This is a genomic window from Pseudomonadota bacterium, assembly GCA_037200975.1.
Taxonomy (GTDB): Bacteria; Pseudomonadota; Gammaproteobacteria; order Steroidobacterales; family Steroidobacteraceae; genus CADEED01.
This window is the reverse complement of record JBBCGI010000001.1, coordinates 4278231-4508916: the sequence shown is the minus strand read 5'-3', so window position 1 is coordinate 4508916 and position 230686 is coordinate 4278231. Positions and strand designations below refer to the sequence as shown.

General features: G+C 64.3%; 220 protein-coding genes, 3 tRNA genes and 3 pseudogenes (2 of these 226 only partly in view). 88 read left to right on the top strand and 138 right to left on the bottom strand.

The genetic code is table 11. From position 1 onward, the window contains the following. The 6 genes from WDO72_20305 to WDO72_20280 all read right to left on the bottom strand — a co-directional run. Positions 1-1161, bottom strand: partial view of a hypothetical protein gene (locus tag WDO72_20305; protein MEJ0088016.1) — the 5' portion only. It extends 963 nt beyond the left edge of the window; only the first 1161 of its 2124 coding nucleotides appear in the window; the start codon lies at positions 1159-1161; its stop codon lies beyond the left edge, outside the window. 350 nt (positions 1162-1511) lie between these two features. Beyond that, positions 1512-2900 carry a Gfo/Idh/MocA family oxidoreductase gene (locus tag WDO72_20300; protein MEJ0088015.1) on the bottom strand — a complete coding sequence of 463 codons (1389 nt, stop codon included), beginning with the start codon at positions 2898-2900 and terminating at the stop codon, positions 1512-1514. A gap of 57 nt (positions 2901-2957) precedes the next feature. Continuing rightward, positions 2958-4190, bottom strand: a complete 1233-nt coding sequence (locus WDO72_20295) for an ABC transporter permease (protein MEJ0088014.1) — start codon at positions 4188-4190, stop codon at positions 2958-2960. Beyond that, positions 4187-4891 carry an ABC transporter ATP-binding protein gene (locus WDO72_20290; GenBank protein ID MEJ0088013.1) on the bottom strand — a complete coding sequence of 235 codons (705 nt, stop codon included), beginning with the start codon at positions 4889-4891 and terminating at the stop codon, positions 4187-4189. Before WDO72_20290 ends, WDO72_20295 begins: the two co-directional genes overlap by 4 nt. Positions 4892-4908: 17 nt before the next feature. Beyond that, positions 4909-6198: an efflux RND transporter periplasmic adaptor subunit gene (locus WDO72_20285; protein MEJ0088012.1), complete on the bottom strand. Its 1290-nt coding sequence runs from the start codon at positions 6196-6198 to the stop codon at positions 4909-4911. 92 nt (positions 6199-6290) lie between these two features. After that, on the bottom strand, positions 6291-8939 hold the full coding sequence (locus WDO72_20280; GenBank protein ID MEJ0088011.1) for an EAL domain-containing protein: 2649 nt from the start codon (positions 8937-8939) through the stop codon (positions 6291-6293). Between the two features lie 389 nt (positions 8940-9328). Here WDO72_20280 and WDO72_20275 point away from each other — a divergent pair, with 389 nt between their 5' ends. Together WDO72_20275 and WDO72_20270 are read left to right on the top strand one after the other, a co-directional pair. Next, positions 9329-10435: an ATP-binding protein gene (locus WDO72_20275; GenBank protein ID MEJ0088010.1), complete on the top strand. Its 1107-nt coding sequence runs from the start codon at positions 9329-9331 to the stop codon at positions 10433-10435. Positions 10436-10540: 105 nt separating this feature from the next. Beyond that, positions 10541-11005, top strand: a complete 465-nt coding sequence (locus WDO72_20270; protein ID MEJ0088009.1) for a hypothetical protein — start codon at positions 10541-10543, stop codon at positions 11003-11005. Here WDO72_20270 and motB read toward each other — a convergent pair whose 3' ends face one another. The 3 genes from motB to WDO72_20255 form a co-directional block, all read right to left on the bottom strand. Next, on the bottom strand, positions 11006-12085 hold the full coding sequence (motB, locus tag WDO72_20265) for a flagellar motor protein MotB (GenBank protein ID MEJ0088008.1): 1080 nt from the start codon (positions 12083-12085) through the stop codon (positions 11006-11008). Positions 12086-12095: 10 nt separating this feature from the next. Then, entirely contained in the window at positions 12096-12974 is an 879-nt protein-coding gene (gene motA, locus WDO72_20260; GenBank protein ID MEJ0088007.1) for a flagellar motor stator protein MotA, read from the bottom strand. 215 nt (positions 12975-13189) lie between these two features. Then, positions 13190-13462 (bottom strand): hypothetical protein, encoded by a 273-nt coding sequence (locus WDO72_20255; protein MEJ0088006.1) that lies wholly within the window; start codon positions 13460-13462, stop codon positions 13190-13192. A 286-nt stretch (positions 13463-13748) separates the two neighbouring features. Between WDO72_20255 and WDO72_20250 the strand changes: the two genes are divergently transcribed. Both WDO72_20250 and WDO72_20245 read left to right on the top strand, forming a co-directional pair. Further along, complete coding sequence (locus WDO72_20250; GenBank protein ID MEJ0088005.1) at positions 13749-14969, top strand: hypothetical protein; 1221 nt, start codon at positions 13749-13751, stop codon at positions 14967-14969. 80 nt (positions 14970-15049) lie between these two features. Next, positions 15050-15730: a transglutaminase domain-containing protein gene (locus WDO72_20245; protein MEJ0088004.1), complete on the top strand. Its 681-nt coding sequence runs from the start codon at positions 15050-15052 to the stop codon at positions 15728-15730. A gap of 432 nt (positions 15731-16162) precedes the next feature. Here WDO72_20245 and WDO72_20240 read toward each other — a convergent pair whose 3' ends face one another. The 12 genes from WDO72_20240 to thrS form a co-directional block, all read right to left on the bottom strand. Then, the gene (locus WDO72_20240) at positions 16163-17149 is read right to left on the bottom strand and encodes a hypothetical protein (protein MEJ0088003.1); all 987 of its coding nucleotides are present in this window, start codon (positions 17147-17149) and stop codon (positions 16163-16165) included. 13 nt (positions 17150-17162) lie between these two features. Then, positions 17163-17909 (bottom strand): hypothetical protein, encoded by a 747-nt coding sequence (locus tag WDO72_20235; protein MEJ0088002.1) that lies wholly within the window; start codon positions 17907-17909, stop codon positions 17163-17165. A 358-nt stretch (positions 17910-18267) separates the two neighbouring features. Further along, complete coding sequence (locus WDO72_20230) at positions 18268-19212, bottom strand: hypothetical protein (GenBank protein MEJ0088001.1); 945 nt, start codon at positions 19210-19212, stop codon at positions 18268-18270. A gap of 304 nt (positions 19213-19516) precedes the next feature. Continuing rightward, positions 19517-19593 (bottom strand) — tRNA-Pro (locus tag WDO72_20225). A 172-nt stretch (positions 19594-19765) separates the two neighbouring features. Further along, positions 19766-20122 carry a MerR family transcriptional regulator gene (locus WDO72_20220; protein MEJ0088000.1) on the bottom strand — a complete coding sequence of 119 codons (357 nt, stop codon included), beginning with the start codon at positions 20120-20122 and terminating at the stop codon, positions 19766-19768. Further along, positions 20103-20402, bottom strand: a complete 300-nt coding sequence (ihfA, locus tag WDO72_20215; GenBank protein MEJ0087999.1) for an integration host factor subunit alpha — start codon at positions 20400-20402, stop codon at positions 20103-20105. Before ihfA ends, WDO72_20220 begins: the two co-directional genes overlap by 20 nt. A gap of 4 nt (positions 20403-20406) precedes the next feature. Continuing rightward, the gene (gene pheT / locus WDO72_20210) at positions 20407-22770 is read right to left on the bottom strand and encodes a phenylalanine--tRNA ligase subunit beta (GenBank protein ID MEJ0087998.1); all 2364 of its coding nucleotides are present in this window, start codon (positions 22768-22770) and stop codon (positions 20407-20409) included. Then, complete coding sequence (pheS, locus tag WDO72_20205) at positions 22770-23807, bottom strand: phenylalanine--tRNA ligase subunit alpha (GenBank protein MEJ0087997.1); 1038 nt, start codon at positions 23805-23807, stop codon at positions 22770-22772. Before pheS ends, pheT begins: the two co-directional genes overlap by 1 nt. Positions 23808-23819: 12 nt before the next feature. Beyond that, the gene (gene rplT, locus WDO72_20200; GenBank protein MEJ0087996.1) at positions 23820-24185 is read right to left on the bottom strand and encodes a 50S ribosomal protein L20; all 366 of its coding nucleotides are present in this window, start codon (positions 24183-24185) and stop codon (positions 23820-23822) included. A gap of 14 nt (positions 24186-24199) precedes the next feature. Then, complete coding sequence (gene rpmI / locus WDO72_20195; protein MEJ0087995.1) at positions 24200-24403, bottom strand: 50S ribosomal protein L35; 204 nt, start codon at positions 24401-24403, stop codon at positions 24200-24202. A 92-nt stretch (positions 24404-24495) separates the two neighbouring features. Beyond that, a complete protein-coding gene (gene infC, locus WDO72_20190) occupies positions 24496-25017 on the bottom strand; it encodes a translation initiation factor IF-3 (protein ID MEJ0087994.1) in 522 nt (173 codons plus the stop codon). A 3-nt stretch (positions 25018-25020) separates the two neighbouring features. Beyond that, a complete protein-coding gene (thrS, locus tag WDO72_20185; GenBank protein ID MEJ0087993.1) occupies positions 25021-26949 on the bottom strand; it encodes a threonine--tRNA ligase in 1929 nt (642 codons plus the stop codon). 130 nt (positions 26950-27079) lie between these two features. On the opposite strand from thrS, the gene WDO72_20180 reads away from it, so the two are divergent. The 3 genes from WDO72_20180 (at position 27080) to ligD (ending at position 31772) form a co-directional block, all read left to right on the top strand. Continuing rightward, positions 27080-28201: a Gfo/Idh/MocA family oxidoreductase gene (locus tag WDO72_20180; GenBank protein ID MEJ0087992.1), complete on the top strand. Its 1122-nt coding sequence runs from the start codon at positions 27080-27082 to the stop codon at positions 28199-28201. Positions 28202-28271: 70 nt separating this feature from the next. Further along, complete coding sequence (locus WDO72_20175; protein MEJ0087991.1) at positions 28272-29156, top strand: Ku protein; 885 nt, start codon at positions 28272-28274, stop codon at positions 29154-29156. Positions 29157-29159: 3 nt separating this feature from the next. Next, positions 29160-31772: a DNA ligase D gene (ligD, locus tag WDO72_20170; protein MEJ0087990.1), complete on the top strand. Its 2613-nt coding sequence runs from the start codon at positions 29160-29162 to the stop codon at positions 31770-31772. 63 nt (positions 31773-31835) lie between these two features. Here ligD and WDO72_20165 read toward each other — a convergent pair whose 3' ends face one another. From WDO72_20165 to WDO72_20130, 8 genes are all read right to left on the bottom strand, one after another. Further along, positions 31836-35201: a translocation/assembly module TamB domain-containing protein gene (locus WDO72_20165; GenBank protein MEJ0087989.1), complete on the bottom strand. Its 3366-nt coding sequence runs from the start codon at positions 35199-35201 to the stop codon at positions 31836-31838. Further along, complete coding sequence (locus tag WDO72_20160; protein MEJ0087988.1) at positions 35198-36961, bottom strand: outer membrane protein assembly factor; 1764 nt, start codon at positions 36959-36961, stop codon at positions 35198-35200. Before WDO72_20160 ends, WDO72_20165 begins: the two co-directional genes overlap by 4 nt. Positions 36962-37066: 105 nt before the next feature. Further along, positions 37067-37141: transfer RNA gene (locus tag WDO72_20155), tRNA-Val, on the bottom strand. Between the two features lie 82 nt (positions 37142-37223). Further along, a complete protein-coding gene (locus WDO72_20150; protein MEJ0087987.1) occupies positions 37224-38141 on the bottom strand; it encodes a transposase in 918 nt (305 codons plus the stop codon). Between the two features lie 118 nt (positions 38142-38259). Next, positions 38260-39453, bottom strand: a complete 1194-nt coding sequence (locus WDO72_20145; GenBank protein ID MEJ0087986.1) for a hypothetical protein — start codon at positions 39451-39453, stop codon at positions 38260-38262. An 8-nt stretch (positions 39454-39461) separates the two neighbouring features. Continuing rightward, entirely contained in the window at positions 39462-40220 is a 759-nt protein-coding gene (locus WDO72_20140) for a hypothetical protein (protein ID MEJ0087985.1), read from the bottom strand. Further along, a complete protein-coding gene (locus WDO72_20135) occupies positions 40204-41169 on the bottom strand; it encodes a hypothetical protein (GenBank protein ID MEJ0087984.1) in 966 nt (321 codons plus the stop codon). The genes WDO72_20140 and WDO72_20135 overlap by 17 nt, the downstream gene beginning before the upstream one ends. Before the next feature lie 3 nt (positions 41170-41172). Then, on the bottom strand, positions 41173-41454 hold the full coding sequence (locus WDO72_20130; GenBank protein ID MEJ0087983.1) for a DUF4282 domain-containing protein: 282 nt from the start codon (positions 41452-41454) through the stop codon (positions 41173-41175). 314 nt (positions 41455-41768) lie between these two features. Between WDO72_20130 and WDO72_20125 the strand changes: the two genes are divergently transcribed. The 4 genes from WDO72_20125 (at position 41769) to WDO72_20110 (ending at position 47069) form a co-directional block, all read left to right on the top strand. Beyond that, positions 41769-42365 carry a sigma-70 family RNA polymerase sigma factor gene (locus WDO72_20125; protein ID MEJ0087982.1) on the top strand — a complete coding sequence of 199 codons (597 nt, stop codon included), beginning with the start codon at positions 41769-41771 and terminating at the stop codon, positions 42363-42365. Further along, entirely contained in the window at positions 42362-42946 is a 585-nt protein-coding gene (locus WDO72_20120; protein MEJ0087981.1) for a hypothetical protein, read from the top strand. Before WDO72_20125 ends, WDO72_20120 begins: the two co-directional genes overlap by 4 nt. Continuing rightward, positions 42943-46233: a CHAT domain-containing protein gene (locus WDO72_20115; GenBank protein MEJ0087980.1), complete on the top strand. Its 3291-nt coding sequence runs from the start codon at positions 42943-42945 to the stop codon at positions 46231-46233. Before WDO72_20120 ends, WDO72_20115 begins: the two co-directional genes overlap by 4 nt. 86 nt (positions 46234-46319) lie before the next feature. Beyond that, the gene (locus tag WDO72_20110) at positions 46320-47069 is read left to right on the top strand and encodes a DUF4184 family protein (GenBank protein ID MEJ0087979.1); all 750 of its coding nucleotides are present in this window, start codon (positions 46320-46322) and stop codon (positions 47067-47069) included. A gap of 25 nt (positions 47070-47094) precedes the next feature. On the opposite strand, the gene uvrB is transcribed toward WDO72_20110, so the two are convergent. Continuing rightward, positions 47095-49146 (bottom strand): excinuclease ABC subunit UvrB, encoded by a 2052-nt coding sequence (uvrB, locus tag WDO72_20105; GenBank protein MEJ0087978.1) that lies wholly within the window; start codon positions 49144-49146, stop codon positions 47095-47097. Positions 49147-49249: 103 nt separating this feature from the next. Here uvrB and WDO72_20100 point away from each other — a divergent pair, with 103 nt between their 5' ends. Next, positions 49250-50455 (top strand): pyridoxal phosphate-dependent aminotransferase, encoded by a 1206-nt coding sequence (locus WDO72_20100; protein ID MEJ0087977.1) that lies wholly within the window; start codon positions 49250-49252, stop codon positions 50453-50455. A 25-nt stretch (positions 50456-50480) separates the two neighbouring features. Next, on the top strand, positions 50481-51530 hold the full coding sequence (locus tag WDO72_20095; protein ID MEJ0087976.1) for an AI-2E family transporter: 1050 nt from the start codon (positions 50481-50483) through the stop codon (positions 51528-51530). 59 nt (positions 51531-51589) lie between these two features. On the opposite strand, the gene WDO72_20090 is transcribed toward WDO72_20095, so the two are convergent. Together WDO72_20090 and WDO72_20085 are read right to left on the bottom strand one after the other, a co-directional pair. Next, positions 51590-51781, bottom strand: a complete 192-nt coding sequence (locus tag WDO72_20090; GenBank protein MEJ0087975.1) for a hypothetical protein — start codon at positions 51779-51781, stop codon at positions 51590-51592. Beyond that, positions 51782-52054 carry a hypothetical protein gene (locus tag WDO72_20085; GenBank protein ID MEJ0087974.1) on the bottom strand — a complete coding sequence of 91 codons (273 nt, stop codon included), beginning with the start codon at positions 52052-52054 and terminating at the stop codon, positions 51782-51784. On the opposite strand from WDO72_20085, the gene WDO72_20080 reads away from it, so the two are divergent. The 6 genes from WDO72_20080 (at position 52053) to WDO72_20055 (ending at position 56946) form a co-directional block, all read left to right on the top strand. Further along, the gene (locus WDO72_20080; GenBank protein MEJ0087973.1) at positions 52053-52478 is read left to right on the top strand and encodes an Ohr family peroxiredoxin; all 426 of its coding nucleotides are present in this window, start codon (positions 52053-52055) and stop codon (positions 52476-52478) included. The two genes, WDO72_20085 and WDO72_20080, sit on opposite strands and share 2 nt — an antisense overlap. Positions 52479-52485: 7 nt before the next feature. Then, on the top strand, positions 52486-53328 hold the full coding sequence (locus WDO72_20075; GenBank protein ID MEJ0087972.1) for an alpha/beta hydrolase: 843 nt from the start codon (positions 52486-52488) through the stop codon (positions 53326-53328). A gap of 7 nt (positions 53329-53335) precedes the next feature. Next, positions 53336-54370 (top strand): thioredoxin family protein, encoded by a 1035-nt coding sequence (locus tag WDO72_20070; GenBank protein MEJ0087971.1) that lies wholly within the window; start codon positions 53336-53338, stop codon positions 54368-54370. A gap of 127 nt (positions 54371-54497) precedes the next feature. Next, a complete protein-coding gene (locus tag WDO72_20065; protein MEJ0087970.1) occupies positions 54498-55820 on the top strand; it encodes an epoxide hydrolase family protein in 1323 nt (440 codons plus the stop codon). 116 nt (positions 55821-55936) lie between these two features. After that, positions 55937-56413, top strand: a complete 477-nt coding sequence (locus WDO72_20060) for a redoxin domain-containing protein (GenBank protein ID MEJ0087969.1) — start codon at positions 55937-55939, stop codon at positions 56411-56413. Beyond that, the gene (locus WDO72_20055; protein ID MEJ0087968.1) at positions 56410-56946 is read left to right on the top strand and encodes a thioredoxin domain-containing protein; all 537 of its coding nucleotides are present in this window, start codon (positions 56410-56412) and stop codon (positions 56944-56946) included. Before WDO72_20060 ends, WDO72_20055 begins: the two co-directional genes overlap by 4 nt. A 12-nt stretch (positions 56947-56958) precedes the next feature. On the opposite strand, the gene WDO72_20050 is transcribed toward WDO72_20055, so the two are convergent. Continuing rightward, positions 56959-57507, bottom strand: a complete 549-nt coding sequence (locus WDO72_20050; GenBank protein ID MEJ0087967.1) for a thioredoxin domain-containing protein — start codon at positions 57505-57507, stop codon at positions 56959-56961. Positions 57508-57721: 214 nt separating this feature from the next. Between WDO72_20050 and WDO72_20045 the strand changes: the two genes are divergently transcribed. Continuing rightward, positions 57722-60829, top strand: coding sequence for a TonB-dependent receptor (locus WDO72_20045; GenBank protein ID MEJ0087966.1), 3108 nt, complete (start codon positions 57722-57724; stop codon positions 60827-60829). Here WDO72_20045 and WDO72_20040 read toward each other — a convergent pair. The 7 genes from WDO72_20040 to WDO72_20010 form a co-directional block, all read right to left on the bottom strand. Next, positions 60750-61502, bottom strand: a complete 753-nt coding sequence (locus WDO72_20040; GenBank protein ID MEJ0087965.1) for a LuxR C-terminal-related transcriptional regulator — start codon at positions 61500-61502, stop codon at positions 60750-60752. The two genes, WDO72_20045 and WDO72_20040, sit on opposite strands and share 80 nt — an antisense overlap. 75 nt (positions 61503-61577) lie before the next feature. Further along, positions 61578-62561 carry a FecR domain-containing protein gene (locus WDO72_20035; protein ID MEJ0087964.1) on the bottom strand — a complete coding sequence of 328 codons (984 nt, stop codon included), beginning with the start codon at positions 62559-62561 and terminating at the stop codon, positions 61578-61580. Further along, on the bottom strand, positions 62551-63078 hold the full coding sequence (locus tag WDO72_20030; protein MEJ0087963.1) for an RNA polymerase sigma factor: 528 nt from the start codon (positions 63076-63078) through the stop codon (positions 62551-62553). The genes WDO72_20035 and WDO72_20030 overlap by 11 nt, the downstream gene beginning before the upstream one ends. Positions 63079-63131: 53 nt before the next feature. After that, a complete protein-coding gene (locus WDO72_20025; protein MEJ0087962.1) occupies positions 63132-63779 on the bottom strand; it encodes a response regulator in 648 nt (215 codons plus the stop codon). Positions 63780-63926: 147 nt separating this feature from the next. After that, on the bottom strand, positions 63927-64316 hold the full coding sequence (locus WDO72_20020; protein ID MEJ0087961.1) for a hypothetical protein: 390 nt from the start codon (positions 64314-64316) through the stop codon (positions 63927-63929). A 105-nt stretch (positions 64317-64421) separates the two neighbouring features. Further along, on the bottom strand, positions 64422-65051 hold the full coding sequence (locus WDO72_20015) for a response regulator transcription factor (GenBank protein ID MEJ0087960.1): 630 nt from the start codon (positions 65049-65051) through the stop codon (positions 64422-64424). Next, a complete protein-coding gene (locus tag WDO72_20010) occupies positions 65048-68038 on the bottom strand; it encodes a histidine kinase (GenBank protein ID MEJ0087959.1) in 2991 nt (996 codons plus the stop codon). Before WDO72_20010 ends, WDO72_20015 begins: the two co-directional genes overlap by 4 nt. Before the next feature lie 319 nt (positions 68039-68357). Between WDO72_20010 and WDO72_20005 the strand changes: the two genes are divergently transcribed. The 4 genes from WDO72_20005 to msrB all read left to right on the top strand — a co-directional run bounded on the left by WDO72_20005 (position 68358) and on the right by msrB (position 71496). Continuing rightward, positions 68358-69194, top strand: a complete 837-nt coding sequence (locus WDO72_20005; protein ID MEJ0087958.1) for an alpha/beta hydrolase — start codon at positions 68358-68360, stop codon at positions 69192-69194. An 11-nt stretch (positions 69195-69205) separates the two neighbouring features. Continuing rightward, on the top strand, positions 69206-70060 hold the full coding sequence (locus WDO72_20000; GenBank protein MEJ0087957.1) for an SDR family oxidoreductase: 855 nt from the start codon (positions 69206-69208) through the stop codon (positions 70058-70060). Beyond that, the gene (locus tag WDO72_19995) at positions 70053-70958 is read left to right on the top strand and encodes a 3-hydroxyacyl-CoA dehydrogenase (GenBank protein ID MEJ0087956.1); all 906 of its coding nucleotides are present in this window, start codon (positions 70053-70055) and stop codon (positions 70956-70958) included. Before WDO72_20000 ends, WDO72_19995 begins: the two co-directional genes overlap by 8 nt. An 88-nt stretch (positions 70959-71046) precedes the next feature. Next, positions 71047-71496, top strand: a complete 450-nt coding sequence (gene msrB / locus WDO72_19990; protein MEJ0087955.1) for a peptide-methionine (R)-S-oxide reductase MsrB — start codon at positions 71047-71049, stop codon at positions 71494-71496. 33 nt (positions 71497-71529) lie between these two features. Here the strand turns inward: msrB and WDO72_19985 are convergent, their stop codons facing one another. Continuing rightward, on the bottom strand, positions 71530-71982 hold the full coding sequence (locus tag WDO72_19985; GenBank protein MEJ0087954.1) for a cupin domain-containing protein: 453 nt from the start codon (positions 71980-71982) through the stop codon (positions 71530-71532). A 178-nt stretch (positions 71983-72160) separates the two neighbouring features. On the opposite strand from WDO72_19985, the gene WDO72_19980 reads away from it, so the two are divergent. The 8 genes from WDO72_19980 (at position 72161) to WDO72_19945 (ending at position 82722) form a co-directional block, all read left to right on the top strand. Continuing rightward, the gene (locus tag WDO72_19980; protein ID MEJ0087953.1) at positions 72161-73486 is read left to right on the top strand and encodes an epoxide hydrolase; all 1326 of its coding nucleotides are present in this window, start codon (positions 72161-72163) and stop codon (positions 73484-73486) included. Between the two features lie 385 nt (positions 73487-73871). Next, positions 73872-75092 (top strand): epoxide hydrolase family protein, encoded by a 1221-nt coding sequence (locus WDO72_19975; protein ID MEJ0087952.1) that lies wholly within the window; start codon positions 73872-73874, stop codon positions 75090-75092. A gap of 38 nt (positions 75093-75130) precedes the next feature. Continuing rightward, positions 75131-75748 (top strand): cytochrome P460 family protein, encoded by a 618-nt coding sequence (locus tag WDO72_19970; GenBank protein MEJ0087951.1) that lies wholly within the window; start codon positions 75131-75133, stop codon positions 75746-75748. A 32-nt stretch (positions 75749-75780) separates the two neighbouring features. Beyond that, entirely contained in the window at positions 75781-77310 is a 1530-nt protein-coding gene (locus WDO72_19965) for a sodium:proton antiporter (GenBank protein ID MEJ0087950.1), read from the top strand. A gap of 123 nt (positions 77311-77433) precedes the next feature. Then, entirely contained in the window at positions 77434-79407 is a 1974-nt protein-coding gene (locus WDO72_19960) for a S9 family peptidase (GenBank protein MEJ0087949.1), read from the top strand. Between the two features lie 176 nt (positions 79408-79583). After that, a complete protein-coding gene (locus WDO72_19955) occupies positions 79584-81527 on the top strand; it encodes an alpha/beta fold hydrolase (protein MEJ0087948.1) in 1944 nt (647 codons plus the stop codon). A 115-nt stretch (positions 81528-81642) separates the two neighbouring features. Then, positions 81643-82416: an alpha/beta hydrolase gene (locus tag WDO72_19950; protein MEJ0087947.1), complete on the top strand. Its 774-nt coding sequence runs from the start codon at positions 81643-81645 to the stop codon at positions 82414-82416. A gap of 90 nt (positions 82417-82506) precedes the next feature. Continuing rightward, positions 82507-82722 carry a DUF6496 domain-containing protein gene (locus WDO72_19945; GenBank protein ID MEJ0087946.1) on the top strand — a complete coding sequence of 72 codons (216 nt, stop codon included), beginning with the start codon at positions 82507-82509 and terminating at the stop codon, positions 82720-82722. A 40-nt stretch (positions 82723-82762) separates the two neighbouring features. Here the strand turns inward: WDO72_19945 and WDO72_19940 are convergent, their stop codons facing one another. Then, positions 82763-83782, bottom strand: a complete 1020-nt coding sequence (locus WDO72_19940; protein ID MEJ0087945.1) for an aldo/keto reductase — start codon at positions 83780-83782, stop codon at positions 82763-82765. A gap of 239 nt (positions 83783-84021) precedes the next feature. Between WDO72_19940 and WDO72_19935 the strand changes: the two genes are divergently transcribed. The 11 genes from WDO72_19935 (at position 84022) to WDO72_19885 (ending at position 92235) form a co-directional block, all read left to right on the top strand. Further along, positions 84022-84603, top strand: a complete 582-nt coding sequence (locus tag WDO72_19935; GenBank protein ID MEJ0087944.1) for a hemerythrin domain-containing protein — start codon at positions 84022-84024, stop codon at positions 84601-84603. A gap of 168 nt (positions 84604-84771) precedes the next feature. Next, positions 84772-85014, top strand: a complete 243-nt coding sequence (locus WDO72_19930; GenBank protein MEJ0087943.1) for a helix-turn-helix transcriptional regulator — start codon at positions 84772-84774, stop codon at positions 85012-85014. A gap of 2 nt (positions 85015-85016) precedes the next feature. Further along, the gene (locus WDO72_19925; protein ID MEJ0087942.1) at positions 85017-86336 is read left to right on the top strand and encodes a type II toxin-antitoxin system HipA family toxin; all 1320 of its coding nucleotides are present in this window, start codon (positions 85017-85019) and stop codon (positions 86334-86336) included. 116 nt (positions 86337-86452) lie between these two features. Continuing rightward, positions 86453-86528, top strand: a tRNA-Asn gene (locus WDO72_19920). 162 nt (positions 86529-86690) lie between these two features. After that, positions 86691-87878 carry an integrase arm-type DNA-binding domain-containing protein gene (locus tag WDO72_19915; protein ID MEJ0087941.1) on the top strand — a complete coding sequence of 396 codons (1188 nt, stop codon included), beginning with the start codon at positions 86691-86693 and terminating at the stop codon, positions 87876-87878. Positions 87879-87881: 3 nt separating this feature from the next. Next, positions 87882-88370 carry a hypothetical protein gene (locus WDO72_19910; GenBank protein ID MEJ0087940.1) on the top strand — a complete coding sequence of 163 codons (489 nt, stop codon included), beginning with the start codon at positions 87882-87884 and terminating at the stop codon, positions 88368-88370. A gap of 117 nt (positions 88371-88487) precedes the next feature. Then, a complete protein-coding gene (locus tag WDO72_19905; GenBank protein MEJ0087939.1) occupies positions 88488-88910 on the top strand; it encodes a hypothetical protein in 423 nt (140 codons plus the stop codon). Next, entirely contained in the window at positions 88907-89158 is a 252-nt protein-coding gene (locus tag WDO72_19900) for an AlpA family phage regulatory protein (protein MEJ0087938.1), read from the top strand. Before WDO72_19905 ends, WDO72_19900 begins: the two co-directional genes overlap by 4 nt. Beyond that, the gene (locus WDO72_19895; protein ID MEJ0087937.1) at positions 89155-89796 is read left to right on the top strand and encodes a hypothetical protein; all 642 of its coding nucleotides are present in this window, start codon (positions 89155-89157) and stop codon (positions 89794-89796) included. The genes WDO72_19900 and WDO72_19895 overlap by 4 nt, the downstream gene beginning before the upstream one ends. A gap of 1 nt (position 89797) precedes the next feature. Further along, positions 89798-91084 (top strand): hypothetical protein, encoded by a 1287-nt coding sequence (locus tag WDO72_19890; protein MEJ0087936.1) that lies wholly within the window; start codon positions 89798-89800, stop codon positions 91082-91084. Positions 91085-91791: 707 nt separating this feature from the next. After that, positions 91792-92235: a PAN domain-containing protein gene (locus WDO72_19885; protein ID MEJ0087935.1), complete on the top strand. Its 444-nt coding sequence runs from the start codon at positions 91792-91794 to the stop codon at positions 92233-92235. Between the two features lie 60 nt (positions 92236-92295). Here the strand turns inward: WDO72_19885 and WDO72_19880 are convergent, their stop codons facing one another. Continuing rightward, the gene (locus tag WDO72_19880) at positions 92296-93585 is read right to left on the bottom strand and encodes an MFS transporter (GenBank protein ID MEJ0087934.1); all 1290 of its coding nucleotides are present in this window, start codon (positions 93583-93585) and stop codon (positions 92296-92298) included. 129 nt (positions 93586-93714) lie between these two features. Between WDO72_19880 and WDO72_19875 the strand changes: the two genes are divergently transcribed. Both WDO72_19875 and WDO72_19870 read left to right on the top strand, forming a co-directional pair. Beyond that, the gene (locus tag WDO72_19875; protein MEJ0087933.1) at positions 93715-94485 is read left to right on the top strand and encodes a hypothetical protein; all 771 of its coding nucleotides are present in this window, start codon (positions 93715-93717) and stop codon (positions 94483-94485) included. 14 nt (positions 94486-94499) lie between these two features. Then, complete coding sequence (locus tag WDO72_19870) at positions 94500-95132, top strand: hypothetical protein (protein ID MEJ0087932.1); 633 nt, start codon at positions 94500-94502, stop codon at positions 95130-95132. Positions 95133-95148: 16 nt separating this feature from the next. On the opposite strand, the gene WDO72_19865 is transcribed toward WDO72_19870, so the two are convergent. Then, on the bottom strand, positions 95149-96045 hold the full coding sequence (locus WDO72_19865) for an SOS response-associated peptidase family protein (GenBank protein ID MEJ0087931.1): 897 nt from the start codon (positions 96043-96045) through the stop codon (positions 95149-95151). Positions 96046-96317: 272 nt separating this feature from the next. On the opposite strand from WDO72_19865, the gene WDO72_19860 reads away from it, so the two are divergent. The 7 genes from WDO72_19860 (at position 96318) to WDO72_19830 (ending at position 103901) form a co-directional block, all read left to right on the top strand. Next, the gene (locus WDO72_19860) at positions 96318-97133 is read left to right on the top strand and encodes a hypothetical protein (GenBank protein ID MEJ0087930.1); all 816 of its coding nucleotides are present in this window, start codon (positions 96318-96320) and stop codon (positions 97131-97133) included. Between the two features lie 124 nt (positions 97134-97257). Continuing rightward, positions 97258-97845, top strand: a complete 588-nt coding sequence (locus WDO72_19855) for an acyloxyacyl hydrolase (protein ID MEJ0087929.1) — start codon at positions 97258-97260, stop codon at positions 97843-97845. Between the two features lie 16 nt (positions 97846-97861). Beyond that, the gene (locus WDO72_19850; GenBank protein ID MEJ0087928.1) at positions 97862-98851 is read left to right on the top strand and encodes an aldo/keto reductase; all 990 of its coding nucleotides are present in this window, start codon (positions 97862-97864) and stop codon (positions 98849-98851) included. A 75-nt stretch (positions 98852-98926) separates the two neighbouring features. Then, positions 98927-99571 (top strand): aldehyde dehydrogenase iron-sulfur subunit PaoA, encoded by a 645-nt coding sequence (gene paoA, locus WDO72_19845; protein MEJ0087927.1) that lies wholly within the window; start codon positions 98927-98929, stop codon positions 99569-99571. Continuing rightward, positions 99568-100539: a xanthine dehydrogenase family protein subunit M gene (locus tag WDO72_19840; GenBank protein ID MEJ0087926.1), complete on the top strand. Its 972-nt coding sequence runs from the start codon at positions 99568-99570 to the stop codon at positions 100537-100539. Before paoA ends, WDO72_19840 begins: the two co-directional genes overlap by 4 nt. Further along, positions 100536-102746 (top strand): aldehyde oxidoreductase molybdenum-binding subunit PaoC, encoded by a 2211-nt coding sequence (gene paoC / locus WDO72_19835; protein MEJ0087925.1) that lies wholly within the window; start codon positions 100536-100538, stop codon positions 102744-102746. Before WDO72_19840 ends, paoC begins: the two co-directional genes overlap by 4 nt. A gap of 54 nt (positions 102747-102800) precedes the next feature. Continuing rightward, on the top strand, positions 102801-103901 hold the full coding sequence (locus WDO72_19830) for an alpha/beta hydrolase-fold protein (protein MEJ0087924.1): 1101 nt from the start codon (positions 102801-102803) through the stop codon (positions 103899-103901). Between the two features lie 84 nt (positions 103902-103985). Here the strand turns inward: WDO72_19830 and WDO72_19825 are convergent, their stop codons facing one another. The 4 genes from WDO72_19825 to WDO72_19810 form a co-directional block, all read right to left on the bottom strand. After that, a complete protein-coding gene (locus WDO72_19825) occupies positions 103986-104540 on the bottom strand; it encodes a hypothetical protein (protein MEJ0087923.1) in 555 nt (184 codons plus the stop codon). Between the two features lie 72 nt (positions 104541-104612). Then, positions 104613-105116, bottom strand: a complete 504-nt coding sequence (locus WDO72_19820; GenBank protein ID MEJ0087922.1) for a lecithin retinol acyltransferase family protein — start codon at positions 105114-105116, stop codon at positions 104613-104615. Between the two features lie 216 nt (positions 105117-105332). After that, entirely contained in the window at positions 105333-105971 is a 639-nt protein-coding gene (locus WDO72_19815) for a cytochrome b/b6 domain-containing protein (GenBank protein ID MEJ0087921.1), read from the bottom strand. Next, positions 105968-106432, bottom strand: a complete 465-nt coding sequence (locus WDO72_19810) for a cytochrome c (GenBank protein MEJ0087920.1) — start codon at positions 106430-106432, stop codon at positions 105968-105970. The genes WDO72_19815 and WDO72_19810 overlap by 4 nt, the downstream gene beginning before the upstream one ends. A gap of 162 nt (positions 106433-106594) precedes the next feature. Here WDO72_19810 and WDO72_19805 point away from each other — a divergent pair, with 162 nt between their 5' ends. Beyond that, positions 106595-109087 (top strand): DUF1592 domain-containing protein, encoded by a 2493-nt coding sequence (locus WDO72_19805; GenBank protein MEJ0087919.1) that lies wholly within the window; start codon positions 106595-106597, stop codon positions 109085-109087. Position 109088: 1 nt separating this feature from the next. After that, entirely contained in the window at positions 109089-110465 is a 1377-nt protein-coding gene (locus WDO72_19800) for a DUF1552 domain-containing protein (GenBank protein ID MEJ0087918.1), read from the top strand. A gap of 98 nt (positions 110466-110563) precedes the next feature. Here the strand turns inward: WDO72_19800 and WDO72_19795 are convergent, their stop codons facing one another. From WDO72_19795 to WDO72_19785, 3 genes are all read right to left on the bottom strand, one after another. Next, entirely contained in the window at positions 110564-111262 is a 699-nt protein-coding gene (locus WDO72_19795) for a GTP cyclohydrolase I (protein MEJ0087917.1), read from the bottom strand. Positions 111263-111272: 10 nt separating this feature from the next. Next, positions 111273-111641, bottom strand: a complete 369-nt coding sequence (locus tag WDO72_19790; GenBank protein ID MEJ0087916.1) for a hypothetical protein — start codon at positions 111639-111641, stop codon at positions 111273-111275. Positions 111642-111764: 123 nt separating this feature from the next. Beyond that, complete coding sequence (locus WDO72_19785) at positions 111765-112427, bottom strand: glutathione S-transferase family protein (GenBank protein MEJ0087915.1); 663 nt, start codon at positions 112425-112427, stop codon at positions 111765-111767. 203 nt (positions 112428-112630) lie between these two features. On the opposite strand from WDO72_19785, the gene WDO72_19780 reads away from it, so the two are divergent. Continuing rightward, positions 112631-113146: a DUF1993 domain-containing protein gene (locus WDO72_19780; protein ID MEJ0087914.1), complete on the top strand. Its 516-nt coding sequence runs from the start codon at positions 112631-112633 to the stop codon at positions 113144-113146. Positions 113147-113200: 54 nt separating this feature from the next. Here WDO72_19780 and WDO72_19775 read toward each other — a convergent pair whose 3' ends face one another. Both WDO72_19775 and WDO72_19770 read right to left on the bottom strand, forming a co-directional pair. Next, on the bottom strand, positions 113201-113620 hold the full coding sequence (locus WDO72_19775) for an Hpt domain-containing protein (GenBank protein ID MEJ0087913.1): 420 nt from the start codon (positions 113618-113620) through the stop codon (positions 113201-113203). Between the two features lie 404 nt (positions 113621-114024). Then, positions 114025-114400 (bottom strand): annotated as a pseudogene (locus tag WDO72_19770) (amidohydrolase family protein). Positions 114401-114503: 103 nt separating this feature from the next. On the opposite strand from WDO72_19770, the gene hutI reads away from it, so the two are divergent. Together hutI and hutG are read left to right on the top strand one after the other, a co-directional pair. After that, positions 114504-115712 carry an imidazolonepropionase gene (hutI, locus tag WDO72_19765; GenBank protein ID MEJ0087912.1) on the top strand — a complete coding sequence of 403 codons (1209 nt, stop codon included), beginning with the start codon at positions 114504-114506 and terminating at the stop codon, positions 115710-115712. Beyond that, a complete protein-coding gene (gene hutG, locus WDO72_19760; protein MEJ0087911.1) occupies positions 115709-116536 on the top strand; it encodes an N-formylglutamate deformylase in 828 nt (275 codons plus the stop codon). Before hutI ends, hutG begins: the two co-directional genes overlap by 4 nt. Positions 116537-116587: 51 nt before the next feature. On the opposite strand, the gene WDO72_19755 is transcribed toward hutG, so the two are convergent. Both WDO72_19755 and WDO72_19750 read right to left on the bottom strand, forming a co-directional pair. Beyond that, entirely contained in the window at positions 116588-117145 is a 558-nt protein-coding gene (locus WDO72_19755; protein MEJ0087910.1) for a glycosyltransferase, read from the bottom strand. Further along, positions 117142-117507, bottom strand: coding sequence for a UDP-N-acetylglucosamine--LPS N-acetylglucosamine transferase (locus WDO72_19750; GenBank protein ID MEJ0087909.1), 366 nt, complete (start codon positions 117505-117507; stop codon positions 117142-117144). Before WDO72_19750 ends, WDO72_19755 begins: the two co-directional genes overlap by 4 nt. Positions 117508-117827: 320 nt before the next feature. On the opposite strand from WDO72_19750, the gene WDO72_19745 reads away from it, so the two are divergent. Next, complete coding sequence (locus WDO72_19745; GenBank protein MEJ0087908.1) at positions 117828-118541, top strand: DUF1428 domain-containing protein; 714 nt, start codon at positions 117828-117830, stop codon at positions 118539-118541. Between the two features lie 9 nt (positions 118542-118550). Here the strand turns inward: WDO72_19745 and WDO72_19740 are convergent, their stop codons facing one another. From WDO72_19740 to WDO72_19730, 3 genes are read right to left on the bottom strand one after another with little or no spacing between them, the layout of a single operon-like run. After that, complete coding sequence (locus WDO72_19740; protein ID MEJ0087907.1) at positions 118551-120947, bottom strand: ATP-binding protein; 2397 nt, start codon at positions 120945-120947, stop codon at positions 118551-118553. After that, a complete protein-coding gene (locus WDO72_19735; protein ID MEJ0087906.1) occupies positions 120944-121504 on the bottom strand; it encodes a YfiR family protein in 561 nt (186 codons plus the stop codon). The genes WDO72_19740 and WDO72_19735 overlap by 4 nt, the downstream gene beginning before the upstream one ends. Then, positions 121492-123363, bottom strand: a complete 1872-nt coding sequence (locus WDO72_19730; GenBank protein MEJ0087905.1) for a TonB-dependent receptor — start codon at positions 123361-123363, stop codon at positions 121492-121494. Before WDO72_19730 ends, WDO72_19735 begins: the two co-directional genes overlap by 13 nt. Positions 123364-123661: 298 nt before the next feature. Between WDO72_19730 and WDO72_19725 the strand changes: the two genes are divergently transcribed. After that, positions 123662-123874, top strand: coding sequence for a hypothetical protein (locus WDO72_19725; protein ID MEJ0087904.1), 213 nt, complete (start codon positions 123662-123664; stop codon positions 123872-123874). Positions 123875-123983: 109 nt separating this feature from the next. On the opposite strand, the gene WDO72_19720 is transcribed toward WDO72_19725, so the two are convergent. Together WDO72_19720 and WDO72_19715 are read right to left on the bottom strand one after the other, a co-directional pair. Next, complete coding sequence (locus WDO72_19720; protein ID MEJ0087903.1) at positions 123984-124613, bottom strand: rhomboid family intramembrane serine protease; 630 nt, start codon at positions 124611-124613, stop codon at positions 123984-123986. Positions 124614-124618: 5 nt separating this feature from the next. Then, positions 124619-125131: an HD domain-containing protein gene (locus tag WDO72_19715; GenBank protein MEJ0087902.1), complete on the bottom strand. Its 513-nt coding sequence runs from the start codon at positions 125129-125131 to the stop codon at positions 124619-124621. A 179-nt stretch (positions 125132-125310) separates the two neighbouring features. On the opposite strand from WDO72_19715, the gene WDO72_19710 reads away from it, so the two are divergent. The 10 genes from WDO72_19710 (at position 125311) to WDO72_19665 (ending at position 138899) form a co-directional block, all read left to right on the top strand. Then, positions 125311-126483, top strand: a complete 1173-nt coding sequence (locus tag WDO72_19710) for an efflux RND transporter periplasmic adaptor subunit (protein ID MEJ0087901.1) — start codon at positions 125311-125313, stop codon at positions 126481-126483. A gap of 74 nt (positions 126484-126557) precedes the next feature. Further along, entirely contained in the window at positions 126558-129719 is a 3162-nt protein-coding gene (locus WDO72_19705) for a multidrug efflux RND transporter permease subunit (GenBank protein MEJ0087900.1), read from the top strand. Further along, complete coding sequence (locus WDO72_19700; protein ID MEJ0087899.1) at positions 129712-131127, top strand: TolC family protein; 1416 nt, start codon at positions 129712-129714, stop codon at positions 131125-131127. Before WDO72_19705 ends, WDO72_19700 begins: the two co-directional genes overlap by 8 nt. 27 nt (positions 131128-131154) lie before the next feature. Further along, positions 131155-132948 carry a histidine kinase gene (locus WDO72_19695; protein MEJ0087898.1) on the top strand — a complete coding sequence of 598 codons (1794 nt, stop codon included), beginning with the start codon at positions 131155-131157 and terminating at the stop codon, positions 132946-132948. Then, a complete protein-coding gene (locus WDO72_19690; GenBank protein MEJ0087897.1) occupies positions 132945-133607 on the top strand; it encodes a response regulator transcription factor in 663 nt (220 codons plus the stop codon). The genes WDO72_19695 and WDO72_19690 overlap by 4 nt, the downstream gene beginning before the upstream one ends. A 600-nt stretch (positions 133608-134207) precedes the next feature. Then, a complete protein-coding gene (locus WDO72_19685) occupies positions 134208-134522 on the top strand; it encodes a hypothetical protein (protein MEJ0087896.1) in 315 nt (104 codons plus the stop codon). 34 nt (positions 134523-134556) lie between these two features. Further along, complete coding sequence (locus WDO72_19680) at positions 134557-135366, top strand: arginase family protein (protein ID MEJ0087895.1); 810 nt, start codon at positions 134557-134559, stop codon at positions 135364-135366. A 195-nt stretch (positions 135367-135561) separates the two neighbouring features. After that, positions 135562-136122 carry an isoprenylcysteine carboxylmethyltransferase family protein gene (locus WDO72_19675; protein MEJ0087894.1) on the top strand — a complete coding sequence of 187 codons (561 nt, stop codon included), beginning with the start codon at positions 135562-135564 and terminating at the stop codon, positions 136120-136122. A gap of 22 nt (positions 136123-136144) precedes the next feature. Then, the gene (locus WDO72_19670) at positions 136145-138037 is read left to right on the top strand and encodes a hypothetical protein (GenBank protein ID MEJ0087893.1); all 1893 of its coding nucleotides are present in this window, start codon (positions 136145-136147) and stop codon (positions 138035-138037) included. A gap of 76 nt (positions 138038-138113) precedes the next feature. Further along, complete coding sequence (locus WDO72_19665; GenBank protein ID MEJ0087892.1) at positions 138114-138899, top strand: DUF3750 domain-containing protein; 786 nt, start codon at positions 138114-138116, stop codon at positions 138897-138899. Between the two features lie 15 nt (positions 138900-138914). Here WDO72_19665 and WDO72_19660 read toward each other — a convergent pair whose 3' ends face one another. The 8 genes from WDO72_19660 to WDO72_19625 form a co-directional block, all read right to left on the bottom strand. Beyond that, complete coding sequence (locus tag WDO72_19660; GenBank protein ID MEJ0087891.1) at positions 138915-139622, bottom strand: hypothetical protein; 708 nt, start codon at positions 139620-139622, stop codon at positions 138915-138917. A gap of 103 nt (positions 139623-139725) precedes the next feature. Beyond that, positions 139726-141234 (bottom strand): amino acid permease, encoded by a 1509-nt coding sequence (locus WDO72_19655; GenBank protein ID MEJ0087890.1) that lies wholly within the window; start codon positions 141232-141234, stop codon positions 139726-139728. Between the two features lie 230 nt (positions 141235-141464). Beyond that, positions 141465-142490 carry a glycosyltransferase family 1 protein gene (locus tag WDO72_19650; protein ID MEJ0087889.1) on the bottom strand — a complete coding sequence of 342 codons (1026 nt, stop codon included), beginning with the start codon at positions 142488-142490 and terminating at the stop codon, positions 141465-141467. A gap of 55 nt (positions 142491-142545) precedes the next feature. Further along, positions 142546-143379 carry a type 1 glutamine amidotransferase gene (locus tag WDO72_19645; protein ID MEJ0087888.1) on the bottom strand — a complete coding sequence of 278 codons (834 nt, stop codon included), beginning with the start codon at positions 143377-143379 and terminating at the stop codon, positions 142546-142548. 1 nt (position 143380) lies between these two features. Then, on the bottom strand, positions 143381-144547 hold the full coding sequence (locus WDO72_19640; protein MEJ0087887.1) for an iron-containing alcohol dehydrogenase: 1167 nt from the start codon (positions 144545-144547) through the stop codon (positions 143381-143383). After that, a complete protein-coding gene (locus tag WDO72_19635; protein ID MEJ0087886.1) occupies positions 144544-145935 on the bottom strand; it encodes an aldehyde dehydrogenase family protein in 1392 nt (463 codons plus the stop codon). The genes WDO72_19640 and WDO72_19635 overlap by 4 nt, the downstream gene beginning before the upstream one ends. Continuing rightward, positions 145935-147305, bottom strand: a complete 1371-nt coding sequence (locus tag WDO72_19630) for a glutamine synthetase (GenBank protein ID MEJ0087885.1) — start codon at positions 147303-147305, stop codon at positions 145935-145937. The genes WDO72_19635 and WDO72_19630 overlap by 1 nt, the downstream gene beginning before the upstream one ends. A gap of 259 nt (positions 147306-147564) precedes the next feature. Then, the gene (locus tag WDO72_19625) at positions 147565-148209 is read right to left on the bottom strand and encodes a DUF998 domain-containing protein (protein ID MEJ0087884.1); all 645 of its coding nucleotides are present in this window, start codon (positions 148207-148209) and stop codon (positions 147565-147567) included. On the opposite strand from WDO72_19625, the gene WDO72_19620 reads away from it, so the two are divergent. Both WDO72_19620 and WDO72_19615 read left to right on the top strand, forming a co-directional pair. After that, a complete protein-coding gene (locus tag WDO72_19620; GenBank protein ID MEJ0087883.1) occupies positions 148210-148821 on the top strand; it encodes a polymer-forming cytoskeletal protein in 612 nt (203 codons plus the stop codon). A gap of 7 nt (positions 148822-148828) precedes the next feature. Further along, positions 148829-149182 carry a hypothetical protein gene (locus tag WDO72_19615; protein MEJ0087882.1) on the top strand — a complete coding sequence of 118 codons (354 nt, stop codon included), beginning with the start codon at positions 148829-148831 and terminating at the stop codon, positions 149180-149182. Between the two features lie 77 nt (positions 149183-149259). On the opposite strand, the gene WDO72_19610 is transcribed toward WDO72_19615, so the two are convergent. The 49 genes and pseudogenes from WDO72_19610 to flgB form a co-directional block, all read right to left on the bottom strand. Further along, on the bottom strand, positions 149260-149799 hold the full coding sequence (locus WDO72_19610; GenBank protein ID MEJ0087881.1) for an NAD(P)H-dependent oxidoreductase: 540 nt from the start codon (positions 149797-149799) through the stop codon (positions 149260-149262). Between the two features lie 253 nt (positions 149800-150052). Further along, entirely contained in the window at positions 150053-150460 is a 408-nt protein-coding gene (locus WDO72_19605) for a DUF1398 domain-containing protein (GenBank protein MEJ0087880.1), read from the bottom strand. Continuing rightward, complete coding sequence (locus WDO72_19600; protein ID MEJ0087879.1) at positions 150457-151074, bottom strand: dihydrofolate reductase family protein; 618 nt, start codon at positions 151072-151074, stop codon at positions 150457-150459. The genes WDO72_19605 and WDO72_19600 overlap by 4 nt, the downstream gene beginning before the upstream one ends. A 290-nt stretch (positions 151075-151364) precedes the next feature. After that, positions 151365-151577: a type II toxin-antitoxin system HicB family antitoxin gene (locus tag WDO72_19595; GenBank protein ID MEJ0087878.1), complete on the bottom strand. Its 213-nt coding sequence runs from the start codon at positions 151575-151577 to the stop codon at positions 151365-151367. A 10-nt stretch (positions 151578-151587) separates the two neighbouring features. Continuing rightward, positions 151588-151778, bottom strand: a pseudogene (locus tag WDO72_19590) (type II toxin-antitoxin system HicA family toxin). A gap of 87 nt (positions 151779-151865) precedes the next feature. After that, entirely contained in the window at positions 151866-152747 is an 882-nt protein-coding gene (locus WDO72_19585; protein MEJ0087877.1) for an HDOD domain-containing protein, read from the bottom strand. Between the two features lie 13 nt (positions 152748-152760). Beyond that, positions 152761-153654 (bottom strand): HDOD domain-containing protein, encoded by an 894-nt coding sequence (locus WDO72_19580; GenBank protein MEJ0087876.1) that lies wholly within the window; start codon positions 153652-153654, stop codon positions 152761-152763. Beyond that, a complete protein-coding gene (locus tag WDO72_19575; GenBank protein ID MEJ0087875.1) occupies positions 153651-154535 on the bottom strand; it encodes an HDOD domain-containing protein in 885 nt (294 codons plus the stop codon). Before WDO72_19575 ends, WDO72_19580 begins: the two co-directional genes overlap by 4 nt. Before the next feature lie 124 nt (positions 154536-154659). After that, positions 154660-155097 carry a DUF2802 domain-containing protein gene (locus WDO72_19570; protein MEJ0087874.1) on the bottom strand — a complete coding sequence of 146 codons (438 nt, stop codon included), beginning with the start codon at positions 155095-155097 and terminating at the stop codon, positions 154660-154662. 83 nt (positions 155098-155180) lie between these two features. After that, the gene (motD, locus tag WDO72_19565; GenBank protein ID MEJ0087873.1) at positions 155181-156206 is read right to left on the bottom strand and encodes a flagellar motor protein MotD; all 1026 of its coding nucleotides are present in this window, start codon (positions 156204-156206) and stop codon (positions 155181-155183) included. 6 nt (positions 156207-156212) lie between these two features. After that, a complete protein-coding gene (locus WDO72_19560) occupies positions 156213-156953 on the bottom strand; it encodes a flagellar motor protein (GenBank protein MEJ0087872.1) in 741 nt (246 codons plus the stop codon). Positions 156954-156962: 9 nt separating this feature from the next. Beyond that, positions 156963-157685, bottom strand: a complete 723-nt coding sequence (locus WDO72_19555; protein MEJ0087871.1) for an RNA polymerase sigma factor FliA — start codon at positions 157683-157685, stop codon at positions 156963-156965. Continuing rightward, positions 157682-158518, bottom strand: coding sequence for a MinD/ParA family protein (locus tag WDO72_19550; protein ID MEJ0087870.1), 837 nt, complete (start codon positions 158516-158518; stop codon positions 157682-157684). Before WDO72_19550 ends, WDO72_19555 begins: the two co-directional genes overlap by 4 nt. Positions 158519-158552: 34 nt before the next feature. Beyond that, positions 158553-159821, bottom strand: coding sequence for a flagellar biosynthesis protein FlhF (gene flhF / locus WDO72_19545; protein MEJ0087869.1), 1269 nt, complete (start codon positions 159819-159821; stop codon positions 158553-158555). 22 nt (positions 159822-159843) lie between these two features. Then, complete coding sequence (gene flhA / locus WDO72_19540; GenBank protein MEJ0087868.1) at positions 159844-161934, bottom strand: flagellar biosynthesis protein FlhA; 2091 nt, start codon at positions 161932-161934, stop codon at positions 159844-159846. 26 nt (positions 161935-161960) lie between these two features. Continuing rightward, positions 161961-163061, bottom strand: coding sequence for a flagellar biosynthesis protein FlhB (gene flhB, locus WDO72_19535; GenBank protein MEJ0087867.1), 1101 nt, complete (start codon positions 163059-163061; stop codon positions 161961-161963). 3 nt (positions 163062-163064) lie between these two features. Continuing rightward, positions 163065-163844 carry a flagellar biosynthetic protein FliR gene (gene fliR, locus WDO72_19530; GenBank protein MEJ0087866.1) on the bottom strand — a complete coding sequence of 260 codons (780 nt, stop codon included), beginning with the start codon at positions 163842-163844 and terminating at the stop codon, positions 163065-163067. A 3-nt stretch (positions 163845-163847) separates the two neighbouring features. Continuing rightward, on the bottom strand, positions 163848-164117 hold the full coding sequence (gene fliQ, locus WDO72_19525; protein ID MEJ0087865.1) for a flagellar biosynthesis protein FliQ: 270 nt from the start codon (positions 164115-164117) through the stop codon (positions 163848-163850). Positions 164118-164127: 10 nt separating this feature from the next. Beyond that, a complete protein-coding gene (gene fliP, locus WDO72_19520) occupies positions 164128-164895 on the bottom strand; it encodes a flagellar type III secretion system pore protein FliP (GenBank protein ID MEJ0087864.1) in 768 nt (255 codons plus the stop codon). Next, the gene (locus WDO72_19515; protein MEJ0087863.1) at positions 164892-165281 is read right to left on the bottom strand and encodes a FliO/MopB family protein; all 390 of its coding nucleotides are present in this window, start codon (positions 165279-165281) and stop codon (positions 164892-164894) included. Before WDO72_19515 ends, fliP begins: the two co-directional genes overlap by 4 nt. 11 nt (positions 165282-165292) lie before the next feature. Next, on the bottom strand, positions 165293-165745 hold the full coding sequence (gene fliN, locus WDO72_19510) for a flagellar motor switch protein FliN (protein ID MEJ0087862.1): 453 nt from the start codon (positions 165743-165745) through the stop codon (positions 165293-165295). Next, on the bottom strand, positions 165645-166655 hold the full coding sequence (fliM, locus tag WDO72_19505; GenBank protein ID MEJ0087861.1) for a flagellar motor switch protein FliM: 1011 nt from the start codon (positions 166653-166655) through the stop codon (positions 165645-165647). Before fliM ends, fliN begins: the two co-directional genes overlap by 101 nt. Before the next feature lie 2 nt (positions 166656-166657). Then, positions 166658-167170, bottom strand: a complete 513-nt coding sequence (locus WDO72_19500) for a flagellar basal body-associated FliL family protein (GenBank protein ID MEJ0087860.1) — start codon at positions 167168-167170, stop codon at positions 166658-166660. Between the two features lie 213 nt (positions 167171-167383). Next, on the bottom strand, positions 167384-168610 hold the full coding sequence (locus WDO72_19495) for a flagellar hook-length control protein FliK (GenBank protein MEJ0087859.1): 1227 nt from the start codon (positions 168608-168610) through the stop codon (positions 167384-167386). Between the two features lie 3 nt (positions 168611-168613). Then, positions 168614-169060: a flagellar export protein FliJ gene (gene fliJ, locus WDO72_19490; protein MEJ0087858.1), complete on the bottom strand. Its 447-nt coding sequence runs from the start codon at positions 169058-169060 to the stop codon at positions 168614-168616. Continuing rightward, positions 169057-170445 carry a flagellar protein export ATPase FliI gene (fliI, locus tag WDO72_19485; GenBank protein ID MEJ0087857.1) on the bottom strand — a complete coding sequence of 463 codons (1389 nt, stop codon included), beginning with the start codon at positions 170443-170445 and terminating at the stop codon, positions 169057-169059. Before fliI ends, fliJ begins: the two co-directional genes overlap by 4 nt. Continuing rightward, a complete protein-coding gene (locus WDO72_19480; protein ID MEJ0087856.1) occupies positions 170442-171149 on the bottom strand; it encodes a flagellar assembly protein FliH in 708 nt (235 codons plus the stop codon). Before WDO72_19480 ends, fliI begins: the two co-directional genes overlap by 4 nt. After that, positions 171142-172239 (bottom strand): flagellar motor switch protein FliG, encoded by a 1098-nt coding sequence (gene fliG / locus WDO72_19475; GenBank protein ID MEJ0087855.1) that lies wholly within the window; start codon positions 172237-172239, stop codon positions 171142-171144. The genes WDO72_19480 and fliG overlap by 8 nt, the downstream gene beginning before the upstream one ends. After that, the gene (gene fliF, locus WDO72_19470) at positions 172232-173869 is read right to left on the bottom strand and encodes a flagellar basal-body MS-ring/collar protein FliF (protein ID MEJ0087854.1); all 1638 of its coding nucleotides are present in this window, start codon (positions 173867-173869) and stop codon (positions 172232-172234) included. The genes fliG and fliF overlap by 8 nt, the downstream gene beginning before the upstream one ends. 35 nt (positions 173870-173904) lie before the next feature. Further along, positions 173905-174255, bottom strand: coding sequence for a flagellar hook-basal body complex protein FliE (gene fliE, locus WDO72_19465; GenBank protein ID MEJ0087853.1), 351 nt, complete (start codon positions 174253-174255; stop codon positions 173905-173907). A 25-nt stretch (positions 174256-174280) separates the two neighbouring features. After that, positions 174281-175225: pseudogene (locus WDO72_19460) on the bottom strand (sigma-54 dependent transcriptional regulator). A gap of 295 nt (positions 175226-175520) precedes the next feature. Continuing rightward, positions 175521-176630, bottom strand: coding sequence for a sigma-54 dependent transcriptional regulator (locus WDO72_19455; GenBank protein ID MEJ0087852.1), 1110 nt, complete (start codon positions 176628-176630; stop codon positions 175521-175523). A gap of 227 nt (positions 176631-176857) precedes the next feature. Then, positions 176858-177421, bottom strand: coding sequence for a PilZ domain-containing protein (locus WDO72_19450; protein ID MEJ0087851.1), 564 nt, complete (start codon positions 177419-177421; stop codon positions 176858-176860). A gap of 35 nt (positions 177422-177456) precedes the next feature. Continuing rightward, the gene (locus WDO72_19445) at positions 177457-177789 is read right to left on the bottom strand and encodes a hypothetical protein (GenBank protein MEJ0087850.1); all 333 of its coding nucleotides are present in this window, start codon (positions 177787-177789) and stop codon (positions 177457-177459) included. Beyond that, positions 177786-178187, bottom strand: coding sequence for a flagellar export chaperone FliS (gene fliS, locus WDO72_19440; protein MEJ0087849.1), 402 nt, complete (start codon positions 178185-178187; stop codon positions 177786-177788). Before fliS ends, WDO72_19445 begins: the two co-directional genes overlap by 4 nt. A gap of 66 nt (positions 178188-178253) precedes the next feature. Further along, positions 178254-179639, bottom strand: a complete 1386-nt coding sequence (gene fliD / locus WDO72_19435) for a flagellar filament capping protein FliD (protein MEJ0087848.1) — start codon at positions 179637-179639, stop codon at positions 178254-178256. Positions 179640-179663: 24 nt separating this feature from the next. After that, positions 179664-180035 carry a flagellar protein FlaG gene (locus WDO72_19430; protein ID MEJ0087847.1) on the bottom strand — a complete coding sequence of 124 codons (372 nt, stop codon included), beginning with the start codon at positions 180033-180035 and terminating at the stop codon, positions 179664-179666. A 132-nt stretch (positions 180036-180167) separates the two neighbouring features. Beyond that, complete coding sequence (locus WDO72_19425; GenBank protein ID MEJ0087846.1) at positions 180168-182006, bottom strand: flagellin; 1839 nt, start codon at positions 182004-182006, stop codon at positions 180168-180170. Between the two features lie 211 nt (positions 182007-182217). After that, positions 182218-183423: a flagellar hook-associated protein FlgL gene (gene flgL / locus WDO72_19420; protein ID MEJ0087845.1), complete on the bottom strand. Its 1206-nt coding sequence runs from the start codon at positions 183421-183423 to the stop codon at positions 182218-182220. A gap of 1 nt (position 183424) precedes the next feature. Continuing rightward, on the bottom strand, positions 183425-185314 hold the full coding sequence (gene flgK, locus WDO72_19415) for a flagellar hook-associated protein FlgK (GenBank protein MEJ0087844.1): 1890 nt from the start codon (positions 185312-185314) through the stop codon (positions 183425-183427). A gap of 9 nt (positions 185315-185323) precedes the next feature. Beyond that, positions 185324-186259, bottom strand: coding sequence for a glucosaminidase domain-containing protein (locus tag WDO72_19410; GenBank protein ID MEJ0087843.1), 936 nt, complete (start codon positions 186257-186259; stop codon positions 185324-185326). Between the two features lie 9 nt (positions 186260-186268). After that, positions 186269-187408, bottom strand: a complete 1140-nt coding sequence (locus WDO72_19405; protein ID MEJ0087842.1) for a flagellar basal body P-ring protein FlgI — start codon at positions 187406-187408, stop codon at positions 186269-186271. Positions 187409-187422: 14 nt separating this feature from the next. Beyond that, positions 187423-188124 carry a flagellar basal body L-ring protein FlgH gene (flgH, locus tag WDO72_19400; protein ID MEJ0087841.1) on the bottom strand — a complete coding sequence of 234 codons (702 nt, stop codon included), beginning with the start codon at positions 188122-188124 and terminating at the stop codon, positions 187423-187425. Positions 188125-188143: 19 nt separating this feature from the next. After that, a complete protein-coding gene (gene flgG, locus WDO72_19395) occupies positions 188144-188929 on the bottom strand; it encodes a flagellar basal-body rod protein FlgG (protein MEJ0087840.1) in 786 nt (261 codons plus the stop codon). 23 nt (positions 188930-188952) lie between these two features. Then, positions 188953-189693 carry a flagellar basal-body rod protein FlgF gene (gene flgF, locus WDO72_19390; GenBank protein MEJ0087839.1) on the bottom strand — a complete coding sequence of 247 codons (741 nt, stop codon included), beginning with the start codon at positions 189691-189693 and terminating at the stop codon, positions 188953-188955. 25 nt (positions 189694-189718) lie between these two features. Further along, the gene (gene flgE / locus WDO72_19385; GenBank protein MEJ0087838.1) at positions 189719-190951 is read right to left on the bottom strand and encodes a flagellar hook protein FlgE; all 1233 of its coding nucleotides are present in this window, start codon (positions 190949-190951) and stop codon (positions 189719-189721) included. 40 nt (positions 190952-190991) lie between these two features. Continuing rightward, a complete protein-coding gene (locus WDO72_19380; protein MEJ0087837.1) occupies positions 190992-191702 on the bottom strand; it encodes a flagellar hook capping FlgD N-terminal domain-containing protein in 711 nt (236 codons plus the stop codon). 12 nt (positions 191703-191714) lie between these two features. Beyond that, on the bottom strand, positions 191715-192143 hold the full coding sequence (flgC, locus tag WDO72_19375; GenBank protein ID MEJ0087836.1) for a flagellar basal body rod protein FlgC: 429 nt from the start codon (positions 192141-192143) through the stop codon (positions 191715-191717). A gap of 13 nt (positions 192144-192156) precedes the next feature. Further along, a complete protein-coding gene (gene flgB, locus WDO72_19370) occupies positions 192157-192567 on the bottom strand; it encodes a flagellar basal body rod protein FlgB (GenBank protein ID MEJ0087835.1) in 411 nt (136 codons plus the stop codon). A 286-nt stretch (positions 192568-192853) separates the two neighbouring features. Here flgB and flgA point away from each other — a divergent pair, with 286 nt between their 5' ends. The 5 genes from flgA to WDO72_19345 all read left to right on the top strand — a co-directional run bounded on the left by flgA (position 192854) and on the right by WDO72_19345 (position 196132). Continuing rightward, a complete protein-coding gene (gene flgA / locus WDO72_19365) occupies positions 192854-193570 on the top strand; it encodes a flagellar basal body P-ring formation chaperone FlgA (protein MEJ0087834.1) in 717 nt (238 codons plus the stop codon). A gap of 137 nt (positions 193571-193707) precedes the next feature. Beyond that, the gene (gene flgM, locus WDO72_19360; protein ID MEJ0087833.1) at positions 193708-194034 is read left to right on the top strand and encodes a flagellar biosynthesis anti-sigma factor FlgM; all 327 of its coding nucleotides are present in this window, start codon (positions 193708-193710) and stop codon (positions 194032-194034) included. Between the two features lie 18 nt (positions 194035-194052). Continuing rightward, positions 194053-194544 carry a flagellar protein FlgN gene (locus tag WDO72_19355; GenBank protein MEJ0087832.1) on the top strand — a complete coding sequence of 164 codons (492 nt, stop codon included), beginning with the start codon at positions 194053-194055 and terminating at the stop codon, positions 194542-194544. 392 nt (positions 194545-194936) lie between these two features. Next, complete coding sequence (locus tag WDO72_19350) at positions 194937-195287, top strand: hypothetical protein (GenBank protein ID MEJ0087831.1); 351 nt, start codon at positions 194937-194939, stop codon at positions 195285-195287. Further along, the gene (locus tag WDO72_19345; protein MEJ0087830.1) at positions 195284-196132 is read left to right on the top strand and encodes a hypothetical protein; all 849 of its coding nucleotides are present in this window, start codon (positions 195284-195286) and stop codon (positions 196130-196132) included. The genes WDO72_19350 and WDO72_19345 overlap by 4 nt, the downstream gene beginning before the upstream one ends. Position 196133: 1 nt before the next feature. On the opposite strand, the gene galU is transcribed toward WDO72_19345, so the two are convergent. From galU to gyrA, 12 genes are all read right to left on the bottom strand, one after another. Then, entirely contained in the window at positions 196134-197021 is an 888-nt protein-coding gene (gene galU / locus WDO72_19340; protein ID MEJ0087829.1) for a UTP--glucose-1-phosphate uridylyltransferase GalU, read from the bottom strand. A gap of 125 nt (positions 197022-197146) precedes the next feature. Continuing rightward, entirely contained in the window at positions 197147-197470 is a 324-nt protein-coding gene (locus WDO72_19335; GenBank protein MEJ0087828.1) for a helix-hairpin-helix domain-containing protein, read from the bottom strand. A gap of 87 nt (positions 197471-197557) precedes the next feature. Next, entirely contained in the window at positions 197558-198517 is a 960-nt protein-coding gene (locus WDO72_19330) for a tetratricopeptide repeat protein (protein ID MEJ0087827.1), read from the bottom strand. Between the two features lie 102 nt (positions 198518-198619). Next, the gene (gene aroA / locus WDO72_19325; GenBank protein ID MEJ0087826.1) at positions 198620-199963 is read right to left on the bottom strand and encodes a 3-phosphoshikimate 1-carboxyvinyltransferase; all 1344 of its coding nucleotides are present in this window, start codon (positions 199961-199963) and stop codon (positions 198620-198622) included. Between the two features lie 13 nt (positions 199964-199976). Next, positions 199977-200279, bottom strand: a complete 303-nt coding sequence (locus WDO72_19320; protein ID MEJ0087825.1) for an integration host factor subunit beta — start codon at positions 200277-200279, stop codon at positions 199977-199979. Positions 200280-200320: 41 nt separating this feature from the next. Next, positions 200321-201997: a 30S ribosomal protein S1 gene (rpsA, locus tag WDO72_19315; GenBank protein ID MEJ0087824.1), complete on the bottom strand. Its 1677-nt coding sequence runs from the start codon at positions 201995-201997 to the stop codon at positions 200321-200323. 165 nt (positions 201998-202162) lie between these two features. Then, positions 202163-202858 carry a (d)CMP kinase gene (gene cmk / locus WDO72_19310; GenBank protein ID MEJ0087823.1) on the bottom strand — a complete coding sequence of 232 codons (696 nt, stop codon included), beginning with the start codon at positions 202856-202858 and terminating at the stop codon, positions 202163-202165. 11 nt (positions 202859-202869) lie between these two features. Next, the gene (gene hisC / locus WDO72_19305; GenBank protein ID MEJ0087822.1) at positions 202870-204006 is read right to left on the bottom strand and encodes a histidinol-phosphate transaminase; all 1137 of its coding nucleotides are present in this window, start codon (positions 204004-204006) and stop codon (positions 202870-202872) included. Between the two features lie 6 nt (positions 204007-204012). After that, the gene (pheA, locus tag WDO72_19300) at positions 204013-205170 is read right to left on the bottom strand and encodes a prephenate dehydratase (protein ID MEJ0087821.1); all 1158 of its coding nucleotides are present in this window, start codon (positions 205168-205170) and stop codon (positions 204013-204015) included. 32 nt (positions 205171-205202) lie between these two features. Beyond that, a complete protein-coding gene (locus WDO72_19295; GenBank protein ID MEJ0087820.1) occupies positions 205203-206372 on the bottom strand; it encodes a phosphoglycerate dehydrogenase in 1170 nt (389 codons plus the stop codon). Between the two features lie 126 nt (positions 206373-206498). Continuing rightward, entirely contained in the window at positions 206499-207587 is a 1089-nt protein-coding gene (gene serC / locus WDO72_19290) for a 3-phosphoserine/phosphohydroxythreonine transaminase (protein MEJ0087819.1), read from the bottom strand. A 72-nt stretch (positions 207588-207659) separates the two neighbouring features. Then, positions 207660-210275, bottom strand: a complete 2616-nt coding sequence (gyrA, locus tag WDO72_19285; GenBank protein MEJ0087818.1) for a DNA gyrase subunit A — start codon at positions 210273-210275, stop codon at positions 207660-207662. Between the two features lie 116 nt (positions 210276-210391). Here gyrA and ubiG point away from each other — a divergent pair, with 116 nt between their 5' ends. The 4 genes from ubiG to WDO72_19265 are packed head-to-tail and all read left to right on the top strand — an operon-like array spanning position 210392 to position 213874. Continuing rightward, complete coding sequence (gene ubiG / locus WDO72_19280) at positions 210392-211141, top strand: bifunctional 2-polyprenyl-6-hydroxyphenol methylase/3-demethylubiquinol 3-O-methyltransferase UbiG (protein MEJ0087817.1); 750 nt, start codon at positions 210392-210394, stop codon at positions 211139-211141. After that, complete coding sequence (locus tag WDO72_19275; GenBank protein ID MEJ0087816.1) at positions 211138-211815, top strand: HAD-IA family hydrolase; 678 nt, start codon at positions 211138-211140, stop codon at positions 211813-211815. The genes ubiG and WDO72_19275 overlap by 4 nt, the downstream gene beginning before the upstream one ends. Then, positions 211812-213116, top strand: coding sequence for a DNA recombination protein RmuC (locus WDO72_19270; GenBank protein ID MEJ0087815.1), 1305 nt, complete (start codon positions 211812-211814; stop codon positions 213114-213116). Before WDO72_19275 ends, WDO72_19270 begins: the two co-directional genes overlap by 4 nt. Then, positions 213113-213874, top strand: coding sequence for a YciK family oxidoreductase (locus WDO72_19265; GenBank protein ID MEJ0087814.1), 762 nt, complete (start codon positions 213113-213115; stop codon positions 213872-213874). The genes WDO72_19270 and WDO72_19265 overlap by 4 nt, the downstream gene beginning before the upstream one ends. Before the next feature lie 21 nt (positions 213875-213895). On the opposite strand, the gene WDO72_19260 is transcribed toward WDO72_19265, so the two are convergent. The 5 genes from WDO72_19260 to WDO72_19240 all read right to left on the bottom strand — a co-directional run bounded on the left by WDO72_19260 (position 213896) and on the right by WDO72_19240 (position 218477). Beyond that, a complete protein-coding gene (locus tag WDO72_19260; protein MEJ0087813.1) occupies positions 213896-214672 on the bottom strand; it encodes a S4 domain-containing protein in 777 nt (258 codons plus the stop codon). A gap of 20 nt (positions 214673-214692) precedes the next feature. Beyond that, complete coding sequence (gene scpB, locus WDO72_19255) at positions 214693-215460, bottom strand: SMC-Scp complex subunit ScpB (GenBank protein MEJ0087812.1); 768 nt, start codon at positions 215458-215460, stop codon at positions 214693-214695. Next, positions 215453-216409 (bottom strand): ScpA family protein, encoded by a 957-nt coding sequence (locus WDO72_19250; protein ID MEJ0087811.1) that lies wholly within the window; start codon positions 216407-216409, stop codon positions 215453-215455. The genes scpB and WDO72_19250 overlap by 8 nt, the downstream gene beginning before the upstream one ends. A gap of 119 nt (positions 216410-216528) precedes the next feature. After that, positions 216529-217743, bottom strand: coding sequence for a tryptophan--tRNA ligase (locus WDO72_19245; protein ID MEJ0087810.1), 1215 nt, complete (start codon positions 217741-217743; stop codon positions 216529-216531). Between the two features lie 83 nt (positions 217744-217826). After that, positions 217827-218477: an L-threonylcarbamoyladenylate synthase gene (locus WDO72_19240; GenBank protein ID MEJ0087809.1), complete on the bottom strand. Its 651-nt coding sequence runs from the start codon at positions 218475-218477 to the stop codon at positions 217827-217829. A 78-nt stretch (positions 218478-218555) separates the two neighbouring features. On the opposite strand from WDO72_19240, the gene WDO72_19235 reads away from it, so the two are divergent. The 3 genes from WDO72_19235 to WDO72_19225 are packed head-to-tail and all read left to right on the top strand — an operon-like array spanning position 218556 to position 220308. Further along, positions 218556-219119, top strand: coding sequence for a septation protein IspZ (locus WDO72_19235; protein ID MEJ0087808.1), 564 nt, complete (start codon positions 218556-218558; stop codon positions 219117-219119). Then, complete coding sequence (locus tag WDO72_19230) at positions 219116-219376, top strand: BolA family protein (GenBank protein ID MEJ0087807.1); 261 nt, start codon at positions 219116-219118, stop codon at positions 219374-219376. Before WDO72_19235 ends, WDO72_19230 begins: the two co-directional genes overlap by 4 nt. A gap of 41 nt (positions 219377-219417) precedes the next feature. Then, positions 219418-220308: a peptidylprolyl isomerase gene (locus WDO72_19225; GenBank protein MEJ0087806.1), complete on the top strand. Its 891-nt coding sequence runs from the start codon at positions 219418-219420 to the stop codon at positions 220306-220308. A 23-nt stretch (positions 220309-220331) separates the two neighbouring features. Here WDO72_19225 and ligA read toward each other — a convergent pair whose 3' ends face one another. Genes ligA through smc form a run of 3 tightly spaced genes read right to left on the bottom strand, consistent with a single transcriptional unit; the run spans position 220332 to position 226796 of the window. Then, the gene (ligA, locus tag WDO72_19220; GenBank protein MEJ0087805.1) at positions 220332-222359 is read right to left on the bottom strand and encodes an NAD-dependent DNA ligase LigA; all 2028 of its coding nucleotides are present in this window, start codon (positions 222357-222359) and stop codon (positions 220332-220334) included. A 2-nt stretch (positions 222360-222361) separates the two neighbouring features. Next, positions 222362-223282 (bottom strand): cell division protein ZipA C-terminal FtsZ-binding domain-containing protein, encoded by a 921-nt coding sequence (locus WDO72_19215; GenBank protein ID MEJ0087804.1) that lies wholly within the window; start codon positions 223280-223282, stop codon positions 222362-222364. Between the two features lie 10 nt (positions 223283-223292). After that, on the bottom strand, positions 223293-226796 hold the full coding sequence (gene smc / locus WDO72_19210; protein MEJ0087803.1) for a chromosome segregation protein SMC: 3504 nt from the start codon (positions 226794-226796) through the stop codon (positions 223293-223295). 125 nt (positions 226797-226921) lie between these two features. Here smc and queF point away from each other — a divergent pair, with 125 nt between their 5' ends. The 5 genes from queF (at position 226922) to WDO72_19185 (ending at position 230466) form a co-directional block, all read left to right on the top strand. Next, positions 226922-227311, top strand: coding sequence for a preQ(1) synthase (gene queF / locus WDO72_19205; protein ID MEJ0087802.1), 390 nt, complete (start codon positions 226922-226924; stop codon positions 227309-227311). Positions 227312-227450: 139 nt separating this feature from the next. After that, on the top strand, positions 227451-228239 hold the full coding sequence (gene dksA / locus WDO72_19200) for an RNA polymerase-binding protein DksA (GenBank protein ID MEJ0087801.1): 789 nt from the start codon (positions 227451-227453) through the stop codon (positions 228237-228239). A gap of 97 nt (positions 228240-228336) precedes the next feature. Beyond that, entirely contained in the window at positions 228337-229263 is a 927-nt protein-coding gene (gluQRS, locus tag WDO72_19195; GenBank protein ID MEJ0087800.1) for a tRNA glutamyl-Q(34) synthetase GluQRS, read from the top strand. Between the two features lie 58 nt (positions 229264-229321). Then, the gene (gene phaR / locus WDO72_19190) at positions 229322-229828 is read left to right on the top strand and encodes a polyhydroxyalkanoate synthesis repressor PhaR (protein ID MEJ0087799.1); all 507 of its coding nucleotides are present in this window, start codon (positions 229322-229324) and stop codon (positions 229826-229828) included. 89 nt (positions 229829-229917) lie between these two features. Further along, positions 229918-230466, top strand: coding sequence for a zf-TFIIB domain-containing protein (locus tag WDO72_19185; protein ID MEJ0087798.1), 549 nt, complete (start codon positions 229918-229920; stop codon positions 230464-230466). An 84-nt stretch (positions 230467-230550) separates the two neighbouring features. Here WDO72_19185 and pnp read toward each other — a convergent pair whose 3' ends face one another. Next, positions 230551-230686 carry the 3' portion of a polyribonucleotide nucleotidyltransferase gene (gene pnp / locus WDO72_19180; GenBank protein MEJ0087797.1) on the bottom strand. 1955 nt of this gene lie beyond the right edge of the window, so the window shows 136 of its 2091 coding nt (coding positions 1956-2091); its start codon lies beyond the right edge, outside the window; its stop codon occupies positions 230551-230553.

Genomic DNA, 230686 nt, shown 5'->3' with positions numbered 1-230686 from the left:
CGACTGCCGCTCGTTCACGTCCGGACTCTGGAAGCGATCGATGACGACGCCGCCCGAACCCGACGAGACGATGTTGACCACGGCGATACGCGGGTCGAAGGCGCCCGCCACCAACGTGAGCTTGCCCAGACGCGAGATGCCCGACAACGCGCTCTTGAGCGGATTGACGTTGATCGCGCGCTCGGCTTCAGCCTTCGCGTTGTCGGCCTCAAGTGCGTCGATGACCCGGCTGATGCCCCAGGCCTGCGACAACATGAGGCTCGGCGCGTTTGGATCGCCCGGCGTGTTGACGTACGGCGGCAACCAGCGGCCATTCACCAGTCCCGCGCTGAAAGCGGTACGGCTGGCATCCGGCATCATCGATACGAGATCGAAGATGTCGTTGACGACACCGGCGCGGCCGTTCGCCACGTAGGAACCGGTTTCGTTGTCACCCGAATCGATGTCGCGGACGTCGATGCCGACCGTCGCGATGCCATACACGGCCGCGAGATCGGAGAATCCCGACACCGAGGTACCCGTGTTGAGGATCACCGGGTAGCCCTTGCGCGGCGGCGGGAACGCCGGGTTGGCCGGATCGGGAAGGAAGAACGAAATGTCGATCTTGTGCGCGGCCGCGATCCCGTTCTTGTACACGGTGACCTGCGCGGCTCCGGCACCGCTGGCAGCGGTGTAGCTGGTCTGCGCCTTGGTGACTTCGAGGGAAACGGTGATCCCCTCGGTGGACGGCAGATAGCCCGTCTCGTAGTGCTGCATGATCTGCTTGAACTGCGCAGCACGTGCCGGCCAGTCGCGTGGCTTTACTTCCGTTCCTTCCCAGCTGACGAACGGGTTTGGAACCGTGTGGATCCGCTTGGTGAAGGTTTCCGGCTCCGGAAAATGCTTGATGGGCTTGATGCCCTTGTTGCCCGAATGACCGTCGTGGTCATCCCATCGGTCGTCATTGTCGTGGTGATCGTGTCCGCGGCCGTCGTTATCGCGGTTGTCGTGCCCGCGACCATCGTTGCCGCGGCCGTCATTGTCTCGATCGTCGTGCCCGCGGCCGTCGTTGCCGCGGAAATCGCTGCCGCGATTGTCATTTCCCGCGAAGCTGGGCGCCGCGAGCGTGCCCAATAGCAGCGGCGCGCACGCAACGGCCGCAAAAAGTCCTTTAAGGCGCATTTCTGCTCCCCCCTGTTAAGTCGTAATGCTTATCTGACCCTAATTGGCCTGACCACTTCGGCCTGACCAAATCGCTCACGGCCGGAGTCTGGTCCGACCTGGCACCGGTGTCAAGAAATCGTGTATTTCGATCAAAAACGGGAAATATCGACGATTGTCAGTCACTTGCAAGCAAGTCCCGCCTGAACACGACGCCGTGGTTGATTGGCCTAACCAGTTAGGCGAAGCGGCCGGAAGGACTGGCTAGTTTGGCGGGTAGACAGGCGCGCCCTGCCCGCCCGGACAAGGCGCCGGCGCAAAAAAAACGGCCGCCAGAACGGCGGCCGTCGATTTCCATTTCCCGCGGTCGATCAGGCTTTCGCGAGATGCAACGCGCCGTACGGCGCGCGCTCACTGCGCGTCAACATGGAGTTCGCTTCATCGTCGTTCTTGAACCGCTCGGTCTTCGGATCCCACTCGAGCGGCCGGCCCAGTTTCATCGCGATCCAGCTCACGATGCAGGCCGTGTTGCTGCGATGAGCGACATGCGCCGGCGCCAAAGGTTGTTTGCGCGACTGCACACACTCGAGCCAGTTCTTGTGATGCGACTTGCTCACCAGCAGAGGACGCGTGACGCCATTCGGATCGAGGATCTTCGGATCGCTGGCATCGAGCGGCGGCAGGTTCGCGCCCTTGGCCTGCGGATCGCTCGACGTGGCGCCCGTACCCTCGCGAGTCACCCAGATCCAGCCCTCGTCGCCGTAGAACTTGAGGCCGGTGTTGTGTTTGTCGGAGACGTTGACCACCACACCTTTCGGATACTGCAGCGTCACGTCGTACGAACCATGCACGTTCCAGATGCGATCTTCCGGCGGGAAATCGCCCTTGCCTTCGACTTTCGAGGGCCCGGTGTTTTCGAACTCCAGTGCCCAGTGCATGGTGTCGTAGTGATGCGAGCCCCAGCCGGTGATCATGCCGAGGCAATGCGCTTCGTGACGCAACCAGCCCGGACGACTGTAGTCAGCCTGCGGATGCACGCGCATCTCGGTGTAGTACTTCACCGGCGTCGGGCCCAGCCACTGACTGAAGTCGAGATTCGCCGGCACGCCCTGCGGCGCGGCGTCGGGCGCCGTGGGATCCGTCGGCAATCCGATTTCCACGCGCTGTACGTTGCCGATGCGGCCGGAACGAATGAGCTCGGCCGCACGGCGAAACTGTTCCCATGAACGCTGCTGGCTGCCGACCTGCAGGATGCGCCCGGTGCGCTTGACCGCATTGCGCAGGATCACGCCCTCGGCGTGGGTCATCGTGAACGGCTTCTGTAGATAGACGTCCTTGCCGGCGTTGACCGCGGCGAGTGCACACTCCGCATGCCAGTGGTCCGGCGTGCTGATGACCACCGCGTCGATGTCCTTGCGCGCGATGAGCTCGCGATAGTTGTCGAAACTGCGGATCTGCGGCGCCTTTACGCCGCGGTCGGTGTACGACTTCTCGACGATCTTCACGCCGGCTTCGACGCGTTTGCTGTCGAGATCGCAGACCGCAACGTAATCGCCGAGCTCCGATTTGATGACGCCCGGCATGTCGTGGCCGGTCGCGATGCGCCCGAGGCCGATCTGCCCGACGCGAATGCGGCTGTTGGCGCCCCATGCACGCGAAGAAATGATCAGCGGCGAAACCGCCGCGCCGACCAGAATTTTGCGTCGTGAAACGTTGTGGCGCGCGGGCGCCTGAGAATCGTCAGCGTTCTCTTTTTTCATGGCGATCGAATCCGATGATTGGTTGGAAGGGAGGCGGAGTATAGCCCCGCCGCAAAATCACTCGTAGCGCAGAGCTTCGATCGGGTCGAGTCGCGAGGCCTTCCGCGCGGGATAAAGTCCGAACACGACGCCGACGCCCGCGCTGACCGCGAGTGCCGCCACCACGATCGAAGTGCGCGTGACCATCGTCCAGCCGAATTTGCTCGCCAGCAGATATCCGAAGCCGACACCGAAGATCACGCCCAGTGCGCCGCCGATCGCGGCGAGCACCAGTGCTTCGACCAGGAACTGCGCCATGATGTCGGCCGGCTGCGCACCCACCGCCATGCGGATGCCGATCTCGCGCGTGCGCTCGGTGACCGACACCAGCATGATGTTCATCACGCCGATGCCGCCGACGACGAGCGACACCAGCGCGACCGAGAACAACAGGCTCGTGACCGTGTCCTGCGTGGACGTGAGCATGCTGGTCATCTCCGCCATGCTGCTGGTGGAAAAATCGTCTTCGTCGTCGGGGCCGAGACGATGGCGTTCGCGCAGCAACGCGCCGATTTCCTGGCGCGCGCGCGGAATCGCTTCGGGCGACACGGCGCTCACGAAGATACGCCCCGGCACGAACTTGCCGAGCCCGCGCTGCATACGCGACTGGAACGTGGACATCGGGATGAAGATCACATCGTCCTGGTCCGAACCCATCGCGTTCTGACCCTTGCGCTCGAGCACGCCGATGATGGTGAACGGCGCGTCGCGGATGCGGATGATCTGGCCGATCGGATCGACGCCGGGACCGAACAGGTTCTCCGCGGCGGTCTGACCAATCACTGCATTCTTCGCGGCGCCGGCCTGGTCCGAGGCCGTGAACATCGCGCCACTCGACACCGGCCAGTTGCGGATGGTGAAGAAATCCGGCGTCGTGCCCGTGATCTGCGTATTCCAGGTGTTGGTTTCCGAGATCACCGGCTGACTGGCGTTCATCTGCGGCGCGACCGCGGCCACGGAAGGCAGCTCGGTTTGAATCGCGCGCAGGTCTTCCCAGGTGATGCTGGGTTGCGAACCCGCGCCGCCCCGGCCTCCCGCTCCCTGGCTCGAACCCGAGAACAACATGACGATGTTGGTGCCGGCGCCTTCGATCTGCGCGCGCACCCGCGACTTCGCGCCCTCGCCGATCGATTGCATGAAGATCACCGCGCCGACGCCGATGATGATGCCGAGCGCGGTAAGGAACGAGCGCATCTTGTTCCGCGTCAATGCGATTCCCGCCAGACGCAGTGTTTCACCGGCCGAAATCATGAGGCCTCCTTGAGCACGGGCTGCTGGCGCTGGTCGCTCACGACGCCGCCATCCTTGAGCAGCAGTTTGCGCGCCGCGTACGCCGCGACGTCCGGTTCATGCGTGACGAACACGATGGTCATGCCGGATTTCTGCAGGTCCGTCAGCAGTTTCATGATCTCGACCGTGGTGGCGGAGTCCAGGTTGCCCGTGGGTTCGTCGGCGAGGATCAGCGGCGGATTGGTGACCAGCGCGCGTGCGATCGCCACGCGCTGCTGCTGGCCGCCTGACAACTGCGAGGGATGATGCCCCGCACGGTGCGCGAGCCCGACCCGATCGAGCGCTTCCTTGGCGCGTTTGTGCCGCTCGGCCAGCGGCACCTTGGCGTAGATCAGCGGCAGCTCGACGTTTTCCGCGGCCGAGGTGCGCTTGAGCAGGTTGAAACTCTGGAACACGAAGCCGATGAATTCGTTGCGCACCTTCGCGAGCTCGATGCGCGACAACTTCGCGACGTCCCGATCGGCCAGCAGATAACTGCCGCGCGACGGCGAATCGAGGCAACCGAGAAGGTTCATCAAGGTCGACTTGCCGGAACCCGATGAGCCGGTGATCGCGACGAACTCGCCGCGCTCGATCGACAGGTTCACGTCGTGCAACGCGGCGAATTCCGTATCGCCGGATTGATAGATCTTGCCGAGGTTGCGCAGTTCGATGAGGGCCACGGGACGCTGCCGGCTAACTACAGGATGCGCGGGCCGCGTTGCTGCTGCCCGGCGCGCTGACCCTGGGCGTTCTGCCCCCCGGCACCGACGATGACCGCTTCGCCTTCCTTCAGCTCGCCACCGGTGACTTCCGTGATGCGGCCGTCGGTGAGACCGGTCGTCACGGTGCGCGGCACTGGCTCGCCGTCGACCAGCACATACACCGTACGTTTGACCGCGACCGGGGCTGCATCGTCGCCATCACCTTCGCGCTGGCCGCCTTCACCGCGTTCGCGACGTTGACCTGCAGCAGCACCGCCACCCTGCGCGCCCGGGCGCTGTGCGGTCTGTTCCGGCGGCGCGCCTTCAGGCCGGAAACGCAGCGCCGTATTCGGCACCGTAAGCACGTCGCGCCGGCGATCCGCCACGATGCTGACCGTCGCGGTCATGCCAGGTTTCAGCTTCAGATCGGGATTGGCGACATCGATCACCGCGTCGTAGGTCACCACGTTCTGCACGATCTGTGGCGCATTGCGGATGTCGCGGATGGAGCCGCGAAATGGCTCGCCAGGATATGCGTCCACCGTGAAAGTGACGCGCATGCCCGGCTTCAACCGGCCGATGTCCGATTCCGCCACATTGGTATGGACCTCCATCGCGCGCAGATCCTGCGCGATGGTGAAGATAACCGGCGCCGACAGCGACGCCGCCACCGTCTGGCCCTTGTTCACCGCGCGCGAAATGACGACGCCGTCGGTGGGCGAAAGAATGTCCGTGTACCGCAGATTGGTCTTCGCCTGGTCGAGCTGCGCGCGTGATTGCGCGAGCTGGCCGACACCCTGGTCGACCGCGGCGCGCGCGGCGCGCGCGGTGGCGACGGCGTTATCGCGTTCGGTCTCGGAGATCAGCCGCTGCGCGTACACATCCGTGGCGCGTTTGGCCTGGCGTTCCGCGTCGTCGGCGGTGACGGTGAGGCGCGTGACGTTGGCGCGCGCGGCGGTGACATTGGCCTCGGCCTGCACGACCGCCGCCTGGAACAGCGACGGGTCGATCTTCGCGATCAACTCGCCCTTCTTCACCGGGGAATTGAAGTCGGCGTACAGCTCCTGGATGCGGCCCGAGACCTGGCTGCCGACGTCGACCGTGACGACCGCCTGCAGGCTGCCGGATGTGCTGACACGCGCGACGACACTGCCTTTTTCGACCACCGTGGTCTGGTATTCAGGAGCGGCGTCGCCGCCGGCCATCCATCGATAGAGGCCAAACAGGACGATGAGGACGAGCGCAATGAGTCCAATCAGGCGGGCGCGGGAAAGTTGTTTGAGCAAGGTCGTATCCGATCTGACGCGGCGCGTCTTTCGCGCAGCAGTGTAGATCACTCAAGGGGCCCCGCGTTCCCCCTAATTTTTATCGATCGATGTCAACCGCGGCGCGCGAACGCCGTTGCGTCGGTGTTCGGTACGTTGCTCTTCGGGACCGCAGCCGTGCCCGCTCGCAGGAACGCTTCGATTTCGGTCAACGTCACGGGCCGGCTGTGCAGATACCCCTGGGATTGATCACAACCCAGCTGCGCAAGAATCTCCAGCTGCTCCGGAGTTTCGACGCCTTCCGCCACCGTGGTCATGTTGAATGCCCGGCCGAGCGCGATGATCGTTTCCGTCACGGTGCGGCCGGCACCGGTGGTGGTCAGCTGGCTCACGAAACTGCGGTCGATCTTGAGCATGTCCACCGGCAGTTCGGCCAGGCGGCTCAGCGACGAATACCCGGTTCCGAAATCGTCGATGGCCACGCGGACTCCGGAACGGCGCAAGACACGCAATTGCGAGACCGCCGAACTCACGTCGTCGATCAAGACGCCCTCGGTGATTTCGATGTCGATACCGATATTGTCGTCGCGCCACTCGCCCACGAGATCCAGCAGATGATCCGCAAAGGTACGCCGGCGCAATTGCAACGGCGAAATGTTCACGGCGACGCGTCCAGGCGAAAGCCCCGCAGCCTGCCAACGACGCAAGTCGATGGCGGCTTGCCGCAAGATCCAGTCGCCGAGCGGAACGATCAAGCCGCTCGATTCGAGCAATGGCAGGAACGCGCCAGGCATCACCAGTCCCGCCTCGGGATCGCGCCAACGCACCAGCGCTTCGAGGCCGCGGACCTGGCCGCTGCGTATATCGACCTTCGGCTGGTAGTGGAGTTCGAACTCATGGCGCTCCACGGCGCCGCGCAAGCGGTGCTCCATGGTCATGCGCGACACCACCGCCGAGCTCAACTCGAGGCGATGCGGCAGATATTTCTCGCCGCTGCTCTTGGCACTGCGCAGCGCACCTTCGGCGTTCTGGACCAGCGTGTTCGCATCGTGTCCATTGTCGGGAAACCGCGCGAAACCACTTTTCACATCGACAGGGATGCCGCGGCCGTCGACATTGAACGGCGCGCGGAAAATCTCGATGACCTGCTCCTGCATCCAGTGAACGGCTTCGTCTTCATCACCCGCGGCTTCCATCAGCAGCCCGAACGTGCCGCCGCCGAAGTGCGCCAGCAGATCGGTGGAATCCATGTGCCGCTTGAGCCGATCGGCCACCTGCTGCAGCAGCAGATCGCCCGCGTGCCGGCCGAATGAATCGTTGATGGTCGACAGTTGTTCGATGTCGAGCACCGCAACTGCGGGAGTGCCGCGCCGGCCGATCCTCGGTTCGAGCGCCCGGACCAGGCGCTCGCAGAACAGGCTGCGCTTGGCGAGGCCGGTGAGCGGGTCGAAGTAGGACAGGAACCGGATTTCGTCTTCCTTGTGCAGGTACTGCAGCGCGAACGACAGATTCGCGACCAGCTCGCGCAGCATGCGCGACTCCTCGTCACCCACCGCGCCCACGTCGTAGGAAGTGAGCATCAGCGCGCCCACCGGCGTGCGATCGACCAGCAGTGGATAGGCGACCACGCTGCGGAAACCGGAATCCATCAGCGAGGCTCGCGCCGCGAGCGACATCTCGAGCGATTGCAGATCGTTGCAGACCATCGAGGCGCCGGTGCGCAGCACGCGGCCGATGACGCTCGAATCCTCGCTCGCCTGTTCGGCGATGCTGAACGTGAGCTGTTGTGCCTGGCTGTTGTCGACGCTGCCCGACCAGGCGGCCGGCCGCGCCGTGCGTGTGCCCGGCTCGATCAGCGCCACCATCGCGCTGGCGTAGCCGCCCACCGTGGTTGCCAGGCGGCAGGCTTCGATCAGGATTTCACGCCGCTGGCGGATACGCACCACCGCGCTGTTCACGCCGCTCAGCATCTTCAAGACGCGCGTGAGCCGCGCGATGTGTTTTTCCTGGCGGCGGCGTTCTGTGAAATCACGTTCGCTGCCGCGGAAGCCCGCGACCTGCCCGCCTTCGCCCATCAACACCAGCATGTTGCGTTCCAGCCAGCGATAGCTGCCGTTGCGATGGCGCCAGCGCGCCTGCAGGTTGGTGGCCGTACGCTGGTTGTCGCCGAGCGTATGCATGGCGAAGTCGAGCGCCGCGAGATCTTCGGGATGCACGAACTGCGAGGCGTTCTTGCCGAGCATTTCCTCCGGCGCGTAGCCGAGGATGGTGCGGACGGAATCGCTGCAGAAGGTGAACTTGCCGTCGCGGTCGTGTTCCCAGATCCAGTCCTGGGAGGTGACCACGATGTCGCGCAGCTGCTGTTCGAGCGCTACGCGCGCGCGGCGGATCGATGAGTCGTTGAGCGCGCGGCGCACGGCCGGCACGAGGCGCGCCATGTTGGTCTTGAGCACGTAGTCATAGGCGCCGCGCTGCAACGCATTGATCGCGCGTTCTTCGCCGATGGTTCCGGAGAGAAAAATGAAGGGCGTATCCGGGGAAACTTCGCGCGCGATGTCGAGCGCGGAGATGCCATCGAAACCCGGCAGCGAGAAATCGGACAGGATGAGGTCGGGCCGGCCTTCGGCGAGTGTGTTCCGCAGCAATACTTCCGAATCCACGCGCTTCCAGTTGCACGAGAAACCACCGGACTCGAGCTGACGGATGGCGATCTCCGCCTCCATCGGCATGTCTTCGACAAGAACCACTCTGACCGGTTGCATTACGCTCTGATTCCCTGCCACTCGTTGACTCAGTGGCGCCCTCGATGCTGACTGCGCCGACGCTATTCTCCGCCAGATGCAGATGTCGACAACTTAATCCACGGCCGAATTCGAGCGTGTGATGCAACGCACAGACGGGTGTAAGAGCCTACTAAGTAGATAGGCATGGAGGCTTGCAAAGAACCGGAGGCTCTGCTGTGGGATCTGTCCGATATCACACTTCCCAGAGTCTCTCTTAGGCGTTTGCTACTTTCCCTCAAGCGGGCGGAAACTAGGCCGACATATAGGGGCGGGGATTTTCCTACGCCACCCGTGCCGGGGCCGGAAAGCCCGAACAAAGCAGGTTTTGTGACGTGAATACGAATATCGCCCAACAAACCGAACATAAGTTGAGTCTGCTGATTGTCGACGACGAGCCCGCCTCGATGCGCGCGCTCTGCGACACGCTCGAATACGAAGGCTACCTCACGTTCGGATTCACATCGCCCAGCGAGGCGCTGAGCGCCATGCGCGAGCGCAGTTTCGATCTGTTGTTGGCGGACCTGCAGATGCCGGGCACCAACGGCATCGACCTCATGAAGTCCGCGCAGATGATCGACCCGACCCTGGTTGCGGTGATTATGACCGGCCACGGCGCGCTCGACACCGCGGTCGCCGCCATGAAGGCGGGCGCGCTCGACTACATCCAGAAACCCATCAAGCTGGTCACCGCCCTTCCCGTCCTCGAACGCGCGTTGGCCGTGCGCCAGCTGCGCATCGAGAAGAAGAAGCTGGAAGACAATGTCCGCGAACGCACCGAGGAACTGAAGATCGCGAATCGCGAGCTCGAGGCGTTTTCGTATTCCGTTTCGCACGATCTGCGCGCGCCGCTGCGCGCGGTGGCGACTTTCACCCAGGTACTGCAGACCGATCACGCCGCATCGCTCAACGAGGAAGGCCAGCGCCTGCTGGCGAACGTCAATGCCGGCGCCGCGCACATGGACCGGTTGATCACGGATCTGCTGCGCCTGTCGCAACTGAACCGCCAGTCCTTGAACCGGGTACCGGTGCGTTTCACCGAACTTGTCCAGCGCGTCATCGATGGCATGACGAATGAGCGGGCGGGACGGGACATCGAGTTCGTAGTCGCCGACTTCCCCACCTGGCAGGTCGACCAGGGCCTCATGCAGCAGGTGTTCGTGAACCTCATCTCGAATGCCATCAAGTTCACGCGCGAACGCGCCAAGGCGCGCATCGAGATCGGCTTCCGCATGGATGGCGCGACGCTGGTGTGTTTCGTCAAGGACAACGGCGTCGGCTTCAACATGAAGTACATGAACAAGCTGTTTGGCGTGTTCCAGCGACTGCACTCCGCCGAGCAGTTCGAAGGGACGGGCGTCGGGCTTTCCATCGTGCGCCGGATCGTCGAACGCCACGGCGGCAAGACCTGGGTGGATGGCGAACAGGACCAGGGCGCAACGTTCTACTTCAGCGTGCCGGATACCACCTCGTACTAGATACGAAGGCAGGTTGCGTCGATCCGCACTGAAAACCGGCGCCCGCCTACCCGTGGCGCGGCGCAGGCCGACAGGCGGCCCGTTATCCATGTCGACAATCAGGCGATGGAAAACACCGCCACCACCGGCACCGGCACCGAAGATTTCGTCGCCCCATCCATCCCTCCGAGCATCAACCGCCGGATTCACGCGCGCACGCTGCATGACGTCACCAGGTTCATCGGCGCAGACCCGGTGTTCATCGACGAACGCATCCGCGAGCTCGAACGCGAATGGACGCTGGAGCGCACGCTCGAAGCCAAGGCCGCGACGCTGGGCCTGGCCGGCCTCGCGCTGGGCATCGCCGTAGATAGGCGGTTTCTCGCGCTCACGGGCGTGGCATCCGCGCTGCTGTTGCAACAGGCCTTGCAGGGATGGAGCCCGGCGCAGCCGCTGTTGCGGCGCTTCGGTTTACGCAGCCGCGAGGAAATCCACGAGGAGATCATCGCGCTGCGCATCCTGCGCGGCGACTTCCTCGAACGGATCGACTACCCCGAGCGCGCCCTGGCGAACGCCCGCAACTGGGTCTGATCAGGATCTGGCGGATGCCGCGGCGGGCGTGGGCGCAGGCTCAGGCACCGGCTCGGTCGCTGGCGCCTGCGTCGGCGCGGTGATCGTCATGCCGGGCGCGATCTCGGTTTCCGTGGATTCGCCGCTCTTCGCGACCTGCGCCACGTCGGTGAGCTTCGCATTCTCGTCCGCTTCATGCGTCATCACGACGATACTGATGCGCCGGTTCACGGCGTTGCGCGGATTCTCCTTGTCGAACAGCACCGATGACCCCAGGCCCACGACACGCGAGATGCGCTCGGTTTCGAGCCCGGCGCCTTCCAGCGCGCGGCGCGCGGCATTGGCACGGTCGGTGGATAGATCCCAGTTCGTGAATCCCGTGACACCCGCGTACGGCGTCGCATCGGTGTGTCCCGTGATGCTGAGGCGATTCGGCACCGTCTTCAGATACCCCGTGACTTCGCGCAGGATGTCGCTCGTATAGGGCTTGAGCCGCGAGCTGCCGAGATCGAACATCGGCCGGTTCTGCGCGTCGAGGATCTGGATCCGCAGCCCCTCGGGCGTGACATCGAGCAGCAACTGGTCCTTGAAGGGCTTCAACGCCTGGCTCTTCGAAATCGCTTCTTTCAAGTCCTGCATCAGCGCGTCGAGCCGTTTCTTCTCGAGCTGCTTCGCAACTTCGACCGCCTCCGCCGCCTTCTGCTCTTCGGACTTCAAATCGATGGGCGCCGCCGGCGAGGTCATGACCGTCGCGCCGACCGCGTCGGTCTTCTTGAGCGACGTCTTGGGCGCGTCGAGACCGCCACCCAGGTTGATCGGAGACGTACTCGCGCCGCCCGGGCCCATTTGCCCCGGCGCGGGTTTCACGCTCTTGCCGGGCTCCATGCTCGGGTTCTTGAAGTAGTCGAAGATCGCCGCGCGTTGTTCCTTCGACACGGCCGTCACCAGCCACATCACCAGGAAGAACGCCATCATCGCGGTCACGAAGTCGGCATAGGCCACCTTCCAGGCGCCGCCATGATGGCCGGCCGCCTGGATCTTCTTCTTGACCACGATGATCGGGCGCGCTTTCGCTTCGCCTTGTTTGGGAGCTGCAGCCATGGCTGGTTAGTTAGTGGGCGCCCTTTCCCGGCGGTGGCTTGCCCTTCAGATGCGCCTCGAGATCGGCGAACGTCGGGCGCACTTCGCTGAACAGCAATTTGCGCGCGAACTCCACCGCCACCGGCGGCGCGTACCCGCGCACGCTCGCGACCAGCGCCATCTTGACGACTTCGAAGGCCTTGCCCTCTTCGTGCGCCTTGTGTTCCATCGCGCTCGCGATGGGGCCGACGAAACCGTACGCCACGAGGATACCGAGGAAGGTGCCGACCAGCGCTGCGCCGACCTTGTGACCGATCGTCGCCGTGTCCGCGCCCTCGATCGCGCTCATCGTGTTCACGATGCCGAGCACCGCGGCCACGATGCCGAAGCCCGGCAGTGCATCCGCGACCTTCTGCACCGCGTGCGCCGGCTCGAACGCTTCCTTGTGATGCGTCTCGAGCTCGTATTCGAGCAGGCTTTCCAGCTCGTGCGGATCGAGCGTGCCGCCGACGATGAGGCGCAGGCAATCCGTGATGAAGACGATCATGTGATGGTCTTCGAGGATCTTCGGGTACTTCTGGAACAGCGCGCTTTCGTCCGGCTTTTCGAGGTCCGCCTCGATGGCCAGCAGGCCGTCCTTGCGCATCTTGACGAGGATGTCGTAGACCAGCTTGAGCAGCGTGACGTAGTCGTCGCGGCCGTAGCGCGGACCCTTGGGCAGCCCCAGCGCCAGCTGAAAAGCCATCCTCGAAACCTTGGGCGGGTTGCTGGTCAGGAACGCGCCGAGCGCCGCGCCCACGATGATCAGGATTTCCGTGGGGTGCCACAGCGCCAGGATGTTGCCGCCCTCGAGGACGAAGCCTCCGAGCACGCAACCCAGCACGATGATCGAGCCTAGTACCTGAATCATGTTGAACCGACCGATGGTGACCGGCCTGGTGACACTCACCAGCCCTGCATCCGTATCGGCCGCAAAGGTTCAATTTGAAGCGATAAGTCACGCGAAACGAGCGCCCGATCGCATTGCGGCGAAGGTTGAGGCGCAAGGCTCGCGGAGCGGCAACGATTTGCCGCGGGCGCGATGTGAAAAGCGTTACCGGCCCGCTTGACTTGCGGGCGGCTGGACTAGGTGGTTTTTCCCAACATGGAGCGGATGGCGCTCACGTTCAGGCGCGTCGTGGTCGCGCTCGCGGTCGTGGCGTCGATACGGCGGCTGTGGCCGCATTTCCCGCAGCTACTCGCCTGCCAGAAGTCCTTGCGTGCTTCGATGATGGCCTGGGTGGAGTCCTCGAAATTGCCGAGGTATCGCTTGTCGACCGGCATTCCGGAACAGCCCATCGCGTGCACCTCGTGGTTGCCATCGGGAAGCGCTGCGTTGTTGACGAAGTAATGCGACATCGAATCCACCCGTTGATTTGTTATTAGCCGAAAGGCAAGTCTCCTCTTAAGAGGTGTCGCCAATGGGCGAAATTCTCCGCCTAACAATATGAACTGAGATACGTGTCGCACCGCGCGACACCCCGCCTGGTGTCCGGATCCCCGGGCCAGGAATCGAATTGACATGTTGTGGATGACAGAATGTGGCCGATTCCTGAACTCCCGGCGCGAAGGCCGAATTAGGTCTGATTCCGCCGCAAACGGTACAGTCGGGCTCCCGGCGCATTGCCGGATTTCAGGAGCCCGAATGAACAGGTGCGCCGCTCTCGCGCTGACACTGAGCCTGAGTTTCCCCTCCGCATGGGCCGCGGATACGCCGGCCTGGCTCACCGCAGCCGGCGCCCGCGAATCCAGGTTGATCGCGCCCCGGGAAATCAAGAGCAAGGACGGCTGGTTCAAGGCCAGGGTGCCTGCGAAAGTCGTCGGCGTCATCGAGAAGGTCGACGACTCATATTCCATCGAGCTCGATCATGGCAAAGGCGCCTCTATCTACTGCGAAGTCGTGCCAGACGGTATCGACCTGGCCGACATGGTGCGCGTGTCCGCGCAGAGCACGATGAAACGCGCGGAAGACCTGCAGGGCGAAATTCAGGCGCGGCAGATCGAGAGTCTCGACGCCGGCGTCATCGGCGATGTTCCCTATCTGTCGGTGTCGTGGGTTTACACCGTGAAGTCGGCCAAGGGGCTGCTGGTGGGTGCCTTCAAACAGATATCCATGAACAAAGGCGGTGTCGGCATCTATTGCGCGCATGTCGAACTCGGCTATACCAAGACATTCGCGGCCGTCACGCGCGCGTTGGCGGAAACGATCGATATCGCGCAGACAAGACGCACGCCTTACTACCAGGAAGTCACGACGGTGAGCATGGGGACCACGAAGTCCGGCGTCATGCTCACCACGCTCGAGCGCGATTCGGAGGGCGACACCGTCGCGACACAGAAGTTGTCGATGCTGCTGCCCACGAACGCCGACAACGTGGCTTCACAGGATTCCGTCAGCATCGAGTGGATCGATTCCGACGCGGAACTGATCAACGCGCTGCATATCGTCGGGCGAGATGGCGAGTTGACGACCAACCTCAAGCTGAATCCAATGGATGGCGAGTGGATCGTCGCTGGCGAACTGCAGGGCAAGGCGGTCTCCGCGAAGCTCGACAAGGGTTCGCATCCGGGCACCTGGGTTGCGCAGGCATGGGCATTGCGAAGACTGCTCGCGACACCCGAAGCCGTGGGCGGCGAGCACAGCATTCCGATGTGGGCGTCCGCAGATCCCGGCAAACTCACGGATGGGAAGACCAAGGTAGTCGCGAAGATCGACGACACGCATTACAGCGCGCTCGCGAAGATCGGTACGCTGAACGCGGCTGTGACGCTGGATGCGACCTCGGGATTGCCGTCCGCAGCGGAGGTGCAGATGGGTCCGCAGAAGTTGAAGCTCGAACGCGTGTTCGTAAGCGGCGCGTTCTGATGCGGGTGCGAGATACTTTGATCGCCTGCGTTGCGCTGCTTGCGGTTTCCTCAGCGCGCGCGCAAATCACGCCATTATTCGTGATTCCCACCGAGTCGTTGGTGGCGGAGGCGATCCCCGATGGTTCGCCATTGCGGGTGTCGCTCACGTCGAACGATGCGGTTGCGCTGGCTGACAGACTCAAGGTGGAAGCCGTCGCGAATGCCGAGAGCTTCGAGTATGTCGTCGGCGCCTATCCACAGCTCGCCGGTACCACCGAACGCAACTGGCTCGAAGCCACCTTCATGATCGACTTCGACCAGCCAGAATTCGTGGGAGTGCGCGCGGAGCTGGCCGAGTTCGGTGCGAAACCGACACGCGCGCAATTGATCCGCTTCGTGAATCACACGATCGACGAGAGCGTGCAGCGCGGCTGGGATTTCGCGTCGACCATTGCGAAGAGGCGCCAGGGCGATTGCAGCGAACACGCAGTGTTCACGGCGGCGCTCGCGCGTATGTACGGGATTCCCGCGCGCGTAGTCATTGGTATTGCGCTCGTTGCGCACGACAAGAACTTCGGCGCGTACGGTCATGCCTGGGCGGAGCTGCTGGAAAACGGTACGTGGGTCGTCGCGGATGCCTCGTTGCTCGACGCCGCGCCGAATGCGCGTTACCTGCCGTTTGGCTTGGTCGAAGACGAAGGCATGGGTTTCAAGATGTCGCTGGCCGGATTGTCGAACCAGTGGATCCAGAAGCTGGTGGTGTTGGGGCCAGCGAAGTGAGGTTGGTCGGGACGAACTCGGGACCCCTTGCACCCCATTTACTAAAGTTTGAAATGGCTTGTAATCCAGCAAGGCCGCTGGATGCACGCAATTGCTATGTTTTACGGGGCGTGGGACGCTGTAGTTAGCCACAACTGATTACAGGGCTCGACTATTGGGGAATTTCGCATACCCCCGTCCTCCCACAGTGGCCGTGCTGTCAGCAATTGTTTTCAGGGGCATGCCCTTTCATGGCTGCACATTGTTAAGCCGTGCCTGCATCACCCAATCCCTGGTGAGTGAGCGCAACACAAACAGTGTGGCCTCTTGGCCGTACAGCCTAACGAGATGGGCCACGCTGGCATTGAGTAGCTGCTGCCTGAGCATTGCCTGGAGGGTGCATTAGGCCACCTCTTGCTGTGAGCTGCATTACTGGCGTGTTCGTCCAGAAACTCAATGTGTCGGCAACAGGCTGGGCTGATTGGGCGCATCCTCATCGTTCCAGCCGCACGCCTCGCACATCAAGACATACGGCGGGTCCCTTTCGAGTTCCGGTGTGTACACGCTGTGCATCTGGAAGGACGAGCACTTTGGGCAGCGGTCCGGCTGCTTGGACTCTCGGCGCACAATTGCTGCCACGTATGCGTCTAACAAGTGGCGTACGGCTTCAACAGTTAGCTCAGCGTCAACATGCCGGGCGTTTGGGGTATGCGTGAGCCAATTAGCGAGCTGCCAAGTGGTTTTTGCTGATGACTTCACATACGCGCGAAGGTCCTCCGCACTGCCGCCGGGCAACGCCCAGTTTGCGATGAGGTCCGCCCACGCCGGAAAATTCGCGCCTTTCGGCCACGCCGCGCCCGTCGGCAGCTCCACGCCCTTTTGCGCTTCGCGGATTAGCGTGAGCAAACACTCCCGGCACTTGACACCTACTGCTTGCAAATCCTCAGACTCTTTCACGGCGTCCAATGCGCGCGCCGCTTGCTCCCATCGACGGTATGCGCCGGCCAAGCGAGGTGTGGGGCCGCTCGCGCTACGCTGGCTGCGATGAGTGATGCGGGAAATGAGGCCGATGTGGAAGGACAGCATGTAGTCCGCGCTGGGAAACGCATCTTGTGGGTACAGGTTTGTCATTGGCGACACTACCCACCATCGCCCATCTGTCGCGTGAACGTCCCACAGTTCGTACTCAGTACCCGTCACCGTCTCGCACATCAACCGTTCCAGGTGGCGCACGCGTACCGGTGGCCCGCCGCCCTTGTTAGATTGTGCCTCAAAGTACTCAACAATCGCGCGCTCCCGATGTGGCAACCGTCCCACCATCACGTTGCGGAGCGCCTCTTCGGTCGGCTTGGTCGGAAGGAGGCAGCCGGGAGTGAGCTGACCAGTGGGCAACTTGCGCTTGGACATCGCGCGACCCTTTTTCTTGCGCTTCGCTGCCATTCCGCACTCCTAACTACAGGCCGGCCTTCGCTCCCGGCATGCACCACCGCGCGTGGCAAGCATTCGGGTCCAGCGTGGCTGCCGCGACTACGGCCGCGAGCGCCAGCAGCACCGGCATGACGTGCTCCGAGATGCCGGGCATCGCCAGCGTTGCGTAGAGCCACGCCCGCACCCTCACCCACCACATTTCCCACCGCGCGAACTCCATGTTCATTCCAAAGTCAACGGTGGTGAAGTACCCACCAGCGGTGGTTCTGAATTTTGCAATGATGTTTGGGTACGTGCGTCCGCCGTGAATCTCCGGCGTGTAGGTAGCCATGATGTCTGCTTTGAGCGCGGTTGACGCTTTGACGGATTCGCTGCTGTGAAAGCCGAATTCAACGGGCGGCAGGAACGCCGAATCTTTCGGCACATTCTCGCGCTTACCCTCACGCACTTGCTTCACCGCTACCTTGCCGGCTTTGCGCTTCAAAATCCGGTCTGCCTGCGCCTCAACGTCCTCGCGAATCTCGTAGCTGACTAACGTCACCGCCTTGTAACCGCATTGCAGGAAGCGCAGGACGGACCATCCCCAAACTACCCACAACGCACCAATCGCGTAGCGCGGGTCCCTGGCTTTGAGAGTCATGCCGACCCAATCCAGCTTCGATTCCAGGTCCAAGCCGAACACAAAGTATGCGATAACAGCCAAGCTCATCAGCACCATGAACCGACGCTGGCGGCGGAGCTGTCCTGCTAACTCATCGGGTACTTCTGCCATGCCGGAATTCTACGCGCGATGACCGCCAGCTTGTTAGCGGGTGCTCCTGTACCCGCGCGGCTTCGGCGTGTTGGTGGCCGTCAGCTCACACTCCCGGCGCACATTGCACTTAGATCAGAGCATCTTGGCCACAATGGTGGTTAGTGGCGTCTCCCAGCCCAGTAGCTTGGCCAGGAAATGCGGCTCCGTGTACCGTTCATGGCCACACTTGCGGCACTTGATCCGCAGCGTGTAATTGGCGAAGCGGTCGGAGAGTTTCGTGATGGGAGCGGGCATGCAGTGAAGCGTGCCGCTGTCGATTGCGGCCGTCCATCCAGCGTTTTTACTCTGCCAACACTGGATGAATGCGCCTCGGCAATTAGTACCGGCTCACGAATTCATGCACGTGGTTTTTTAGGAGAAGTTCACACTTCTCATCGATTTTTCCGAGCTGCGGGGTGCGCCCGATGAATGCCCTAAACGGATGCATTATTTGTAGCTCGCACTCCGCATCGGTCATTTGGTAACGGCTGCATGCGATGGCCCGTACGCCTCCGAGATTTCCAAGCTCCAGCCTGTCCACGTTCACTCGCCCGAAACTGAACCCCATAAAGAAGGCGTTCGCCGCTTCTTTGAAGGTCATTCTCGCGGCGCTGTATTGCTCAGAATCGCTGGCCGCTTGATGGACAACTTTGATCGAGTTCGCTGCCTTCTCAAGGTAGCGTGGAATGTGTTCGACCCAATCTGCACCCTCCCACTCGGCGGCACCGAAAGGCACATAGTCGGGCGCGCCCTTTAGGAACGCTCCGACCGCGCCGTGCAAATGAATTACAGGCCTGTCCGTCCAATAGCGGGCGATTTGTTCCGGAGTGGGCTTGAACTTTGACAGGAGGCCGGCTGTGATCCTTTGTTCGATCAGTCGGTCATAGTTGTAAGTGATGAAGCATACCGGGCGGTCGCAAAAATCTTGAAAGCTGCCCGCATCGATCTGACGAAAGAGATACCCGATCCAATCGTCCTCTGCCGGATAGAAGTTGCGTGAATTGAACTCGGCCCGGAGTATTAGGGAAGCAATCCAGGACCGGCCGATTTCATTGAGGTCGGGTCGATACTCCAGCATGCTGTCAATGGAGTCCGACTGCGCCGCCCGCATCGTCTCCCTGAACTCTATTGCTTGGGCTAGTGAGTGTCGCTTGCCGGTCTCCTCGTGTATCTGGGACGGCGAATACATCCGAGCCTCATGCAGGAGTTTCTGCCCTGAAGGGAACAGGTACGGCGCACTTCCGCCCGCTCCAACAAGAAATACGGTGCTGTCTTTAATCACTGCGCTGGTCTCCTAGCAACATCATGTCACCGCCGCGCAGCGTCCCTCATCTTGTCCATTCCGGAAGCGCGCGCCGCATTTATTTGTGGGCGCTCCCGACCGCGCCGAGGCCCGGGGGAGGTTGCGAGTTCTAAGGCGTTTACTCGTAAACCACGGGGTTTCCCTTCACTCGCGCATCTCAGTAGAAAATGGCCTGTACGGTTATACAGTACAGCACGAGCAATGCGGGCCAGGGCGCTGGGAAAGCTGTGGAAATGTGACCCCAGCTGTGACTCCAGGGGGTCGGCGAAACGCGGCTAAGTATTGGTCGGGACGCCGAGATTTGAACTCGGGACCCCTTGCACCCCATGCAAGTGCGCTACCAGGCTGCGCCACGTCCCGCCCGAGAAACCTTGAAACCCGTGGCCGGGGGCCGCCGCGGGGTGCGCATCATACCTAAGCCGGGCGCCGCTGGTCTGCCAGAAGTCGATGTAAATGCCGGCGGCGGAGCAGTTGTGGAAAATCTTGCAGAAATCATTGGTTCAGCGCACAGCGCTGAACGCGAAAAGGCTCTTCAGCGCCGCAGAATCCTCAGCAGCTCTTCGAGCTCCGTGCGCATCTGCTTGACGATCTGCTGGCTCTGGCTCACGTCGACGCGGGCTTCTTCACCGGCCAGCTTGTTGCGCGCGCCGCCGATCGTGAATCCCTGCTCGTAGAGCAGCGAACGGATCTGGCGAATGATGATGACGTCCTGGCGCTGATAATAACGACGGTTGCCGCGCCGCTTCACCGGCTTCAGCTGCGGAAATTCCTGTTCCCAATAACGCAGCACGTGCGGCTTGACGCCGCAGAGCTCGCTGACTTCGCCGATCGTGAAATAGCGCTTGCCGGGGATGACCGGAAGTTCGTCGTTATTCTTTGGTTCCAGCATAAGCCTCGACTCGCGCCTTCAGTTTCTGACCCGGACGAAACGTCACAACGCGTCGCGCGCTGATGGGGATTTCCTCGCCTGTTTTCGGGTTGCGTCCGGGACGCTGGTTCTTGTCGCGCAAATCGAAATTGCCGAAGCCGGAAAGCTTGACCTGTTCGCCGTTGGACAATGCGTGGCGCACCTCCTCGAAGAACAAATCCACGAGCTCACGAGCTTCGCGTTTGTTGAGACCCAGCTGATTGAACAGCGCCTCAGCCATCTCCGCTTTCGTCAGAGCCATGCTTTTATTCTCGAAATCCTGCGCCCAACGTTGCACTCAGATCGGCACGAATCGCGGCTAACAAACGGTCCGCGTCCTCGTCCGCGAGGGTGCGAGAATTGTCCTGAAATATCAAGCCTAAAGCGACGCTTTTTCGACCTGATTCTATGCCGGGACCCCTGAACACATCGAAAACCCGGATGTCGCGTAACAAGCTCGAAGCGGCGAAGGTTACACGTTCATGTAGCTGTCTTAAAGAAACTTTCTCGTCCACCACGACGGCCAGATCGCGCCTTACTCTCGGGAAGCGGGAGATCTCTTCAAAACGCGGCATTTTGGCCGCCAGGCCCGGGCGGTACTCGACTTCAAAGACGATCGGGGCATATGTGAAGTCGAATTCCTGCACCAATTGGGGGTGCAGCTCGCCGATCCAGCCGATGGTCTCGCCGCTGCGCGTGATCCGGGCGCTGCGGCCGGGATGCAGGCAGGGCAACGCATCCGCGACGTAACCGAATTCCTCCGGTGCGCCGGTGCGCGCGAACAAGGCATCGACGTCCTGTTTCACGTCGAAGAAATCAACCGGGACTGCCTTGGCGCCCCACTGCTCGGGCCGCCGCGAACCCATCGCGATGCCGGACAGCAGATCGGTCTCCGTATTTGCGGCGAAGCGCGCGCCATGTTCGAACAGACGCACACGATCCTGCTGACGGCGCTGATTCTCGAGCGCCGCCTTGATGAGACCGGGCCACAGTGACACGCGCATCACAGCCATGTCGCTGGCGATCGGATTGCTGATTGCGGGCGTGACAACGCCGGGGAATAGTTTGTTCTGCAGCGCGGGATCCACGAAGGCGTACGTGATCGCCTCCTGGTAGCCGCGCGTGGCGAGGATCTCGAGTGCTTGCTGCTCGACGGGTGCTTCTTCGGAAAGCGGCCGCGCCTTCTGCCTTCCGGGCGCGTCGGTCTCCGGAATCGATTCGAACCCGACGATGCGTGCCAGTTCTTCGATGAGGTCGGGCTCGATCGAGATATCGAACCGGTGCGAAGGCGGCGTGACGAGCCAGCCGGTCTCATCCGCGCGAACCCGCATTCCCAGGGATTCGAGCGTGGCCTTCACGTCGTTGTCCGCGATGACGGTGCCTAACAGGCGCGTGATGCGGGTTCGCCGCAGCTGCACCTCGGCGCGGCGCGGCAGGCGCGCCTCTTCCTGCACGACGACGAGCGGCCCCGCACTGCCACCGGCAATTTCGAGCAGCAATTGAGCCCCGCGCTGTTGCGCGCGCTCCTGATGAACCGGATCCATCCCGCGTTCGAAGCGCTGACCGGCGTCCGTGACGAGGCCATAGCGGCGACCGCGCCCGGCGATGGCCGCGGCCGGGAAGAAGTTCGCTTCGAACAACACGTCGGTGGTGTCGGGCGTGCAGGAGGTGCGCAGGCCACCCATGATGCCGCCGAATCCCACGGCCCCATCTGCATCCGCAATCACGACGCAGTCTGAGCTGAGTTTGATTTCCTTGCCGTCGAGCAGCGTGATCGGCTCACCGTCCGAGGCGAATCGCGCCTCGAGGCCGCCTTTGAGCTTGCTCAGATCGTAGGCATGCATCGGCTGCCCGAGTTCGAGCATCACGTAGTTGGTCACGTCCACGACGGGACTGATGGCGCGTAGACCCGCGCGGCGCAGACGTTCTCGCAGCCAGGCCGGCGACGTGCGTTTGTTGTCGATGCCGCGAATGGTGCGGCTCGTGAACTTGGAGCAGCCTTCCGGCGCCGTGAGTTTGGTCGGGAACCGGTCAGCGATCTTTTCGGTGACCGACGCGGCGGGCAGTCGCACCTCGGTCTTCGTCAACGCAGCGACTTCGCGCGCGATGCCGAGCACCGACATCGCATCGCCACGGTTTGGGGTCACATTCAGTTCGAGGATGTCGTCGTCGAGATCGAGGTAGGCACGCAGATCCTGGCCGACCGGCGCATCCGCTGGCAGTTCGAGGATGCCTTCGGAGGTATCGGCGATCCCGAGCTCCTTGGCCGAACACAACATGCCTGCAGAATCCACGCCGCGCAGTTTGGCAGCAGTGATGGCCTTGTCACCCGGTAGTTTGGCGCCGACGGTGGCGAGCGCGGTTTTCAACCCGACACGCGCATTGGCCGCGCCGCAGACGATCTGGAGCAGTTCGGATCCGCCCGCCCTCACCTTGCAAACCTGCAGCTTGTCAGCCTGCGGATGCCGCACGGCTTCGACGATCTCCGTGACCACGACGCCCGAGAATGCCGGCGCAGCTTTCTCCAGCGCCTCCAGCTCGAAACCGGCCATCGTGAGCCGCGAGCCCAGTTCCTTGGCGCTCCACGGAACGTCGACGAACTCGCGCAGCCATGAGAGAGGGATCCGCATCAGCCGGCTCTGAACTGCGCGAGGAAACGCAGATCGTTCTCGAAGAACAGCCGCAGGTCGTTCACGCCGTAACGCAGCATGGCGAGACGATCGATGCCCATGCCAAACGCATAGCCGGTGTATTTCTCGGCGTCGAGACCGCCGGCCTCGAGCACCTTCGGATGGATCATTCCGCAGCCGGAAATCTCGAGCCAACCGGTGTGTTTGCAGACCCGGCAACCGGCCCCGCCACACAACACGCAGCTCATGTCGACTTCAGCGGACGGCTCGGTGAACGGAAAGTACGACGGGCGCAGCCGCATCTGCAGATCGCGCTCGAAGAAAGCTTCGAGGAACCCGTGCAACATCGCCTTCATGTTCGCGAATGTGACGCCCTCGTCGACCACCAGCCCTTCGACCTGGTGGAACATCGGCGAGTGCGTGACGTCGTGATCGTTGCGATACACGCGGCCCGGCGCGATCACCGCGAACGGTGGTTTGCCCGCGAGCATGGCGCGGATCTGTACCGGCGAGGTGTGCGTGCGCAGCAGCTTGCCGTCCGGGAAGTAGAACGTGTCGTGCATCGCCCGCGCCGGATGATCGGCAGGGATGTTCAACGCCTCGAAGTTGTGGAAATCGTCTTCGATTTCCGGCCCGGTCGCGACTTCGAAGCCTGCCTGCCGGAAAAGTTGTTCGATGCGCAGGCGCACTTTCGTGACCGGATGCAACCCGCCGCGTGTTTCACCGCGCCCCGGCAGTGTGACGTCGATGCGCTCCTTCGCCAGCTTCGCAGCGACGAACGCCTGCTCGAGCTCGCGTTTCTTCGCGTCGAAGGCAGCCTGCAGCTCTTCGCGCACGCGGTTGAACCGCGCACCCATTTCCTTGCGCTCGGCTTCGGCCAGCTTCCCGAGACCCTTGAGTTTCTCGGTCAGCCAGCCGCTTTTTCCCAACGAGCGCACGCGCGAATCCTCGAGAGCGGGAATATCCGCGCTCTCGGTGATTGCGCCGAGCGTTGCCGCCCGAAGCGCGTCGAGATCCTTGGGAGCCTCGCCGCTCATGGACAAACCCGCTTAAGCGGCTTTGTCGAGAGCGGCCTGTGCCTGCTTCGCGATCGCGGCAAAACCTGCGGGCTGATTCACGGCCAGATCGGCGAGCATCTTGCGGTCGATGTCGATGCCGGCCTTCTTCAGACCGTTGATGATCTTGCTGTAGCTCAGTCCGAATTCACGCGCGGCTGCGTTGATGCGGGTGATCCAGAGCGCACGGAAGTCGCGCTTCTTGGCGCGGCGATCGCGATACGCATACTGGCCGGCCTTGATGACGGCCTGCTTGGCGGTACGGAATACCTTGCGACGGGCGTTGTAGTAACCCTTCGCCTTCTTGAGAATCTTCTTGTGGCGCGCACTAGCAGTGACGCCGCGTTTAACTCGTGCCATGTCTTGGTCCTCGCTTACTTATTGTTAGGCATCAGCTGGTCTATGCGGCCCGTATCGCTCTTGTGCACGAGCGACGAACCACCAGAACGAAGCTTCCGCTTCACCTTGCGAGTCTTGTGACCGAGATTGTGGCGGCGGCCTGCCGAATAGGATTTCCATCCATTCGCCGTCTTGCGAAAACGCTTGGCCGCTGCCCGGTTAGTTTTTAACTTGGGCATAAACATCAACTCCTGATTTTTGCTTCCTTTCGCAAACCCGCACTTGCGTGCTGGTCGCTAGGGGCGAATCCACGGGTTGTTAGACCCGCGGGTTACTTCTTCTTCTGGCCAAACATCATGACCATCTGCCTGCCTTCCATCAGCGGGTTCTGCTCGATCGACGCGTGTTCGCGAAGATCGGCCACCAGCCTGTCCAGCAACTTCCGGCCAATTTCTGTATGCGCCATCTCACGGCCGCGGAAACGTAAAGTCACCTTGGCCTTATCACCCTCGGTCAGGAAGCGAATGATGTTACGCAGTTTGATCTGGTAATCGTTCTCATCCGTACCGGGACGAAACTTGATCTCTTTTATCTGTATCTGCTTTTGCTTGCGCTTCGCGGCATGCGATTTCTTGTTCTGTTCGAACAGGAATTTGCCGAAGTCCATCACGCGCACGACAGGCGGATCGGCCTGGGGCGACACTTCGACGAGATCGAGCTCGGCGCTCTTCGCGAGATCGAGTGCTTCGAATCTGGTTAGCACCCCGACCTGGCCGCCATCGGCCCCAATAACTCTCACCTTCGGTGACGTGATCTCCTCGTTGCGTCGAACGCGCTTGGCTGCAATAGCGATAAATCAATCCTCCAAAAACGTGCGACCGTGGCTCTCGACTTCCGCACGGAGCCGACTAACAAAGTCTTCCGGGGACATCGTGCCGAGATCCTTGCCACTCAGGGTGCGCACAGAAATCTGATTCGCTGCTACTTCCTTGTCGCCTGCCACCAATAGATATGGCACGCGCTGCAGCGTGTGGGCGCGAATCTTAAAGCCCACTTTTTCGTTCCGCAAGTCAATCTCGGTGCGAATCCCTTGATTTTTAAGTGTTTCCACAACCTGTTTGCAGTAGGCGTCCTGGCGGTCGGTGATGTTCATCACCACGGCCTGGGTCGGGGCCAGCCAGGCGGGCAGTTTGCCGGCGTGGTGCTCGAGCAAAATGCCGAAAAACCGCTCCAAACTGCCAAAAATCGCCCTGTGCAGCATGACCGGGGTCTGCCGCTGGCTGTGTTCGTCGATATAAGTGGCCCCGAGGCGCCCGGGCAGGTTCAGATCGACCTGGAGGGTCCCGCACTGCCAGGTCCGGCCGATGGCGTCCTTCAGGTGGAATTCGAGCTTCGGGCCGTAAAAGGCACCCTCGCCCGGGTTGTAGTCGCATTCGATGCCGGCGGCCGCGGCAGCCGCCTTCAGCGCCTTTTCGGACCGGTCCCAGATCTCGTCCGACCCCACCCGCTTCGGCGGCCGGTCGGCGAACTTCACGGACACCTCGTCGAACCCGAAGTCCTTATAGATAGAGAGCAGCAGCTTGATGATGAGCACCGATTCGTCGGTGATCTGCTGCTCGGTGATGAAGATATGCGCGTCGTCCTGGTTGAACGCGCGCACGCGCATGAGCCCATGCAGCGCGCCGGATGGTTCGTACCGGTGCACCTTGCCGAACTCCGCGAAACGGATCGGCAGATCCTTATAGCTGCGGATGCCCTGGTTGAAGATCTGGATATGGCCCGGGCAGTTCATCGGCTTGATGGCGTAGACCCGCTCGTCCGGGGTCTTCGTCAGGAACATGTTCTCGCCGAACTTCTCGAGATGGCCGGATTTGACCCACAGGCTCGATTCCATGATCTCCGGAGCATTGACCTCGCCGTAGCCCGCGTCGTCCTGGCGCTTGCGCATGTAGCCGATCAGCTGCTGGAAGATGCGCCAGCCCTTGGGATGCCAGAACACCGCGCCCGGCGCCTCTTCCTGGAAATGGAACAGGTCGAGGTCTTTGCCGATGCGCCGGTGATCGCGCTTCTCGGCTTCTTCCAGCCGGTGCAGGTACGCCGCGAGATCCTTGTCGTTGAGCCAGGCAGTGCCGTAGATGCGCTGGAGCATCTCGTTGCGGTGATCACCGCGCCAGTAGGCGCCGGCGAGTTTCATGAGCTTGAAGCTCTTGAGCTTGCCGGTCGACGGCACGTGCGGGCCGCGGCACAGGTCGAACCAGTCGCCCTGGCCGTACAAGGAGATGTCTTCATTCGCCGGAATACTGGCGATGATCTCGGCCTTGTAGAGCTCGCCCATACCCCTGAACAGCTCGACGGCCGCGTCGCGCGGCATGACACGCCGCGTGACCTTGAGGTCCGCCGCAGCGAGTTCCTTCATCTTCGCCTCGAACTTCTCGAGATCTTCCGGCGTAAACGGGCGCTCGAACGCGAAGTCGTAGTAGAAGCCGTCTTCGATGACCGGCCCGATGGTGACCTGCGCCTTCGGGTAGATAGCCTGGACCGCCATCGCGAGCAGATGGGCGGTCGAATGGCGAATGACCTCGAGCGCCGCCGGATCCTTCTCCGTGACGATCGAAAGCGTCGCGTCGTTCTCGATGACGAACGAGGTATCGACCACCTTCCCGTTCACGCGGCCCGCGAGGGCCGCCTTGGCGAGGCCCGCGCCGATGCTCGCGGCGACCTCCGCGACGGTGACGGGCTGGGCGAATTCTTTGCGGCTGCCGTCGGGCAGCGTGATGGCTGGCATAGGGTAAAAAAATCAGCGGGTTAGCGCGGGCCCGGCATCCTGCCAAAGCGGGCCTGCAGAATCAATTCCGACAGCCGTGCGGGCGATTGGCTGATATCGGGCCGGGCGGGCGCCGCATCTACTGAAGCACATGAAAACACGGTCGAAATCGGCACCGCTGCGCTTCGCAGTGGTGGGGCTCGGTCATATAGCCCAGGCGGCGGTACTACCCGCCTTCAAGCACGCCAAAGCCCATGCGCAATTGACCGCCCTCGTTTCGGACACGCCGGCAAAGCTGCGGCAGCTCGGCAAGCGGTACGGCGTGAAGCTGCTGCACTCCTACGAAACGGCCGCTGATTTGTTCGGGAGCGGTCAGATCGACGCGGTCTACATTGCACTGCCTAACAGTCTGCACGCGGAGTGGACCGTCAAGGCCGCGAACGCGGGACTGCATGTGTTGTGCGAGAAGCCGCTGGCGCCGAGCGTGCGAGAATGCCAGGAGATGATCGAGGCTTGTGAAAGCAATGGCGTTCAGCTCATGACCGCCTATCGATTGCACTTCGAGCGCTGCAATCTCGAAGTCGCGGATCTGGTGCGCAAGAAGCGCATCGGAGCGGCGCGCTTTTATGACTCGCAATTCACGATGCAGGTGAAGGCCGGCAACATCCGCACCAAAGGCGCGCTGGGTGGCGGTCCGGAATACGACATCGGCATCTATTGCCTGAACGCGGCGCGCTGCGTGTTCGCGGCGGACCCCACTCAGGTCTGGGCGACCACGACCAACAGCGGCGACAAGCGCTTCACCGAAGTGCCCGAAACCGTCCATGTGATCATGAAGTTTCCCGAAGAGCGCATCGCGAACTTCATCTGCAGTTTCGGCGCGGCGGATACCTCGCGTTACGAGATCGTCGGGACGAAAGGCAGCGTGGTCGTCGAACCGGCGTTCGACTACACCGAAGCGCTCAGCTACCAGCTCAAGATCGGCGAGAAGAAAAAGACCAAGAAATTCGCGAAGAGCGACCAGTTCGCGCCAGAGCTCGTTTACTTCTCGGAGTGTGTGCGCAAGAACCGCCGGCCCGAGCCTTCCGGCATCGAAGGCCTCATCGACGTCGCAATTATCGAAGGGATCCATAGATCGATTGCTTCGGGCCACTGGGAATCGCTCGATGCCTCGCCCGAAAAGCGGCGCCGGCCCAATCTGCAACAGGAGCTGCGCCGCGAGGCGGTGCCGCGTGAACCCCAACTAGTCCAGGTGGAGAGCGGCCATTCCTAAGCGAACCAGGAAGGACTCCGGTGACGGAACCGTTGAAAACGGTCAAAGGCCCAAACGCGGAGCGCGCGGACTGTGGAATGGAGCGATCAGCTTCAGCCTGATCCACATCCCGGTGAGTTTGCATACCGCGGCGAAGGCGCACGAGCTCGATCTGAACTTGCTCGACAAGCGCGATTTCGCGCCGGTGGGTTATCAACGCTACAACAAGGCCACCGGCAAGGTCGTCGACTGGAACCAGGTCGTGAAGGGGTTCGAATATGAAAAGGGCGAATACGTGGTGCTCACGGACGAGGACTTCCGCCGCGCCAATGTCGAAGCGTCTCGCACCATCGACATCCAGACCTTCGTCGATCGCGACGCGATCGCGCCTTACTACTTCGACACGCCCTACTTCCTGGTGCCCGACAAGAACGGCGAGCGCGTCTACTCGCTGCTGCGCGAAGCGCTGGAGCAATCGAAGAAGCTTGCCGTGGCGACATTCGTGCTGCGCAGCCGGCAGCACGTCGCGGCGCTGATGCCGGTCGACAAGCTCATCGTGCTGAACACGCTGCGTTATCACGAGGAGATCCAGCCGCATCCGGACGTGGTTGCCAGTACGAAAAAAGCTGCCGCGAATGCCAGTGGCCGCGAGCTGACGATGGCGCTGAAGCTGGTCGATGAAATGACGGAGAAATGGAAACCGGAGGTGTTCAGCGACACCTATCGCGACGACCTGATGAAGCGGATCGAGCAGAAGGTGAAGGCCGGGCAGACGCATACGTTGACCGAGCCTGAAGAGGAAGTGACCGAACGTGTCGCCGGTGGCGGCGGCAAGGTCGTGGATCTCATGTCGCTGCTGCAACGGAGCCTGGATCAGAAAGGCGGCTCGGGCGAACCGGCGGCGCGCGCAAGCAAACGCAAACACAGCGCTGTGCGGCGGCGGACTACCCACCCGCGCTCCGCGCGGCGCGCCTGATGCATGGCCGACGCAGGAAATCGCGCTGAACACACGCGGCTGAAACGCTACGCGGCCAAGCGCGATTTCAAGAAGACCGCCGAGCCCAGCGACAGAGCGCGCGGCGCCCGCGGAAAACGACTCATCTTCGTCATCCAGAAGCACGCGGCGCGGCGGCTGCATTGGGATTTTCGCCTCGAATGGGAAGGCACATTGCGCAGCTGGGCGGTGCCGAAGGGCCCGTCGCTCGACCCGGCAGACAAGCGGCTCGCGGTCGAAGTCGAAGACCATCCCATCGCCTATGCCAGATTCGAGGGTGATATTCCGAAGGGCGAATATGGCGGCGGTCACGTCGACATCTGGGACAACGGCCACTGGGAGCCGCACGGCGACGCGGCGAAGGCGCTGAAGAAGGGGCATCTCGAATTCGAGCTGTTTGGCAAGAAGTTGTCCGGGCGCTGGCACTTGGTGCGTACGCGGATGCAGGGCAAGGCGCAGCAGTGGCTGCTCATGAAGTCCGGCGATTTCGCGGCGCGCGTGGGCGCGGACGCGGATGTCATCGATGCGGGCCAGGCGGATGCGCCGGGGCGCATGGTGCGTGCGAAGAAGCTGAAGACGTCGGTAGGGGTGCCCAAACCGGTGCGCGGCGGCGGGCCTAAGCCGAGATCGGCGAAAGCCAGGGGCACACATGGCAAAGCGCTGCCCGCCTCGATCAAGCCGCAGTTGGCGACGTTGGTCGACGCGGCGCCCGAGGGCGACGATTGGGTCTTCGAGCTCAAGTACGACGGCGTGCGGCTGCTGTGCCGCTGCGATGGCGACGACGTGCGCTGCATCTCGCGTAACGGAATCGACTGGACTCACAAGGTGGGGCCCGTCGTCGAGGCGTTGCAGAAGCTCAAACTATCGGGCGCGTGGGTGGATGGCGAGTTGATCGTCACCGATCCCAATGGCCGTTCGGATTTCTCGCTGCTGCAGCACATGCTCGAGCAGGGGCGGCTCGAGGAACTCGCGTTCTGCGCGTTCGATCTGCTGTTCTACGATGGGAAGGATTTGCGCACTTTGCCGCTTTCCGAGCGCAAGATCCGCCTTGACGCGGCGTTCAACAAATTGCCAGCCAAGGGGCCGATCCGCCTCGCCGACCAGATCCACAGCGACAGCGCGGAGTTGCTGAAGCGCGTCTGCAACCAGCACCTCGAAGGGCTGGTCGCCAAGAAAGTCGATTCACCCTATACCGGTGACCGGTCGCAGAACTGGCTGAAGGTCAAATGCCATCGTGAACAGGAGTTCGTGGTGGGCGGCGCCGCCTATCTACCCGGACGCGGGACGGGCACGTTCTCGTCCCTGCTCGTCGGCGTGAGGTCCGCCAAGGGATTGAGGTATGTCGGGCGCGTGGGCGGGGGATTCGATGCACCAGAGCGCGCCGAGTGGGTGACGCGGGTCAAGAAGCTCGGGCGCAGGGACAGCCCGTTCGACAAACTGCCGGACAAGCGCCCGGGCGAGATCTGGCACTGGATGAGGCCGGAGCTGGTGATCCAGGTGGCATTTGCGGATTGGACGCACGGTGGCATCCTGCGGCAACCCAGGTATCTCGGGCTGCGCGCCGACCGGGACGCGAAGACGGTCGTGCGCGAAGAACCGCTCAGAGTCGAGGCCGTGGTGAAAAAGCAAAGCAGCACACGTGGTAAGACTGCGAAGACAGCACGCCGGGGCGCGGCTCCTGCCCGCGCGGCGAAGTCCGCGGATGCGGCCGCGCAAATCGGCGGAGTCTCGCTGAGCCATCCCGAGCGCGTGTTGTTCCCCCACGATGGAGTGACCAAACTACAGCTCGCGCAGTATTTCGACGCGGTGGGCGAAGCGGCGATGCCGCACTACCGCGGTCGGCCGCTCTCGATCTTGCGCAACACTCACGGGTCACAGCCGTTTTTTCAAAAGCATTTCCTCGAAAAGTCGGGCGCCGGACTACGCGTCGTGAAGATTCCCAATGCCGACAAGGACCCGGATTTCGTCGTCTGCGATTCGCCCGAAGGCCTGCTGCATCTGGCGCAGGTCGGCGCGGTCGAGCTGCATGGCTGGGGCGCGGTGATGCCGAAGCCCACGCGCGCGGATCGGCTCACGTTCGATCTCGACCCCGGCGCGGATCTGCCCTATCCGCCGCTGCGCGAAGCCGCGCTTGCGATCCGCAAGCTCATGCGGGATCTCGGCCTCGAATCGTGGGTGAAAACCACCGGCGGCAAGGGCCTGCATGTCGTGATCCCGCTGACCGGGGCGCTGCCGGAATGGGACACCGCGAAGGAATTCACACGCGGCGTCACGCGTTTCATGGAGAAACTCGCCCCGACGATGTTCACGTCGAAGACCGGCGAACGCAATCGCAAGAACAAGATCTTCGTCGACTATCTACGCAATGGGTTCGGCGCGACCGCGGTCGCGGCGTTCTCGCCGCGCTGGCGGCCGGGTGTGGGCGTCTCGACGCCCGTGAGCTGGGATGAGATCGATGAAGACATCCGTGGCACGCACTTCAATCTGCACAACGTGCCGGATCGCGTGGCGAAGCAACGCAAGGATCCCTGGGCCGGCTACTGGAAAGCCGCGCAGACGCTCGACAAGCCGAAGATCAAGAAGCTGGAAGGCATGTAAGGGTGCCGGGTGGGGAAAGTGGGGAAAGCCGCTTTCCCCACTTTCCCCACCCGGCACCCTCCTTCATCTCTCTATCCGGTACTCGACGCCGGCGCGGGTCTCTTCGGATCCGCGTTGCACTTTGACGCCCACGGAATCCGACAGCTTGTAGCGTAGCGCGATGACCTCGCCCGGCTCGAACAAGCCGACGCCATAGCTCAGATACAACCGCGGCGACAGGTATTCGCCGATCGTCAGCGCCGAGCCGCCGATCAACTCGTTCTCCTCCACTCCCGCCTCGTCGAGGCCGAGCCGATTGCCGATGCGCTTCGCCACCAAACCACCCGCGGCGCCTTCGAGGGACTGCGTCGCGGACGCGAGAGCCGACTGCGAACTGCCGCTGGCGCTGCCCACATCCGACAGCGAACGGCCGGTTACAAGATACGACAACGCATCGGCCTCGCCGACGTTGGGATCCGAGATCACCGTGATGATGGGCCTCTGCGCCGACCCGCCGATGCGCAGCCCCGTCGTCATCGCGCTGCTGATCTCACGCGTTGCCACGATCGAAAGACGCGGATTGTCGAGCGGCGTACCGGCGAACAGCAGGCGCCCGTCCTTGATGGTGAGGTCCTGTCCGTACGCCTTGTAGCGCCCCGCCACCGTCAGCTGGCCCGACCCCGAGGTCGGCACGCCCGGCGCTTCGCGCACGACGAGCTGACCGAACACTGTCGCGTCCAGCCCATAACCGGTGATGGCAATCTTGTCGCCCAGTTTCACCGTGATCAGCGCCGTGATCGGCAACCCCGCGCTCTGCGCCGCGCGATCCACTTCCTTGCCGTTGCGGATCACGACCACGTCCGGTGACACCCCGGGCGGCTGATCCTGCGGCAGCTTCTGCAGATTGATCGTCGCGCTCGGAATCGTGACCTCACCCTTCAATAGATAGCCCTTCGAATCGCCGGTGAGTGTGAGGTCCGGCGTCATGACGACGTTGGCCGCCGGAATATCCGCCGCCAGGAAATTCTGGCCGAGCACTTTGACGTCCACGACACCGCGCTCGTCCATCGCGCCCTCGAATTCGAGGTGCCCTTTCCCCGAAGCCACGGACCCGGCGAGATTGAATCCCCCCGTACGCTTCGCCTCGCCGCGCAGGCGTCCGTCGCGCAGCTCGATGCCGAGCGCGCCGAGGTCAGCCTGTAGTTTGGTGGCGTCGACATTGCCCGTGAACTCCGGCTTCGCGATCGTGCCGCCGATCTCGATCTGCGCGTTCACCGCGCCGTCGAGATTCGCAACGGCCGGGACGAAAGCACCGAAGGGCGCCAGCGTCGGCATCGCGGCATCGATCTTCCCGGCGATCTTCGGCGTCGGAGCATTCAAGTCCGATGCCGTGACACTCGCGCTGACGTTGCCACCGTGATCGAGCTTCGCCGTCAGCCTTGCGGCTGCTTTCACGCCGGCGAAATCCACCTGCATGTCGAGATCCTCATAGATGAGCAGCGTGCCCCGCGACGCCAGCGGCGCCGCGCCCGCGTTGGCATCCTCGCCCTCCTGCGCCACTACCAGCCGCGCCGACTCCGACTTCACGGCAAGATCACCTATCCACTGCCCGTCGGCACCACGGCGCACCCGGCCATGCCCCTGCAATTCGCCCTGCAACTCGCCCGCCAACGCCTCCGGCGCCAGCGAGTTGGCGAGCTTGAGGGGCACTCGCTCGAAGGAATAACCCGCATCGAGCGCGCCCGATGCCTCGAACTTCATGGCCGAACACAACACCGTCGGCCGGTCTTCGAGACAGGTCTGCGACAGCGACACATTGCCTTTCTCCAGCACCAGGCGCGACGGCTCGCGCAGTGTGAGCGTGGCGATGTCGGCGGCCTTGAAATCCAGCCTGGCGAGCTCTCCGCTCCAGCCGTCCTTCGTGCGACCGCCCGCCAATTCCACCGTGCCATCGAATTGTTCGCTGTCCGCGCTGGCAGTCACATGATGCTTCGCCTGATTGCCGGAGGCGTCGAGCGTCACTTGCGCGAATACCTGTCCACCTACCGTGACCTGCGTGGCCACGGCGTGCACCTTGCCATCGGGATCCAGCGGGCTCGCAACCGAAGCGTCGACGTGCAGCTTCACGATGCTGTTCTCACCCATGCCGAGCGATTTGCCATCCGCGGCGCCCGCGATCGTGAGTTTGGGCCACACGCCCTGCACGGTGAACCGCCCTGTCAAACTACCCTGTGTATCCGGCACCCAGTCGTTGAGTGAAGCGATGGCGATTTCGACCGTCGCGTCGACTTGGCTCCGGTCGCCGCCCGAACCCTTGACCGCGATCCGGCTCTTGCCGGACGACACGCGCAGAGCGCCGGCCAGCGTCGCAGGCGCCGCAAACTCGATGTCGCCGTCGCCCGCGATTGGCCGGCCGCGCAATTCTCCCGACAGCGACGCGATGTGCAGCGTGCCGTGCGGACCGGCTTCGGCCAACTGGCCCTTGCTCGAGACGTCGAGATTCACGCGGCCCGGCCAGTCGGCCAGCAACTCGCCCGGATTGAATTCGCGCGCCAGCGCTTTCACGTCCCAGGCCACTTGCGGATCGAACTGCACCGTGCCGGTCATCGCGAACTGCCCGGCGCGTTGCTGCAGCTCGAGCTGTTTGAGCGAGACCATCTTGTCGGTGCCCGCGACGTCGAGCACGACGTGCGTCAGCTCGCCCGGCGGACCGATGTCGAGCTCACCGGCGGCGGAATACGCTTGCGGCGTACCGTCGAGAGAAATCGCACCGCGACTGGCGATCACGCGTCCGGCCAGGCTCTCGGGCACGAGAACCTCCTTCCACTGTGCCTTCAGTGCTCCGCGCACCGTATCCGCTTCCGGCGTCACGCGTCCCGACACCACCAGGCTTCCGCCGACATCTCCGGGCTTCACCGCGAGCGTCTCGACAATCAATTCGCGAGCCTTCCACTGCGCACTCAAGCCGATCTGCCGCACCGTCGCGAGCTTCTCTTTCTCGCGGTAGATAGTCGCATCCGCCAGCAGGAAATCCTTGATGGTCATCTCGAGCGGCGGCTCGATCCACAGCGGCTCGTCGGGCTCCTCCTCGTCCTTTTCAGGCGGCAACACCAACACGAGTCCACGCACGCGTGCATGGTCGATCCGCAACACCCGCGAGAACAACATCATCAACGTGGGATCCATCGTCAACGATTCGATACTGATGCGTGCCTTGTCGATGCCGCCATCGAAGCGGAAGTCTGCGATCGTGAGCTGTCCTGCGATGGTGCCATCCAGCTTTCCGTACTTCACCTGGGGTGCGAACCGCGATGTGGCCATGTCCGCGACCCAGCGCGCACCCGACGTCGTGAACAGCAACCACGCGAGCAAGCCCGCGACCAGCACCAGCAGCGACGCGAACGCGCCGCCGCCCCAGAGCAACACTTTCTTGAGCGGTGGCGCCTTCACAAATCGGGCCCCAGCTGCACGTGCAGCCGCCAGCTATCCTGCAACGGCAGATCCGTCTGCACCGGAAATCCCACGTCGATGCGGATCGGTCCGACCGGCGAACGCCAGCGCACACCCACGCCCGCGCCGACATTGACCGAGAACGTGTCGGTGAACGCGTCGCCCGCATCCACGAACACCGCGGCGCCCCAGTCCTCGCGGAAGTAATACTCGTACTCGGCGCTGGCCACGGCGAGGTATTTGCCCCCGATGATGATGCCATTGGCATTGATCTCGCCGATCTCGTGGTAATCGAAGCCGCGGATCGACCGATCGCCACCGGCAAAGAAGCGCAGGTCCGGCGGCAGTGCGTCGAAGTTGCCGACGGTCATCGCACCGACCTCGCCGCGTAGTTTGATGCGCGCCTTGTCTCCCTGCGGAATCAGCCAAGTCAACCGGCCCCAGGTCTGCGCGATGTCGGTGTCCGACAGCACCGCCTCGCTCGCCGCGCGTACGCCGAAGTCGAGCACGTATCCCTTGCGGGGAAAAAGCCGGTCGTTCACGCGCCGTTGGCTCAGCGATGCTTCCGCGAACAGCAGCTTCGAACTGCCGAACTCGAGATTGTCATCGTCGCGGCCCAGTTGAAAATCGCCGCGCAGATATTTCAAGCCGATGGTGCGCGTGAACCCGTGCCAGCGTTTCTCCGAGCGCGAGGCCGCCAGCGTGAAATTGCGCGAGCGGCTCACGTCGGTGGTTTCGTCGCGGTACGCAATGCCGAAATCATACGAACGATCGTCGCGGCGAGGTCGCGGAATCTGATAGTGCACCGCCGCTTCCTGCAGGCGCTGCGAGTATTCGGCCTGCACGTCGGCCTTGTGGCCTTTGTCGTTCAGCCAGCGCCGCGCCGCGCCCACACGCACACCCGCGCCAAAGTCGGTGCTGTAGTAGACCTCCCCCGAATACACCATGCGCTGATCGCGATTGAGCAGGATGTCGATCGGCACCGAGCCGTCTTTCTTCTCGTCGAGTGCCGGCGCCACCGACACCAGCTCGAAGTAGTCGGCGTCGACCAGCCGCTGCTGCAGGTTCAATACCTGCTCGGAGTTGAAATACGCGTCCTCTTTCCAGGGGATGAAGTCGCGCAGGAATTTTTCCGGAAACGGAGCATTGCCCGCGAAGCGCACGTCGCCGAATTTGTAGCGCACCCCGCTCTCCCAGGCGAGATCGACATCGGCGGACGATTCTTCCGGCCGGATCGTCACGCGGCGCTGCGTGATCGTGGCATCTAGATAGCCCGCACCTCGCAGGCTCGAATCGATCACGGCCTTGCTCGCTTCGTACGAGGCGTGATCGAAGCGTTCGCCCACCTTGGGAACGAAACCGTCGAGCGCGTTGCGGACCCGGCGTTGCTCGTTGCCATCGCCCACGACCTCGACACGCTCCGTGCGCACGATGGCCGGTTCGCCCGGCGTGATGGTGAACTTCGCTTTCCAACCTTTGGTGGCGTCGCCGCTCAGCTCCTTCTGGACCTGCGCGTTGTAGTAGCCGAAAGGCTCGAGCGCCTGCTTGATCTGCGCGTCGGATTTCTTGAACGCCGACCTCAGCTCGGACGGGGAGATGTCGCGCTTGGCGTATTCATCGAGGCCAAGCGTGGCGCGAACTGCATCGCGCTGTTCTTCAGGCAGACCGTCGATCTCGATATCGACCCCGGCCGCGCGCGCACCGGCCGCAGCCAGCAGCAGGATCAGAGCCAGACCTTGCGCCCATCCATTCGCCCGCACGTCTAAATGATGCCGACCGTGCTGCCAAGGAACTTGAGCATGCGACTCTCCGGGGGAACCTTCGGAGAAGATCGCGATTTGGCACCTGCCGGTCTGTAAGGGAATTGGTAGTCGCGAGTGGGATCGAACCACCGACCACCTCCATGTCAAGGAGGTGCTCTACCACTGAGCTACGCGACTGCCGCAAGAGGCCGCGAAGGATACTGGAGGGTGCCGGGTGAGGAAAGTGGGGAAACGCGGCTGGACCCCTCAAATCCCGGATTCAGGTGGGGTTTTGAGCCGTTACCCGGGCTTCCTCGCCCAACTGGCGCATGGCATACCGAAGCGTTGCCCGATCGCGCTTCAGAAACCGCGCCACTTCGGAGAGGGTGGCAACTCTAGCGGTGGTTGCCTCGCGCGCGAACCACCCCCGGGCTTTCACCAGATGCGCGTCGCGGGCGTCCGACAGCAGGTCTTGTTCGGTGGCGGTGAATCGCCGGCAGGCCTCTCCGAGTAAGTCGGTCAGCAACCTGGCGCGTGGGATCGTGGGGTTGGGCCGTGCAGGGACCGACAGAGATGCTGCCACGCGCGCAACGAACTCTTCATCGCCAAGAATTCCGGACTGTTCGAGCCGTGTCTCATCGAATTCATTCTCGGGAGAGGAATCGGCGATGAATTTCCGGTAGGCCGCGTGCGCGGCAGCTTTGTCTGGTGCAAACATCGCGAGGATGAAATCCGCGCTGAGCCAACTGGGCGAGTCACTCCCGGCGTAAGCACGATGACTCGACCAGGGATAATCCGACACGCGACGCGCCATCCCGGCCTTGACCGGGTTGAGATGGATGTAGCGCAATAACTCCAGCAGGTACGAGTCGGTATCAACCAGCATCGCGTGGTAACGCCGTTCGAACAGATGCCCGGTAGTGGGCAGCATTTTCTGAAACGCGCGCGCGTAGTTGGATGCGATTTCACGCATGACGCCACCCAGCGGCTCGTCACTCACCTGCACGAGGAAATGCAGATGGTTCGTCATCCAGCAGTACGCGTGCAGGCGAGCGCCGTATTTCAGGAGCGACTTCTGGACGATCGCATCCAGCAGACGGCGGTCGGATTCCGCGCGAAACAACGCCTGCTGATGGTTGCCGCGCAACGTGGCGTGGTAGAACCCGCCGGGCAGATGAAGCCGCAATCTGCGTGGCATCGACATCACTCGGTCGCCGGACGAAGGTCGCAGTATCAACCCTCGGCGCACGAGCCAGAAGCGCAGTTTGATGTGGGACCGCGGAGATTCTCTCTCCCCGGTTTCCCCACCCGGCACCCTATTTCTTCTTGGTCTTCTTGTTGATGAGGTCGATCATCTTGCCTACGGCTGCGTCGGCGTCGGTGGGCACGCCTGCCTCGTTCAACGCCGCCGCCGTCGCATTGCCCGCCGCGGTCCCGCCACCGGCGACGGACGCGCCAGAGAACGAACCCGGCGCCAACCGTTCGAAGCTCACGCTGTTCTGCCGCACCGACTTCACCACCTGGCCCGGCTGGATCTCGATCTCCGCGATGACGACGTTGTAGTTCCAGCTCTCGCCGATCGGCGGCTTCGCCTCGTAACGGATGACGCCGAACGTCGCGCTGCGCGCCTGGTTGGGCGCGAGGCTGAACTGCGTGTCGGCGCTGCGCGCAGACACGATGCCGATTCCCTTCACGCTGCCGTCGTACGTTCCGGGACGTCCCCATGTGAAGCTGTTGCCGAAATTGTCGACGGCCGCGCTCGACGACGCCTGGTAGCCCAGGATCAAAGGTTTGTCGCTGATGTTGCGGAAGCGGATGTTGAGCGACACGTAATGATGACGCACGCCCTTCGCCATTGCCGTCGGGGTGACCTGCACGACCTCGGCGATGAAGGTGCCCGCGTTGAAGCAACGCGGTGAACCCCCGCAGGGGTCCGTCGATGCCGGCGGCGGCGTGGCCGTGGCCGCGACTGCGCCCGTGACCGCAGCCTTCTGCCCGAGCGACGCGAAATGCACCGCATGCTCCTGCCCGAGCTTGAATTGATCCGCACCGGTCGCCGTCAATTCGCGGATCGCAAGATCCAGCTCGAAACTCACGCCGGCCTTGTTCTTGCCCGCATCCCACGTCAGCTCGAATTTCGCATCGCTGCCCTCGCCCGGCGGCAGCGTGAACTTCGGATCGAAATTGGTACCGGAGATCTCGCCGATCGCCCGTACGGCGCCCGGACCCGGCACGAGATAGCGGTTGCCGAGTTCGTCGAGCGCGAGACCGGACTCGCTGACGTAACCCAACGTCAGCGGCTTCGCGGTTTTGTTCTCGAAGTGCACTGTCGCAGTCACGACGCGATTCGTGCCCTGCTTGCTGGTGCGCAGGCTGGTGACGGTCGCGAGGAAGCTGCGCGTTTCGATGCAACTGGCGCCCGGCGCGCATTTCGGCGTGGCCGCCTGCGCCGCGAGCGCGCCCATGGCGCCGAGGAATGTAACCAGGATCCAGGCTTTGCGAATATTCATGGCGAACCTCAAGGTTGTTGCGCAAGCTGCACGCGGCCTAACAAGGTGCCGCCGCGGTTCTCGCGTAATTCGTATTCGATGACTTGCGTGGTGATGGTCCCGCCCTCGGGCGCGGCATGGACGTCGCGGATCTGCAGCAACGCGTCGATGGACACATCGGAGGAAAACCCGATGCGATCGCGCACTCCCTGCGCCTGCGCGGGCGGCACTTTCCAGGTTTGCGCCAGACGCGAATTGCCGAACTTGAGCGCCACTTTCTGGCCGAAGGCCTTGAACTCGACCACCGAGCTCGGCGAAAGCGCCCGCACCGTGAACTCGCCGTAGGTCGCGTCGTATTCGCTCAGGTTGGCGTGCATCGACAGGCGGATCGAACCCACGTGCTGCACGCTCTTGATGCCGGACTCCAGCTCCTGTCGAACCAGGTTGCGGGCGGCCGGCTTCTGGGTCGCCGGTGCCATGCGCACGCGCATGTCATCGTCGAGCCATTGATCGATCGGCGCGGGGATACCGGCGAGGTCGTAGTACAGCAGCACCATCGTGCTGCCGTCCGGATTGAGCAGCTCGCCTGAGCGCCCTGGCAATGCGGGTGTCAACGTGTTGCGCGGTGTGACCTCGCCGATCGGCTGGCTTTCGCTCGCGGCAGGCACGGCGCTTGCGACGCTGCTCGTGGCAACGGGCGCTTCGGTGCGCGCGCAGCCGGCCGCCAGCAACGTCAACGACGCTGCCACAACGACGCGCGGCGCGCGCGGACTAAAGCTGCGGGCCATCGGCGTTCTTCGCGGCTTCATCGACCTGCTGCTTGCGCTTGGCCATCTCGCCGCTTTCGAGCGCCTGCTCGGTTTCGGTGATGGCCTGATAACCCAGCGCCTGGTCGGCGACGCCGACTTCGACGTACTTGGCCAACGCCGGATTCTCGCGCATGGGAGCCACCTGCGCGGCGACCACGAGGCCGCAGTCGGGCGAGAAGTTAGTCCCGCCGTCGGGGCTCGACATCGCGGTGCATTGATTCGCGAGCGGCGAAGTCTCGGGCACGAAGCGGCCCTGCGGATCATGGATCCATGTCAGGATGATGATGTGCGGCTGGACCTGTTGACGGGTCGGAGCGCCATACTTTTTCGTGAGCGCGAGCGCGACGCTCTCCATCGTGGGATTGCGTCCTTCCGCGAACCATTCGCGGCGTGCGGCGGCGATCACACGTTCCTGGCCCGGCAGGCCCATGGTCGACACGTACCACTTTGCCTCGCCCGGCTTCATGTCTTCACGCACGGCGTTGCCGGAGCGCGCCATGAAGTCGTCCTGCATCTCTTTCATGATCTGTTGCGAGGTCTTCGCCACGCGCGGCTCGGCGAAACGCGCGGCAAAACCCTGGCGGATCGTGGCGCCGTAAGTCTTGATGTTGAAGCGCTGCGAGGTGTCGGGGTACGCGACGAGCAACTCGCCCGTGCACAACACGACATTCGTGGCTTCATCGAACGTGAGCCCGGGGCGCACGCCGACCACGTCGTCGACCGGCGCGTCGGCGGCGCGCGCGGGGCTGTCGATGTCCGCGGGGCAATCGACGTCACCGCGTGTTTCCTCGGCGACTTCTTCCGCCGTGGCGTTGCCGCTCGGCGCGGGCCGGTTGGCGGCGGAGGCACCGGGCTGGCCCGGCTTTCCGCCGCCGCACGCGGCTAACAACAACAGCAGCGACAGTGTTGCAATTCGGAAAGTGCGCATGGCCTATCTCCGGGTCTGGTCGGCGAAGGCGACCAGACGCTGCACGTTCTCGTTGAGCTTGAACAGCACGATCATCAGCTCGCACCAGATGCGCGAGCCGATCACGCCGCCCAGCGTGATGCCGATGGCGCGCATGAAGCCGCCGAAGGTCATGTACTGGAAGCCGGTGTAGAAGAGGCTGCCGAGACCGGCGAGCACGCAGCCGAGCAACAGCAGCCAATAGACGACCGTGATCACCTTGGGTGTCAGCATGGCGTCGAAATACAGGACGTTTCGCAGGTTCATCGCAGCTCCCTTTCCGCGTCGGCGGTTCTGGTTGTTTCGCTAAAGACGCACGCTGAGGTCAAACGTCAGGAAAGCGGGATGGGAAAAAGGGGACAGATCTATTTTTCGGCAGGTCCAAGGCGCGCACGGAAGGATCGTGCTCGAAAAATAGATCTGTCCCCTTTTTCCCATCCCGCTTTCCTGACGATCGGGGTCGCCGGGCGTCTTTACCGCATGAAACCCGCTTCGCTTGCGCAACGGATGGGCTGCGGTACGCTTGGGCGTGAATTCGCGCGGCCCACCGCGACGGGGTGCGTCTGGACAAGAACAATTTCATGCGCGCGTGCCGCGACGGGGGAGCGGCCATCGAGCAGGCGTTACGCAGCCTCGATCGCGATTTCTTCGCGGTGCTCTACTCGCGTGCGCTGCGCACCCTCCGCAATCCCGATGCCGCGCGCGACCTCGTGCAGGACACCTTCATCAAGGTGTGGCAACGCTGCGCGAGTTTTCACGGCGACTCCGAGCTGCTGCCGTGGATCGACGCGATCCTGCGCAACGGCGTGCTCGACTGGCTGCGCCGCAGCGGCCGTGAAGTGCCGTTCAACGACGGCGACGCCATGAATACCGAACTCTCCGCGCGGGTCGCCGAACTGTCGCAACGCGACGTCCCGACGCCGGATGACGATCTGAAGCGGCAGCAACTGGCCGAATGTTTCCAGAAGTGCTGGTCGCGCTTCGAAGCCGCCGCGCCATCCCATGCGGCAGTCATCTCCTGGATCGCCGCCGACGGCTTGTCGCACGAGGAGATCGGCGCGCTGCTCGAACGCTCGCCCGGCGCGACGCGCGAGTTCATCTCGCAATGTCGTAAACGCGCGCGGGTTCACCTCGCGGAATGGTACGAGCTCGCCTTCGGCAAGGAAGAAGCCCCATGAGCCAGGAAGATTTCAAGGACGACGATGCCAAGTGGTTAGACGCCCTCGCCGGCCGCGCCACCGATCTATCGGCAACACGCCGTGAAGCCGAAGCGCTGCGCGCGGCCTTGAGCGGTGCCAGGAAAGCGCCCGAGATGCCGGCGAACGACGAACTCGCCGCGGCCCGGCGCGAGGCACAGCTCGTGCAACGCGCGGTGGACGAAGGCCTCATCGAACGCACCCCGCGCCGCGGGCTGCCTCGCTGGCAGCTGCCGCTCGCCGCCAGCGTGTTGTTGGTGGTCGCCGCCGGCGTCGTCTTGCAGATTCAGCGGCCGGTTGCCACTCCCGAAGTATTGCGTGGCGACGAAGCGGGAATCGTGCGCCTCACGGCTCCAGACCCCGCGCGACTGGAGCGCGACCTGCTCGCCGAGCTGCGAGCGGCGCGTATCGAGGCCACCGGCTACGAAGCACTGGACGTCCACGGCATCGACGCCGACCTGCCGCTGCCACTACCCGCCGCCGTCAAGCAGGTACTCGACGCGCACGGCATTCCCGCGCCTGCCGACGGCGTGTTGCGCATCGAAATCCGGAGACCTGAATGACGCGGCGATGTGCCGGCTGGGCATTGTTGTTAGCCACGGTATTGGCACCGCGCGCCTTTGCGTTCGACCTGCCACTGGTCTGCAAGGAAATGGCCAGCCTGCCAACCCCGGGCGCGGACACCGAGCCGTTTCCGGCGTTGCGCGTGGCGGTCGAGAAGCTCATCGAGACGGATCCGAACGCGTCCGTGGCCTTGATCTGCAAGGTCATCCCGCGCGTCGAGCGCGAGCGCGGCGCCGATTCCGTCGAGATGGCCTGGTGGGTGGGCTCGCTCGGCACGCCGCTGATCGCGTTTCTCGACCGCATGCCCGAAGCCATTCCGCTGCTCGAATTCGCGCGGCCGATCTTCGAGAAGCGGCTCGGACCCTACTCGACCGAGGTCGCCGAGATCCACGTGGCCTATGCGTGGATCGCCACGCGCCAGGGGCGCAACACCGATGCCATCGCTGCCTGGCAAAACGCGCGGCGTATCCGCGAACACAACCCCGGTCTCAAGAAGATAGAGCTGCAGAAGGTGCTGGTGGGGCTCGCGCAAAGCCAGGCATTCGTGCGCGATTTCGCCGCCGCGAAGATATCGCTGGCCCAGGCGCAGCGCATCCTCGAGAAAAACGATGCGTCCGTCAGCGAAGCGGCGGCCGCGATCGAAAACACCTACATCAACATCGCGTGGCGCGAAGAAGATTTCGCCGCCGTGCGCGCGCATGCCGAGCGCGCCATCCATATAGAAGAGCAAATGGCCGGCCCGGCGGTGCAACGCGTGCCGTCGTACGTATGGCTGGGCCAGAGTCTCGAGCGGCTCGATGAATTCGAAGGCGCGGAGGCCGCGCTGCGCAAGGCCGTCGCCATTTCGGAAAGCAAGGAAGGCGCGCCGCTGCAGCGGCATCAGCTGGCGGCGTACACACAACTCGCCGGGTTGCTGGTCGTGCGTGGCAGGCCCGCGGAGGCGCGCGACTTTGCCACCAAGGCGGTCGCGCTCGGCGAGGCGACGCGCGGCAAAGACGCCCCGATTCTCGTCCGTCCGCTGCAATATCTCGGCAGCGCCCAGCTCGCGCTCGGCGAACTGCCCGAAGCGCAGCGCACGTATGAGCGCGCGGGTGTCATCGTCGGGAACAACGCCGACATCGAGCGGCCGATTGTCGTTGCGCAACACCGCGGACTCGCGCGTGTGCAACTGGCGCTCGGAGAACGCGATCTCGCCCGCGCTTCGCTCGAAGCCGCGGCGCGCGCGGCCGGTGACGACCCGAAACTCGCCGTCGAACGTGCGGCCACGTTGCTGACGTTGGGCGCGCTCGGAGATAACCAGGACGCTGCCGCGGATCGTGACTCGGTGGCACGCGCCCTCGTCCTCTATCGCGGGCGCCTGCCGGATTCCCATCCGGCGATCCTGCGGGCGATCGCGGAAGGCTGCGCGCTCGAGATCAAGGCCGCTCCGGTCGCGATGACGCCGAGCTGCGAGGACGCCGCGCAGCGCATCGAGACATCGCGCGAGGCCGACCCCTTCCTGCGGCACGACGTCTACGCTTTGAACAGCGAACTGAGCGGAATACGCGGCGATGCGCAGCGCCAGTACATGCTCGCGATCCGCGCGTTGTCCGCCGCCAACACGCTGGGCACGCCCGACCCGCTGTGGCGCGCCGACTTCGCGCTGGCGCGCGTGCTGCAGTTGCGCACCGACCCCGCACTCGCGATCTTCTTCGGTAAGGAATCGATCGCGCAGATCGAACGGCTGCGCGGCCGCTTTGCCGGCGATGATCGCCGCCTCGAACGCACCTTCCTGGCCGACAAGGTCGGCGTGTACCGCACGGTCGCGGACTGGCTGATGTCCGCGGGCCGCATCGATGAAGGGCTCGACGTCCTGCGCCTGCTCAAGGCGGAGGAGTTGTACGACTTCGTGCTGCGCGACGCGCAGTGGAATCGCGAGAGCGGCATCGAGCTGACGCCCGACGAGAGCGCGTTGCGCGAGCGGTACCTGCAACTGCTCAACGCCGATGCGAACACGGGCGTCGAAATCGACCGCCTGGCGCGCCTGAACGAGACCGAGACCATCAGCGCCACCGAGCAGGCCGCGCTCGCGCAGTTGTTGTCCGGGCAACAGCAACGCGAAGCGGCGCGCGCCGAACGTATCCAGAGTTTTCTCGCCGGAGGGACCGCCGCGCCCCAGCCCACGCTGCGCACGGTGAAGGCGGAGAGGCTGGCACGCGAGCTCGCGGCTTTCGGCCCGGACGCGGCGCTGGCATTCTATCTACTGACGGACACGCGGCTGCGGGTTCTGATCGCCACGCGCCGCGGGCAGTTCGAGTACGAGTCCGCGGTCGACGCGCCGAAACTGCGGCGCGACATCGGCCGCTTCCTGGATGCGATCGCCAAGCGCGAAGACGTGAGCGCGATGTCGCAGGAACTCTATGCCGCCGTGGCGAAACCGCTCGACGAGGAAGCGCGGCGGGCCGGCGCGAAGCGCCTCGTGTTGTGGCTGGATGGCGCGCTGCGCTACATCCCGTTCGCGACGCTGAGCGACGGCAGGAACTACCTGGTCGACCGTTACTCGATCGAATCGTATGTGCCCGATGAACTGGCGGCCGGTGCCACGGCGCATCCGGCGTCGACGGCGGCGCTGACCGTGCGAGGCCTCGGCCTGACGAAAGCCGTCGCCGGATACGACGCGCTGCCCGCGATGGCAGACGAACTGTGCGACGTGGTGCGCGGGCCGATCGAAGGACTCGCGGTGCGCGGCCGCACCTGTCCGCGCGATGAGGTCGGCAACGGCGCGCTCGGCGGCGCGGGTTTTGCGGACGCTGCGTTCACACAGGCGCGGCTGCAGGGGCTGCTCACCGTCGATCGCACGTTTTCCGTGCTGCATCTCGGCACGCATTTCAGCCTGCGGCCGGGCAACGCGCGCCGCTCGTTCCTGTTGTTAGGCGATGGCAATAAGCTCACGCTCGATGCGATCGCGGATCTCGACTTCCACGATCTGCGGCTGGTGACGCTGTCGGCCTGCCAGAGCGGCCTCGGCGGCGCGACCACCGACGACGGCCGTGAGATCGAAGGCCTGAGCGCAATCGTGCAGCGCCGCGGCGCGGAACATGTGGTGGCGAGCCTGTGGCGCGTCGAAGATCGCAGCACCGCGCGCCTGATGCGCGGCATGTACGACGCGTTGTCCGCGCAGAAAGGCGACGCCGCCGGCGCCTTGCGGCGCTCGCAACTGAAGCTGCGGGCTGTGCGTGAGGGCTCCGCGCGCCCCTACGAGCATCCGTATTTCTGGGGCGGGTTTCTGGTGTCTACCTCACGATGAGTTGAGGACGATCCCGTCCATCTCTGCCTGAAGTCCGACGCAAGTGCGCGGTACTCTCCCCGCTTCGTCTTCAGCAGAGAATTCGCGTGCCATTCACCGTTTCACACGCCGCGGCGGTGCTGCCCCTGCATCGCCTCAGCCGGCAGTTGCTGCCCATCAGCGCGCTGATGATCGGCAGCATGGCGCCGGATTTCGGGTATTTCTTCTCGCTGGAGTCGAGCCGGCTGGTGACGCACAGCTTCGCGGGGTTGTTCACTTTCGCGCTGCCCGCCGGACTGCTCGTGTGGCTGTTCTACGTGCGTTTTCTCGAGAAGGCGACCATCACGTTGCTGGGGGATTCCTGGCACACCCGCTTCGCGCGCACCGAACCGTTGACGCCCGGGCTGATCGCGCGCGCGTGTATCGCCATCGTGCTGGGCGCGATCACTCACCTGCTGTGGGACGCCATCACGCACCGCGGGACTTTCGCGACGAATGCCTTCCCCGCGTTGCTGGGCCCGACGCCCGGTCTGAGCTGGCTGCCGATCTACCATTTCCTGCACGGATTGAGCTCGGTAGTTGGGCTCGTGTTGCTCGGAATGTGGGCGCATGGATTGCGCCGGCAGCCCGCGCGGGCGCTCATCCGGCCTTACCACATCAGCGATCGCGCACGGATCATCGCGCTGGGGCTGCTCGCCGCCGGCTTGCTGATCGCAGGAGTGGTGGACTGGCTGCCGTACGCTGGCGCGCGTTACGACTTGCAGCTCTTCTACGCCGCCGTCGGATCGATGTCCGGCTTCTTCGTGGCGTGGTGCGGCGTAGCCATCTGGATGAAGTCGGTGTCAGGTGGGACTTAGCGAAACTAGCGCAGCGCTAGTTCCGCTAAGTCCCACCTGACACCAACCCGCCGCCCACCAGGCCCAGCTCCTGCTGCTTGAGCTTCTCGATGGCATCGCGCAGGCGCGCGGCTTCTTCGAATTCGAGATTGCGTGCGCGCTTGAACATCTCCGCTTCCATGCGCTTGATCTCGCGCACGATCTGCTCGGGCGACAACATGCGCAGGTTGGGCGCGGCTTCTTCCGCGCCGCGCTTTTTCTTGCCCATCTTGTAGCCGAAGTCTGTGGTATCGGCGCGCGCGCCTTCCATCACGTCGTTGATGTTCTTGCGGATACTGAGCGGCGTGAGATTGTGTTCCTTGTTGTAGGCGAGCTGCACATTGCGGCGCCGGTCGGTCTCCTCCATCGCGCGCTGCATCGACCCGGTGATGCGATCCGCGTACAGGATCGCCTTGCCGTTCACATGGCGCGCCGCGCGGCCCATCGTCTGGATCAGCGAATTGTCCGAGCGCAGGAAGCCTTCCTTGTCCGCATCGAGAATCGCCACCAGCGACACCTCGGGCATGTCCAGTCCTTCGCGCAGCAGGTTGATGCCCACGATCACATCGAACTTGCCGAGCCGCAGGTCGCGGATGATCTCCATGCGCTCCACGGTCTCCACGTCCGCGTGCAGATATCGCACTTTCACGCCGTGCTCGTGCAGATACTCGGTCAGATCCTCCGACATGCGTTTGGTCAACGTCGTGATCAGCACCCGCTCATCCTGCGCCGCGCGCAGCTTGATCTCGCTCAACACGTCGTCGACCTGCGAGGCCACGGGCCGCACTTCCACCACCGGATCCACCAGGTGCGTGGGCCGCAGCAACTGCTCGACCGTTTGCGCCGCGTGCGCCGCTTCGTATTTGCCCGGCGTCGCGCTGACGAAGATCATCTGCGGCGCAAGTTGCTCCCATTCTTCGAACTTCAGCGGCCGGTTGTCGAGCGCGCTCGGCATCCGGAAGCCGTACTCGACCAGCGTCTCCTTGCGCGACCGGTCGCCCTTGTACATGGCGCCCAGCTGCGGAATGGTCTGGTGACTCTCGTCGATTATCAACAGCGAATTCGCGGGTAGATAGTCGAACAGGCACGGTGGCGGCTCACCCGCCGCGCGGCCGGAGAGATAACGGGAATAGTTCTCGATCCCGGCGCAATACCCCACCTCTTTCATCATCTCCATGTCGAACATCGTGCGCTGCTCGAGGCGCTGCGCCTCCACCAGCTTGTTCTGCTCGCGCAGCACCTTGAGCCGGTCGCGCAGTTCTTCGCGGATGAAGTCGATGGCGCCAATCAGGCGCTCCTTCGGCGTCACATAGTGCGATCCGGGGTAGATAGTGAAGCGCGGCACCTTGCGCTGGATCTCGCCGGTCAGCGGATCGAACAGCGCGATCGATTCGACGGTCTCGTCAAACAGCTCCACGCGCACCGCTTCACGCGCGGATTCCGCCGGGAAGATATCGACCACGTCGCCGCGCACTCGATACGTGCCCGCCTGCAGATCCATTTCATTGCGCGTGTACTGCATGTCCGCGAGCCGGCGCAGCAGCCGACGCTGGTCCATACGCTCGCCGCGATTCAGATGCAGGATCATCGAATGGTACGCAGCCGGATCGCCCAGACCGTAGATAGCCGAGACCGTGGCCACGATGATGGAATCGCTGCGCTCGAGCAGCGCCTTGGTCGCCGACAGGCGCATCTGTTCGATGTGCTCGTTGATCGAGGCGTCCTTCTCTATATAAGTGTCGCTCGAGGGCACGTACGCCTCGGGCTGGTAGTAGTCGTAGTACGAAACGAAGTACTCGACCGCGTTCTCGGGGAAGTACTCCTTGAATTCGCCGTACAGCTGGGCGGCCAGCGTCTTGTTGTGCGCCATCACCAGCGTGGGTCGCTGGACGCTTTGAATGATCTTCGCGGCCGAAAAAGTCTTTCCGCTTCCCGTCACGCCCAGCAACGTCTGGTGCCGGAAGCCGTCATTCAGCCCCTCGACCAGCTTGGCAATCGCCTGCGGCTGGTCACCGGCGGGTTCGTAGTCTGCTTTCAGTACAAAAGGCTTAGTTTCCATGCATTTGGCCGCTCAGTGAGCCGTGTCTACAGAAAGTGGATCGCGTAATATACGCGCCGTTTTCCGAATCCCAACCCGTCCTTTAATCAAGAGTCTCCCCACCGTGCCCAATTCGCTCAGCCGCCGCGTTCAACGCGTCAAGCCCTCGCCCACTCTCGCCGTCACCGCGCGCGCCGCGAAACTGAAGGCCGAGGGCAAGGACATCATCGGCCTCGGCGCCGGCGAGCCGGATTTCGACACGCCCAAGCACATCGCCGAGGCGGGCATCGACGCGATCAAGAAAGGCTTCACGCGGTACACGAACGTCGACGGCATCCCCGAGCTCAAGGACGCCATCATCGCGAAGTTCAAGCGCGACAATCAGATCAGCTACGAGCGCAACCAGATTCTGGTCAGCTCCGGCGCCAAGCAGACCATCTACAACCTCTGCATGACGGTGCTCGATCCGGGCGATGAATGCGTCATCCCGGCCCCGTACTGGGTCAGCTACCCGGACATGGTGCTGCTGGCGGATGGCCTGCCGGTCACGCCTAACTGCCCGGCGTCGCAGGGCTACAAGATGACGCCGCGCCAGCTCGAAGCGGCCATCACGCCGAAGACCAAGCTGCTGCTCATCAACTCGCCCTGCAATCCCACCGGCGCGGCTTACACAAAAGCGGAATGGCGCGCGCTCGCGGACGTGCTGCTGCAGCACCCACGCGTGCTGGTCGGCACCGACGACATGTACGAAAAAATCTGGTGGGGCGCCGAGCCATTCACCTCGCTGCTCACCGTCGCGCCGGAACTCTACGACCGCGTCATCACCATCAATGGTGTTTCGAAATCGTATGCGATGACCGGCTGGCGCTTGGGCTACTGCGGCGGACCGAAGGACATCGTGAACGCGATGAGCACCATCCAGGGCCAGAGCACGAGCAACGCCTCATCGATCACGCAGAAAGCCGCGGTCGCCGCGCTGAACGGCGATCAGAAATGCGTGGAAGACATGAACGTCGAGTTCAAGAAGCGCCACGACTGGTTCATCGCCGCGTTGAACCGCCTGCCCGGCATCGTTGCGTTGCCGGCGAGCGGCGCGTTCTACGCCTGGGCCGATTGCAGCGCCGCGATGCTGGCGTTCGGCTGCAAGGACGACAACGCCTTCGCCGAGATGCTGATCAACGATGCGGGTGTCGCCGTGGTGCCGGGCTCGGGCTTCGGTGCGCCGGGACATTTCCGCGCCTCGTTCGCCACCAGCATGGCGACGCTCGAGAAATCCATCGAGCGCATGAAGAACGTGCTCGAGCGCGGTCCGGTCGCGAAGACCGCCTGATATCACCGGACTCGCGGCGGACTCCATGAACACCGCCGTTACGCAACCGGTCACCCGCGCGGACATCGCAGCCTGGCTGCTGGCCGCGCTGGCACTCGGGCTGATCATCAAGCTGCACCTGTTGTCGGCGCTGCTCGCCGGCCTGCTCGTCTTCAAGCTAGTCGACGTGCTCACACCCTGGTTGCGGCTGCGCGCGCTCGGGCGCGATGGCCCGCGCGTGCTGGCTGTCACGCTGATCGCATCGGCCGTGATCGCCGCACTCATCGGCATCGGAATCGGCATCGTCGCGCTGATGCGCAACAGCGGCGAGAGTGTGCCGCTGCTCATGCAGAAGATGGCGCAGATCATCGAAGATGCACGCGCCATTCTGCCCGCCAACCTGCAGGCCTATGTGCCGGAGGACGGCGAAACCTTGCAGCGCACGATCGCCGAATGGCTGCGCTCCAATGCCGGATCGCTGCAACTGGCGGGCCGCGGCATCAGCCGTTCACTGGTGCACGTGCTCATGGGCATGATCATCGGCGCGCTGCTCTCGATGCAGAAGGCCGCCAATCCCTCCGAGCGCCGGCCACTCACCGAACACATCGCGCGTCACGCCGCGCGGCTCGCCACCGCGTTCCAACGCGTGGTGTTCGCGCAGTTCTGGATTTCGCTGATCAACACTTTCTTCACGTGGTTGTATCTCGACGTCGTGTTGCGCCTGTTCGGCGTCGACGTGCCGCTGGTAAAAATCCTGGTGGCACTCACGTTCGTCGTGGGCCTGCTACCGATCATTGGCAATCTCATCTCGAACACTGCCATCGTCGTCGTGTGCCTGAGCCAGGGTGTTCCGGTGGCCGCCGCCTCGCTCGTCTACCTGGTGGTGGTTCACAAGCTCGAGTACTTCCTGAACGCGCGCATCATCGGCTCGCACATCAATGCGCGCGCGTGGGAACTGCTGATCGCAATGCTGGTGATGGAAGCGGCATTCGGAATCACGGGCCTGATCGCCGCGCCGATCTTCTACGCGTATTTCAAGGAAGAGCTGCGCGAGAAAGGGCTGGTCTCGAGCCAGGGCCGCATCGCGAAAACCTAAGCGGCCGCACTTCGTCGCAGGCGCGATCGAAGGCGGTGCTCTTTATTGCTATTGCCGGATCAGAAGATCCGGAATGTTCTAAACCCCTGATCGCGAATCGCGAACCGGCGCGTCTTGAACGACACGCTCGGACCATTCCTGCGCGCCGGTGCCGGCGCTGGATTCGTGATGACCTGCAGCGCCGGGCGCGCGAGTTTGAGCAGATCGGGTTCCGCGTCTTCCATGCGCGCGGCGAGATTGGACGATTGCATTCACATTTCCTTGGGTTGCGTCACCGGTTGGCGACGGCGAGCAAGGTACCACTCGTGCATGCGCTTTCCGTCGGCCATGCGGGGGAATTCGCCTACCTCTTTCGAGGCATTGGTAGTTAGAAAGTCGCGAAACCGCTTGACTGTCATCAAAGGAACATGAGCGCCGCCCCGCTTCGGCGCGGCGATCTGTGCTAGTGCCAATACCTTCGTGTCATCGCGCTGCGCAGTCGCATCTGTTTTGATCCGCGCCTGTTTCCACGCGGAGATCGCCATGCTCGACAACACCCAGCCCAAAGTTCTCTACACCGCCAAAGTTCATACCGACGGCGACCGCGACGGCGGTGTGTCGCAGAGCAGCGACCGTCGCCTCGACATCAAACATTCCGTACCTGGCACACCCGGCACCGGCACGAATCCCGAGCAGCTGCTCGCCGCGGGCTGGTCGGCTTGTTTCCAGGGCGCGATGGGCATCGCCGCCCGCCGCATGAAAGTGACGATTCCGTCGGGCACGTCCATCGATGCCGAGATCGATCTAGTGCTCACGGGCGACGCGTATTCGCTCGCCGCGCGCCTCAACGTGAAAGTGCCGGGGCTTTCGCCCGAAGTCGTGCGCTCGCTGGTGGAATCCGCGCATGACACCTGCCCGTATTCCAAGGCGCTCAAGGGCAGCATTCCCATCGCGCTGAACGTGATCTGAGCGCGGCATGAACCCGACTTTTGCGAACGCGGCTACCCGGCAAATCGACGCCGCGGGATGCGCATTCCTGTATCGCGAGATTGGCGCCGCATCCGCCGCTCCTTTGCTGTTGCTGAACCATCTCACCGGCGTACTCGAAGACTGGGATCCGGCGGTGGTAGACGGTCTCGCGGCAAATCGCCGCGTCATCATCTTCGACAATCGCGGCGTCGGCGGATCGGCCGGTATCACGCCGACGAACATTGCCGACATGGCCCGCGATGCCATCGCCTTCATCGACGCGCTGCGGCTGACGAACATCGACCTGCTGGGATTCTCGATGGGCGGATTCATCGCGCAACTCATCGCGCACGACCGGCCAGACCTGGTCCGCCGCCTGATTCTCGCCGGCACCGGTCCCGCGGGCGGCGCGGGCATCGATCAGGTCGCGAAAGTGCTGCAGGCGGCCGTTGCCGAATCGGGCGCCGATCACCGGCACGCGAAACACATCCTGTTCTTCTCGCAGACCCCCGGCAGCCAGCGGGCCGCCGATGAATTTCTGCTGCGGCTGAAAGACCGCGGACAGAACCGCGACCTCGCGGTGAGCAACGAAACGGTCGCCGCGCACCTCGTCGCCATCACTCATTGGGGCAGCGACGCGGCGCAAGGCCGGCCGCTGCGGGAGATCAAACTACCCGTGCTGGTCGTCAACGGCGACGACGACATCATGGTACCGACCGACAATTCCATCGATCTCTTTCACGCGCTGCCCGACGCGGAGCTCAGCATATTTCCGGACTCAGGGCACGGCGGCATATTCCAGTACCACCGCGAGTTCGTCACACAGGCGTCGCGGTTTCTCGAACACTGAGTCCCTCATGAAAGCTTCCAGGTTCCTGCTCTCCGCGTTGCTTTCCGGCGCGACGCTCGCCGCGAGCCCGGCGGTGGCCGATGAAGGCCAGATGCCGGCGCTCTCGGGAGCCTTGGGCTGGCTCAACTCGCCGCCGCTGACAACCGCGAGTTTGCGCGGCAAGGTCGTGCTGGTCGATTTCTGGACTTACACCTGCATCAACTGGCTGCGCACGCTGCCCTACCTGCGCGCCTGGGCCGACAAGTATCGCGACCAGGGCCTGGTGGTGATCGGCGTGCACTCGCCGGAATTCGATTTCGAGCGCGACGCCGACAACGTGCGCCAGGCGGTGAAGGACATGAACATCACCTATCCAGTCGCGCTCGACGCCGACCACGCCGTCTGGCGCGCCTTCGGCAATGCGTACTGGCCCGCGCTGTATTTCGTCGACGCGCGTGGCCGCATTCGCCGCCATCAATTCGGTGAAGGCGACTACGAGGGCGCGGAACGGGCGATCCAGCAGCTGCTGGCCGAGGCCGGCGCCACCGGCGTCGGTCGCGACCTCGTCGCGGTCGCAGGTGATGGCGCGGAAGCGGCGGCCGACTGGAACAACCTGCGCTCCGCGGAGAATTACCTCGGCCTCGAACGCACGCAGAACTTCGCCTCGCCCGGCGGGGCGATTCCCCATAGCCGGCATCAGTACGAACTGCCTCCGCGGCTGCGCCTCAATCGATGGGCGGTGGCGGGCGAATGGACGCTGCGCGCCGATGCCGCAACCGCGAACGGTGCAAACACCCGCCTGAGTTATCGCTTTCACGCGCGCGACCTGCACCTGGTCATGGGTGCCGCGATACCTGGGCAGCCGGTACGATTCCGCGTGACGCTGGACGGCAAACCACCCGGCAACGCGCACGGCGCCGACGCCGACGAGTTCGGCTTCGGCACCCTTTCCGGCCGGCGGCTGTATCAGCTGATACGGCAGAAGGCGCCCGTCGTCGAGCGCGAATTCGTCATCGAGTTCCTCGATCCCGGCGCGGCGCTGTACGCCTTCACGTTCGGTTGAAACGCGCCGCTTGCGGCGAATCGCAAGACCAAAGTATCGGCCGACACCTAGGTGCAATCGCCCGCGTCGGCGGCCCCTGCTGTGATCGCGGCTCATCGCCTCACACCAAACGCACAAGGAATACGCAATGTCTAACTACCAACCGGCCGCCGCGACGCGCGGCCGCAGGTCCGCCCTTCCACAATGGAGCATGCTCCTGTCCGCCGCGTCGGTCGCGTTCGGGCTGCTTGCCGCTTCCAGCCCCGTGCTCGCCGCGCCTGCCACGGGCGCCGACGCCATTCGCCCCTTCCGCATCGAAGTACCGCAGGCCGTGCTCGACGACCTGCGCCAGCGCGTCCTCGCGACCCGTTGGCCGGCGCGTGAAACCGTCAGCGATCAATCGCAGGGCGTGAAGCTCGATAAAATCCAGGCACTGGTGAAGTACTGGGGTACGGGTTACGACTGGCGCAAGGTAGAGACGAAGCTCAACTCGCTGCCCCAGTTCGTCACACGGATCGACGGTCTCGACATTCATTTCATTCACGTCAAATCGAAACATCCGAACGCTTTACCGCTGCTCGTCACGCACGGCTGGCCGGGCTCGGTGCTCGAGGTCGTCAAGGCGATCGGACCGCTCACCGATCCCACCGCGCACGGCGGCACGGCCTCCGACGCGTTCGATCTCGTCATTCCGTCGATGCCGGGATATGGTTTTTCGGAGCTGCCGAAAACCACCGGCTGGGGACCCGAGCGCATCGGCCGCGCCTGGGACGTGCTGATGAAGCGGCTCGGTTACAAACGTTACGTATCGCAAGGCGGCGACTGGGGCTCGGTCATTGCCGACGCCATGGCGCGCCAGGCGCCCGCCGGCTTGTTAGGCATCCACGTCAACATGCCGGCGACCGTGCCCGCGGATGCCGCCAAGGCGATGAGCGCAGGTGCTCCGGCGCCAGCGAATCTCACGCCCGTCGAGAAGGCCGCGTACGACAAGCTCAGCCACTTCTTCCAGAAGAATGCCGGCTACGGCGCGATGATGGTGACGCGCCCGCAGACGATCGGTTATTCGCTGACAGATTCACCCGTTGGGCTCGCCTCCTGGTTCTACGACAAGTTCGCGCAGTGGACCTACAGCGGCGGCGAGCCGGAGCGTTCGCTGACGCTGGACGAGATGCTCGACGACATCACGCTCTACTGGGTGACGAATACCGCGGTGTCGTCGGCGCAGCTCTACTGGGAGAACAACACCAACAACTTCAACGCGGTCGAACAGCGCACGGCGGATATCAAACTACCCGTCGCCGTGACGGTGTTCCCGGGCGAGATCTACCAGGCGCCGCGCAGCTGGACCGAGCGTGCGTACAGCAATCTCGTCTACTTCAACGAAGTCGACAAGGGTGGCCACTTCGCGGCCTGGGAAGAGCCCGAGCTCTTTGCCAGCGAAATGCGCGCGGCGTTTCGTTCCCTGCGTTGACGGATGGCGGCCGGCGCGCTCTCCCCGGGCGCCGGCCGCCTTTATTCCTGATAGATTTCCTCACTTGCGACCAGCCCTGGGCTCTGGCTTCATTGGCGCTCGAATCCGGAGATCCCATGCCCCTATTGCTGCAACCTGGTGCACCCGCACCCTCCTTCTCCCTCGCCAACACCCAAGGCACCACGGTCACGCTCGCGGACCTGCGGGGCAAGCCCGTCGTGCTCGCGTTCTACCCGGCCGACTGGAGCCCGGTCTGCGGCGACCAGATGGCGCTCTACAACGAAGTGCTACCCATATTCCAGAATCTCGGCGCGCAGATGCTCGGCGTTTCAGTAGATAGCCGGTGGTGCCATGCTGCGTTCGCCGAAAACCGCCGGCTGCGGTTTCCGTTGCTGGCGGACTTCGAGCCCAAGGGCGCGTTGGCGCGCAGCTTCGGCGCGTACCGCGAAGAGGATGGCACCTCCGAGCGCGCGCTGTTCGTGATCGACGCCGCGGGCCTCATCCGCTGGAGTTATCTATCGCCGATCGAAGTCAATCCCGGCGCCGATGGCATCCTCGAGGCGCTGGAATCGCTGCAGAAGGACAAGACATGAGCGGCAGCCGCAGCGAATTGAAGCCGGCCGCGGGACCGAACGACCACGTCCAGGGGCGTGACGATGCACCGATCACGCTGGTCGAATACGGCGACTACGAGTGCCCTTACTGCGGCATGGCGTATCCCATCGTCAAACGAATCCAGGCCAGGTTTGGCGACCGCCTGCGTTTCGTGTTCCGCAATTTTCCGCTCGCCGAAGCGCATCCTCATGCAACCGCCGCCGCCGAGCTCGCCGAAGCCGCCGCGGCGCAAGGCAAGTTCTGGGAGATACACGACATGTTGTACGAGCATCAGAACGCGCTCGGTGGCGCGGCCCTGGAACGCTTCGCGAAGAAACTCGATCTCGACATCGCGGCGCTGGAAGCTACGCTGGCGGGCGGCGCGCCGCACCAGCGCGTGCGCGGCGATTTCATGAGCGGCGTTCGAAGCGGCGTCAACGGCACGCCGGCATTTTTCATCAACGGCCGGCGCTTCGATGGTGACTGGCGGGATGAAGAGATTTTCGCGGCGGCGCTGCAGTCACACTCGTAGCAACCGCACGGTCTACCGGCCCGATCGCAGCTCCGCTTCGACAGCTTCAGCCAGGGCACCAAGCCCGTACGAAGCGTCCAGGATGCGGCCGTTGATGAAAAACCCGGGCGTCGCACGGACACCGCTCGCGTGACCGCTCTTCTGATGCTCGCGCACCCGCTGTAGATAGATCTCGTCGTCGAGCTCGGCGGTGTAGCGCGCCATGTCGAGGCCGAGCGATTCCGCATAGCCGCGCAGCTGCGCCGCTTCGAGATGGTTCTGCTTGTCGAACAGCAGGTCGTGCATCTGCCAGAACTTGCCCTGGGCACCCGCGCATTCGGCGACCTCCGCGGCGCGCAGCGCATGCGGATGGACTTCCACGAGCGGAAAATGCCGGAACACGAACCGCACGCGCTGCTCGAAGCGCGCCAGCAGCAACTTCACGGCGCCCGCGGCCTGCTTGCAACTCGGGCATTCGAAATCGCCGTATTCGACGATGGTCACCGGCGCGTGTTCGGGTCCGCGGACGTGGTCCGTTGCCTGCACCGGCTCCGCCAGACGGAAACTTTGCTGCTGACTCATCTTTATCACCTTGCTCTGTTAGCGCCGCCCATCGCAGCACAACTATTGGGACGCGCCAATGACACGATGGTGTCGATCGGCAACGCCCCAGTATCGAACAAATCGGGCCTTTCGACAGCAGCAATCCCCCGCGGTGTTCCGAAAGCTCACCACTGTGGCCGCGCCGGAGTATGGTTTGCCGTCCTGACAAAAGCGAAACGTCCGGGAGGCGTCGATGTCTGGGCGATCTATCGTGGCGGCTCTCTCCGCGTGGGCGCTGCTGCTGCCCACCCTCGCGCATGCCGAGGCTCTCGAGCTCACGGTCAGCATCGGCGATGGGCCATTGTTCACCGGTTTGAAAGACCTCGAGAACCAGACCGGCGTCGAACTTCTGTACGACGGCAACGTGGTGCGCGAATTCCATTCGCCGCCGGTCGCCGGAAAACTCACCACCGAAGCCGCGCTCCAGCAGATGTTGTCCGAATCCGATCTGACGGTCCGCAGAGCCGCGTCCGGCGCCTGGATCATCGAACGTCGAACTACTGCGCCGCTGGCCCAGCAGGACGCCGCGGTCGCCGAAATTCTCGTCGTCGGGCGGCGCACGCAGAACGCCGACATCCGCCGGTCCGAGGATGACGTGCAGCCCTACACGGTCGCTACCCGCGAGGAAATTGTCCGCGCGCACCGCGACAACATCGACCAGTACATCGCGACCCGCGTCACTGCCAACACCACCGCACTTCCCTTCGGGGCACTCGGCGCGGATCTGATGTCATCCATCGACCTGCGGGGTCTGGGTGCCACCGACACGGTGGTGCTCGTCGACGGACGACGCATGCCATCGATCCCCAACAGCGTGCGGGGATTCCGGCAGTCCGATCTCAACGCAATCCCCGTGCACGCCATCGAACGCATGGAAATCCTGACCGGCGCCGCAGGCGGCATCCATGGGTTCGGCGCACTCGGCGGTGTCGTCAATGTCGTGCTGAATCGCGACGTCGACGGTCTCGAACTTCATACAACCCAGGGGATCAGCTCGCGCAGCGACGCGCGGCGGCGCAGCTTCGAGGCGAGTTTCGGCCAGACACTCAATGACGGCGCAACCCACCTGATGCTGTCCGGCTCCCACGAGGAAGTGGAGTCGCTGCGCGTTCTCGATAGAACGTTCGGCGTTCGCGATCGCCGCCGGACTCTCGAGGTATACCCCGAATACTTCCCTTTCATTTTTCCGAACGGGAATTCGGTCGCCGTGCGCAGCTGGTATCGGATCGACCCCGACACGTATGACGTCATCATAAATCCCGATCTCACCTTCAAACCGGAGTTCGGCGGTCAGGCGCTCGGCTCCAATCTCACCTATCTACCGATCGGTTTCTCGGGAGACAATGCGGCGCTGGCCGCGGCGCTCGAGGAACACGCTGGCGATGTCGACTTCAGCGTCGACGACGCCCAGGCCAGATCCGACCTGGGCCCGAGCCCGCAATCGGATTCGTTGCTCGCCAACATCCGGCATCGATTCGAATCCGGTTGGGAAACTTACGTCGACGCCGTCATGCTGCGCACCCACGGCGAGTCCGATGGTTCCCCGCAGGTGAGAATCTTTTCGAATGGTTCGGCGATTCTCGAAGCCGCATCACCCGCGAATCCGTTCACCGACTCGATCACGGTGAACTTTCCCGTCGTCGGCCTCGAAACCGGCGTTCGGAAACGCATCGAGAATACCCGCTACACCGCCGGACTCGAGGGCGGCTTGCCCTTCGACTGGCGCGGCACCGTCGAGGCCAGCTGGGGACGGCTGCGCTATTTTTCTTCACTCGCCGACGAAGTGCCGCTGTCGGGGACGTCCCTGTATCTGACCGGCGACGAGTCCGATCTCGACACGAATCCGCTGGGTGACTGGAATGCGTTCGACCGCGTGGTCAAGGCCGACCTGTTGCGCAGCCGGGATGATGTGGATTTTCGCAGCCGATTCACCGCGCAATCCTTGCGCCTGGCGGGTCCGGTCTTCGCGACGCGCGCCGGGCCTGCCACGTTGACCCTGCTGGCCGAGCGTCGATCCGAGCGCGTGCCGCCCAGCATGGAGGTCCACTACGTCGACGTCGGCACGCCCTTTACCGACGAAAGTCGCGGCTCGCCGCGCGCGCGGCTGACGCGGTCGATCTACGGAGAGCTGAGATCGCGGGTATTCGACGAGTCCGCTGCCGTGCCGCTGATTCGGGACCTCGAGCTGCAGCTCGCCGTCCGGCGTGACGAACAGGAAGACGATTTTCCTGCCAACATGGTCATCCCGCCGGACATCGAAATACTTCACTCGAAGTTCACCGGCACCGCTTACACGGTCGGCGCGAAAGTCTCGCCCGCGCGCTGGCTGATGCTGCGCGCCAGCTACGCGACAGGCGACCAGCCGCCGCCGATCGCCAACCTCGTAGAACTGGAGCCTGCGACGTACAGCTACATCTCGTACTACCCCGATCCCGACCCCAAGCGCGGCGGAACGGCGCTCGGATCGGAAGGCGACGTCCTGCTGCAGTACTCCGGCAATTCGAAACTCGAGATGGTGCGGGCGACCACATTGTTTCTTGGCGTGGTCCTCACCCCCGGCGGGCTGGACGGCCCCCGATTGGCGCTCGACTATTCGCGCATCCGCAGGACACACGACCTGACGGTATATGACTTCAATCAAGTCATCGCACATGAAGACGAGTGGCCCGAGCGTGTCACGCGGGCGCCGCCGACCGACACGGATCGAGCCAACGGATATTCCGTTGGCCGCATCGAAGCGATCGATGTTCGCGATACGAACGACGGCGCGCTGGAAGTGGATGCATTCGACCTGCGCGCGGAATGGCCGCTGTCGATGCTCGACGGTCGGCTGCGCCTGTATGCCGACGCGACTTACCACAAGAGCAACGTGCGGAAAAAGCGCTTCGAGCCAGACACCCAGTGGGCGGGATACGTGGACGGGCCGCTGCAGCGGCGCGCGAACGGTGGCTTCGATTGGTCGCGGCGCGATCTGACGGTCGGGGCCAATCTGCAGTACTTCGGCAGCAGTCTCGTCGTGAGCCCGGACCCTTTCAGTTTGCTGACGCCCGAGGATGCGGTTCTGTACCAGGGTTCCGCGCGGATTCCTTCGCAAACCTACCTGGACCTGTATGGCACCTGGCGGATTCCGGCAAGCAACCTGGGTCCGGTAGATAGCGTCACTCTCGAGCTCGGTGTGGTCAACGTGCTCGACAAGAGCCCGCCGCGTGAGAACATGTATCTCAACTACGGCCCGGGCTACAGCCGTTATGGCGATCCGCGTATGCGCCGTTTCGAGCTTGGAGTGAGCTGCCATTTCTAGGCGTTGACGCCAGCGCTTCGCCCATGGCGTCGGCCAGCGCGTCGGCCATGCGCACCAGTTCCGCCAGCGAGCGCGCACCCATCTTCCGCATCACGGACCCGCGGTGCGCTTTCACCGTGATCTCGCTCACGCCGAGATCGCCGCCCACCTGCTTGTTCAGCTTGCCAGCGGTTACCAACGCCATCACCTGCCGCTCGCGCGGAGTCAGCGTCGCGAAGCACGCCCGCACGGCGGCGTGACTGGATTCGGCAAGACGGCGCTGCCGATCGATCTCGATCGCTTCGATCACCGCCGCAGCCAGCCTCCGCCCGCACGGCGGCTTCTCCACGACATCGACAGCGCCCGCCTTCATTGCCATGACCACCGTCGCGACTTCCGCGCCGCGGGTGGTCACGATGATCGGGCAATGGATCGCGCGCGGCAGCGGATGTGCCCCGAGCAACTCGGCGTCGATGATCAGGCAGCCCGGCTGTCCGGCCCGATGGATGCCCAGGAATTCGTCCAGGTGGGCGTGGGTTTGCAGCTCCGCTCCGGCGGCTTCGAGCGAATGCAGCAGCGCGAGCCGCACGTGGTCGTCGTTATCGACGATGTGCACGACGGCGCGCACCGCCGTGGATGCCGCCGGGCGCGCCGGGCGGAATGAACTTGTGTCAGTTGCGATGTGGGGTGTCATGGTCCGCCTCCTTCTTGCCTATGAGGACGGAGCAGAATCGAAAATCCACATCTCGCCGCACCGCGCGGCGACGATTTATTTTTCCCGCACCAGCTCGATCCGGTGATCCTGGCGGATCGCCCGCAGCCCATGCATCTCCGCAAGCGTCTCGGCAAATCGCTGCGAATCGCCGGCGCGGAACTGGCCCGACACGCGTAGCGACGCGACGTCTGGATCGCGGATCGTGATCTGTTCGGGCGAGTAGCGATTCATCACTGCCACGGCATCGGACAGCGGCTGGTCGTCAAAATTGACGAGCCCCTTCCGCCAGGAGATTGCGCTCTCACCCGCGCCGCTCAGCGTCCGGATTTCGACTTTGCCGCGACGCTCGACGTACTGCTGGCCGGCGTCGAGCTTCGCCAGCGCCGTGGTTGCGTCCAGCGACTCGACATCGACCCGCCCCTCGAGCAGCGTGACCGTGAGTCCATCGTCCAGCAGATTCACATCGAACCGCGTGCCGACGGCGACGACGCGCCGACCCGCGGCAGTCACGCTGAACGGCCGCGATGGATCGTGCGCCACCGCGAACAGCGCGCGGCCGCGTTGCAGCTCGATGCTCCGGCTCTTGCCGCTGAAACGTCCCGTCAACGCGCTTTCGCCGTCCAGCGTCACGCTGCTGCCATCGGAGAGCTGGAATTCCTTCACTTCGCCGAGCAGCGAGACGTATTCGAAAGTCCCGGAAGAAGGCATGAAGTTCCAGACGAGCCCGATCGCGACGAGCAAAACCGCGGCGGCCGCGGCGGCGGGCCACCAGCCCGCCCCGCTGCGCGGGCGCGGTGCCAACGCATGCGCGCGCATTGCCGCGAGGATCTCGTCACCTGCGGAAGCGGCGAAGGTCTGCCAGGCGCGGTCGGCGTTCTCGAACTGGCGCCGGTTGTCATCGTTCTTCGCGAGCCAAACGTCCAGCAACTGCTGTTCGCTCGCGGTCAGCCCTTCCGCACGCCGCGCGACGAACAACGCGGCCGCCTCGCGCGGCTCGAGTGCGCCCAGTTTCTCGGCCGTCAACGCTTCACGAACCAAGGCGCTTCTCCATGTCGAGACTCAGCTGCTGAATGGCGCGGACCATGTGTTTCTCCACGGCGCTCACCGAGATGCCGAGGTGGGCGGCGATGTCCTGGAATCTTTGTCCCTCGAGCCTGCGCAGGATGAACACCGTGCGCGTGCGTTCCGGCAACCGCAACAAGACCATTGTCGCAGCCCGCAGCTCTTCCTTTCCGCCAAGGATACGTTCCGGATCCGCCTCTTCTTCGCCGTGCAATTCGGGCTCGAACGCGACGTGCCGATTGGCCGCGTGCGATGAGCGGCGCCGAACCCAGTCCGCGAAAACGCTGGAGGCGGTCTTGAGGACATAGCCGCCGAGATGCTGGACTGGTTCCGTGCTGTCACGCGCCACCATGCGCGCGAAGACATCCTGGACCATGTCTTCGACCTCGGCGTTGTTCTGTACGCGACGGCGAAAATACCGCGTGAGCCAGCCACGTACGGGGCCGGCTTCGTCCGCCAGCGTCAATCCCGGGCTACTCTCCAGCTTCCCCATTCGGCGGCATTTATATCAACTGGCGGCGCACACTGCTGTGCTCGTTCACTTTATTAGCTCACGGTGCGGCCGGCGCCGACGCGCAATCCCAGCTGCGTCGCCATCCGCACCAACGCGGCGAGCGAATCCGCCTCCATCTTGCGCTTCATGTTGAAGCGATGAACCTTGACGGTGATCTCCGAGGTCCCGAGCTCGGCGGCGATCTGCTTGTTGAGCCGCCCGGAGACGACCAGCTCCATGACTTCGCGTTCGCGGCGTGTGAGCAGGACATAACGATTCCTGAGGACACGCATCGATGCCTCCTCAGTCAGCGCGCGCTGGCTGCGATCGAGCGCGCAGCGGATGGCGCCGAGCACCGCGGGGTGACTGGCGGGCTTGGTCAGAAAATCGACGGCGCCCGCCTTCATCGCCCGGACACTGGTGCCGACATCGCATCGGGTTGTCAGGAATACCACCGGCATTTCCCGCCGGTCCGCGATGATTTCCTGGAGCGCGAGGCCGTCGAGCTGCGGCAGTGAAACATCCAGCAGCAGGCAACCCGCCCGCATCGTCCGCGGACGCGCGAGAAAATCCTCGGCCGAGGCGAAACACTCGGTTTGCCAGCCGGCGGCACGGATCAGCAGGTCGAGCGATTCGCGGGTGGCGCGGTCCTCGTCCACGATGAAAACGGTGGGCGCCTGCGCGGCGCGGACAACGGCCATCCCGATCGGCTGGGCGCGGGAATGTTCTGCATACATGAGATTGATCTCCCCATCGGTGACTGCGTATCGCCGCGGTAGTTTGAACACCGGGGACGCGGCGCGCGTCACGCCCCTAGGGAACACGGCAATAACCCTTTTGGGTTGCGGTCACGCAATCTCTATCTCGCGACGGCCGAAGCGGCGCGCATCGACGGACATGGCTCCGGCACCGAGCACCGCAAGCGTCGCGGCCATGACGACGAATTCGATCAGCGCCATGCGCGATTCGAACAGTACGAGCGCGCCGTGCCGCGCGAGGCAGAGCATCGCGACGCCTTCCGCCGCGAGCAACGCGCTGGCGACCGGCACGAGCAAGCCGGGCAGCAACACGAGCCCGGCGAGCGCCGCCGGAATCGCCGCCACGAACCGCCATGGTGAATGATCGGCCGCGATCGCCAGCACGGCTTCCGCGATCGCGGACGTGCCGACGAACACGCGCAGAAAAAACAATGCCGCGCCGACCGGGCCCGACGGGAAATTCGTGAAGGTACGTTGCAACGGAGTGTTGCAGGCCGATAAAGGTGTCATTCGCAACAGGCTATTCAGCGGGCGCCTTCGCTGCGCCCCGCCTGCCCGCTACCGGCCGATACCGCTTTCGGGTTACTACAGATGAATGACGCCGCGGCGCAATCCGATGGCGACCGCCTGGGTGCGATCCTTCGCGCCTAGTTTGTCCATGATGTGCCGGATGTGCACCTTCACGGTCTCCTCGGAGATCGACAGTTGCTCGCCGATGTCGCGATTGCGATCGCCCTCCGCCATCCGCCGCAGCACCTGGATCTCCCGCTCGCTCAGATCGTCGCCGTTGAAATGTTCGGCGAGATTCTCCGCCACCTGCGCCGGCAGATGTTTGCGCCCGGCATGCACCTTGCGGATCACGTCGACGAGTTCCTCGAGCGGCGCGCTTTTCAGCATGTACGCGCGCACTCCCGCGGCCAGCGCGCGTTGAATCTCGACGTCACCCTCGAAAGTGGTGAGCATGATCACCCGTGCATCCGGGAATTCCGCGCGAATGGCCGCCACCGCACTGATGCCGCTCATGTCGGGCAGGCGCAGATCCATCAACGTGACATCGGGCTTCACGCGCCGGAATTCCTCGACGCCCTGCCGCGCCGTCGAGGCGCGGCCGACGAGTTGCATGTCGGCCTCGTGCGCGACGACGGTGGCGATGCCTTCGAGGAACAGCGGGTGGTCGTCGACGATCAGGATTCGGATGGCGGGCTGATCGCTCATGGTTTCTCGAAAGCTGCTACGGCCGGCATCACCAGGTCAATCTCGGTTCCCGCGCCCTTGCCACTCATGACTTTGAACGTAGCACCGATCTTGTTCGCGCGCTCGCGCATGCCCGACAGACCCCAGTGCCCTTCGCGGCCCGCCTGGACGATGGCCGGATCCATGCCGCCACCATTGTCGCGAATCGCCAGGCGAAACCGGACCGCGGAGTATTCGAGCACCACCTCGATACTCGATGCACTCGAGTGGCGGAAGGCATTCGCGAGTGCCTCGCGGCAGATCCAGTACACCTCGTCCCTGACCGCCGGACGCAACACGCGCGGAGTTCCTTCGACCAGCAGCCGGACCGGAACCTTGTCATCCACACCCAGGTCCCGCGGGATCTGCGCCAGTGCCTGCTCGAGCGCGGCGGACGCGGATTGCCGCGTGCGCAAGTTTCGTACCGCATCGCGGCCTTCGTCGACGATCTGGCGCAACAGTTTCAGGATTCTTTCCACCAGAGGTTTCGCGGGCGCATCCGCCGCCATCTGGTTGTTGGCCACCGACAGCTGCAGCGAGGCACTCAGCAATCCCTGCAGCAGCGTATCGTGCAGATCGCGCGCGATGCGTTCGCGTTCCCCCAGGCGTTCCTCGGTGCGCATGCGCACGCGCTGCTCGATCTGCCGGACGCGATACAAATACAGCAGCCAGATCAGGCCGAGCGCGGCAAGCCCGCAGAGCACGAAGAATGTGCGCGTCTGGGTGAACGTGGGCGCGATCGAAAAAGCCAGGCTCGCGTTCTTGCGGCTCCAGACGCCGTCGTTGTTGCTCGCGGTCACTTCGAATAGATAGTCGCGCGGCGGCAGATCGTTGTAGAACGCCTGGCGGCGCGTGCCGACGTCCTGCCAATGGGCATCGTGCCCGACGAGCCGGTAGCGGAAACGCGTCTTTCCAGGCACGACGAAGCTCAATCCGGTGTAGTCGATCTGCAGATCGCTGCTATTGGGCGGCAGACGCACGGACTGCGCCAACGGAAACGGCTTGCGATCCGCCATGAGCTGTTCGATCTGCACAGGCGGCGGCACCGCGTTGCTGATGATCTGCCCGGGGTCGAGAACCTGCACGATGCTCGCATTGGCAAACCACAGGCGGCCATCCGGGCCGACCGACGCTTTTGGCGCGAAATTCGCGCGCGCGGGTTGCGCTCCGTCGAATGCATCGAACATGCGAAACGTCACCGTCGCGCGTCGATCTTTCCACCACGCCTGCATCTGATCGGCTTCGATGGAGACGATGCCACAGGTCGCGTAGAGCCACAGCCGCTGCTGGCGATCGATCAGCACCGAGTGGATGTCGACGCAGGGCAACCCGTTCTCCACAGTCATCGTCTGCGTCTTGCCGCCGCGCCAGCTGGCGACGCCGACCGGCGTCGCACCGATGATGGTGCCATCGGAATACGCGGCGAGATCGTGCATCACGCCGGTATTCGCTTGGCGATGAAATTCGAAGTTCTCCAGTTTGCCGCGCCGGATGCGCGTGAGGTCGCCGTTCGCGCGCGGCAGCCAGATGCCTTCGGCCGCATCGGCAACGCTGCCGCGCAACGCAAAGCCGGGAGTGGGCCACGGAATGCTTTCGACGACCTTGCGGTCGCGCGTGCGGAACAGCCGGTCCGGCCTCGTCAGTACCCAGACATCTCCCTGCGCATCCGCGACGATACTTTGCGCGAACCCGATCGGGCTGCCATCGGGCTGGCGAACGGGTTTGAATTTTCCGCCCTCGAAAACATGAACCTCGTCGTCGACGCCTACCCACAGCGCCCCCGCTGGGTCTTCGAACAGGACCGTCACCTCGTCACCGGGCAGGCCATGGCGCGGATCGAGTGAGGTCATCTTTCCGTCGCGCCACGCGTCGAGCGAATGCCAGGCGTTGATCCACACGGTGCCGTCGCGCGCCGCGAGAACCGCGTTGGCGAGCTCGGCGCTGAGTCCTTCCCGGCTCGTGATACTCGTCACGCGCAGGTCGCGAAACGCATCGAGGCCGCGCGTCGTCAAAACCCAAAGCGTTCCCTCGTGATCTTCGAACATGCTTTGCAACGTATCGCCCGAAAGGCCGTCGGTCCTGCCGAAGTGGCTCACCTTTCCCTCGTGCAGGCGATAGAGTCCATCGTCCTGCGTGCCTATCCACAACGCATTGTTGCTGTCGACGAGCAACGGTGACACCGACAGTTTGCGGCCGTCGAACTCCGGCGTGACATACGAGCGCAGCTCGTCGCCCTGGAGATGCAACAGGCCGAGTCCGCGGCTGGGCTGGGTGCCGCCCACCCAGACTTCACCGTTTTTTCCCAATGCGATGGATTGCACGACGTCAATCAGTTTCTGAGCGCTCGACGCCGGTAGTTCGGCCGGCAGCCAGGTCCGGGAGGCGCCCTCCTTCCAGCGCATGAGCTGGCGGCTCGATACCGTCCACAGGTTGCCTTGCGAGTCGAGACTGATTTCCTGGGCCTCCTCGAGCGGCACACCGTCGGAGATGCCGTGGCACTCGACCTGATCGCCAGTCACCGCGCACAACGGACCTTTCGCCGCACGGACGTTCATGCTCGTGAACCAGATCTTGCCGGCGCGATCCTCGACGATGTCGTTGATCGATCCCGGCGAATCCTTGTAGTTGGTTACGTGCCCGCCGTGCCAGCGATCGAGCCCCGCGCGCGTACCGATCCACAGACTCCCATCGGCCGAACCTAGCAAGGAAAGAATCCGGCTGGAGCGCAGCGCCTCGCCCTGCGGCGGAGAAAATGGCACGAAGCGGACGCCGTCGAAGCGGACGAGACCGGTGCGAGTTCCCACCCACAGGTAGCCGTCGGTAGTTTGGGCCATCGAGGTCGGGGTGCCGGGCAGCAATCCCGCATCGAGCGTCCACATCGAATGGCCGTACTGCGTGATCGCCTTTGTCGGGTCGAGCGCAAATGCCGCGGGAGCAGCCAGCAGAAACGACAGGAGCACGCGCCGCATTCTTATCTTCCGGTGACCGGGTTCGATGCGTTCATGGTACGGAACCGGCATCGGCGCGTCGATGCCCGCGCCGCGCCCGATCTAAACCTTCATCTAATTACACCGCCGCGCCGGATCCGCTCTGATCGCCGCCAATCATCCACGACCCGCGAGGCGTCGCCTCATGCCACATCCCGAACAAGCCACTCATGCCGCCACGTCCCGGCGCGACGTTTTGTTAGGCGGCGCCTGCGCCATCGCGGCGGGATGGACCGCTTCGACCGCTGCCGCGGCCGCGCAGGCACCCAGTTCATCGGCTGACAACCCCGGAGACCATCCAATGTCCGCGATCACAACCACAGACGGCGTTCAGATCTACTTCAAGGACTGGGGGCCGAAGGCCGCGCAGCCGCTGGTGTTCCACCACGGCTGGCCGCTGTCCGCCGACGACTGGGATGCGCAATTGCTCTACTTCCTGAATGCGGGTTACCGCGTCATCGCACATGACCGGCGCGGCCACGGCCGGTCGAGCCAGGTGGCCGACGGCCACGACATGGACCACTACGCCGCGGACATCGCCGCCGTGGTTCAACACCTCGACTTGCGCAATGCCGTGCACATCGGCCACTCCACCGGCGGCGGCGAGGCAACCCACTACGCCACGCTCCACGGCCAGAAGTCCGGCCGCATCGCCAAGCTCGTGATCATCGGCGCGGTGCCGCCGATCATGTTGAAGACCGCGGCAAATCCGGGCGGGCTGCCGATCGAGGTGTTCGACGGTTTCCGCGCGCAGTTCGCGGCCGACCGTTCGCAGTTCTATCTCAACCTCGCAAGCGGCCCGTTCTACGGCTTCAATCGTCCGGGCGCGAAGATCTCGCAGGGCGCGATCCAGAACTGGTGGCGGCAGGGAATGACGGGCGGCGCCAAGGCGCATTACGACGGCATCAAGGCCTTCTCGGAGACCGACTTCACCGGCGATCTGAAAGCGATCGAAGTGCCGACGCTGGTGATGCACGGCGACGACGACCAGATCGTGCCCATCGCCGACTCGGCGTTGCTGTCCGCGAAGCTGTTGAAGAAAGGCACGCTGAAGGTCTACGAGAAATATCCGCATGGCATGTGCACGACGCACGCCGAGGTGATCAATCGTGACTTGCTCGCCTTCATCAAGGCTTGAGGAGGTTCGCTGTGATCCATTATGAGAATCGCTGGGCCATCGTCACGGGAGCGTCGTCCGGACTGGGCCGCGGGATCGCCGCGCGGCTCGCGCAACGCGGCATGTCGCTCGTACTGACCGGCCGCAACCAGACACGCCTCGAAGACGCGGCACTCCACATCCGCCGCGATACTCCGCAGGTTGCGGTCGAAACCGTAGTCGCGGACCTCGCGACAGCGGCGGGAATTTCCGCGCTGCTGGAGCGCGTCGGCGACCGCCCGGTCGAAGTGCTGGTGAACAACGCCGGCTTCGGCAGCTACGGTCCGTTTGCAGAGGCCAATGCGGACCATGAAGCCACCGAGATAGCGGTCGACGTCAACGCGGTGGTTGCACTGGCGCGCGCCTTCCTGCCGGGAATGCTTGCGCGGCACAGCGGCGGCATTCTCAACGTCGCATCGACGATCGCCTTTCAACCCGCGCCCTTCCAGGCGGTGTACGGCGCGAGCAAAGCTTTCGTGCTGTCGTTCAGCGAGGCGCTGTGGGCGGAGGCGCGCCCGGCAGGCGTTGCGGTCACCGCGCTGTGCCCGGGCCCGACGCGCACCGGCTTCGTCGACGCGCTCGGCGCCGATGTCGGCCATACCGCGATCTACCGCCGTCTCGCCGATCCCGGTCCGGTCATCTCGGCGGGCCTGCGCGGGCTCGACCGGGGCCGCGCCGTGGTGATCCCGGGGCTGCGCAACCGGCTGATGGCGTCTAGCTACCGCTTCCTGCCGCGCGAATGGATGACGCGCATCTCCGCGGTGCTGCTGCGTCCATCCACTGATGCGTCGCGGCCGCCGGCCGAACAAAAATGGCACGCCGAAAAAGGCGTGACAGGCGATGTCTGACCGCTTCTCCAGGATCACCACCGCTGGCGCGGGCACGATGGGCTCGCAAGTGGCATGGCAGATGGCCTTCCACGGCAAACACGTCACCGTGTACGACGCCATTCCCGCGGGCCTCGAGAAAGGCAAGGTGTTTCACCGGCAGTACGCGGATCTCTTCACTAACCAGCGCGGCGCGACCCGCCAGCAGGTCGACGACACGCTGGCACGCCTGAGTTATACGACAGACCTCGCGTCGGCCGTACGCGATGCCGACCTGATCAGCGAGTCCGTGCCCGAGTCGTTGGCCATCAAGGAATCCTTCTGGCGCGAGGCTTCGCGGCACGCCCCGGCTCGCACGGTCTTCACGACCAACACGTCGACGTTGCCGCCGAGCGCGCTGGCGCGCTTCGTCGACCGGCCGCAGAAGTTTCTGGCCTTGCACTTCGCCATCGGTGTCTGGGACGCCAACATCGGCGAAGTCATGGGCCATCCGGGCACCGATCCGGCCCTGTTCGAGGCGCTGCTGGAGTTCGCCGGCGAGATCGGCCTCGTGCCGATTCCGATCCGCAAGGAACAGAACGGTTACATCGTCAACAGCCTGATCGTGCCGTGGTGTTTCGCGGCCGTGGATCTCGTGGTGCGCGGCGTGAGCGACTTCGAGAGCATCGACCGTACCTGGATGATCACGCTGGGCACGCATATGGGCCCGTTCGGCATGATGGATCGCATGGGCCTGGGCGTGGTGCACCATGTCGCGAAGCTGCTCGGCGAGAGCAACGCCAATCCGCTGGCGCTCGAGTACGCGCGCTACGTGGACGAGCATTTCCTCCAGAAGGGCCGGCTGGGAGTCGCGAGCGGCCAGGGGTTCTACAACTACCCGAATCCCACGTTCGAACGGCCGGAGTTCGTCAAAGGTTGAGCACACGTTGGTGTCATCGCAATCCGGTTGCGGGTCTGCTGAAATCGAGGCCTCTCGCTCGAGCATCCACACAGCCCAGGAGCAGCCGATGCCCACGTACAGCAAAGATCCTGCCGTCATCGCGACGCTCACGCCCGAGCAGTACCGCGTCACGCAGAAAGGCGCGACCGAAATGCCCGGCACCGGACAGCATCTGGACAACGACGAGCCCGGCATCTACGTCGACATCGTGTCGGGTGAGCCGCTGTTTGCGTCTTCCGACAAATTCGACTCGGGATGCGGCTGGCCCAGTTTCACCAAACCGATCGAACCCGCGAACGTCAACGAATTGACGGACAAGTCGCACGGCATGGTCCGCACGGAAGTGCGCTCCGCGCATGGCGACAGCCATCTGGGTCATGTCTTCGACGACGGTCCGGAGGACCGCGGCGGATTGCGTTACTGCATCAACTCGGCCTCGCTGCGATTCATTCATCGCGACGACATGGAGGCCGAAGGTTATGTGGCGTACCTCGACCAGGTAGAAGAACGGCGCTGACGGGCGCTTCCCCGCCGGCCGCGCACGTTGTAGCTAGTCGCTGCCGGCGCGCGCATCCGGCGTGGTCAATTCGTTTTCCGCGGCATCCACGACGAACACCGCGAGCAGCCGCGCCCGCCGCGTCTTGCTGGCATTGGCGCTCTCGCGGTGATGCGCGCCCGGACCCTCGAACCACCACTCACCCTCCCGGTAGATGCGAACCGGCTCGTCGTCGATCTGGCTGCGGATCTGTCCCGAGAGGACGTACGCGTAGATGAAGGCCGAGCCCGCGTGACGATGCGGTACGGAACCAGCGCCGGGTGGATAGTCGACCAGGATGCTGACCAGGCGTTTGCCCGGCACGCTGGGGATTGATCTTGCCGCAAGCAGCGTGACGGCTTCGTGCCGTGCGAAATCGTACGGCGCGTCGACGGCGAGCGGGATAAGAGACGCTCCCGCCGAGAAGGCGACAGCAGTGGCGATGGCGAAGTAGCGAATGCGTTTCATGCGGATCGAATGTCAGCAGACCGCCGTCGGCACGGCGACCCGACGAAAGTAGTCCCCCTACCAAGGTGTCGACCGACACCATCGTGAACTCAACGATGCCGACGCCTCTGCTGTGATCGCTTGCGCGTGGGCCGTCAGCGGCGCACGCCGTTCCAACTAGTCAACAGAGGATTTCGCCATGCAGAACTTGCCCGGCCTCAACAGGCGTCGATTTGTCGGAGCCACCGCGGCAGCTGCCGCCGCGAGTCTCCTGAGTCTTTCCGCTTTTTCCGCAACTCCAAGGAGTACCGCAATGAATGCCGTTCCCAAGCAGGTTGGCAGTGACAACACCGCCATCCGCCCTTTCCACGTGAATATTCCCGAGGCGCAGCTCGTCGATCTGCGCAAGCGCATCAACGCCACCGTCTGGCCCGACAAGGAAACAGTGTCCGACGAGTCCGAAGGCGTGCAGCTCGCGACCATGCAGAACCTCGCGCGCTACTGGGGTGCGGAATACGACTGGCGCAGGATCGAGACGAAGATCAACGCCGTGCCGAATTTCGTCACCGAGATCGACGGCCTCGACATTCACTTCATCCATGTGAAGTCGAAGCACAAGAACGCGCTGCCTATCATCATCACACACGGGTGGCCGGGATCGATCATCGAACAGATGAAGCTCATCGAGCCGCTGACGAATCCGACCGCGTTCGGCGGCACGGCAATGGACGCGTTCGACGTGGTCATCCCGTCGATGGCTGGCTACGGATTCTCCGGACGCCCCACCGCCCCGGGTTGGGACTGCGTGCGCATGGCGCAGGCCTGGGACGTGCTCATGAAACGCCTTGGCTACACGAAATACGTGGCCCACGGCGGTGATTGGGGTGCATTCGTGACGGAGCTCATGGGCGTGCAGGCCCCGCCGGGATTGTTAGCCATCAACACCACGCTGCCCTCCGCGGTTCCGCTGGAAATCCTGCAGGCGACGGCCAGCCACACGCCGCCGCCGGGCCTCGGACCGGATGAAAAGCGCGCCTTCGAACGGCTCGACTACTTCTTCGTCCATGGCTTGTCGTACGCGCAGCAGATGGCGAACCATCCGCAGACCCTGTACGGGATCGCGGATTCGCCGATCGGCCTCGCCGCGTGGTTCCTCGATCACGACTTGCTGAGCTACCAGATGATCCGGCGCACTTTCGAAGGGAAGGCCGAAGGTCTCACGCGTGACGACGTGCTCGACAACATCACGCTCACCTGGTTGACCAACACCGGGATCTCCGGCGCGCGCCTCTACCGTGAGAACAAGAAACCGTTCTTCGCGGAGATGGGCGTCAAGATTCCGGTTGCGGTGAGCGCGTTCCCCGACGAGCTGTACCAGCTGCCGCGGTCCTGGGCGGAGCGCGCGTATCCCAAGCTCATCCACTACAACCAGCCGCCCAAGGGCGGTCACTTTGCCGCATGGGAGCAGCCGGCGCTGCTCGTCGACGAGCTGCGCGCGAGTTTCAAGACGATTCGCAACCCGTAAGCCGGGAAGGCACGACGCCATCGGGCCCGCAGACCTCGTCTGCGGGCCTTTTCATTTGCGTTCCTATACCAATGTGCAATCGCGTCACGGCGCGGGGCTGCGTACTGTCCTCCGTCAGGATCTGGAGGACTAACTATGCAAGCGACATCCAGTACGGTGCTGTACATCCGGGAAAACACCACGCAGGTTTTGCACACGGGCAGCGGCGCGGACCGCTGGAACAGGTTTCTCACGAGGATTTCGCACGCCGCCGAACCGACCGGGTACAACCCGACGAGCGACGCTTCGATAGTCGCGAGGTGGTGGAGCACGCACCCTTGCGTCCGGGCGAATCGCACTGCTGCTTCCTGACGGGTCGCGGCTCACTTCTCCAGGGAGTACACAGGTGAACGCAGTTCCGAAACACGCAGGCGCCGACGCGGCGGACATCCGGCATTTCCACATCAATGTCCCCGAGGCGAAGCTCACCGAACTGCGCAGGCGCATCAATGCGACGGTCTGGCCGGACAACGAACCGGCTGACGAAGCGGCGCCGGGCGTGACACTCGCGACCCTGCAGAAACTCGCGAGTTATTGGGCCACGGAATACGACTGGCGCAAGCTCGAGAAGCGGCTGAACGCGGTGCCGAATTTCATCACCACGATCGACGGCCTCGACTTCCACTTCATCCACGTTCGTTCGAAGCACGAGAATGCGCTGCCGCTCATCGTCACGCACGGCTGGCCCGGTTCGATCGTCGAGCAACTCAAGCTCATCGAGCCACTCACCAATCCCACCGCCCACGGCGGCAGCGTCGCAGACGCGTTCCACGTGGTCATTCCGTCGATGGCGGGTTATGGGTTCTCCGGCAAACCGAGCGGCCCGGGCTGGGACACCACGCGGATGGCACGCGCCTGGGCGGTGCTCATGGAACGGCTCGGCTACTCGCGCTACGTGGCGCAAGGCGGCGATTGGGGTTCTTTCGTGACGGAGCAGATGGGTGTGCAGGCGCCGCCCGGATTGTTAGGCATCCACGTCAACCTGCAATCGGCCGTACCGACCGAGATTTTCTTTGCGCTCGGATCCGGGAATCCGCCGCCGGGGCTCGAGCCAGACGAGAAGCGCGCCTTCGAGCGGCTCGCCTTCTTCTTTGCCAACAGCCTGTCGTATGCCCAGCAGATGGCGCGCCATCCGCATGCGCTGTATGGGCTGGGGGATTCGCCGGTCGGCCTGGCCGCCTGGATCCTGGACAACGATCTGTGGAGCCACGAGCTGCGCACGCACATCCTCGACGGCCACGGTGACGGCAATCGCCAGGGCCTCACGCGGGACGACCTGCTCGACAACATCACGCTCTATTGGCTCACCAACACGGCGATTTCCGCCGCCGGTCTCTACCGCGAAAACAAGCTGCCGTTCTTCGCGCCGATGGGCATCGGAATCCCGGTGGCCGTCACCGTCTTTCCGGATGAGATATTCCAGCTGCCGCGCTCCTGGGCGGAACGGGCGTATCCGAAGCTCGTGCACTACCACAAGGCAGACAAGGGCGGTCACTTCGCGGCCTGGGAGCAGCCTGGCATCCTCGCGCAAGAGATTCGCGCCGGCTTCCGCACACTGCGAGCGTAGCTAGTCGGTACCAAAGTGCAGTTCAGACTCACTGCGGCATGTGGTCTGATCGGCTGTCCGACCACGATACCCAGGAGTACGACATGCATGCCGCGGTGAAATCCCTCAGTGTTCTAGTTAGTTGCGCCGCCCTGGCGGGCTCCATCGCCGTGGTAGCCCAGTCCGCGGCACCCGCCGCCCAGGACAAGTACAGCCTCAAAGTGCCGGGTGGACTCGCATTCTCCGAGTTCAAGGGATTCGAGACCTGGGAGACCGTCTCGGTCAGCTCGAACGACAAGGCCATCGCCGTGATCCTCGGCAACCCCGCGATGATCGCGGCCTTCAAGGCCGGTATTCCCGGCAACGGCAAACCGGTCCCCGATGGTGCCAAGATGGCGAAGATCCATTGGGCGCCGAAAAAGCATCAGTTCTTCCCGAACGCGACGGTGCCCGGCACGCAGCAGAACGTCGACCTCATGGTGAAGGACAGCAAGCGGTTCGCCGACAGCGGCGGCTGGGGATACGCCGTGTTCGACTACGACGCCGCCACCGACAAGTTCGCGCCCGGCACGATGGCCGGCACGCCCCCGCAGGGCAACGACGCCAAGTGCGGTTTCGCCTGCCACACCATAGTGAAATCGCGGGACTTCGTCTTCACGGACTACGGACACCGGTGAAGAAGCCGCATGCCGGCGGTTAGAATCCCGGCATGCTGCTTTTCCAATGGATCCTCGTCCTGCTGGTGAGCGCCGTCGTGCTGACGGCAATCGCACGCCGGCTGAACCTGCCCTACCCCTCGTTGATCGCACTCGGCGGCACCGCCCTCGCCTTCATTCCGAACGCGCCGGCGTTCACGCTCGATCCGCAGCTCACGCTGGCCTTGTTCGTGGCGCCGGTACTGCTCGATGCGGCGTACGACACCTCGTTACGCGACCTCAAGCGCAACTGGGTGCCGGTGCTCAGCCTGGTCGTCATCGCCGTCGGCATCACCACCGCCTCCGTGGCATGGCTGGTGCACTGGATGGTGCCCGGCATTCCGTGGGCTGCGGCCATCGCGCTCGGCGCCATCGTGGCGCCGCCCGATGCGGCAGCGGCGTCGGCCGTGTTGCGCCACCTACGCCTTCCGCATCGCATGCTCGTCATCCTAGAGGGCGAGAGTCTGCTCAATGACGCCACCGCGTTGCTCGTCTATCGCATCGCCGTCGGCGCCGCCATGGGCGGCACGCTGACGACCGGCAGCATCGCGCCCGAGGCGTTGGCGATGTTGGCGAGCGTGGTGGTGGGCTATCTGCTCGCGCAAGTCGCCTTGCGGCTCATGGGCGCCCTGACCGACGTGCCGAGTTCGATCGTATTGCAGTTCGTCACCACGTTCGGCGTGTGGATCCTCGCGGACGAAGCGGGCCTTTCCGCCATCGTCACCCTCGTGACCTACGCGATCACCATTTCACGCATCGGCGGCGGCAAACAATCCGCGCGCATACGCCTGCCCTCGTACGCCGTGTGGGAGACCGTGGTGTTCGTGTTGAACGTGCTGGCGTTCATGCTGATCGGACTGCAGCTGCGTCCGATCCTCGGCGACCTCGAATCCGACGAACGGCATCACTACCTGCGGGTCGCGGCCGCCGTGCTCGGCATGGTGGTGTTCGTGCGGTTTGCGTGGGTGATGACGTACAACCGCGTCGCGTATCTGAAACTCAAGTGGTTCGGCGCGGGTAGATGGCCCGGCCCGATGCCGCCCCGGCTCAACGCCAGCGTGGTGGTGAGCTGGTGCGGCATGCGCGGCATCGTGACACTCGCGGCGGCGTACGCGTTGCCGGCGCATTTTCCGTACCGCAACCTGATCCTGCTGTGTGCGTTCAGCGTCGTGGTCGGCACCTTGATCCTGCAGGGGCTCACGCTGCGGCCGCTGATCCTCGCGATGCGTCTGCGCGCCGACAGCACCGTCGATGACGAAATCCGCGCGGCCAAGGAACGCCTTTCGCGGGTGGCGAACGAGATCCTCGATGGGGATGGGACGGAGGTTGCGGAGATCCTGCGCGAGGAGTTCGCGACGTCGGCCGTTGGAGAAGATGGCGAGCCGACGGAAACCGGGCGGACGGTCCGGAACCAGCTGCGCGCGCGAATCGTCGCGGCCCAGCGCGAAGCCCTGGTGAGGATGCGCGCCACGGCGGAGATCGGGGACGATGCGTTTCATCGAGTCGAGGAGCGGTTGGATTGGGCGGAAGTCAATGTGCGGTGATGCGCGCCTGCGTAGCCTGGTGAACAATCAAATGTCACGATTCCGGGAGTCGTGACACTGATCAATGGTGCGCGACAGACCTTCTGGAAAATCGATGAGCCTTCATGGCTGGGAGCAGCTTCGATGAAATTTCTGCGTCCGTTCCTTCTGACCGTGGCAACAGCCTCGCTCTGCAGCACCGCGACCTCGGCACCTCCTGTCTCTGCGTTCACTGCCTATCCGCAGATCCAGGACGTGAAGATCTCGCCGGGAGGAAAATTCCTGGCCGTGACGAAACGCTCGGAGGAATTCGAGCTGCTGTCGGTGCTGCGGTATCCCGACCTCGCCGTCCAGACCAGCTCCCACTTCGGCGACCAGATCGACATCGACACGTTTGACTGGACCAGCGACTCGCGCCTGCTCATCCAACCGGCGCGGCGTTTCATCGGCTACCGGGCGTACAAGGTGCGCACCGGTGAAATCATCGGCGTCGACGTGATCGGCAAGCGGTCCGACATGTTGTTTGGCTACCGCGCCGGCTCCGCCGCGACGGGCACCATCATCCAGGCGCGCCGTGCCACGGACGCGTGGGCGGAGATCGTCAAGATCCTGCCGCCCGAGACGGACGCGGTGCTGATCCGCACCGGCAGCTACGACCGGAAGACCAACTCCAGCTCCCTGATGCGCATGAACGTGCGCAACGGATCACTGGCAAGAATCGCCGGCTCGCCGATCCGCAATCCTTACTACCTCATCGATGCCAACAACCAGCCGGTGTTCCTCACGGGCGACGATGAGCGCGGGGACTACTCGATCTACCGCTTCAGGCCTGAGGACAAAGGCTGGGAATTCGTCGAGAAGAGCATTGACGGCAAGGGCCAGATCGAGCCGTTCGCAGTCACCACCAACCCGGAAGAGTTTCTCGCGTTCGACAACCAGACTACTTTGACGAAATCGATCATCGTCTGGAATCCCACCACGAGAAACCGGCAGCCGTTATTCCACAAGGACATCTCGGACATCAGTGTCGAAGGCGTCGATCCGGACGACAAGGTCTATCTGTACGGGTACGAAGACAACTATCGTGAATACCTGTATCCGGACCCGGAGCATCCACTCGCGAAAGTCCATCGCTCGCTGCGCGCCGGCTTCAAGGACGCCAACATCTCGATCACGAGCACGACGCGCGACATGGCACTCGCCGTGGCCCTCATCAGTGCACCGCGGATTCCACCCACGTTCTACCTGGTCGACGTGAAGAATCTGAAGCTGCTGCAGAAGCTGCCGGCGTATCCGGGGCTCAAGAAGGAAGACCTCTCGCCCACCGACCCGTTCGAGGTGACGGTGCGGGACGGCATGAAAATCCGTGGCTATCTCACTACTCCGAATGGCGTCGCGCAGAAGAACCTGCCGATGATCGTGTTTCTCCACGGGGGCCCACAGTCCCATGACTCGTACGGCTTCGACTCCGAAGTGCAGTTGCTGGCGTCCCGCGGCTATGCGGTGATGCAGCTGAATTTCCGTGGCTCCGACGGCCGCGGGCGCGACTTCATCTTCGCCGGCTATGGCAAGTGGGGCCGCGAAATGCAGGACGACGTGACCGACGCCGTCAAATGGGCCATCGCGTCAGGCATCGCGGACCGAGGCCGCATCTGCGCGTATGGCGCGAGTTACGGCGCCTACGCCGCGTTGACCGGCGCCTATCGCGAACCCGACCTGTTCAAGTGCGCGGTGGGCGTGGCTGGCGTCTACGACCTGCCACTGATGTTCGAGAAGGGCGACGTCCAGGAACGCGAGAGCGGCCAGCGATACATGCGGGAAGCCATCGGCACCGACGTGAACGACATGAAGCAGCGCTCGCCCGTGTACAACGCGGACAAGATCAAGGCGAAAATCCTGCTCGTGCACGGTACGGAAGACATACGTGCGCCGTTCGAGCACGCCAAGCGCATGCGTGAAGCGCTCGAGAAAGCCGGCAACAAGCCAGAATGGATCAGCCAGGGCGGCGAGGCGCATGGCGTCGGCAGCGAAGAACACCGCGTACAGCTTTACGACCGCATGCTGGCGTTCTTCGCGAGCAACATCGGCGCCGGAAACGTGGTGCCTGCGTCGAATTAGCAGGCAACTCCGGCACGCTGCGCGGCGCGGCCCCAAGTAGATCCACGAACCGGCACACACCTGCCCGGGAAAATACGCTGACCCGACTCGATCTGCGCGCTAGCCGACGCGGGTTCGCAGTTCACGCGGCCGTGCCGTCTGGCAGAATCGGTCCGTCGAGTCCGGGAGCGCCAGAGATGAATCTCCTTCGCCCATGCCTGCTGATCCTGATCGCGGTTCTTCCGGCGAGCGCGTTTTGCACCGTGCCGCCGGTGTCGGCATACATCAACTACCCCGACATCGAATCGATGAAGATCTCCCCGGACGGAACGCATATCGCGTACTCGAAACGTTCGGACAAGTCCGAATCGATGACGGTCGTCAACTACCCGGATTTCTCGGTGACCGCCGAGACGTCCATGGGTTACATGCTGGAAATCGATCGCTTCGACTGGGCGACCGAAGACCGTCTGGTGATCCAGCCTGCCCGCCGGATCCCCGGATACCGCGTGTTCAAGGTGCCGACCGGCGAAATCATGGCATTCGATGTCGGCGGCACGAAGCTCGATATCCTGTTCGGCATTCGCGCCGGCAGGGACCAGGTGGGCCACCTGATCAAGCAACGCGAGTCGATGAACGTCTGGGCCGAAATCGTCGACATTCCGCTCGACGGGTCCGCGCTCATTCAGACGCGCAGTTACGAAACGACGACGGATTCGAGCTCCCTGCAGCGGCTGAACATGCGTACCGGCAGAGTCTCGCGGCTCGCCGGCTCACCCGTGAGGCTCGCCGACTACGTCACCGACAGGAATCACCAGCCCCTGTTCGTCACCGGTGAGACCGCGGCGGGCGAAGTCGAAGTGCACGCCTTCCAGCCGGCCGACAAGGGCTGGAAGCTGATGGCCACCAGCGAAGAACCGGCCACGTTCGTCAAGCCGTTCGCCGAAGCCGACACTCCCGGCGAATTCCTCGCGCTCAACGACGTGCGAACCTCCACGTCTTCGGTGATCGTCTGGAACCCCACCACGCAAGAGCAGCGGGTGCTGTTCCACAGTGCGATTTCGGATGCGCGTGTGGAGGGAACGGATTCCGAACGGCGCGTCTGGCTGTACGGCTACGACGATCATTACCCGGGGTATTGGTACCCCGATCAGGAGCATCCGCTGGCGCGCGCGCACCGGATGCTGCGATCTATCTACAAGAACGCCAATGTCACGTTTACCAGCCAGACACGCGACATGTCGCTGGCGGTCGCCCAGGTGAGCGCGCCGCAGATGCCGCCGGTTTTTCTGCTCGTGGATGTGAAGAACCTCAATATCCTGCAAGAACATCCGGGCCGGCCCGCGCTCAAGGAAGCAGATCTATCCCCGACCGAGCCCTTCGAAATCGAGGTTCGGGACGGCATGAAAATACGCGGCTACCTCACCACTCCGCGCAGCGGCACGGGCAAGAACCTGCCGATGGTCGTCCTCGTGCACGGCGGCCCGCACGGCAGCTTCGACCGCTACGACTTCGACGGTGAGGTGCAGCTGTTCGCCTCGCGCGGATATGCCGTGCTGCAGGTCAACTTCCGCGGCTCTGGCGGCCGCGGCCGCGAGTTCACTTTCGCGGGTTACCGGCGCTGGGGCCGCGAGATGCAGAACGACGTCACCGACGCGGTCCAATGGGCCGTCGAACAGGGCACCGCCGATCCGCAGCGCGTGTGCATCTACGGGGCGAGTTATGGCGCGTATGCGGCCCTGGCCGGCGCGTATCGCGAGCCGGATCTGTTCAAGTGCGCGATCGGAATGTCGGGCGTGTACGACTTGCCGCTGCTGTTCGAGAAAGGCGACATCCGCTCGCGCGCGAGTGGAATGATCTATCTGCGTCAGGCGCTCGGAACCAACATGGAAGATTTGCGAAAACGTTCGCCGGTATACAACGCCGACAAGATCAAGGCCGCGGTCATGCTGATCCATGGCAAGGAAGACCGGCGCGCGCCGTTCGAACATGCGAAACGCATGCGCGACGCGCTCAGGAAGGCTGGCAACAAGCCGGTGTGGATCAGCGAGATGGGCGAAGAACACGGCATCGTCAATCAGAACAACCGCGCCGATGTATACAGCGCGATGCTCGAGTTCCTGAAAAAGAACATCGGGTAATTGGGGCCAGACCCCCATTCCTACCTAAACCTTCGTCTAATCGCGGCTCGCGTGCGCATCTGTTCTGATGGCGCCTCATCCCCAGTCGCACCTCAACTTCGAAGAGAAACCAGCCATGAAATATCTTGCAGCCACATTGCTCATCGCCGCGGCGCTGATTGCGCCCACCGCGCAGCCAGCTCCCGTCAAAGCGACGGTGGTCCTCGTGCACGGCGCGTTCGCCGATGGCGCATCGTGGAACGGCGTCGCCAAGATCCTGAAGAAAGATGGCTACGGCGCAATCGCCGTCGCCGTGCCGCTGCGCGGCGTTCGCAGCGACGCGCAGTACGTCAGCGATCTGCTCGCGAGTTTGCCGGCGCCCATCGTGCTGGTCGGCCATTCGTACGGCGGCATGGTCATCAGCGCCGCGGGCAATGGCAATGACAAGGTGAAGGCGCTGGTCTACGTCGGGGCGTTTGCGCCGGAAGCCGGCGACACCGCTCTGTCGCTGTCAGGCAAATTCCCCGGCAGCACGCTCGGGCCGACGCTCGGAGCACCGGTGAAACTCGCGGACGGCAACAAGGACCTCTACATTCAACAGGATAAATTCCACGCGCAATTTGCCGCGGACGTTCCGCTCGACGAAGCAGTCGCCATGGCCGTCTCGCAGCGGCCCGTGGCCGAAGCCGCGCTCGGCGAAGCGGCCGGCGAGCCCGCCTGGAAGACGATCCCGTCGTGGTTCGTGTACGGCGAAAAGGATCTGAACATCCCTGCGCAAGCCCTGGGCTTCATGGCCGAACGCGCGAAGTCGAAAGAGACGGTCGTCGTCAAAGGCGCGTCGCACGTGGTGATGGTCACGAATCCGAAAACAGTCGCCGCCATCATCGAGCGCGCCGCCGCCGCGAAGTAAAGTCGCACAATTGTCTGGGGCGCGGACCTACACGCGCCACTGTGCTTACGGTGCATCCTCGAGATCCTTCCAGTGGATAGAGGGTGAATCATGGCCAGCCGATATGGAAAGAAGGCGCAGAGCAAGGTCAAACGCGCGATGCACGAACGCAAGGCGGGCACGCTGCGCAGCGGCGGATCCGGCAAGAAGGTGACGAGCCGCAAGCAGGCCATCGCGATCGGCCTGTCCGAGGCGCGGCGCGCGGGTGGCAAGGTGCCGTCCAGGTCCAGCGGTCGCCGCCGCACGACGCGCGCGAAGAAGAAGTGATCGATTGGCGAGGGCCACCGGCGGTGTGCAGGTCAGGACGCTACTGCGGTTTCAACGGCCCGAGCTCGCTATCCAGGTGTTTCATCTGCTCTTCCTGGTAGCGTGGCCCGGCCACGGCCGCGACCGGCACCGCCGCTTCGATGCGATTGAGCTCATCGACCGTGAGCCGCATCCCCAGCGCCGCGGGAATCTCCGCCAGCTGCTTGCGCGTGCGTGCGCCGATCACCGGGATGATGTCCTTGCCTTTCGATATCACCCACGCGATGGCCAGCGCTACCGGCGAAACGCCGCGCTCCTGCGCGGCCCGTGCCAGGGCATCCGCCAGGCGCTGGTTCTTCGCGCCGTTGTCTCCGGCGAAACGCGGCAGATAGGCGCGGAAATCGCCGGGCGCCGTCGGACGCGAACCCGCTAACAACCCGCGCGACAACACGCCGTACGCCGTCATGGCGATGCCGAGTTCGCGCAGCACCGGGATGATCTTGTCTTCCGGCCCGCGGCTCACCAGCGAATATTCGATCTGCAGATCCACAATCGGATGCACCGCCTGCGCGCGCCGCAGCGTCTCCGCACCTACTTCCGACAAGCCGATGAACCGCACGTAACCGGCCTTCTTCAAGTCGGCAATCGCACCAACCGTGTCTTCAATCGGCACGTTCGGATCGAGTCGCGCCGGGCGATAGATGTCGACGTGATCCACGCCGAGCCGTGTCAACGTGTAGCTCAGGAAATTCTTGATCGCCACGGGGCGCGTATCCATGCCGCCCCAGCTTCCGTCCGGTCCGCGCAGCGCACCGAACTTCACCGACAACAGCGCGCGATTGCGCCGGTCCGCGATGGCACGGCCGATGAGCATTTCGTTGTGGCCCTGGCCGTAGAAATCGCCGGTGTCGAGCACGTTGATGCCGAGGTCGAGCGCAGCGTGGATCGTGGCGATGCTTTCCGCCTCGTCCGCCGGACCGTACATGCCCGACATGCCCATGCATCCGAGCGCGATCGGGAACACCTGCGGGCCTGTGCTCCCAAGCCGGACCGTGGACACAGCCTGATTCGGCGGGTTCATGTGGATAGATTGACATGGACGTACGCACACCGTCGTAGGTCTTTGCCGTTGAAGCGGAGCGTCGGTTTCGACGGCGGGTTCGCGCGTGCAGATTTTGCAAAGCGCGGGGGTTGAGAATCGCTCGCATTGGTTGTGAGGCATGCCTGACGCGAATTCACCGTGAATCTCCGTATCGGGCGAAAACGTGCGCGATCACCATGCCGCCTCATCACCCCGCCCCACCAACCGGAGACCGCGACATGACACGAGCAAAAGGAAAGTCCCGCAGCAAGGGAAGCAACGGCGGCAAGAAGGACGCCATCGCATTGCTGAAGGCGGATCACCGCCAGGTCGAGGAATGGTTCGAGCAGTTCGAGAAAACGAACAGTGCCGATCGCAAGCAGGATCTCGCCACGAAGATCTGCGATGCACTCACCGTGCATACGACGATCGAGGAAGAGATCTTCTATCCCGCGTTTCTCGAGGCAACGGACGACAAGGATCTGCACCACGAGGCCGAGATCGAGCATGAGGCCGCGAAGCGGCTGATCGCCGAGATCGAGGCTTCGGGTCCGGACGACGAGTACTTCGGCTCCAAGGTCAAAGTGCTGTCCGAGATGATCAAGCATCACGTGAAGGAAGAGGAGCAGCCCGGCGGCATGTTTGCCGAGGCGCGGGGTTCGGATCTGGATCTCGTTGCGCTGGGCGAGCAGCTAGCCACGCGCAAAGCCGAGCTCGAAGGCGGCAAGGCCGGGAGCGGCGAAGATGACGAGGGCGACGAATCGCCGAAGGGCGGTCGAGGCTCGAAGGAACGGACGCAGGTTCGCGCGTCGAAGCGTTAGCTGATCGGGCGGGTGCGCGCGAAGCTCGCGCGCACCCCGCCGGACCGGGGCTGCGTCCCGGCGCATATATAAGAGTGGGCTGTGGACGCTTAATATCGCCAATAGCGATATATTGATATTATCGGCATTGCCGATATACTGCGGGTATCGCTATTACCGATACTCGCCATGAAACCCGTAACTCATGCCAATCAGATCGGCGCCACGCTTGCGGCGCGCCGGAAAGAGCTAGCTCTCTCGCAGACCGAAGTCGCCGGACGACTGGGACTATCGCAGAACCGGCTGTCCGAGCTCGAGTCGCGCCCCGAGACGATGACGACGGAGCAATTGCTCGCGCTGCTCAATGTCCTCGGCCTCGAGATGTCGATCGCGCAACGCGCGCCCTCTCCCGCCAACAAGGCTGAGTGGTAGCCATGGCGCGTGCCGCGCGATCGCGCGAGCTGGCGCTGTGGGCGAACGGCGTGCGCGTTGGTACGTGGCGTTTGCCCACGCGCGGCGCGATGGAGCTCGCGTACGAGGATGCCTGGCTCGCGGCGGCCGAGTCGCGACCCTTGTCGTTGTCGCTGCCACTGACTCTCGGCCATGCGCTGCACAAGGGCGGCGCCGTCGAGGCGTACTTCGACAACCTGCTGCCGGACAGCGAAGCCATCCGGCGCCGGCTGCAGGATAGATTTCACGCGCAGTCGCGCGGCGCGTTCGACTTGCTCGCCGCCATCGGCCGCGATTGCGTGGGCGCCGTGCAGCTGTTACCCGTTGATGAACAACCCACGGGGCTGCATGAGATTGCGGCTACGCCGCTCTCCGAAGCGGAAATCGCACGGGAGCTGCTCAGCGTGACTGCCGTCAATGTCGCGGGCTATGACGCGGGCGAATTCCGCATCTCCATCGCCGGCGCGCAGGAGAAAACCGCGCTGCTGCGGCACAAGGGCCGCTGGTGCCGCCCCATCGGCTCCACGCCGACCACGCACATCTTCAAACTACCGCTCGGCCTCGTGGGCAACCGGCAGGCCGACATGCGCACGTCGGTCGAGAACGAGTGGCTGTGTGCGCGTATCGTCGCGGCGTTCGGAATCCCTGTGGCGCCGTGCGAGATCGGAGAGTTCGGCGTGCAGAAAGCGCTGGTCGTGGAACGCTTCGATCGGGCACTGCACTCTTCCGGCAAGTACTGGCTGCGGTTGATGCAGGAGGATTTCGCGCAGGCGACCGGTACGCCGTGGCATCGCAAGTATCAGTCCGACGGCGGCCCCGGCCTGCCGGAAATCGCGCGGATCCTGCGCGGCTCCGTGGAAGCGCAGCGCGATCTCGAGACGCTGTTCCGCGCGCAGCTCGTGTTCTACTTGTTAGCCGCGACGGATGGGCATGCGAAGAATTTCAGCATTCGCATCCTGGCCGGCGGGCGCTTCCAGCTCACCCCGCTGTATGACGTGTTGTCCGCCTGGCCCATCATCGGCAAGAAGGCGAGCGAAGTGCCGCTCGAAAAGGTGAAGCTGGCGATGGCCCTGCCAGGCCAGCGTCCGCATTACTTGCTCAAAAGCATTCAAAGGCGGCATTTCGAGGTACTTGCGAAGCGAATGGGTGTTGCGGAGGCGGGAAAGATCATTGATGAGATGGTCGCCCGGACGCCTGCGGCCATCGAAGCGGCTGCGCATGCCTTGCCGCGCGGTTTTCCCCAGCAAATGCTGGATCGGGTGCTCGACGGGATGCGGAAATCTGCGCAATTGCTCGCGGGGTGAGGCAATTCCCTGCCAGGGTTCGGGGTAGGTCTTCCGAACGCAAGTCGCTGATTTAGTGGGTTTGCTTGACGCCAGCGGGGCCGTACAAGAGAATGCGCGCCCGCTTGGTTCTCGGTTCCCTGGTAGCTCAGTCGGTAGAGCGTCGGACTGTTAATCCGTTGGTCGTTGGTTCGAGTCCAACCCAGGGAGCCACTAACCCTTCCCAACCCGTTCCACACCGTTCCAGGCCGTACCTAACCGCTTGAATTAACACGGAACAGGGTAGCAGCCGGTACCGCCCCGTCCCTGTACAGCCCGTGCCAAGGTGGGGTAAAAGCGGGGTACTTTGACAAGCCCAGGTGGCACGGTACCCCAATGCTCACGGTGAAGGAAATTCAGGCCGCACGGCCACGCGAGAAGCCTTACAAGCTGTACGACGGTCACGGCCTGTACTTGCAGGTCACACCGACTGGTGGCCGCCACTGGCGTTGTAAGTACAAAGTGCAGGGCCGAGAAAAACTCCTGTCATTCGGCCCGCTCGAATTGGTGCCGCTGGCCGAGGCGCGCGAGAAGCGCGACGCTGCAAGAAAACTGCTACTCGACGGCAAGGACCCGGGCGCGGAGCGCGCGACCGCGAAGGCCGACAGGACCGTGACCTTCAAGGACGTGGGTGAGGAATGGCTGGGCAAGCAAGCGTTCTCCCCCGCCACGCTGGGTAAGGCACGCTGGCTGTTCGACACATGGCTTTACCCTGCCATTGGCTCTCGCCCGGTGAAAGACGTAACGACGCGGGAGCTGCTGGGCATTGTTCGCAGTGCCGAGACCAGCGGCGCAAACGAGACAGCCCACCGCATTCGCTCCCGTGCAAGTCAGGTGTTCCGCTACGCGGTCGCCGCTGACAACCTGGGCGGCTGCACACGAGACCCAGCGGCCGACCTTCGCGGCGCTCTCGCGCCTACCGTAGTCACTCACCACGCCTCCGTTAAAGAGCCACGGGCAGTCGGTGCCCTGCTCCGCGCCCTCGACGGCTACGACGGTGAGCCCACCGTGTGCTACGCCCTCAAACTGGCGCCGCACTTGTTTGTTAGACCCGGTGAACTACGGGCCGCCGAGTGGACCGAGTTTGACGAGAAGGCCAAACAGTGGCGCATTCCTGCGGCCCGCACCAAGCTGCGGCGGGAACACTTGGTACCGCTGAGTAAGCAGGTGGTGAAGCTGCTCACGGAACTGCGGGCACACACCGGCCGCAGGCGTTTCGTGTTCCCCGCTTTCGGCAACTCCAACCGCTACCTGAGTGAGAACACGCTGGGTGCCGCCCTGCGCCGCCTTGGCTACAGCGGCGACCAAATGACGGCCCACGGTTTCCGTAGCATGGCCTCGACGTTGCTTCACGAGCTTGGAAAGGACACGGCAGTCATTGAACTGTGCATGGCCCACAAGGAGCCTAACAAAGTGAAGGCCGCCTACAACGCGGCCGAACGCCTGCCCGAACGCAAGAAGCTAATGCAGGAGTGGAGCAACTACCTCGACAAGCTGCGGGCAATGAAGCCAGAGGAGAAGTAGGACATGGCAGCTAAACAGAAACGCCCTGGCCCGTTGCCGCCCCAACTACTGACGCGCATTAAGAACCTGCGCCGGCTGTCCCGCGTGGTGGCGAGTGGCAACATTGGCGACACGGACCAGTGCGCGGTCATTCTCGCCCTCGACTCATTTGCTGACTTGCTACATGACCCCGCGAAGCTGGGACGGCCGCCCACGGCCATGCTCCGCGACCACCGCTTTGTGCAGCTCGCGTACCTGTACGAACTGGCACAGCCGCCAGCCCAGCAGGCCAAGAAGTCCCCTGCATGGTGGGCGAAGAAACTGGCGACACTCACCGGCTGGAAGGTCCCGCGAGGTCGCGCCGGGCTCACTCGCATGCGGGGGCGTTACATTGCTGCGGTAGACCGCATGGACCCCGTGGAGCTGGCAGAGCACATGGCGAACATGGTGGAGCTGGTGCCCGCCGACAAACGCGAGGCCGTTGCGTTCGCAATTGGACTGCGCAAAAAGTAGCGGCATTTCTGCGCGGCCACATTGCCGCCGTTCTGTCAAAGCGGTCTCGTGTTCGTGCCGAAAGGCTCCACCATTCCTCTCACCGGCGCATGTCGCGCCTTTGTTAGGAGTTAGACCATGCAGACGAACGAGACCGAGGTCCGCGACCTCACGCCAGCCGAGCTTGCCCGTGGGGAGAAGCTTGTCGAGCTGGCGGACCTTCACACCCGCATTCGTGCCCTGAGTGACGAGCTGCACCCTGCGGAGCCTGACGACCGCACACCCGAAGAGAAGGCAGCCGAGGCCGCCGCTGAAACCTACCGCGACAACCTGACCGAACTCGAAAGCCAGGCCAACGCTCTCCTTGCATTCGTAGAGGAAGCCCGTCTCTACCAGAGCGTGCTGCCCGCCAGCGTGCAGGCCGAGGTGGCCCGCGCGGTCGAGGTCCTGAGCTACGAACTCAGCGGCGAGGTGGGCGTGGGTGAGGTCAACCTCATGACGTTGCAGGACCTGGTTGAGCCGGTGTCCCTGCACCTGACCTACAACGGCTCGAAGCAGTGAGCACCCACAACCCCACCCAGGAGCGGCCGGCCACGGCCGCCTCCTCCACACCCCTGGACGAACTACTCAGAGAGCCTGAGGTCCTGGCCTTGACCAAGCTGTCCAGGTCCCAGCGGTACCGCCTCATTGCAGAGGGACTGTTCCCAGCTCCTGTGAAAATTGGCAAGCGTGCCAGTGCCTGGAAAGCTTCGGCCATTCGTGTTTGGCTCGACGGGTTGCAGTCGGCTAACAAGGAGCAGGGCCAATGAGACTTTCCACGGCGTTTGTGGACATGGACGAGGAGGAGCAGAACACTGTACTCGACCAGGAGTTGTGGTCGGTCGCGCACCGACAGGACCTCATTGACCACAAGCTTCACTCAATTGAGAAAATGAACCGGCTCCACAGGGCAGTGCAGGGCCGCATTACCCGCATGCGGGAGAAGTGTCCGTCCGCCCTCGGGGACGACTTCGACAAGCTGCTGGGAAACCTCCGCCAGCTCAATGAAGCGTACCCGCGACGCATTGCGCTCGGACACTTTAAGCGTGCCCGCCACCAAAACACGGCACCGCTCATGGACGTGGACCTGGGAAGCATTTCCAGAGACGGGACACGGTTGCTGCTCATGGAGTGGAAGAGACCCAACGAGAACGCTAACCAGGAATGGCTGCTCAAGAAAATGGCGGCCGGTAAGCGCGGCCTCGAAGGCGTCTCTGTGTGGCTTGTTAGGAGCCCGTACTTTGGGAGCAACCCCAAGAGTAGGCCGCCAGAGGTGACCGAAGTGACCGACATGGCGACCGGCACGGCCGTGCTGGTGCCGGGAACGGTAGAGCCAGTCATTGACTACCGTGGCCTCAGAGCCGCTTTCTGGTTTTGGTACACGGCGGGCGCAGACAACAGTTACTGACATGCTCCCCGTTGCCTTCGACCCGCACTGGCGAATTGCTCCTGGTGCCTGGCTGCGCACCAGTACCCTGCGCTCGCTGTCGGCGACTTTGCAGGCCGCTGAGTCCAGAGGCCGTCGCCGTCGTGAAGAGGACGCCCAGCGGTACGGCGTCGCGGTCGAATGTTTGTTAGCCAACGTCGCGGCTGCGCACCTGGTGGCACCCGGTCACGCCCTGGCAGTACGTCGCCACCGACACCGAGAGGTGGTGGACCCGGTGGTGTACGGTGCCCACCTCGCCGCTTGCCTCGACGCGGCGGAACGGTGCGGCCTGCTCACTCCCAACACCCACGGCATTTACTCGACTGTCACGCCCACGGCGAAGCTGCTCAACATGCTGCCCAGGCCGCTACCGCTGTCGGTGCTGTACCAGGTCGAGCACCAGGCTTGCCTTGAATTGCGCGGCGAGAAGAACGAGCACGGGCAACCAACGGTGCTGCCCTTCACAGCGACAGCGGTCACCGAAACCATGACGCGGGAAATGGTGGAGCTAAACGCGTGGTGGCGTTCGCTGCGAGTGAGGCTCGCCGGCACACATGCGTGGTTGGTGCCCTCGCCCAGCGGCATGCTCCTCCGCATTGCCACCATGCAGCACACCCACTGCCTGCGCATTTTCAACGGCGGCACCTTCGACCAGGGCGGCCGTCTCTACCGTGCCTGGTGGGTCAACATGGAGAAGGCACAGCGACGTGCCAACGTGCTGCTGGCCGGTGAACCAGTGGCAGAGGTGGACTTCACGGCCCAGTACCTGCGCCTGGCCTACCGCCACGTCGGTGCCGCCTGGACGTTCGCTGCCAACGTGGACCCCTACCTACCTGACGGCTGTCCAGAGGAGCACCGAGACGGCTACAAGAAGTGCACGCTGTCGCTACTCAGTGGTGCCCGTGGCCTTCACCTACCGAACGACGTACAGGACAGTTGCCTGTTTCCACCGGGCACCAAGGCGGCCACGGTCTACGCGAGCATTCGAGCCCGCCACCCGGCGTTGCAGGCTGCTGGTGCCTTTGGCTCGACACTGGGCAATGAGCTGGCCCGCGTGGACAGTGACCTCATGGTCAAGCTCCTGCTACGGCTCAAAGCCGCTGGCGTTCCTGCCCTTGGCATTCACGACGCGGTGCTGGTACCCAGGAGCCGTGTGGACCAGGTGGCCAGGGTCATGGTGGAGACGGCCCGGGACATGCTGGGCATGGAGCTGCCAGTGTCCGTGCGCACCGAAAGCGTGAACGAGCTGGCACCCACTGGCACTGTGTGAGCCGTCGTTAGACCACCTGCACCCTGTTACCAAGAGCCTTTGGTCCTCCTCTCCTGCTCCTACCTCCTCCCGTGTTCCTACCAATGGCACGAGCCCGCCAGGGCGAGCCTGTGCAGACAGGGCCAGTAGCTCACTTCCTCTCTAACCTTTTTCCTTTAGAGAAATTTCACACACACACAGAAGGAGGAACAGTGTTCCCTTGTTAGGTGTGCCCGTGTAAACCCCTGCCATGCGGCACGGCCGGCGCAACTCAACCGCACCCCGTCCTGCATGGCCCTGCGAACGTCGGCTGCAGCGTCGTTAGAGAGGCCGTAAAGGCCATTGCAACAGGCCACTGCACCAGGGGCAGTAAATGCAACCTAACAAAAAACATTTCCGACCCGCGCCCGCTGCGAAAGGGAGTGGGGGGAGTGTTTCCAGCAGAAGGCGAGTCTCCGTAAACCACGGGGTTCTCCTTTACTTCCTCACTTCGGTACAATTTCGCCGGGCACCTCTTGGCACGGTACGACACGAAAAGTGTGCAACGCGCCGCAGTTCCTGCACTTTGGGGTACAAGCAGGGGTAGTTGGCTCCACGCGCCGCCGGCTTCTTCATTCGCGTCAAGCAGTTAGGCCGCTCTCGTGGCGCCAACCCAGGGAGCCAATTTCGCCACCTGTGTTTGCGCGCTACAGTCGGGCACCCTCACCCACTCGCGCAGGCTTCGACCGATGGCCGACACCTCTTCAAGTAAAAGCGGATTCTGGTCGACTCTCCCCGGCATTCTCACAGGCACTGCCGCGCTCATCGCCGCAATCACCGGCATCATCGTCGCCATGCGGCACCCCATCAATCAGCCGCAGATAACGCCCGAACAACGGCCCGTCGCATCCCAGCCCGCATCGATGAATCCGCCCGCGCCCGATCCGGTATCGAGCGGACCGACGTTCGCCGGAACGATGGGGCCTCTCGAAAACGGGATCTCCTACAACCAGGGCGACTTGTACGACCAGCCTTCCTCATCAGCAGAGCAGTGTTCAAACATCTGCTACAACGACAATCGCTGCGTCGCCGTAACTTTCATCAAGTCGCAGCAGCGCTGCTGGGTGAAGAACAAGATCGGAACGCCCATGCAGTCGAGTGACATGATCTCGGCGCGGCGCCTCGCTCAGTAGCGCTACCGGCGGTTCCGGCGGCAGCGCCGCCAGCGGCGAACGCACGCGTACGCCCAGCGGCTAGCTATCCGGGGCCTTGGGGAATTTTGCAACGAGCGCCAGGATCGCGCCGCTGACCAGCAACGCCGCGATGAGATACATCCCGTTCCCCGTCGAGTTCGTCGCGTCCTTGATCCAGCCAACGACGAACGGAATCAGAAATCCCGCCAGGTTGCCGATCGAATTGATGATCGCGATTCCCGCCGCGGCGGCCGCGCCTTTCAGAAACGCCGTCGGGAAATTCCAGAACATCGGCGACGCTGAAAGTACGCCGAACGTTGCAAGCGTAAGCCCAGCGAGTGCAATCACGTGAACGTGCGCGAACTGCACGCTCACTATCAAGCCGAGTCCGCCAAGCGCCGCCGGAACCGCGAAATGCCAGCGCCGCTCGCCGCTCCGATCCGAGCTACGTCCCACGAGCACCATGCCGACTGCCGCCACGGCATACGGAATCGCGGTAAGCACTCCAACTTCGAACGCATTCTTGACGCCCATATCCGCAACGATCGTCGGCAACCAGAAACTCAGTCCATAAAGTCCAGATGCGCAGCAGAAGTAGATCAGGCAGCACAACCACACGCGTGGATCGCGGAACGCGGTCTTGAACGTGCCTTCGCTCTTTCCAGCTTCTTCATGAAGAAGTTGTGAGGCCAGCACGCGCTTCTCTTCGGGCTTGAGCCAGGAAGCGGACTCGATGTTGTCCGTAAGCCGCGCGAGGTAATACGCACCGATGCCGATCGCAGGCAGCGCCTCGAGCAGGAACAGCCACTGCCACCCCGCCAATCCACTCACGCCATCGAACATCTGCATGATGGCACCCGAAATCAAACTGCCGGCGAAGCTGCAGATGGCCACGCCGGTCATAAACAGCGCGATGATTCGCGCGCGGCGCGCGCCGGGATACCACTGTGTCAGGTAGTAGATGACGCCGGGGAAAAACCCGGCTTCTGCTGCGCCTAGCAAGAACCGCAGCACGTAGAAACTCGCGGGCGTGGAGACGAACATCATCGACGCGGAAATGATCCCCCACGAAATCATGATGCGCGCGAGCCAGCGCCGCGCACCGATCCTGTGGAGCACCATGTTGCTCGGCACTTCGAACAGGAAATAACCGATGAAGAAGATACCGGCGCCGAAGCCGTAGACCGTCTGGCTGAAGTTCAGATCCTCGAGCATCTGCAGCTTCGCGAATCCGACATTCACACGGTCGAGATACGCGGCGATATAGCCGAGCACCAACAGCGGCACAATGCGCCGGGTCACCTTCGAATAGAGGCGCTCGATGTCGCTGGACGATGTTGGCTGGTGCATCGGGGCAACATCATAGACAAACCTGCCGAGACAGCCGCCGGAATCGACTCCTTTTGCCAAAACGTTCGATTGATAGGCAGCCCGCGCGCCGTCCTACTTCGAATCCCCGAACGACAACCCTCGAGGCTCATCGACGTGACGCTGGATAAATCGACGCTTGCCAAAGTCCCCGCGGTCACGCTCGGCTTCTGGATCACCAAGATCCTCGCCACCACGTTGGGGGAAACCGGCGGTGACACGGTCACGATGACGATGGATCTCGGCTACCTGACCGGCAGCATCATCTTCCTGGCGTTGTTGCTGGTGCTCGTGATCCTGCAGATCCGCGCGAAAGTTTTTCACCCTCTGCTCTACTGGGCGACGATTGTTGCATCGACGACCGCCGGCACCACGCTCGCGGACTTCGCCGATCGTTCGCTCGGCATCGGCTACGCCGGCGGCTCCTCGCTGCTGCTGGGGTGCGTGATTGCCTGCCTCGCGATCTGGTATCGCGTCGAAGGTTCGGTGTCGGTAGACAGGGTCAGCTCGCCGCGGGTCGAAGCGTTCTACTGGGCGACGATCACCTTTTCGCAGACGCTCGGCACCGCGCTCGGCGACTGGATGGCCGACGACACGGGGCTGGGTTACACCGGCGCAGCGCTGGTATTTGGCGCGGCGCTCGCGCTGGTCGCGGCCGCGTACTACTGGACCCGTGTGTCGCATGTGATGTTGTTCTGGCTCGCGTTCATCCTGACGCGGCCGCTCGGGGCGACCGTGGGGGACTATCTGGACAAGCCCGTCGATCTCGGCGGATTGGCGCTTAGCCGGCCGGTGGCGTCGGCGGTATTGGCTGCCGCGATGTTAGCGTTGATACTCCTGCTGCCGCAGAAAGCCGGCGCACATCCGCGTACCAACCATTGATGGAACGGTATCTCATGAACACAAACCGGTTCTGGAGTTTTCTGCTAACTATTGCCATCGCCGCGTGCTCCGCCGCGCAGGCGCGGGACGACAACACTCTGCAGGACGAGTTCCGTATCTATACGGCGGATATCGCAACCCAATGCGCCTCCGTTCAGGAACAGCTCAAGACGTTCATCGTGGAATCGGATCCGCTCACCGGATACACCTTGAAGGACGCCGTGCAGAGTCTGTGCGTCTGCATTCCGGCCAAGCTCGAGGCACTGAAGGCCAGGACCCCGGCGAAAGATCTGGAGCGGCCCGTCAGTGAAGAAGACGTGTTGAAACTGTTCAACGCCGATGTCATCGACAAATGCGCCGCCGAGCAGATGCAAGCGATGTATGGGGAAGACTGCCCGAAGAGGTTCAAGCTGGCCGATCTCGACGTGCCCCACTACTGCTCCTGCATGAAGGGGGTCATGAGCGCGTATTCCGATACGGAGACCGCGGCCATCGCCGCGGCGGCGCAGGACTATCTACCTACGGCGGCGGAGGCGGAGAAGAATGGGTATCCCATTCCGCCGCGGCCGCCGGTCCTGGAAGCCTATTTCCTCGCCGACCAGGGCTGCAAAGGTATGAGGAAATCCTTCGAGCAGCTGAAGCCGTAGGACGCTGGCGAGCCGCTCATGCCACCATCACTTCGTGTTCGTAGTACGGCGTTTGGCGGTCGCTGAGGATCGCCTGGAGTTCATCGGGCGAGCGGCCTTGCGGATTGAGCCAGGCGTCGAGATGTTCCGGCTTGAGGTTGATGACCATGCGGTCGTGGCCGGCGGCCGCGACTTCCGCCGGGGGCTCATCCGTGATCGCGGCGAAGGACAGGAGCGGGATGCCGCCCTTCGCGTCTAACCACTTCGCGGCGAGGCAGGCGATCAGCATCGTACCTGCGGGTTTGGGGATGAAGTGCAGCACTTCGTTCTTGCCGTTGCGGTCCACGTTCTCGAAGAACGATTCGGCCAGCATCACGCCGTGCGTGGCGCCGAACTGGTCCTTCCAGTACTTGCCGAGGCTGTCGCGGCGCGCGTTGTAGAGGCCGGGGAATTGCCGGTCGATGGACGCAGGTTCGCCGGGCTTGCGGCAGTGGTAACGCGCCAGACGCAGCACGCGCCGTGCGCCCTCCTGCGTGAGTAGCGGTGCGTAGTGCAGCGGAAAGATGCGCGACTCGGCGACGTGTGGCTTGGTGGCCTTGAGGCGTTCGAGCCAGGTCAGCGCGCTGTCGATCTTGTTGGTCGCAATGCGGTGGCTCTCGGCCGCCGCCTTCGTGGGTTTGGACGCAAGCGTGCGCTCGGCATCCGCCAGGCGCTTCTTCTGCGCGAAGACCTCGCGTTCGAGCTTGGCGGTTTCGGTGGCGCGGTAGTCGTCGATCAGCGATTTGATCTTTCGCTGGGCGTCGGTTTTTGGCTCGTCGAACCAGCGCTCGACGGCGCGGGGGATGCGGATGCTGGTGTCCGAGACGCGCGCGCCGAAGATCTCGACGAACTGGTCGATGTCCATCTCCGCGCCGGTTTCGCGGAGGTATTTCATGTACGACGCCTGGATCTGGGCGGAATAACACATGAGGGGATTGTGCCGGTGTAGCGGCGACGTAATTACGAGAATTGCACCCCGGCGCCACGCATTCGGACGGGTCCTACGGCAAATCGATTCGCTGGCCGCTTCGCCCGTCGCAGGGCGCTTTGCATCCTTCGTGCCCACACGGAGACACCATGCGCGGCTTGCGTCGATCGATTCTCGTTTTGCTCGGACTGGCGGCCTCTGCCATCGTGTATGCGGCGGGGCAGCCCCCTGCTCCCCACATGGCCAATCCACTCGCATTCTTCTGGGGCAAAAGCCTCGAGAATCTCGACGCCTATTCAAAACCGGGCGGACTGATCGTCGCGGGCAACTGCAACCGTTACGACCCGCAGATTGCGGCGGCGCGCGACGCCGGCGCGGAAGTGCTGGCCTATCTGAATCCGATCGAAGTCTACGACCGTATCCCCTGCAAGTTGAACGAAGGGTTCTACAACGGCGGCCGCGAACGCGTGCCGCTGTGGCCATACCCGACCCCGGGACAGCGCATCAATTGGCCCAGGACGCACATGACCGACATGCGTGCCGGATCGGACTGGTCTAACAATGTGGTTGCGTATGTCGAGAACCTGATGCGCGAAGGCAAGGTCGACGGCGTGTTCCTCGACAACATCGGCGCCCGCCTGTGGTCGAAGCTGGCGGACTGGCGCGGCTGGAGCAAGGATGAACAAGACGCGTGGACGGAGGGGAACATAGACTTGGTGCGCCGTATCGATGCGGCGCGGCGGGAGATCAACCCGAAGTTCATCGTAGTCACCAACAACGTATGGCATCGCGACGACGCGATGGGTTCCGCGGGCGAGCAGTACGTCGACGGAGTCGTGCTGGAGCATTCGGCCTTGAATGACTGGCACATCAAGTACGCCGGCAGGCCGTTCGGCAATCTAGGGCATCGACGCGTGCTGGTCGTCAGCCGCACCGCGGAAGACGTGGAAGGATGGGCCCGGGTGCCGGGCGTCACGCACGTGTCGTTTCAGCCGAGTTATGGTTTTACGGCGAAACCCTTGCTGCCGTTCCACGCGCTGACCGATCGGCGGTGAAGGCCAGCTAACCACTGGTGAAGATTTCTCATCCTTTGAGCCATGCGTTTCTACCTCTAATGGCGGATGAGGTTTTTCGCCGGCAGCGGCATCCTTGTTCGCACGAGCTCCAAAGGTTTCGATCATGTCTCCCGCCCCCAAACGCAGTTTCGCCGGTCTCACTTTCGTCCTGCTCATCCTGGTATCGAGCATCGCGTTCGGTGCGCCGCATGACCGCGACAGGCAGAACCGTTGGGTGCCCTCGTCGTTTTTCGTCCAGGCGGGTTCGGGCGACACGGACACCTACGCATACACCGTCGGTGCCGCATGGGACTGGAACTGGCAGCGCCAGCTGTCGATCGGCCGGCTGACGGGCTACACGGAAGTCGCGGTGGGCCGCTGGCAGCACGACATCGCCGCCAGCCGCGATTCGCAGTGGTTCACCCAGGTCGGCGCCACGCCCGTGCTGCGGCTATACCCGACAGCCGGCGATGGACGCTGGTTCACCGAGATCGGCATCGGCGCCAACTACATCGCGCCGCTGTACCTGACAGACCGCAAACACTTCAGCACCAAGTTCAATTTCGGCGATCACGCGGCGGTGGGCCGCATCCTGGACAACGAGCAGCGCTCTTCGATCGCGTTGCGTTACCAGCACTTCTCCAACGCCGGCATCGACAGCCCGAATCCCGGCGAGAACTTCACGCAGCTGCGATTCTCCTATCAGTTCTGAAACGGGTGCGGGAGCCATGAAGAAGCGAACTCTCGGAAGCAGCGGCCTCGAAGTTTCTGCCATCGGGCTCGGCTGCATGGGCATGAGCTCGGGTCTCGGCCCGCCGGCTGACAAACAACAATGCATCCAGCTCATCCGCCGCGCCGTGGAACTCGGCGTCACCCTGTTCGACACCGCGGAAGTCTACGGACCCTTCGCCAACGAGGAACTGGTGGGTGAAGCGCTCGCGCCCTTCAAAGGCCAGGTGAAGATCGCCACAAAGTTCGGCTTCGGCATCGAGGCGGACGGCAAACAAAACGGACTCAACAGCCGGCCGGAGCACATCCGCGCCGTCTGCGATGCGTCGCTCAAGCGCCTCGGAATCGACGTCATCGATCTTTTCTATCAACACCGTGTCGATGATGCGGTGCCTATCGAAGACGTCGCCGGTACCGTCAAGGAACTCATCGGCGCCGGCAAGGTGAAATGCTTCGGCATGTCGGAGGCGAGCGCCACGACGATCCGCCGCGCGCACGCCGTGCAGCCCGTGACCGCGCTGCAGAGCGAATATTCCCTGTGGTGGCGCGAGCCGGAGACCACGGTCTTCCCGACACTTCAGGAGCTTGGCATCGGCTTCGTTCCATTCAGCCCGCTGGGCCGTGGATTTCTCACCGGCACCATCGATCCGAACCGCAAATTCGAAAGCTCGGACATCCGCAGCGTCGTACCGCGTTTCGCGCCGGAAGCGCTGCAGGCCAACCAGGCGCTGGTCGATGTACTTGCAGGCCTCGCGAAGCGCATGAACGCGACGCCGGCGCAGCTGGCGCTGGCGTGGTTGCTGGCGCAGAAGCCCTGGATCGTGCCGATCCCCGGAACGACCAAGGTCCATCGCCTGGAAGAAAATCTCGGCGCCGCGGCCGTCGAGTTATCCGCGTCTGACCTGCAGGAAATCGATGACGCGGCCGCGGCGGTGACGGTGCAAGGCGCCCGATACCCCGAGCATCTGCAAAAGCTGGTCGGGCGCTGAAGCCTATCGGCAGATTCCGATTGCAATCGATGCGCGGCCGGCGGACGCTTCCGGACTTCCACTGGAGGCATCCCCATGGCTGGTCCCGGCGATTTCGAACTTTCGCGGCGTGACTTGTTGAAGGTGGGCACCGCGTCCGCGGCCGCCACCGCGGTACCGATGGTGGCACGCGCTCAGGCGGGCGCGGCCGACGCCCCGGTCCTCTCGGCGGTCACGCTCAACGTCAACGGCAAACCCCGGCCCCTCAAGCTCGACACGCGTACGACGCTGCTCGACGCGCTGCGCGAGCACTTGCAGCTCACCGGTACGAAGAAAGGTTGCGACCACGGCCAATGCGGCGCCTGCACCGTCATCGTCGACGGCCGGCGCATCAATTCCTGCCTCACGCTCGCGGTCATGCACGACGGCGACCAGATCACCACCATCGAAGGCCTCGGTACTCCCGCGAAGCTGCATCCGATGCAGGCCGCCTTCGTCAAACACGATGGCTTCCAGTGCGGCTACTGCACGCCCGGGCAGATCTGTTCCGCGGTCGCGGTGCTGGGTGAGATCCAGGCCGGCATCCCCAGCCACGTCACCAGCAATCTCACCGAACGCCCGATCCTCTCGGGCGCCGAACTGCGCGAACGCATGAGCGGCAACATCTGCCGCTGCGGCGCGTATTCGAACATCGTCGACGCCATCGTCGAGGTCGCCGAAAGCGCCGGGAGCAAGGCATGAAAGCTTTCACCTTCGAACGCGCCACTACGCCGGCCCAGGCAGCCGCGGCCGCCGCGCGTAACCCCGGCGCGAAGTTCATCGCCGGCGGCACCAACCTGCTCGACCTGATGAAGCTCGAGATCGAAACGCCGAAACACCTGATTGACGTCAACGGCCTCGCGCTCGACAAGATCGAAGCGACGCCTGAGGGCGGCCTGCGCATCGGCGCGCTGGTGCGCAACACCGACCTGGCCGCCGACAACCGCATTCGCCGCGACTACGCCCTGCTCTCGCGCGCGTTGCTGGCCGGCGCTTCCGGCCAGTTGCGTAACAAAGCGACCACTGCAGGCAACCTTCTGCAGCGCACGCGATGCGCCTATTTCTACGACACGAATCAGCCGTGCAACAAACGCCAGCCCGGCAGCGGCTGCAGCGCGCTCGGTGGCGTGAGCCGTCAGCTTGGCGTGGTCGGAGTGAGCGACGCGTGTATCGCCACGCATCCGAGCGACATGGCGGTGGCGATGCGTGCGCTCGATGCCACCGTCGAGACTGTGAATGCCGCGGGCACGACGCGCGCCATACCGATCGCGGAGTTCCATCGGCTGCCCGGCGATACGCCGCACGTCGAGACCACCTTGCAGGCGGGTGAGCTGATCACAGCCGTCACGTTGCCGAAGCCGGTGGGCGGCGTACACGTCTATCAGAAGGTGCGCGACCGCGCCTCGTACGCGTTTGCGCTGGTGTCCATCGGCGTCATCCTGCAGCCCGACGGCAAGGGCCGCGTGGCGGTGGGTGGCATCGCCCACAAGCCGTGGCGCGTCGAGGCGGCCGAGGCGGATCTGCCGCGCGGCGCGAAAGCCGTCGCGTCCGGGTTGTTAGCCAATGCCAGGCCCACGCACGACAATGCCTTCAAGCTCACGCTGGTCGAGCGCACGCTCGGCGCGGTGCTGGCGCAGGCTCAGGCAAACAATCAGGGAGCGCAGTCATGAAGTTCGACACTCCCGCCACCAGCAATCCCATCGACCGCGGCAAGGTAGTCGGCAAGGCCACCGATCGCATCGAGGGGCCGCTCAAGGTCTCAGGCACCGCGCATTACGCGTACGAGCGTCACGATGCGGTGCGTAATCCAGCCTACGGATACATCGTCGCTGCCGCCATTTCCAAGGGGCGCATCACTTCGCTCAACGTGAGCGAGGCCGAAGCCGCGCCCGGAGTGCTTGCCATCGTCACGGCGGAAAACGCCGGCAAACTCGACAAGGGCAACTTCAATACGGTGCGGTTGTTAGGCGGTCCGGAGATCCAGCATTACCACCAGGCGATTGCGTTGGTCGTCGCGCGGACGTTCGAACAGGCGCGCGCGGCCGCGCAGCTGGTGCGCGTCAGGTATGCGAAGAGCGAAGGTTCGTATGAGCTCGCGAAGGTCAAGGACAACGGTATTGCGAAAGATCTTTACGGCGATCCACCCGACACCGCGCTCGGCGATTTCGACGGCGCCTTCGCCGCGGCGCCGGTCAAACTAGACGCCGAGTACACCACGCCGGACCATTCGCACGCGATGATGGAGCCGCACGCGTCCATGGCAGCGTGGAACGGCGATCAGCTCACCGTCTGGACTTCGAACCAGATGATCGACTGGAGCACGGGCGACGTCGCGAAGACACTCGGCATCCCGAAGAAAAACGTCCGGCTGATTTCGCCGTACATCGGCGGCGGCTTCGGCGGGAAACTGTTCGTGCGCGCCGAAGCGCTGCTGGCTGCGCTCGGCGCCCGCGCGGCGAAACGCGCCGTGAAAGTGGCGCTGCCACGGCCGCTCATGATGAACAACACCACCCACCGGCCGGCGACCATCCAGCGCATCCGCATCGGCGCCGGCAGGGACGGCAAGATCACCGCCTTCGGACATGAATGCTGGTCCGGCGACCAGCCGGGCGGCTCACCCGAGGCCGGCACGTTGTACTCGCGCATCGCTTATGCGGGTGCGAATCGCATGACAAAGACGCGGCTGTCCGTGCTCGATCTACCCGAAGGCAACGCGATGCGCGCACCGGGCGATGCACCCGGTTCGATGGCGATGGAAATCGCGATGGACGAGCTGGCGGAGAAGCTGGGGATCGATCCGGTCGAATTGCGCCTCATGAACGATACGCAGGACGATCCGGAAAAACCGGGACGGCCCTTCTCGCAGCGCAAGTTCGCGCAGTGCCTGCGCCAGGGGGCGGAACGCTTCGGCTGGAGCAAACGTAACGCGTTGCCCGGCAAGGTGCGCGACGGGCGCTGGTTGTTGGGCATGGGCGTCGCGGGCTCGTTCCGCGGCAGCCCGGTGATGAAGTCCTCGGCGCGTGTGCGGCTCGATGCCAATGGTGTCGTCACCGTCGAAACGGACATGACCGATATCGGCACCGGTAGTTATACGGTGATCGGCCAGACAGCGGCGGAGATGATGGGGGTGCCGCTCGACAAGGTAATTGTGCGCCTCGGAGATTCAACGTTTCCGGTGTCGGCGGGTTCCGGCGGTCAGTGGGGCGGCAACAGTTCCACCTCGGGCGTGTACGCGGCCTGTGTGAAACTGCGGGAAGCCGTCGCGCAGAAGGCCGGAATGAATGCCGCGGAGGCGGTGTTCGAAGACGGGAAGATTCTTGCGGGTGGCAGGAGCGTGGCACTCGGCGAAGTCGCGGGAGCGTCGGGGCTCGTCGCCGAAGATGCGATCGAATTCGGCGATCTCGACAAGAAGACGGCGCAGGTGAGTTTTGGCGCACACTTCGTCGAGGTGGGCGTCGATGCCGCCACCGGAGAAGTGCGCATCCGCCGCATGCTCGCGGTGTGTGCCGCAGGCCGCATCCTCAATCCGAAATCCGCGCGCAGCCAGATGATCGGCGCCATGACGATGGGCGCTGGCGCGGCGTTGATGGAAGAGCTTGCGATCGACAAACGCGCGGGGTTTTTCGTCAATCACGATCTGGCGAGTTATGAAGTGCCCGTGCATGCGGACATCCCTCACCAGGAGGTGATCTTCCTGGATGAGACGGACCCGATGTCCTCGCCCATGAAGGCGCGTGGTGTGGGTGAGCTCGGCATCTGCGGTTCGGCGGGTGCGGTCGCCAATGCGATCTACAACGCCACGGGGGTGCGGGTGCGCGACTATCCGATCACGCTCGACAAGCTGCTGGACAAGTTGCCGCCGATTGCTTCCGCCTGACGTGGCCTGATTGCCGGGCGCGCGTTAGGATCGCGGCTCACGATCGGGGGATCCATGCAGCACACGTTGTCGGTTCGTCTTGTCGCGGCTGTCGTTGGGTTGTTTGGAGCCGTGCTCGCCATGGCGCAAACCGCGCGCCCCACTCCGCCCACGCGCCCGGTCGATGGGCCCGGTGCACCGAAGTTCACGGTGATGGGGCGCAACGCGCCGTTGGACGCTGAGGGTGACTTCGTCATTGGGCCGACGTATTTCGCGCCGCCGGAGCTCACCGTCGTGGCAGGTGTGCCGCAGGGGTCGGTGCGGCAGTTCACGATGGAGTCGAAGGACAGCAAGATCTATCCGGTCGCCATTGCGCGCGAGAAGTTTGGCACGGTGGATCCGGCCAACCCGCGGACGCTGATCGTGGAGACGCACGAGCAGCCGTGGACGCGCGCGATCACCGTGTATGTGCCGGCGCAGTACAAACGCGGGCAAGGTGCACCGCTCATCGTGGTCCACGATGGGCCCAAGATGGGCGAGCCGGATAAAACGCTGCCCACGGTTCTCGACAACCTGATCGCGCAGAAGCGCGTGCCGGCGATGATCGCGGTGATGATCCAGAACGGCGGCGGCGATGCGCAGGGGCATCAGCGCGGGCTGGAGTACGACACCTTGTCAGGCCGCTTCGCCGAGTTCATCCAGACGGAAGTGTTGCCCGCCGTGGAGCAGAATTACGGCGTGAAGCTGAGCAACGACCCGGACCGCCGCGCGGCGATGGGTTGCAGCTCCGGCGCCGCGGCGGCGTTCACGATGGCGTGGTATCACCCCGAGTGGTACCACCGCGTGATCAGTTATTCGGGTACGTTCGTGAACCAGCAGTGGCCGTTCAATCCGCAGACCCCGGGTGGCGCCTGGGACTATCACGAGAAGCTGATCGCCGCGAGCGAGGTGAAGCCGATCCGCATCTGGATGCACGTCGGCGATCGCGACCTGTTCAACCCGAACGTGATGCGCGACGACATGCACGACTGGGTGACGGCTAACCACCGCATGGCGGCCGTGCTCAAGAACAAGGGCTACCACTACCAGTACAGCTACGCGCTGGATTCGGGGCACTGCGATCGCAAGGTGCGGGAGCAGACCTTGCCGCAGGCGCTGGAGTGGGTCTGGCGGTGAGCTAAGTCGGTGCCGGGTCGGACTTAAGAGATTTGGCCGCAATGGCCAAATCTCTTAAGTCCGACCCGGCACCGACTTAGCCGATCACCCGCCCTCTGCCGCGGCACAGGCCAGCTTGACCAAGGCGCCGCGGCTCGTATCCGGCGGCGCGTCCTGCCAGGACTGGATGAGATCGTCCCGGCGCAATCTCAGCACGCGGCATTCGCAGTCGATCTCGTACAACGTGTGGGAACCGGTTGCCGTGAGATCGCCAGTCGCCAGCCTTTCGTTGCGTGCGACGAGCTCGCGGCTTTCCTCGACGGAAGCGATCAGGCGCGCGAGTGGCGGCTCGTAACCGCTCGCAATGCGCAGTTCCGCGCGTCGCCGGATCGCGGCCTTGCTGCCGGCATCGATAGGCTTCAATGCCGACGCACTGACATCCTGGGTGGTCACCAGCAGGTGGCCATCGCTCAGCCGTGAGATCCCGGAACTGAGGTAGTAGAAGAACATCGGCTTGCTGTCCGCCCAGTCGTCACCGTGGGTCAGCACCCGCTCGTCGTAGCCGTACATCTTCCAGTCGGGCCGGCGCACGGTCTGCGCGGCGGCGACAACGGGGAAAATCAGCAATGCCAAGGCAACGCTGCGCTGCAACCTGTTCATGAGCACTCCCTGTCGAACGTCCCGTTGGTGAGACGCGCCAAGAGGGCCGGAGGTTGCATCCGGGGGTACGAATTACTTCTGGATACGAATCCGGGCTGGCCGGCGGACGAACACCAGGCGTCGAAGGAGCCGCGACACGGCGCGCTGCAGCCGTTCGCCGACCAGGCGCGGGAACGCCAGCGAGGTTTCGACCTGGAAGCTGCGCGCCACGCCGTGCAACGCCCACTCGCAGAAGTGTTCGCAGTTGTTGGTGAGCAGGCGGTACTTCTTCTCGCCGAGCCGCGAGCGGGCGCGGCGGATGATTTCCCGGGTATCGAGGCAGGCCTCGGCATGCGCGATCACGAACACCGCCCGTCCCCCCGCGAAACATTGCAGGGTCACCTCTTCGACCGGCTTGCGGATGATGTCGTACATCAACGCGCCGTAGTGAATGACCTTGCCGCCGCCGACATAGATGCCGTGGTGCGCGTAACCCATCCAGGGCGTGACGAGGTGTGCGCCCAGTGCGGGCTCTTCGTACTGCTCGAGCCGCCGGGGCTTCCGATCGGGCCAACCTTGCGCATTGCTGGAATTCATCTTGAGGTTATTAGACCTCGGCCGAGATCGCGCTCCCATCGGCGCCGCCGCCTCCAGACGCCGAAACTCGCCATTTCGAATGGGGGATATACGCTGACAAAACCGCGCGACGCGCGCACTGACGTAGGAGAAGCGGTGCCGGGGTGCAATTCTCGTAATTAGCCCAGCACTCGCGAGCGGTGAGCTAATTACGAGAATTGCACCCCGGCACCACTCTCACTCTCGCGTGATGAACCATGTCAGCGCGGCGATGACGATGGCGCCCACGATCAGCCGCACCTTCGATGCATTCACAACCGGCGGCAGATCCTGCGCGTACTCACGCCTGCCATGGAACATGGCGGCGATCAGGTTCTGCTTCTTCACGAGCACGTAGAACAGCACGGCGACGATGTGCACGGCGATCAGCGCGAGCAGCAGGTTGAACACCTGGTGATGCACCTTCGCGCAGAGGCGCCCCGCCGCGAAACTCACGTGTGATGACAGCGGACCGGACTCGATGCCATCCACATCGACGGCAAACAACCCGAGCACGACCTGTGCGAACAGCAGCGCCAGCAGCACGACGGCGCTCACCGCGCCGAGCGGGTTGTGCCCGGGCAGCGTTTCCCACCGCCCGCGCACATAACCCCAGATGGCGCGCGGCCCGCGCACGAACTGGCGGAACCGCGCGGTCGACGCGCCGAACAAGCCCCAGTACACGCGGAAACCCACGAGCCCCAGCAGCAGATAGCCGCTGTACCGATGCCAGTCCATGCGCCCCGTTTCGCCCGTCCACCAGGACGCCGCGACCAGCAGCACGATCAGCCAATGAATGAGTCGGGTCGGGACGTCCCAGACCCGGACGCGATTCATTCCTCGGGTGAGCGGAACGTGTCGTGGCAATTTTTGCAGGAGCCGCCGACTTGTTTGAACGCCGCGCCCACGGCCTCGACGTCCTTGGCTTTCGCTGCGGCGACCAGCGCCGGCACGCGATCGGCAAACAACTTCTGCGCGGCCTCGAACTCCGCCGGCTTGGTCCAGATCTCCGGCAGCGCGCGCGTCTTGCCAGCCTCGGGCCCGGTGCCTTTCGCAAACCACTGCTGCTGATTGACCGACGCCTTCTGCACGGTCTCGGCCGCCTTGAGCAGCGCCGCGAAATCGGGCGGCGACGCCTTGCTCTGGTCGCGCACGGCTTTGAATGCATCACCCAGCTCTTCGTAATGTTCGTGACGCGCTTTCTGCAATTCGGCCGGCGTCGCCGCGTATACGGCGGCACCGATGACGACCGTGGAAATCGCGAGCAGCCGAATGCTGCGATGGAAAGAACTGGACATGCGCTGGCCCCTTGCTGGCTTATGGAAGGCCGTATTTATAAACGATTTTTCGGGAACATTGGCCGTGACCTGCACGTCCAAAACACGCAAAATGCGAGCGTTTACATCTGGCGAGAGCGGGGGCCGATGGTGTCTTTGAAGCCCATTCTGGGCGCTGGAATCGTGGTTTCTCTGACGGGGGCGCTGGCGCTGTCCGTTTCATCCGCCGCTACCACCGGAACGGCCGCTGCAATCACGGAAAACTCGGCGGTTGCCGCCTACAAAAAAACCATCAACCCGATCCTCGAAGACCATTGCTACGAGTGCCACGGTGACGGGTACAACAAGGGCAAGGTCGCCTTCGACGAGCTCGAATCCAACGCGCAAATCCTCGACAAGGACCTGTGGCTGCGCGTCCTCGTGAATACGCGTTCCGGGCTCATGCCGGCCGAGCAGAAGCCACGGCTCAGCCCCACCGACCAGCAGAAGCTCGAACGCTGGATCAAGACCGACGTTTTCCGCCTCGATCCGCACAATCCGGATCCGGGCCGCGTGACCGTGCGCCGGCTCAATCGCGTGGAATACCGCAACACCGTGCGCGACCTGCTCGGCGTGGATTTCAACGCCGAGGTGGAATTTCCGCCCGACGACACCGGCTTCGGCTTCGACAACATCGGCGATGCGCTGTCGATCTCGCCGATGCTGGTCGAGAAATATGTCGCCGCGGCCACCGTCATCGTGGCGGATGCCGTGCCGATCGCGGATCGCAAAGTCGCGGAGCAGGAAGTCCCGGCGACCGCGTTCGCAACACCCGCCGGCGAAAGACAGAGCGGCCGCGTGCGCTTTCCGTACAACGCTTCCAGCAGCGTGGCCGCCAAGGTAAAAACCCCCGGCGCCGGCTCGTACAAGGTGACGCTCGGCGTCGACGTACGCGGCGATTTTGCGTTCGTACCCGATCGCGGCCGCCTCGTCTTCAAGATCGACGGCAAGGAAGTGCTCAACAAGGAGTTCGCGTACTTCTACGAAAAATCCTTCACCTTCGAGTCCGATCACAAATGGACCGCGGCCGATCACGACCTGAGCCTCGAGTTCACCTCGCTCGACGACGGCAAGGCGAGCACGGGTGAAGACGTGAAGGGGCCGAAGTCCTCGCGGCTCACGATCAACAAGCTGACGATCGAAGGACCGCTCGAAAAGGACCAGTGGATCAAGCCCGCGAACTACGACCGGTTCTTCCCGCGCCCCATCCCCGCGGGCCGCGCCGAGCGCCTCGCCTACGCGCGCGAGTTGTTAGGCGCGTTCGCCTCGAAGGCATACCGCCGGCCGCTGGGCCCGGATAAATCCGACGACACGGCCGATCGCCTTGCCCGGCTCGCCGAAGACACCTATCGGCAGAAAGGCAAGACGTTCGAACAGGGCGTCGCGCAGGCGATGGCCGCGGTGTTGTCGTCGCCGCACTTCCTGTTCCGGCTCGAAGAGCCCGCGCCGCATCCGCTCGAGGCGCACTCCGCGCCGGTCGACGAATATTCCCTCGCCTCGCGGCTGTCGTATTTCCTGTGGTCGACGATGCCGGACGACGAACTGCTCGCGCTCGCCGCGCGCGGGGAGTTGCGCGCGAATCTGCCCGCGCAGGTCCAGCGCATGCTGGCGGACGAACGTTCGAAGTCGTTGTCGCAGAATTTCACCGGGCAGTGGCTCGAAGCGCGCGACCTCGAAGGTATCTCGAGCAACGCGCGGGAGATCCTGATTCGCGACGCCGGCGAGGAGGAAAACCAGCGGCTGCTGCACCAGGCATGGCGCGCGCAGGACGAAGCCACCGCAAAGAAACTCGCCGCGCACATCGACGGCGTCGTGGACAAGAAGATCGAGCTCAACGGCGAAATGCGCAAGGCGATGCGCGAGGAAACCGAGCTCTACTTCAAACACATCGTGAAGGACGACCGGCCCGTCACGGAGCTCATCGACAGCAATTACACCTATCTAAACGAAAAGCTGGCGAAGCACTACGGCATTCCCGGTATCAGTGGTGACGAGCTGCGCCTCGTGACGCTGCCGGCCGGCAGCCCGCGCGGTGGCGTATTAACGCAGGGTTCGTCGCTCATCGTCACGTCCAATCCGGATCGCACATCGCCCGTGAAGCGCGGCTTGTTCGTGCTGGCGAATTTCCTCGGCACGCCGCCGCCACCGCCGCCGGCCAATGTGCCCGCGCTCGAGGCGAGTGAGGTCGCGCACGAAGGGCGTGAGCCGACGCTGCGCGAATCGCTGACCAAACACCGCGAAGACCCCGCGTGTTCGTCGTGCCACAACCGCATGGACCCGATCGGCCTCGCGTTCGAGAATTTCAACGCGCTCGGCATGTGGCGCGATACGGAGCGCAAGCAGGACATCCTCGCGCCGGGCCAGCTGATCACCGGCGAAAAGTTCAATAGCGTGAGCGAGCTCAAGAAGATACTCGCCACCGCGCATCGCGAGGATTTTTACCGTACGCTGACGACGAAAATGCTCACCTACGCCACCGGCCGTGGGCCCGAGTATTACGACGTGGAAACGATCGACCGGATCGTCAAGCGCCTCGATCAGAACGACGGCAGGTTTTCGGCGATGTTGATGGGCGTGATCGAATCCGCGCCTTTCCAGAAGATGCGAACCCAGGCAACGATCACGGCGGCCAACTGACATGATCAAGAATCCATTGCACCACCGGAATCTCGCGGCGGAACGACACGACTCGCTGAGCCGGCGCGGGTTTTTCCGGGGACTCGGAGCGTGTGTCGCGTTGCCCACGCTGCAGTCGATGTATCCGTCGATCGCGTTGGCGGCGAAGGCCACGAAGACCGTGCCCGCGCGCATGGCGTTCCTGTATGTGCCGAACGGCACCATCCCGGGTGCGTGGTGGCCGGCGGGAGATGCGGGTACGAATTTCGAATTGTCTTCGACGCTCGCCCCGCTCGCGAAAGTGCGCAACCAGGTCCAGGTGATCTCGGGGCTGGCGGATGAAAGCGCGGAGGCTGGCCCCGACGGCGCGGGAGATCACGCGCGCGCGGGCGGCACGTTTCTCACGGGCGTGCGCGTCAAGAAGACAGCGGGCTCGGACATTCATGCCGGCGTGTCGATCGACCAGGTCGTGGCCAACCAGATTGGGCACCTCACGCGGTTCTCGTCGCTGGAGCTGACGTGCGATGCGGTGCGCAAGGCCGGGGATTGCGATTCGGGCTATGCGTGCGCGTACGTGTACAACCTCGCCTGGCGCTCGGCGATGCAGCCGCTGTCGCCCGAGCACAATCCGCGCTTCGTGTTCGAAAGGTTGTTTGGCGCCGGTGCGCCGAACGAACGCGTCGCCAACCTCAAGCGGCGGCAGCAGGAGCAGCACTCGATTCTCGACTATGTGATGCAGGATGCGCACAAGCTCGATGCACGTCTCGACGGGCGCGATCGCGCGAAGCTCGATCAATATCTCACCAGCGTGCGCGAGATCGAGCAGCGTATCGAGAATTCGGAACGGCTGGCGGTGAAGAACCCGAACGTGGACGCGCCGGCCGGTGTGCCGGCCAGTTACCAGGAACACATCGCGCTGATGTTCGACATGTTGCTGCTCGCGTTCCAGACGGATTCCACTCGCGTCGCCACGCTGCTGATCGCGCGCGAAGGCAGCAATCGCAGCTTCGACGAGATCGGTATCGCCGAGGGGCATCACAACCTCACGCATCACCAGAACAAGCCCGAGATGATCGAGAAGGTGCGGCAGATCGATCACTGGTACGTGCAGCGCCTCGCCACGTTCCTCGAGAAGATGGATGCGACGAAGGAATTCGATGGGCAGTCGCTGCTGCACCACTCGATGATCCTGTACGGGTCGGGCAATGCCGATGGCAATCGCCACACGCACGCCAATCTACCGGTAGTGGTTGCGGGCTCGGGCGGCGGCAAACTCAAGACCGGCCGCTACGTGAAGGCCGAATCCACGCCGATCACGAATCTCTACCTCTCCATGGCGGACGGCATGGGCGCGCAAGGCATCGAGAAACACGGCGATTCGACCGGCCGCTTCGCGTAAGTCGGTGCGGCGTAAGTCGGTGCCGGGTCGGACTTAGCAAAACCGGCGTTCGCCGGTTTTGCTAAGTCCGACCCGGCACCGACTTACGCCGCACCGACTTACCCCTTGAGGTTGATGAGCGAGAGGAACTCCCGCCGCAGCGCGCCGTCCTTGAGGAACACGCCCTTCATCACGCTGTTGATCATCTTCGACGCGGTGTCCTTGACGCCGCGCCACTGCATGCAGAAGTGATCCGCCTCCATCACCACGGCCAGGCCGTCGGGCTTCACCATGGTCACCAGCAGATCCGACAGCTGGATGATGGCCTCTTCCTGGATCTGCGGCCGCGACATGATCCAGTCCGCGACGCGCGAATACTTCGACAGGCCGATCAGGTCCGAATCCTCGTTCGGCATGACACCTATCCACAGCCGGCCCATGATCGGGCACAGGTGATGGCTGCAGGCACTGCGCACCGTGATCGGCCCCACGATCATCAACTCGTTGAGATGCGAGGCATTGGGAAATTCGGTGATATGCGGCGCCGGCACATACCGCCCGCGAAACACCTCGTTCACGTACATCTTGGCGACCCGCCGCGCGGTCTCGCGCGTGTTGTGGTCGTGTTCGACGTCGATGACGAGGCTGCTCAGGACACCCGCCATCTTCTCGGCGACTTCCCTTTGCAGTTCTTCGAGCTCACCGGGCCCGATGTACGCCGAGATGTTGTCGTTGGCGTGATATCGCCGTTGCTCCTTGATCAGGCGATCGCGGATACGCTCCGACACCGGCCGGGAATCTGCGGGTTTGTCTGTCACCACGACAGACTCAGGGGCTCGCGGCGCCACCCGCCCAACTCGGCGGCTCGCCGGCATTACTCAATTCGCGACCTGCGGCGCGCAGCGTCGCGACCAGCATGCCCATCGGCGAATCCGCGCGCACTGCGCCGGGCTGCGAAGCGATGCGCTCCATGCGTTCGACCGTGTTGGCGAAATCGTTGAGCCGCTTGGACGCATTCACGTGGTCGTCGCGCGAGGCGCTGACCGACCTGGCGATGTTGTCCATGTGTACGAGCATGCGCGCGAGCGTGCCGGTATCGACCCCGCGCGGGTCGTTGCTTTCGTGTTCGCGCAGCACCGACTGCAGAAGATTGCGCGCCCGCAATAAGGTATTCGAATCATCCGTAGGTGTGTTCATTGAGTTCAGGATGGCAGCGGCGGTGCCGCTTGTACAACCGATTTGCAGGAATCGTCTGAAAATGGCGCTTGTGTCAGGGGTTTTTACCGGCTTGAACCGGCCTGCAGTCCGATTGCAATGTTGTCAGCCCCCGAAGTCGGGTACCGGATAGTCGATGCCGCGCAAATACGCCGCCATGGGGCCTATCACGGCGGCCACGGCGGGCCGCGCCGCCATGCGGCGGCGCCACGCCAGCAGGCCCGGGTGGCCAGGCCCCATCGGCACCGTATGACGGGCCGCAAAGAACTGCGCCATGTAAAAGGCGATGTCGGCGTAGCTGTAGTCACCCGCCAGCCAGTCCCGGCCGGCTAACAACCGCTCGAGCCGCGCGTAGTAGCCCTCGAGGCTCTCCCGCGCCTGAATCCACTCCGGCGAATCGATCGGGTCGGGCTTCGCCCGTAATCCCATGAGCCGGATGACGTGCGGGAAGAACACTTCGTCCGAGGCGTGCTCGAGCAGCCGCGCATGGGCACGCGCGGCAGGAGTTGCCGGCCACAGCGGCGGGCTGGGCCAGCGATGCTCCGCGTATTCGAAGATCTGGGAGGAATCGAAGATCTCGACGTCGCCGTCGATCAGCACCGGAACCTGGCTCTTCGGATTGACGCGCAACACCTCGGGATGTTTCGGCGAATAACCCTGCGCCTGGCTGAAGGCAACCATTTCCAGTTCGAAACGCAGGCCCTTCTCGCGCAGCGCGATCTCGGCCTTGGCGCCGAACATGCTCAGCGGTCCTGAATACAGTTTCAATCGCTCATCCTTCGGGGATAAAAGGGGACATGCCTATTTTATTTCAAAGCGCGGGCATTTCTCTTCCGCCGAGCGGCGGCCAAACCGTTTGCCAGGAAACCACCGATGTCACCGCTCACAAATTAAATAGGCATGTCCCCTTTACGTGGAAGTTTCTTCGGGGAGATATCGAATGACGCGCAAACCGCGTAGGCTCGCGCGCCATGTACACCGAAACATTCGCGCAATTCAAGAAACAACTGGTCCAGCTCGACAAGTGGTTGGGGACCGCCGCCGAATACGCCGAGTCGAAGAAAATCGATCCGCTCGTGTTCCCCACCCTGCGCCTCGCGGCCGATCAATTCCCGCTGGCGCGCCAGGTGCAGATCTGCTGCGACACGGTGAAACTCGCCGCCTCGTATCTGACCGGCAAGCCGGCCGAGTCGCAGCCCGACGAAGAGAAAACGATCGCGGAGCTGCAGGCCCGCGTCCGCTGGATCGTGGCCTACCTGGACTCTTTCAGCGCGAAGGATTTCGAAGGCGCCGCCACTCGTGTCGTGAGCCAGCCGCGCTGGAAAGGCGAATGGATGACGGGCGAGGATTATTTCATCCAGCACGCCTTGCCTAACTTCTACTTCCACCTGACCACGGCGTACGCGATCCTGCGCCACAACGGCGTCAACGTCGGCAAGCGCGATTACCTCGGCGCCCAGACCAAACGGCCGCCAGCCGCCGCCTGAGCCGCGCGCCGGTCACGGCCGGACGATCCAGTCAGCTTCGCTGAAACGCGGGCATTATTTGCGCGCGCCGGAGCCGGGTGGCAGTGAAGACGTCGCCAATCCATCCGCCGCTTCCTGCACGGTTCCTTCGGCCAGCTCGTACTCGACATAGATTTCGAGTGCGGACATCTGCTCCATCAGCCGGGTGAACACTTCCAGCCGCTCGCGCACGGTGCGCGTCGTGCCGCCATTGGCCATCAACTCGATGGCGGCGGCGATGGCGCTGATCTCGGGGAATCCGAATACTTCCGCCTCCCCCGACATCTTGTGCGCCACGCGCTCGACCTGCGCCACCGCGTATGGCTCGAGCGCGATCGGATCGGCCGGCATGCAGGCACGCATCTGCGCCAGTTCGGTTTGCGCCCGTGTGAGGAACCGCATCGCCAGTGCGTGCAGCGACATCTGCGACGTCGTCGTATTGCCTGTGTCGGACACCGTAACCCTCCCTGGACTCACCGTGACCCTGCGCCGCGCAGCAACTGACGGCGAAGAAAGTTTCGCACGCCGCATATAACACTGTCGGCGCCGGTGGCGGTTCCGTGGAGTCCCGGTTTCGAATCTGTCGGCTGCTTCTCATGTCTCTTCGCGCCAGGAGAAGAGCCAGGAGACGCCGGCCGCCGCCATGACCAACCAATGAAACCGCTTTCATCGATAGTTAGTCCCCGCGGCGCGACTGGATCGTGAAACCGGCCGCCGGGAAGCTGCGGAAAATGGCCGTCGAACAGCTTCTGCGAGAAGCCCTTGGTGCGCGCCGGAAGTGCGGAAAATTCAGCCCGCGAGCACGCGCCGGCCGGCGAGCATGGGCGAATCGGCATTCAGAGAAATGAAGTCCGCGCGTCCGACCAGGCCATGCAGTCCTCGACTTCGCGCACCTGCTCCGCGGCGTGTATGTGCAGCGGCCCGGGCGAATCCGTCCACGTTGTTCACGAAGCGATGCGCACAGCCATCTCCGCCGCGTTTGCATACGGCTTGCCGGCCTGGTCGTGGTGCACATAGTGAAACTCGCCGACGCGCGTGAAGCCGCTTTCCAGCATCTCGACATACGCCTGCGCCGTGATCGCCTCGAGATCGTCCGGCGTCTTGTTATTCACGAAGCGGTACATGCACTGGCGCCAGCTCCAGAAGCTGTCGGCATCCCGACCGCGGTATTCCGTCAGCCGCCATTCCGCGCTGGAAGCCGTGGCTGTGCACGTTCGACATGCCGGGCAGCGTCAGCGAAGAAAAGCATGCAGGAGTCGGACGGCGATGACCGGGACATGGGGTGGCAATCGCACCTGACACTCTGGCGGCCCGGACGACTCATCTATAAGGTGCCGCCATGCGCTGTGACCGCATTTGGAAAAACGCCCGACTCGCGACGCTCGCGCCCGGGCGCCCGGGGTTGGGCACGATCGACGACGGACTGCTCGCCTGCCGCGACGGACTCCTTATCTATGCTGGCCCCGCCAGCGATGCGCCCGTGGGGCTCGATGCCCTGCAGGTCGAAGATTGCCAGGGTCGCTGGATCACGCCCGGCCTCATCGACTGCCACACGCACCTGGTGTACGCCGGCAATCGCGCCCATGAATTCGAGCAGCGGTTGAATGGCGTTTCGTACGAAGCCATCGCGCGCAGCGGCGGCGGCATTCTTTCCACGGTGAATGCCACGCGCGCCGCGAGCGAAGCGCAATTGCTGGCGGAGACGCTGCCACGGCTCGACGCCCTGCTCGCCGAAGGCGTCACCACCGTTGAAGTGAAGTCCGGTTACGGCCTGTCGCTCGAGCACGAGCGCCGCCAGTTGCGTGCCGCGCGAGCACTGGCGGCGGAACGGGCCGTCACGATCACCACGACCTGTCTGAGCGCACACGCGACACCGCCCGCCTTCTCCGGCCGACCCGACGACTACATCACCGAAGTCTGCGACGTCATCATCCCGACGCTCGCGCAGGAAGGCCTGATCGACGCGGTGGACGCGTTCTGCGAACGCATCGGCTTCTCTGCCCAACAAACGCGGCGCGTGTTCGAAGCCGCGCGGGCCAACAACCTGCGCGTGAAGTTGCACGCCGAACAGATCTCCAACAGCGGCGGCACGTGCCTGGCCGCCGAGTTCAACGCGTTGTCGGCCGACCACCTCGAACACGCCGATGAAGAAGATGTCCAGGCGATGGCCGCGGCCGGTACCGTCGCCGTGTTGCTGCCCGGCGCGTTCTACTTCCTGCGCGATACCCAACTACCGCCGCTCGACCTGTTGCGCGCCCACCGCGTGCCCATGGCCGTCGCGACCGACAGCAACCCCGGCACCTCGCCGCTCACCTCGCTGCTGCTCGCCATGAACATGGCCGCGACGCTGTTCCGCATGACCGTGGACGAATGCATCGTCGGCGTGACGCGCGCCGCGGCGCAGGCCCTGGGAATGGCCGACCGCGTGGGCACGCTCGAAGCCGGCAAACACTGTGACCTCGCCATCTGGAACATCGACCGGCCGGCGGAGCTGGTGTACCGCATGGGCGCGAACCCCCTGCAGACGCGCGTCTGGAGAGGTGAATGAGCGCCCACGAGTGGCTGGCCGTGCATCGTGGCGATCTGCCGCTGGTGATCAGTTTTCCGCATACCGGCACGGAGATTCCGCCCGAGCTGGAAGGCCAGCTCGTATCGCCCTGGCTTGCGCGCAAGGACGCCGACTACTGGGTCGACGTGTTGTACGACTTCGCGCACGAGCTCGGTGCCACCACCGTCCGCACGTCGATCTCGCGTACCGTCATCGACATGAATCGCGACCCCTCCGGGGCGTCCTTGTATCCGGGTTCCGCCACCACGGGGCTGTGCCCGCTCACCACCTTCGACGGCGAACCGCTGTACTTGCCCGGTCAGGAGCCGGATGCCGCGCAGGTCAAGCGCCGTGAGCAGGAATATTTCTGGCCCTACCATCAGGCGCTGGTGGACGAGACCCAGCGGCTCGGCGCGCGGCACGGCAGTGTGGTCCTGTATGACGCGCACTCCATCCGTTCGCGGGTCGAACGCATGTTCGATGGCGAATTGCCGCAGTTCAACATCGGCACCGACCACGGCGCGACCTGCGACCCGGCGCTCGTTTCCGGCATCGAACGGATTTGCGAAGCGTCGGGCATGTCGCACGTGACCAACGGCCGTTTTCGCGGCGGCTGGATCACGCGCCACTATGGCAACCCGCGTAGCGGCATCCATGCGGTACAAATGGAACTTGCCATGCGCGGATACCTGCACGAGCCGGACTCATTCACCGAGCAGAACTGGCCGGCACCGCTCGACGACGGCCATGCCGCGCGCCTGCGCGTCGCGCTGCGCGACATTCTCGACGTTTGCATTGCATTCGCGACTGGAAAATCCGCGTGATTCACATGGCACGCATCGAAAAATCCGGGGATCATCCCGAGTAGTCAGGTCCTAGAGCGACTTCGATTTCGAACGCGCCGGCGCGATCGACATGCCGGCCGACGATCCCGACATCGATCTCTTGTCGGACGGCCCCGCATGGATGAATTCGCGTAACGCCGAAATCAGGCTGTCGCTCGCATAAGGGCCGATCCGCTCCCGCGCCTTGAGTTCCCCGAGGCGATCCAGCGTCAGGCGCAGTTCCGCCTCATCCAGCGCCACCGTGATCTTGCCGAGCGCCGCCAGGCGGCGCGCGGTCGCGAGCTGATGTTCGTTGCGATGTTCCTGCAGCGCGGCGCGCCTCGGCATCACGACGATAGGCTTCTGGAATTGCAACGCCGACAGGATGGTCCCCATGCCCGCGTGCGACACGATGACGTCCGCCGCGGCAAAACGCCGCGCGAATTCTGCCGGCTCGATGAAGGTCTTGTAGCCGATGTGCAGCGGGCGGCGACTACTGTCGCCGATCTGCGCGAACACGTCGGTCCGGCCGGTTCTCCCGGCCCATTCGTCCACGACTCCGATCAGCCGGTCGAACGGCAATTCGGTTCCGACGGTGACGAGGATCATCCGAGCACGCTGCCGCTGTATCGCGGACCGCCGGCATTGGCGAGGTGCGGCCATTGCGTCAGCCACAGGTCGGCGTGGGGGCCGGCCTTGCGTCCCGACAGCGACGATTCGTCGACGTTGGCGACGCTATCCACCCAGATCGTACGGGCGCGCAACAAGTTGCCGAAGCGGATGGCGAAATATCCGGGCGCGGCGCCGGTGCTGAGGACCACGTCGGGCCGTTCGCGCAGCATCAAGACCAGGATCTTCCAGCAGCAATGCAGCAAGGCAATGCGATCCCAGCGGCTCGCATCCGGGATCGTCGTGAATCGCGCGTCTGGAACGTCGGCGCCATAGCCGCCCTTCACTGTTGCATAGAGCACGTCGCATCCTTCGAGCGCCGGCCTCATCCGCAGCAGTTGCACCCAATGCCCGCCACCCGATGCCAATGCGAGAACTCTTGTTTTTTTCACAGCCGATCGACCTGGGTCACACGGTATCCGTTCGTGGGCGGAACGATAACGTGAGTCGTCGAATGGCAAAGCACGTGAAACCAGAACGCCGACGTACGACTTCAGGTGGATACCTGAGCGTGTTGTCTTACAGGACGGAAAGCGCCGCGGCGCAACTCGACGGCTGTCAGGAACAGTGCTGGAACGCGCGCATCAAAACCCCCGAACCCAGGAATCAAAGGAGCACACACATGGCCTATATCGATGGATTCGTGCTCGCGGTGCCCACCGCGAAAAAAGACGAGTACCTCAACCACTCCGCAAGTGCCGCCCCATTCTTCAAGGAGTTCGGTGCGACCCGCCAGGTGGAAGCCTGGGGTGACGACGTGCCGGCGGGCAAGGTCACCGACTTCCAGCGCTCGGTGAAAGCCAGGCCCGACGAGACGATCGTCTTCTCCTGGCTCGAATATCCCGACAAGACGACACGCGACGCGGCTAACAAGAAGATCATGAACGACCCGCGCATGAAGCAGATGGGCAGCAACATGCCCTTCGATGGCAAGCGCATGATCGTCGCCGGTTTCATGCCCATCAACGACAGCGGCAAAGCATCGGAGATGGGTTACCTCGACGGCATCGTGACTCCCGTCCCCATGAACCGGAAAGACGCGTATCGCGAGATGGCGGATAAACACGCCGCGATCCTCAAGGAACACGGCGCCACACGCACCGTCGACGCCTGGGGCGACGACGTTCCGGACGGCAAGGTCACCGACTACAAGGGCGCGGTCAAGGCGAAACCGGACGAGACGATCGTGTACTCGTGGGTGGAATGGCCTTCGAAAGAGGCGCGCGACCGGGGCTGGGAACTGGCCGCGGAAGATCCGCGCATGAAAGGCATGGACCTGCCGTTCGACGGTCAACGCGTGATTTACGGCGGCTTTGCGCCGATGTTCGACCAGTAATGCCCGGGATCAGCTGAACAGCTGACGGATGGCGACGCGCAGCTCCTGCAGGCGGGGCGGCTTGCTGAGAAGCTTGTCGACGTGCGGCGGCACTTCCTTCTCGGCCAGCATGCGCGCGCCCCATCCCGTCAGCATGATGACCGGCGTCTGCGGCGAAAGTTGTTTGACGCCCTCGGCGACGCGGCGGCCGTCGATGTCGGGCATGCCGAGGTCGGTCACCACCAGCGTGAAGGAATTCTCCGTGCCATGGGCGGCGGCGAATTTCGCAAGGCCGGTGCGTCCGCCGCTCGCGGCGACGGTCACATGCCCGTCGCCATCGAAGGCGTCTTCGAGTGCCTTGATGATGATCGGATCGTCGTCGATGAGCAGGACGCGCAGCCGCTGGACCACCAGCGCCGATTCGGTCACGCGGGTCGCGGGAATGATCGGCTGCGTATAGGCCGGGAAACCGATCTGCATGGTGGTGCCCCGACCGACGGCACTTTCGATGTCGAATTGGGCGCTGTGGCGCTGGACCATGCCGTAGACCATCGCGAGTCCGAGACCGGTGCCGCGCTCTCCCTTGGTCGTGAAGAAGGGCTCGAGACAACGGCGCCGCGTCTCCTCGTCCATGCCGATGCCGCTGTCGCCGACTTCGATTCGCACGACCTGGGTCTCGCCGTCGCCGGGGGTCGCGCGTGTACGCACCGTCAACGTCCCACCCTCGGGCATCGCATCGACGGCGTTGAAAATGAGGTTCGTCAGCGCGTCGCGGATCTCGCCTTCGGCGCCCATGATGCCGGGCAGCCCCGGGGCCAGATCGGTCTTGAGCTCGATCGCGATGCCGCGCTGCTGCGGCAGGTCGAACCACTTGGCACGTGTGAGCTCGATGATCTGCGCGGCGACCTGGTTGAGGTCGACCAACTTGAGCGACATCTGCGGCTCGCGCTCGCGATAGAACTCGCGCATGCGCGCCACGGTGCCGGCCACGTTGTCGATGGCCTGCTGGATGATGGTGAGCGAGGCGCGGCCTTTCTCGGTGAGATTCGGCTCGCGTTCGAGCAGCGATTCGGTGTACAGCGACACCGGCGAGATCGCGTTGTTGATGTCGTGCGCGATGCCGCTCGCCATCTGGCCGAGCGCGCGCAGGCGTTCCTGCTGCATCACGGTGTGTTGCGACTGGCGCAGCTCGTCGTACGCCTGGCGCAACGCGCCATGCAGCCGCGCCTGGTGCGAAGCGAGCGCCACGTGGCTGCTGAGCTGCATGAGGAATTCGCACTCGCCGCTGCTGAACGATTCAGGCGCGCGGCGCGCGGCGATCAGGATACCGAAGACATTGGCCTCGACCAGCAGCGGCGCGATGATCAGCGAATAGAGCCCGCTCGCCGCAAAACGCTGCGGAAACGGAAACTGCACTTCGCGCACGTCCGGCTCGTATACCAGCTGGCCGCGAATGCAGCGCGTAAGCCCGTTTCCGTCGATCGGGATGACGCTCTGCTCCGCCAGCCCGAGCGATGGCAGCAGAGCGCGGCTCGCGACCCCGACGGTATTGACCGTCAGCGTCGCGGTGGCGCTGTCGTACAGGCACATGCAGCCGAAGTCGATGGGCAGATCTTCCTCGACCTTGCGCAACACCACCTGGAAAATACTCGATAGATCGTGCCGGTCGCCGATGGCGCCGGTGATGTGCTGCAGCAGATGCAGGCGGCCGAGCTGTGCCTTCGAGCGCAACTCGGAATGCTGGATCTGCGTGAGCATGTGATTGAACGCTTCGGTCAACAGGTTGACCTCGAGCACATCGGCCGGCTGCGCGCGCACGCTGTAATCGCGCGCGTTGGAGATGGCCCGCGCAGTCTCCGCGAGACCCAGGATCGGTGCCGAGATCCGCGCCTGCAAAGGTTTGGCGACCAGGTACGCCACGAGCACCGACAACACGATCACGCCCAAGGTGATCAACCCGTAAAGTCTGAAACTCGCGTCGATGGCCTTGAGATCGGATTTCACGAACAGCGTGCCCATCTGCTCGCCGTTCAGCTCCACCGGCCGGAATCCCGAAACGTATCCGGACTCGAAACGGATGCCGCTGTCCTGCACCTGCGCAGGCAATAGGCTCTGCGGGACCGCTTCCGGAAAAGTGGCGAACAACGTGCCCGACTTGTCGTAAAGCGCCGCCGCGACGATGTGGGGATCGGCGCTGAACGCGGAGAGCACCGCGCGCGCGTCGCCGGCATTATCGAATGCCAGCGCCGCCGTGCTGTTGCGCGCGATCGCATCGCTCAGGATGTCGAGGTCGCGCACGACGGATTTCTTGAACGTCACGACCTCGTACGTGACGAACATCGCGCAGGCGAACAGGATGACGACGGTGCTGGTGAGCAGCAGCACCTTCATGAGCTGGCGGCGAATGGGCGGGCTCGGCGCGCTCATTTTCCGCCCCCGTCATCCGCGGCCGACACGATCTCCGCCGAACGCAGCAGGTTCGAGCTGATGGTCAATTGCGCCGCGCGGGCGGACTCCACGTTGACGCGCATGCGTACCCGGCCCTTGTCCGTGACCAGGCGGATCATCACACCGCGTTGCGCGGTCCCATCGACATCGCTCACCGTGAGAGTGCTGTGATGATCGAGCGCGTCGATCACCTCCGAGAGCCGCTTGTCTTCGGACTGGTGAATGAAGAGGATCTGGCAGGCCGCCGCTTCAGCAGCGGTCTGCACGCGCCGCACCACCAGCGGCCGTCCGGCGGCGGTTTCACCGCGCACCACTTCGTCGAGATCCCGACCGAAAGGATCGTGGCCGAACACGCCGACCACGAACGGCGCATCGGGCCCCGCAAAGGCGGACGCCGGCCATTCCACGAAACGCGAGAAGTTGTAGAGGAATACGGCCTTGACCTGGTACTCGCTGGGAGCGGCCCAGCCGCCGACCGGCGCGAACAGCATCATCGCGGCCAGCACGACGCGCAGCCGTTGCGTCAGAAATGCCATCGCACCTGTCCGTAAAAATTGCGCTCGAACTGGCTGCGCGAAACCGCGTCGCCGTATTCGACATGGTTGCTGTGCAGCAGGTTGCGTCCGACCAGCGACACTTCGATTTTTTCGTTCGGCAGCCATGCCAGCCGCGCTTCGAGCTCCGAATAGGCCGGTACCACGGGTGCGGGCAGAGCGCCGATGCGCCGCAGTTGCAGGTCGAACTGCAGGTTCCGCGACAGATCGAAACGCGACCGCAGCGACCATTCGTGATCCGGATCGTTGCGCAGCGTGTTGTTGTCGACACCGACCGGGTCGGTGCTGCCGCGTTTGAGTTTGAGGTCTTCGTTCATCACGGTGAGGCCCGCGGACACCACGACGAATGAAGCCGGCTGGTACTCCGCCCAGGCCTCCACGCCATAGACCTCGCCTTCGATCTTGTTCTCGAGCTGCACCGGCAGCGAGGTGCCGCTGCGCAGTTTGTCCCAGAGATGCACGAAGGTTGTCACCGTGTAATTCAACTTGGAGGTGGGTTGCCCGCGAAAGCCGAGCTCGATGACGTTCGCGACCTCGGATTCGAAGTTCGGCCCGCCCACCACGAAGAACGGCGGGAAGCCGGGGAAACGCACGTCGCGATCGTAACGGGCCGGCGCCCGCACCGCGCGCGCGAGCGTCGCCCAGACCAGGTGGCTCTCGGACGGCTTCCAGGCGAGGCGCACGCTCGGCAGCACCTCGACGCCGGTGTAGTCGTTGCTCTCGAGCTTGAGACCGAGAGTCGCGCCGACCGTTTCGCTGAGGCGCATTTCATCCTGCACGAACAGATTGCCCCACTGCATCGTGCGGCTCTCCGGCACGAAAATGGTGACGAAGCCCGGGTCGACATCGTCATGACCATAACGATAACCCGCGCCCCACAGCACCTTGTGTTTGTCGCCCGTGGCCGCGTATTGAAAGTCGATATCCACGATGTCGGCGGTGGGCCGGTAGAACAATGCGTCGTCGCGTTCGGAATGATCGAGGTACGCCTGCAGCTGCAGTTCGCCGCCGCTCGCGGTCTGCCTGCGCCACCGGCCCAGCAGGTTGGCGCCGGACACTTCCACTTCGGTCAGCTCGAAAGCGCCGACGAACCCGCGCGGCACCGAATCGCCTTTATATGCGTCGCCCTGCACGGTGAAGCCGTCATCGCCGCGCGCCCAGTCGGCGCGAAAGCCGATCTGCCCCCGGCGCCAGTCGTCGAGGATGGAGCCGCCATCGGCCCGCTGGGTCGGATCGAGCTCCGAATACTTCGCGTACATCCGTACCGCGCCATCGCCGATGGTCGTGCCGTAGCGCACCGCCCCACCGCGTTCGTCGTTGCCGCCGTATGCATTGATCAGCGTGCCCTGCGTGTCCTGCGCCGAACGCGTGATGACATTGATGACGCCGTTCACGGCGTTGGCGCCCCACAACGCGGCACCCGGACCGCTGATGACTTCGATGCGGTCGATGTCCTCGAGCAGGATGTCCTGCTGATCCCAGAACACCCCGGAGAACAATGGCGTGTAGATCGTGCGCCCGTCCACCAGCACGAGCAGCTTGTTGCCGATGGCGTTGTTGAAGCCGCGTGCGCTGATGGCGTATTGCACGGAGTCGGCGCGCGCGACCTGCAGATTGGGTGCGAGGCGCAGGGCTTCCGGCAGCGTGGTCGCACCCGAGCGCCGGATCGCGTCCGCGGAAATGACGTAGATGGATGCGGGCGCACCCGACAACGGCTCGCTGCGTTTTGAGACCGACGTCACATGAATGTCGAGCAACTGGTCGACGGAGAGTTCTTTGAGGTCGCGAACCGTCTGCGCCATGAGAGGCGCGCCCTGCAGGAGGGAGACGGCGGCTACCAAGATGGATTTCCTGTTCAAGCGCCGACCATCGGCGTGTCGAATCGCAAATGCGTTGAAATGTTTCGCATTCCTGGCGACCGAATGTGGCGCCCGAGACCTTGAGCGGGGTGCCTAGCAAGCCACGAATAAGTAGAGGCCGCAATATCAGGGTTTCCCCCAGCAATCCGGCCGGGAATGGTGGCACGCAGGTGAATGTCGGCTCGCGGCCGGCAGCCGGCGCGCCCTCACCTAACTACCCCATACAGTACGGCGATTCGGGATTTGCTGTGGAGGCGGCCGCGGCGCTTAAGCTCGCGCCATGCCGAAGACCACCGCCACTCTCTTCATCGAATGCCGGCGCTGCGGTCACAAGGGCCAGCGGGAGGTGACGCAATTGCCACTGCCCGCCGGTGCGCGCTGGCGCTGCACCCGTTGCAACAACCGCGAAGCGGGTTCCATCAAGGTATGGCACACCGGCGGATCGTCGGCCGCGCGAATCATTTCGTTTCCCAGAGGCAAGCGCAGCCATTGACCAATCCCTGCCCGCTTTGGGTACCATGCGAGCCTGAAGCACGCAGAGTGACTCTCTTGCAGGAGGGTCCGGGGCCGCCGCGAGGCGGCCTCACTTCATGTGCCGCAGATCAGTAGATCTGGCGCGCGCGGCGCAGAGTCTGGCGCCCCATCGTGAACAACACGATGAACGCGCCCAACATGCCGCCGAGATGCGCGAAATGCGCCACGCCCTGCTGCGTGCCGAACACACCCTGCATCAATTCGATGGCGCCGTAACCGGCGACCAGCACCCAGGCCGGCATCGGGATGGGCGGGATCAGTAGCATCACGCGGCGCCGCGGGAACAACATGCCGAAGGCGAGCAAGACGCCGAATACGCCGCCCGACGCGCCGAGGGTCGGGACGATGCCGTCCGCAGTGTGCATCGAGACGACGATGAGCTGCACGATGCTGCCGGTCAGCACCGAGGCGCCGTACAGCCAGGCGAAGGCCTTCGACCCCATGACGCGTTCGACGTCGCTGCCGAACTGGTACAGCGCGAACATGTTGAGCGCGATGTGCGGCAGATTGCCGTGCAGGAAGCCGGAGGTGACGAGCTGCCAGGGCTTGAAGCCGACCGTGATGTCGCCGTCGTGGAATTCGCCCCAGGGCCACAGCGCGAAATTGAGCAGCATCGTGTCCGGGAACAACTGCTGCAATCCGTAGCCGATGATGTTTGCGACGATGAGAAAGCCGACGACCGATCTGATCTGGAACAAGTTTGCTAGGGCCTCTTTTTGTATTCGGTGTCGAAGCGTGCTTCCAGAACGGCGTTGGTGCCGCGGATCCGGTCCACGACGGCTTTCGCCCAGTCGAAATATTCGCGCTTGCGTTCGACCGACCACCCGGCCGGCGGCGCGCCTTCGATGTCGCTGACGTTGGCGATCTTGTCGGCGAGTTTCACCAGCTTGGCGGCGCGGCTCAAGGTCGCGGCGTGCTCGATCTGCGCCTGCTTGCGCTCGAGCTTGGTCAGATTCTTGTCGTCCGAGCATTCGGCGACGATGTGCGCGATCTCGTAGCCGAACACGATCTCGATTTCATCGAGCGTGGTGTCGGTGTCCTCGATCGTGTCGTGCAGCAGCGCCGCGGCGAGGATCTTCGGATCTTCGACGTCCGCCTGCACCAGGATGTAGGCGAGCTGGATCGGATGATTGATGAACGGGGTTTCGATGTCCTTGCGTCTCTGCGTGCGGTGTTTTTCCGCCGCGAATGCGGCGGCCTGCAGCACCGTTTCCATGTGGGTCGGCATGGCGCCTACCCTACCGGAACGGTGCAACAGCCGCGAGCCGGCCTCTCCTCCGAAAGGGATAGACGCCGCCCCTGCTATTGAGACCATTCGTCCGACCCGCCCGGTGAATATCTACCGCGGCCTTCGAAGCTCAGGATGTGCCTCACAAACCCCGGGAGAATTTCCTCGTGAAGCACTCGTTCAAGTTGTCCGTCCTCGCCCTGCCCGTCATCGCCTTTGGCCTCGCCGCCTGCGCGCGCAACGAAGCCGCCGAAACACCTCCCGCACCGCCGTCGGTGCAGGTCTCGAAGGTCGTTTCGAAATCCATCACCGAATTCGACGAATTCACCGGCCGCTTCGAGGCGGTCGAACGGGTGGAAGTCCGCCCGCGCGTTTCGGGTTACGTCACCGCGACGCGTTTCGAGCAGGGTCATGAAGTCAAGAAAGGCGACATCCTGTACGTGATCGATGCGCGCCAGTACGAGGCGACGCTCAAACACGCGCAGGCGGAACTCGCCCGCGCACGCACGCAGCTCGCGCTGGCGGAATCCGAACGCGCCCGCGCCGGCAAGCTGGTCGCGGCCCGCGCCATCTCCGAAGAAGAGTTCGACGCGCGCACCTCGGGCAACGAGCAGGCCGCCGCCAACCTCGAGGCCGCCAAGGCCGCGGTGGAATCGGCCGCGCTCGATCTGTCGTTCACTGAAGTACGCGCGCCGATTTCGGGCCTGGTCGGCCGTGCGGAGATCACCGCCGGCAACCTGGTTGCCGCCGGGCAAACCTTGTTGACCACCGTCGTGTCGATCGATCCTATCTACGTCTCCTTCGACGGCGATGAGCAGGTCTATCTCAAGAACGTCGGCCTCGAGTTGCGCGGCGAGATCAAGAGTTCGCGTACCGGCAACAACCCGGTATGGGTTGGACTGTCCGACGAACAGGGTCATCCGCACGAGGGCCACATGGTGTTCCTCGACAACGAGCTCGACCCGAACACGGGCACGATCCACGCACGCGGCCTGTTCAAGAACCACGATCGCCGCTTCACGCCGGGCATGTTCGCCCGCGTCAAGCTGATCGGCAGCGGCCAGTACGACGCGCTGCTCATCAATGACAGCGCGGTCGGCACCGACCAGAGCGTGAAATTCGTGCTCAAGGTCGGCGCGGACAGCAAGGTCGAATACGCCCCCGTGAAACTCGGCCCGCTCATCGACGGTCTGCGCGTGGTGCGTGAAGGCCTCAAGGCCGAGGACGTGATTCTCGTCAAGGGATTGCAGCAGGTGCGCCCCGGCATGCCGGTGTCGCCGCAGCTGGTCGCGATGGGCGAGCCGCGCAAGGGTGGCAATACATTGGTTGCGCAGAATTGATCGGAAGGGCCGGAAGCCGTTTCGACAGACACGGATTCCGGCCCTTTTGAAGTCATAGAAAAAGTCAGGTTCCCATGAAATTCTCCAGTTACTTCATCGACCGGCCGGTGTTCGCATCGGTCCTGTCGGCCTTCATCCTCATCGCGGGCGGCATCGCGCTGTTCAAACTACCGATCAGCGAGTACCCCGAAGTGGTGCCGCCCTCGGTGGTGGTGCGCGCCGCCTACCCGGGCGCGAATCCGAAGGTGATCTCTGAAACGGTGGCGGCGCCGCTCGAGCAGGAAATCGTCGGCGTCGAGGACGCCCTCTACATGTCATCGCAGGCCACCATCGACGGCTCGCTCGCGTTGACCGTGACCTTCCGCATCGGCACGGACATCGACCGCGCCCAGGTCCAGGTGCAGAACCGCGTGGCGCAGGCACTGCCGCGCCTGCCGGAAGAGGTGCGCGCCATCGGCGTGTCCACGCTCAAGAGCTCGCCCGCATTCCTGATGGTGGTGCATCTCACGTCACCCGACGGCCGCTACGACTCTCTCTATCTACGCAACTACGCCACGCTCAACGTGCGTGACACCCTCGCCCGCCTGAACGGCGTGGGCGACGTACGCGTCTTCGGCGCGGGCGACTATTCGATGCGCGTCTGGCTCGACCCGCAGAAGATGGCCGCGCGCAGCCTCACCACCGGCGACGTGGTTGCCGCGATCCGCGAACAGAACGTGCAGGTGGCGGCCGGCCAGGTCGGCGCCCCGCCCGCCGAAGGTGCGGAGTTCCAGCTCGCGCTGAACGCCAAGGGCCGGCTCGAAAACGAAGAGCAGTTCGGCGATGTCGTCGTCAAGACCGGCGCCGATTCCGAAGTGGTCCGCCTGAAGGACATCGCACGCATCGAGCTCGGCGCGGCGACTTACGCTACGCAGTCCATGCTCGGCAATGAAAACGCGGTGGCGATTCCTGTCTACCAGGCGCCGGGCTCGAACGCGCTCGAGCTCTCCAACAAGGTCCGCGCCGACATGGAAACGCTCAAGAAGAGTTTCCCGGCAGGCATGGATTACAAGATCATCTACGACCCGACGCAGTTCGTGCGCCAGTCCATCGACGCCGTCATCGAGACCTTGCTCGAGGCCGTCGCACTGGTCGTGCTCGTCGTCATCCTGTTCCTGCAGACCTGGCGCGCGTCGGTGATCCCGCTGGTCGCAGTGCCCGTGTCGGTGATCGGCACGTTCGGCGTGTTGTACGCGCTCGGCTTCTCGATCAATACCCTCTCATTGTTCGGACTGGTGCTGGCTATCGGCATCGTGGTCGACGATTCCATCGTGGTGGTGGAGAACGTCGAGCGGCACATCGCCAACGGACTGAAACCGCTCGAGGCCACCAAGAAGGCCATGAGCGAGGTGAGCCGGCCCATCATCGCCATCACGCTGGTGTTGTGCGCGGTGTTCATCCCGGTGGCGTTCGTCGAAGGCCTGACCGGTGAGTTCTATCGCCAGTTCGCGCTGACCATCGCCATCTCGACGGTGATTTCGGCCTTCAACTCGCTGACGCTCTCCCCGGCATTGGCCGCCCTGCTGCTCAAGCCGCACGGTGCGAAGCCGGATGCGCTGACACGTGGCATCGACAAGGTGTTCGGGCGCTTCTTCGCGCGCTTCAACCGGATGTTCACGCGCGCCAGCGATGCGTATTCCAGTGGCGCCGCACGCACGGTAAAACGCGCGCCGATCGCCATCGCGGTGTACGCGGGACTCGTAGCGCTGACGGTGTGGGGCTTCTACAGCACGCCGGCCGGCTTCATCCCGCAGCAGGACAAGTTGTACCTCGTCGGCGTCGTGCAGCTGCCCCCGGCGGCCTCGCTCGATCGCACGGCGGAAGTCGTGCGGCGCATGGGCGAGATCGCCAAGAAGGAACCGGGCGTGCTCGACTCCGTGCAATTTGCCGGCGTCTCGGCCAACGGCTTCGCGGCGCAGTCGAGCGCGGCGCTGGTGTTCTTCCCGCTCAAGGATTTCGACGAGCGCAAGGGTCTGAGTGCCGGCGCGATTGCCGGTGCGCTCAACCAGAAGTTCGCCGGCATCCAGGACGCGTACATCGCCGTGTTCCCGCCGCCGCCGGTCATCGGTCTCGGCACGCTGGGCGGCTTCAAGCTCAACGTCGAGGACCGCCAGAACCGCGGCTCGGAAGCGCTGTACGGCGCGGTGCAAGCCGCGTTGCAGAAGGCCTGGGCCGATCCTTCGCTGGCCGGCGTGTTCTCGAGTTACCAGATCAACGTTCCTCAATTGGACGTCGACGTGGATCGCCTCAAGGTCAAGCGCCAGGGCGTGAAGCTCAGCGACGTGTTCCAGACACTGCAAGTCAATCTGGGGTCCCTGTATGTCAATGACTTCAACCGATTTGGCCGTACTTACCGTGTGGTGGCGCAGGCGGATGCGCCGTTCCGTTCTCAGGTGGACGACATTCTTCCACTTAAAACGCGTAACGCCGCCGGAGAGATGGTCCCCCTCGGCTCGATGATCTCCGTCAAGGAATCGTTCGGCCCGGACATCGTGGAACGCTTCAACGGCTACGCCAGCGCGGACATCAACGGCGGACCGTCGCCGGGTCACAGCTCCGGTCAGGCACAGGCCACGATCTCGAAGATCCTCGACGAGACGCTGCCCGCCGGCATGAGCTACGAGTGGACCGACCTCGCCTTCCAGCAGATCGATGCGGGCGATGCGGCGCTGTTCGTCTTCCCGCTGTGCGTGTTGTTCGTGTTCCTGGTGCTGGCGGCGCAGTACGAGAGCCTCTCGCTGCCTGTCGTGATCCTGCTGATCGTGCCGATGGCGCTGCTGGCCGGCCTCGTGGGCATCAAACTCCAGGGCGGCGACAACAACATCTTCACGCAGATCGGGTTCCTGGTGCTCGTGGGTCTCGCATCCAAGAACGCCATCCTGATCGTGGAGTTCGCCAAGCACCTGCAGGAAGAAGGACGGGACCGCGTATCGGCGGTGCTCGAAGCCGCACGCCTGCGGTTGCGCCCGATCGTGATGACCTCCATCGCGTTCGTCATGGGTGTGTTGCCGCTGGTCATCGCGACCGGCGCGGGCGCGGAAGTGCGTCGCGCCATGGGTGCGGCGGTGTTCTCGGGAATGATCGGCGTGACCGTGTTCGGTCTGCTGCTCACCCCGGTGTTTTATGTGCTGCTGCGCCGGGAGAAGGCTGTCGAGCCGACTCCGGACGCGCCGGCCGAGGTTGCTGTTCATGTCTAAGGCACGTTTCCTGTTAGCCCCACTCGCGGCGGCGGTTCTCGCCGCCTGTGCGGTGGGCCCCAACTACCACCAGCCCGAGGCGAAAGTCGCGGACAAGTTCGAAGGCGCGGAGCCCGCGACATTCAGCAATGACGCGAACGTCGCGACGTTCTGGCAGACCTTCGACGACGCGACGCTGTCGCGGCTCGTCGACCAGGCACTGCTGGCGAACTACGACCTGCGCATCGCGCTGTCGCGCATCAAGGAAGCGCGCGCGTTGCGCGGTGAGAGTTATCTCGACCTCGCGCCCACCATCACGGCGGGCGGCGGCTACACCGAATCGCGCACGAGTTCGGCGCAGGCGCTGCCCGGCGTTTCACGCGATGCGACCTACTACGACGCCGGCTTCGACGCGGTGTGGGAGCTCGATTTCTTCGGCCGCGTGCGGCGCGGCATCGAAGCGAGCAATGCCGAGCTCGGTGCGGCGGAAGCCGGCCTGCACGATGCGCAGGTCAGCGTGACCGCCGAAGTCACTCGCACCTATTTCGAACTGCGGGGTTTTCAGCAACAGCTCGAAGTCGCGCAGCGCAACGTCGTGAATCAGCGCGACACGTTGGGCCTCGCGAAAGTGCTGCTCGACAACGGCCGCGGCACCGAACTCGACACTTCCCGCGCGCAGGCGCAGTTGTCGGGCACGCTCGGCACCATCGGCCCGCTCGAAGCGGCGGTGGCGCGTTCGATTCATCGCTTGAGCGTATTGATCGGCCGCGAGCCGGGCGCATTACGCGCGGAGCTCACGCCGCCTGCGGATCTGCCGCCGCTGCCGACGATGACCGCGGTCGGAAATCCGTCGGACATGTTGCGCCGCCGGCCCGACATCCGGATCGCCGAGCGCCAACTCGCCGGCGCGACAGCGCGCGTCGGCATCGCGATTGCGGACATTTTTCCGCGCGTCACGTTTGTCGGAAACCTGGGTTCGGTCTCGAGCACCTATGACGGCCTCGGCGACAGCGGCAATGACGCCTGGCGCATCGCGCCCGGCATCTCCTGGGCCGCGCTCGATCTCGGCCGCGTGAAGGCGCGCATCGGCGCGTCCCGGGCGCGCTCGGACGGCGCCCTGCTGAACTACGAACAGACCGTCCTGCGCGCCCTGGAAGACACCGAAGATTCGCTGGTGACCTACGCCCGCGCGCGCGACCGGCTGGTCCATGACCAGGAAGCCGTAACCGCCAGCGGCACCGCCTCCCGCCTCGCCCGGCTGCGTTATGAAAACGGCAGCAGCGACTTCCTGCAGGTGCTGGATGCCGAGCGGATCCAGCTGCAATCCGAGGACCGCCTGGCCCGCAGCCGTACCGAGGCCGCCACCAGCCTGATTGCGGTCTACAAGGCCCTGGGCGGCGGTTGGGAGTCCGCGCCGAGGCCCAATTAAGGGTCTCTCACGCGTAAAGTAGCCCCCATGAGCATCAACCCAGTAGACCTCGCCGCCGCGGCCGAAGGCATCCTCAACCACCAGTCCATGCAGCAGCGTGAACGGCTGCTGGCGGCGGCCGCCCAGGCCAGTCGCCTGCTGCTCGAAGCGCCGGACGCCATGAAGGTCATGCCCAAGGTGCTGCGCCTGCTGGGCGAAGCCGCGCAGGTCGACCGGACCGCCCTCGCCTTTGCCGAGATCGGGCCGAACGGCGAGAAGTGGCTCAAGATCAAAGCGGAGTGGATCGACGAACGCCTGGAGACCGCCTGCTGTGGCGGCGGTGAAGATGAAGAAGAGCCGTGGAACGAGCCACGCTCCGATCAGTTCTGCACCATGTTGCAGTCGGGCAAGAGCGTGGTGTTCTGCCCGGATTCCACACGCGGCTTCGACACCGCGAGCATCACCAGCGACAAGGCGCGCACTTCGGCCATCGTGCCGATTCTCGTGGACCTGGAATACGTCGGCGTCATCGGCTTCGACGACTGGCAGCGTGTACGCGAATTCGATTCCTCGATTGTCTCGGCGCTGGAGATTGCGGCCGGTCTGGTCGGTGCCGCGTTGCACCGCGAACGTCTGGTCGAAACCATGCGCCGCGAACGCGAGCAGGCCGCCGAGGAGCGGCTGGCACAACTGCACCGCGCCAATGAAACGCTGCGCGCGAACCTCGTGAAACTCGCCCGGGTTCCCGATCCCGCTGATTTCATCGCGAACATTTTGCTCGATGCCACGCGCCAGCTCGATGCGGCCGCCGCGTTTGCGATCGGCTTCGACACCGACGAAAAGAAGTGGAAGGTGTTCATCCACGCCGAGAATGGCAAGGTCGGACCGCCGCCGTTCGCGCCGAGCGCGACGGAAGAAGAAGCGCGCATCCACGACATCCTCAAGCAATTCCAGGAGCCGGTGTTCTACCCGCTCGAACCATTTGGCCGCCTGTCGTGGCCCGGCGTCGCCGAATGGCATGCGCGCGAGGGTCACAAGAGCAGCTATCTACTTCCGCTGGTGTACGGTGAAACCTCGTCGGGGTTCATCGGACTCGTCTTTCGCCATACCGAAGCCTTGTCGGCCGAGCGCGCTGAACTCGCCCTCGCGATCGCGCACCAGGCGACCTTGTGTATCGGCCTGAAGAAACTCGGCATGGCCGCCAAGAACGCGGCCGTGCTGGCCGAGCGCAATCGCATCGGCCAGGAAATCCATGACGGCCTGGCGCAAGGCTTCACCGGCATCCTGATGCAGCTCGGCGCGGCCGAGGAAGCCATGCACGAGTGCGCGCGCAATTCGCCGCTGCCCGAAATCCTGACGCGCATCCAGAGCCTCGCCAAGCAGGGCCTGGCCGATGCGCGCCGCTCGGTGGGCGCGTTGCGGCCCGATCCGGCCCGCCGCGTGGGCCTGGAGCTCGCGTTGCGCCAGCTGGCCGAACGTTCGACCGTGCAGGGGCGCACGTTGTGCAGCTTCGAAGGCGCGATGGCGGGCGAAGGGCTTGTCCCTGAGCGTCAGCACGAGCTGTTCCGCATCGCCACCGAAGCTGTCAGCAATGCATTGCGCCACGCGCATCCGAACAACGTGCGCATCGTGCTGCTCGAAGAGCCGGCGCAATGGACGCTGAGCGTGGTCGACGACGGCCGCGGCATGACGCTGATGCCCGAGCTCTACGCGCAGCAGGGTTATGGACTCAACAACATGCGCGAACGCGCGGGCGCAATCGGCGGGACGTTCAGCATCGTGAGCGCGCCGGATCATGGCACCAGCATCATTGTGTGCCTGCCGCGCCCGGTGATCGCATGAATGCCGCGACTCTCAAGGAACCTCTGAAAGCGGCAGCGCGCAAGATCAGCGTGATCCTCGCGGACGATCACCCCGTGGTGCGCGACGGATTGGCCGCTATCGTCAATCAGCAACCCGACATGCACGTCGTGGCCGAGGCCGGCGACGGCGCCGAGGCGCTCGAGCTGTACGAGACACACAAACCCGATGTGATGGTGCTCGATCTGCGCATGCCGAAGCTCGATGGCGCGGCGGTCGTGCAGAAGGTGCTGGAGAAATACCCCAAGGCCGCGCTGCTGATCATGACCACGTATGACGGCGACGAGGATATTTTCCGTTCGTTGAGCCAGGGCGCGAAGGGGTATCTGCTGAAGGACGCGCCGCGGCAGGAGATCCTGTCGGCGATCCGCGCGGTGGCCGAAGATCGGCCGTACACCTCATCGAGCATCGCCGCCAAGGCGTTGCAGCGGATGACCAAGCCCACGCTGACCACGCGCGAACTCGACGTGCTGCAACTCGTGGCGGAAGGCCGCTCCAACAAGGACATCGCGCGGCGCCTGACGATCACCGAAGGCACCGCCAAGACCCACGTGAAAGCGATCCTGGCGAAGCTGGACGCGATTTCGCGCACCGAAGCCGTCGCCGTCGCCCACAAACGCGGCCTGATCCGCTTGAGCTAAAAGGGGACATGCCTATTTAAAAAATAGGCATGTCCCCTCTCGGACGGGACGGGGGCCGCATCTGCAGCACATGGCCGCGTAAGAATTTGGCCATGCACCGATCTGACGGTGCACCCGCCCGCCTTGGCCATACCGGCGTGGCATCGAAAGACGGGTGCCGGGAATCGCACACCCTGCTTCATTGCCGTTGTCAGAAAATTGAGACGCGAGCTTCAGCGATTTGCGACTTCGAAGCGCCGGGCGCATCCGCGATACTGCAATCGTAGATTCATGAAGCAACCATCCCGGTATGCCGACGTGTCTCTACACGTGAGGCAACAAGCATTTTATGGATGCGACATTGCACTCACACGGAGGCCGCGTTTACACGCGGCCTCTTTTTTTGAGGTTGGTGCCGTAAGTCGGTGCCGGGTGGGGAAAGTGGGGAATTAGCTCCACGGCGGCGGATCTGGCTTCGGCTTTACGGCTAATTCCCCACTTTCCCCACCCGGCACCGACTTAGCCATACAGCTTGCCGCAGCGCGGACTACTGGTTGGACGACCTGGCGCCGGCTTCGCTACCGTTTCACCTCCCGCGTGAAATCCCGATCGGTAGCCGCCATGACGACCAAGAGAAGCAAATACGATCCGCTCGCGACTTCGAACCACTCCCGCTGGCTGGTGTTGCGCGACCTGTTCCACAACGTCCTCGACGCCACCGAACTACCCGCGGGCAGCGATCTGCGCAATGGTTTCGCCACCGGTCTTGCCGCGCTCGAGCGCGACGGCTGGCAGAGCGAAGGCGCCAGCGGCGCGATGGTGTTCGTCAGGCGCGGCGGCGAACGCCGGCTGCTGGTCATTCACGAGCACGATCCGCACGAACCGCTGCCGCAGGGCCATGGCGCGCTGTCGGGCCGATGCGCGACCTGTGAGTAGCGTCCTGCGCGCAAAGCGGATAGTTTCGCGCGCGATGGATTCCCCCTCCCTCGTCGTCTACCGCGGGCGCGCCGGCGATCGCAATCCGCGCGGCATGGCCGGCGCGCAATTGCTCGGCTCCGCGATCGCACGCCGTTTCGGCTTCGCGACCACCTTCGTCAGCAGCGCCCAGCCGGTTTTATCCACCACGCGCTGGGACGAGCAACTCGCCGCCGCGCGCGCCGATCTGCAGGCTTTCGCCGGCACCTATGCCGGGTTGCTGAACGGCGGTCAACGCATTGTCGCCACCATGGGACGCTGCGCCGCCGGCCTCGCCACCGTGCCGGAGGTCGCGCGGCGTCATCCCGCAGCCTGCGTGGTGTGGTTCGACGCGCACGGCGATTCCAACCTGCCGACTTCGAACGAAGTGCCCTATCTCGGCGGCATGGTCATCACCGGCGCCGCGGGTCACTGGGATAGCGGCCTCGGCGCCGGCCTCGACCTGGCGAACGTGGTGCTGGTCGGCGCGCGCGATCTCGATCCGCACGAGAAGTCGCTGATCGCCAGCGGCCGGTTGAAGCTGGTCGACGCCGGCCCCCGCCTGGCCGAGCGCCTCGGCGCGGCTGTCGGTCAGCGCGACGTCTACGTCCACCTCGACTGCGACGTGCTCGAACCCGGCATCGTGCCGATCGAATACGAAGTGCCAGACGGTCTCACACTCGCGGATCTTCACGCCTGCGCCACCGCGCTCGCCACGCGCAAGGTGATCGGAGTCGAGATCGCGGAGTTCGAATGCGCCTGGCTCGACGGCCGCACCGCGTCACCCGACCGGCTGCTGGATGCGATCGCGCCGCTGCTGAGCTAACTACCTCGGCGGAACGTCATGGCAGCGCGCGCCCGTCCGCTCTTCGGCGGCAGGCACACCGCTACGGGTCCGCAATGCAGAGCGCCTCTGGCAAATCAACTTCCCCGCCAACATCAATCGCAGGGCGTTGACGCCCATCCCAATCCCCCCGGAATTAACCTGATCGCCTCCCGGATCGGATTAGACTTCATCGCGATGCACCTCCCCATGCCCGCGATCCTCGGCCTCGCCTACGGTCTGTCCGAAATCGGCCTGGGGCTGCTCAAACGCTCGCGCGACGACAGCGTGGACGCCGACGACAGCACGCTGCGCACGTTGTGGATCACGATTGTCCTGGCGGTCTCGGCCGGCATCGTGGCTTCTTTTCGGCTGCCCGCCGCGGCCATCGCCAACCAGACCGTGGTCTGGGCCGGCAGCGCGCTGTTCGCCCTCGGGCTCATCCTGCGCTGGTATTCCATCATCTATCTGGGCCGCTTCTTCACGGTGAACGTCGCCATTCATTCCGCCCACGAGATCATCGACACCGGACCCTACGCGCGCGTGCGCCACCCCTCCTATGCCGGCGCACTGCTGGCCTTCCTCGGGCTGGCGATGTGTATGGCGAACTGGGTGTCGTTGGCGGTCGTGATGCTGCCCATCCTCTGGGCCTTCGGCCGGCGCATCGCGACCGAGGAACACGCATTGTCCAGCGCGCTCGGCACACCCTACATAAACTACATGCGGCGCACGAAGCGCCTGGCACCATTCATCTACTAGTTCGGTGTCGCGAGGGGGAGCGATGAGCAGATTCTCGACGGCAGGGCTTGCCGCCCTGCTGATTTCGCTGCTGGCTCCGGTGCAGGCCTACGACAACTTCCGCGTCGCCATCTACTGCCGCGCGCAGGAAGTGCAGAAGATGGCGGACCCGAAATGGCTGGCCGACAGCTGGGACGCCGTCTCGCGCGAGGTGCACGTCGACCGCGTGTACATCGAGACGCACCGCGACCGCATCGTGATCGACGATGCCACGCTCGAAGCGGTCAAGAAATTCTTCACCGCGCGCGGCGTCGCGGTGGCGGGCGGCATCACGTTCACCATCAGCGAGCCGAACCGCTTCGAGACGTTCTCCTATTCGAATCCCGAGCACCGCAAACAGGTGCGCGAGATCGCCGAACACACCGCCAGACACTTCGACGAATTCATCCTCGACGATTTCTTCTTCACCAGCACGAAGTCGGACTACGACGTCGCGGCGCTTGCCAAAATGCCCAAGGGGAAACGCAGCTGGACGGATTACCGTCTCGCGATCATGGAGGACGCCGCAAAGAACCTCGTGATCGGTCCGGCGAAGCGCGTGAACCCGAAGGTGAAGGTGATCATCAAGTACCCGAACTGGTACGACCATTTCCCCGCGCTGGGCTTCAACCTCGCGCGCGGCCCGCAGCTGTTCGATGGCATCTACACCGGGACCGAAACGCGCGACGCGGTGCGCAGCGCGCAGCACCTGCAGCCCTATCTGGGCTACAACATCATGCGGTATTTCGAGAACATCGCGCCCGGCCGCAATGGCGGCGGCTGGGTGGATACCGGCGGCGCTACCTACTACGACCGCTACGCCGAACAGTTATGGCTCACGTTGTTCGCCAGGGCTGCACCCGAGATCACGCTGTTCGACATCCGGCAGATGCTGTATCCGCTCGATGCGAAGAAGAGCGCGCCGCGGCAGATGCAGCCCACGAGTTTCAGCTTCAAGGACGTGACGAAGGCGGTGAAGCTGGCCGATGGAAAATCGTTCGTGCCCACGCACTACGCGCGCGTCGCCGGAGTGTCGTTCGAATCCGTCGACAAGGTGCTGGGCAAACTCGGCAAACCCGTGGGCATCAAGAGTTACAAACCGTACAACGCGCTCGGCGAGGATTTCCTGCAGAACTACCTGGGCATGGCCGGGATTCCGATCGAGATGGTGCCGGCCTTTCCAGCCGATGAAGCCATCGTGTTGCTAACCGCACAGGCGGCGGCCGATCCGAAGATCGTCGACTTCATCGAAGGCCAGTTGAAGCGCGGCAAGAATGTCGTGATCACGTCGGGATTGTTGAAGGCGCTGCGCGGCCGCGGCATCGAGGGCATCGCGGAGCTGGAGGATTCCGGCCGCGTCGCCCTGGTGTCGAAGTTCATCGTCGGGCGCGGCGACATCGTCAGCAGCGACAAGCCGCTGCTGATCCCGCAGATCACCTATCGCACCAACGACTCATGGGAGCTGGTGTCCGCGGTCGATGGCGACAACGGCTGGCCCATCCTGCACGACGCGGACTACCTGGACGGACAGCTGCAGGTGTTGACCATCCCCGAGAACTTCGCGGATCTGTCGAACTACCCGGAGCCCGTGCTCAACGCCATTCGCCGCACGCTCGGCGCCGCCCTGCCCGTGAAGCTCGAGGCGCCTGGCAAGGTGAGCTTGTTCGTCTACGACAACGGCACGTTCATCGTGCACAACTTCCGCGACGAACCGGTGAACGCGCAGGTGTCGCTGCCCGCGGATGTCACCGCCATCAGCGACCTGTTGACGAACGAAATCATCAAGACCACCGAACGCAAGGAGCCGCCGCGCTTCGGCCCGGCGCCGCCGGCGACCAGCGCCGCCGCGTTCACCCTGGCGCCGCACTCGTTCCGCGCATTCCGCATCGGCACTTGATCGCACCCGGCGATCCGCATGCCGGCATGACCTCCGACAGCTGGAACTACTCCAGGACTGTTAGTGTCTCTGCCCTATGCCCGCCCGCAAGAAACGTCTGACCTTCGCCATCGTCCTGGCGTATTTCCCGCTCGCGTTCTGCTACCTCGCCTTCAGCGGCCAACTGGCGGCGCGTGACTGGCGCACGGCTTCGCGCGAACCGGCCGGCCTCGCGCCCGATCCGGCCACCACCCCCGAGGCCGTCGTGCAGGTGTATTCGGCGCGCGCGGTGAGCTGGCGCGGTTGGTTCGGCGTACATACCTGGGTCGCGGTCAAGCCGGCGAACGCCGCGGAATTCACGGTGCACGAAGTCATGGGCTGGCGCCTGAAACGCACCGGCACCGTGGTGGTGGAGCGCAATCGCCCGGCCGACGGTTACTGGTACGGCAACAAACCCGAATTGTTAGGCGATATCCGCGGACCCGGAGTCGATGAAATCATCCGGCGCATCGAGATGGCAGTGCAGGAATACCCATATCCCGGCCGTTATCACATCTGGCCGGGCCCCAATTCCAATACCTTCACGGCCTTCATCCTGCGGCGCGTGCCCGAGTTGCGCGTGGATCTGCCGCCCACCGCCATCGGCAAGGATTACCTCGGCTGGCGTTCGTTCAACAAGTTGCCGAGCGGCACCGGCGGGCAGGCCAGTTTGTTCGGTATCGCAGGCGTCGCGGCGGGAGTGGAAGAAGGCGTCGAGCTGAATCTGCTCGGGCTCACCTTCGGGGTGGATCCGAAGAGCCTGTCAATCAAACTACCGATCGTGGGCCGGCTTGGGCCGCACAAGACGCCGGCGCCGGTGCTGGTGGGCGCGCCAACCTCCTAGCTCACCCGTCGTAGCTCAATCTCCGCCGCCGCAACCACCGCTGCAGCCGCCAGAACAGCCGCTGTCGCCGCCGCTGCCTCCACCATCGCCGCTGCTGCAACCGAGGCCGTCCGTGCTTCCATCGATGCTCGAATCGGTGAATGCATCGGCGCATTGCGCACCCGCCCCGTAACCGGACGCGACTTCCGCCGGCGCCCGATGGCAATGCAGGTTGTAGACGAATCCGTTGGCGACACCGAGCTTGCGGTCGATCGCGAACAGCAGTGGCAGGCGCGTCGCGTGGCGCGGGTTGATGTTCTCCTCGAGGCAGGCAAACCACCAGACACGCCGCAGGCCTTCGTTGTCGGATTTGACGGCGCCCATCGCAACGGCCGGTGTGTGATGCAGAAACTGGCCGAACGCCAGATCGCAGAACAGTTTGTAATCGCGCGTGAAAAGAATGAACTCGTGCCACAAGTCGTCGACCACCTGTGAGGGCATGGCCACGCGACGACAGCCGCTCTTGAGATAGGCGAGGAAGAACTGGCGCAGCGCGCGCGCCACGAGTTGCTGATCCTTCGCCTCGAGCCCCGGCCGAAGCTTGAGAAACTTTTCGAACAGGCCGCGCGGAAACATGTAGGCGCGGATGCGGCTCTCGCGCTTGAGCCGGACGATGTACCTGTGAATCGCGGTTGCGGCGACGGCCACGATCGCACCGACCGCCAATATCGTACCCAGCGCCATCGACCCTCCCCCACACAAAGCGGGGGCGCGTCACTTGCGCGACGCGCCCCCAGTTCTCCTGATTCGATATGCCAGCGTCTTGCGACGTCAGCGCATCGCCCCCTCAGGCGTGACCCTTTTCACCTTTGCTCAGCGCGAACTCTTCTTCGGGCGACAGGATGAGCTGATTCCTGCCGTAGATCGCGAAGTACAGAATGCCGAGCACGTAGAAGCCGGCGACGTACAACACGGCCTTCTGATAGACCGGGTCCTGCAGCTGGTACCAGAGCGTGACCAGCGCAACCACGATCGTCACGACGGCACCAGGCACTCCGACCGGGCTGCGATACGGACGCACGATGTTGGGCATCTTGTTCCGCAGCACGATGAAGGACAGCCCCTGCATCGCGTACGAAATCATCGCGCCGAACACCGCCATGTTGAGCAGCGTGCTGCCGATGATCGCGCCGCCCTTCTCAGAGCCCAGCACGTACCAGAGGATCATCATCGTCGCGAAGCCCAGGATCGACCCGGCATACAACGCCATGTGCGGCGTCTTCTTCGCGTTCGTCAGCGACATGAACGGCAGGTAGTAGCCGGCGCGCGCCAGCGAGTAGATCTGCCGGCCGTAGGCGTAAATGATCGTGTGGAAGCTCGCGATCAGGCCGATCACCGCGAGGAACGCCAGCGTCTTGGCGGCGCCGGTGCCGTACAACACGCGGAAGCCGTCGAGCAGCGGTTCGCCCGAGGTCGACAGCGAGAACGAGCCGTGCATGCCGTCGGCCTTGCCGATGCTGGAATTCAGGAACGTGATCAGCAGCGCCGAGCACATCAGCGTCAACATGCCGAGGATCAGGCCCTTGGGCATGTCCTTCTTCGGATCGGCGGATTCTTCGGCGGCCAGCGGCAGCTGCTCGATGGCCAGGAACAGCCACACCGCGAACGGCAACGTGGCGAGCACGCCCTTCCAGCCGAACGGGAACCAGGAGCCGCCGCCATCGGGCAATTCGACCTTGGCGCCATCCGCGCCGACGCCGATGTTCAACGCCCAGTGGTTGAAATCGATGTTCGGAATCGCGCTGACCCAGAACACCGCGAGGATCAGCAGCGCCGCGACGGTGACGATCACCGACACGCGGAACGACAATTCCACGCCTAACAGATTGAGCACGAGGAACACGATGTACGAGGCCAGCCACCAGATGGGCTGTGCCCCGGGCCCGGTCTCGAATATGGCTCCCATGTAGGAGCCTATGAAGAACACGATGACTGCGGGCGTCAGGATGTATTCGATGCTTTCCGCGAGCCCGGTGAACATGCCGCCCCAGGGGCCCATCGCGCTGCGCGCGAAGGAATAGGCAGCGCCGGTGTGCGGCAATGCGGGCGACATCTCGGCGAGGCTGAAGATCAGGCCCCAGTACATCGCGGCGATGATGAACAGCGCCACGAGCATCGAGCCGAAGCCGTTGGCGAGTCCGAAGTTCCAACCCGAATAGTGGCCGGAGATCACGGCGCCAACGCCGAGAGCCCACAGAGACCAGACCTTGGCGTAGCGTTTCAGCCCACGCTTCTCGAAGTAGTCGGCGCCGACCTGTTTGTAATTCACGCCGCCTGACGAAGATTGCTCGTTCATGCGTAACTCCCCGATAAAGGGGACAGATCTATTTTTCTGTCCCTTCTTTTTGTTTTTCAGTGTCGATCCAAGGGGACAGAAAAATAGATCTGTCCCCTTTATCGGGGCCGAGTATAGGCCGAGCCTTTGGATGGCCCGCAAGAGAAACGCTTGATGTGGGTTACGTCGTTTGCCGGGGGAGCCGGCAAGAGATCTGTGCGTCAGTGCAACTGATTGTTTGGGCTAGGAAATCATGCGAAGGCCGCGAGGGTCTTCTCGCGTTTGCGCGGATGCAGGTTGCCGAAGAACTGCAGCGTCGCGGCCCGCCAGGTGAACATGCCGGCTCTCGCCAGCGCATCTTCGCTCCGCAGTTTCAGCGCGCCGAGACACGCAGTGCGCAGATCTTCGTGCAGCACGCCAGCGCTGGAATTGCCGACTACATCGCGCGGACCGGTCACGGGATACGCCGCCACCGGCAAACCGCAGGCCATCGCCTCCAGCAGCACGAGGCCGAAGGTATCGGTCTTGCTGGGAAACACGAACACATCCGCGGAGGCGTACACCTGCGCCAGTTCCTCGCGCTCGAGCAACCCGAGGTAGTTCACCTTGGGAAACCGCGCGCGGATACGCTCGAGCGCCGGCCCCGCACCCACCACCCACTTCGAACCGGGTAGATCGAGCTCGAGAAATGCCTCGACATTCTTTTCAACGGCCACGCGCCCGACGTACAGGAAAATCGGCGGCTCACTGTTGAGGCGCTTCGATTGCTGCGGATGGAAGATGTCGGCATCGACACCGCGCGACCAAAGCCGCACACGTTCGAAACCGTTCGAGACCAGGTCGTCGACGACCACTTGCGTGGGCGCCATCACCGCGCGCGAAGGCTTGTGGAACCAGCGCAGCCACGCATAGCTCCACGACAGTGGCATCCGCATCCGTGCGTGCACGTATTCCGGGAAACGCGTGTGATAGGCGGTAGTGAACGGAAAGTCGTTGCGCAACGCGAAGCGCCGTGCGGCCAACCCCAGCGGGCCTTCGGTCGCGATGTGCAGCACATCGGGATCGAACTCGCGGATCTTGCGCTTCACGCCCGCACCCGGCAGCAGCGACAGGCGGATCTCCGGGTAGGTAGGACACGGCAGCGTGCGGAATTCGAGCGGCGTAAGGAACCGCACTTCGTGCCCCATCGCGGTCAGTTCGCGCGCGGTGGTCTTGAGTGTACGCACCACGCCATTGACCTGCGGCTCCCAGGCATCCGTCACGAGCATGATTTTCATGGCTATGTAGTGCGCCATGAAATCGTTGCAAGCACATGACAGAGCTGGCTTTTCTTTACTTCAGAACCTGCTTGTCGAGCCAGTTGCGCAGCTCGGCGAGTTTGATCGTGGGATCGGTGATGGATGCTCCGACCCCGAATCGCCATGCGAGGCGCGCGTCTTCGGGGTGCTCGTTCAAGGTGACGAGGTCCGCCGCCAGCGCATCGAGTTCCGCCTGGTCCTTGACCAGCCTGTCGCGGATCAGCACGTCGCCATAGCGGCGCGCCATCGCGGCGATCTCCGCGCAGCTGTACTCCGGGTGGTATTGCACACCCCAGAACACGCCGTGTTTGTGCCGGATTTCGGCGGCCTGCAAGCCCATGTCGTTGTGCGCCAGCGGCGTCGAGCCGGCCGGCAGGCTATCTACCGTGTCGACGTGGACCGTGCAGGCTTCGAATACTTCCGGCTTGCCCTGGAACATTGCATGGTCGCGGCCGGGTGACGTGAGCGTGATCCGCCGCCCGAAGCCGAATTCGCGCCCGCGCGGGTTGCGCACCACGCTGCCGCCCGCGGCGGTAACACCGACCTGCAGGCCCCAGCAACTGCCGAAAGTGGGCACACCCGCCGCAAATACCGCCTTGACCAGATCGATCTGCCGCTCGACGGCCGGCTCGAGCGAATAGATGTTCAACGCGGACCCGGTGATGGCGGCGCCCGCGTAGTCGCCGAGCGTGACACCGGCGGGTAGTTTGGGCTCCCCATCGGCCGGATGGACGATGTCGCACTCGATGCCGGGCCTCAGGCGCTTGAGCGTCGCGGCGTAACCGTCGCCGGAGGCCGTGCCGCCGACCGAGACGTGTTTCGCGCGCGTCTCGGCGGTGTTGCCGTCGATGATGAGGATGCGCGCCAAGTCAGCTCTTCAGCGACAGGTCGCCCTTCACCGCCGAACGGAAGATGCGCTCGAGCGTGGCCGCATCAACGGGAATGGGGTTACCGCCGGCGCTCGGGTCGATCGCCGCCTCGCGGCCGATCTCCTCCGGGTTGCGCAACGTCACGCCGATGTCGGACAGCGCATGCGGAATGCCGAGCTCCTTGCGAAAGCCCAGCACCCAGTCGAGCACGCCATCGATACCGGGCTTCGGCAGATCGAGCACGCGCGAGAGCAGCTTCATGCGATCGGCAATCGCGTCCTTGTTGTGCACGATCACGTACGGCGTGATGACGGCGTTGGTCAGGCCATGGTGCGTGTCGAAAAAGGACCCGACCGGGTGCGCGATGGCGTGCACGGCGCCGAGACCCTTCTGGAATGCCGTCGCCCCCATGCTGGCCGCGGCCAGCATGCGCGAGCGCGCTTCGAGATCGCCGCCGTTCTTCACGGCGCGCGGTAGATAGACCTTGATGAGCCGCATGCCTTCGAGCGCCACGCCGTCGGCCAGCGGATGGAAGCCCGGCGCGCAATACGCCTCGAAGCAATGCACCCAGGCATCGAAGCCGGTAGCCGCTGTGATCTTGGGCGGCAGCCCGACGGTGAGCTCCGGATCCGCGATGACGATGCCCGGCATCATCTTCGGATGGAAGATGATCTTCTTCTGGTGGGTTTCCTCGTTGAGGATGACGCCCGCGCGCCCCACTTCACTGCCCGTGCCCGCCGTCGTCGGCACCGCGATGACCGGCGCAATGCCGGCCGGATCCGCGCGCGTCCACCAGTCGCCGATATCCTCGAAATCCCACAGCGGTCGCGTCTGACCGGACATGAATGCAATGACCTTGCCGGCGTCGAGCGCGGAACCGCCGCCAAAGGCGATGACGCCATCGTGCGCACCCGCGTGATACGCCTTCAAGCCAGCCTCGACATTCGCCGCCACCGGATTGCCCTTCACGTCGGCAAACAACTTTGCCATCGGCAGCAATGCCAGCGCGTTGCGGATCATCGGCGAATCCCTCAGCCCCGTATCGGTGACGATCAGGGGCCGGACGATGCCTAACTTCTCGCAGGCCTGCGGAAGTTCTTTGACGCGGCCGGGACCGGTCCAGACCGTGGTCGGATAGTTCCAGTTGCCCTTCATGGGAACGCTCATGTCTTCAGTCTCATGTGGAATGATTTTGGGCGGGTCAGGTGTTCGTAACCCACCGCAGAAAGCGTGCAGCCGCGCCCGGAATCCTTGACACCCACCCACGCCAGCGCGGGGTCCAGATAGTCACAGCGGTTCATGAACCAGGTGCCGGTGTTGACGCGATCGCCCAGGGCCAGCGCCGCGTCCGCGTCTTCCGTCCAGATCGCGGCAGTCAGACCGAAGTCGCTGTCGTTCATGAGGTCGATCGCCTCGTCGTCCGAGCTGACCTTCATGATGCCCGCGACGGGCCCGAAGATCTCCTCGCGCATCACCGGCATGCGGTGATCGACTTCGAGCAGCACCTGCGGCGCAAGGTAAGGCGTGCCGGCTTGCGACTTCGCAAAGGCGGATTCCGCGAGCGCAGCTTTGGCGCCACCCGCGATGGAGGCGTTTATCTGCGTGCGAACGCCGTCTGCAGCGGCCGTGCGCACCAGGGGACCGAGCGTGGTGGCCGGATCCAGAGGATCGCCGAGCGCGTACTTGCGCGTGAGCTCGATGAACCCCTCGGTGAACTTGCGGTACACGCCGTGATGCACGTACACGCGTTGCAACCCGCAGCACGATTGCCCCGAATTGAAATACGCGCCGTCGACGATGTTCTCGATGGCGTGATCTAGATTGGCGTCGTGCCGCACGTACACCGGATCGCAACCGCCGAGCTCGAGCCCGACACCGATGAAACGCGCCGCGGCGGCACGTTGCACGGCATGCCCGCCGGCCACCGAGCCCGTGAACGCGACGAAATCCACGCGCGGATCGCGGATGATGCGATCCGTGTCTTCATGCGACGCGTGCACGACCTGGAACACGCCGTTGGGCAAACCCGCCGCAGCCAGGCATTCGGCGAATCGCTCCGCCGCGAGCGGAGTCTGCGCGGAATGTTTGAGGATCACCGCATTGCCTGCCATCAACGCCGGCACGACACTGTTGACGGCAATGAGATACGGGTAGTTCCACGCCGCCACGGTGAACACCACACCGAGCGGCTCGCGGCGCACGAAGCGGTTGAAGTTCTCCTTCGCCCCCACGTCGATGTCCGCCAGCGCCTGCGGCGCGATCGCGATCATGTGGCGCGCGCGCTCGAGCGTACCGCGCACTTCGCTCGGCGCGTAGCGCAGCGGGCGGCCCATCTGCCAGGTCAGTTCCTCGGCGATCTTGTCACCACGTTTTTCGAACTCGTCGCAGAACGCCGTCAGGATCTTCGTGCGCTCCGCGAGCGGCACGTTGCGCCACGCCACCTGCGCGTGTCGCGCGATGCGCAGCAGCTCGTTGATCTCCTCCGGAGTCGCGAGCGCCCGCTCTACGTACACCCGTCCGTCGACGGGGCTGATCGTCTTCTGTAGCGCCGGCATCAGATGATCTCGAAGTAACGCGCCAGTTCCCAATCCGTGATGGCACGGCGGAACTCGCGGTCCTCCCATTCGCGGCTGGCCGCGAAGTGTTCGACGAATGCATCGCCGAACAAGGCGCGGCCGGCCTTGGATTTTTCCAGCCACTCCGAAGCTTCGGTCAGCGTGCGCGGCAACGAGCGGCTCTTGGGGAATGTCTTTTCATAGGCGTTGCCCTGGACCGCCGGATCCGGCTCGATCTTGTTCTCGATGCCGTGCAAGCCCGAACCGATGGCGACCGCCAACGCGAGGTACGGGTTGATGTCGGCCGCGGCGATGCGGTACTCGACCCGCTGGCTCGAGGGCCCGCCCGGAATCACGCGCAACGCGCAGGTGCGGTTCTCCACACCCCAGGTCGCGTTGGTCGGCGCCCAGAAACCCGGGATCAGGCGCGAATAGGCGTTCACCGTGGACGCGACCATGGCTAACAACTCCGGCATCAGCTTCTGCTGGCCACCAACATACCAGCGCATCTCGTCCGACATGTTGTGCGGCTTCTTCGGGTCGTGAAAGGCGGACTTGCCGCCCTTCTTGCGATTGAGCGACGTATGGATGTGACCGCTCTGCCCCGGCCAGTCCTTCGACCACTTGGCCATGAACGTCGCCATCATCCCGTTTCGCTGCGCGAGGATCTTGGTATAGGTCTTGAACAACGCGCCGCGGTCGGCCGCCTCAAGCGCCTCGCAATACTGGATCGCCGCCTCGAGCACACCCGGGCCCGTTTCGGTGTGCAGGCCTTCGAGCGGAATGCGCATGCTCGTGCACATCTGCATGAGCTGGTGATAGAACTCCGAGTGCACCGAGCTGCGCAGCACCGAATAGCCGAAGAAACCCGGCGTCATGGTTGTGAGGTCGCGGAAATTCTTGGCGCGGATGCTCTCGGGAGTTTCCTTGAACATGAAGAATTCGAATTCGGTGGCGGCGTTGACGCCGTAACCCATGTCGGACGCCTTGGCGAGCACGCGACGCAGGACCGCGCGCGGGCAGACCGCCTCCGCCTTCTCGGCGAACTCTCCGAGGAACATCACCATGTCGCCTTCGAACGGCACGGCGCGGCAGGTATCGGTCAACACGCGCACGGGCGCATCCGGGTACGCGGTGTGCCAGCCGGTGTATTTCACGTTGTCGTAGAGCTGGTCGTTGGAGTCCCAGCCCAGCACCACGTCGCAAAAGCCGAAGCCCTTGTCGAGCGCGGAGAAGAACTTGTCGCGGCCCATATACTTGCCGCGCATGATGCCGTCGTTGTCGAAGACACCGACCTTGACGTGGTCGAGCTTGCGTTCCACGACGATTTTGCGGGCGTCGGCCGCGGTGCGTACGTTTTCGGGGGTCATGGGCACTCTTATATATGGGTCGGGAAGCCTGGATGTGGAGTATGTGTCGGCGCCCCGTCACGGGGGAAGAGCACCGCCCGGATGCCGGCCCAGCGCCGGTTCGTTGGGCATCTGGGCGCGGGATTCTCAACCTGTGGCCCGGCAGCTTCTCCTGGCAATGGGTTGATTTGGCGACGCCGGCCAACGATTGAGCCGAGCGCCACGCCGGCGACAATCTGGACTCGCACGATTTCGCCCATATGTGCGTTATCCAGCCTTGTTAGGCGCTGCGAATGCTTTGCTTCGCCAGATAGCCACCGCACAACACCGCCCACGCAAGAACTGCGCATTCCATGAGCCGCTGACTCAAGCCCGCGGCGGGCGAAGATGGTGAGAACGTGAGCAGCCCAACAAGTGCGGCCCCCGAAGCCACGTACCCGGCCACGACCAGGCGACCCGCGTCCGGCCATGCGAGTGCCGCGCGCGCAAGGGCGAGCAGGAAGGCAGGCGCGAGAAGATAGCCCAGCAATCCAACCGCGTTGTGTATGAGTTGTGAGGTGCTTGGTGTCTCTGGCCGGCAACCGAGGTCGCAAGGGAATGACGCCGCGACGACATAGCCCACCGCATACACCGCGAGGCCCAGCAGCCCGAGCGCGGCACCGCGAGATCGCGGGAGCGCAGCGAATGCGAAACCACAGAATGCGAGCAGGAGAACGCCCGACGGAAGAAAGCCTGCGAACCGCACCGGCCATTCGTACGGCGAACCGCGAGCGCCCAGTTCGCTGATGAATTGACTGACGTGGCTGTACCCTGGTGTGAGAGCGCCAGCTACCACGACCATCAGCGCCATGACGACGAAACAGGCACGGGCTGCGAATGCGGCCAGCGCGCCAGTGCTGCTTGAGTTCGACATCTTGTTTTCCATGTGCCTGCTCTACCCTCGGCCATTGTCGGCATATCCCGACAAATTGCTCGGGAGTTTGACACTCCGGACTTCGCTGTGTACTTACGTCCCACGATCTCGCGCAAGATCGCGCGTTTCAATTACAGGAGTTTCGTCATGGCATTGTGGAACGATCAATCTGACCGCGAGAAGAACGCCCCCGCCCCGGCTGCGAAAGCGCCCGAAAAGGTCGCCGTATTGTCCGCCGTTTCCGATGCGCCTGTGCGCCCTGCTGTTACGCAGGCCCGTTCGGATGCGGCGCTGAAGGAATCCGTGATTTCCGCCGGGCTCGTCATCGAAGGCAAGATCGAAGGCGCGGGCCACGTTCGCATCGCCGGCGAGTTCAAAGGCGATGTCAACGTGCAGGGCAACCTGACGATCGAGCCTGGCGCGCACCTGACCGGCGGCGTCAAAGCCGACACGGTGACCATCGGCGGCCAGCTCGATGGCAACATCGATGCCGCATCACGCGTCGAACTACTTCAGACGGGCGTGCTCAATGGCGAACTGAAGGCTGGCTCGCTCACTGTCGCGGCCGGTTCACGCATGCGCGGCAAGGCGGAGTTCGGTTGGGACGAGAAGTCCAAGCACTGACGTTCCGATGAACGTCCGTGTCGCGGCACCCGGGAAGACCAGGACCTGTCCGCATTGCAAGGCAACGATCCTCGAGAGCGCGAGGATCTGCCCGGGATGCCATCACCATCTGCGGTTCGATCCGAATGCGATCGTCGAGGCCCGTGCGCAGGCGACGTTCTCGGCGCTGCGGGTTGAAGGCGCGTTCCGCAATCCGGAGGCCGGCGCCGATTCGTGGGAGTACTCGGTCGTGGTTTCGGTCAAGAACGAGCGCGGAGAGGAAGTGGCGCGCAAGGTAGTTGGAGTTGGGGCGCTCGATCCGAGGGAGAGCCGGACCGTGACGCTTTCAGTGGACGTGTTTGCGCCACCGGGGGCGAAGTAGGCGCACTCCGCGTCAACAAATCCTGCACAAGGCGCCGCATGCAATCACCAGTAGTTATTCACTGGACAACGGCGGATTCATGGCTGCGCCTTGGCATCCGCCTTTGCATTCTTTACCTGCCGAGCAAACAAGTCAGCGTCGGTATCGTGCCTGGCAGGCAAATAGCCGTCTCGACAGTTGGCGTGTGCGACGCCACCAAAGTGGATGCCAAGGTAGTTGAACGTATCGCGAAAGGCATTCACGAAAGATGCGGGAGCTTCATCATAGATCGACGTGCACACCACGTACGCCCTCTTCCCCCGCAATCGGCGACCCTCGTTCAGAAGGTCGGGAAGCTCTAGATAGTCCGAGATCCGATCGAGAAACACTTTCATCGTCGGAGCTACCGCGTACCAATAAACGGGCGTGGCGAACAGCAACTGATCGAACTCCAATACACGCTTCATGAGCGGCTCAAAGTCATCGTTCCGATTTCGGTGCTCGTAGTCGTACCCTGACATTCGAACGCTGGCGAGGTCGACGATCTCGATCTTCAGGTTCGTGGCAATGCGATCCACGAACTGGCCGGTGTTGCCGTTGCGACGGGAACTGGAGAACAAGGCGATGGCGTTCAACATGGACCTGACACTCGAGCCAAGCTCCTGACAGGCAAGAGTGTTTTCCAACCATTCGGCATCGGCAAATACCCGACAGCAAATGCGGGGAGAGTGCTAGCGACAATCCACTGCGCCATGACTACGCCGACCATTGTCATCCTCTCTCGGAAAAGCCAGAGATCCATGAGAGCCGCCTAACGGCTGAGGTGAGCGCCATGGGCGCTGCTGCGTGAACTTGACACTTTATCTTTCACGCGTGCGCCTGAGCCATTTGCTAGACATCAGCAGGTGCCGCGCCCGGAAACCATTCGACGTGCTGGTCTCCATGACGACCGAGGTAGACCACACGCTTGCCGCGCAGAAAAGCGTGGTAAGAGTGCACCCCAGCCAAGATGGCTCGGCTACAGAAATCCCGGAACGCCTGCCCTTTCTTCTGGTTATCCAGGATTGCCGCACGAAGAGCTGGCGCGTCAAAACGTTCGGCGATCTCGGGCAGCCGTTCAAAAATCAGAGGAACGACGACGACACCACTGCTCACGCCGTAGAAGGTGAAATGCAGAGCTCGATAGTCGACGTGATAGGACTCGACGCCTTCACCAAGCAAACCACTAACGATTTGCGGGAAAGGCATCGAGCCGGACATCGAAGCGGAGGCAAGCTTGGCGATTTGCGCCGTATTCATGTGAGTAAGATTTCGTTTGTAGGCTGTGAGGTTATTGACGAACGATTGAGCCGACCGTCGCACGCGCGCCGGTAGTGCATGGCAACCGCGCCACCGCGGAGCGGCTTCGCCGAGATCAACTCGAGCCGTCGCGTGCTGGGCAGCCCGCCCTCGTAAAGCGTCGGGCCGTGGCCGGCGATCCTGGGGTGGACGAGTAACTTGTACTCGTCGATCAGATCCAGCCGGTCCAGCTCGGTCGCGAGCTTGCCACTACCGAGGAGCACGCCGTTCGGGGTCGCGTCCTTGAGCTTCCGTACACCCGTGCGCAGATTGCCGGCGATGTGGTGGCTGTTGGCCCAGGGGAAGTCCTTTCGCGTCGAGGACACCACGTACTTCGGCTTGGCCGCAAGCTTGATCGCCCACTCGCGCATCGCCGGCGGTGCCTCGGCGTCGCCGCGGGCGACCGCTGGCCAGTAACTCTCCATCATCTCGTAAGTGACGCGGCCCCACAGCATCGCCCCGCTCTCGTCCATGAGGCGGGTGAAGAAGGCGCGCGTCTCGTCGTCGGCGATTCCTTCCTGGTGATCGACGCAGCCGTCCAGGGTGACGTTGATACTGAAGGTCAAGATTCCCATGGTGTCCTCTGTTCGAGATACTCGACGAGCCGCTCGTCGTCTGGCTCTAAGAGCACGAGTCAAATTCGCGAGGTGCTCACCCTGCGCTCGAGCGACTTGTTAGGCCACATCACTTCGCCAACGTGCGGTGTCTAATTCCCAAGCGAACCTCGAATCGGTGAAATGAGTTCGTGAGTTTGGCGCGGCAGAAAATCGGATGCGGGAGTACCATCGCGCAGCCTCGCCATCCAGTCTTCCGGGCCGTACTCGACACCGATCGGATTGGCGGCGAAGTCTGCTCCAACGATTTGTCAGGCGGCAACTTCGACGTATTCGACGGTACTTGAGGGCGGTGGAATGGGCGAGCCGTCTTCTCGCAGCCCATCGAGGTGGAAAGCAATTGCTTCGCGAATAGCGGCCTCCGTATCCGCTAGCGTTGCGCCAGTTGCGATGCAACCCGGCAGATCTGGAACATAGGCCGAGAAGTTCGAACCCGCGTTTTCAATGACAACGGCGTAGCGCATCGCAGTTACCTTAATTTCGCCTGAGGCCAGCCTGCTTGAGGATACTGTTGAGAGTGCCCGGTGCCAAATCATCGCTCGGCTTTCCCGGAACCGTTACCCGCCCTGGCTTCGCCGGTGCTTGAATTGCCGATGACTGCCGCGCGTCGCGACCAAGAACCACCCATCGATGTGCAGGAGGCGCAGCAGGTCGCTCACTTTCATGCGCCCACGCTAGAATTGGCGCCGTCATTCGCGCACCTCTAAATCTTGCGCGAATGGCGAGATTTTCCGCCTAACGGCTGAGCCGACTTACTTGATCGACAGCCGCAAATCTTCGATTTCTTCTTTCGCCTGCTCGAGCGTCTCTTCCACGGCCATCAAATTCAACCGCAGCCGGGAAAACGACGCGATCTTCTCCACCGTCATCGACAGATCGTGCATACGCCCCGCATGCCCCACCACAAGGTAGCTAGTGGCAAGAATATCCGTCAGATCCGGCTCATCCCCCACCACTTCGCGGTTGAGATTCTCGTACTGCACGACAGCGTCGATCACATCTTCATTGACCCGCCACCCCGCCAGAATCCCTTTCGCAAACGGCGCATGCCACTTGCGCAATATCGCGCCGTACTTCGTCCGGTCCCGCAGCACAAACGGGTAGTGCGCCGCACGCGTCAGGATGAACAGCTTCCCCACCCCATGCATGAGCCCACCCAGGAACGCGAGATCGCGATTCACGCGCGTGAATTTGCGCGCAATCACGAACGACACCGCCGCGGTCCACGCACTGCGCTCCCACAGTGCCTCCATGTGTGGCCGGATGTCCTTGACCTGGTGCGCCTGCGACAGCTGACGCATGGCATAAGCCAGCGCGGCCGACCGCAGCAGGTCGAAGCCCACGCGCGTCACGGCGTTACGAATGTCCGTCACTTTCCGGCGCGTCGGATTCAACGCTGCCGAATTCGCCATCTGCAACACGCGCCCCACGAGCACCGGCTCATAGTTGATCACGGGCACGAGCTGCGGGATGCCGACATTGGGATCGCTGAGCATCTGCTGCAGACGCGTGACGATCTGCGGCACGCCAGGCAGCGCAACCTGCGCGTCGGGTTTGATCCCGGCCAAATCTTTCTCGAGCGCCGCGGCATCATGCGCGACGATGTTCTCGATGGTTGTCGTCCCTAGCGCCATCGCGGGCATATCCCTAACCTCCCAACGCCGCTTTGAGCGCTGCAATTTCTTCGGCGGATTCGTCGATCACGCTGGCGCAATCGCGCAGCTGCAGCTGCAGGCGCTTCAATCCCTTGACCAGCGAGTCGTTCGCGGCATCCATCTCGCCGCCGTGCCGGTTGCGTTCCACCAGCGTGGCCAGCGACAACACGTCGGTCAGCGTCACGGGCCCGCGCTGATCGCGGTCCATGTCTTCATGAGAGGCGACCGCGTCGACGATCTCGTCGGCGACCCGCCAGTTCTCGAGCAGCGCCTTCGACACATTCGTGTGCCAGTCGCGCACGATCGCGTTGTAGGTCAGCGGATCGGCAGTAAGCGTTGGGTATTTGGCCGCGCGCGTCAGGATGTAGATACGGCCGACGTTGTGCATCAGACCCGCCAGCAAAGCGGTATCGCCGTTGAGCGACGAGAAGCGCCGCGCGATCACATGCGACAAAGCCGCGATCTGTACGCTGTTCTTCCACAGGCCGTCGAGCGGCGCTTCGAGATGTTTGAATTCGGGTGACTTCTTGAGCTGGTCGACGACGAAGGCGAGCGATGCCGACCGGACGATGTTGAACCCGACGCGCGCCACGGCCATGCGCAGGTCGGCAATCTTGCGGCCGGAGGAATTCAACGCCGCGGAATTGGCCATGCTCATGAGTTTGCCTGCGAGCATGGGCTCGGAGCCGACCACGCGCACGACGATGTCATTGGAGACGTTCTCGTCGGACAGCGTCTTCTGCAGCTTGAGCACGATGTCGGGCACCGAAGGCAGTTCCACCTGGCCCTGCGAAAGCTCGGCGGCAAGCGCCTTCACGAAGGCGAACACCACGGTGTTCGGCATCGCGCGCGTCTCGATCGTCGAAGTGGCTTCTGCCGTACTCATGCGCCCAATGCCTGCCGAAGCGAGGAAATTGCGTGGTGGGATTCAGCCAGCGCCGCGCCGCAGGATTTTGCGTCGAGCTTCATCCGGCGCGCGGCGGGCATTCCAAGGAACAACATGTCGTCGCCGCGCGGATCGGGCCCGAGCGACGCCAGCGCGTTGCTGACAGCGAGTACGTCCGTGAGATCGGTAGTCCCCTCGTGAGTGCGGTCGAGGTCCTCGCAGTCCACAACGGCGCGGACGACCTCCTCGGCCATATCCCAATTGCGCAGAATGGCTTGGGCTACCCGCCCGTGCCACTCAGCGACGATTTGCTGGTAGGTGCCGGCGTCCCGCAGCAACGCGGGATATCGCGCCGCACGCGTGAGTAGATAGAGTTTGCCGACGCCCTGCAGCAGCCCGGCGAGTAGCGAGGTATCCGCGTTCACCTGCGTGAAGCGGCTGGCGATGACATGGCTTACCGCGCCGACATGGGCGCCGTGTTGCCAGAGCTCCATCAACGGCTCGTCGAGTCCCTTGTAGGCCTCCGCACGGCGCAGCTGGGACATCGCGAAGGCGATCGTCGCGCTGCGTGCCATGTTGAATCCGATGCGGGAGATCGCAGCGCGCAGATCGGTGAGGCGCTTGCCGCTGGCGTTGAGCGCCGCGGAATTCGAAAGCTGCAGCAGCCGCGCGGCCAGCGCCGGCTCGGCGCTGACGACGCGTACGACGTGTTCGATTTCGACTTCGTCGTTGGCGAGCGCCCTGCGGACGCGCACGGCGATATCGGGGAAACTCGGCAGGTCGATCTTTTCGCCCGCCAGCTCGACGCCCAATGCTTCGACGAGGCGTGCGGCATCGCTGCCACGCCCAGCGGCTGAAATCACGCCGCGGGTAACAACCAAGGCAGGCTCCTGATCCAAACTCATGCAGTGGTTATCGGTCCGGAGCGCCGGGTATTTAACGTTTAAATGCTTAATGTGAACTGCCCGTGTCAGGCGGGGCTCCGCCTTGCCGGTGCGCGATATGTCAAGCCGCGTGGGCACCGGCGGCGCAGTGCAGACGGCGCAACAGGCGCGCTTCGGCCCGCGTGGTGCCGCAGCTCGCGACGATCTCCTCGATGCTCGCGCCCCCGCGGGCCATGCGGATCGCCATCTCGTAGCCGCGGGCACCGCTCGGAGCGGCACCGGGCAATGGCTGCGGCGCTTCGGCGGGCGCCGCCGCCTGGCGGCTGACCATGGGCGACGGCAGCGAAAGGTCGTGCACTTGACTTGAGAGTTCGGTGAGTTTCTCGGCGAGCCGCTGGATCTCGACGAGCGCCTGGTCGTGTTGCGCGGAGAGACGCGCGAAGTTGGCGGCGGAATCGCGGCGCGCGGCGAGCAATGCCCACGCAAAGCCACCGAAAGCCAGCAGCAGCAGCGCGGCGCGCAGGCCCAACAACACGGTTTCGTAATTCTCCATCGACATCGCACTCTCCTCGTCAATTCAACGTCGCAATCGAAGGCGACAGACTGAATTAGCAGGATTCGTGCCAGTGCCGAAGCGTCAAACTAGTTCGTCGACGGCGTCACAGCGGGCGGCAATCCTGCTGCCGCGGATGCTGGCATGGGCGCGGTGGTCGTGGGCAATGGCATCGCAGTGGGCGCGCTGGCCGGCGCCGCCGGTTCTCCGGGCACCGCGCGTTGCTGCGCGGGCTCGGTCGAATGGATGTCGGGCATTTCCATCGGCTCGCTGCCGTCGGTGGCGTCGGCGGTGCCCGACAGGATCACGAGCAGCACGCGGCGATTGGCGTTGCGATTATCCGCCGTGTCGTTGGGTTTGGCGGGCCGCCATTCGCCGAGGCCGATCACCGACAGACGATTCGGTGAAACACCGCCGTCCGCCAGTAGATGGACCACGCTCGCGGCACGCGCAGAAGAAAGCTCCCAGTTCGAGGGGAACAACGCGGTTTTGATGGGTTTGTTGTCGGTGTGACCTTCGACGCGGATCGGGTTCGGATACGGTGCGAGGGTGCGCGCCAGCGCCTGCAGTGCCGGCACTGCCGATGGAGAGATGATGGCGACGCCGCTCGGAAACAGGATGTCGGCGCGTATCTCGACTTCGATCCAGAATGAATGGCGCTTCACGGTCACCAGCTGCGCGTCGACGAGTGCCGCGAGCGACGCTTCCACGTCATCGGCGACTTTCGCGAGCTCGGGCGGCACGATGACCTCGATCTTCTTTGCATTGCCGTTGCGAGGCGCGGGTCCCATGCCCTTGCCGTCCTGGTCGCCGATCGACACGGCCTCGAGCAATTCGTGCGGCTCGCCTTCGATCTTGGCATTGGCCATGCTCGATGCGATGTCCACGCCCGTGCCGCGGGATTTCTCCCCTATCTTCACCGGATCGAGCGAAGTCGGCGAGCCACGGAACGCGGCCTGCAGTGAATCCGACAACACGCGGAATTTTCCTTCGTTCACCGAAGAGATCGCGTACATGACGACGAAAAACGCCAGCAACAACGTGATCAGATCCCCATAGGGAATCGCCCACGCCTCGTGGTTTATGTGTTCTTCGTGCCTACGTTTGCGCGCCATGGAGCATCAATGCAGATAGCCATGGAGCTTGGCTTCGATCGCGCGGGGGTTCTCGCCTTGCGCGATCGAAATCATTCCTTCGATGATCATCTCGCGCACCTGGCTCTGCTCGGCGACGATGCCCTTGAGCTTGCCGGCCATGGGCAGGAAGAAAAGATTGGCGAGGCCGATGCCGTAGATGGTCGCGGTGAACGCCGCGGCGATGCCGTGGCCGAGCTTCGACGGATCCGCCAGGTTCTGCATGACGGCCATCAGGCCGAGCACGGCACCGATGATGCCGAGCGTGGGCGCGTAGATTCCCATTCCTTCCCAGACCTTCGCGGCGCGGTTGTCGTTGTGCTCGCGCACACCGAGCTCGACTTCCATGATGCCGCGGATCGCGTCGGGCTCCGAGCCGTCCACCACGAGCTGCAGGCCCTTCTGCACGAAGGTGTCCTCCTGCTGGCGGATCATGGGCTCCAGGCCTAACAACCCCTGCTTGCGGGCGATGTTCGACCACTCGACGATTTTCTGGATCAGCAGCTCGGCGCCCAGCGCCGGCGGCTTGAACACCCAGCTGACGCGATTCAGCGCGAGTTTGAAAACCGGCAGCGGCGTCTGGATGAAGATCGACGCGAACGTGCCGACGAACACGATCATGAACGCGGCAGCCGACAGCAGCGCCTTCAAGCCCGCGCCCTTGAGGACGGCGCCCACCAGGATGGCCACCATCGCGAGAATGAATCCGACTACCGATAAGATATCCATGGGTTCGAACTACTCGAGGCGGTCGCGCCAGCCGGACAAGCGCGCCTGCAGGCGCGTCAACGCCTGGCCGTGAATCTGGCAGATACGCGACTCGCTCACCTTCAGCACCGCACCGATCTCCTTCAGGTTCAATTCGTCGTCGTAATACAGGGACATCACCGTGCGCTCGCGATCCGGCAGGCCTGCGATGGCGTCCGTCAGCGCGGCGCGAAATCTCTCGTCGATCACGTCGCGGAACGGGTCCGCATCGGGATCGGTGGCGTTGATCTCGCCCTCCTCGGTCGTGAGGCTCGCGATCTGGCAACCCGCCGCGTCCTCGACGATCTTGTGATACTCGTCGAGGCTCACTCCCATCTTGTTCGCCACGTCCGTATCGCGCGCTTCGCGGCCGATCTCGGCCTCGAGCTCGCGAATCGCATTCGCCACCGCGCGCGCCTTGCGATGCACGGAGCGCGGTGCCCAGTCGAGCTTGCGCAACCCGTCGAGCATCGCGCCGCGGATACGAATGCCGGCGTAGGTCTCGAACGAAGCTCCGCGCCCCGCCGAGTAGTTCGCGGCCGCCTCGAGCAGCCCCAACATGCCGGCCTGGATCAGGTCATCGACTTCAACAGACGCAGGCAGCCGGCCGGCCAGGTGATACGCAATGCGTTTCACCAATTCGGCATGGCGCATCACCAACGCTTCGGTTTCCCGGGCGCTGGGACGCTGGCTGTAAGCGCTGACTCCTGTCATCGAACCACCTCGAGGCGGACCGACGGACGCCGGATCAGGCGCTCCACGAAAAATTCCACGTTCCCCCGGGGGCCTTCGGCTACAGGCCACATATCGGCCCGCAGCGCGAGGGTCTTGAGGGCGACGGACGACGGCGACTGCGGGTAAGCCTGCACAACGGGACGCTGTTCACGGATCGAGCGGCGCAGGAACGGGTCTTCCGGGATTTCGCCGACGTAATCGAGCTCGACGGTCAGGAACCGCGTTGCCACCCGTTCGAAGCGCTGGAACAGGCCCTGCCCCTGCCCGCGGCCGCGCACCTGGTTCACCAGCACGCGGAATTTCTTCACGCCGTGGTCACGCGAAAGGATCTTGATCAGCGCATAGGCATCGGTGAGCGACGCCGGCTCGTCGCAGATCACCACCAGCACCTGCTGCGCAGCCTGGGAGAACTGCAGCACGGAGCCTGCGATGCCGGGGGCGGTATCGACCACCATCACGTCGAGCTTGGTCGTGAGGTCGCCGAAGGCGCGCACGAGACCCAGATGCGTCAGCGTGTCGAGCTCGGCGAGTTGCGCGATACCCGAGGCGGCCGGCACCACTTTGAAACCCTGCGGCGCATCGAGGACGATCTCTTCGAGCGAGCAATTGCCGGCCAACACGTCGGCCAGCGTGAGCCGCGGCGTGAGGCCGAGAAAAACGTCGACGTTGGCCAAACCCAGATCGCCATCCAGCAGCATGACCTGTTTGCCGCGCTGGGCGAGCGTGGCGGCGAGATTCACGGCGACCGTGGTCTTGCCCACGCCGCCCTTGCCGCCCGTGACGGCGATGACCTGGACCGGGGACGCATTCACGGCGCGTGTCACTCCTGAAAGGCTGGGCTCAGGCTTACGTGCCGACATGTTCTGCTCCCGAGATTCTGCGCTGCATGGTTTCGTCGTCCGGTGTCACGTTGTTGCGGTGGGCGATGTCGACGGCGCGCGCCACGAGGCTGTGCGCGCGGGCCGGCTCGAGATCTTCGGGCACGCGTTGCCCGTCGCTCACGTAGGCCGCCGGTAGTTTGGTGCGCACCAGCGCCGAGAGGATTCCGCCGAGGCTCGCGGCTTCGTCCACCTTGGTGATACACACCGCGGTCGGCTGGGCGAGCGAGAAGCGATTGAGGACCTCGTCGATGGTGCCGGCCTGGGTGCTCGCGGGCAGCACGATCGCCGATTCCATCTTCTCCTGCTGCATCTGCTGCAGCAGCCGCAGGCGGCGCGCCAGCTCCGGGTCGCGCGGGCTCGCGCCCGCCGTGTCGATCAACACCAGGCGCTGGCCGGAGAGGCCCGCCAGCAGCTCGGGTAGTTCGGCGATGTCGTAAACGGTGTGCGCCGTGACGCCCAGCAGGCGCCCCAGCATGTGCATCTGTTCGTGCGCGCCGATGCGCACCGCGTCCGCGGACACCAGCGCGATGCGGCGCGGGCCGTGACGCAGCACCCAGCGGGCCGCGAGTTTCGCGATCAGCGTGGTCTTGCCGGCCCCGGCGGGACCGGCGAACGCGACGCGGCCGCCCTCTTCGAGCCAGCGGTCGCCCGTGACCTGCACGGTGCGCGCGATCGTCGCGAGCGCAAAACGGCGCGCGGCGGTGAAATTCAAGTCATTCGGGATCTTGTGCGCCAGCGACTGGGACAGCTCGTTCGACAACCCGAGCCGCGCGAGCTCCTTGAGCATCGCGGCCTGCATCGGCGAGCGGCGCGACATGTCGTTCCAGGTGAGCGTGGCGAGCTGCGCTTCGAGCATGCGGCGCATGCCCTTCACTTCTTCGGCCAGCGTCGCCTCGGCAGCGGGCGCTTCGAGCTTGGGCAGCGGAGCATCGTCTTCGTGCGAGCCGAAATGCGCGACTTCCGGAGATAGCTGCGACGAGGCGCGCTTGAGCTTGGTGAAATCCACGCTGCGGACAGCCGGTTCGGCGGCACGCGTGACGACCGGCGCCGGCGTGCGCGCCCGCGGATCCGCTTCGAGCGTCGCGCGCTGCGATTCGAAATCGATCGCGGCGACCACCTCGACTTCATCGCCGACCTTGCCGGACGACAGGATCACCGCGTCGGGCCCCAGGGCCTCGCGGACCTGGGTCAGCGCCGAGCGCATGTCTTTGGCCAGATATCTTTGTATTTTCATCGTTCCTTCGTCCGCTCAGGTCCTATCTACCCACCGCGGTCACCATCCTGACCTTGCGGTTGTCCGGCACTTCGTTCCAGGCCAGCACGTGTAATCCGGGCACGCTGACCCGGAAGAACCGGGCCAGCGCCGCGCGCAGCGTGGGCGGCGTCAGCAACACCGCCGGTTCGCCGCCACGTTCTTGACGCTGCGCCGCGTCTGCCAGACCTCGTTGCAAGCGCTCTGCCAGCCCTGGCTCCAAACCGGGGTTTCCGCCCCCATTTGTCAGTCCATTTGACAGAAGTCGCTCTAGTTCTGGCTCAAGTGTGATGACGGGCAACTCGTCGGCGAGTCCGACGATGTCCTGGACGATCTGCCGACCCAGGGCAACCCTTACCTGGCCGATCAGGATCTGCGGATCCGTCGACCGCGGACCGGCTTCCGCCAAAGCTTCGACGATGGCGCGGACGTTGCGGATGGGCACGCGCTCGGCCAGCAGGCCCTGCATGACGCGCACGACCACCGCCAGCGGCAGCACTTTCGGCACGAGTTCTTCCACCAGCTTCGGCGCCGTCTTGGCGAGCGCCTTGAGCAGCTGCTCCGCTTCTTCGTGGCCGAACAGTTCATGTGCGTGTGTCTGAATGAGATGCGACAGGTGCGTCGCGATGACCGTGGCTGCATCGACGACGGTGTATCCCAGCGACTGCGCGTGTTCGCGCATCGACGGCTCGATCCAGATGGCTTCCATGCCGAAGGCCGGATCGCGCGTCGCGATGCCCTGCAGCGTGCCGAACACGCGGCCCGGGTTGATCGCCAGTTCGCGATCCGGATGGATCACGCTTTCGCCGATCGCCACACCGGCGAGCCGGATGCGATAGGCATTCGGCCCCAATTCGAGGTTGTCGCGGATGTGCACGGCCTGCACGAGGAAGCCGAGCTCCTGCGTGAGCTTGCGGCGGATGCCGCGGATGCGCGCCAGCAAATCGCCACCCTTGGTGCGATCGACCAGCGGCACGAGGCGATACCCGACTTCGAGACCGATCACGTCGACCGGACGCACGTCCTCCCACGACAGCTCCTGCACATCGGTCGGCGGTGGTGGTGGCGGCGGCTCGGGCGCGGCAATGGCCGCCGCTTCGGCTTCTGCGCGTTTTTTCACCAGCCGCCACGCGCCGTAACCGCACAACGCGGCGATCGACAGGAACGCCATGTTCGGCATGCCCGGAATGAGACCCATGACGCCAAGCACCGCGGCCGCGACGCCCAGCGCCTTCGGCTGGCCAAACAACTGTTTGCTGAGCTCGCCACCCATGTCCTGCTCGCGCGTGACGCGGGTGACGATGATGGCGACCGCGACCGACAACATGAGCCCGGGAATCTGCGCGACCAGACCGTCACCGATGGTCAGCAGCGTATACGTGCGCGTCGCCTCGCCCATCGGCAGGTCGTGCATCATCGTGCCGATCAAAAGGCCGCCGACGATGTTGATGATCATGATGAGGATGCCGGCGACGGCATCGCCGCGGACGAACTTGCTGGCGCCGTCCATCGAGCCGTAGAAATCCGATTCGGCGCGCACTTCGGCGCGGCGCAGCCGCGCCTCGTCCTGCGTGATGATGCCGGCGTTCAAGTCGGCGTCGATGGCCATCTGCTTGCCGGGCATCGCGTCCAACGCGAACCGGGCGGACACTTCGGACACGCGGCCGGCGCCCTTGGTCACCACGACGAAGTTGATGATGGTGAGGATGATGAACACCACCGCGCCGACGGCGTAGTTGCCGCCGATCACGAATTCGCCGAAGGCTGCGATCACCTTGCCGGCCGCGTGCGAACCCTCGTGGCCGTGCATGAGCACGACGCGCGTAGAAGCGACGTTGAGTGCCAGGCGCAGGATGGTCACGAGCAACAGCACGGTCGGGAAGATCGCGAAATCGAGCGGCCGCTTGACGTTGAACACCGCCATGACGATGACCAGCGCCAGCGCGATGTTGAACGTGAACAACACGTCCAGCACCACCGGTGGCAGCGGCAGGATCATCATCGCGAGGATGGAGATGAGGCCCAGCGGGATGCCGATGCCGATGCGCAGCAGCGCTGCGCCGGGACTTGCGGGAGTTGTGGTTATGATGGCCATCGGTAGTTAGCTTTGCGGATTGCCGCTCACTCGAATTGCGGCGCCGGCGGCGGCTGCACGCCCCGCTCGATACACGCCTTGAGCTGGTAGACATAGGTGAGGACCTGGGCGACCGTCACGTACAACGCGGCCGGCACTTCGCGGCCGAGATCCACGGTGCGGAACAAGGCGCGCGCCAGCGGCGGCGCCTCGACGACGGGCACGCCGTTTTCGGCGGCAATTTCGCGGATACGCGCGGCCGTGAGATCGGTGCCCTTGGCCACCACGATCGGCGCGCGCATTTTCTGATCGTCGTACTTGAGCGCCACGGCGTAGTGCGTGGGGTTGGTGACCACCACGTCCGCCTTCGGCACTTCCTGCATCATGCGGCCGCGCGCCAGCGCACGCTGCGCCTCGCGGATGCGGCCGCGCGTCTCGGGCGAGCCTTCGCTTTCCTTGTATTCCTCGCGTACTTCTTCGCGCGTCATCCTCAGATCACGGCCGTGTTGCCAGAGCTGGAACGGCACGTCGAACGCGGCGATCGCCACCAGGCCGAAACACAGCACCAGCAGCGCATAGCCGGCGAGCGCGGCGGCGTGCGTGATCGCGCCGTTCAGCGGTTCGGTAGACAGGCCCATCATCTGCGGCGTCATGCCCTTGAGCAGCACCCATGCGATGAGCGCGATCACAAACACCTTGGCGAGACCCTTGCCGAGCTCCACCGAACCGCGCGCCGAGAACATGCGACCGAGGCCGCTGGCGGGATTCAGCCGCGAGAACTGCGGCACCAGCGCCTGGGTCGAGAAATTCCAGCCGCCGATGGCGAGCGGCGCGGCCAGCGCGGCGACGAACGTCGCGCCGAGAATGGGCAGCACGATCAGCAACGCCTGTGATCCAGCGGTCATCAGTGCCGGCCAGATGACGTTTTCGCCCACCGCCGTGGACGGCTCGATGGACAACCCGCTGCGCATCAGTTCGGCAAAACGGCTCGCGGCGCCGCGACCCAACGTGTACACGGCCGTCGCGGCCGCGATGCAGACCGCGGCCATCGACAGCTCGATGGAACGCGGTACCTGGCCCTTCTTGCGCGCCTCCTCGAGACGCTTGGGAGTGGCGCGTTCGGTCCGTTCCTGGCCGCTCTCTGCCATGACCTAACGACCTCCGCCGAGGCTGCGCAGGAATTCGAAACCGTTCGCCAGCAATTCGGTGAAGCTGCTCTGCAGCGGCCCGATGCCGGCCAGTACCACCAGCAAGCCCACCACCAGCGACACCGGGAAGCCGACCGCGAACAGATTGAGCGACGGCGCGGCGCGGCTGACCACCCCGAAGGCGAGGTTGACGATCAACAGCGCAGTGACGCCCGGCAGCGCGATGCCGATGGCGCCGGAGAACAATGTGCCACCCCACAGGATCAGCGCCCACAGCCCTTCCTGTCCCAGACCGGTGGTACCGATCGGCAGGCTGTAGAGACCGGCCACGAGCATTTCAATGAGTGCCACGTGGCCGCCGAGCGCGAGAAACGTGAGCGTCGCGAGAATCACGTAGAGCTGGCCCAGCGCCGGCGTGCTGCTGCCGCGCAATGGATCGATGTTGAAGGCGAATGAAAGCCCCATGCTGTTGGCCAACAGCTGCCCGGCCAACGCCAGCGCGTCGAACACCACCTGCAATGCGAAGCCGAACGCGACGCCGATCAGCAGCTGCTGGAAGACGACGACGAAGCCCTGCGGCGAAAACGGCGCGATCGTGGGCGCGGGGATCAACGGAATGACCAACGCGGTGATCGCCGCCGCGAGAATGATGCGCGTGCGTGCCGGCACGAAGCGCGCGCCGAATACGGGGGCCACCATCAGACAGGCGCCGATGCGTGCGAAGGGGAAGAACCCCTGCGCGACGAAGGCCTCGAGCTGTCCGGTGGTGAGGGCGATGCTCATGGCCTAACCAATGAGCCCCGGGATGCTTTCGATGAGCCCGCGCGTGTATTCGACCAGGCTCTTGAGCATCCACGGGCCGGTGAACGCCAGCACCGCGGCCATGGCCAGCAGTTTCGGGATGAACGACAACGTCATCTCGTTGATCTGGGTGGCGGCCTGGAAGATGCCGACGATGAGACCTACCGCGAGCGCGGTCAGCAACAGCGGCGCGGCCAGCATCAGCGTCATTTCCAGTGCGTGGCGGCCCACGGTGACGACCATTTCGGGACTCATGAATGCCTACCTACCTGAAGAAACTCTGGGCGAGCGTGCCCATGACGAGTGCCCAGCCGTCGATGAGCACGAACAACATGATCTTGAACGGCAACGAGATGAGCACCGGCGACAACATCATCATGCCCATCGACATGAGCACGCTCGCGACCACCAGATCGATGATCACGAACGGGATGAACAGCAGGAACCCGATCTGGAATGCGGTTTTCAATTCGCTGGTGACGAACGCGGGCACGAGAATGTTCATCGGCACATCGGCGGGCGTGGCGAAACCCTTGCCACCCGAGATGCGCACGAAGGTCGCGATATCCGACTCGCGCGTCTGCTCGAGCATGAAACCCTTGAGCGGCACCAGCGCCTTCTGCAGCGCGACGTCCGCTTCGATCGTGCCGGCGAGGTACGGTTGCGCGGCATCGACGTTGATCTTGTCGACCACGGGCGCCATCACGAACAGCGTCAGGAACAATGCGAGTCCGACCAGCACCTGGTTGGGCGGCGTCTGGCCCGCGCCGATCGCCTGGCGCAGGATCGCCAGCACGATCACGATGCGCGTGAAGGCCGTCATCATCAGCAGGATGGCGGGCAGCAGCGACAGCACCGTCATCAGGATCAGGACTTGCAGCGTCAGCGAATACGTCTGGCCGCCGCCCGGATTCGTGGTGACCGTGACGGCGGGCAAACTACCCGGCGCGCTGGTGGCGGCTTCCGCCAGCAGGGGCGCGAACAGCAGCGCCAGCAGTCCGAGAATGCGGCCGTATTTGCGGAACGCGCTCATTTACCCAGGCTCTTCATCAGCAATTCTTTGAAGTTCGGCAGCTTCGGACTATTCGCAGCCGCCGCGGGCGGCGCCTCGGTGTTTGCGCCCGCCGGGAATACATGCAGCGGACGCACGTTGCCCTGTGCCACGCCGATCAGGATGTCGGTGTCGCCGACGCGGATGAGTACGCAGCGTTCCTTGGGGCCCAGGACCTGGTTGCTGAGGACCTGGATGCGATCGCGCGCGCCGCCGGGCACGCCGAACCCGCGCATGCGTTTGCCGAGCCACGCGAGACCGGCGATCAGCGCCACGATCAGGATCAACGCCAGCGTGACCTCGGCGAGGCCGCCGCCGGTCGAATGCGCGGAGCTCGCGGCGGGTGCGGCGAACAGGGGAGCGTCCAAGTCGGGCGTCCTTACTTGAGTTTCTTGATGCGTTCGGCGGGGCTGACGACGTCGGTGATGCGGATGCCGAACTTCTCGTTCACCACCACCACTTCGCCGTGCGCGACCAGCGTGCCGTTGACGAACACGTCGAACGGCTCACCCGCGGCGCGATCGAGCTCGACCACGCTGCCCTGGTTCAGCTGCAGCAGGTTGCGGATCGGGATGCGCGTGCGGCCCACTTCCATGGACAGCGTGACGGGCACGTCGAGGATGACCTCGAGATTGACGTCGGCGGAGGCGCCTTCGGTTTCTTCCGCCGGTACGGCTGGAGCTTTCGCGTTCATTGGCAAATTTCCTTGAATTGACCTTGGTTTGCGGCGTTCACGTTGTCTTGCGCAGCAGCCGCGCATCGCCGGCGTTGGTTCGCGGCCGGCGGACGCGCTGCTCGAATCGCACGCACTGCTGGCCGCGCGACACGCCATAACTGCCGCGGAACAGCGGCACACCTTCGGCAAGCACGGTGGCCTTGCCGGAGAAATCGCACGGGATCACGTCGCCGGGTTTGAGATTGACGAGCTGGTTCAGCGTCACGCTGGCGTGGCCTAACATCGTCGACAGCTCGATCTCGGCGTCCTGGATGTCTTCCTTGAGTGAATTGAGCCAGCGGTCGTCCTGCGGCGCGCCGACGCCGCTGGCGCCCGCTTCCAGCATGTCCTTGAGCGGCTCCAACATCGACATCGGAATCACGATCTGCAGATCGCCGCCGCCGCTTTCGAGCGCCAGCTGGAAGCCGCAGATCACCACCGGCTCGGCCGGCGAACAGATCTGCACGAAACTCGGGTTGACCTCGGACTTCACGTGTTCGACGTCGATGGCCGCGACCGGCGCCCAGGCCTCGCGCATGTCGTTGAACGCCGAGCGCAGCAACATCTGGATCACGCGCATCTCGGTCGGCGCGAATTCGCGCGCTTCGGCCGATTGCAGGCGGCCGGTGCCGCCGAAGAAATTGTCGACCACGCAGAACACGAGCTTGGGGTCGAGGGCGAACAGGGCGGTGCCGCGCAGCGGGTTCACGCGCACGACGTTGAGATTGCTGGGCAGGGCCAGCGACTGGGCGTAGTCGGCGAACTTGGCGATGCGCAGCGGCATGACGGCGATTTCCAGCGGCCGGCGCAGCAGGTTGAAGAGGCTCACGCGCAAGCTGCGCGCCAGCCGTTCGTTGATCAGCTCGAACGCCGGCATGCGCAGGCGCATGGCGCCCGCGTCGTTCTGGAAATCGTAAGGGCGCACTTCGCCGGGAACCGGCGGCGCATCCGTGTTGACGTCGCCGGAATCGACGGCGTTCAACAGAGCGTTGACTTCTTCCTGGTTGAGGACTTCCTGCGCAGCCATGTCTACTGCATCACGAAGGCGGTGAAGTACAGCGCCTCGATCTTCTCGGGCTCACCGCCGGCGCTCTTGACCACGGCGCGGACCGCTTCGAGCGCATCGGCTTGCAGCTTCTCCTTGCCTTCGCGCGTGGAGATCGTGTCGTACTTCTGGTTGCCGAGCAGCATCAGCAGGTCGTTGCGGATGCGCGGATCGTTTTTCTTGAGGATTTCCTCGACGTGCGGCTCGCGGGTCATGACGCTGACCGTGACCTGCAGGAAACGCACCGCGGCTTCGGCCTCGAAATTCACCACGAAGGGCGGATCGAGGTTGACGTAGATAGGCGGCAACACGACCGCTTCTTTTTTGGCGACGTCCTTTGGTTCGCCACCCTTCAGGAAGAAGTACGCCCCCGCGCCACCGGCCAGCAGGACGGCCCCGATGATGATGAACAGCAGCTTCTTGCTCCTGGGAGCGCCTTCCGCGCCCTCTTCGCCTTCAGCCAGTTCGTCGTCTAACACTTCGTCTTCGTCGGCCATGACATCCTCGACTCACGCCGGAGGCGTGTTATGAGTCTGGATGTGCAACCGGCATGCCACAGGTTTCCTGTGACACGCATCACGAAAGTTCGGTGAAAGCGCCAGTTTTCCGGCGCGTGGTGCCGGGTAAGTCGGTGCCGGGTCGGACTTAGAAAGATTGGCTGCCGGCCAATCTTTCTAAGTCCGACCCGGCACCGACTTACCCGGCACCACTCAGGCGTAGATATCCAGCAGCGACGTGCTGATCGACTTGGCGGTCGCAACTTCGGTGTCGTCCGCCACTGCGCCGATGGCGGCGGGGCCGGAGGTCTTTTCCGGACGGTTCTGGCCGCCCGACTGCTGCGACACGCTGGCGTTCGCGAGCTGCAGGCCTTGCGCGCCCAGCAGTTCACGCAGGCGCGGCAGGGACGCTTCGAGAACGGCGCGGGTTTCCTGATGCGCGGCGCCGAAGTGCACACTGGCTTCGCCATCGCGCACGGTGATCTGAATGTCGAGCGGGCCCAGGTCCACGGGCACGAGCTTGAGCGACGCGGTCGACTCACCATCGCGAGCCATCATCACGAGCCGGTGCGCGAGCGCATCCGCCCAGCGCGCGTCGTGCACGGGAGTCGACAACCGCGGTCCTGTCGTGGGCGCGACATCGTGACCACGCTTGGCAGCCAGATCGCCGAGCGCGCTCATCCAGCCATCCGCTGACGGCTTGTCTTTCTCGGTGGTCTCATTCCTGGCGTGCAACGAGGCGGCGAATGCCGTGACGACATTCTGCGCACCCGCGAGCAGCTCAGGCTTCGCGGCCGCGTTCGCATTGGCGTTGGCCGGCGCCGCTCCCGGCGCCGCAGCATCCGGCGCGGCCTGCTCGGGCACCAATGCCTGGCGCGTGAGCGAAACCGGCACACCGGCCGATCCCGTCTTCGCCTCGGCGCCGCCACCCTGCCCCTGCGACACATCGCCCGGGTTGGTGGATCCTGCCTGCGGCGCGAACACGCTCACCGGCATCATCGATTCCAGCCAGTCGCAGATGACCTCGTCATCCGTCTTGGCGAGTTCATCGGCATCCACCAGCTCTTCCGGAATCTCGGCTTTGACTTCGACTTCGCCGCCCTCGGGCAGCAGCGTCGCGGAGTCAGCCAGGATCTTCAGCATCTCGGCGGGAGAAACTTCGGTCGCCGCAGGTTTGACAGCCGCGGGAGCGGCGGTGGGCGCGGGGCCGTTCTTCCCCGGTGTCAGCGGATACTTGATGAGCATCAGCTGCGCCGGCGAAGGCGCCGGCGCAGGCATCGCTTCGACGGCCAAAGGATCGACCGGCGGCACGGCGGCCGCCAGCAGGTTCTGAAATTCGGTGGCCGCGTCGCCCGGCGCCGCGGAAGCAGTCGCGCTGTTGCTGCTCGACGCCGGCGGGCAGGCCGGGGCATCGGTGAATACGGTCTTGGCGCTCATCATGGTCTACCTCTCGGCCTTGTGCGCGAGACCGCGCTGGGCCAGTTCGTCACTTTCGCGTTGATCGCGCCGGTCTTCTTCGCGGCGCGCTTCGGTTTGCCAGCGATCCGCCAGCGTCTGCACGACCTGCGCGCGTTGCGCAGCCTCGCGCCAGGAATTGAGTAGTTGGTCGCGCGTCGCGCGGGCCGCGCCCAGCACCTGGCGCTGCGCCACGAGCGCCTCGCCGAGCCGTGCCAGGAAGGCCTGGAATTCGCGCACGCCGGAGATGTCCACGCCGCCAGCACCGCGCATCGCGAGCTGCTCTTCGTATTCGTTGCGATACCGCTCGAGCGCGACCAGCTTCTGCTCGGCCTCGATGGCGCCGCGTTCGGCCTCGGCCAGCTTTTCGGCGCGTTCGCGCTCGGTGCGCGTTGCCACCTGCTGCACGAGGTCCAGCTGATCGGTGCGGCTCATGCGCCGGCTCCGTGACCCTGCGCGTCGGCTTCGGCGAACATCTGCGCCAGCGCGCGCACGCTTTCGGCGTGGCCGACGCGTTCCTTGATGCCCTGCTGCAGGAATTTCTGCATCTTCGGCCACATCGCAATCGCCGCGTCCACGCGCGGGTCGCTGCCGCGTTGATAGGCGCCGATGTTGATGAGATCGCGATGCTGTTGATAGGTCGACAGCGTGTGGCGGAAGCGCCGCGCCAGATCGAGGTGATCCGGCGGGATGATGTCCTGCATCACGCGGCTGACCGACGCTTCGACGTCGATGGCGGGATATTGCCCCGCCTCGGCGATGCGCCGCGACAGCACGATGTGCCCATCGAGAATCGCGCGCGCCGCGTCCGCGATCGGATCCTGCGGATCGTCACCCTCGGTGAGCACGGTATAAAAAGCCGTGATCGAGCCGCGATCGGTATTGCCGTTGCCGGCGCGTTCGACCAGCGCGGGCAGCCGCGCGAACACCGACGGCGGATACCCTTTGGTCGCGGGCGCTTCGCCGATGGCGAGGCCGATCTCGCGCTGCGCCTGCGCGAAGCGTGTCAGCGAGTCCATGATCAGCAGCACGCTGTGGCCGCGATCGCGAAAATATTCAGCGACGGCCGTGGCCAGCCACGCACCGTGCAGACGCAACAGCGGCGGGTTGTCCGCGGGCGATGCGACCACCACCGCGCGGCGGCGCCCTTCCGGCCCGAGGATACGCTCGACGAATTCCTTCACTTCGCGGCCGCGCTCGCCGATCAGGCCGACGACGATGATGTCCGCGCTGGTGTAGCGCGCCATCATGCCTAACAAGACGGATTTGCCGACGCCGGATCCGGCGAACAGGCCGATGCGCTGCCCGCGCCCGACCGTGAGCAACGAATTGATGGAGCGCACGCCGACGTCGAGCGGCTGCTCGATGGGCTTGCGCATCAGCGGATTGATGGATTGGCCCAGCAGCTTCACGCGGTCGTCACCGACCAGCGGACCGAGACCATCGAGCGGCGACCCGGTGCCGTCGATGATACGGCCCAGCATGCCGGGCCCTACTTTCACCGTGCCTGCGCGCTGCCGCGGAATGACACGCGCACTGGGCGCGAGGCCCTGCACGTCGCTGGTGGGCATCAGCAGCAATCGTTCGCCGCCGAACCCGACGACTTCGGCTTCGACGCGCGAGCCATCGGCCGCGAGCAGATCGCAGATATCGCCGACCGCCGCCTGGCAGCCGGTGGCCTCCAATGCGAGGCCGACCATGCGGGTCAGTATTCCTTCGACGGCCGGCGGCAGCAATGCCTGCGCACGTTTGGATTGCAGCGCGAGCCGCTCGCGCCACAGGCCGGCACGCTGCACGGTGAGCTGCGCCTGCGGAATCATGCCGGGCTCCCGGTGTCCACCGTACCCTCGGCGTCGTCCGCATCTTCCGGCTTGAGGCTGCGCTCGCGCGCGGAACCCTCTTCGCCGAGCAAACTGTTGACGGCTTCGGCCACCCGCGATTCGAGCCGCGCGTCGATGCTCGAGGTCGCGGTGGTGATGCGGCAGCCGCCGCGCGCCAGCAGCGGATCTTCCTTGAGCACCCATTCGGATTCGCCGGTCGGGGTTGCCAGTTTTTCGCGCACGATCGCCGCATCGTCCGGATGCAGGTGGACCTTCATGTCGCGCGTCGCGAGCGGCAGCAGGCCGACGGTGTGCCGGATGATGCCGATGATCTGCGACGGATCGACGCGCAATTCGCGCCGCACGAGGTGTTTGGCGATGATGAGCGCGAGCCGCGTGAGCTCCTGCTCCATCGCCGTGTCGAGCTGATCGAGTGGTTTGGCCAGCGTCCCGAGAATGGCCTCGAGCGCGGCAAACTTGACGTTCACATCGTTGATGCGCGCCGCGAATTCGGCTTCGCCGCGCCGTACCCCCTCGACGTGCCCGGCGGCGAGACCCTGCTCCCACGCATCGCGCTCGACGGCTTCGAGATGCATGACGTTGACGCCCGCGCCGCGCCGCTGCACCAGCGGTCCTTCGACCGCGGGCAGATCCCAGCGCGCAATGGCCGCGTCTTCGGCGGAGGCCGCCGTCTTGTTAGACATACGAGTCGCCACCACCCGCGCCCAGCGAGATCGTGCCGGCGTCGGCGAGTTTGCGGGCCGCAACCAGGATTTCCTTCTGCGCCGCTTCGACTTCGGACAACTTCACGGGGCCCTTGGCCTCGAGGTCATCCTTCATCATCTCGGCCGCGCGCTGCGACATGTTCTTGAAGACCTTCGCCTTCAGCGATTCGTCGGCGCCCTTCAACGCGATCAGCAGTTTGTCCGCCGGCACCTGGCGCAGCAGTTCCTGCATGCCGCGGTCGTCGACTTTCTGCAGATCGTCGAAGATGAACATCAGGTCCTGGATCTTCTGCGAAAGCTGCTCGTCGACCTTCGCGAGATCGCCCATGATGAGGTTGCTCTGCTCGCCCTTGACGAGGTTCATGATGGCCGCGGCCACTTTCGGACCGCCCATCGTCGAGGTCTTGGTCGAGCTGGAGCCGGCAAAACTTTTCTCGATCATCTCGTCGAGCTCGGTCAGCGCCGTCGGCCGCACGCCATCCATCGTGGCGACGCGGATCACCAGGTCCGAACGCATCACTTCGGGCAGGCAATTGAGCACTTCGGCGGCCTGGTCGGGCTCGAGATACGACAACACGATCGAAATGATCTGCGGGTGTTCGTTGCGCACCAGTTCGGCGACTTGTTTGGAATCCATCCACTTGAGCGCTTCGAGGCCCTTGCGGCGGCTGGTGATCGGAATGCGATCCATGAGCGTCACGGCCTTGTCCTCGCCGAGCGCGTTGACCAGCACCTTGCGGACGAAGTCTTCGCCGCCCACGCCAACGCTGGTCTGCTTTTCCACGCCGCTGCTGAAGTCGCTGAGCACTCCGGAAACTTCCTCACGCGAAACATTGGCGAGATCGGTCATCGCCTTGCCGAGCTGCTGCACTTCCTTGGCGCCCATGTGCCGCAGGATTTCCGCGGCTTCGGTTTCGCCCAGGGTCAGGAGCAGGATGGCCGCGCGTTCGACGCCCGAACGTTTCGGCCCGGCGGGCGCGGCGGGCTTTTTCGCGGCGGCGGGTTTCCCGTCGCCGCCTTTGGCGCCGCCCTTTGCAGCGGCGCCTTTCTTGGCGGCAGCTTCAGCCATCGGTCGACACCCACGTCTTCACGACCTGGGCGGTCCGTTTCGGATCCTGCGAGACCAGGCCACGCGCCTGCGCGACCTGTTGTTCGTAAGCGAGCCCCGGCGCTTCGGCAACGGCGCCACCGCCACCACCGCCGAGCAGCATCGGCTGCTGTTTCGCCTGTGCCAGCAGGCCTTTCGACAGCGGCTTGAGCACGCTGAAGATGATGAGCAACACGACCACGATGCCGCCTAACAACTTGGCGAGGTCCTGCACCCAGGCCTTCTCCCAGAACGGCTGGGTCTCGAGCTCGCCTTCGGGCACGGCGGCCACGCCGGCAAAAGATGAATTGACGACGTTCACGGTGTCGCCGCGTGTGGCGTCGAATCCGACGGCGTCCTTGACCAGGGCGGTGAGGCGCTCGATCTGGTCGGCCGGCAGCGGGGTCTCCGTCACCTTGCCGTCGGCTGCGGTCGTGCGCAGGTTGTCGATGAGCACGGCGACCGAGAGGCGCGTGACGCGTCCGGCCGGCGTGCGTGTGTAGGCCATCGTGCGGTCGATTTCGTAGTTGCGCGTCGACTGCTTCGATTTGGAATCGGGACCGTTCACCTCGGTGCCGCCCGCATTGTTGGGCGTGGCGCCGGCAGGCGCGGGAGCATTGGCACCCGATTGCGCGACGGCGGGTGTCGCGCCGGGTGGCAGCGCCACTCCGGGCTGCGGCGGCTGATTCGTGAGCGCGCCGGGCACACCGCCCGCGCCGCTGCCGCCGTTTTTTGCGGCCTCTTCGGAAACCGATTCGCTGCGCACCACCTGGCTCTGCGGGTTGTACTGCTCGCGTGTCTGTTCGGTGGTGGCCATGTCGACCTGCGCAACCACCTGCGCGCGCACGCGCCCGGGCCCCACCAAGGGAGTGATCATTTCCTGGATGCGATTCGCGTACGACTCTTCGAGCCGGTGCGCGAACTCGAACATCTTGTCGCGCTGGCCGGCGTCGCTGTTGCTGTCGGGCGAGGACAGCAGGCGGCCCGCCTGGTCGACCACGGTCACCTGCGCCGCGGACATTTCAGGAATGCTGGAGGCCACGAGATTGGCGATCGCCTGGACCTGTTCTTCATCGAGCCGGCGGCCGGCTTTCAACTGCAGGAATACAGATGCGGAGCCTGGACGGCGGTCGCTCACGAACGCCGACGGACGCGCCATCGCCAGATGCACACGCGCGCCCTGCACGTTCTGCAGCGACGCGATCGTGCGCGCGAGCTCGGTTTCCAGCGCGTGCTGGTAACGCGCGTTCTCCATGAACTGGCTGACACCGAAACCCGGGTCCTTCGTCATGGCGTTCACGCCACCGCCGCCTTCCGGCAGACCCTGCGCCGCAAGCTTGAGACGGGCGGAGGCGAGTTGTTCGGCCGGCACGCTGACGGAATTGCCGCCGCCTTCGAGTTTGTAGGGAATACGCGCGCTGTCGAGCGCCTGCGTGATTTGTGCCGCTTCTTCCGGCGCGAGGTTGGCATACAGCAGGCTGTAGGTAGGCCCGATCGCCCACAACATCACGCCGACGCCCACGGCGATCGCGGCGGCGACGCCCACCAGCAGCATCAGCGGCTTCAAGCCACTCACGATCCGCGGCCCGGCACCTGTCATTTCTGCAGCCATCGACTGTGTCCTTTCTCGTCGTCTCTAGGGCCGTCTTACAACGGCATGTTCATGATTTCGCGGTACGCATCGACGAACTTGTTGCGTACCTCGGCCAGCGCGCGAAACGACACGTTGGCCTTCTGCATTTCGAGCATCACCTGCGGTAGTTCGACACCGGGCACGCCCTTTTCGAACTTGGTCGCGAGATCGTTCGCCTTGAACTGCGTTTCATTGACCTTCTCGATGCCCTGCTTGAGCAGGTTCGCGAAGCCGTTGTTCACGCCGTTCGGCGCGGTGGGCGCAGCCCCACCCAGTCCGCCCATGCCACCAATGGCGCCACCCTTGGCGGCGCCGGCGATGTTGCGGATCTGCGCGAGGACCCGATCGATTTCCATCTGGCTCATGGGACGACTCCGTCGAATGAACTAATCAGGCAGCGGGAACGTCGATGCCGGTGCTGCGGATGCGCGCCAGCTTGTAACGCAGCGTGCGCGGGCTGATCCCGAGCTTTTCGGCCACCTCGCGGCGGCTGCCGTGCGCGGCGCGCAGGGCTTCGAGGATCACGTCGCGTTCGGCGCGTTCGCGCGTCTGCTGCAACATCGGCGATTCATTGGCGCCGATGTCGATGTGCGTGGGTTGCTTCTCGAACAGGATGTGTTCGGGTTCGATGACGTGGCCGTCGTTGAGCACCAGCGCGCGTTGCAGCAGGTTGTCGAGCTCGCGGACGTTGCCGGGCCAGGTGTAGGTCAGCAACAGGTGCGCGACATCGGCGGACAACGCGGGAATGCGCTGGCCGGTGCGCGCGCGCTGCGCCAGCAGATGCGTGGCCAGCGGCAGGATGTCGTCGCGGCGATCGCGCAAGGGGCTGAGCGCCAGGGGGAATACGTTGAGACGGTAGTAGAGGTCTTCGCGGAAGCGGCCGGCGGCCACTTCACCGCGCAGGTTGCGATTGGTGGTGGCGAGGACGCGGACATCGAGCGCCAGCGCGTCGGTGCCGCCGATGCGTTCGACTTCGCGTTCCTGCAGTACGCGCAGCAGCTTGGCCTGCAGCGACAGCGGCATCTCGGTGATTTCGTCGAGCAACAGGGTTCCGCCCTGCGCCTGTTCGAATTTGCCGGCGTGCGCGGCGTGCGCGCCGGTGAATGAACCTTTCTCGTAGCCGAACAACATGGCTTCGAGCATGTTTTCGGGGATGGCGGCGCAGTTGACCGCGACGAAGTTGTTCTTCGCGCGCGGACTCGAGCGATGGATGAGCCGTGCCAGCACTTCCTTGCCGGTGCCGGATTCGCCGACGATCAGCACGGTGCAGTCGGTGGCCGCGACGCGGCGCGCGAGATCCAGGATCAGCCGCGACGCATTGTCGACCGCCACCGGCTCCAGGGATTCGCTCAAGTTCATATCGTTGCCCATCTCGAAACCTCAACTCGTTCGGCCGAAGGCGGCCAACGATTGCAGTTGCAAGAGCTGTGCCCGCCGGAACGCGTGACGGACATCACATGAATGTCGGGAATCTGGCGGTGGTTAGCCGGTGCCAGTCGGTGTCAGGTGGGACTTGCGGGAACTGGCCGCGCTTACCGGGCCTGCAAACGAATCGTCGTAATGGACAGCGGCGGAGAATTGCCGCTACGGCTCAGCTAGTTCCCGCAAGTCCCACCTGACACCAACCGGGTCAGGCGTGTTCTTCCTGCACGCCGGCCATGCCGAGCTTGCGGAGTTTCTCGACCAGCGTCGTGCGGCGCAGCGACAGCAGGCGCGCGGCGTGCGCGACGGTGCCGCCCGAGCGCTGCAGCGCCTGGCTGATGAGCGAACGTTCGATGACCATCAGGTGAGCGCGCAGATCCACGCCCTGCTCCGGCAGCCGGGTGATCGCATCCTGCTCGCCCGCCCAGATGGACGCGGGCAATACGGTTTCGCTTTCCGCTTCATCGCTGCCCGCCATCGAGGCGATCAGCTGGGGAATTTCCGTGGTCAATGCGGGCTGCGCGATGGGTGCTGTCCAGTCGGTCGGACGATAACGCGCCGGCAGATCGCCGATGCCAACAGTACGATCCGGACACAGGATCGCCAGCCGCTCGATCAGGTTCGACAGCTCGCGGATATTGCCGGGCCAGGCGTAGCCCGCCAGCGCTTCGAGAGTCTCCGGCTCCAGGCGCAGCGCGGGACGGCCCCGCGAAGCGGCAGCGCCGATGAAATCGCGGATCAGCGCCGGCAGGTCTTCGAGACGCTGCGACAGCGCGGGCATTTCGATGGGGAATACATTGAGGCGATAGAACAGGTCGCCGCGGAAATTGCCGCGCACGATGGATTCTTCGAGGTTGCGGTGCGTGGCGGCGATGATTCGCACATCGCACTCGCTCGAGACGTTGCTGCCGACGCGCTCATAGATACGTTCCTGCAACACCCGCAGCAGCTTCACCTGCATCGGCAGGCTCATGTCGCCGATCTCGTCGAGAAACAGCGTGCCGCCCTCGGCGATCTCGAATCGGCCCTTGCGGGTGGTGATGGCGCCGGTGAACGAGCCCTTCTCGTGACCGAACAATTCGGATTCGAGCAGCTCGGCGGGGATGGCGCCGCAGTTGACCGCGACGAAGGGGCGCTGGCGGCGCGGACTCATCGCGTGGATGGCCCGGGCGCAGATCTCCTTTCCCGTACCGGATTCCCCTAGGATCAACACCGTTGAATCGTAGGGAGCGACCTGCTGAATGAGCCGGTTCACGGCTGCAATCGCAGGAGAAGCTCCGGTGGGTAACTGAACGCCGTCAATGGCATTCACCCCGATGTCTGCATGGCGCGCGGTTCCGTCGCTGTGCGCACTGATGCATTCGACTGTTTGCACGATCTCTCCTCTCTCGCGACTATCTTCGCGCCATCGCGTTGACGGAAAACGTGATGCGCCGTGCATCTTCGCAGATCGAGCTGCGACTTCCCCTAACAACTTTCAGGAGTTCGTGAGTGAAGGGATCCGCACAGAGGGAATCCCCTAGTGAAAAATACTTAGAAGTTTTTTCAAACGCGCTTCGGCCGGCGCGCGTCGGCAATTTTTCGCCGGTGCCGGCGAAACACCAGCTTCTCGATGTGATCGGCGACCACCTCGCCTAACACCGTGAAGCGCACGCGCGCTTCATCGGGGTTTGTCGCAGCGACGATCTGCGCCGGCAGGTTGAGCGGCTGGACGACGATGTCGCGCAGTCCTACTTCCAGAATGCCGTGGGTTCCTACGGCAGGCGGCGCGGCGGTTTTCCAGCTCGCACCCATCGAATTGAGCTTGATCGGGATCGCGGCGACCCGGGTATGGCTTTGCGCGAGCAATTGGCCGGCGAGATCGAGCAACAGGTTCAGCTTGAAGTCGAGACGCATCAGATCGGCCGAGTGCGGGGATTCGTCGTCCTTCTCGGTGAGGCCGTACTCCTCGAGCGCATCGCAGGCCTGCAGCACGCGCAGGTTGCGTTCCGCCAGATTGCCGGCGGTCACGTCGTCGAATTGTTGGTCGTGCGGCACCCAGCGCACGGGGAGCAGGTCCTCGTAGGCGAGCTTCTCGAACAGGACGGTGGTGTCAGCAGGATCGATCATGCGCGCAGTCTATCGAAAAACAGGCATGTCCCCTTTTAGCCGAAGGCTTTGGGGTACATCGCTTCGATCGCGATCTCGGACTCGCGCGTCGCCTGCTCCAGCGACAACAGGCATCGCCGGCCATCGGCATCGAGATACATGCGCTTCATGAGCGTCAGCAGTTCGCGCCGCTCTTCCATTGCTTCGCGGACGCGGCCCCAGCGCTGCTGCATCAGGTGACGGCCAAGCTCGCGCGTGCAAGCCAGCACCGCGGCGGCGACGCGGCGCCACTCCGGCGCGGCTGCGCCACTGCCGGTCTGACGCAGCGACGAGGCAACCAGCCGCAGGGCCGGCCGACGCGCCGTCGAGGAGAGATCGGTGGTGCTCACGGCCGGTTCTGCGCCGGCAGCGCCAGCCAGGCGGCGCGCACTTCGCCGAGCAGCCGGCTCACTTCGTCGAGCCACTCGGGTTTGTTGGATGAGTTCGCCTGCATGATGCGCACGCACATGTAGTCGTACAACGCATCGAGGTTGTTGGAGATGTCGCCGCCTGTCTTGAAGTCGAGGCTGTTGCGCAGCTCGTCGATGATGGCGACCGCGCGATGCAGCAGCGGGCCCTTCTCCGCGCCGCCGCCGTTTTTCATCAGACCGCGCGCCGTCGCGATGCGCTCGAGCGCGCCGTCCATCAGCATGACGATGAGCCGGTGCGGATCGGACGCAGCGACCCCGGTGTGCACGGAAGTGCTGCGGTAGGCGGCGAGTTTTGCGGCGTTCGGCGGAAAGGCCATCGACATGTGCTCCAGTGTTACTCGAGGAGCTTAACGGCCCGGAACAGGCGGACTTGAGAGGCCCTGCTAGCTGCTGCCGCCGATCTTCGAGATGCTGGAAAGCTGCTGCGAGAGGAACGTCGACTGGTTCTGCAGGTTCGACAACAGGCTGTCGAGCGCCGTGAACTGCTTGCGGTAGCGCGACTCCACCACCAGCATGCGCGCGTCGAGCGCCGCCTGCTGCTTCTGCAGGTCCACGCTCTTCGCATTGAGGCTCTTGGTACGTACGTCGAGCTCCGAACCGGTCGCGAGCCGCGGCGTGATCGCATTCGACAGCCGCGCCGCGACGCCGTTCTCCGCGCCGAACAGTTTGGCCACTTCGTCGTAGTTGGATTCGAGGGCGGTCTTGAGCTTCGCGTTATCGAGCGTCAGCGAACCGTCCTTCTGCGTCGTGATGCCGATGCTGGCGAGCGTGCGGAACACGCCCGACCCGCCGTTCACGTCGGTGAGCTTGCTGCGGATGTCGGATTCGATCCCGCGCAGCAACGCATCGCCCAGCAGCGGACCGGCCTTCTTGGTCGTCGGTTCGTAGCTGCGCAGATTCGAGATGGTCGACTGCATCTGGTTGAACTGGTCGACGAAGGTCTTGATGCGCGCCGTCACCGCCGTCTGGTCGGTGGCGACCGTGAGCTTGTGGACCTCGCCCACATCCGCCTTGACCGCGGTGATCGTGATGCCGTCGACCACGTCGGTGAACGTGCTCGTGGCGCTGTTCTGGGTGAAACCCGACACCGAGATGATGGAGTCCTGCGCCGGACGACCCTCGGTGTAGTTGGTCAGCAGGCTCGGGTTGTAGACGAGCGCGGACAGCCCACCGTCGCCGCCCGATTGCGCGACGGTGATCGCGTTGGCATCGCCGGTCGCCGTGCCCGACAGCACCAGGTGCGCGCCGTCGCTGGCATTGACGATGGTGGCGCGGACGTAATCCTTGTTGTCGGTCGCCTGGTTGATCGCGTCGCGGATCCCCGCGAGCGTGTTGTGCTGCGCATCGACCGCGACCGAAAAGGTCTTGTCGCCGGCGGTGAACGTCAGCGTGCCGGTGCCGACCACCTGGCCCGCACCGGTCGCGAATTCCTTCGACTTGATCTGGTGCGCGCTCGCGACCTGGATCACTTCGATGTCGTAAATGCCCGCGGCCGCCTTCGAGGTGGCGCTGGCGGTGAAAAATTCCGGCTTGTCGGCCGTGGCGGTGCGACCCGTGAACGCATCGAGCGTCTTGAGGGAATCGAGCGCCGCGTTGAAACCGCCGAGCGCGCCTTTCAGATTGGCAAGAGCGGAGATCGTGGTCACCGTGCCCGTCTGGGCTCGCGTGATCTGCGCCTGGGGTGCCTGCTTCTCAGCGGCGACGAGCTGGGTCACGAGGCTGTTGATGTCCAGCCCCGATCCCAGTCCCGGTGAACTCAGTCCTGCCATGTCTTCCTTTGATCGTCCTGTTCGTCAGGCACGCTCGTCGACGAGCGCACTCAGACTGTCTTCAATTCTTTGCGCGAGCCGCAAGGCCTCTTCGCCCGGTACCTGGCGAATCACCTCACCCGTATTCGCGTCGATCACACTCACTACCATCTCACCACTGCCCGGATCGACGCGGAAGTTGATGCTCCGCCCGATGCTGCGCAGGAACGAGTCGATCTGTTTGGTCACCGACTCGATTTTCGGAACTTCGATCGGCGGAGCCGGCTTGGCCTCTTTCTGAGGCTGGTCGACTTGCACCGCTCGCTGGGGCAATTGCACTGCCGGACGGTCTTCGTTGACCACCGCCGGTCGCGCCACTTTCGCCCCAGAATCTACTGTCATTTCTCCAATTCTCATGACCGCACCTCAGCGAATCATCCGGTCTGCAGAACCTGAGGGATCGGGCGGGCGACGTGGGTCTAGCTACCCATCATCACCCGCCCGTGCCTCAACCTGTTCCGAATGGTTGACCGACCGTCACCTCATTGCTTATCGAAGCAGCGAGAGGACGTTCTGCGGAATCGCATTCGCCTGGGCGAGAATCGCCGTGCCGGCCTGCTGCAGGATCTGCGCGCGGGTCAGCGAAGCGGTTTCCGCCGCGAAGTCCGCATCCAGGATGCGGCTGCGCGCGGCGCTCAGGTTCTCCGAGGTGGTCGTAAGGTTCGCGACCGTCGAAGAGAAGCGGTTCTGCACGGCGCCGAGGTCGGCGCGGATGCTGGTGACCTGCGACAGCGCACCGTCGAGCACGGCGATCGCCGCGTTCGCACCGGCCACCGTCGAGATGTTCACCGTGTCGAGACGCGTCAGCGCCGGAGCTGCGGCACCCAGACCACCGAAGGCCAGGTCCGCACCGCCCAACGTGAAGTTGGCGGCCGAGCTCAGCGTGATCGTGCCACGCGTCGTGATGCCGGTGCCGTCAGCGGCATCCGTGCCCGCACCCACGTCCGTCTGCACGAGCGCCGTGGTGCTCGCACCATGGACGGTCTCGCTGTAGCCCGCGAACGTGCCGTTGGCGCCGAGCTTGTTGTTGACGAACGTGACCGTGTCGGTCGCCGCAACCGTGGTGTTCACCGACGTGTTGCCGAGCGCGTACTGACCGTTCACCGCCGTGCGGATCGAGGCGGCAACCGCCGTCGTGGCCGCGCCATCGGTGGTGTTGACCGCCACGTTGCCGCTGGTGACAGTGGCGTCCGTGGTGAACTCGTAGGTCAGGCCGTCGAGGACGAACGTGTCGCCTTCGGTCAGCGAAGTCGCACCGGGGGTCGACAAGTCGAACACGGCGGCAACCTGCAGCGTGAAGCTGTCGTTGCCCGTGGCATTCGCTCCGGCTGAAACGTCGATACCCGTGGCGTTGAAAATCGCGGTGGCGCCAGCGCCCGTTCCGGCCGTGCTGGTGAGCGCGATGTTGCGGCCATCGGAAGTCGAGAGAGTCAGAGCACCCGTCGAGGCATCGGCAACCGCCGTCACACCCGTCTGGTTCGTCACGGCATTGATGGCCGTGGCGGCATTGCGGCCCTGGGTCACGGCGCTCGCGTCACGCGCAATCGCGCCGACCTGAACGCCGTTGATGGCGAGCGCACCGTTGGCCAGGCTCGAGCGCGCGATCGGGGCGACGCCCTGAACCGAGCTGGCAGCCGTGGCGGTCACGCCCGTCTGGTTGGACTTGGAGTTGATGGCCGTGGCTTTCGCCGTGGCGCTGTCGGCTTCGACGCCGGCGGCGCTGGTCTTCGCCGAGATACCGACTTCCACACCGTTGATCGTGAAGCCGGCGCCATCGAAGGCGCTCGAGGTCACGGCGGTGCTGGTCGCCTGGTAGGCGCCTAACAGGTTCGTGGTCGCGCCCTGGATGCCGAACGAGATCGTCTGGTTGGCATTGGCACCGACCTGGAACTGCGCCTGCGAGAAGGTGCCGTCGAGGATGTTCTGGCCGTTGAACTGCGTGGTCAGACCGTTGCGCTGAATTTCGGCGAGCAGCTGAGCGGCTTCGGCGTTGAGCGCCGTGCGGTCAGAGGCCGAGTTCGTGCTGTTGGCGGACTGGATCGCCAGTTCGCGGATACGCTGCAGCGCGTTGCCGGTTTCACCGAGCGCGCCTTCAGCGGTCTGCGCCAGGGAGATACCGTCGTTGGCGTTGCGGACCGCCTGGTTCAGACCACGGATCTGCGTGGTGAAACGTTCGCTGATGGCGAGACCGGCGGCGTCGTCCTTCGCGCTGTTGATGCGCAGGCCCGAAGAGAGACGCTGCAAGGCCGTCGCCAACTGGCCCTGTGATGTCGTGAGGTTGCGCTGAGCATTCAGCGACGCCACGTTAGTGTTGATGACTTGAGGCATTGAAACGACTCCTGAAAATGTGGGCCGGTTTGCTGTGGCAGCTCACCGGCAGGTTGCTCGTGACCTGTATCGGTGGCGCGGGGGCGAACTTAAGAGCGGCTGTAGGACTCCGGCAATTTTGTGAGGCGGTTCAAGGAATTTCTCGGAAGGGCTAAAGCTGGTTGCGGCGAGGCTTTAGGCCCCAAAGCAAAAAAACCTGCCAATAATCGGCTCATAAATAATCAAACAGGGAGAGCTGCGAGATCTTCGTGTAGGCCTGCTGGGCGGCCTGCAATCCTGCGTATTCCTGGTTGAGGCGGCTGATCGCCTCGGCGTAGTCGACGTCGCGCAGGTCCGAGAGCAGCTGCTGCAGATCGATGGATTCCGTCTCGCGCGCATTCGCGGCCGAATCGATCGCGGTGAGCCGCGTGCCGACTTCGGAGCGCACCGACAACACCCGGTCGAGGCCCTGGTCGAGACTCGCGATGCTCGCGCCTATCTGCTGCTGGAACACCGCGCGATCGCTCGGCAGGCCCGTGGCCTGCGTGAGCGTATTGATGAGGTTGTCCAGCATCGAGAACATGTCGGTGTCCTGCGCCGGCTGGACGGTGAATGTGTCGCCCGCCGCCGGTGTGCCGGTGATGGCGACCTGCACACCCAGGAACTGGATGCTGCTGCCGGAGGTGAAGCCGCTGCCGGTCGCGACCTGCACGGGCGTCGGCAAGGTGTCGTCCTCGACCACCCAGTCGGTCGCGCTGGTGAAACGCACGGTGTAATTGCCCGCGACCCAGGCGGCGGGATTCGTGACCGTGCCCACGTCGATCGTGCCGCTGCCGGTATTGGCAGGCGCCACCGCGGTCCGGAACGTGCCGTTCGCCTCGGTGATGTTCATGAAGACTTCCGTGCCCGGATGGCCATCGGCAATCGCCTGGCTGCCGGAGACACGGATGAAGCGGGTAGTTTGATCGCCGGCGTAACCGACCCCGCCGGTGCCGCGCGCGAACGGCTTCGTGCCGGTCGACGTGCCGGCGAACAGGTATTCACCGTTGCCGTCGTCGCGGTTGGAGATGTCGACCAGTTCGCCCACGAGCTGGCGCAGCTCGGTCGCGAGCATGTTGCGCTCGCCCTGCCCGAGCGTGGAATTCGCGCCCTCGAGCGCGAGCTCGCGGGTCCGCTGCAGCAGCAGCGTCACGTCGGAGAGCGATTGCTCCTCGTAGCTCAGGCGGCTTTCGATGATGTTGGAGTTGCGCTCGTACTGCTTGTTGTCGGCGACCGTGCGATCCAGGGCCGCGGCGCGCGTGGCCGCAACCGGGTCTTCCGCGGCGCTCTGGAAGCGTTTGCCGCTCGTGACCTGCGCCTGGGTGCGCGCCAGGCGCGTCTGCTGCTCGAGGATCGAGCCGATGCTGGTGCGATGGATGGCGGCAGTAGACAGGCGCACGTTATCTCCTCACGGCGTTCAGCAGCGAATCGAACAGGCTCGAGGCGGTCGCGATGACCTGGGCAGCGGCCTGGTAGGCCTGCTGATAACGCAGCAGGTTGGCCGCCTCTTCGTCGAGATTGACGCCCGACACGCTGTCGCGCGCGTCGAGATCGTCGGCGTTCACGGCGGCTTCCGCGTCGCGGTTCACTTGCGCCGTGCTGGTCTGCAGGCCCACATCGGCGGTGAGGCGCGCGACCGCGTTGGCGATCGACAGCGTGCCGCCTTCGATCACCCCCGCGCCGAACGCGTCGGACAGCGCGAAGGCATTACGATTGTCGCCGGTGGCGCCCGCATTGCTGCGCACGGTGAAAGTGTCGCCGGTCGCCGGCGTGCCGTTGATCTGCACGCGCCAGCCATTGGCGTCGATGTTGCTGCCGGGCGTGTAGGTCTGCGCGGCGCCGCCGTTGATGGTGTAGGTCGTGGCCGAGGTGAACACGATGCTGGCCGTCGTCAGCAGTTGCCCGTTCGTGGCATCGAGCACTTCGCCCGCGGAGATCGTGCCATTGCCGACGTTGCCGGTCGTCGCGGCGGTGCGCACTGGCGCGGCCGCGGCGACGCGTGTGGGATCGGTGAACGCGACATTGAAGCCGCGGACCGCATCGCGCGTCGGATGAATGATGTATTGGTCGCCGGTCGCACTGCCCGCCCCGACCACGATGGACAGACCATCGGCGAGGATCGGATCCGCAAGCGTGCCGGTGCCCGTGAATGCGACCGTTGCGCCGGTATCCTGGCGGCGCAGCGTATAGCCGCTGCCGGTGTTCGCGAGCACGTAGTCGCCCCCGGTGATCGCGCCGATATTCGTGCGCGTCACGGCCGGAGCCGCGGTGCCGGTGTTCGTGGTGACGTCGTCGACACCGACCGCGCCGACCGTGAAGAAATCTCCGCCCAGCGCGCCGTTCAGGTCCATGCCCTCGCGGTGCTGCGCGTTCACCTGGCTCGCGATGGCGAGGCTGATGCGGCCGAGCTCGTTGCGGGCCGGCTCGAGCATTTCGCGGCGCCAGTCGAGCAGCCCGCCGAGCGTGCCGCCCGAGACGGCGCGCGAGATATCCACCGTGCCGGTGGCGGTTTTCAAGGCGAATTGGGTGCGTTCTGGATCGTAGGGGTCGACGACCGTGGTGATTTCCGATGCGGTGGTGCCGAGCACCAGCGGCTGGCCGTTGCCGATGAAGACGTTGACGGTACCGGCGCCCTCGGCGATCGTGGTGACACTCACCTTGGTCGAAAGCTCGTCGATCAGGCGATCGCGCTGATCGAGCAGATCGTTGGGGGGCTGGCCGGCATTCTGCGTGGCCACGGTAATTTCGCCGTTGAGCCGCGCAATACCCTGCGACAGCAACGTCACTTCGCGCGCTTCGCCGGCGAATCGCGTGTCGACGTCGGTGGCCATGTCGCGCAGGCGCTTGTCGTAATCCTGCAGCCGCTGCGCGAGCGCGCGGCCCTGCGACAGCAACACCTGGCGCGCGGGGATGGATCCGGGCGTGCTCGACACTTCGCTCAGCGCATCGGTGTAGGACTGCAGCGAGGCCGACAGGCCGTTCGTGGTGTCGCCCAGCATGTTGTCGAGCCGCTCCGCCTGCGTCGCAAAGGCGTCGAGGCGTGCGAGATTGCCGCTGCTGCTGCGGCTCTGCGCGGTCAGGAACTGGTCATAGATGCGCCGCACCTGGCTGGTGTTCACGCCATTGCCGATCCAGCTGGTGCCAACCAAAGACGGCACACGCGTCTGGAATTCCGCGCGCTGCCGGCTGTAACCGGGCGTCGAGACGTTGGCGATGTTGTGGGCCGTCGTGTCCAGCGCGCGTTGCAGCGCGCGCAGACTGGATAGGCCGGTTCCCAGCATGTCAGGCATGTATGTTCCTTACGACTGCTCTGTTATCGGCTTGGGCGCATTCGTCTTGAGACTTGCCTCGATCGGGCCGGCAATCGGTTGCCGCATGCCGAGCTGCTCCGCGACCGACACGAGTTTGTTGGCATAATCCGGATCGGTGGCGTATCCGCCGCGCTGCAGTGCCGTCGCAAATGCGCGCACGTCGCCACCGGTGTTGAGCGCCTCCGAGTAGCGCGGGTTGTCGCGTAAGAGAGCGACGTAATCCTTGATGCTGTCCGACTCGGACGCGTAGGCGCGGAACCGGGCGACTTCATCGTTGGCCACGCCGCCGGTGTATTCCTGCGTCGATGAGGAAACCGAGGCACCCTGCCAGCGGCCGCCCGCTTTGATGCCGAAGAGATTGTTGCTGCCACCCGCCGCATCGGCCGGTTTCGAAGTACCCCAGCCAGTCTCGAGCGCGGCCTGCGCGACGATGGCGCGCGGATCGACTCCGAGCTCGCGCCCCGCGGTCTGGGCCTGCGGCATGATCGTCTCGATGAATTTCTGCTTCGTATCATCGGTGATCGGCAGCGCTTTCTCGGCGCCCGGTACCGCGAGTTCATCGGGCGATTTCATGTTCGCGCCGTGGCTCAACTGTTTGATCAGCAGGTCGGCGAGCCCGAGCCCCTTGCCCTGCGACATCTCGACGGACAGCTGATCGTCCATCATGTCCTGGTACATGTCGGCCTGGTCGCTGCCGAACAGCGGATCGCCGAAGCTCGCCTTGCGCATGCCGTCGAGCATCATCTTGGTGAAGATGCTTTCGAACTGGCGCGCGACCTCGCGCAATGCCGACGGATCGTCGGCGCGCGCGCTCTTGCGCAGCGCGCTGAAGTGTTTGAAGTCGTTGGCATCGACTTTGGAATCCGGACGCACGGTGTTGCGCAGCGGATCGACACCATTTTGTGGGCCTATCGAGATCGCCATCTTGAATGCCTAGATGACGATGAGCTCGGCGCGCAACGCGCCGGACTCCTTGAGTGCTTCGAGAATCGCGACCAGATCGCCGGGAGCGGCGCCCACCTGGTTCACGGCCCGGACGATGTCGTTGAGATCGACGCCGGCGTCGAACACGAACATGCGCGCCTCGGGCTGCGCCACGGAGATGCCGCTCTGGGGCACGACCACGGTCTGGCCCTGCGAGAATTCATTGGGCTGGCTCACCTGGGCGCGTTCGGTGATCGTCACGGTGAGCGAGCCGTGCGACACCGCCGCCGGTTGCACGCGCACGCGCGAGCCGATGACCACGGTGCCGGTGCGGGAATTCACGATCACACGCGCGGGCGCGTCGCCCGGCTCGATCTCGATGGCCTCGAGCGTGGCGAGATACGCCGTGCGCTGGTTGGGGTCCGCGGGAGCCGCCACCTTGACCGACACGCTGTCGATCGACTGCGCCGTCCCGTCGCCTAACAACTTGTTGATGCCCTCGACCAGGTGCGCCGAGGTGGTGAAATCCGGCACGTGCAGGTTGAGCATGACGAATGGATCGGAGGTGAAGCCGCTGACGACTTCCTTTTCGACCGTGGCGCCGTTCGGGATGCGGCCCGCCGAGGGCACGTTGACGACGATGCGCGAACCGTCCTGGCCCTGCACACCGAAACCGGACACCACCAGGTTGCCCTGCGCGATCGCATACACCTGGCCATCGACGCCGCGCATCGGAGTCATGATCAGCGTGCCGCCGCGCAGCGACTTGGCATTGCCGATCGAGGAAACCGTGATGTCGATCTGCTGGCCGGGTTTGGCGAACGCCGGCAGATCCGCATTCACCGTCACCGCCGCCACGTTCTTCAGCTGCGGATTCGTGTTGGCCGGAATGGTGACGCCGAAGCGCACCAGCATGTTCTTGATGCTCTGGATGGTGAACGGCGCCTGGCTGGTCTGGTCGCCGGTGCCGTCGAGACCGACCACGAGGCCGTAGCCCATGAGCTGGTTCGGCCGCACTCCTTGTACGGAGGCGAGATCCTTGACGCGGTCCGCTTTCGCGAGCGACGCGAGCAACAGGAACAACGCCGCGCAGACGGCGGCGAAGACGTTGAGGGATTCGAAAGCGGGAAAACGAAGGCGGCGGCGCATGAGGTTCATCCTGTTCAGAACGGCGTCTTCGGCGAGTTGAAGAAGCGGTACAGCCAGCCGGGCTTCGCGGCGTTAGCCACCGTGCCCTGCCCGCCATAGGAGATGTAGGCGTCGGCGACGCGCCAGGAAACGACGGTGTTGTCCGGCGCGATGTCGCTCGGCCGCACGACGCCCTGCAGGCGCACGAACTCGCGGCCGGAGTTGATCGCGATCCATTTCTGGCCGCGCACGACGAGGTTGCCATTCGACAGGCGCTTGGCGACGGTCACGGTGATGTAGCCGTCTAGTTTGTTGCTCTGGGTCGCAGCGCCGGTGCCGGCGAAGGTGGAGGAATTGCCGATCGAGCCTTCGAGGATCGGCGTGCCGTTCATGGTGATGGGACGGCCGAGAATCGTGGGACCGGTCAGCGCGGCATCGGTCGCCTTGTTGGTGCTGGTGGTGGCGTTCTTCTCCGCCTCCGTGCTTTCCGCCAGCGTCACGGTCAGCGTATCGCCGACGTTGCGCGCGGTGACGTTGTTCCACAGCGAAACTTCCGTGCCCTGCGCGTAGATGGCGCCGGCCAGCGGCGCCGGCGCGTCGGAGATGTCGGGCCAGGCCGCGTCGAAATTGCGGCCGTCGTCTTCTTTCAGGCTGTTCATCATCGAGCAGCCAGACAGCAGCACGGCCACCGCGACGGTGAGGGCCAGCATGGCTTCTCGAACGAGTGAGTCTTTCATGGGTAGTTAGCGTGGGCCGTTACAGCTGGTTGTTGACGTATTCGAGCATCTGGTCGGTGGTCGAGATCGCCTTCGAGTTCATTTCATAGGCGCGCTGCGTCTCGATCATGTTCACGAGTTCTTCCACGACGTTGACGTTCGAGGATTCGAAGAAGCCCTGCAGCGTCGTGCCGAGACCGTTCTGGCCGGCGGTGCCCGTCTGCGCCGGGCCGCTCGCGACCGACTCGGCCAGCAGGTTCTGGCCCAGCGGCTCGAGGCCGGCCGGGTTGATGAAGTCCGTGAGCTGCAGCTGTCCCACCTGCACGGGGGTGTCCTGGCCGCCGACACGCGCGCTGACCACGCCGTCGCGGCCAATCGTGACCGACTGCGTGCCGTCGGGAATCGAAATGCCCGGCTGCAACACGTAACCGCTCGAGGTCACCATCTGGCCCTGCGCGTTCAACTGGAAGTTGCCGTCGCGCGTGTAGGCGGTGCTGCCATCGGGCATCTGGATCTGGAAGAAGCCGCGGCCTTCGATGGCCACGTCGAACGCATTGTCGGTCTGCGAGAAACCGCCCTGCGTGTAGATCTTTTCCGTCGCGACCACGCGCACGCCCGTGCCGAGGTGCAGGCCGGTCGGCGCCTGGGTGTCCTGCGAGGTCGAGCCGCCGACCTGGCGCAGGTTCTGGTACAGCAGGTCCTCGAACACGGCGCGGCCTTTCTTGAAGCCGGCGGTGCTGACGTTGGCAAGGTTGTTGGACGTGACAGCGAGGCGCGTCTGCTGCGCGTCGAGACCGGTCTTGGCTGCCCATAGTGCTGGATTCATGATCGACTCCTAATAACCTTGAGTTAGCCGAGGCGCATCAGCTGCTGCGCCGCCGTGGCATTTTCCTCGGCGGTGCGGATGGCCTTGACCTGCATTTCGAAATGGCGCGCGAGCTCGATCATGTTGACCATGGCTTCGGCGGCGTTGACGTTGCTCGACTCGAGCACACCCGAGCCGATCTGCACGGCCGCGTCGGCCGGCGGATTGCTGCCGTCTTTCATGCGGAACAGGCCGTCATCGCCGCGATCGATCTGATCGTTGGGCGGATTGACGAGCTTGACGCGGCCGATGGTCGAGGTGGTCTGGGGGGTCTGGCCCTGCGCGACGATCGAGATCGATCCGTCGGCGGCGAAAAAAATGGACGAATACGGCGGGATCACGATCGGGCCGCCGTCGCCGAGGACGGGGTGACCGGTGCCGGTGGTGAGCTGACCGGTGGCATCGACCTGCAGGTCGCCGGCGCGCGTGTAGGCCTCTTTGCCGTCGGCGCCCTGCACCGCGATCCAGCCCGGACCGTTGACCGCGATATCGAGATCGCGGCCGCTGGTCAGCATCGCACCCTGCTTGTGGTCCCAGCCGGTGCTGGCGCTCTGCGTATAGACACGCGAGGCGTAACCCGAGCCATCGACCGCGCGGCTCTGGAACGCGGCCAGATCGGCGCGAAAGCCGGTCGTGCTCGCGTTCGCGAGGTTGTGGTTGTTGACGGCCTGGGCGCGAAGCGTTTCCTTCGCACCCGACATCGCCACGTAGAGCATGCGGTCCATGGTTTGTGCCTAGCTACCTTTATCCTCAGCGGATATTGATGATGGACTGCGTCACCTGGTCGGCCGTGGAGATCATCTGCGCGTTCGCCTGGAAGTTGCGCTGCGCGGTGATCATCTTCACGAGCTCTTCGGTGATGTCGACGTTGGAGGCCTCGAGCGCGCCCGACTGCACCAGGCCGAAGCCCGAGTTGCCGGCCTGGCCGCGTAATGCCTGGCCGGAGGCGAAGGTCTCGGCCCATTGCGTGTTGCCGAGCTGCTGCAGGCCCTGCACGTTGGCGAAGTTCGCGATGGCGATCTGGCCGAGCGGCTGCGAGCGGCCGTTGGTGAACCGCGCCTGCACGACGCCGGTTTCGTTGATGTCGATGCCGATGAGGCGGCCGGTGGTGAAACCGTCCTGCGTGACGGAATTGACCGCGAAATTCGCGCCGAACTGCGTCGAGCGGGAAAGATCCACGGTGACGTCCATGTTGGCGGCGCCGGTGGCCGGCGTGTACGGCGGAAACACGGCCAGACCGCCCGCCGGTGCGGTGAGCCCGCCCACGTTCGTGTACTGCATCGTGATCGATGCGCCGGGCACGCCGCCGTCGACGGGGGTGCCGTCGATGTACAGACGTGAGTTCCATTCGTTCGGGTTGGCCGTCTTGGTGAAATACAAGGTGCCGGTATGCGCGGCGCCGAGCGAGTCGAACAGTGTCAGCGAGGTCGCCTGGTTGAAGGTGTTCGGATCGTTCGGATCGAAAGGTGTGATCGCGGGCGGAACGGCGTTGGCCGGCAGGTTGAGCACGTACTCGACTTCGCTGGTGGCCTGCGGGGCCGCATCCGTGGTCTGCAAACGCAGGTCGGACAGACCGCCGGTGTTGAAACCACCCGCGCCCAGCGGCGGATAGACCTGCAGGCGCTGCTGCGCGGCATTGACCACGTAGCCGTTGCGATCGGCCTGAAAAGCTCCCGCGCGTGAATACGACAGCGCGCCGGAATCGGACAGGATGAACAAACCCTGGCCCGAGATCGCGAGATCGAGGTTCGACTCGGTGAACTCGATGTTGCCCTGGGCGAACTGCTGCGCGACGTTGGACACACGCACGCCGTTGCCGCTCGAGTTGGACGACACACCCTGCAATGACACGGCGAACAAGTCGGCGAATTCTGCGCGCGAACCCTTGAAGCCGTTGGTGGCGGTGTTGGCGACGTTGTTCGCCGTGACGTTGAGGTCCGACTGGGCGGCGTTGAGGCCCGAGAGGGCTATGCGGAATGGCATGGATAGATCTCCTTACGAAACTTGTATTTGAGAATTCGGATCAGAGGACGCGTTCGACGTCGCTCATCGGAATTTCTCCGAGCGTGTCGGTATCGAGCAGCAGCGCCCCGGTGGCCGGATCGAGCGCGACGCTCGAAACGCCCGCGGCGATGCTGGTCTTGAGTGATTCGTTCTTTCCCGCGACGTTGGCGAGGATTTCGACCTTGTACGCGCCGCCCTTGACCGCGGTACCGGCGTCGTTCGTGCCATCCCACGCGAAGCCGCGCATGCCCGGCGTGATGTTGAGCGCCTCGGTCTTGATGGTCGCGCCGCTGGCGTCCTTCACGATGAGCTGCAACGCACTGGTGCCCTTGGGCACTTCGATGGCGCCGGCGATGCCGACCCGGTCTTCGCTGGCCTCCGGAAGATAGACCTGACTACCCTCGGCGACGACGGTGCGGCCGATCATGGCGGCGCCGTCCAGCACCTGGTTGCCACGCAGCGAGGCGGTGAGGCCCGTCAGCGAGGTGTTCATTTCCTTGAGTCCCGACACCGAGCTGAACTGCGCCAGCTGGCCGACGTACTGCGACGGATCGAGCGGTTTGAACGGATCCTGGTTTTTCAGCTGCGTGATCATCAGCTGCAGGAAGTCGTCCTGGCCGAGTTCGGTCTTCTTCGCATTCGCCGCGTTGGCGGCCTTCGCGTGCGCCAGCTCGTCCGGCGAGCGCTGCCGCACCATGGCGGCGTTCACGATATCCATGTCGATTGCCATACGAGTCTCCTATCAACCTTGGCCGAGCCGCAGAGTTGCCAGCAGCAGCTCTTTGGATGTGTTCATGACTTCGACGTTGTTCTGGTACGAGCGCGAGGCGGAGATCATGTTGACCATCTCCTCGACCACGTTGACGGCGGGCGCGTACACGAAACCCTTGGCGTCGGCGAGCGGATTGCCCGGCTCGTAACGCGCGTTCGCGGGCGCGGTGGATTCGTAGATGCCACGCACTTTGACCGCAGGTCCGCTCTGCTCGCCGGCGCCTTGTGAGGCGAGCGTGGCCTTGACGGCCTCGAAGATCGGATGGCGCGCCTTGTAGACACCGGCCGGCGTGCTCGCGACGCTGTCCGCGTTCGCCAGATTGCTGGCGGTGGTGTTGAGCCGCACGGATTGCGCGGCCATGCCGGATCCGGCGATGTCGAAGGCTTTGAAGGATGACATTGTTAGCTATTCCTCAGCTGCCGAGGATGGCGGTCAGCAGACCGCGAAATTTGGAGTTCAGGAACGTGAGCGTCGCCTGGTAACGCACGGCGTTCTCGGCGAACGAGGCCTGCTCGATCTGCGCATCGACGGTGTTGCCGTCGAGGGCCGGTGCGAGTGGCGTGCGGTATTTGAGATCCGGGTTCGTGGCCGCATCGGCCGACGTGGCGCCGCCGATGTGCCCGGCCTGCGTGGTCGACAAGGTGACGCCGTTGGTCGCGGCACCAGAGGCGCGCGCCATGGCCTGGCGGAAATCGATGTCACGCGCCTGGTAGCCCGGTGTGTCTGCGTTCGCGAGATTGTTGGCGATCAATTCGCCGCGTTTCGCGCGCACGTCGAGTGCCGCTGCGTGTACGCCTACGTATTGATCGATGTTCATGGGCATGTTTGCTCCTCGCGTCGGCTATCAGTCACGTACGGTTCATCGCACCGACTCACGGGGAGCAAAGCAAGTCACGTGCCACGGAGCCTTTACGGCGTCCGGAAGGCGGTTCGCGAGGTTTGGGAGCTGGAAGTTGTGATGCGCCGCGCGGGGTGGCGGCGGCACATTGCCGCCCTGCGGCGAGCAACTGCAGGCGCGGAGCGCGCCAGTGTCGTAAACCCGTAACGGCCGCGCGCAATTAATCTTGAATGCGCGGCCTTCGTGGCACGTCGATTGCTAACTACAACCCATGCCAGTCAATTCATTGACCCTTTTCTGCGCCGCCATGATGCTGTTGCTCGGGCCCGACGGCGCGGCCGCGCTTCCCGGCGACGGCACCCAGCCGCTGGCTGCCGTGCAGCGCGCGGCCGAATCGGCGCTACGCCGTGAGCTCGATCCCGCGCTGACGGGCGTGACGTTGAACGCCGCGGAACTCGATGCAAGGCTTCGGGTACCCGCCTGCCCCACACCGCTCGACACCAGCACCACGTTGCCGCGGGGCAGCCAGGCGCGGGTGCTGGTGCGTGTGTCCTGCAAGGCGCCCGCGAACTGGAACATCAATGTGCCGGTCGACATCCATCGCGAGGCGCGCGTATTGGTGCTGCGACGGGCCATGGCGCGCGGCGAAAGCATCGGCGCGGCCGACGTGAACGTCCAGACGCGCACGCTGGCCGGCCTGGCTTCGCCGTTTGTTTCCAGTGTTCCCGAACTCGAAGGACGGGTGACGCGGCGCGCGCTGCCCGAGGGCACCGCGGTCACCGCCGAGGCGCTCAACGCCGCACTCCTTATACATAGAGGCCAGAGCGTCACGTTGACCTGGGCCATGGGGGGCATCGAAGTGCGCGCCCCCGGAACGGCCATGGCCGATGCGGCGGCGAACCAGCGGGTGCGCGTCCAGAATCTCAACTCGCTCAAGATAGTGGAAGGTATGGCCGACACCGATGGTGTGGTGCGGGTGAGCCGATGAGCGACCGGGCACAGGCAGCCGTTGTGAAGCGGTTCACGGTCCGCCAGCGCGGCGAAAGCGCCAACTTTTCGTCATGTAGCCTAAAGTTTCCGGCCTGCGGGCCGTTAATTGGCTCGTAGACACCTTGGAGAGTGACGATGGCGAACAAGATCAGCGGTATCGACGGACGTCCGGTGCAGGTGGGAGGCGGAGCCCCCGTCTCGCGCGCACGCGACGCCACGTCGGAAGGCCGCAAAGCCGAAACCACCACGGCGGGTTCCAACATCGACGTCTCCGACACCGCCCGCACCCTGGCCGCCCTGGAAAACCACATCTCCACGCTGCCGGTAGTGAATGAAAGCCGCGTCGACGCCGTGCGTCGCGCGATGGACGAAGGCCGTTACCACGTCGATCCGCAGCGCGTCGCCGACAAGATGTTGCGCTTCGAAGTCGATCTGCTGGCCACGATTCCCGCCAACAAGTAACACCAGGATCCAATCGAAGTGGATGCGGCACTGACTCGCGACACCCTGCAGCGTTTGCTCGTCGAAGAAAACGGCGCGCTGGCGGAATTCGAACGCCTGCTCGACGAAGAACACGGCGCCCTGCGTTCCCGCAATATCGATGCGCTCGAGCAGCTGGCCGAATCGCGGCAGGCGAATGTCATCCGGCTGCTGAAAATCGAGGATGAACGCCGCTCGCTGTGCAGCATGCTCGGCTTCGATTCCGATCTCATGGGACTCTCCAAGCTGATCGCCTGGTGCGACCCGGCCCGCTCGCTGGCGAAGGGTTACCAGGAATGCGCCACACGCGCGAAGAATTGCCGCACGCTCAACGATCGCAACGGCATTCTGGTCGGCGCGCAGATCAAACGCGTCGAGGGTTTGTTGGGTGCGATGACCGGAAGCGCCAACGAGCCGCGCAGCTATGGGCCGCGCGGGCAGGCGAATCCATATGCGGGCTCGGCCGGGAAGGTCATTTCGGCGGAAGCCTGACGGATCACTGCTTGTTTGTTCGATGATGAAACGCGCCCCAGGGCGCGTTTTTTTCGTCAGGGCCGATCGCTAGCTACCCTGCGCGACCATGGGGAAAATCCCCGGCAAGGTCATTTAACCAATAACCTGGCGCTCACAACCGACCGCGAAACATAAGAGACGCAGTTCAAATAATTGCCGTGGGCTCGCGAAGCTCGTCACATTTGGCGGCTCAATTCCGCCACATTGGCGCCGTAAACCTGTTCAGGACGCACGAATTCATGCGTTCGACGAAACGCTGGCGGCAGCCTCACGGGTTCGTGCACACCGACCGACGGTACTCCTCTCTCGCAAGTGCTCGTGTCCTGCCGCCGGCCCCAAATAACGACAGGGGTCTCTCGACGATGGAAACGATGAAGCTCCGCGCGATCCAACAACCCGGCCACGCCGGTGAGTTGCTCGACAGCTTCATTCGCGTCGAAGGCCGACTGCCGGGCGACTCGCGTCCGCTGACCGAAGAACGTCAGCTGACACCGTCGCTCGAGAAGGTCGCGCTGCGCAGCCTCGATGAAGGCCACGTGTGGCGAGCCTGGACCGACGAGCGCTCGATGTGGCTGTGGGCCTGCGAAGTCTCCCTCGCCCGCTCGCGCGAACGCGGATTGCCTGTCATGGAAGTACGGCGCTACGACGAACACGGATCCGTCGAAGAGAGCGGCACCTGGGTGCGCGTACGGAATGACAATTGGCAGCGGTGTACGGAATGAACGTGCGAAATCTGTTCGTATTGTTGAGTCTCTCGGCCCTGGCCGCGTGTGGTGGCGGTGGCGCCGCTGCGCCGTCCGGCGCTGCATCGCAGCCAGTGAACGTTCCGGCGCCGGCCGCCAACAATCCGCCGGCCCCGCTCGACAATGCGGACCTCACGCTCGCCGCCCGCCTCTACCACGGCGATGCGCGCACGCCGGCTGGCTTCGATCTCGAAGCGCGCCCTTCGAATGTGGTCGGCACGTTGAGCACGCGCCATCTCAAGAACACGGATCTCGCCACCGGCAACCAGGCCATCGGCCGCACCTACGAAGTGTGCACCAACGACATGGCGGAGGCCGTCGAGTGGTCGGAGCGCCAGGCCACCTGGCAGGGCCAGTACTCGGATCTCGTCGAAGTGAACGGCGACAGCCGCATTTTCGAAGTGGTGCGCGTGCCGCGCGCCGACGCGACCGCGATGATTCGCCACCGGGTGTTCCGCTGCGACTATCTAGATCGCTCGGGCACGGATCTGCGCTCGGACGCCGGCGCCGCCGGCAGCATGAATCAGCGCCCGTTGACGGCCGCGGAGCTCGAGAAGCTGGCGGAATATCTCTGGCAGTTCACGCTGTTCAACAATTCGGATTACGCGGTCGAGAGCAGTACGAGTTCGGCGTCGGGCAACACGATCACGCAGACGATTCGCATGGGTCAGATCGAGCGCGGCAGCGCCTGCGATACGGTGCGTATCAGCGACTGGTCGCACACGGTGGATACGCGGGACGGCACGCTGTCCCGCGTATTGACGCAGGTGCGTTCGTTCAAGGTCAAGAGCAGCTCGGCCGGCGCCGAGGCGTGCGCCGGCTAGGCTAGATAGTCTTCGACAGTTTTTTGAGATAGCTGCGGAACGGCACCGCCAGTTCCGCGTGTTTCAACGCGTATTCGACGTTCGCCTGCAGATAGCCGATCTTGCTGCCGCAGTCGTAACGCTTGCCTTCGAACTTGTAGGCGTACACGCCTTCATCGTCCATCAGGCGCGCGATGCCGTCGGTGAGCTGGATCTCGCCACCCGCACCCTTGCCGATGCGCTCGAGGTGCGTGAACAGCCGCGGCGTCAGTAGATAGCGGCCGACCACCGCGAGATTGGACGGCGCCACGGCGGGTTTCGGCTTCTCCACGATCTGCTCCACGCGCAGCAGTTCGCCGCGGCGCGAACCGGTCTTCACGATGCCGTATTTGTCGGTCTGGCTGTGCGGCACGGTTTCCGTGGCGACGATGCTGCCATTGTCGAAGCGATCCGCCATCTGCTTGAGGCAGGCCACTTTCGCGTCGATCAGATCGTCCGCCAGATGCACGAAGAATGGCGCATCGCCGACGGCCGGCCTGGCGCACAACACCGCGTGGCCGAGGCCCAGCGGCGCGGGTTGGCGGATGTAGATGCACGAGGCGTACGAAGGCAGCACGCTGCGCAGCATCTTCAGTAGTTCGCTTTTGCCCTGCGAAAGCAGCAGATTCTCGAGTTCGCCGTCGGAATCGAAATGATCTTCGATGGCGCGCTTCGACGAACCGGTGATGAACACCAGGCGCTTCGCGCCGGCCTGCAGGGCCTCTTCCACCGCATATTGAATGAGCGGCTTGTCGACGATGGGCAGCATTTCCTTGGGGCTGGCCTTGGTCGCCGGCAGGAATCGAGTACCGCGGCCCGCGACCGGGAATACGGCGACATCGATACGGCTCTGCTTCGACTTTGCGGGCATGTGGGCTCCGGCCATTTCAGGGGGCCGAAACCATACCATGCCGCTCCGATCGCCCAGTGGGGCCTTCGGTCGCGAGGGCGCAAACCTTGCGCTACTTCACGCCCCGCGCGACCGTAGGAACCAGCTTACGCCGCCGGTTTGGCGGGTTTTGCCGCCGGCGCGGGAGCCGCCGGACCGGGTTTTTCCGCTCCGAGCTTGATGTCGGCACGATTCTTTTCGATGAGCTTCTGGGTGATGCCTTCCACCATGGCGAGCTGATCGACCGTCTTGAACGGACCGTTCTTGTCGCGGTAACTCACGATGGCCTTGGCCTTGGCGGGGCCGACACCGTTCAGCGCCTTGGCGAGCGCGGCGGCATCCGCGGTGTTGATGTTGACCGGCTCGGAATGAACGACGGGCGCCAGCAGCACCATGGCCGCGAGCGTGGGGATGAGATGTTTGAATGACATGTGGCCTCCTTGCCTGAATGGACCCGGCGACTCCGGGCGACAGGGAGACTAACAACCCGGGGCCGCGGAACGCAGCCGTGAATCTCGTCAAAGCACGCGATTACTCACGCTTTGCAGGGAATCCCAGCTGCGGCAGCTGGGGCAGCGCCAGTGCCAGGTGACGCTCGCGACACCGCATTGATTACAGCGAAACGGCGCGGGCTCGGGCATCGCCTCGGCGTCCTGCGGCGGCAGCGCCCGCAGCCGCCGGTCGAGCTCGGCGGATCTGTCTTTGAGTGCGCCATGCGCTTCGGCACCGAACGCCAGCTGGATGGTCCGCGAAGGCGCCAGCGCGGCGACATACAGCTCCAGCGCCCTGCCCTCGTCGCCCGAGGCCGCCGCGATGCGCGCCGCAAGAATCGCGGCGCGCGCGGAATCCGGCGCATGCACGCGAGCCGCGGCCACCTGGGCGCGGGCGGAATCGAAATCGCGCGCCGCCAGTGCGGCTTCGCCGAGCTCGCAGCAGTAGTGAGCCGCGACGGCCTTGCGTTGCTGTTGTTTTTCGGCCGGCATCTCGCGCCAGATGTCGAGCGCCGCACGCCAGTCGCGCTGCTGCTCGTACACCCAGGCCAGCCGCTCGAGCACCGCGGGGCGGTATTGCGTCGAGGACATCAGGCCGCGCAGTTTTTCCTCGGCGCGATCCATGAGGCCGGCGCTCATGTAGTCGAGCCCGAGCGCGAACCGGGCCTGCTCGCGGATCGCGGACTCGCGGCTGTTTTCGAGCTCGGTGTGGATGGCGATGGCGCGATCCACTTCGCCGCGTTTGCGCATCAGGCTGCCGAGCGCGAACTGGATGTCGGCCTCCTGCGATTTGGTGGCGAGGCGTGTGAACACTTCGGTGGCGCGGTCGTACCGGTCGTTGACCAGGTGATCGAGACCGGTGAAGTAGTCGAGATCGCGGCGCAGGCGCCGCCCGCGTGCCGTGCGGCGGCCGAGCAGGAACGCGGCCGCCCCGACCAGCAGGAAACAGAGCAGGAGGACTTCAGGGCCGATGCCGCGCAGGCGCATGCGCGGACGTTAGCAGAAAGGGGACCCGCGGAATTAAAGGGGACATGCCTATTTTTCGGCGGCCGAAAAATAGGCATGTCCCCTTTAATTCCGCGGGTCCCTTTACGTGCGCAGAGCCATCCTCGCGCGCTGCCAGTCGACCCAGTAGTTCGGATACGTCTTCGCCACGCAGCCCGGATCGAGAATCCTGATGCCCGGCAGGCGCGATCCGAGCACGCCGAAGGACATCGCGATCCGATGATCGTGATAAGTCTCGATTTCCACCCTTGCCGGTATCGGATCCGCAGGTCGCAGCTGCGGCGCGGACAGCGGCTCGATGACCATGTAATCCGGGCCCTCTTCCACGGTCACGCCGAGCTTGCGCAGTTCGCGCGTCGGCGCGGCGATACGATCGCATTCCTTCACGCGCAGCGTCGCCAGGCCTTCGAGCCGTGTGGGCTTGCCGAGGAACGGCGCGATCATCATGAGCGTGGGCGCGACGTCCGGCATGTGGCTCATGTCGACCGGCGCATCGAACCCGGCGCCCAGCGCACGCGGCCCTTCGATGATCGTGCTGTCGGACGCGCGCTGCACCGTCGCGCCGAGTTTCTCGCACAGGCCGAAAAACGCATAGTCGCCCTGGCGCGTGCGCGTGCCGAGATTGCTCAGCCTGATGCGCCCGCCGTGCAGCGTCGCCAGCGCGGCGAAATAGGAAGCCGCCGACGCATCGCCCTCGACGTCGATCGCGCCGGCGCGATACGGCAGCGGCGCCACGATCAATTTTCGATAGCCGTGGTTCTCGACATTGGCGCCGAACTTGGCCATCTCGTCGAGCGTGAGATCGACGTACGGCTTACTGGTGAGCTCGCCTTCCACCTCGATCGTGAGACCGCCCTCGATCAACGGCCCGATGATCAGCAGGCTCGTGAGGTACTGGCTGGAGATATTGCTGGGCACGCGCGCCGGGCCCTTGAGCGAGCGCGTGCCGAGAACGGTGGTGGGCAGGTACCCGTCGTTGCTCGACTCCATGCGCGCGCCGAGCGCCGCGAGCGCATCGACCAGCGCCTTGTTAGGCCGCTGCTGCATGGAGATGTGGCCGTCGATCGTGGTGGGATCGGGCCGCAGCGAAGCCATCGCGAGCAGCAAGCGGGTGGAAACCGCACTCTGGCCGACGTTTAGCGTCAGCGCTCCCGCGGCGAATTCACCGCCGCGCCCGGTGATACGAACCACGCCGTCGACCGAATCGTCCACCGCGATGCCCAGCCTGCGCAGGCAATCCTTCATGCGCCAGTAGTCGTCGCATTCCCCCGGATAACGGATGGTGCTGACGCCGTCGGCCAGCGCCGCGATGGCGCAGTCACGCAACGTCAGCGATTTGCTGCCGGGCAGCGGAGTTTCGAAATGAAAAGAGCCCCGCGGCCAGGGCTCCAGATCGAGAGTTGCGGGAAAAGCCGGAGCTGCTGACATCAATTCCAGAGGGTCAATCCCGGATGGGACGGTCCGCTCCGTCGTTCACGCGTTCGCGCAGATCCTTGCCCGGCTTGAAGTGCGGGACGTACTTGCCGGACAGCGCCACCGCTTCGCCGGTCTTGGGATTGCGGCCCTGCCGTGGCGGCCGGAAGTGCAGCGAGAAGGAGCCGAAACCCCGTATCTCGATGCGATCTCCAGCCGACAAGGCATCGCTCATGATCTCGAGGATCTGCTTGAGCGCGAGCTCCACATCCTTGGCGGGCAGATGTTTCTGTTTCGCCGTGATGATCTCGATGAGCTCGGACTTCGTCATGGGCCGTTATCCTGTGTTGCTTTTCTGATCCAGCCTAACTATTAACGATCGCCGCCAATCTGCTCCTTGAGCAGATCGCCGAGGCTCGTGCCGCTGCTCGAACCCTGCTCGGAGCGGTAGCTCGAAACGGCTTCCTGCTCCTCGTGCATTTCCTTGGCCTTGATGGACAACGCAATGGTGCGGGTCTTGCGATCGACACCCGTGAAGCGGGCCTCGATTTCCTGGCCGACCTTGAGCACGGTGCGCGCGTCTTCGACGCGGTCGCGGGACAGGTCGCTGGCACGCAGCTGGCCTTCGATGCCATTGCCCAGGTCGATCACGGCTGCCCGCGCGTCAACCTCTTTGACGACCCCCGTCACGATGGTGCCCTTCGGGTTCGTCGCGATCCACTCGCTGAACGGATCCTGCGCGAGCTGCTTGATGCCAAGCGAAATGCGTTCACGCTCGGGGTCGATGGACAACACCATCGCCTCGACCTGCTGGCCCTTCTGGTAGTTGCGTACGGCTTCTTCGCCCGCGACATCCCACGAAAGATCCGACAGGTGCACGAGACCGTCGATGTTGCCGGCGAGACCGATGAACACACCGAAGTCGGTGATGGACTTGATCTGTCCAGAAACCTTGTCGCCCCGGTTGAAGTTCTCGGCGAACTCCTTCCACGGGTTCTGCTTGCACTGCTTGAGCCCAAGCGAAATGCGGCGACGCTCTTCATCCACGTCGAGCACCATGACTTCGACTTCCTGGCCCGAGTGCACGACCTTGGCCGGGTTGACGTTCTTGTTGGTCCAGTCCATTTCGGACACGTGGACCAGGCCTTCGACGCCGTCTTCGATCTCCACGAAAGCGCCGTAATCGGCAATATTCGTGACCTTGCCGAACACGCGCGTGTTGGGCGGGTAACGACGCGCAATGTTCTCCCACGGATCCGCGCCGAGCTGTTTCAGGCCCAGCGAAACACGTGAACGCTCGCGGTCGAACTTGAGGATGCGGACGTCGATCTCGTCGCCGACCTTGACCACTTCCGACGGATGCTTGACGCGTTTCCACGCCATGTCGGTGATGTGCAGGAGACCGTCGATGCCACCGAGATCCACGAACGCGCCGTAGTCGGTGAGGTTCTTGACGGTGCCCTTGAGCACGGTGCCTTCCTGCAGGTTGTCCATGAGCGCGCTGCGCTCGGCGGAGAACTCTTGCTCGACGACCGCGCGGCGGCTAACAACTACGTTGTTGCGCTTTTGGTCCAGCTTGATGACCTTGAACTCGAGGGACTTGCCTTCGAGGTAGGCGGTGTCGCGCACCGGACGGACATCGACCAGCGAACCCGGCAGGAACGCGCGCACGTTGTCGATCTCGACGGTGAAACCACCTTTCACACGGCCCGTGATGGTGCCGGTGACGATTTCGGATTTGTTGAAGCTTTCTTCGAGGCGCGTCCAGGTGCGGGCACGCTTGGCTTTTTCGCGCGAGAGGCGCGTTTCGCCGGTGCCGTCTTCCATCGCATCGAGTGCGACTTCGACGCTGTCGCCGGCCTTGACCTCAACCTCGCCGCGTTCATTCTTGAACTGCTCGAGCGGGATGACGGCTTCTGATTTGAGCCCTACGTTCACCACGACCATGTCGTCGCCTACGTCTACGACGAGGCCGGTGAGGATCATTCCAGGGCGGATACGCTGATTAGCGAGGCTCTGTTCGAAGAGCTGGGCAAAACTTTCAGTCATTTATTTTTTCCATTCGCACGGACCGCCGTAATTCTTGATGAGGCGCCGTGACTATCTTTACGCCCAAGGGAAATCCGGTCCCCTCGAGGATGCTGAACACAACTTCGCGTCCGTGCGAAGCAACCAGAAACTTTTCGAAGGCGAAGTGCGCTGACCGGCGTGAAGCTACGGCCAGAGCCTTCGCTCGCGCCCGAGCGAGAGAACCCGCTCGACGACCGCCTCGATACTCAACCCCGTGGAGTCGAGCATCTGCGCATCTGGCGCGGGCTTGAGCGGGGCGACCTGGCGGGTGGAATCCCGCAAATCGCGCTCCGCGATCTCCCGCGAAAGGGCGGCAAGACTAGCAGCGGAGCCCTTGCCGATCAACTGCTTATGGCGCCTTTGGGCCCGCTCTTCGGCACTCGCCGTGAGGAAAACCTTCAACTGGGCGCCCGGAAAGATGACCGTGCCCATGTCCCGCCCGTCGGCCACCAGACCCGGAGCGCTGGCGAACGCCCTCTGGCGGTCGGTGAGCGCCGCCCGGACCGCCGGCCAGGCGGCCACGCGCGAAGCGCCCGCCCCCGCCTGCTCGGTGCGGATCTTCTGGGTGACGTCCCGGCCGTCCAGTTTGACGTGCTCTTCGCCCGCCCCGACCGAGCCGAATTCCACCTTCATGGAACGCGCCACCGCGACGTGCTGCTCGACGTCGTCCGGGTCGAGATTGCGCAACAGGCCGCCCAGCGCGACCAACCGGTACAACGCCCCGCTATCGAGCAGGTTCCAGCCGATCTTCGCGGCGACGATGCGGCTGATGGTGCCCTTGCCCGAGCTCGAAGGTCCGTCGATCGTGACGATGGGGATGGAAGGCGATGCGGCACTCATTCGTCGAGAGGCTAGCAAGCTTCCCAGGCGCTGAGGAAACGATCGTTCTGTTCGACCGTACCCAGCGTGACGCGCAGGTGCTCGGGTAGCTGGTAGTTGCCCACCGGCCGCACGATGACACCCTGGCGCAGCAACGCGTCATAACGTGCGCGGGCATTCGGACCCGCATGGAGCATCAGGAAATTGCCGGCCGACGGCAGCACCGGCGTGCCGAGCTGGGCCAGGCGCGCGGCCACGCGAGTGCGCTCGGCCACCGCCACCTTGACGGCGGCGGCCACGTGATCGGGATCGTCCAGGGCAGCGCTCGCGCCCGCGAGACCGATCACCGACACGTTGAAGGCCTGGCGCACGCGATTGAGCATGCCGGCCACGCTCGGGTGGCTGATCGAGTACCCGACGCGCACACCCGCCAGGCCGTAGGCCTTGGAGAAGGTGCGGAACACGATGAGGTTGGGGAATTCTCCCAGCCAGTCGATGCCGTCCTGCAGATCGAGCCCACCCGCGTACTCGAAGTACGCCTCGTCGAGGGCCACCAATACGTGGCGCGGGACCTTTGCGATGAACGCCTTGAGTTCTGCGGCAGGCACCCAGGTGCCCGTGGGATTGTTAGGGTTGGCGACGAACACGAGGCGCGTGTTGGGCGTGATCGCGCGCGCCATCGCGTCGAGATCGTGGCCGAGCGGCATGGGCGAGCCGGGTGGATTCGCCGGCACGACGACGGCGGTCGCGCCCGTTGCCTGGATGGCGATCGGATACACGGCGAACGCGTATTGGGAATAAACCGCTTCGAGGCCGGGCTTGAGGAATGCCTCGGCGAGCAACACCAGCAGATCGTTCGACCCGTTGCCGAGCGTGATCTGACTGGTGTCCACGCGCAGCTTCGCGGCCAGCTTCTGCTTGAGCTCGTGGCCGCTGCCATCTGGATAGAGCCAGGCGTCGGCCACCGCCTTCTGCATGGCGGCCAGCGCGCGCGGGCTCGGCCCGAACGGATTTTCGTTCGATGCCAGCTTGATGATGTCGGTGAGTCCCAGTTCGCGCTGCAGCTCTGCGATGGGCTTGCCGGGCACGTACGGCGCGAGCGTGCGCACGCAGTCGACGGCCAGCGCACCGGGACTTCCCGTGTCGTCGTGAACCGGATCCTGGCTCATCGCAAATCAGGAAACGGCGCGTGGATAGGAACCGAGCACGCGGAACAACGAGGCGCGTTTCTTGAGGGCCGCGAGCGCTTTGGCGACATGCGGCTCGTCGGCGTGGCCATCGAGGTCGAAGAAGAACACGTAGTCCCACTTCTTCTTGCGCGACGGCCGCGATTCGATGCGGGTGAGATTGATCTTGTACTTGGCGAACGGCTCGAGCAGGCGGAACAAGGTGCCGGAGGAATCCGTGTGCGATCCGGAACACAGGATGCTGGTGCGATCGTCGCCGCTCGGGTTGAAGACCTTGCGGCCTACTACAAAAAACCGCGTGGTGTTGTCGTCGCGGTCTTCGATCTCGGTGGCGAGTAGTTTGAGGCCGTAGACCTCGGCGGCGGTTTCGCCGGCGATGGCGGCCGTGCCCGCCTCGTCGCGCGCGCGGCGTGCGCCTTCGGCATTACTCGACACCGGGATACGCGGCACGTCGGGCAGGTGTTCGTCGAGCCAGCCGCGGCACTGCGCCAGCGACTGTGGATGGCTGCAGATGCGCTTGATCTTCGCGATCGAACCGATGTTGCCCATCAGGAACTGGTGGATCCGCAGCTCGACTTCGCCGCAGATGCGCAGCGGCGAGCCTAACAAGCTGTCGAGCGTATGGTTGATCGAGCCTTCGGTGGAATTTTCCACCGGCACGACGCCGAAATCGGCCATGCCGGCTTCGACTTCGTGGAACACCTCTTCCACCGACTGCAGCGCCAGCGCGCGCACCGAGTGGCCGAAGTGCTTGAGCGCCGCGGTCTGCGAGAACGTGCCTTCGGGCCCGAGGAAGCCGACCTTGAGCGGCTCCTCCTGCGCGAGACACGCGGACATGATCTCGCGGAACAGCCGCAGGATTTCCTCGGTGCGCAGCGGACCCTTGTTCCGCTCGCGCGCCATGCGCAGCACCTGCGCTTCGCGTTCGGGGCGGTAGTAATCGACGGTGTGGCCGTCGGCGTGTTTGGACACGCCGACCTGACGGGCGAGACGCGCGCGGTCGTTCAGCAGCTCGTGGATGCGGGCATCCACGCTGTCGATCTCGCCGCGCAACTTCGCCAGCGGGTTCGCCTCAGGCAGGCGGGACTTCCCCGCCGTGCGCGCCTTGGCAGCCTTGCCGGATTTATTCGCTGTCTTGCTGGCCATTCCCCGTCCCGCCAAACCCCGTGATTGCGGCTTTATATCACCCGCGCCGCCAGCACGCCGCCGATCGCGCGCACTTTCTGGATGACGCCGTCGTCGACCGAGCCATCGGTGTCGATGACCGTGTAGGCATATTCACCGCGCGATTTGTTCAGCAACTCGGCGATGTTGAGCGAGGCGCCGGCCAGCGCCGTCGAGATCTGGCCGACCATGTTAGGCACGTTGCTGTTGGCGATGCAGATGCGTGCGGTCTTCGGCGCACGCGGCAATGTGACTTCGGGAAAGTTGACGCTGTTCTTGATGTTGCCGTTTTCGAGATAGTCCTTCACGGTGTCGGCCACCATGACGGCGCAGTTGTCCTCGGCTTCGTTGGTCGATGCGCCGAGGTGCGGCAGCGTGACGATCTTCGGATGGTCCTTCGTGGCGTTGCTCGGGAAATCGCAGACGTAACCTTGCAGGCGGCCGGCATCGAGCGCGGAAACGATGGCCTTCTCATCGACGATGGGCGCGCGCGCGAAGTTGAGGATGACGCCGTCCTTGCGCATGAGCTTGAGGCGGGCTTCGTTGACCAGGCCGCGCGTCTCGGGCGTGAGCGGCACGTGCACGGAGATCACGTCGGCGCGGACGAACAGGTCGTCCAGCGACAGCGCCTGCTCTACGTTGGATGACAGCTGCCAGGCGCGTTGCACGGTGATCTGCGGATCGTAGCCCAGCACTTTCATGCCGAGTCCGAGCGCGGAGTTCGCGACTTCGACGCCGATGGCGCCGAGCCCGATGACGCCGAGCGTGCGGCCGGGTAGTTCGAAGCCGACGAAGTTCTTCTTGCCCTTCTCGACCGCGACGTCGATGGCGTGGTCGTCACCCGCCTGCGATTTGGCGAACGACCAGGCCTGGGTGATGTTGCGCGCGGCCAGGAACATGCCCGCGAGCACGAGCTCTTTGACCGCATTGGCGTTGGCGCCAGGCGCGTTGAACACCGGGATGCCTTTTTTCGACAGCGCCTCGACCGGGATGTTGTTGGTGCCCGCACCCGCGCGGCCCACGGCGCGCAGGGATTCGGGCAGCGCCAGTTTGTGCATGTCGGCCGAGCGCAGCAGGATCGCGTCCGGATTGACGATCTCCGAGGCGACTTCGAACTTGTCGCGCGGCAGGCGCTCGAGGCCCTTGATGCTGATGTTGTTGAGGGTCTGGATCTTGAATCGCATGTTCTATCTACCTCGGTAGGGAGAGCGGTGCCGGGCAGGGGTTTCCGGGGTTGCGAGCGCCCAACGCACGATTCGTACGTGAACAGGCCGCAACCCCGGAAACCCCTGCCCGGCACCCCTTCTTCGTTAGGCGTTTTTCGCCTGGAAATCCTTCATGAAGGTCGTGAGCGCATCGATGCCTTCGATCGACATCGCGTTGTAGATGGACGCGCGCATGCCGCCCACCGAGCGATGGCCTTCGAGGTTCACGAGGCCCACTTTCGCGGCTTCGGCGCAGAACGCCTTGTCGAGATCGGGCTTCGCGAGCGTGAAAGGCACGTTCATCCAGGAACGTGCGTTCGGCGCGACCGGGCTCTTGTAGAAGCCGCTGCCTTCGATGAAGCCGTACAGCTTCTCGGCCTTGGCGCGGTTGCGCGCTTCCATGGCCTTCAAACCGCCCTGCTTCTTGATCCACTTGAACACGAGACCGGCGAAATACCAGCCGAAGGTCGGCGGCGTGTTGAGCATCGAGCCTTCATCGGCCATGGCCTTGAAATCCCACACGCTGGGCGTGCCCGGACGCGCCTTGCCGATGAGGTCATCGCGCACGATCACGACGCAGATGCCCGACGGACCGATGTTCTTCTGCGCGCCCGCGTAGATGAGGCCGAACTTCGACACATCGATCGGGCGCGACAGGATGGTGGAGGAGAAATCCGCGACCAGCGGCACGCTGCCGACCACCGGCACGTAGTCGAACTCCACGCCGCCGATCGTCTCGTTCGGCGTGTAGTGAAAATAGGCGGCGCCGGGCGAGAGCTTGAGCGCTCCTTGGGCCGGAACCGTCGAATAGTTGGACGCAACTTCGTCGGCGGACACGTTGACGACCTTGCAATAACGCTTGGCCTCACCGATGGCCTTCTTGGACCAGGCGCCGGTGTTGACGTAATCCACGGTCGAATCCGCGGTGGCGAGGTTCATCGGAATGGCCGAGAACATGCCGGTGGCGCCGCCCTGCAGGAACAGCACTTTGTAGTTAGCGGGGATGGCGAGCAACTCGCGCAGGTCGGCTTCGGCCTCCTGGGCGACGGCGATGAACGCCTTGCTGCGATGGGACACTTCCATCACCGACATGCCGCTGGATTTCCAGTCGGTCATTTCGGCCTGGGCCGTTTCGAGAACTTCGAGGGGCAGCGTGGCCGGGCCCGCCGCGAAATTGAATACGCGCATGGTCATTTCCTGTGGCCGGACCTTATTGCCCGACTGTTTGTAACGCCCCGGACGTTATTGCCCGGGGCGCGGAATATATCAGGACGTCGGCGTTTCGGCAGGACCGTCCGTCTCACCGGGAATGGGTGTTGCCGGGTCGGGCGCGGCGCCATCATCGCCCAGGCTTTCGATGCGCTCGATACCGGTCAATCTCTCGCCTTCGTCCAGCCGGATGAGACGCACGCCTTGCGTATTGCGGCCGACAATCGAAATTTCCGCCACCGGGGTGCGCACCAGCGTGCCGGTGGAACTGATCATCATGAGCTCATGATCGGAATTGACTTGCAGCGCCGCGACCATTTCGCCGTTACGTTCCGTGGTCTGCAAGGCGATGACGCCCTGACCGCCGCGGCCATGCTGCGGGAAATCCTCGAGCGGCGTGAGTTTGCCGTAGCCATTGGCCGAAGCAGTCAAGACCAGCCCGTCGCCCACCACGATGAGCGAGATCAGCTGCTGCCCGTCGCCTAGTTTGATGCCACGGACACCCGTGGCCTCGCGGCCCATCGGCCGCACCTCTTCTTCATTGAAGCGGATCGACTTGCCGCCGCTCGACGAAAGGATGACTTCGCGCCGGCCATCGGTGAGCGCCACGCCGACCAGGCGATCGTCGGTATCGAGCCCCAACGCGATGATGCCGCTGGCGCGCGGCCGCGAGAACGCCGACAGCGGCGTTTTCTTCACGGTGCCCTGGCTGGTCGCCATGAACACGAAATGATCGTCGTCGAACTGCTTGATGGGCAGCACGGCATTGATGCGTTCGCCGTCTTCGAGCGGCAGCAGATTGACCATCGGCTTGCCGCGCGAATTGCGCCCGGCCTGCGGCAGCTCAAACACACGCTTCCAGTACACCTTGCCGCGATTGGAGAAGCACAGGATCGTATCGTGCGTGTGGGCGACGAACAGCTTCTCGACGAAGTCTTCGTCTTTCACCGAGGTCGCGGCTTTGCCGCGGCCACCGCGCCGCTGCACCTGGTATTCCGTGACCGGCTGCGACTTCGCATAACCCGCGTGCGACAACGTGACGACCACGTCCTGCGGCTCGATCAGGTCCTCGGTAGATAGATCGAGGTGATCGCGGTTGATCTCGGTGCGGCGCGCGTCGCCGTATTGTTCGCGGATGGCGATCAGCTCCTCGCGCACCACCTGCGCCAGCCGCTCGGGCCGCGCCAGGATGTCGCTCAGATCCACGATGGTGGCGAGCAATTCCTGGTACTCCGCGACGATCTTGTCCTGCTCGAGCCCGGTGAGGCGATGCAGGCGCATGTCGAGGATCGCCTGCGCCTGGATGTCGGATAGTTTGTACGCGCGACCGCCCGCGCCCGTGATGCCGAGCTCCGCCGCGAGACCCTGCGGCCGCGTGGAGATGGCGCCGGCGCGTGCCAGCAATTCCGGCACCACGCCAGAATTCCATTCCCGCGCGATCAACGCGGACTTCGCTTCGGGCGGCGTGGGCGACGCCTTGATGAGCGCGATGACCTCGTCGATGTTGGCGAGCGCGACCGCCAGACCTTCCAGAATGTGGGCCCGATCGCGCGCCTTGGCGAGATCGAAAATCGTGCGGCGCGTGACGATCTCACGCCGGTGCCGCAGGAATGCCTCGAGCATTTCCTTGAGGCCGAGCAGCTTCGGCTGCCCATCGATCAGCGCCACCATGTTGATGCCGAACACCGTTTCGAGCGGCGTCTGGGCAAACAGGTTGTTCAGCACCACTTCCGCGACTTCGCCGCGTTTCAGCTCGATGGCGACACGCATGCCGTCCTTGTCGGACTCATCGCGCAGCTCGGAGATACCGTCGATCAGCTTGCTGCGGACCAGATCCGCGATGCGCTCGAGCAGCCGCGCCTTGTTCACCTGGTACGGCAATTCCGTGACGATGATGGACTGGCGTCCGCCGACTTTGTCGATGTCCTCGAAATGCGTGCGCGCGCGGATCGACAGCCGGCCGCGGCCGGTGCGATAGGCGGTGGCGATCTCGGTCGCCCCATTGATGATGCCGGCGGTCGGGAAATCCGGCCCCGGCACATGCTGCATGAGCGTGGCCAGCGTGACCTCGCCATCGTCGAGCACCGCGAGGCAGGCATTGACGATTTCGGTGAGGTTATGCGGCGGGATATTGGTGGCCATGCCCACCGCGATGCCGGAGGAACCGTTCACCAGCAGGTTCGGGAACCGCGCCGGCATGACCGATGGTTCGGATTCCGACCCGTCGTAGTTCGGCACGAAATCGACGGTTTCCTTCTCGATGTCCGCCAGCAATTCGCTGGTGATGCGCGACATGCGCACTTCGGTGTAACGCATGGCCGCCGGCGCGTCGCCGTCCACCGAGCCGAAGTTGCCCTGCCCGTCGACCAGCAGGTAACGCATGGAGAAATCCTGCGCCATGCGGACCAGTGCGTCGTATACGGCGTTGTCGCCGTGCGGGTGGTATTTGCCGATGACGTCGCCCACGACGCGCGCGGATTTCTTGTAAGCCTTGTTCCAGTCGTTACCGAGCTCGCGCATGGCGTGCAGGATGCGGCGATGCACGGGCTTCAAACCGTCGCGAACATCGGGCAGCGCGCGGCCCACGATGACGCTCATGGCGTAGTCGAGATACGACTGGCGCATCTCGTCTTCGAGATTCACGGGAAGGATTTCGCGCGCGATTTCGTTCATGGAGGAGGTAGTGGCAGGGCCCGAAAAAAGGTGCGGAATTCTATCACGGTGCCCCTGCGAAAAGCCCTGTTTTCACATACGTTTTCTGTGCTCTCACGTCTATAATTCGCCCCCTCATGAGCAGCCCCCAAACCCCGCAGGATTCGGCCCATCTTTCGGAAAATAGCGATGCCGCCGAAATCGCAAAATTCGAAGCGGGCGCACATCGTTTCTGGGACGTCGATGGCGAGTTCAAACCACTGCACAAGCTCAATCCCGTGCGCGCGCGTTACGTGCAGGAGCGCGCGAAGCTCGCGCAGGCGCGCGCCCTCGACGTGGGTTGCGGCGGCGGATTGTTGTCGGAATCGCTGGCACGCGCGGGCGCGGACGTCACCGCCATCGACCTCGCGCCGACCATGGTGGAAACCGCGCGGCTGCATGCGCTCGATTCGGGTCTCACTATCGACTACCGCGTGCAGTCGGCCGAAATGCTGCTCACTTCGCACGCCGGAAAATTCGACGTCGTCACCTGCATGGAAATGCTGGAGCACGTTCCCGATCCGGCGGCCACCATCGACGTGCTGGCCAGGCTGGTGCGGCCCGGCGGCGACATCTTCCTCTCGACCATCAACCGCAATTTCAAATCCTTCGCGCTGGCCATCGTCGGCGCCGAATACCTCGCTCATCTCGTGCCGCGCGGCACCCACGAATACGAGCGCCTGCTGAAGCCTTCCGAGATCGCCCGCTTCGCGCGCGCCGCGGGGCTCGATGTGTCGGACATCGCCGGGCTCAAATACGATCCGGTGCGCGAGCAGTGTTCCCTCAACCAGGACCCTTCGGTGAATTACCTCATGCACCTGAAGCGCCGGCCCGCGGCCCGCTCATGAAGAGTGTCATCAAGGGCGTGTTGTTCGACCTCGACGGCACATTGCTCGACACCGCGCAGGATTTCACCGAGGCGCTGAACATCGTGCGCGCCGAGGAGAATCTGCCGCCGCTTTCCCACGAAACCGTCCGCTGCCAGGTGTCGCATGGCGGGCATGCGCTCGTCCGCCTGGGTTTCGGAACGCTGCCGCCCGACGCGCACGAAGCGATGCGCATGCGCCTGCTCAATCAGTACCGCCGGCAGCTCGCCAAACACACCGCGCTGTTCGAAGGCGGCGATGAGTTGCTCACCGAGCTCGAACGCCGCGGTTTGCACTGGGGCATCGTCACCAACAAACCGGGCTGGCTCACCGATCCGCTGCTGGTGGAAGTGAAGCTCGATCGCCGCGCGCGCGCCGTCGTCAGCGGCGACACATTGGCGGAACGCAAGCCGCATCCCCTGCCACTGCTGCACGCCGCCCAGACCATGGGCGTCGCTCCGGCCGAATGTGTGTATGTCGGCGACGCCGAGCGCGACATGCAGGCGGCGCAGGCCGCGGGCATGTACGCGGTGGTCGCCGGTTACGGCTACCTCGGCGACGACGACAAGGCCGACGCCTGGTTTTCGCACGGCTGGCTCGATACGCCGCTCGAACTGCTGAGCTGGCTCGACAAACCGCGTAACGGTGCGGCGTGAGCAATGTGTGGATCATCGCGGTGCTGGCAACCATCGCCGCCGCGGTGATCGGTTATCTCGTCGGCACGCTGCGCGCCGCGCGCCATGCCGCGACGATGCGCGGCGAGCTCGAAGCGGCACGTGCGCGCCTGAGCTCGGAAAGCGAGCTGCGCGCGCGCACGGTGGAGCTGTTGGCACAGAGCGAAGCCCAGGTGCGCATCGCGGTGGAAAACGCCTCGCGTATCGCGCTCGACTCAAACAGCGAAACCTTCCTCAAGCTGGCGCGCGAAGTGTTCGGCCGCGACCATGCGGCGGCCGGCGCGGAGCTCGAGAAACGCGAGAAGGCCATCGCGCAGCTGGTCGAACCGATCCGCGCCGCGCTCGCCAAACAGGAAGAACAGGCGCAGGCGCTGGAGCGCGAACGGCGCGAAACCTTCACGGTGATGCGCACACAGATCGAATCGCTGTCGAGCGGCCAGGCCACGTTGAATCGCGAGACGCGCAACCTCGTCACGGCGCTGCGGCGTCCGGAAGTGCGCGGCCGCTGGGGCGAGCTCACGTTGCGTCGCGTGGTGGAGCTCGCCGGGCTTTCGGAACATTGCGATTTCACCGAGCAGGCGCACGTCGATGCCGGCGAGCGCGGTCCATTGCGGCCGGACATGATCGTGCACATGCCCGAAGCGCGCGATCTCGTGGTCGACGCAAAGACGCCGCTCGACGCGTATCTGGAAGCGATCGAAGCGCAGAACGACGAAGCGCGCGGCCTCGCCCTCGCGCGGCATGCGATGCAGGTCGAGCAGCGCGTGCGCGAGCTCGGCCAGAAGAGTTACTGGGAACAGTTCGAACACAGCCCGGAATTCGCGGTGTTGTTCCTTCCGGGCGACCAGTTCCTGTCGGCGGCGCTGGCGGAGCGGCCCGAACTACTCGAAAACGCGCTCAAGCAGAGCATCATCATCGCCACGCCTTCCACGTTGATGGCGCTGCTCAAGGTCGTCGCGTACGGCTGGCGCCAGGCCGCCGTCGCCGAAAACGCCGCCGAGATCCGCGAGCTCGGCCAGGAGCTGCATCGCCGCCTGACTACTTTCGTGAGCCATCTGACCAAGGTCGGCCGCTCGCTGGGTCTGGCGGTCGACGCGTTCAACGCCGCGGTGGGCTCGATGGAACGCAACGTGTTGCCGCAGGCACGCCGCTTCCCTGAGCTCGGCGTGACCGCCGACGCGCCGCTCGCGGCGGTCGAGCCGCTCGAACAATTGGTGCGCATGCCCGCGGCGGCCGCCACCCCCGAACCTCCCGCCATCGAATCCGACGGAACGACGAATTGACGACCACGTTCGACCCGCGCGCGCACCTGCCGGCGCCCGCGGAATTCAAGGGCCGCGCCATCATGGTGACCGGCGCGGGCTCGGGCATCGGGCGCGCCGTGGCGCTGGCACTGGCCACGGCCGGCGCCGAAGTCATCCTGCTGGGCCGCACCGTGCGCAAGCTCGAGGCGGTGCACGCCGAAATCGAAAAACTCGGCGCGCCCGAAGCCAGCATCGTGCCGCTCGATCTCGAACGCGCACTCGCGGCGGACTATGAAGCCGTCGCGGCCGCCATGACCCAGCGTTACGGACGGCTCGACGGGCTGCTGCACAACGCCGCGCTGCTGGGGGCACTCACACCCATCGAACAGTACGACGTGCCGATGTTCATGCGCGTCATGCACGTGAACGTGACCGCCGCCTTCGTGCTGACACAGCACCTGCTGCCGCTGTTGCGCGCCGCGCCGGATGCGTCCGTGTTGTTCACTTCGAGCGGCGTGGGCACACGCGGTCGCGCCTACTGGGGTGCCTACGCCGTGTCGAAGTTCGCGGTCGAAGGACTGACGCAGGTGCTGGCGCAGGAGACCGAAAGCCACACGAACGTGCGCGTGAACATCATCGACCCGGGGAAAGTGCGCACCAGCATGCGGCGCCAGGCCTATCCATCCGAAGCGGCGGAATCGCTGCCGCTGCCGGAAACGTTGACCGCTCCGTATCTCGCCTTGTTGGGACCCGCGAGTCGCGGGATCACCGGACAGAGATTCAACGCGCAGGCCTGAGGCCGGCGCGCGCGGGCCTGCCTACTCTTCCGATTCTGCCCGGGCGGCGCCACTGGTGAGCGCCGCGGTCTGGACTTCGTCGAGCTGCCGGTGCTGGCCGCGGGCCAGATCCTTCTCGAGCTTCAAACTACCCACCGAGATCCGCAGCACGCGGCTCACCAGTGCGCCCTGGCGCTCGAACAGCTGGCGGATATCCTTGCCACTGGCGCCGCGCGCCACGACGGCGTACCAGCGGTTCGAACCCTCGAGGTCCGCCTCGCTGTGTTTGAGGCTGTCGATGATCATGCGTGCCGGACGGTCGAGTTTGCCGCTCTTCACCCCTTCGAGCTGATCGGGGCCCAGCTGCCCTTTGACGCGCACGCTGAATTCGCAGGGCAACTTGTGGATCGCACGCTGCAGCTTCGCGGCGAGCGCACCGTCCGAGGTGACCAGCTCGAGCCCGCCATCGATGCCGGGCATCGGACTCACGGCGATGAAGCGCCGGCCGGCGGCGCGCGGCAGGCGATCGATCAGCGCCGCACGTTCGCCATTGGCTTCGCGCAGCGGATCGCCGGGCGAGCGGTTGAACATGAAGAGGTGGGTGCCATCGGTGGCGCGGGTCTTGACGGCGCGGCCGTCGAGGCGGATGTCATCCGCGTGAGAGACCTTCTGCCCGAGCTCGGCGAGTTTGCCGTTGACGGAAATGCGCCCGGCGCGAATCCATTCTTCGATGGCCCGGCGGGAACCCACGCCCCGCTGCGCGAGATATTTTTGCAGGCGCTCGGCGATGCCGGCCTGCGTCGTGTGCGGACGCGCCATGGTGCTGCCCGCCGGCCGGACTAACTTTCGTCGGACGGCGGCGCCGCCACGAGACCCGCGGCGCCGTTGCCGGGCGCGGACAATTCTTCGTCGTCGCCATCGTCGTCCGAAGACGCTTCCCTGGCAGGCTCGTCCGAACCTTCATCGACCACCGGCACGACGGCGACCTCGCCGGAATCGACGTGTTCTGCCACCAGCGTGTCGCCGCTCTCCGACGTGCCCTCGCCCGACACGGGCAACGGCAATTGCAGGTTGAGCTCCGTGAGCGACTTGAGATCGGCCAGCGGTGGCAGGTCCTCGATGGATTTCAACGAGAAGTAGTCGAGGAACTCGGTGGTGGTGCCCAACAACTCCGGATGGCCGGGGACGTCTCGGTGCCCCACGACGCGCACCCAGTTGCGCTCCATGAGCGTCTTGACGATTTCAGGATTCACGGCGACGCCGCGCACGTTCTCGATCTCGGCGCGCGTGATCGGCTGCCGGTACGCGATCAGCGCGATGGTTTCGAGCAGCGCACGCGAATACTTGCGCGGCCGGTCGGGCCACAGGCGCGACACTTCGTGCGCGAACTCCGTGCGCACCTGGAAACGGAAGCCGGTGGCGGTTTCCTTGATGGTGACTCCGTGGCCCTCGTAGTCGGCGGTGACCGCCTCGAGGATGGCGCGCATTTCCTTGGCCGTCGGGCGTGAGGATTCGTCGAAAATCTGCAGCAGTTCGGCCACGGACACGGGACGCGCCGCGGCCAGCAGCGCCGCTTCGACCACATTCTTGATGTATGCATCACTCATGCGTTTCTCCGTCCTTTGCATCGTCTGCTTCTTCGATGTCCGTATCGTTCGCGGCCACCGCGTCTTCCATGACCGCTTCGCCGGCGGTGATGTCGGGCTCATCGTCGATGACGGTGACACTATCCACTGCGTCGCCATCCCCCGAATCGTTGTCGACCGCGAGCCGCAGGCCGCGGCTGCCCTCGGCCTTGCGCACGTGCAGCGGCGCGTACGCCTCGGTCTGCACGATGTCGATCAGGCCTTCGCGCACCAGCTCGAGAATCGCCACGAAGGTGACCGTGACACCCATGCGGCCCTCTTCCGGCCGGAACATGTGCACGAACTCGACGAAGCTGGCGCGTTCGAGGGACGCGAGAATATCAGACATGCGCACGCGCACCGACAGCCGCTCGCGCTGCACGTGGTGGTGCGCGAACATCTCGGAACGCTGCACGACGTCGCGGAACGCCAACAGCATCTCCTGCATCGCGATCTGCGGCAGCGGCCGCGCGGATTTGCGCTCGCCGAGCTCGGCGGTCGCCACCCAGGTGTCGCGGTCCATGCGCGGGATGCGATCGATGCTTTCCGCCGCGGTCTTGAAACGCTCGTATTCCTGCAGCCGGCGCACGAGGTCGGCGCGCGGATCGCTCTCCTCGCCCGCGTTCGGATCCACGGCGCGCGGCAGCAACATGCGCGATTTGATTTCGGCCAGCGTCGCGGCCATCACGAGATATTCACCGGCCAGCTCGAGCTGCATGTCGGCCATGAGGCCGATGTACTCCATGTACTGCTTGGTGATGTCGGCGATCGGAATGTCGAGGATGTCGAGGTTCTGCCGCCGGATCATGTACAGCAGCAGGTCGAGCGGACCTTCGAACGCGTCGAGGAACACTTCGAGCGCCTGCGGCGGGATGTACAGATCCTTCGGCAGCTGCGTGATCGGCTCGCCATTGACCAACGCGAAAGGCATTTCCACTTGTTCGGGCGCTCCTGCGAGCTTGTCGGCAACGGCGTCGTCGCCAACTCTGTCAGACACGGTGTTCACGACCAGGTGCAGATCGGGCTTGGCGGCTTTCTTGGACATGGGCCTCAATCTACTCGCAGATTCATCGCGCGACGAACATCGTCGAGCGTGGCGCGCGCCGCTTCGCGCGCCTTCTCCGCACCCTCGGCGACGATGTTGCGCACGAGTTCCGGATTTTCTTCATATTCCTGCGCGCGTTTGCGGATGCCGCCGATCTCCTCGACCACTTTGTCGATGAGCGGCTTCTTGCACTCGAGGCAGCCGATGCCGGCGGTGCGGCAGCCGTTCGCCGCCCAGATGCGCGTCTCTTCGCTGGAATAGATCCTGTGCAGGTCGAACACCGGGCAGATGTCGGGATTGCCCGGGTCGGTGCGGCGCACGCGCGCCGGATCGGTCTGCATCTGCTTGAGCTTCTTCGCGACCTCGTCCGGATCTTCGCGCAGGCCGATGGTGTTGCCGTAGGACTTCGACATCTTGCGGCCGTCGAGGCCGGGCACCTTCGGCGTCGCCGTCAGCAATACGTGTGGCTCGGGCAGGATGCTGACGCTGCCGCCTTCGAGGTAACCCAGCAGTCGTTCGCGATCGGCCACGGTCAGGCGGGTGTTGCCGGTGACCGTTTCGCGCGCTTTTTCCAGCGCGAGCTGGTCACCGCTTTCCTGGAATTTCTTGCGCAGCTGCTTGTACATCGTGCTGTTGCGGCCGCCGAGCAGCTTGATCGCCTTTTCGGCCTTGGCTTCGAAATCCGGCTCGCGGCCGTACAGATGATTGAAGCGGCGCGCGACTTCGCGGGTGATCTCCACGTGCGCCACCTGGTCTTCGCCCACCGGCACGAACGCGGGGCGGTACAGCAGGATGTCGGCGGTCTGTAACAACGGGTAGCCCAGGAAACCGTACGTGGCGAGATCCTTTTCCTTGAGCTCGGCCTGCTGGTCCTTGTAGCTCGGCACGCGCTCGAGCCAGCCGAGCGGCGTGATCATCGACAACAGCAGATGCAGCTCCGCGTGTTCGGGCACTTGCGACTGGATGAACAGCGTCGACACACCGGGATTGAGACCTGCCGCCAGCCAGTCGATGAGCATCTCGTGGATGAATTTCGGCAGCTGCTTGGTGTCTTCATAGCCAGTGGTCAGCGCATGCCAGTCGGCGACGAAGAAATAACACTCGTACTGGTACTGCAGGTCGACCCAGTTCTTGAGCGCGCCATGATAGTTGCCAAGATGCAACTGACCCGTCGGCCGCATTCCGGAAAGAACTCTTTTGGCTTGCGGGTGGCTGCTCACGGGAAGCGCGGATTATACGGTGGTGCCGGGGTGCAATTCTCGTAATTGAGCAAGCGTCGACACAAGCGCCAACGCCGACTCAATTACGAGAATTGCACCCCGGCACCACTTGAGAGGCCCAGCAATTCCAGCGATCCGCGACCAATCCGTGTCACGGTGGGCGGCGTCACGGCGAGATCCACGACGGTGGTCGGTTCGATGCCGCAATGCCCGCCGTCGAGCACACAATCCACTTGATGCTCGAGGCGGTTTCTGATCTCCCGGCCATCGGTCAAGGGCAGCTCGTCGCCGGGCAACAGCAGCGTCGAACTCATGATGGGTTCACCGAGTTCGGCCAGCAGCAGGCGTGGCACTTCGTGGTCCGGCACCCGGATGCCGATGGTGCGGCGTTTGTCGTGCTGCAGCCGGCGCGGGGTCTCCTTCGTGGCCGGCAGCAGGAACGTGTACGGGCCCGGCGTCGCCGCCTTCAGCATGCGGAACTGCCAGGTCTCGACCTTGGCGTATTTGGCGATCTCCGCCAGGTCGCGGCACACCAGCGTGAAGTGGTGATGACGATCCGCCTCGCGGATACGCCGGATCCGATCGAGCGCGTCCTTGTCACCGATGTGGCAACCGAGCGCGTAGCAGGAATCGGTCGGATAGACGATGAGGCCCCCGCCACGCACGATTTCCGCCGCGCGCCGGATCAGGCGCACCTGCGGATTTTCGGGATGTAGCTCGAAGTACTGGCTCACGGTTTGGGCCGGCGCACGCAGGACACGGCGGCGCGTGGGGCCGTTATCATACGCGCCCGCTCAGCCTCGCCGCCCCGCATGCAGCAGATCATCGAGTACGTTCCCTGGGTCGTCTTCGGCCTCACCTACAAATTCGGCGGCGGACTTTACCCCGCCACCGCCGCCCTGATGGCATCGATGGCGCTGCTGCTGGTCTACGACTGGCTGACCACGCGCAAGGTGCGGCAGATGCACCTCATCCTGGCCGTGCTGGTCTGGGTATTCGGCGCCGCCACGCTGATCCTGCACGACGTGCGCTTCCTGCAATGGAAAGCCTCGGTGTTCTACTGGATTGCCGGCGCGGTGCTGGCAGGCTCGGCCTTCATCGGCAAGAAAACCCTGCTCGAACGGCTGCTCGGCAAGAGCCTGCCGGAAGGCGTCACGCTGCCCGCGAGCGACTGGCGCGTGGGCTCCGTCGTCATGGGTGTGTTCTATCTGCTGCTCGGCGTGGTCAACATCTGGATCGCGCTCAACCGCAGCGAGAGCGACTGGGTCACGTTCAAGGTGTGGATCGCGGGCCCCCTCGGCATCGTGCTCGCGCTCGGCGTCATCCTGTGGCTGTTCCGAAATCTGATCTTCACCAAGGACGAGACGGCGCCATGACCGCCGCGCGCGTCGAAAAGCTGCGCGCTGCGCTCGAGGCCGCGCTGCATCCGGCACAGCTCGAGATCCGCGATGACAGCGCCCGGCATGCCGGCCACGCCGGCGCGCGCGAGGGTGGCCATTTCCACGTCACCATCACCTCGGCCGCCTTCCAGGGCGTGCCGGCTGTTGAAAGACATCGGATGGTCTATGCTGCCGCCGCCGAATTGATGGGCCGCGACATCCACGCGTTGTCGATCGACGCGCGCACGCCATAAGTCCCAGGTTAAACAAACTCTTCAACTGCTTGAGAGATCAAATGAAAGTTACTCGCCTTCTGGGCTTGGGCGTGGTGCTCGCGCTCAGCGCCTGCTCCAAGACCACCACGGACAAACCCGCGGATGCGGCCGCCGCACCTGCCAAGCCGCCGCTCGTCACCGTGAACGGCAAACCCATCAGCAACCAGCTGTTCGAAGACTACGCACTGGCCGTGGCGCGCAAGCCCGCGAGCGAGCTGTCGCAGGAAGATCGCGACCAGATCAAGGAGAACCTGGTGCGCATCGCCCTGATTGCCGACCAGGCGGAAAAGGATGGCCTGACCAAGGACCCCGAAGTCGCCACGCGCCTCGAGTTGTCGCGCCTGAACCTGCTGCAGCAGGCCTCCGCGCAGAAATACCTGAAGGACCGCACGCCGACCGACCAGGAACTGCGCGCCGAGTTCGAAGCGCAGGTCGCCGCGACGCCGCTGATCGAATACCACGCGCGCCACATCCTGGTGAGCAGCGCGGACATCGCGCAGAAAGTCATCGACCAGCTCAAGGGCGGCGCCGATTTCGGCAACCTCGCCAAGCGCGTCTCGGCGGACAAGGGTTCGGCCGCCAAGGGCGGCGACCTCGACTGGTTCAGCCCCGCGGCGATGGACAAGACCTTTTCCGATTCGCTGGCGCTGCTCAAGAACGGGGAATACACCAAGACTCCGGTGCAGACGCAGTACGGCTTTCACGTGATCCAGCTGCTCGGCACGCGTGACCGCACGCCGCCGGCGTTCGAGGACGTCAAGGACCGCCTGACCCAGATCATCATGGCGAAGAAGTTCAAGGCGTATTCGGACGAGATGATCAAGACCGCCAAGATCGATCCGCCGTTGGCCGGCACGCCGGCCGCGGCACCGGCCGCCGCTCCCGCGGCGCCCGCGCCCGAGAAGAAATAGTCGTCAGCGAAGGCCGCCGGACCTCAAGCGGGGTCCGGCGGCTTTTTCGTTTTCAGGATCTGCGCAAGCGTGGCTTCGTCGAGCACGCGCACGCCGAGCGATTGCGCCTTGGCGAGTTTCGAACCCGCATCCGCGCCGGCGACCAGGAAGCTGGTCTTCTTCGACACGCTGCCTGAAACCCTGGCGCCGATTTCGCGCAGTGCATCTTCGGCGGCGTCGCGTTGCATGCCCGCGAGCGTGCCGGTGATGACGAACGTCAATCCCGCGAGCGGCAGAGTGGCGCGCTCCTCGACCTTGATCGGTTCGTACATCACGCGGGTCTTCAGCCGCGCGAGCACGGTCTTCGCCAGTTCGCTCTGGAAGAAGTCGAACACTGCGCGCGACACGATCGGGCCGACATCGGGCGTCTGCTCTATCTGTTCCGCCGTGGCCGCCTCGATCTTCTCGAGCGAACCGAACTCCTGCGCCAGCGCCAGCGCCGTCGATTCGCCGACCTGCGGAATGCCGAGCGCGAACAGCAGGCGTGGCAGCGTGGTCTGGCGGCTTTTCTCGATCGCGTCGACCACGTTCTGCGCGGATTTTTCGCCCATGCGCTCGCGTTCGGCCAGCGACTTCGCGTCGAGCTCGTAGAGATCCGCGGGTGTGCTCACCGAGCCGTCGTTCACCAGCTGCTCGATGAGTTTTTCGCCGAGACCTTCGATGTCCATGGCGCGGCGCCCCGCGAAATGCATGAGCCACTGGCTGCGTTGAGCCGGGCACTTGAATACGCCGCCGGTGCATTTGTAGACGGCCTGGTCTTCTTCGCGCACGACCGGCGAACCGCACACCGGGCATGACGCCGGCATGACGATGGGTTTCGCATCGGCGGGCCGCCGCTCCGGCAGATAACGCACCACTTCCGGGATCACATCCCCGGCGCGCCGCACCACCACGGTATCGCCGATCATGAAACCCTTGCGCGCGACTTCGTCCATGTTGTGCAGCGTCGCGTTGCTGACCGTGACGCCGCCGACGAACACCGGCTTGAGTTTCGCGGCGGGCGTCAGCGCGCCGGTGCGCCCGACGTTGAAGATGACGTCTTCGAGCAGCGTCAGCTCCTCGTCGGCCGGAAACTTGTGCGCCAGCGCCCAGCGCGGCGCCCGCGACACGAAACCGAGCTTCGCCTGGTCGGCGCGGCTATCTACCTTGTAGACCACGCCGTCGATCTGGTACGGCAGCTTGGCGCGCCGCGCACCGATGTCGCGGTAATACTCGAGGCAGCCTTCGACTCCCAGGACCTTGCGCCCTTCTCTGCTGGTGCGCAGACCCATCGCGTTGAGCCAGGGCGCCAGTTCGCTGTGGCGCTCGGGGACGGCGCCGCCTTCCACCTGGCCGAGCTCGTAGAAGTTGAGATCGAGCGGGCGCTGCGCCGTGATTGCCGGATCGAGCTGGCGCAGGCTGCCGGCCGCCGCGTTGCGCGGATTCACATACGGCTTGCCGCCGCGCGCCGCGGCATCCTGATTCATCTTCTCGAACCCGGCGTACGGCAGGAACACTTCACCGCGCAGTTCCAGCACCGCCGGTGGATCGCCGCGCAGCCGCCGCGGCACCGAGCGGATCGTCGCGACGTTCGCGGTGACGTCCTCGCCCGTCACGCCATCGCCGCGCGTAGCCGCGCGTGTGTACACGCCGTCGCGGTACAGCACCGAGATGGCGAGGCCGTCGAGTTTCGGCGTGGCGGAATAGTCGATCGGCCCTTCCCGGCCCAGACGCTCGCGCACCTTGCGGTCGAAATCCGCCAGGTCTTCATCGGTGAAGCCGTTCTCGAGCGACAGCATCGGCACGGCGTGGGTGACTTCGCCGAACTGCGCGGCCGCCGCGCCCGACACCCGCTGCGTGGGCGAATCCGGCGTGACCAGCTGCGGATGCGCGGCCTCGAGGTCGCGCAGTTCCTTCATCAGCCGGTCGTATTCGGCATCGGGAACCGCCGGCTCGTCGAGCACGTAGTAGCGGTGATCGTGGAGATTGATCTCGTCGCGCAACTGCGCGATGCGCTGCGCGGCGCCGGCCATGGTCAGCTTTCGCCGGCGGCGCGCGCGGTCGGTGAAGCTTCGAGCGATTGCCGCAACCGGGCGACGCGTTGCGCGGTGAGTTCTTCGCCGTGCTGATCGGTGAGCGTGCCATCGAGCCGCTCGGCGAGTTGCCGCGCGGCGTGCACCAGCTCGTCGAAGGTCTCACGCTCGGGCAGCGGACCGGGCAACACGGCAAACATGTTGAGCCCGGAGAAACGCTGCGAATCCATGATCGAAGGATCGAACGTGCCGGGTTGCGCGAGTGCCGCGGCGCTCACGATCACGCGGCCCTGGGTGTCCGGCAGGTGGTAGATGTCGAGCGGGCCGTGCCAGAAGCCCGCGGCGTTGAAAGCCTGGCGCAAGGTCCGCCCCGCGAAACGCGGCTCGGTGCGCGGCATCACGCGCAATGTGACGATGCGGCGCTCGGCTTCGCTCGGCCACGCCAGCACCAGCTGCGGACCGAGCACGGGTTGTTCTTCGAATACACGCACCGCTGAAATGTCGGTGCCCGCGCCGATCCGCGCGTCGATACCTTCGCCGGTCGCAGCGGTGCCGTTGGAATCGCCGATGTAGGGCTCTTCGCGCGTCCGCCGCTCGGGGATGAACGGCGTCGACTGGTGCGACACATCCACCGCGACCTCATCGGAAATCGAAATCCCGAGGGCACGACGCGTTCCGGTCGAAGTCGTACTCGCGAGCTCGATCACGGGCAGGGAATCCGACGCCGCGACACGCGCGTCGCGAACCACATTGAGATCCGGCAGCGGCACCGCGCGGGCGGGCGCACTATCGCCCTGCGAATCGTCGCGCTGCGACGTGGCGGCGAACGGTCGCGAACCGCGTTGCCGCCACCACTCGAACCCCGCCAACCCGGCGAGAAACAACACGCCGGCGACGAGAAGGATGATGCGCAGCTCGGGCATGCGTTTCGCCTTAGCCGGTCGCCATGCGCACCGCCTCGTCGACATCGACGGACACGAGGCGCGAGCAACCGGGCTCCGTCATCGTGACGCCGATCAACTGGGAGGCCAGTTCCATGGTCGTCTTGTTGTGCGTGATGAAGATGAACTGCACGCGGTCCGACATGAGCTTCACGATGTCGCAGAAGCGGCCGACGTTGTGTTCGTCGAGCGGCGCGTCCACTTCGTCGAGGATGCAGAACGGCGCGGGGTTCAGATCGAAGATGGAGAACACCAGCGCGACGGCGGTCAGCGCCTTCTCGCCGCCCGACAGCTGGTGGATGCTGCTGTTGCGCTTGCCGGGCGGACGCGCCATGACGGCGACGCCGGCCTCGAGGATGTCTTCGCCCACGATCTCGAGATAGGCGTGGCCGCCGCCGAACAGCTTGGGGAATTTGTCCTTCAGGCCGTCGTTGATGCGATTGAAGGTGTCTTCGAAGCGCGTGCGGGTTTCCTTGTCGATCTTGCGCATCGCCTCTTCGAGCGTGGTCAGCGCGGCGGTGACGTCGGCGAACTGGCGATCGAGGTATTCCTTGCGCTCGCTCGATTCCTTGAGCTCGTCGATGGCCGCGAGGTTGACCTGGCCCAGCTTCTCGAGATCGGCGCGCGCCGTGCCCAGGGTTTCTTCCCAGGCCGCGACGGCCGCGTCGGCGGCGAGACCGGCGAGGATCTCGGCGAGCTCGAAGCGCGTGGCCGCGAACTGCTCGACGATGCCTTCACGGCGCACGCGCGATTCCTGCGCCTGCAGGCGCGCCTGCTCCATGGCCTCGCGCGCGGCATTGACGCGGGTTTCGGCGTCGAGGCGTTTCTCGTCGAGCGCGCGCAGCGAACCGTCGGCCTCTTCGAGCGCACGCCGTTCGGTAGATAGTTCGGCTTCGATCTCGAGCCGGCGCGCCAGGAAATCCTTGAGTTTGCCTTCGAGCTCGACGATCGGCAGATCGCCACCGGCGAGGGTGGCTTCAAGCTCCGTGCTGCGCGCCTGGGTCTGCGCGCGCTGGTCGGCCATGCGCTTCAAGCCGACGCCCATGGAATTCTCGCTGGAACGACGCGATTCGATTCGCACCAGCAGGTCGCGGCTGGCGAGTTGCGCCGTCTGCGAGCGGCCCCGGGCCGCCTGCACTTCTTCGCGCCGCTCCTCGCGTTCGCCCTCGAGTGCGGCGCGGCGTGAATCGAGCGCGTCGAGCGCCACCAGGCCGCGATCGAGTTCGGCGCGCGCACGCTGCAGCGCGTCCTGGCCGAGATCGACTTCGCGTGTCACTTCCGCCGCCTCTTCTTCGAGGCGTTCGCGGCGGACGGTGGACTCCTGCGAACGCGCGCGTTCACCTTCGAGCTGGCCGAGCAGGTCCGCGTGTTCGCGGTGCGCACCCTGGATGCGGCTCTGCGCCGCGTCGCGCTCGCGCTCGGCAGCCGACAGCTGCTCGCGGCACGCGGCCAGCGCCGCTTCCATCTCCCGCGTGTTCTCTTCGCTGCGCGCCAGATCGACGCGCAGGGTCTTCATGCGTTGTTCGCGCTCGAGCACGCCCGAGTGCGGGTCGCCGCCGCGATTGACGCGCAGCCAGTCGCGGCCTATCCACTCGCCCGAGCGCGTGATGACCGACTCGTCGTGCGAGAGCTCGCGCCGGAGGCGCAGCGCATCGGGCAGCGTCTCCGCCAGGCGCACGCGCGACAGCAGGCGCACGATTGCGGACGGGCCGCCGACCACGCCCGACAACATGCCCGCGGCGCCGTCGGCCTCGACCTGCCCGCCGGCCTGCAGCAACGAAACGCGTCCGACCGGCAGGCTGGACAACACATCGGCGAGGTCATCGAGTTCGTTGACGCACAGCGCTTCCAGATAGTCGCCGAGCGCGGTTTCCACGGCGCGTTCCCACCCGCCCTGCACCGACAGCTGGGCAGCGAGGCGCGGTTGTTTGTCGAGACCCGAGCTAGCCAGCCATTCCGCGGTGCGTGAATCGCCACGGCCCAAGGCAGCCTTCTGGAGCGCCTCGAGCGAGACGACCTCGGCTCGCCGGCGTTCGCGGTCGTTGCGCGCGTGTTCGAGCTTTCCTTCCGCATCGAATTGCGCCGCGCGCAGCTTCTGCGATTGATCGAGGGCCGCGGTCAAGGCGCGCGACAGTTCGTCGGCACCACTGCGCGCCAGCGATTCCTTCTCCGCAAGCTGTCCCAGCAGGGCCGAGGACTCCTGCGCCATCAGCGCTTCGCGCTCGACGGCGAGGCGGTCGGCCTGACTCGCGAGGCGGCGCAGCTGATTCTCCAGCTGCTCGATGCGCGCGCGCTCGACCTGCGTGGTCTGGTGCGCCGCGCCCTGCTCGCGATTGAAACCTTCCCAGCGCTGCTGCCAGTCGGCGAGCTGCTGCTCGGCGGTACCGAGCGCCTCGGTCAATGTGCCTTCGGCCGACTGCGCCTGCGCCAGATCCGGCGTGAGCTTCTCGATCTCCGAACGCAGCTGCGCGATTTCGCGCTCGTCGCGGTCGATGTGGGAGTTGAGCTCGGCCAGCGTCGCACGCGCCTGCGCCAATTCGTTGCGCTGCTGCTCGCGCAGCTCGCGCGTGTGGGCGATGGAGCTTTCGGTGCGGCTGATCTCCGCGCCGATTTCGTAGTAGCGGCCCTGCACCGAGCTCACGCGTTCGGACTGCTCGGTCTGGTAGACACGCTGCGTCTCGATGGCAGCTTCTGCGGCGCGCTGGTCGGCCAGCGCCTGCTGCATCGTCAGCTCGCATTCGCGCACCGCGCTGTCCTGCACTTCGGCGCCCGAATCGATTTCGCGCAGCCGCAGGGCCAGTAGTTCGGCGGTCAGCCGGCGTTCGGTTTCCTTCAGCACCTGGTAGCGGCGCGCGGTCGCGGCCTGGCGCTGCAGGTGGCGGATCTGCTTGTCCACTTCGTCACGCACGTCCTGCAGGCGCTCGAGGTTTTCGCGTGTGTCTGAGATGCGCGCCTCAGTCTCCTTGCGGCGCTCCTTGTAACGCGAGATGCCCGCGGCCTCTTCGACGAAGGCGCGCATGTCATCGGCCTTGGCCTCGATGACGCGCGAGATCATGCCCTGCTCGATGATGGCGTAGCTGCGGCTGCCGAGACCGGTGCCCAGGAACAGCTGCGTGATGTCCTTGCGGCGGCAACGCGCGCCGTTGAGGAAGTAGTTCGACGTGCCGTCGCGCATCACCTGGCGGCGCAACGAGACTTCCGCATAATCCGCGTAGGGGCCGGAGATCTTGCCGTCGCTGTTGTCGAACACCAGCTCGACCGACGCCGTGCCGACCGGCTTGCGCGACGCAGAGCCGTTGAAGATGACGTCGATCATCGAATCGCCGCGCAGGTGTTTCGCGGACAATTCACCCATGACCCAGCGCACGGCGTCGATGATGTTCGACTTGCCGCATCCGTTCGGCCCGACGACACCGGTCAGATTGCTCGGGAAACCGACCGAGGTCGGGTCCGCGAATGACTTGAAGCCGGCTACTTTGATCTTGGTCAGGCGCATCTATGATTCCGGGTTGCCGCGTGCGGATGAATTGGCGCCGTAGTGTAAAGTAACTGCAACTTTTTTCAGGCCGCGTTCTCGGTAAAAACCCGCGGCGACAAATCCCTGCGCATCACTACATCAACATGTCCACGCAACCCTCCACGCACCTTGAGACTTTTCCAAATCCGGCGCGCGAAACCGACTACACGATCCGCATGACATTGCCGGAGTTCACCTGCCTGTGCCCGAAGACCGGCCAACCCGACTTTGCCACTTTCGAACTCGAATACGTGCCCGACGAACTGTGCATCGAACTCAAGGCGATCAAGCTGTACCTGTGGTCGTTCCGCGACCGCGGCGCCTTCCATGAGGCGGTCACCAACCAGATTGCCGACGACCTGGCGAATGTGTGCACACCCCGCTTTCTGCGGCTAGTGGGCAAATTCAACGTTCGGGGTGGGATCTACACGACAGTTGTCGTTGAGCGCCGACGTCCAGGCTGGAAAGCGGCCCCGGCGGTCGAATTGCCCTGATTCGGCGCTAAAAAATCGGCCCAGAAATCACTGATTCGACGGGGCTTTCATGCCGCTGTACACGCAAAAACTCGCCGGTATAATCCCGCGTCCTGCAAACCGGCCCCCTTCCCCGTAACCGGGCCTGGAGCGACAAACAATGCCGACCAAGCGAGCGGCTGCAAAGCCCGCCAAGCCGAAGAAAGCCGAGAAACCCAAATTGACCGCAAAGAAGCCGGTAGCTAAATCCGTAGCCGCCAAATCGCCTGCCAAACCCGCTCCCACGAAGGCACCCGCCGCGAAGCCCGTCGCAAAGGTTGCCGCGGTTCCCAAGCCCGCCCCCATCGCGAGCGCCTCCTCCAGTGCAACGCCGGTTGCGCAGGCGATCCGCAAGGCAGCGCCTGCAGAACGCATCGTCGTGACCGCCACGGGCGTACCGTCCTCACAGAGCACGCTCGCCGCGCGCGCCGCCGCCGCCAACGAGAGCGGTGACGACGACGACGCCAGCAGTCTGCTGGCAGGCCCGCGCAACGTTCAGCCGTACATCGCCAAACGTGGCGAGGCGTACATGAACAAGGAGCAGCTCGAGCACTTCAGGAACATCCTGAATGGCTGGAAGCGCGACCTGATGGTAGAAGTGGATCGCACCGTCTCTCACATGAAAGACGAAGCGGCGAATTTTCCCGATCCCAATGACCGCGCCACGCAGGAAGAGGAATTCAGCCTCGAACTGCGCACACGCGATCGCGAGCGCAAGCTCATCCGCAAGATCGACGAAGCGTTGAAACGTGTCGAAGACGGCTCGTACGGCTACTGCCTCGAGACCGGCGAGGAGATCGGCGTGAAGCGTCTCGAAGCGCGGCCCGTGGCCACGCTGACGATCGAAGCGCAGGAACGTCGCGAGCGCCGCGAACGGCAGTACGGCGATCGAGACGACCGATACCGTTGATCGGTACGCGTCACGGCTTCCCTGAAGCTGCACGAACGGCGCCGTCTCGGCGCCGTTTTGCTTTGTGGGCACCGCCGCCGTGGGCTGGCAGATCCCGATGACATCTCGCGAAGCGGGCCGTTTTGCTCCCTCTCCTACCGGGCCCCTTCATCTGGGTTCGCTGCTGGCCGCAACCGGCAGCTATCTCGACGCGCGGGCACGCGGCGCGCGCTGGCTGGTGCGCATCGAGGATCTCGATACGCCTCGCGTCGTGCCCGGCTGCGCCGACGAAATGTTGCGCACGCTCGACGCGTACGGATTCGAGTGGGACGGCGCGGTGCTCTACCAGAGCACGCGCCGTGAAGCGTACCGCGCTGCACTTGCCCAGCTCGCGGCGGCGGGGCGGATCTTCGCCTGCAGCTGTTCGCGCAAGGAGCTGGCCGGAGGCAACCCCGCGGGTGGCGACGGTCAGCCACAGGGCTACCCGGGGACGTGCCGCCATGGACCCTCCCGCCCTGGACCTGCCGCGCAGCGCTTCCGCGTGAGCGACCGGACCTTGCAGTTCGACGACCTGTTCCTGGGCGCACAGGAGTTCGAGCTCGCAGCCTGCGGCGACGTCGTGCTCGAACGCCGTGACGGGTTGCCTAGCTACCAGCTGGCGGTGGTGGTCGACGACGCGTTCCAGGAAATCACGCGCGTGGTGCGCGGCGCCGACCTGCTGACCAGCACGCCGTGGCAGATCGACCTGCAGGACGCCCTCTCCCTGCCCCGCCCTAGCTACGGGCACCTGCCGCTGGTGCTGGAACCGGATGGCGCCAAACTATCCAAGTCGGGCCGGGCGGCCCCGCTCGATCCATCCGCGGTGACCCGGGCGTTAACCTCCACCCTTACGCTTTTGTCCCAGACCCCACCGCCCGACCTGAGCGGCAGCTCCATCAAAGATGTGTGGAATTGGGCAGTTGCGCACTGGAACCCGCAAGCGCTTGCGGGCCGCAGCCGCGCACCCCTGTCCGCCGCTGGCGACACAAAAGCAGTTTCTACCTAGAAAATTGTGGGGTGCAGCGAGAAGTACTAAGGTAGCCGTCCACAGGGAGGATGTCGGCATGAGCGAACCACGCGTCATCAAGAAATATCCGAACCGCCGTCTCTACGACACGGTGCAAAGCAAGTACATCACGCTCAGCGACATTCGATCGCTGGTGCTGGAACGCATCGAGTTCGTCGTCATCGACAAAAAATCGCAGGACGACATTACGCGCAGCATCCTGCTGCAGGTCATCGCCGAGCAGGAACACGGCGCCGATCCGGTGATGAGCCGCGACTTCCTCTCGCAGGTCATCCGCTCCTACGGCGGCAATCTGCAGAACATGTTGAGCAGCTATCTCGAACAGAGCATGAAGCTGTTCGGCTCCCAGCAACGCGAACTGCGCGACAAGGTCAAAGCCGTGGTCGGCATGGACCCGGTGGAGACCGTCGCCGGTGTCGCGCAGCGAAACTACCAGCGCTGGCGATCGGTTCAGGATGAAATCTTCCGCACGCTCATGAACGCCGCGGGACGCGGCGGCCGCGACGGCGAGGACAAGGCCTCGGACCAGGCCAACCACCAGTAACCCGTCCACCGGCTCACGTAGTTAGCTGCGGGCCTCGCGCTCCTTGAGGGAACGCGGGGCCTGTTCACATCGGGAGGGAGTGAAGAGCCATGGCACTCTGTCCACAGTGCGATCATTCCGTGCTGGTCCACACGTTGCTCACCGACCACCTGGCCGGCTACAGCTGCGGAAAATGCCTCGGCACACTCGTCAGCCTCGTCGCGTACCGGGCATGGCGCGAACACGCGGCGCGTGGCCCGATCGCGCCGACCGCCGTGGCGCTGCCGGATTTCGACGCGCCGGATTCCATCGGCGCGAAGAAATGCCCCAAGTGCCGCTCACTCATGAGCAAGTACCGGATCAGCGCCGAGAAGACCAATCGTCTCGACTATTGCCCGCATTGCGAAGAGATCTGGCTCGACGAGGGCGAATGGCAACTGGTCGAAGGCCTGGTGATGGCCGGCGAGTTCACGCGCGTGTTCACGCAGGCGTGGCAGTACGCCGTGCGCTCCACCGTCACAGGCGCGATGGAAGAACAGCGTTTGCGCGAAGTGCTGGGCGGCGATTACGAACGCGTCGTGCAGTTTGCGGAATGGCTGCAGTCGCAGCCTGCGAAGCAGGAAATCCTCGCGCGACTAACCCGGCGCGAAAGGAAATGACTGCGGGCTCACGCCCCACAACGGAAAACGCCGCCCGAAGGGCGGCGTCCGTGAATTGAAAATGGGGTGAACCCCGGTTTCCTATCAGTTGGAGGCGGGAACGTCTCTCATCGAAAGACGCACACGGCCCTGGCGGTCGACCTCGAGCACCTTGACGCGCACGCTGTCGCCTTCCTTCAGCTTGTCCGACACCTTCTCCACGCGCTCCTCGCTGATCTGC

Bases quoted from the DNA above. Each gene is read 5' to 3' on its own strand.
- WDO72_20300 (MEJ0088015.1), bottom strand. From the start codon at position 2,900: ATGAAAAAAGAGAACGCTGACGATTCTCAGGCGCCCGCGCGCCACAAC.
- WDO72_20295 (MEJ0088014.1), bottom strand. From the start codon at position 4,190: ATGATTTCGGCCGGTGAAACACTGCGTCTGGCGGGAATCGCATTGACG.
- WDO72_20280 (MEJ0088011.1), bottom strand. From the start codon at position 8,939: ATGCAACCGGTCAGAGTGGTTCTTGTCGAAGACATGCCGATGGAGGCG.
- WDO72_20270 (MEJ0088009.1), top strand. From the start codon at position 10,541: ATGGAAAACACCGCCACCACCGGCACCGGCACCGAAGATTTCGTCGCC.
- motB (MEJ0088008.1), bottom strand. From the start codon at position 12,085: ATGGCTGCAGCTCCCAAACAAGGCGAAGCGAAAGCGCGCCCGATCATC.
- motA (MEJ0088007.1), bottom strand. From the start codon at position 12,974: ATGATTCAGGTACTAGGCTCGATCATCGTGCTGGGTTGCGTGCTCGGA.
- WDO72_20255 (MEJ0088006.1), bottom strand. From the start codon at position 13,462: ATGTCGCATTACTTCGTCAACAACGCAGCGCTTCCCGATGGCAACCAC.
- WDO72_20250 (MEJ0088005.1), top strand. From the start codon at position 13,749: ATGAACAGGTGCGCCGCTCTCGCGCTGACACTGAGCCTGAGTTTCCCC.
- WDO72_20240 (MEJ0088003.1), bottom strand. From the start codon at position 17,149: ATGGCAGCGAAGCGCAAGAAAAAGGGTCGCGCGATGTCCAAGCGCAAG.
- WDO72_20235 (MEJ0088002.1), bottom strand. From the start codon at position 17,909: ATGGCAGAAGTACCCGATGAGTTAGCAGGACAGCTCCGCCGCCAGCGT.
- WDO72_20220 (MEJ0088000.1), bottom strand. From the start codon at position 20,122: ATGCTGGAACCAAAGAATAACGACGAACTTCCGGTCATCCCCGGCAAG.
- ihfA (MEJ0087999.1), bottom strand. From the start codon at position 20,402: ATGGCTCTGACGAAAGCGGAGATGGCTGAGGCGCTGTTCAATCAGCTG.
- pheT (MEJ0087998.1), bottom strand. From the start codon at position 22,770: ATGCGGATCCCTCTCTCATGGCTGCGCGAGTTCGTCGACGTTCCGTGG.
- pheS (MEJ0087997.1), bottom strand. From the start codon at position 23,807: ATGAGCGGCGAGGCTCCCAAGGATCTCGACGCGCTTCGGGCGGCAACG.
- rplT (MEJ0087996.1), bottom strand. From the start codon at position 24,185: ATGGCACGAGTTAAACGCGGCGTCACTGCTAGTGCGCGCCACAAGAAG.
- rpmI (MEJ0087995.1), bottom strand. From the start codon at position 24,403: ATGCCCAAGTTAAAAACTAACCGGGCAGCGGCCAAGCGTTTTCGCAAG.
- thrS (MEJ0087993.1), bottom strand. From the start codon at position 26,949: ATGCCAGCCATCACGCTGCCCGACGGCAGCCGCAAAGAATTCGCCCAG.
- WDO72_20180 (MEJ0087992.1), top strand. From the start codon at position 27,080: ATGAAAACACGGTCGAAATCGGCACCGCTGCGCTTCGCAGTGGTGGGG.
- ligD (MEJ0087990.1), top strand. From the start codon at position 29,160: ATGGCCGACGCAGGAAATCGCGCTGAACACACGCGGCTGAAACGCTAC.
- WDO72_20150 (MEJ0087987.1), bottom strand. From the start codon at position 38,141: ATGCCACGCAGATTGCGGCTTCATCTGCCCGGCGGGTTCTACCACGCC.
- WDO72_20145 (MEJ0087986.1), bottom strand. From the start codon at position 39,453: ATGAATATTCGCAAAGCCTGGATCCTGGTTACATTCCTCGGCGCCATG.
- WDO72_20140 (MEJ0087985.1), bottom strand. From the start codon at position 40,220: ATGGCCCGCAGCTTTAGTCCGCGCGCGCCGCGCGTCGTTGTGGCAGCG.
- WDO72_20135 (MEJ0087984.1), bottom strand. From the start codon at position 41,169: ATGCGCACTTTCCGAATTGCAACACTGTCGCTGCTGTTGTTGTTAGCC.
- WDO72_20130 (MEJ0087983.1), bottom strand. From the start codon at position 41,454: ATGAACCTGCGAAACGTCCTGTATTTCGACGCCATGCTGACACCCAAG.
- WDO72_20125 (MEJ0087982.1), top strand. From the start codon at position 41,769: ATGCGCGCGTGCCGCGACGGGGGAGCGGCCATCGAGCAGGCGTTACGC.
- WDO72_20120 (MEJ0087981.1), top strand. From the start codon at position 42,362: ATGAGCCAGGAAGATTTCAAGGACGACGATGCCAAGTGGTTAGACGCC.
- WDO72_20115 (MEJ0087980.1), top strand. From the start codon at position 42,943: ATGACGCGGCGATGTGCCGGCTGGGCATTGTTGTTAGCCACGGTATTG.
- uvrB (MEJ0087978.1), bottom strand. From the start codon at position 49,146: ATGGAAACTAAGCCTTTTGTACTGAAAGCAGACTACGAACCCGCCGGT.
- WDO72_20095 (MEJ0087976.1), top strand. From the start codon at position 50,481: ATGAACACCGCCGTTACGCAACCGGTCACCCGCGCGGACATCGCAGCC.
- WDO72_20090 (MEJ0087975.1), bottom strand. From the start codon at position 51,781: ATGCAATCGTCCAATCTCGCCGCGCGCATGGAAGACGCGGAACCCGAT.
- WDO72_20080 (MEJ0087973.1), top strand. From the start codon at position 52,053: ATGCTCGACAACACCCAGCCCAAAGTTCTCTACACCGCCAAAGTTCAT.
- WDO72_20085 (MEJ0087974.1), bottom strand. From the start codon at position 52,054: ATGGCGATCTCCGCGTGGAAACAGGCGCGGATCAAAACAGATGCGACT.
- WDO72_20075 (MEJ0087972.1), top strand. From the start codon at position 52,486: ATGAACCCGACTTTTGCGAACGCGGCTACCCGGCAAATCGACGCCGCG.
- WDO72_20070 (MEJ0087971.1), top strand. From the start codon at position 53,336: ATGAAAGCTTCCAGGTTCCTGCTCTCCGCGTTGCTTTCCGGCGCGACG.
- WDO72_20065 (MEJ0087970.1), top strand. From the start codon at position 54,498: ATGTCTAACTACCAACCGGCCGCCGCGACGCGCGGCCGCAGGTCCGCC.
- WDO72_20060 (MEJ0087969.1), top strand. From the start codon at position 55,937: ATGCCCCTATTGCTGCAACCTGGTGCACCCGCACCCTCCTTCTCCCTC.
- WDO72_20055 (MEJ0087968.1), top strand. From the start codon at position 56,410: ATGAGCGGCAGCCGCAGCGAATTGAAGCCGGCCGCGGGACCGAACGAC.
- WDO72_20050 (MEJ0087967.1), bottom strand. From the start codon at position 57,507: ATGAGTCAGCAGCAAAGTTTCCGTCTGGCGGAGCCGGTGCAGGCAACG.
- WDO72_20045 (MEJ0087966.1), top strand. From the start codon at position 57,722: ATGTCTGGGCGATCTATCGTGGCGGCTCTCTCCGCGTGGGCGCTGCTG.
- WDO72_20040 (MEJ0087965.1), bottom strand. From the start codon at position 61,502: ATGACACCCCACATCGCAACTGACACAAGTTCATTCCGCCCGGCGCGC.
- WDO72_20030 (MEJ0087963.1), bottom strand. From the start codon at position 63,078: ATGGGGAAGCTGGAGAGTAGCCCGGGATTGACGCTGGCGGACGAAGCC.
- WDO72_20025 (MEJ0087962.1), bottom strand. From the start codon at position 63,779: ATGGCCGTTGTCCGCGCCGCGCAGGCGCCCACCGTTTTCATCGTGGAC.
- WDO72_20015 (MEJ0087960.1), bottom strand. From the start codon at position 65,051: ATGAGCGATCAGCCCGCCATCCGAATCCTGATCGTCGACGACCACCCG.
- WDO72_20010 (MEJ0087959.1), bottom strand. From the start codon at position 68,038: ATGCGGCGCGTGCTCCTGTCGTTTCTGCTGGCTGCTCCCGCGGCATTT.
- WDO72_20005 (MEJ0087958.1), top strand. From the start codon at position 68,358: ATGTCCGCGATCACAACCACAGACGGCGTTCAGATCTACTTCAAGGAC.
- WDO72_19995 (MEJ0087956.1), top strand. From the start codon at position 70,053: ATGTCTGACCGCTTCTCCAGGATCACCACCGCTGGCGCGGGCACGATG.
- msrB (MEJ0087955.1), top strand. From the start codon at position 71,047: ATGCCCACGTACAGCAAAGATCCTGCCGTCATCGCGACGCTCACGCCC.
- WDO72_19985 (MEJ0087954.1), bottom strand. From the start codon at position 71,982: ATGAAACGCATTCGCTACTTCGCCATCGCCACTGCTGTCGCCTTCTCG.
- WDO72_19980 (MEJ0087953.1), top strand. From the start codon at position 72,161: ATGCAGAACTTGCCCGGCCTCAACAGGCGTCGATTTGTCGGAGCCACC.
- WDO72_19970 (MEJ0087951.1), top strand. From the start codon at position 75,131: ATGTGGTCTGATCGGCTGTCCGACCACGATACCCAGGAGTACGACATG.
- WDO72_19965 (MEJ0087950.1), top strand. From the start codon at position 75,781: ATGCTGCTTTTCCAATGGATCCTCGTCCTGCTGGTGAGCGCCGTCGTG.
- WDO72_19960 (MEJ0087949.1), top strand. From the start codon at position 77,434: ATGAAATTTCTGCGTCCGTTCCTTCTGACCGTGGCAACAGCCTCGCTC.
- WDO72_19955 (MEJ0087948.1), top strand. From the start codon at position 79,584: ATGAATCTCCTTCGCCCATGCCTGCTGATCCTGATCGCGGTTCTTCCG.
- WDO72_19950 (MEJ0087947.1), top strand. From the start codon at position 81,643: ATGAAATATCTTGCAGCCACATTGCTCATCGCCGCGGCGCTGATTGCG.
- WDO72_19945 (MEJ0087946.1), top strand. From the start codon at position 82,507: ATGGCCAGCCGATATGGAAAGAAGGCGCAGAGCAAGGTCAAACGCGCG.
- WDO72_19940 (MEJ0087945.1), bottom strand. From the start codon at position 83,782: ATGAACCCGCCGAATCAGGCTGTGTCCACGGTCCGGCTTGGGAGCACA.
- WDO72_19935 (MEJ0087944.1), top strand. From the start codon at position 84,022: ATGACACGAGCAAAAGGAAAGTCCCGCAGCAAGGGAAGCAACGGCGGC.
- WDO72_19930 (MEJ0087943.1), top strand. From the start codon at position 84,772: ATGAAACCCGTAACTCATGCCAATCAGATCGGCGCCACGCTTGCGGCG.
- WDO72_19925 (MEJ0087942.1), top strand. From the start codon at position 85,017: ATGGCGCGTGCCGCGCGATCGCGCGAGCTGGCGCTGTGGGCGAACGGC.
- WDO72_19915 (MEJ0087941.1), top strand. From the start codon at position 86,691: ATGCTCACGGTGAAGGAAATTCAGGCCGCACGGCCACGCGAGAAGCCT.
- WDO72_19910 (MEJ0087940.1), top strand. From the start codon at position 87,882: ATGGCAGCTAAACAGAAACGCCCTGGCCCGTTGCCGCCCCAACTACTG.
- WDO72_19905 (MEJ0087939.1), top strand. From the start codon at position 88,488: ATGCAGACGAACGAGACCGAGGTCCGCGACCTCACGCCAGCCGAGCTT.
- WDO72_19895 (MEJ0087937.1), top strand. From the start codon at position 89,155: ATGAGACTTTCCACGGCGTTTGTGGACATGGACGAGGAGGAGCAGAAC.
- WDO72_19890 (MEJ0087936.1), top strand. From the start codon at position 89,798: ATGCTCCCCGTTGCCTTCGACCCGCACTGGCGAATTGCTCCTGGTGCC.
- WDO72_19885 (MEJ0087935.1), top strand. From the start codon at position 91,792: ATGGCCGACACCTCTTCAAGTAAAAGCGGATTCTGGTCGACTCTCCCC.
- WDO72_19880 (MEJ0087934.1), bottom strand. From the start codon at position 93,585: ATGCACCAGCCAACATCGTCCAGCGACATCGAGCGCCTCTATTCGAAG.
- WDO72_19870 (MEJ0087932.1), top strand. From the start codon at position 94,500: ATGAACACAAACCGGTTCTGGAGTTTTCTGCTAACTATTGCCATCGCC.
- WDO72_19865 (MEJ0087931.1), bottom strand. From the start codon at position 96,045: ATGAAATACCTCCGCGAAACCGGCGCGGAGATGGACATCGACCAGTTC.
- WDO72_19860 (MEJ0087930.1), top strand. From the start codon at position 96,318: ATGGCCAATCCACTCGCATTCTTCTGGGGCAAAAGCCTCGAGAATCTC.
- WDO72_19855 (MEJ0087929.1), top strand. From the start codon at position 97,258: ATGTCTCCCGCCCCCAAACGCAGTTTCGCCGGTCTCACTTTCGTCCTG.
- WDO72_19850 (MEJ0087928.1), top strand. From the start codon at position 97,862: ATGAAGAAGCGAACTCTCGGAAGCAGCGGCCTCGAAGTTTCTGCCATC.
- paoA (MEJ0087927.1), top strand. From the start codon at position 98,927: ATGGCTGGTCCCGGCGATTTCGAACTTTCGCGGCGTGACTTGTTGAAG.
- WDO72_19840 (MEJ0087926.1), top strand. From the start codon at position 99,568: ATGAAAGCTTTCACCTTCGAACGCGCCACTACGCCGGCCCAGGCAGCC.
- paoC (MEJ0087925.1), top strand. From the start codon at position 100,536: ATGAAGTTCGACACTCCCGCCACCAGCAATCCCATCGACCGCGGCAAG.
- WDO72_19830 (MEJ0087924.1), top strand. From the start codon at position 102,801: ATGCAGCACACGTTGTCGGTTCGTCTTGTCGCGGCTGTCGTTGGGTTG.
- WDO72_19825 (MEJ0087923.1), bottom strand. From the start codon at position 104,540: ATGAACAGGTTGCAGCGCAGCGTTGCCTTGGCATTGCTGATTTTCCCC.
- WDO72_19820 (MEJ0087922.1), bottom strand. From the start codon at position 105,116: ATGAATTCCAGCAATGCGCAAGGTTGGCCCGATCGGAAGCCCCGGCGG.
- WDO72_19815 (MEJ0087921.1), bottom strand. From the start codon at position 105,971: ATGAATCGCGTCCGGGTCTGGGACGTCCCGACCCGACTCATTCATTGG.
- WDO72_19810 (MEJ0087920.1), bottom strand. From the start codon at position 106,432: ATGTCCAGTTCTTTCCATCGCAGCATTCGGCTGCTCGCGATTTCCACG.
- WDO72_19800 (MEJ0087918.1), top strand. From the start codon at position 109,089: ATGATCAAGAATCCATTGCACCACCGGAATCTCGCGGCGGAACGACAC.
- WDO72_19790 (MEJ0087916.1), bottom strand. From the start codon at position 111,641: ATGAACACACCTACGGATGATTCGAATACCTTATTGCGGGCGCGCAAT.
- WDO72_19780 (MEJ0087914.1), top strand. From the start codon at position 112,631: ATGTACACCGAAACATTCGCGCAATTCAAGAAACAACTGGTCCAGCTC.
- hutI (MEJ0087912.1), top strand. From the start codon at position 114,504: ATGCGCTGTGACCGCATTTGGAAAAACGCCCGACTCGCGACGCTCGCG.
- hutG (MEJ0087911.1), top strand. From the start codon at position 115,709: ATGAGCGCCCACGAGTGGCTGGCCGTGCATCGTGGCGATCTGCCGCTG.
- WDO72_19755 (MEJ0087910.1), bottom strand. From the start codon at position 117,145: ATGATCCTCGTCACCGTCGGAACCGAATTGCCGTTCGACCGGCTGATC.
- WDO72_19745 (MEJ0087908.1), top strand. From the start codon at position 117,828: ATGGCCTATATCGATGGATTCGTGCTCGCGGTGCCCACCGCGAAAAAA.
- WDO72_19740 (MEJ0087907.1), bottom strand. From the start codon at position 120,947: ATGAGCGCGCCGAGCCCGCCCATTCGCCGCCAGCTCATGAAGGTGCTG.
- WDO72_19735 (MEJ0087906.1), bottom strand. From the start codon at position 121,504: ATGGCATTTCTGACGCAACGGCTGCGCGTCGTGCTGGCCGCGATGATG.
- WDO72_19725 (MEJ0087904.1), top strand. From the start codon at position 123,662: ATGCCGAAGACCACCGCCACTCTCTTCATCGAATGCCGGCGCTGCGGT.
- WDO72_19715 (MEJ0087902.1), bottom strand. From the start codon at position 125,131: ATGGAAACGGTGCTGCAGGCCGCCGCATTCGCGGCGGAAAAACACCGC.
- WDO72_19705 (MEJ0087900.1), top strand. From the start codon at position 126,558: ATGAAATTCTCCAGTTACTTCATCGACCGGCCGGTGTTCGCATCGGTC.
- WDO72_19700 (MEJ0087899.1), top strand. From the start codon at position 129,712: ATGTCTAAGGCACGTTTCCTGTTAGCCCCACTCGCGGCGGCGGTTCTC.
- WDO72_19695 (MEJ0087898.1), top strand. From the start codon at position 131,155: ATGAGCATCAACCCAGTAGACCTCGCCGCCGCGGCCGAAGGCATCCTC.
- WDO72_19690 (MEJ0087897.1), top strand. From the start codon at position 132,945: ATGAATGCCGCGACTCTCAAGGAACCTCTGAAAGCGGCAGCGCGCAAG.
- WDO72_19685 (MEJ0087896.1), top strand. From the start codon at position 134,208: ATGACGACCAAGAGAAGCAAATACGATCCGCTCGCGACTTCGAACCAC.
- WDO72_19680 (MEJ0087895.1), top strand. From the start codon at position 134,557: ATGGATTCCCCCTCCCTCGTCGTCTACCGCGGGCGCGCCGGCGATCGC.
- WDO72_19675 (MEJ0087894.1), top strand. From the start codon at position 135,562: ATGCACCTCCCCATGCCCGCGATCCTCGGCCTCGCCTACGGTCTGTCC.
- WDO72_19670 (MEJ0087893.1), top strand. From the start codon at position 136,145: ATGAGCAGATTCTCGACGGCAGGGCTTGCCGCCCTGCTGATTTCGCTG.
- WDO72_19665 (MEJ0087892.1), top strand. From the start codon at position 138,114: ATGCCCGCCCGCAAGAAACGTCTGACCTTCGCCATCGTCCTGGCGTAT.
- WDO72_19660 (MEJ0087891.1), bottom strand. From the start codon at position 139,622: ATGGCGCTGGGTACGATATTGGCGGTCGGTGCGATCGTGGCCGTCGCC.
- WDO72_19655 (MEJ0087890.1), bottom strand. From the start codon at position 141,234: ATGAACGAGCAATCTTCGTCAGGCGGCGTGAATTACAAACAGGTCGGC.
- WDO72_19650 (MEJ0087889.1), bottom strand. From the start codon at position 142,490: ATGAAAATCATGCTCGTGACGGATGCCTGGGAGCCGCAGGTCAATGGC.
- WDO72_19640 (MEJ0087887.1), bottom strand. From the start codon at position 144,547: ATGAGCGTTCCCATGAAGGGCAACTGGAACTATCCGACCACGGTCTGG.
- WDO72_19635 (MEJ0087886.1), bottom strand. From the start codon at position 145,935: ATGCCGGCGCTACAGAAGACGATCAGCCCCGTCGACGGACGGGTGTAC.
- WDO72_19630 (MEJ0087885.1), bottom strand. From the start codon at position 147,305: ATGACCCCCGAAAACGTACGCACCGCGGCCGACGCCCGCAAAATCGTC.
- WDO72_19625 (MEJ0087884.1), bottom strand. From the start codon at position 148,209: ATGGAAAACAAGATGTCGAACTCAAGCAGCACTGGCGCGCTGGCCGCA.
- WDO72_19615 (MEJ0087882.1), top strand. From the start codon at position 148,829: ATGAACGTCCGTGTCGCGGCACCCGGGAAGACCAGGACCTGTCCGCAT.
- WDO72_19610 (MEJ0087881.1), bottom strand. From the start codon at position 149,799: ATGTTGAACGCCATCGCCTTGTTCTCCAGTTCCCGTCGCAACGGCAAC.
- WDO72_19605 (MEJ0087880.1), bottom strand. From the start codon at position 150,460: ATGAATACGGCGCAAATCGCCAAGCTTGCCTCCGCTTCGATGTCCGGC.
- WDO72_19600 (MEJ0087879.1), bottom strand. From the start codon at position 151,074: ATGGGAATCTTGACCTTCAGTATCAACGTCACCCTGGACGGCTGCGTC.
- WDO72_19595 (MEJ0087878.1), bottom strand. From the start codon at position 151,577: ATGCGCTACGCCGTTGTCATTGAAAACGCGGGTTCGAACTTCTCGGCC.
- WDO72_19585 (MEJ0087877.1), bottom strand. From the start codon at position 152,747: ATGGCGCTAGGGACGACAACCATCGAGAACATCGTCGCGCATGATGCC.
- WDO72_19580 (MEJ0087876.1), bottom strand. From the start codon at position 153,654: ATGAGTACGGCAGAAGCCACTTCGACGATCGAGACGCGCGCGATGCCG.
- WDO72_19570 (MEJ0087874.1), bottom strand. From the start codon at position 155,097: ATGTCGATGGAGAATTACGAAACCGTGTTGTTGGGCCTGCGCGCCGCG.
- motD (MEJ0087873.1), bottom strand. From the start codon at position 156,206: ATGGCGCGCAAACGTAGGCACGAAGAACACATAAACCACGAGGCGTGG.
- WDO72_19560 (MEJ0087872.1), bottom strand. From the start codon at position 156,953: ATGGATATCTTATCGGTAGTCGGATTCATTCTCGCGATGGTGGCCATC.
- WDO72_19555 (MEJ0087871.1), bottom strand. From the start codon at position 157,685: ATGACAGGAGTCAGCGCTTACAGCCAGCGTCCCAGCGCCCGGGAAACC.
- flhF (MEJ0087869.1), bottom strand. From the start codon at position 159,821: ATGAAAATACAAAGATATCTGGCCAAAGACATGCGCTCGGCGCTGACC.
- flhA (MEJ0087868.1), bottom strand. From the start codon at position 161,934: ATGGCCATCATAACCACAACTCCCGCAAGTCCCGGCGCAGCGCTGCTG.
- flhB (MEJ0087867.1), bottom strand. From the start codon at position 163,061: ATGGCAGAGAGCGGCCAGGAACGGACCGAACGCGCCACTCCCAAGCGT.
- fliR (MEJ0087866.1), bottom strand. From the start codon at position 163,844: ATGAGCATCGCCCTCACCACCGGACAGCTCGAGGCCTTCGTCGCGCAG.
- fliQ (MEJ0087865.1), bottom strand. From the start codon at position 164,117: ATGAGTCCCGAAATGGTCGTCACCGTGGGCCGCCACGCACTGGAAATG.
- fliP (MEJ0087864.1), bottom strand. From the start codon at position 164,895: ATGAGCGCGTTCCGCAAATACGGCCGCATTCTCGGACTGCTGGCGCTG.
- fliN (MEJ0087862.1), bottom strand. From the start codon at position 165,745: ATGGCGTGTCGCGCGGCCAGCAGTGCGTGCGATTCGAGCAGCGCGTCC.
- fliM (MEJ0087861.1), bottom strand. From the start codon at position 166,655: ATGGCTGCGCAGGAAGTCCTCAACCAGGAAGAAGTCAACGCTCTGTTG.
- WDO72_19500 (MEJ0087860.1), bottom strand. From the start codon at position 167,170: ATGGCCGACGAAGACGAAGTGTTAGACGACGAACTGGCTGAAGGCGAA.
- WDO72_19495 (MEJ0087859.1), bottom strand. From the start codon at position 168,610: ATGATGAGCGCCAAGACCGTATTCACCGATGCCCCGGCCTGCCCGCCG.
- fliJ (MEJ0087858.1), bottom strand. From the start codon at position 169,060: ATGAGCCGCACCGATCAGCTGGACCTCGTGCAGCAGGTGGCAACGCGC.
- fliI (MEJ0087857.1), bottom strand. From the start codon at position 170,445: ATGATTCCGCAGGCGCAGCTCACCGTGCAGCGTGCCGGCCTGTGGCGC.
- WDO72_19480 (MEJ0087856.1), bottom strand. From the start codon at position 171,149: ATGTCTAACAAGACGGCGGCCTCCGCCGAAGACGCGGCCATTGCGCGC.
- fliG (MEJ0087855.1), bottom strand. From the start codon at position 172,239: ATGGCTGAAGCTGCCGCCAAGAAAGGCGCCGCTGCAAAGGGCGGCGCC.
- fliF (MEJ0087854.1), bottom strand. From the start codon at position 173,869: ATGGCTGCAGAAATGACAGGTGCCGGGCCGCGGATCGTGAGTGGCTTG.
- fliE (MEJ0087853.1), bottom strand. From the start codon at position 174,255: ATGAGCCAGATGGAAATCGATCGGGTCCTCGCGCAGATCCGCAACATC.
- WDO72_19450 (MEJ0087851.1), bottom strand. From the start codon at position 177,421: ATGATCGATCCTGCTGACACCACCGTCCTGTTCGAGAAGCTCGCCTAC.
- fliS (MEJ0087849.1), bottom strand. From the start codon at position 178,187: ATGGCCTTTCCGCCGAACGCCGCAAAACTCGCCGCCTACCGCAGCACT.
- fliD (MEJ0087848.1), bottom strand. From the start codon at position 179,639: ATGGCAGGACTGAGTTCACCGGGACTGGGATCGGGGCTGGACATCAAC.
- WDO72_19430 (MEJ0087847.1), bottom strand. From the start codon at position 180,035: ATGAGAATTGGAGAAATGACAGTAGATTCTGGGGCGAAAGTGGCGCGA.
- WDO72_19425 (MEJ0087846.1), bottom strand. From the start codon at position 182,006: ATGCCTCAAGTCATCAACACTAACGTGGCGTCGCTGAATGCTCAGCGC.
- flgK (MEJ0087844.1), bottom strand. From the start codon at position 185,314: ATGCCTGACATGCTGGGAACCGGCCTATCCAGTCTGCGCGCGCTGCAA.
- WDO72_19410 (MEJ0087843.1), bottom strand. From the start codon at position 186,259: ATGGCGATCTCGATAGGCCCACAAAATGGTGTCGATCCGCTGCGCAAC.
- WDO72_19405 (MEJ0087842.1), bottom strand. From the start codon at position 187,408: ATGCGCCGCCGCCTTCGTTTTCCCGCTTTCGAATCCCTCAACGTCTTC.
- flgH (MEJ0087841.1), bottom strand. From the start codon at position 188,124: ATGAAAGACTCACTCGTTCGAGAAGCCATGCTGGCCCTCACCGTCGCG.
- flgG (MEJ0087840.1), bottom strand. From the start codon at position 188,929: ATGAATCCAGCACTATGGGCAGCCAAGACCGGTCTCGACGCGCAGCAG.
- flgF (MEJ0087839.1), bottom strand. From the start codon at position 189,693: ATGGACCGCATGCTCTACGTGGCGATGTCGGGTGCGAAGGAAACGCTT.
- flgE (MEJ0087838.1), bottom strand. From the start codon at position 190,951: ATGCCATTCCGCATAGCCCTCTCGGGCCTCAACGCCGCCCAGTCGGAC.
- WDO72_19380 (MEJ0087837.1), bottom strand. From the start codon at position 191,702: ATGGCAATCGACATGGATATCGTGAACGCCGCCATGGTGCGGCAGCGC.
- flgC (MEJ0087836.1), bottom strand. From the start codon at position 192,143: ATGTCATCCTTCAAAGCCTTCGACATCGCCGGATCCGGCATGGCCGCG.
- flgB (MEJ0087835.1), bottom strand. From the start codon at position 192,567: ATGCCCATGAACATCGATCAATACGTAGGCGTACACGCAGCGGCACTC.
- flgA (MEJ0087834.1), top strand. From the start codon at position 192,854: ATGCCAGTCAATTCATTGACCCTTTTCTGCGCCGCCATGATGCTGTTG.
- flgM (MEJ0087833.1), top strand. From the start codon at position 193,708: ATGGCGAACAAGATCAGCGGTATCGACGGACGTCCGGTGCAGGTGGGA.
- WDO72_19350 (MEJ0087831.1), top strand. From the start codon at position 194,937: ATGAAGCTCCGCGCGATCCAACAACCCGGCCACGCCGGTGAGTTGCTC.
- WDO72_19345 (MEJ0087830.1), top strand. From the start codon at position 195,284: ATGAACGTGCGAAATCTGTTCGTATTGTTGAGTCTCTCGGCCCTGGCC.
- galU (MEJ0087829.1), bottom strand. From the start codon at position 197,021: ATGCCCGCAAAGTCGAAGCAGAGCCGTATCGATGTCGCCGTATTCCCG.
- WDO72_19335 (MEJ0087828.1), bottom strand. From the start codon at position 197,470: ATGTCATTCAAACATCTCATCCCCACGCTCGCGGCCATGGTGCTGCTG.
- WDO72_19330 (MEJ0087827.1), bottom strand. From the start codon at position 198,517: ATGCGCCTGCGCGGCATCGGCCCTGAAGTCCTCCTGCTCTGTTTCCTG.
- aroA (MEJ0087826.1), bottom strand. From the start codon at position 199,963: ATGTCAGCAGCTCCGGCTTTTCCCGCAACTCTCGATCTGGAGCCCTGG.
- WDO72_19320 (MEJ0087825.1), bottom strand. From the start codon at position 200,279: ATGACGAAGTCCGAGCTCATCGAGATCATCACGGCGAAACAGAAACAT.
- rpsA (MEJ0087824.1), bottom strand. From the start codon at position 201,997: ATGACTGAAAGTTTTGCCCAGCTCTTCGAACAGAGCCTCGCTAATCAG.
- cmk (MEJ0087823.1), bottom strand. From the start codon at position 202,858: ATGAGTGCCGCATCGCCTTCCATCCCCATCGTCACGATCGACGGACCT.
- hisC (MEJ0087822.1), bottom strand. From the start codon at position 204,006: ATGAGCCAGGATCCGGTTCACGACGACACGGGAAGTCCCGGTGCGCTG.
- pheA (MEJ0087821.1), bottom strand. From the start codon at position 205,170: ATGGCCAGCAAGACAGCGAATAAATCCGGCAAGGCTGCCAAGGCGCGC.
- WDO72_19295 (MEJ0087820.1), bottom strand. From the start codon at position 206,372: ATGCGATTCAAGATCCAGACCCTCAACAACATCAGCATCAAGGGCCTC.
- serC (MEJ0087819.1), bottom strand. From the start codon at position 207,587: ATGACCATGCGCGTATTCAATTTCGCGGCGGGCCCGGCCACGCTGCCC.
- gyrA (MEJ0087818.1), bottom strand. From the start codon at position 210,275: ATGAACGAAATCGCGCGCGAAATCCTTCCCGTGAATCTCGAAGACGAG.
- ubiG (MEJ0087817.1), top strand. From the start codon at position 210,392: ATGAGCAGCCCCCAAACCCCGCAGGATTCGGCCCATCTTTCGGAAAAT.
- WDO72_19275 (MEJ0087816.1), top strand. From the start codon at position 211,138: ATGAAGAGTGTCATCAAGGGCGTGTTGTTCGACCTCGACGGCACATTG.
- WDO72_19260 (MEJ0087813.1), bottom strand. From the start codon at position 214,672: ATGGCGCGTCCGCACACGACGCAGGCCGGCATCGCCGAGCGCCTGCAA.
- scpB (MEJ0087812.1), bottom strand. From the start codon at position 215,460: ATGAGTGATGCATACATCAAGAATGTGGTCGAAGCGGCGCTGCTGGCC.
- WDO72_19250 (MEJ0087811.1), bottom strand. From the start codon at position 216,409: ATGCCTTTCGCGTTGGTCAATGGCGAGCCGATCACGCAGCTGCCGAAG.
- WDO72_19235 (MEJ0087808.1), top strand. From the start codon at position 218,556: ATGCAGCAGATCATCGAGTACGTTCCCTGGGTCGTCTTCGGCCTCACC.
- WDO72_19230 (MEJ0087807.1), top strand. From the start codon at position 219,116: ATGACCGCCGCGCGCGTCGAAAAGCTGCGCGCTGCGCTCGAGGCCGCG.
- WDO72_19225 (MEJ0087806.1), top strand. From the start codon at position 219,418: ATGAAAGTTACTCGCCTTCTGGGCTTGGGCGTGGTGCTCGCGCTCAGC.
- ligA (MEJ0087805.1), bottom strand. From the start codon at position 222,359: ATGGCCGGCGCCGCGCAGCGCATCGCGCAGTTGCGCGACGAGATCAAT.
- WDO72_19215 (MEJ0087804.1), bottom strand. From the start codon at position 223,282: ATGCCCGAGCTGCGCATCATCCTTCTCGTCGCCGGCGTGTTGTTTCTC.
- smc (MEJ0087803.1), bottom strand. From the start codon at position 226,796: ATGCGCCTGACCAAGATCAAAGTAGCCGGCTTCAAGTCATTCGCGGAC.
- queF (MEJ0087802.1), top strand. From the start codon at position 226,922: ATGTCCACGCAACCCTCCACGCACCTTGAGACTTTTCCAAATCCGGCG.
- dksA (MEJ0087801.1), top strand. From the start codon at position 227,451: ATGCCGACCAAGCGAGCGGCTGCAAAGCCCGCCAAGCCGAAGAAAGCC.
- gluQRS (MEJ0087800.1), top strand. From the start codon at position 228,337: ATGACATCTCGCGAAGCGGGCCGTTTTGCTCCCTCTCCTACCGGGCCC.
- phaR (MEJ0087799.1), top strand. From the start codon at position 229,322: ATGAGCGAACCACGCGTCATCAAGAAATATCCGAACCGCCGTCTCTAC.
- WDO72_19185 (MEJ0087798.1), top strand. From the start codon at position 229,918: ATGGCACTCTGTCCACAGTGCGATCATTCCGTGCTGGTCCACACGTTG.